The following is a 226425-nucleotide window of genomic DNA, read 5'->3' on the forward strand; positions in this document are numbered from 1 at the left end:
CAGTCGACGTGGGCGTAGTGGCGGTTGGCCGTTTCGTACTCGACGTGGGCGGTGTTGATCGTGATGCCGCGCGCTTTTTCTTCGGGCGCCGCGTCAATTTGGTCGTAGCCCTTGGCTTCGCCGCCGAACTTGGATGCCAGAACGGTCGTGATCGCCGCCGTCAGCGTCGTCTTGCCATGGTCCACGTGGCCAATCGTGCCGACGTTGACGTGCGGCTTGGTCCGCTCAAATTTGCCTTTTGCCATTTTTCTCTCCAGATAAAGAACATGCCCGTGTACGGTTTAACGTCTGCACTGTGTTGCTGATTCACTTCGCACGGGTACAAAGTGGCACACAATCGCAGACAAGGAAAAAAGCTGCCAATCCCATCCGGGATCGGCAGCGAACGTTACTTACTTGGCGCGCGAAGCCATGATGGCTTCCGACACATTGCGCGGAGCTTCAGAGTAGTGCTTGAACTCCATGGAGTACGTGGCACGGCCCTGCGACATCGAACGCAGCGTGGTCGAATAACCGAACATTTCAGACAGCGGCACTTCCGCCTTGATGGCCTTGCCGCCACCGACCATGTCTTCCATGCCCTGCACCATGCCGCGGCGTGAGGACAGATCGCCCATCACGTTGCCGGCGTAGTCTTCAGGCGTCTCAACCTCTACAGCCATCATGGGCTCCAGAATCACCGGGCTGGCCTTGCGGCAACCTTCCTTGAAACCGAAGATGGCAGCCATCTTGAAGGCCAGTTCGTTCGAGTCCACATCGTGGTACGAACCGAAGTGCAGCGTGACCTTGACGTCAACCACCGGATAGCCAGCCAGCACGCCGGACGTGACGGCTTCGTTGATGCCCTTTTCCACCGCAGGGATGTATTCGCGAGGAACCACACCGCCCTTGATGGCGTCGACAAACTCGATGCCCTTGCCGGCTTCGTTGGGCTCGATCTTGAGCACGACGTGGCCGTACTGGCCCTTGCCGCCGGACTGGCGCACGAACTTGCCTTCAGCGTCTTCCACCGTTTTACGGATGGTTTCGCGGTAAGCCACCTGCGGCTTGCCGACGTTGGCTTCCACGCCGAATTCGCGCTTCATGCGGTCGACAATAATTTCCAGATGCAACTCGCCCATACCGGCGATCAGGGTCTGACCGGACTCTTCGTCGGTCTTGACGCGGAAAGAAGGATCTTCCTGCGCCAGGCGCTGCAGGGCGATGCCCATTTTTTCCTGGTCAGCCTTGGTCTTGGGTTCCACGGCCTGGGTAATCACAGGCTCAGGGAACACCATGCGCTCAAGCATGACGATGGCATCCGGATCGCACAGGGTTTCGCCCGTGGTCACGTCTTTGAGGCCCACGCAGGCGGCGATGTCGCCGGCGCGGATTTCGCTGACTTCTTCACGGTTGTTCGCGTGCATCTGCACGATACGGCCGATACGCTCTTTCTTGCCCTTGATCGGGTTGTAAACGCTGTCGCCCTTTTTCAGGACGCCGGAGTAAACGCGCACGAAGGTGAGCTGGCCCACAAACGGGTCCGTCATCAGCTTGAATGCCAGCGCAGAGAATTTCTCTTCGTCGTCAGCCTTGCGGGTGACAGGCGCTTCATCTTCGTCCATGCCCTTGACGGGAGGAATGTCGATCGGCGACGGCATGAATTCAATCACAGCGTCCAGCATGCGCTGCACGCCCTTGTTCTTGAAGGCGGAGCCGCAGTACATCGGCTGGATTTCGCTGGCGATGGTACGTGTGCGGATGCCCAGCTTGATTTCAGCTTCGGTCAGATCACCTTCTTCAAGGTATTTGTTCATCAGCTCTTCAGAGGACTCGGCGGCAGCCTCAACCATCTTCTCGCGCCATTCCTTGGCCAGCTCGACGAGCTCGGCGGGAATATCGCTGTAGGTGAACTTCATGCCTTGCGACGCTTCGTCCCAGATGATGGCCTTCATTTTCAGCAGGTCAACCACGCCGGTGAAGCTTTCTTCAGCGCCGATGGGGATCACCATGGGCACAGGGCTGGCCTTCAGGCGCAGCTTCATCTGCTCGACGACCTTGAAGAAGTTCGCGCCGGTGCGGTCCATCTTGTTGACGAACGCAAGGCGGGGAACCTTGTATTTGTTGGCCTGGCGCCAGACGGTTTCCGACTGGGGCTGAACGCCACCCACGGCACAGTACACCATGCAGGCGCCGTCAAGCACGCGCATGGAGCGCTCGACTTCAATCGTGAAGTCCACGTGGCCCGGGGTATCGATGATGTTGATGCGGTGCTCAGGCAGGGACGTGTCCATGCCCTTCCAGAAACAGGTGGTGGCAGCCGAAGTAATCGTGATGCCGCGCTCCTGCTCTTGCTCCATCCAGTCCATGGTGGCAGCGCCGTCGTGAACTTCACCAATCTTGTGGTTCACGCCGGTGTAAAAAAGGATCCGCTCGGTGGTGGTGGTCTTGCCGGCATCAATGTGCGCGGAAATGCCGATGTTGCGGTATTGTGAAATGGGGGTAGCGCGGGACATAAATTACTTTCAGTTCGGGGTTACGAACAAAGACTCGTTGAAGGACTGCCCGCAGTCCGGGCATCCTTCATTTCTTCTACGCGTCTGCTGGCCGGGAAGGGTGTTGTGCACCACACCCGGCTGGCAGAAATTGGGGTTGAACCGTCGGCAATCAAGGTGCCCAGCACCTTGAAACCAACCAGCAACCCGTCAACTCAGCGCAGCAAATACTGCAATCGAAAATTAGAAGCGGAAGTGGCTGAACGCCTTGTTGGCTTCTGCCATGCGGTGAACTTCGTCACGCTTTTTCATGGCACCGCCGCGGCCTTCGGTCGCTTCCATCAGTTCATTGGCCAGACGCAAAGACATGGACTTCTCGCCACGCTTCTTGGCGGCCTCCTTGAGCCAGCGCATAGCCAAAGCCATGCGGCGGACAGGACGCACTTCAACCGGCACCTGGTAGTTGGCACCGCCGACGCGGCGGGACTTCACTTCAACCATGGGCTTGATGTTGCCGATGGCCATGTGGAAAGCCTCGAGCGGGTCTTTGCCGGGGTTCTTTTTCTCGATAAAGTCGAGCGCGCCATAAATGATGCGCTCTGCGACGGCCTTTTTGCCGCCTTGCATGATCACGTTCATGAACTTGGCGAGATCAACATCGCCAAATTTTGGATCAGGAAGAATTTCACGTTTAGGGACTTCGCGACGACGTGGCATTTTTTCACCTCTTTGCTTCAGTTGGCATTGCTTTTGGCAACACCGCGAGAGTTATCAAAACCCTCACTTACTCGACCGGTGCAACTATTTGCACTTGGGTCACTTCGTTTCAGACACCTGCCAGGGCGAGTGAAACACCTTGTTTTGAAGGAACTATCACAGACTTCTGTGACAACTTCTTCTGGCACGAGCTCTCAGCGAAGAGAAAAACCCGAGCCGGTTCGGCTTATTTGGCCTTTGGCTTCTTCGCACCGTATTTGGAGCGCGACTGCTTGCGGTCTTTCACGCCCTGCAAGTCGAGCGAACCACGGACGATGTGGTAACGCACACCGGGCAAGTCCTTGACACGACCGCCGCGAACCAGCACCACGCTGTGTTCCTGCAGGTTGTGGCCTTCGCCGCCGATGTAGGAAATGATTTCAAAACCGTTGGTCAGGCGCACTTTGGCAACCTTACGCAGAGCGGAATTGGGCTTTTTAGGCGTCGTGGTGTACACACGGGTGCACACACCGCGGCGCTGCGGAGAATTTTCCATCGCAGGGCTCTTGGACTTGATCTTTTCGACCTCGCGCCCCTGACGGACTAACTGATTGATGGTTGGCATTGAAAACGTCCCTAAACGTCTGAAAACTAATTTACCGTGTTGATACGGCCACAAATATTTCCCGCCACGAAAGCGGAAAAGCCTTCTAGTATAAACCGGATAGGGGAATCCCTCAAGCAGAACGCGTGGCGCGGACACACGAAATGGCCGGCAAAGAGAAGTTCGGCGCCCAAAGATTCAATGTTAGCGCCCACTCCAGACGAGTTTTCGCGCCGGACGCCCTGGGGGGAAGAGTCCGCCAATCTCCGACACGAGTATTTGGCGGCCCGCAATTTGTCTGAAAAACCGGGGAAAGCGCCGGCATCAACGCCCTGTATAACCGGCGATACCTGAGGTAACGGTGTCGGGAAGGGCTGGATGTGAATGCATATCCGCCCAGACCCCACCATGCCCTTCGTCTTATTTAATCCACAGCCGGATGGCGTCCCAGGCCCGGCCCAGAATACCGGCCTCGCCCACCGCTTCCAGCGCCACCAGCGGCACTTCGGCCACCGGTGCAGGGTTGTCGCCCAAGGTGACCTTCAGCGTGCCAACAGCCTGGCCCTTGGCAAACGGCGCTACCAGCGGGTCGGGCCGCGCCACCTGGGTTTTGACTTTGGCAGCACCGCCGGCAGCGACGGCCACCACGATGGCCTGCGGACGGCCCAGCTTCACGGTCGAGGAAGTGCCTTTCCAGACCGACGGAGTTACCACGGCCTGGCCGGCGTCGAACAGCTTCACGGCTTCATAGGCTGTGTAGCCCCAGTTCAGCAGTTTTTGTGATTCATTGGCGCGGGCACTGTCACTCGCGGTACCCAGCACGATGGCCAGCAACCGGCGCCCGCCCGGTGCGCCGGCAGCGCCCAGGTTCGGAAAGTCGCGCTTTGCGGTGGCGATCATGCAATAGCCGGCAGCGTCGGTATGGCCGGTTTTCAGGCCGTCCACCGTCGGGTCGCGGAACAGCAGGGTGTTGCGGTTGGTGTCGTTGGCGGCCGGCGTGCCGGGATAGCGGTATTTCTTGATCGCCGAATAGCCGATGTAATCGGGGAAATCCTGCATCAGCCGGGTGGACAGGATGCTCAGGTCACGCGCGGTGGTCGTGTGGCCGGGTTCGGTCAGGCCTTCCGGGTTTTTATAAGACGTGGACTTCATGCCCAGCGCCTTGGCCTGCTCGTTCATGAGGCGGACGAAATTTTCGGTGGAACCGCCCACGCCTTCGGCGAGCGCCATGGTGGCGTCATTGCCTGACTGCACCACCATGCCCTTGATCAGGTCTTCCACGGGCACCTGCATCTTCGGGTCGATGAACATGCGCGAACCTGGCATCTTCCAGGCACGCTCACTGACGGGGAAGGTCTGCTTCAAATCAATCTTTTTGGATTTGAGCGCATCGAACACCAGGTATTCGGTCATCAGCTTGGTCAGCGATGCGGGCTCCACCGGCGAATCGATGTCCTTGGCGGCCAGGATCTGGTTGGCAGTGATATCCAGCAGCAAGTAGGAACGTGCGGCGATTTCGGGCGCCTGCGGCACCTGGGCATGGGCCAGGGGCAGTGCCGCAGAGAAAGCCAGGAACACGGTGGCGGCAAAAGCGCGCAGGCCGGGGGCGGCGCGGAGGGCCTTGAGTGAAGCTTGCATCAGTAGGGGGTCGGTGAAATTCGGTGAAAGGATAAGGGTCAGGGAGCGCGGGGCAAACAGCATCAGGCGGAGTGCGAAGACAGGTGGCGAACCACCAGATTTTTCAACAAAGGCAATTGTCCATGAAAGAAGTGGCTCCCCCCCGGCACAACGGTAACAGGCAGTGCTTGCGGCCGCGCCCAGTCCAGCACGGCGGACAACAGCACCGTGTCGTCCAGCTCGCCGTGCACGACCAGGGTTTTCAGGTGGGCGGCTTCGTCAATAGGTGCAGCAGGCGCGCGGCTCACGCTGGTGCCGACCAGCACCAGTTTTTCAATGGTGCGGGCGGTGCTGAGGCGCTCAAAGGCGTGGGTGGTGACAAAGGCGCCGAACGAAAACCCGGCCAGTGCCAGTACCTGGCCGCTGCTGGTCGGCGCCGCATGTTCCACCACGGCCAGCAGGTCTTCGAGCTCGCCCCGGCCTTCGTCATGGCTGCCGGCACTGCCACCCACACCGCGGAAGTTGAACCGGACGGCGGTCCATCCGCATTGCACAAAGGCCCGGGCCAGCGTCTGCACCACCTTGTTGTCCATGGTGCCCGCAAACAGCGGGTGCGGATGCGCAATGACCGCCACGCCGCGCGAGTCGCCTGCGGGAAGGTCCACAGCAATTTCAAGTGCACCGGCGGGGCCCTGGATGATCGATTTGCGGGTCTGCGAATTCACGGTGATGGATTCCATTCAAACAAGTTGCTATCAAATAGGGAGCTGCTTGCGCCCGTCCCTATTGGGCCGGAAGGCCAAAAGATGCGAATTTCGGGAATAGTGGCCTTCCCCCAGCCTAGCGCCCGACGTGCGCAGGCACCAGCAGGCGCTCGACGACTTTGCCGTTTTTCAGGTGCGACTCGACAATTTCATCAATGTCGCTGGCGTCGACATAGGTGTACCAGACCGCTTCGGGGTAGACCACGGCCACAGGGCCGGCTGCGCAGCGGTCCAGGCAGCCGGCCTTGTTGACCCTGACCTTGCCAGGCCCGGCCAGCCCTGCGGCTTTCACCTGGGATTTGCAGCGGTCAAAGCCTTCCTGCGCCCGATGGTCAGCGCAACAGTCTTCGCCGTTGGCGCGCTGGTTCAGGCAAAAGAAGACATGGCGTTCGTAATAGGAATTTTGTTCAGGCATGACGTGACTTTAGTGGATGTGTACCGGATAAGGTTCCCGCACTGCCCCGGGGATCAAGGCGCCTCAACGACCAGCGCCGTGGCTTTTTTCACCAGCGGAAGCGCCAGCAGCAGCGTCGGGAATGCAACGACCCAGGAAAGCGCCCATGCGCCCAGCCAGATACGCAGGACCCCGGGCGCAATGCCGACGCCCTTGAGCGTGCTGATGATGGACACGATGCAGGTCATCAACACGGAAAGCATCAAGGGTGTGACCCAGCGCGCGCTGCGGGCGGGGAGTTTTGTCAAACCGAAAAAGGTGCGCGATGAAGATTTCGAAGAGTTCATACAGGGTTCCATAAGCCGTCCAGTCAAGGCGCCTTCCCGTCAGCCCGTGGGCATGCAGGGAATACAACCCCGGCATGGCCGGCGGTAGTAGGCGCGTTGATTGACGTAAACGCTTACGGCAACTCTTGAGGGAGATCGCAGGCCGATATTAGCAGAGGCAAATCACCGGCGCGCATCAAGGCCGCGGCTCGCGCCCTGAGAGCCGCACCAGCACATACAGCAAGGCCGCATACGGCCACAGCCAGCCCAGCCACTGCACCAGGCCGTGAAAGCGGATGAAACGGCCCTGCTCCCAGGTTTGCAGGGTTTGGGCAAAGTACGGATCCGCAGGCGCCTGATTGAGCAGCCCCAGGTGAACCGTGAGCGCCAGCAGTGCCAGCGCGGCTGCCCCCCGGCGCGGCACCGGCAGAAGCAGCGCCGCCAGCACAACGGCAAATCCGATGCCCACCTGCACCGGCAGATCCAGCCAGGCCCAGGCGTGGTCCGGCCCGTAGCTCAGCGCGGCCGACAGCGCCGATGCGGCAATGCCGACCGCAACAATGGCCGCCGAAAACGCTGCCCGCTGCCACAGCGTGCGGATCACGCAATAGCCGAGCAGACAGGGAATCAGCGCGCCCAGCGCCACGCACAACAATTCGGCAATTGGCACCAGCGGCTGCAGCTCCATGTCGCGCACCGGCATCCATTCGAGGAAAGGCGTGTCGGTCAGCACTTCGGCAAGTGCCGACTCCAGACGCTCGAACACCTGCCCCAGCCCCAGGGGCACGGAGGCAGGAAACAGCAACGCGGGCGGCCAGAGCATCAGCAACACCAGCGCACCCCGCGCATCCTGCGCGAACCAGCGCGCCCGAAAGCGGCTCCAGCGATCGACGATGCCGGTTTTTTCCAGCGCCCACGCACAGCACGCGCCCAGCCATGCGCCGGTGGTGTTGAGCGCCAGGTCGACATTGGAGGGAATGCGCGAAGGCAGGTAGCTTTGCAGCGTTTCCATTGCCAGCGACAGCAGCGCGCTGACCAGCACCGCCACCGTCACAGCCCAGGAAACGCGCCGGCTGCGCAGTGCCGACAGCGCCAGCAGGAAACCCAGCGGCGCATAGCCCAACAGGTTGGCGCCCACGTCAAAGCCGGTCCAGTACTGCGGCAGGGGCGCTGTGAGGAACCTGAGGGGTGAAATTCCCTGGTCGCGCCAATCGGCAAAGGGGTAAAGGCTTGCGTAGATGACCAGACAAATGGTTGCCAGGGACAGCGGCCAGGCCGTGGTTCGGTGCACACCCCCGACATCCTCACTGCGCTTCGCTTCGTGTAGTTCCGCCCCCCCTTGCAGGGGGCGACGCGAGTCGCCCGGCAAAGCCGGTTCGACCGCGTCTGCTGGTTGGGGAGGGGCCTTCTTTTTCACTGCTGCGCCCGGTTGTGACCTTAGAAGGGCTTGACCACGACGAGGATGACTGCTGCCAATAACAGCAGCACCGGCACCTCGTTAAACCAGCGAAACCACTTGTGGCTGTGCGTGCTGCGGTTGGCGACGAACCTGGCCAGCAGGCGGCCGCAGGCGTGGTGGTAGCCGATCACCAGCACCACAACGGCCAGCTTGGCGTGCATCCAGCCGTTGCCAGGCCCGCGGCCTATGCCGTAACCCAGGTACAGCCACAGGCCAAAGCCCAACGCCGGCACGGCCAGGATGGTGGTGAAACGCATGAGCTTGCGTGCCATCAATATGAGCCGCTCGCGTTCAGCCACGCTTTCCGGGGGCACCATGGCCAGGTTCACAAAAATGCGCGGCAGGTAAAACAGCCCGGCAAACCAGCTGGCGATGAAAACGATGTGGAGTGATTTGACCCAGAGCATAAGGAAGTGTAGCCCCCACGCTTTTCACTTCGTGTAATGCGCTGCCCCCCAAGGGGGCGCTGCGCCTGCGGCCCGGCAAAGCCGGTTCCGCGGCCCCTGCTGGCCTAAGACCTATCCATCCGCTAATGCCCCAAGCGTCACATCTAGCGGGCAAAAAAATGCCCGGGGCATGAGCCACCGGGCTGGTAAGCCTTTTTGCTGTCACACGCAAAGGCCCCGCTCAGGGAGGAAAAGCGGGATGCAGTTGCCAAATTGGTAACTACACGTAGCAATTCTAACCACGCCAGTTGCGCATTGGCAATGGTTTTATAAGTTAACTAAGTAATTCCGTGTAAAGCGTGGCGCCTCTGAAATGGCGCGGCACCAAGCATGTCTCATATATAGATGGCGCAGATAACGTCCGGCCAAATACTTTCAGGCCTTGATCAACCTTTGGCACAATTTGCGCATGACACAGCACGCCCCCAACTTCGCGCCCTTCCCCGCCGGGCGCCCGCGGCGCTTGCGCCGTGATGCCTTTACCCGCAACCTGGTACGTGAACACGCACTTACCCCGCACGACCTCATTTATCCTGTCTTTGTGGTGGACGGCCAGCAGCAGCGCCAGCCAGTAGCGTCGATGCCTGGCGTCGAACGGCTGAGCCTTGACTTGCTGCTGCCGGTGGCGGAGGAATGCGTGAAGCTGGGCATTCCGGTGATGGCGCTGTTCCCGGTCGTGGATGCTTCGCTCAAGACCTATGACGGCGTTGAGGCCACCAATCCCGATGGCCTGATCCCGCGGGTGGTGCGGGCACTGAAGAAGCACTTTCCCGACCTGGGCGTGATGACCGACGTGGCGCTGGACCCCTTCACCACGCATGGCCAGGACGGCCTGCCCGATGAAAACGGTTACATCCTCAATGAAGAGACGGTGGCCATGCTGGTGCGCCAGTCGCTTTGCCAGGCTGAGGCCGGCGTGGACATGGTCGCGCCCAGCGACATGATGGACGGCCGCATTGGCGCCATCCGCCAGGCACTGGAGGCCAAAAAGCTGATCCACACCCGCATCATGGCCTACAGCGCCAAGTACGCGAGCGCGTTCTACGGCCCCTTCCGCGACGCGGTCGGCTCGGCCAACAACCTGGGCAAGGCCGACAAAAAGGCCTACCAGATGGACCCGGGCAACAGCGACGAAGCGCTGCGCGAGGTGGCCATGGACATCGCCGAAGGCGCCGACATGGTGATGGTCAAACCCGGCATGCCCTACCTGGACGTGGTGCGCCGCGTGAAAGACGAATTCGGCGTGCCCACCTTCGCCTACCAGGTCAGCGGCGAATACGCGATGATCAAAGCGGCCGCACAAAACGGCTGGCTGGACCACGACGCCGTGATGATGGAAAGCCTGCTGGCCTTCAAGCGTGCGGGCGCAGATGGCGTGCTGACGTATTTCGCCATCGACGCTGCCCGCAAGCTGCGGCAAGGCTGAACCGGGCGGCAGGTGTTGCGCATTAATCGCTATCAAAATCATAGCTGCTTGCGCCCGTCCTGCTTGTTCGAAATGCCGATTTAATACCTCAAAACAAGGCTAAACAGGGCTTTCATGCGCGTTTTCACCATCGCTTCCGGCACCCAGGGCATCATCGAGACGGACACCCTGCCGGCCCAGTTGCCGGCGCAGGGTTTTGTCTGGATTGCCTGCGCCCGCCGCGAGTTCGAGGTGATGCAGGCGCAGATCCAGGCGGCACTGCAAACCCTGTGCGGTACCCAGCTGGTTGATCTGCATGTGTCCGACCTGCTGAACAACCAGCTCCCTTCACATTACGACTACACCTCGCAGTACGACATCCTGGTGTTCCGCCGCCTGGCGGCCGGGCAATCCGAAACCGACCTCAGCCAGCCCGGCGAACCGTTGCATGAGCGCATGAAACGCAGCGGCCCGCCGGTCCTCAAGCGCATCGACACCAGCCCGGTCGGCTTTGCGGTGTTTGACAAGGTGGTGCTGACGGTGCACCCCGCCGACTGCGCGGTGCGCGATGCCTACGCGGCCCGCCTGCTCAATGCGACCACGGCGGAGTCGCGCTCCAGCGGCGTCAAACTGCCCGCCAGCCCCGCCGACCTGATGCTGCGCATCGTCAACCAGATGGTCGACGGCTACCTCGAACTGCGGCGTGAACTCACGCGTCAGCTCGACCATTGGCAGTCCGAGCTGCTGCGGCCCGGCACACGCTTTACCAACTGGAGCTCGGTGCTCGATGCGCGGCTGGCCATGCACCACCTCGATGAAATCTGCGAAGACCAGCGGGCCGCACTGCAGGACTGGATCGATTCGATTGAAACCTGGCCCGAAGGCGGCACACCCGCCGCAGTGCGCGAGCGCGAATTGCTCAAAATCCGCTCACGCGATGTGCTCGAGCACATTGAACGTGTGGTGCACCATGTGCGCCGCATGGAGCAAAGCGCCGAAACCGCAGTGCAGATGCATTTCTCGGCGCAAAGCAACCGCACCAACGACATCATGCGCACGCTGACGGCGCTCACCGCCATCTTCCTGCCGCTGAACCTGATCACCGGATTCTTCGGCATGAACTTCGAGTTCATGCCCTTTCTTCACGCGTCAACCGGTTTCTGGTGGACCTTCGGGGTCATGGTCCTGATCGTCGTGGTGGTCGCCACGGTGTTCTGGCGCAAGCAGTACCTGGCCCGGACGCGCCGCTGACACGGCGCCCGCAACGGTTCCCGAAAGCCACTGCCGCGATCTGCCGCCATGCAGCCTGAAACCCGGCCTCACAATCCTTGCGGCGTGGAGGTTGGCTGCGCAGGCTGGAGCCTGCCGCGCGACACCTGGCCGGAATTTCCGCCGGACGGCAGCCATCTCGAGCGCTACGCCGCCCGTTTCAATGCGGTCGAGATCAATTCCTCCTTCTACCGCCCGCACCAGCCGGCCACCTATGCGCGGTGGGCGGCCGCTGTACCGGCGTATTTCCGCTTTTCCGTCAAACTGCCCAAAGCCATCACGCACGAGCAACGGCTGCGCCGCTGCGATGCCCTGCTGGACACTTTCCTGGCACAGGTCCGCTGCCTGGGCGACAAACTCGGTTGCCTGCTGGTGCAGCTGCCGCCCAGCCTGGCTTTTGATCCAGCCACGGCCACCAGCTTCCTCACCGCACTGCGGCAACGCCATGCCGGCGGGGTAGCACTGGAGCCGCGCCATGCCAGCTGGTTCACGGCCGCCGCCGACGACCTGCTCAAGGCCATGAAGGTGGCTCGCGTCCTGGCCGACCCGGTGCTGTTTGACACAGCCGCCCAGCCGGGTGGACACCCCGGCCTGGTCTATGTGCGTCTGCATGGGTCGCCGAAGATGTATTACTCGGCCTACGCGCCCGATGTGCTGGATACGCTTGCCGTCCGGCTTGAGCTTGCGGCGGCGTCTGACGCCAGCGTCTGGTGCATCTTTGACAATACGGCCAACGGCGCTGCAGTGCCCGACGCGCTGCTCCTCACCGGCAAGCTGGCACGAAGCTGATCTGCAGGAGCGGGTAGCAGCGCCCCGAAAAGGATGTCCCATGAGCAATCAAGCAGGCAAGAGGGCGCTGAACGGCCATACAACCTGCGCCGATGACCTGACGCGCGAAAATGTCGAAGCCATGCGGCGCGTGGAAGAAACGGCACTGGCCAACCGCAGCCGGGCTGACCGCATCGCCGCGTTTGTCGCCGGTTTTTGCGGCTCCATGCCTTTTGTCTGGATGCACGTGGCTGCGTTTGCGTTCTGGATCAGCGTCAACTCGTGGCCGGGGCTGGCGCATTTCGACCCCTACCCCTTTACCTTCCTGACACTCGTGGTGTCGCTGGAAGCCATCTTTCTCTCTTCTTTTATCCTGATCAGCCAGAACTATGAATTGCGCATCAGCGACAGGCGCAACCAGCTGGACCTTCAGATCAACCTGCTGACTGAGCAGGAAAACACCAAGATGATCCAGATCCTGGAGCGCATCGCCAAAAAGGTAGGCGCCAACATCGAGGGCGACCCGGACATTCCCATCCTCAAGGAAAACACCGACCCCGAAAAGCTGGTCGCGCAGATCGAGCAGGCGCAGCGCGACAACCCGCCTGCGGCGAAAGGCTAGAGACTCAGACCCAAGGCTGGGCCAGCCCTTCAGCATGGAAGGCCTTGATCACGGCAGGCCGTGCCAGCACACGCTGCAGGTAGGGGCCGAGGTGGGGCCGGTTGCGCGCCGGCGACGACGCAAAGTTGCGCGTCCAGCGGCACAGCGTCAGCGCATAAATGTCCACCGCTGAATACGTCGCACCCAACAGCCAGGGTTGGTCATGGATTTTCTCCAGCCTTGCCAGCTCCGCATCCAGCTGGTCCAGCATCAGGCCGACCTTGGCTTCAGCATGCGACTTCAACTCGGCTACGCCGGCGTCGTTGCCGGGGTTCATCCAGCGGTCGGTGTAGAAATAAATGATCAGCGCCGACTGCATAGTGTTGGTCAGCCAGATCAGCCATTTGTAGAAATGCGCGCGTTCGGTGGTGCCGACGGCTGGGGCCAGACCGGCCTCGGGATGCGTATCGCACAGGTGCAGGCAGATCGCAGCAGTTTCGTACAACACCAGTTCGCCATCAACCAGCGTCGGGATCAGCCCATTGGGATTGAGCTTGCGGTACGCCTCCGACCGGTGCGCGCCGGTGCTGGTATCGACGAGGATTTTCTCAAAGGGCACACCCAGTTCCTGGAGCAGGATGTGAGGCGCCATGGCGGCGGAACTGGGGGAGAAGTGCAGTTGATACATGCCCCTATTGTGTCGTCACTCCATAGATGCCGGCCGCATTTCCCCAGGCTATTTTTCGCGCTACATCGGCTGGTAAATCACCCAGCCAGCTGCGGTAACCCTTCATGAGTTCGTCGTAATACAGCCAGCGCTGGTTGACCCAGGTGTCGGAGCCGATCATGAAGCGGCCAGGGTACTTCAAAATCAGCGTGCGCCATTCGGGGCAGAGCTTGCCGCCTTCGCACGTCAGGCCTGGCCGGTACGACAGCTCGCCCATCAGTTGCGGGTACTTGCCCAGCAGGGCATCGACACGCGCCACGGATGCGCCGCCTATGCCGGTGTGCGCCCAGATGAGGCGCGCGTCGGGCGCGTGGGCCATCAGCAGGTCGATCGCCGTGTCGTCTACATGCGATAGCACCGCCAGCTTGTTCTTCGCGGCGAACTGCATCAGCTTTTTGGCCACCGGGCCATTGGCGTTGGCGCTGTCGTAGAGGTGGAACTCGCCAATGCCTTTGTACGGCCCGGCCTGGTCGCCGGTGACGCCACGAGCAAACTCGGCCTGCACCATCTCGTAAATCGTCTCGTCGCGAAACCAGTTGTCGTAGTCGGCGCGGTTGCGGTAGAGGCGGATAAAGGGCACCACAGTGACGCCAGCCTGGCGGGTTTCGGGCATCGCGGCGAGTGACCTGGTGCCGTCGTTGGGCCGCGAGTTGGCAACGATGGCTTTGACGCCGTTGCGTTTCATGCGGGCAAGAACATCGGCGGGCCCATGTGGACCGGCGTTGCCGTTCCAGGCTTCTTCGTTGTAATGCAGGTGCGTGTCGAACAGCGGGCCGGTGTAGTCGGCGGCCAGGGTGGGCGCGGCATTTGCCATCAAAACAATAGCTGCAAGCCAACGTCCCGCCTTGGCTAGAGTCCTAAAACACTTAAAACCCGGCACGCCGCGCATGATCAGGCCAGCTTGTCGGCAAAAAACGCCAGCGAGCGCTCGCGCGCCAGCTTGGCCGCGGCTTCGTCGTACGCGCCGCGCTGGTCGCAGTTAAAGCCGTGGTCGGCCGAGTAGATATGCGTCTCGACTTCCGGATGCGCTTTGATAAAGGCGTGGATGGTGTCCAGCGGAATCGAATGGTCGCGGTCGCTGAAGTGGGCCAGCACCGGACATTGCGGTTGCAGGGCGATCTCGGCCGGGGCCGTCATGCCGCCGCCGTAATAGGGCACCGCCGCGCTCAGGCCCTTGAGCAGGCACGCAGCGCGCCAGGCCAGAAAGCCGCCCCAGCAAAAACCAATGATGCCGACCTTGCCGCCGCCAGCCTTTGCCGCGTGGTCGATGGCGGCCTGGATGTCCGTCAGCACGCCCGGCGCGGGCAACCCGTTGACGGCAGCCTTCAGCGCGATGCCCTCTTTGATCGTGGCGTCGTCGTAGCCCATGTCAACGCCGGGCTTGACGCGGTGAAACGTCGCCGGCGCTACCGCCAGGTAACCCTGGGCAGCGAAGCGGTCCGTCACGGCCTGGATGTGCGAGTTGACGCCAAAAATTTCCTGCAAGACCACCACGGCGGCCTTGGGTTTTCCCGCAGGCTCGGCCACATAGGCCGGAAATACAAAGCCGTCAGCGGCCGTCAGATCGATGAATTTACCCACGGTGCAATCTCCTTGATGTCAATGAAAGTGTCGAAAAATCGGTTGGCTCAGGGGTTGGCTTTGGCGGCCAGTGCGCGCTCTACAAAATCAAGCCGGTCCTGGCCCCAGAACAGCTCGCCGTCGATGACATAACTGGGGGCGCCGAACACACCGGCGTCGATCGCCTGCTGCGTGTTGGCTTCATAGCGCTCTTGCACCGCCTGGCTGAAGGACTGCTCCAGCCGCCCGGCCGGCAAGCCGCATTCGGCGAGCAGTTCGGCCAGCGTTTTTTCGTCGGCGATGTGGCGCTCGCGCACCCACACGGCGCTGAAGATCGCGCCGCCGATTTTCATCGCGGCTTCAGTGCCGTCGTGCAGGTTCACCGCGATGATGAGGCGCGAGGCCTCATCGCCCGATACCGGAAAATATTTGGGCTTGAGGTTCAGCGGCGCATGCAGGTAGTCTGAATAGCGCTGCAATTCCAGCAGGCGGTAGGCCTGGCGCTGCGGCGCACGCTGCCCCAGCGGCAACCCCCCCGAGATGGGAAACACCTTGCCGCCCAGATCAATAGGCAGCACATTCACGGTAGCGTCCACTGCACGGGCGATCTGGGCAAAGCGTTCGTGGCCCAGATAAGTCCAGGGGCTTTGCGGCGTAAAGTAATAATCCACAACGGTGCTCATGATCGTCTCCGGTTTTGGGGGCCTGTTCAAGTACATTGACCCGATGCAATCCCCGTTTTTACCCGGGAATGCCATTCTCTGCAGGAGGTGCGGTTTGTCCAAAGTCATTCTGATCACAGGCGGCTCGCGCGGCATTGGCGCCGCATGCGCCCTGCTCGCGGCACGCCAGGGTTGGGCGGTGGCCGTCAACTACACCAGCAACTCGCTGGCAGCCGACGAAGTGGTGCGGCAGATCCGCCAGGGCGGCGGCCAGGCCATCACGGTTCAGGCCGACGTGGCCGACGAGGCGCAGGTGCTGGCCATGTTTGAAAAAGTGGATGCCAAGCTCGGCCGGCTGGACGGCCTCGTCAACAATGCCGGCGTGGTCGACCGCACCAGCCGCGTCGACGCCATGACGCTGGAAAGGGTGCGGCGCATGTTCGAGATCAATGTGTTCGGCTCGTTCCTCTGCGCACGCGAAGCCGTCAAACGCATGAGCACGCGCTACGGCGGCGCAGGCGGCGCCATCGTCAACGTCTCGAGCGCCGCAGCGCGGCTGGGCGGGCCTGGCCAGTACGTAGACTACGCAGCCGCCAAGGGCGCCATCGACACCTTCACGGTCGGGCTGGCCAAGGAAGTTGCCACCGAAGGCATTCGTGTGAACGGCGTGCGCCCGGGCATCATCGACACCGACATCCACGCCTCCGGCGGCCTGCCCGACCGGGCCCGTGAACTGGCGCCGCTGGTGCCGATGCAGCGACCGGGCACCGCCAGCGAAGTGGCGGAGTCGATTGTCTGGCTGCTCGGCGACAATGCGAGCTATACAACAGGTGCACTGCTCGACGTGGCCGGAGGGAGGTAGTGCCCCCACGTTCGCTCACTGCGTGTAGCTCTCTGCCCCCCGAGGGGGCGCTGCGCCTGCGGCCCGGCGAAGCCGGTTCCGCGGCCCCTGCTGGAATTTGTTGGGCAGACCGCTTTTGGGCTTGCCACTTGAATTGCCTCTAAGGAAAAACGATGGATTTCAAACCGCTTGTCACGCTGCTGGCCATCGTCAACCCGCTGGCCATCGTGCCGTTTTTCATTCACTACACGCAGGGCTTCTCCGACGAGCAGCGCCGCCGCACCATCCTGGTGGCAGCCTTTTCGGCTTTTGTCGTTATCGCCATCAGCGCGCTGCTGGGCCTGCAAATCCTCGACTTCTTCAGCATCTCGCTGGCAAGCTTCCAGGTCGGCGGCGGCATGCTGCTGCTGATCAGCTCGATGAACATGCTGAATGCGCAACCGGCCGAAGCCAAACCCCTGACCAATGAAATGGAAGACGGCGCCGAGAAGGCCGCGCGCGGCGCCAGCATCGCCGTGGTGCCACTCACCATTCCGCTGTTGACCGGCCCGGCCACCATGTCGACGGTAGTGATTTACGCCGAGAAGGCCCAGACGGCCTTGCAGGTTGCCGCGCTGGTCGGCTACGGTGTGGTGATTGCGCTGGTGACTGCCATCAGCTTTTCGCTGGCCGAGCCGATTGCCCGCGTGCTGGGCAAAACCGGTATCAACGTGATGACGCGGCTGATGGGTCTGATCCTCGCTGCATTGGCCGTTGAGGTGATGGCCGGCGGCCTCGGCAAGTTGTTCCCCATTCTGCGCAGCTAATGGAGCCCCCACGTTCACTCACTGCGTGTAGCTCTCTGCCCCCCGAGGGGGCGCTGCGCCTGCGGCCCGGCAAAGCCGGTTCCGCGGCCCCTGCTGAAATGTACTGGATAGCACGGTGGGTCAAATGACCAGTGCGCGCATCCTGCTGGTGGAAGACGACCCGGCGATTGCCCGCTCCATCATTTACACCCTGGAGCGCGACGGCCTCAGCGTGACACACAGCCTGCTGCTGGGCGATGCGCGCCGCCAGCTTGCGCTGCAGCTGCCCGACGCCGTGATCCTGGATGTCGGCTTGCCCGACGGCAGCGGTTTCGATCTGTGCCGCGAACTGCGCGCCGCCGGCAGCCTGCCGGTGCTGATACTGAGCGCGCAGGGCGAGGAGATCGACCGTGTGCTCGGGCTGGAACTGGGCGCCGACGACTATGTGAGCAAACCCTTCAGTCCGCGCGAGTTGCTGGCGCGCGTGCGCAGCCTTCTCAGGCGCGCGCGCATGCCTGCCCCTGCAGCGGCGCTGGCTGGTGCCAGTCCTTTCGTGATTGACACCGCGGGCCAACGGGCAAGCCTGCACGGCCACCCGCTCAACCTGACGCGCCGCGAGTTCGGCCTGCTGGCCGAACTGTTACGCCACCGCGAACGCATCCGGTCGCGCGACGAACTGCTCAGCGCCGTCTGGGGAGCGGATTCGGACAGCACAGACCGCACCGTAGACACGCACATCAAGACCTTGCGCGCCAAGCTGCAGGAAGCAGCGCCGGAGCATGACTACATCGTCACACACCGCGGCATGGGCTACTCACTGGATATCAACCGCACCAAAGGCAGCTGACATGCGCCTGGGCATACGGCTGCTGTTCGGCTTTTTTCTGGTCACGGGCCTTGCGGCTTTTTTTGTGCTGCGCGTCTTCATGGCCGAGGTCAAGCCCAGCGTGCGCGAGGTCATGGAAGACATGATGGTGGACACCGCCAACATCCTGGCCGAACTGGCCAGCGACGATCTGTCGGCCGGCGCCATCGCCAACGGGCGCTTCGCCGGCCACGTGCGCAACTACGCGCAGCGGCCGATTGACGCGCAGATCTGGGGCCTTGCCAAGCAATCGCTGGACTTCCGGGTGTACGTGACCGACGCCGCCGGCAAGGTGGTGTTTGACTCGGAGAACGCGGCAACCGGCCAGGACTATTCGCGCTGGCGCGATGTGGCCAGAACGCTGCGCGGTGAGTACGGCGCGCGCGCCACCCGCGAAGTGCAGCAGGACGATCGCAGCTCCGTGATGTATGTCGCCGCACCGGTGCAGCAGGACGGCAAAATCATCGGCGTGCTGACGGTCGCCAAACCGATGTCCACCATCCAGGCTTTCATCGACCGGGCCGAACGGAAGATTTTCCTAAGCGGCCTGCTGTTGCTGGTGTTGTCGCTGGCCATTGGTGTGGCCGTGACGCTGTGGGTGGTGTGGAGCATTCGCAAGCTGCGCCGCTATGCCAACGCCGTCGGCCAGGGCGAGAAACCCGCGGTTCCGCAGATACCGGGCGAGCTTGGCGATCTGGCCATGGCAGTCGATGCCATGCGCCTGAAGCTGGAGGGCCACGAGTACATAGAAGATTACGTGCGCGCCCTGACCCATGAGCTCAAGAGCCCGCTCGCCGCGATCCGCAGCGCAGGCGAGCTCTTGCAGGACGAGCTTCCCGAACACGCGCGCCGCGAGTTTTCCGGGCAGGTACTGGCCCAGTCCGGCCGCATGCAGGCGCTGGTGGACCGCATGCTCGAGCTGACGAAGCTGGAGCAACGCCATGCAGAGGTAGAGCGCGAGCGCCTTGCGTGGGCCGGCTTCCTCCAGTCTTTTGAGCTGGAGACCGGCGCCGGCCGGACCCAGCATGCGATCAAAGTCGTAATCCGTCCGGAACATGCCGGCGTGCATGCGGAGCCCGGCCTCCTGGGCCTGGCGCTGAGCAACCTGCTGGAAAACGCGCGCTCGTTCGCACCCGAGGGCTCGGCGATCACCCTGGAAGCGGGGCCAGACTTCATCGCCGTGCAAGATGCCGGGCCCGGCGTGGCGGACTACGCCCTGCCCCGCCTGGGCGAGCGCTTTTTCTCGACCGTGCGGCCCGACGGACACACCAAAGGCTCGGGCCTGGGGCTGGCCATCGTGCGGCAGATCATGCTGCTGCACGGCGGGCGCATGGTGGCGCGCAACACGCAGCCCGGGCTGCGGGTCGAGCTGCATTTCTAACCGCGGCGCGCTCATCACGCGGCCACCTTTGCCGGTTCAGGTTTGACCGGTTCAGCCTGTTTGAACCGTGCGTACCAATCCACCTGCCGCGTCAGCATCATGATGGCCGCGAGCACGGCGAACAAGGCCACTGCACCCAGCAGCAAGGCTGTTTGCTCCATCCGCAGCAGCACAAACAGCATGCCGTACAGCGTGGCGATGCCCAGGCCAAACGGCAGGCCGCGCGACCAGCGTCCCAGCATGTGGCTGGCGTAATACGTCAGCAGAAGCACACAGGCGGCGGCGGCAATCGCATAAGCAGTTTCAAAGGGCATGTGCTCCGAAAGGCTCACAAGCAACAAGAAAAACATGCTCATGGCCGCACCCACCAGCAGGTACTGGATCGGGTGCACGCGCAGTGACTTCATGAACTCGAACAGCCCCACGGCCAAAAAAGTCAGGCCGATAAACAGCAGACCGTACTTGGTAGCCCGGTCGCTGAGCGCGTAGGTATTGGAAGGGTCGACAAAGGTCACGCTGAAGGCTTCGACGCAAGAGGCGTTGGCCGACCCATCAGCATAGTTCGGGCAGACGCCCCTGCGCTTGCCGGGGTCCTGTTGCGTCACCTCCTGCTGCGCCGTGCTGGCCAGCGAGCTGACACGCCAGCTGGCTTCAAAACCCTGGTCCGTCACTTTGCGGTCCACCGGGAGAAACTGCCCGCCAAAACTCGGGTGCGGCCAGTTGGACGTGAGCTGCACCCGGGTGTCGCCGCCCAGCGGCACGACTGAAATGCTTTCAGTTCCGACCAGTTCCAGTGCCAGCTGCGCCTGCAGCGGCGCCATGCCCATCATGGCCATGGACAGCGGCGCATGCACGCCGCGCGGATAGCTGCCATAGAAGGTACCGGGCTTGAGCGCCAGCACCTGATCACCAATCTTCACGCTGGCGTGGCGGATGCCGCGCGAGTCAGACACCGCCATCATCAAGAGTGGCTGGCCGCAGTTCATGCGTGAGCCGGCGTGTTCGGCCACGGGCTTGAGCGCTTCGGTGTCGGTCCATTCGGCCACGATGTCGGCCTTGAGATTAAAGGCCTGCGTCGCATGCAGGCCGCGGGCGCGCGCCTCGAGTTTGCTGCCGCCCTTGACGGTCAGCGACGCCGGTGCGGCCACCAGCGTGAACTCGCGCCGTTCGGTTTGCACTTTCTTGTCCTCATACTTGACGTCCCACTCCTCGGTGCAGGCCCGGTGTATGAGCGGGCCGGTCAGCGTCTGCGGGCCGGCCAGGCTCTGGGCCACGCTCTGGATGGCAATTTGCCGGTAGGTCTGGCGGTCATGCACCACGCCGCTGATCTGGAACAGCGCGACGACCAGCAAAACCACCACCAGAGCCAGCGCGAAGAATTTTTGTTTCATGACTTCCTTTCGTTTTTGAACAACGAAGGGAAGTGTGCAAACCGTGTGTGAGGTCAGAATGAGCTGCGGGCGGCCTGTGTGAGCTGAATGTGAAGTGGAATGTGAAACCCCAGCGCTCAATGGCGTATGCAGTGGGAGTATTTACCAGCGGGCAGCCGCGGAACTGGCTTTGCCAGGCCGCAGGCGCCGCCCCCTTGAGGGGGGAAGGCGCTACACGAAGTGAGCGACCGACGGGGGTGGGTTATTTCTTGCGTAGCAACTTGACCAGCTGATTGCTGGTGTTGCGCAGGCGCTGGGCCATCATCTGCGTGATCTTGACCAGCAGCTTGGCGCCCACGCCGGGGTGGTCGCGAATCAGCAGGGCAATTTCATGGCGGCCCCAGACGCCGGCCTCGACAGATTCGATGGCGGTGCAGGTGGCATAGCGCGGCTCGCTGTCGAGCATGGACATGTCGCCTATTGCCGCGCCGCTGCGCACCACGGCCACGCGCGAGACGACCGGTTCCGCGCCGGCTTCGGCCTGCGCGGCTTCGGCGGCTGATTCCAGGCGTTTGGTGACATCGACCGTGCCCTTGAGGATCAGCATCATCCAGTCGCCGGCTTCGCCTTCGCGGATCATCACCTGCCCCGGTTCAGCGCGAACCAGCAGCATGGACGCTCCCAGGATGTCGGCTTCGGCCGGCGTGAAGTCCTGCAGCAGCTGCGAATTCTGCAGCAGGTCGGGTCCGTAAGCGCTCAGCTGCTCGCAGCAGCCGAACACATGCAGCCCGGCGGCATCCAGTTGTTCTTCCAGCGTTTTCATGGCGCAAGGCGCTTTAGCGCGCGGGTGTTTGCTGCAGCCATTGGTCCAGTTCCTCGATGGCGGCGTCGGTGGCTGCCGTGAGGGCCCGGACTCCGCCGGGAGCGTCGTTGCTGGGCGCAGGACGCTGCACGATGACATTGCGCTGCCCCACCAGCTTCTCGCCTGCGGGGGTGATTTCAAGCAGCGTGGCGCGCAGGCGGATCAGGCCGGCGCTCGTGTTGGGCGCGCTGAAGAAGTGGCTGAATTCTTCCAGGTCCAGGCGCAGCAGCAGCGGCAGCACCGCGTTCTGGCTGCGGTTGAGTGCCACGCTGGAACCGGCGCTGAACACGGCGCGGCGCTGGCCAAGCTGTTCGCGCAGGCGCTGGCGCACCAGCTGCGCGGGCGGCATGCTCCAGCGCGCCTGCGAGTACGGCCGCAGCTGCTGTGCGTCGGTATACGCCAGCCGGTACAGCACCGCCATATTGTCGAGCGCGCCGCCGGAGGTGGAAACGTCGTCAAGCGCCAGCGGCGGCAAAGGCGCCTGCCGCGTGCTGGGCTGAATGGCCAAAGGGCCAGGGCCGAAGTCATACATGGTGGCCCGCGTGGGTTTGTCGGGCAGGCCCGAGCAACCGCTGACCGCCAGCGTCATGAATATCAATGAAAAAATGGCTCCGGCCCTTGATGGACGGGCGCAAACAGCTATTGAATTCATAGCAAATGAGCAAGTTCTGAGAAAATCGAATGTCATTTTTTCTCTCCGTTGGCAGAAAAACCTGGCTCGCCCGGACCAGGCACCGGTGGACCGTTGCCGAAAATCAGCGACTGCGGGTTGTCATCTACCGCGTTGACCGTGCGGCGCAACTGACGCATGGTGCGGGCCGTTTCGTCGGCCACTTCGCCCAGCTTGGGCAGCGTGCCGGCGCTGAAGGTCTCCACCCCCGAGGCCAGCGCCGCGCCGCCTTCGGACAGCTTGTCGAGTGGCCCGCCTTTTTCGCTCAGGCGCGTGGCGGTCGCGCTGACGTCGTCGGCAGCTGTCCTGACGGATTTCAGCGCGGCCGTGGCATCGCGCGACAGGCCGGGCAGGCTCGCCACCGTAGGCTCGAGGCCTTTGGCCACGCGGTTGATGCCGCTGGCTGCTTCGCCGAGTTGCGTGATGGCGGAAGTGACCGCCGCCTGGTTCTCGTCGGACAGCAGTTTGTTCAAACGCGTGCTGGCTTGCTCGACCTGGTTGAAGATCACCTCGCTTTGCTTGAGCAGCTTGTCCAGCCCACCTGGTTTGAGTGGAATGCGCGGCGGATCGTCGTCGTTCACCACCAGCCGCTCGGCGGACTTTCCGTCGTCGTCGAGCTGGATAAAACCCAGCCCCGTGACACCTTGCGATGCCACCGTGGCAAAAGTGGATTTGGTAACGGGGGCGCTGCGGTCGATCGAGACACGGATCAGCACATTGCCCTTGACCTTGGTATCAAACCCGATGAGCTCGACCTTGCCCACCGGCACGCCGCGAAACCGTACCGGGGCCTGCGGCTGCAGCCCCGAAACAGTTTCGCTGGTGCTCATGTCGTACAGGTCGCGCTCGGTGTTGTCGCGCGTCAGCCAGATGGCAAGCAGGGCCAGCAGGGCGGTCACCACCAGCACAAATGCGCCGGCGGCCATGGCATGGGCTTTGTTTTCCATAGTGAGGCCTTTCTAGACAGTGAAAGGGTATTCGCGGAGTAGTTCCATCGCGCGCTGGCCCCTTTCGCCAAGGAAAAATTCGTGAATAAAGGGATGCGGAAATGCCACCACTTCCTTGGGCACATCGTTAACGATGACTTTTTGTTCGGCCAGCACGGCGATGCGCGTACTGAGCTCAAAGAGCGTGTCCAGGTCGTGCGTCACCATCACCACCGTGAGCTCCATGTCGCGGTGCAGCGAGCGCAGCAGCGAGACAAAACTGTCGGAGCTTTCCGGGTCCAGGCCCGCCGTGGGCTCGTCAAGCAGCAGCAACGGCGGGTCCATGATGAGGGCGCGCGCCAATGCCACGCGCTTGACCATGCCGCCCGACAGATCGCTCGGCATCTTGTCGGCCGCGTCGGGGCCCAGGCCCACCATTTGCAGCTTGACCATGGCCGCTTCGTAGACCAGTGCGCGCGGCAAGGTCTTGAGCTCACGCAGCGGGAAGGCGATGTTCTCGAGCACGGTGAAGGCCGAAAACAGCGCGCCCTGCTGGAACAGCATGCCGACGCGGCTGGCCGCTCCCCGCTTGCCAAGTTCGGCGGCCGGCCGGCCCAGCACGGTGATCTCGCCCTGGGTGGGTTTCTCCAGCCCCAGTATCTGGCGCAGCAACACCGTTTTTCCGGTGCCCGACCCGCCCACCAGCGACAACACCTCGCCCCGCTCCACCGTCAGGTCCAGGTCCTTGTGCACCACGGCCTTCTTGTCGCCGTTCTGGAACACGGTCCAGAGTTTTTTGATGTCGACGATGGGTTCGGTCATATGCCCACGTTCTTGAACAGGACAGCGAACAATGCATCGACAAGGATGACCACGGTGATCGACGTCACCACCGAGGCCGTCGTACCCTGCCCCAGGCTTTCGGTGTTGGGTTTCACACGCAGGCCGTAGTGGCAACCGACCAGCGCAATCAACACCCCGAACACAACGGATTTGGCCGTGGCCAGCGTGAGATTGGCCACGTCGACTGCGGCCGGCAGCGAATTGATGAAGTAGGACGGCGTGACGTCCATGGAAATGTCGGCGGCCAGCATGCCGCCCAGCAACGCTGCGACGGTGGTCCACACGCTGATGAGTGGCATCACCACGGCCAGCGCCAGCGCGCGCGGCATCACCAGCCGAAAGCCCCGCGCGATGCCCATGACGCGCATGGCATCGAGCTCTTCAGTGACCCGCATGACACCGATCTGCGCGGTGATGGCCGAGCCACTGCGTCCGGCAATCAAAATGGCAGCCAGCACCGGCCCGAGTTCGCGGATCAGCGAGATACCCAGGATGTTCACGATGAAGGCGTCGGCGCCGAACTGGCGCAGTTGCTGCGAAATCAGGTAGGCCAGCACCACGCCAATCAAAAATCCCACCAGCGCGGTGATGGGCAAGGCGGTGGCGCCGATATGAAACAGGTGGCCCGACAGGTCACGCCAGGGACCTTCCTGCGGGTGCCTGAAAAGCCGGATGATGTCGAGCAGCAGCTGGCCGATCAGGCGGACCAGGCCCTTGAGGTGGTCGACCAGACGCAGCACCCTTGTGCCGAGCAGGATAAAGGGCCCGGTCCAGTCGGGCTTGCGGGGTTTCGGCGGATCCGCACTGAATTTGGCGACGGTTTCCAGCACCGCGCGCTGGCTCGCATGCACCTGCAATTGCGCGGGCCAGTCGCGCCCCCAATGGTTCCACAGCACCTGCGCACCCAGGTGGTCAAGCTTTTCGAGCGGTTCCAGATTCCAGCCGGCGGATTGGGCTGCGCCGCCCTGCAGGGCTTGCAGTTGCGCAGTCAGACCTTGCCAGACCTCCTGTGCGGTGAGGTCGGCGGCTGTCCAGGCACCGCGAACGACAAACAGCCGGCCTTGCGGCGTGTCCTGCTGTTCGATGCGGGGCGTGGCTTCTTCCATATGCATTCGGTTAAGGCGTCCGGTAGTGCCCGGCGCTTGCCGGCAGTCTGCAATGACGGGCGGCGCCCGATTTGCAAAACAGTCATGGTAACTGCAGGAAACACAAATACACAGCCCAAAAACGCGCTATCGCCTTGGTCCTACAACCCGCCGGGACCCTGTGCCGGAAGGAAAGGCCAGCGGGTAATCCCCGCCGCAGGGATGGCGCCGTTTTTGCCACAATCGAACCACTGCCGCGCGGTCAGCCTCGCGTTAGGCTGGGATGGCAGGATGGGAGCGCTGCAGCGCAGGAACACTGCCAAAACAGCACAGCCCCCGCCCCTCAAAAACACATGGCTGAAAGCCAAGAGACAAAACATCCATGCAAGACGACAGCCAGGTTTTTGACTACATCATCGTCGGCGCCGGAACCGCAGGTTGCCTGCTGGCCAACCGGCTGAGCGCCGATGCGTCCAAGCGTGTCTTGCTCATTGAGGCTGGCCGCAAGGACGACTACCACTGGATCCACATCCCCGTAGGCTACCTGCATTGCATCGGCAACCCGCGCACCGACTGGCTCTACAACACCGAGCCGGACGCCGGCCTCAACGGGCGGGCACTGCGCTACCCTCGCGGCAAGACGCTGGGCGGCTGCTCCAGCATCAACGGCATGATCTACATGCGTGGCCAGGCACGCGACTACGACCAGTGGGCCCAGCTGACGGGCGACATGGCCTGGCGATGGGACAACGCGTTGCCGCATTTCAAGCTGCACGAAGACCACCACAAGGGTGCCGACGCGATGCACGGTGCGCGCGGCGTGGCACCCGAGCTCATGCAGGACAAAAGCCAGCCCTACCAGAAGCTGCTGCGCCACCACAATTCGGGCGGCGAATGGCGCGTCGAGAAACAGCGCCTGCGCTGGGACATCCTCGATGCATTTGCCGAAGCGGCGCAACAAGCCGGGATCCCGGCAACCTCCGATTTCAACCGGGGCGACAACGAGGGCGTCGGCTACTTTGAGGTCAACCAGAAAAAAGGCTGGCGCTGGAACACCGCCAAGGCCTTTCTGCGTCCCGCCTGCTATGCCCGCCCCAATTTTGAGCTGTGGAACAACGCCCAGGTGTGCAAGCTGGTGGTTCAAACGCAGGCCGATGGCAGCCAGCGCTGCACCGGCGTGGAAGTGTGGGCCGGCGACGAGCGGGTGACGGCGCATTCGACACGCGACTCGGGGCATATGGGAGAGGTCATTTTGTGCGCAGGCAGCATCGGCTCGCCGCAAATCCTGCAGCTTTCAGGCATTGGCCCGGCCAGCCTGCTGCAACAGCATGGCATTCCTGTGCTGCAGGACCTGCCCGGCGTGGGCGCCAACCTGCAGGACCACTTGCAGATCCGTTCGGTCTACAAGGTGCACGGTGACCAGCGCTGGGGGCTGTCGCTCAACACCATGGCCAGCACGCTGTGGGGCAAGGCCCGCATCGGCCTGGAGTACGCGTTGAAGCAGACCGGCCCGATGAGCATGGCACCGTCGCAACTGGGCGCCTTCACTCGCTCATCGCCCGACCAGCCTTACCCCAACATCGAATACCACGTGCAGCCGCTGTCGCTGGACGCTTTCGGCGAGCCGCTGCACAGCTTCAACGCTTTTACCGCCAGCGTATGCAACCTCAACCCGACCAGCCGCGGTACCGTGCACATCAAGAGCAACCGCTTTGAGGATGCACCGGCGATTTCCCCCAACTACCTGAGCACGGCCGAAGACCGGCAGGTGGCAGCCGACTCCCTGCGCGTGACCCGCAACATCGTCGGCCAGGACGCGCTGGCCAAATACAAACCCGAAGAATTCAAGCCCGGCGTGCAGTTCCAGACGGACGAAGAACTCACACGGCTGGCGGGCGACATTGCCACCACCATCTTCCACCCGGTGGGCACGACCAAAATGGGCAAGGAAGACGACCCCATGGCGGTGGTGGACTCGCACCTTCGGGTGCGCGGCATTCGCGGCCTGCGCGTGGTGGATGCCGGTGTGATGCCGCTGATCACCAGCGGCAACACCAATTCGCCCACGCTCATGATTGCGGAGAAAGCCGCCGCGTGGATTCAGGCCGGCATTTGAAGGCCGCGCCGTGCCGAAGCTGCCCGCAAGCCTCCGGCAGAACCGCCCATTCGCCACAGATCAAAGATAGATTTTTTGCAGAAGACGCACCAGCGTCTTTTTTTCGGCCGCACTCAGCCGCTCGGTGGCGTCTGATTCGAGGCTGGTGGCAGTGCGCTCGGCCTCCCGCATCAGCGCCTCGCCTGCCTCGGTGAGGTACAGGCCCACAGCACGGCCGTCCTGCGGGTGCGGCTTGCGGTGAACGAGCTCGCGCTTTTCCAGCGTGCCGATTTTCCCGACCAGGTTGGGCGGCAAGATGCTCAGCGCACTGCACAGCTGGCGCGAGGTGATGCCCGGGTTGTGCGTGATCAGCGACAGGATGGAAAAATCCACGTGACGGAGGTCATACACCGCCATCCGTTTCATGAACAGTTCAATGACCTTGAGTGACGCACGCGTGGCGTTGTAGCCAATCAGGGTTTCAAGGTAGGAGGTATCGACTTCTTCGACAGCGGGCGCTGGTTTGAGGGACGCTGGCATAGGTGGTCAGGAAGCTTTCGTCATCGGGCAATACGGGCCGCCGCACGGCATGCGGCCAGTCCAGCCCCGATTATGCCAAGCGGTGCCGATCCATGACGGTGCCTCAGGGCGCCCGGTATCAGTCATCGGCACCGCGTTCTGATCAGGACTCGGCGGTAAAGCCGATTTTCTTGATCAGCGGTCCCCAGCGATCGAGTTCGCGCTTCTGGCTGGTGGCCATGTCCTCTGCCGTGCCGCCGTAGGGAATCAGCCCCACCACCGTCAGCGAATCAATGACGGATTTGTCCTTGATGGCGGCGTTGATGGCGGCGTTGGCGGAGGCGATCACACCGGCCGGCGTTTTGGCCGGCGCATAAAAGCCGAACCATTCCTCCACGGTCAGGTCGGCAAAACCCTGCTCGGCGAAGGTCGGAACTTCCGGCACGAAGGGTGAGCGCTGCTTGCCGGACGTTGCCAGGATGCGCAGCTTGCCTGCCTTGTGGTTGGGGATGAAGTCGCCGTGCGGCGTCACCATCGCGGCGAGCTGGCCGCCCACCACATCGGTCACACCCGGCACGGAACCGCGGTATGGCACGTGCTTGAGTTCCACCTGGTTGTTCAGGCCCAGCAGCGCGCCGATAAAGTGCGGGGTGGATCCGGCAGCGGGTGAGCCATAACTCGCATCCTTCGGGTTGGCCCGGGCCCATACCAGGAAGTCCTGAACCGTCTTCACCGAAGCGGGCACCAGCGGCCCGACCGCCAGCCCATGGTGGATCATGGAAGCAGTGCCCACGGTCACAAAATCGGCGAACGGGTCATAGGCCAGCTTTTTGTAGATGTGCGGGTACAGCGACATGCAGGAAAACGGCGACATGGCGATGACGGAGCCGTCCGCCGGCGCCATCTTCAGCGTCTCCAGCGCGATGCGGCCGCCGGCGCCGGCCTTGGTGTCCACGATGGCGTTGTTTTTGGAATAGGCGGTGCCGCCCATCCGGTCGCCGACGCGGCGCGCGCAGATGTCGCCCGCACTGCCGGCGGGGAATCCGTAGATGATCTTGACCTGCTCCAGCGGGCTCGCATGGGCAGAGAACGGGGCGAAGCCGGCGGCTGCGGTGAGCGTTGCGGCTGCCTGCACAAAATGACGGCGTGTTTGCATGAAATGTCTCCTTTTTTAATGATGTCCAACGGGTCGAAAAAACAAAACCGAAATCAAAAACTGAAAGGCGGAAACAAAAGCGTCAGCTGCACAGGGCCCGAATGTCTTGCGGCACGGCAATGGCCTTGATGCGCTCAGGATTCTCCGGACGGCGGATGCAGAAGGCCCGGGTTTCACGGCCTTCGCAAATCAGGTCGTCACCACGTTTGATCACATGCTTCTGGATGAATACCTTGTCGCGCCACTCCTCAATGCTGGTGTGGATCTGCAGCGTCTCGCCATAGACGGCGGGCTGGCTGAACCGCGTGTTGATCTCCAGCAGCGGCGTGCCGATGATGCCGGTGGTTTTGACAAGCTCACGCCAGGTTGGCACGCCGCACTTGACAAAAAAGTTCAGCGACGAGGCGTCCATCCACCGCGAGAAATTGGGGAAAAACACGATCCCTGCAGGGTCGCAGTCGCCAAACGCGACGAGGACTTCATAAACAACAGTCTTGCTCATGCTGTTCACCTTGGCGCCATGCGCAATGCGCCATCCAGCCGGATGACTTCGCCGTTGAGATGATCGTTGGCCACGATGTGCGCGGCTAGCTGGGCAAACTCTTCGGGCTTGCCCAGCCGCTGGGGGAAAGGAATGCTGGCGGCCAGCGAGGCCTGCACCGCCTCGGGCAATTGCTGCATCAGCGGCGTTGCGAACAGGCCCGGCGCCACCGTGCAGACGCGGATGCCGTGCTGCGCGAGGTCGCGCGCCATCGGCAGCGTCATGCCGACCAGGCCGCCCTTGGAGGCGCTGTAAGCCTGCTGGCCCACCTGGCCGTCAAATGCCGCCACCGAGGCCGTGAACATCATGACGCCGCGCTGGCCGTCTTCCAGCACGGGCAGTTTGGCGCAGGCGGCCGCAAACAGGCGGCTGGCGTTGTAGGTGCCCACCAGGTTGATGGTGACGACTTTGGCAAAGTCTTCGAGCGGCGCAGGGCTGCCGTCTTTGGCCACCACGCGCTTGGCCGAGCCGATGCCGGCGATGTTCATCAGGATGCGGGCAGGGCCATGCGCGGCTGCGGCCTTTTCCAGCGCGGCCGCCAGGCTGGCGCTGTCGGTGATGTCGCACTGGCACGCCACTGCGGCACCGCTCCCCTGCGCAGCGCAAATGTCGGCAGCGACTTTTTCCGCACCGGCGAGATTCACATCCAGCACGGCAACCCTGGCGCCCAGGCGTGCCAGCTCGCGGGCAGTGGCTTCGCCCAGCCCTGAGCCGCCTCCGGTTACCAGCGCCGCAAGTCCTTCAATCTTCATGCCTTGTCTCCAGATCTGTTGCTATTATTTTTATAGCTGGTTGCGCCCGTCCGCTGAGCGCTGCAGCCACTATTTGCTCAAGAAATTCCGCCGCCCCCGGGGTTTTCAAGCAGCAGGGCAATGCCCTGCCCGCCGCCCACGCATGCGGATGCAATGCCGTAACGCACACCCGCGCGTTGCATTTCACGCGCGACGGTAACCGTCAGGCGGACACCGGTGACCGCCAGAGGATGACCCATCGCGATGGCGCCGCCATTGACATTGAGCTTGCGCAGATCGAGGTTCAGTTCACGCGCCACCGCCAGCGTTTGCGCGCCTTGGGCTTCGTTGATCTCGAAGCGGCCGATCTGGTCCAGCGTCAGGCCGCAGCGCGCCAGCAGCAGGCGGATCGCCGGCGCGGGGCCTATGCCCATGATTTCGGGCGGCACCCCCACCACCGCGGCAGCCACGACACGTGCCAGCGGTTTTTTTCCATGCGCTTTCGCGTATTCGCCCGAAGCCACCACTGCAGCAGCGGCCGCATCCACCAGCGCTGCGCTGTTGCCGCCGGTCTGCACCCCGCCGGCGTGAACCACCCGGAGTTTGGCCAGCACCTCGACAGGAGACAAGCGTGCGTGGGTGTCCTGTGCGACTTCCGTGACTTTGCCCTGCAGGCGTATGCCGCGCGCGGCGTAGCCGGCGAGTTCAAATTCTTCCGTGACCACCGGCACAATTTCACCGGCGTGAAAACCTGCCTCGCGGGCCGCCACGGCTTTGGCAAACGAGCTGGAGGCAAATTCATCGACGGCTTCCCGCGTGATGCCGTATTTTTTTGCAAGGTTTTCCGCGGTCTGGATCATGTCGATGCCGGCGGCGGAGTCCTTCAGGGCCTCCCACATGAAGTCCTTGAAGCCGACGGGTGCGCCCAGCTTGAAACCCGTACGGTGTTCGAAGGCGGCGATCGGGTTGCGCGTCATGCTCTCGGCGCCGACGACCAGCGCCACGCTGGCGGCACCGCTCTGGATCTGCTCGCCGGCCTGCCGGAACAATTCAAAGCCGGTGCCGCAGATGCGCTGCACCATGATGGCCGGCACCTCCACAGGCACCCCGGCGTAAAGGCCGATATGGCGTGGCAGCATGAACTGCTCAAAATCGCCCGGCGCCATGTTGCCGGCAATCACCGAATCGATATCGCTGCCACTGACACCGGAGCGCTGGAGCACGGCCCTTGCGGCCTTGATGCCGAGGTCGGTGGGCGATATATGGCCAATGGCGCCGCAGTAGTCGACCATGGGCGTGCGGATGCCGTCGAGCATCCAGACGTCTTCGAAAGCGGAGAAAAATCCTTTGGATGGCATGGTGCTTGTGCGTTGGGTTTTATGGTGCGGGTTTGACGATGGGGTGCGCCGTGTCGTCGTGCAGGGCGGCCACCAGGGCTTCACGGTGCGTCAGCACGGCGCGCTGGTTGATGGAGCCTTTGTCGGTGACCTCACCCTTGTCGAATGAGGGCGGCTCGTGCATCAGGTGCAAGCGCCGGATGCAGCTGGCGCTGCCGGTGGCACCCTCTGCGAGCGTGTTCATCATCTCCTGAAAGTGCGCTACCACCTTCGGGCTTTCGACGGCCTGGCGCAGCGGCGCGTCGGGCGGCAGTCCTGCCAGCGTCCGCACGGCGGGTGTCGGAAACACCAGCGCGCCCACTTCCTTGAGGTTGATGCCGGTGAGTACCACGTCCTGCACGTAAGGCGCTCCCGCAGCGACGATCTTTGCGCGCAGCGGACCCACACTGACAAAGGTGCCCGTGGCCAGCTTGAAGTCCTCGGCGATGCGCCCGTCGAACTTGAGCCCGAGGTGAATGTTGCCCTCGTCAATCCATTTGACGGCGTCGCCGGTACAAAAAAAGCCCTCTTCGTCAAAGGCTGCTGCCGTCTCCTGCGGTGCGCGCCAATAACCGGGCGTGATGTTGGGACCCTTGTAGCGCACCTCGGTCTTGCCGTCGGTGTCCACCAGCTTGAGCTCAATGCCGGGCGCAGGTACTCCGAGGTCGCCGGCTTTCACGTTGGGGTTGGTCACGAAGATGGCAAACGGCGCGGACTCGGTCATGCCCAGGCCGGTGGCCATGACAATGCGCTCGCCCACTTCCTTTTCCTCGGACTCGTACAGGCTGTCCCACACGGGCTGGGCCAGCGCGGCGCCGGCATAAAAGAACATCTTCACGCGCGACAGCAGCTTGCGCCGCAGCTCCGCGTCCGTTTTCATGGCATGGGCGATGGCCTCGAAACCGGTGGGCACGTTGAAGTAGACCGTGGGGGCAATCTCACGCAGGTTGCGCAGGGTTTCGTGCATCAGCGCCGGGGTCGGTTTGCCGTCGTCGATGTAGAGCGTTCCGCCATGGAAGACCACCATGCCGAAATTGTGGTTGCCGCCGAAGGTGTGGTTCCAGGGCAGCCAGTCGACCAGCACCGGCGGCTCGTCCTGCAGCACCGGCATGGATTGCGCCATTTGCTGCTGGTTGGCACACCACATGCGCTGGGTATTGATCACCGCCTTGGGCATCTTGGTGGAGCCGCTGGTGAACAGGAATTTCACGATCGTGTCCGGCCCCGTGGCCTGCATGGCGCGGTCTACGGCCTCCGTGGCCTGCGTGGCAGCCAGTTCGGCAAACGCCGTGGTGGCGCGCCCTTCGACCTGCCCGGTAGCCAGGACCACCTCGACGTCGTCGCCAATGGCTGCGCTGATGGCCCTGGCGTAGCGCGCGCCGTCGGCGGCAAACACCAGGCCCGGCGTCACGGTCTTGAGCACGTGGCGCAGCTTGTCGTAGTCCTGGCTGACCAGGCTATAGGGTGGAGACGTCGGCACAAAAGGCACGCCGGCCAGCATGCAGCCCAGCGCCAGCAACGCATGCTCCAGGTCGTTTTCCGACAGGATGACCACAGGGCGTTCGGCGCTCAGGCCCCGGTCGACCAGCGCCTGTGCGATGTTGCGGGCCGAGACCCAGGCTTCGGCATAGGTCACATGCCGCCAGTCGCCTGTTTTGCCATCAGCCAGCTTTTCACGCCGCGCCATGAAGCTGCGGCCTGGGACCGCCTGCGCCCAGTGCTGCAGGCGGTCGGTGATACGGGTCGGGAAGGCTTGCAGGGCCTGGTCTGCCCGCAGATAGTGCACACCGGGTGCGCCGTCGCGCAAAACCACACGGGTCACGCCAAAGGCCATGGGACGAAATTTCGGGGCGCTCATGGTTGTCTCTTCTGTCATTTTTCTTGATATCTTTTGCCTGCCTGCCCGCCTGGTTTGATCAGGTTTTCTGGACCTTGCGGGCCTTGCCGTCCAGGAAGTCCTTCACGCGGCTCTTGGCTTCGGGTGCGCTTTGCGCCACTGCGGCCATCAGGGCCTCGGTGAAGAACCCCTGGTCTGCCGGTTGCTCGGCAATGCGCGGCAACGCATGCATGAGGGCGTAGTTGGTCAGCGGTGCGTTTTCTGCCACGCGCGTGGCCAGTTCAAGGGCCTTGGTGAAGGCCTGGCCCTCGGGCACCAGGTATTGCGCGATGCCTATGCGCTCACCGTCCACCGCGTTGTAGACACGGCCGGTCAGCATCATGTCGGTCATCCGTGCGGCGCCGATCAGCCGCGGGATGCGCACCGCACCGCCACCACCGACAAAGATGCCGCGCGAGCCTTCGGGTAGCGCGTAGAAAGCGCTTTCGTCGGCAACCCGGATATGGCAGGCACTTGCCAGCTCCAGGCCGCCGCCGACCACGGCACCGTGCAGGGCCGCGATCACGGGCACCGGGCCGTACTGCACCCGCTCCAGCGCTGCATGCCACATGCGCGAATGGTGCAGGCCCTGGCTGGCGTCACGCTCCTTGAGTTCGCTCAGGTCCAGGCCCGCGCAGAAGTGGTCACCCTCGCCGCAAAGCACGGCGGCTTTTGTTTCGGAAGGGAGGTTTTCGAACAGGTTACGCAGTGCCAGGATCAGGGCATCACCCAGGGCGTTGCGTTTGGCGGGGCGCGCCAGGCGGACCACGGCGACATTGCCGTGCATTTCGAGATGAAGGTATTTTGGGGTCATGTGAAGTGTGTTTCCGGAAGCCAATTATGGTTATGAATAATAACTATTACAACGTGATTAAGCCTTTTTTTTCTAGTGAAAACCCTAGGGCGTACCAAGGCATGTTTGCGCGGCGGATCCACCCGCCCGCAAGGCAATCCGCAGAAGGAAAACCTGGATGAAGGATGGCTTTCCCCGCAGGGGATGAAGGAAATTGTGTCGCCCGGCAGACGGCGATTCGGCACACCGGGGGTGTGCCACTGCTGACGCTGGTGCGCTGGTGGTCAGTCAGCCGCGGCGCTGCGTCCCAGCCTGGGGCCGGCAACAGCCGGCAAAAGCCTGGCTCAAATATTGAGCCACTTCAGCAGCTCGCGCATGCGGGCTTCCGACGTGGTGTCGAACTGCTCGATGCCGATGCGCTTGAGCACGTCCTTGCCGGCATCGCTGGCGGGCAGCGCCAGCAATTCCTCCTGGATCGCCTTGAGCTGTTCGGGCTTGACGCGTTTATGGGCCACCAGCGGAAAGTAGGGCTGCGCCACGCTCTTGTGCAGGATGCGGCCGCCGTCTTTTTCCCATTTCCTGCCGATGCCCGAGTAGGAAGCAACACCGCCCACATCGGCAAACTTGTTGTCCAGGTAGAACCCGACGGCAGCCTGTTCGCGCACGAACTGCACGTTTTCCTTGTCCACCAGGATGCCTTTGTCCCTGAGCTCTGCGGCACAGAAGCGGGACATATAGGCAATCTGCTCGGGCAAGGCAATCCGCTTGCCCTTGACGTCGTCGATGGTCTTGAGGGCCGAACCCTTGGGCGCAATGATGAAGCACTGCCCATCGGGCTTGGTGCTGGCGATATAGCTGTAGCCGTAGTCGCGCATGCCGCGCGCCGGGTAGTCGCTCGGGCGTGCCATCACCAGGTCGAAGCGGCCGGTCTGCATGCCTTCTTCCAGCTGCTTGAACTCGCGCGCAAACACCACGCTGACCTTGGCCTTCATGGCCTTGCCGATCACCTCGGCCAGCCCCTGGTATTTGGCAATCACCTGGGCGTGGTCGAGGCCGCCCGAAGTGCCTTCGCTGATGCCCAGTATCAGCTGCTGGGCCTGAGCACTTGCAGTGCCCATACAAAACTGGCTGAACCCCAACACCAGGGTCCCTAACATCCATCTCCTCAGCATAAGCCTCTCCTTATATATAAAGCTCACGCATGCTACTGCGTGTGTCCGGCGCTGGCTAGCGCAATTTACCCCTGTCAACTTTTTCCACCATCCTCATGACATGGTGGGTGCCCGCCTGCATTTGCACCCCGATGACACAATCGGAAAATGCCGCAGACCACCACCGCAGAACCGGCTTTGCCGGGCTGCAGGTGTTGCCACTCTGAGGGGGGTTCCGGCTACACGCAGTGAGCCGAGACAGGGGGCTACAAGTTATCGCAGGCCCTTCACATAGCGCGGCGCGTTCGGGTCGCGCTGGCGGCGCTCCCGCGGCGACTCGCCCTCGCCGAAGATGGCACCGAATGTCGACTCGATAAAGCCGGATTCAGGATAGACCTCTTCCTCGGTATCGATGGACCGGGCGCTCTGGCGGTCGGGCACAGGCGCCGGGGCAAGCACCGGCTGGCTGCGGTCCTTCACCACCTCGGTCACCAACTGCACCAGCGGCACGCGTGCCTTGGGCTCGGGCGTGGCCATGATTTCTTCCAGCCGGTCGGCCCACACCGCAAGGTCCACGTGGCCGTCTTCGGCGGCCTTTTCCCGCGCAAACCGCGCTATTTCGGCGGCGTATTCCTGGTTGCCGGCCATCCACTCGGTGTCGGTCACGCGGCCGGTTTTGCGGCGCAACAGCACATGCAGGTGGGCCGCAATGGCGATTTTTTCACTGGAAGGCATGGTGCGCTGTCCTTGAAATTGGAATCCCGTTGTCAATCAGTCAAGTGCCCAGCCGCTCGGCGTGCTGGGTGATATCGAGGCCATCGCTTTCCGAGGCTTCACTGACGCGCAGGCTGACGAGCAGCGAGGTGACCCACAAGGCCAGCGCCGTCATGAACAGGCTGTAGAACATGACTGCGCCGGCGCCGATGGCCTGGGTCATCAGGCTGCCCTCGACACCGGAGATGGCCTTGCTGGCAAAAATGCCGGTCAGCAGCGAACCCACAATGCCGCCCACGCCGTGCACGCCGAACACGTCCAGCGAATCGTCGGCGTTGAGCAGGCGCTTCAGGCCCGTGGCGCCCCAGTAACAAGCGAGCCCCGCCACCAGGCCAAACACCAGGGCAGCGCGCGGCGAGACAAAACCCGCCGCCGGCGTGATGGCGACCAGCCCGGCGACCAGGCCCGAGCACAGTCCCAGCAGGGAGGGACGCCCGCGAACAATCCATTCGGCCGCCATCCACGAGAGCGCGCCGGCGGCCGCCGCGATGTGCGTGACGGCCATCGCGAGGCCGGCGCGGCCGTCGGAGGCTACGGCGGAGCCGGCGTTAAAGCCAAACCAGCCGACCCACAGCATGCCGGCACCGGCCATGGTCAGGCCCAGGTTGAAAGGCGTAAACGGTTCACGGCCATAACCCTGGCGCGGCCCTAGCGCGTAGGCACACACCAGCCCGGCGATGCCGGCGTTGATGTGCACGACCGAGCCGCCGGCAAAGTCCAGCGCACCCATGCGTGCCAGCCATCCATTGGGCTCCCAGACCCAGTGGGCAATGGGTGCGTAGACGACGACGGTCCACAGCGACATGAACACCAGCATCGCGGAGAACCGCATGCGCTCCACAAACGAGCCGACCACCAGCGCGGCGGTGATGATGGCGAAGGTCAGCTGGAACATGGCGTAGACCGACTCGGGAATGTTGGGCGCGATATGGCTCACGGCCACCTTCTGCGCGTCCTTCACGTAGTCCAGACCGGTGAACCAGAGCCGCTCGGGACCACCCAGATAGTGCCCAAGCGCACCCTTGCCGGGCGTGAAGGCGATGGAGTAGCCCACCGCAAACCAGAGCAGGCTGACAACGGCACAGATGGCGACGACGCAGGCCATGACGTTGAGCACGCTTTTCCTGCGCACCATGCCGCCGTAGAAAAGGGCGATGCCCGGCAGGGTCATGAGCAATACCAGTGCGGTGGAGGTCATCATCCAGGCGGTGTCGGCACCATTGAGGGTCTCCACGCCGACCAGCCCCGGCTGCGTCAGCGGCGCCGGGGCAGCCGCAGGCGGCACAGAAAGGGGCGCAGAGGCGGCAGCCGCGGCGGCGGGAAGAGGCGCAGCAGGAACAGTGGCCGGGGCGGGGGGCGGTGCGGCCTCCGGAGCACTGGCCGTCACTGCTGCCGCAGGAGAAGTGGCGGGAGATGTGGCGAGGGACGCGGCGGCGGGTGCCGCAGTCTGTGCAAGGGCTTGCTGACACGCCAGGCCCAAACATAAAGACATACCCAACGCCAGAAATCTGTTCATATGCATACGGTGCCCGCCTGTTCATTCAACCAACAATTGGTAACAACAGGCATAAGTCGTGCCAATACTGCAGTAGCTTGTGTGATGGGACTGCAGCGGAAAATATGTACTGCAAAAGTGCGCATGCAAGGCCGGTGTGGCGCCCCAAAATCCGCCGCAGGCACGACGGCAGCCCAAAGCCCAGGGGCGGGAAACTCCCAATGCACTAGGACAGTGCGCCAGCTATATTGGATGACTTGCTGACGAGCCTAGCTGCTCGCAACGCGAGGAGCCGAGGAGACACGAGACAGTCATTAAGAAGTACACAAGCAAAGCGGCATTCCACAAGAGATGCAGATTTGCAAAAAGCGCTGGCAACCCCAGCGCTTTTTTTATGCCTCCACCCTGATGAAGTCATTCCTCAAAAACCCTCAAAACCCTTGATTGACGAGCGCAAGCAGCTATCTATTTGATAGCAATGAGTCTGTTCTATGCGATGGGACAATCCGGGCCATGGAATTACTCATCGTCTCGTTGGCCTCCCTGCTCGCCGGTTTTGTGGACTCTATCGTCGGGGGCGGCGGGCTGATCCTGGTGCCGGCCCTGTTTGCGGTTTTCCCCACCACGCATCCAGCGACCCTGTTTGGGGTCACAAAGGGAGCTTCTGTATGGGGCACCGCGGTTGCCACGGCCCAATATGCCCGCCGGGTGGAGCTTCGCTGGGCGGCACTGCTGCCGGCGGCGGCCGCCGGGTTTACCGGCTCGCTGGCAGGCGCCTGGCTGGTTACGGTCATCTCCCCGGGCTTTTTGCGCAAGGCCCTGCCCTTTGTGCTGCTGGCAGTACTGCTCTACACGCTGGCCAGGAAAGAGCTGGGCCGCCACCACACGCCCCGCTTCACCGGGCGCGCCGAAACCGCGGCGGCCTGCTGCATCGGGCTGGTGCTGGGGTTTTACGACGGTTTTTTCGGCCCGGGTACCGGCAGCTTTTTTGTGTTTTTATTTGTGCGCTGGCTGGGTTATGACTTTTTGAACGCATCAGCTTCGGCCAAGCTGCTCAACACCGCCACCAACCTGGCGGCGCTGGCGCTCTTTGCCTACAAAGGCCATGTCTGGTGGCATTTCGCCCTCACGATGGCGGTGGCCAACGTGGCGGGCAGCTTGCTGGGCACCCGGCTGGCCCTCAAACATGGGGCTGGTTTTGTGCGCGGGGTGTTTATCGCCGTGGTCAGCGCGCTGATACTGAAAACCGCTTTTGACGCATTTGTGCGCTGACGGCATGTCGCCAGTTTGCTATTGATTTAATAGCTGCTTGCGCCCGTCTCTATTGGGTTTAAGGCGGATTTTGCTTGAAGTCCGGGCAGCAGCGTTTGATGACCGGATTGGCGTTCAGCCCAATAATGACGGGCGCAAGCAGCTATCAAATAGATAGCAACAGTCAGCTCAATCGGGGTTGATGCCCGCCGCCGCCATGGGTGGCGGCAGCTTGCTCAGCGCCTCCGCAATCGCCGCCGTCCTGGCCTTGGCGGCAGCGGCAGCCGCGGCGTTCGTGGGACCGGGGGAAGCGCCTGCTGCGCCGGCCGACAGCAGGCCGGCGACGTCGGCGGCCTGGCGCGGCTTGCCGATGGGCGCTGCCGCCAGCCCCTTCTGCACCGCCACCATGTCTTCCTCGCTCGGGTACTGGCCCAGCAGCACATAGTCAAAAACACGCCGTGCAATCGGCGCCGCCACCCCGGCACCCCAGCCGGCGTTTTCCACGATCACCGCCAGCGCGATCTTGGGGTCTTCGGCCGGCGCAAACGCCATGTAAACAGCGTGGTCGCGCTGGTACTCTTCCATCTTGCTGCTGTTGTACTTGTCTTTCTGGCCGATGGTGACCGCCTGGGCTGTGCCGGTTTTACCGCCGCTCAGGTACCCCGCCCCGGCAAACACCCGGGCCGAGGTGCCTTCCTGGGTGACGCCGACCAAAGCCTTGCGCACGATCGCGATGTTTTCAGCCTTGTAGCCCAGGTTTTCCGGCGCATCGGCGGGCAGCGGGTGCATCACGCGCGTCACCGGGTCCTGCGTGCCTATCACCAGCCGCGGCCGGTGCTTGACGCCGTTGTTGGCCAGCACGGCCGTGGCCTGCGCCAGCTGCAGCATGGTGAAGGTGTTGTAGCCCTGCCCGATCCCCAGCGAGATGGTTTCACCGGGGTACCACTTCTGGTGCTCCGGCCTTTTGTAGGCCTTGCGCTTCCAGTCCTGGCTGGGCAGCACGCCCGTGACTTCACCGCTGATATCGATGCCGGTGATCTGCCCAAAACCCAGCGGCTGCATGAAGTCGTGCATGGCGTCCACGCCGAGTTCATTGGCCAGCGAATAAAAGTACACGTTGCTGGACTTCACGATGGCGCGGTACATGTCCACAGCCCCGAGTGCGATGTCGCCGTGGCTGCGGAAGACGTGGCCGCCGAAACTCCAGGAGGCGTTGTCGTTGACGATGAAGCTGGCGGAGCGCTTTCCGGTTTCCAGCGCCGCCATGGCCATGAAGGGCTTGTAGGTGGAGCCCGGCGGGTAGGTGCCGCGCAGCGCGCGGTTGAGCAGCGGCTTGTCCAGCGAATCCCGCAAATACTGCCAGCTCTCCGTGTCGATGCCGTCCACGAACAGGTTGGGGTCGAACGTCGGCTTGCTGACAAACGCCAGCACGTCGCCGGTCTTCGGGTCCATCGCCACCAGCGCGCCGCGCCGGTCGCCGAACATGTCTTCCACCAGCTTCTGCAGGCGGATGTCCAGCGACAGCATGACGGTGTTGCCGGGCGTGGCCGGGTTGCTGGCGAGCTTGCGCATGGCGCGGCCACCCGCCGAGGTCTCGACCTGCTCGACACCGGTGGTGCCGTGCAGCTGCTGCTCAAAACTCTGCTCAACACCGAGCTTGCCGATGTAGTCGGTGCCGCGGTAGTTGCCTTCGTCTTCGCTGCCTTCGATGACTTCTTTTTCCGCCTGGTTGATGCGGCCGATGTAGCCCACCACATGGCTGCCCAGCTCACCATACGGGTAGCTGCGGAACAGCCTGGCCTTGATATCCACACCCGGGAAACGGAAACGCTGCGCCGCGAACCGGGCGACTTCCTCGTCGGTCAGGCGCGTGCGTATGGGCAGCGATTCAAAACTTTTGGATTCTTCGCGCAAACGCTTGAAACGCCGCTTGTCGCGCACCTGGATGTCGACCACCTTTTCCAGCGCGGCAATGGTTTCCTCCAGGTTGTCGACCTTGGAAGGCGTGATCTCCAGCGTGTAGGCCGAATAGTTGGTGGCCAGCACAACACCATTGCGGTCCAGGATCAAACCCCGGTTGGGCACGATGGGCACGATGGCCGTCCGGTTGCTTTCGGCCTGCTCGTTCAGGTCGGCATGGCGGTACACCTGCAAATACACCAGCCGCGCCGCCAGCAGAGAAAAAGCACACAGCACCGCAAAGCTGGCCACCAACACCCGCGCACGAAAGCGCGACAGGTCGGCTTCAACGTTACGCAGTTCAGTCATGACACTCTGACCCTGCAACCGCCAGAAAGTGCCCACAACAAAGAGGCGATGCGAAGCGAGCCGAAAAAGGCCAGTCCGAGCCGCGGAACTGGCTTTGCCAGGCCGCAGGCGGAGCGGCCCCCTCGGGGGGCAGGGAGTTACACGCAGTGAACGACCGTGGGGGCATCACAATGGCCTGTTCTGGTCAGGATCCGGTGCACGCCGCTGCGGCGCCAGCAGCAACACGCTCACCACCGGCCACAGAACGGCCTCTATCAGCGGCGCCAGCAGCATGATCCAGCCCGGAAAAATGCCGCCGCCGATCATGCGGATCACCAGCTCCACACCATGCGCCACCGCAAACAGCGGCAACACCTGCAAGGCCTGCGACGGCACCGTGAACCAGAGCAGGCGGCGATGGATCATGGTGGCAAAAAAGCTCAGCGCCGTATACGACAGCGCATGCTGACCGAGCAGCGAAGACTGGTGCACGTCCATGCCCAGGCCGAACATGAAAGCCACGCCGATGCCGACACGCAGCGGCTGGTGCACGTTCCAGAACACCAGCACCAGGGCCAGGAAGTCGGGCATCCACGGCACGCGGCCCAGGGGCAGCATGTCCAGCAGCAGCGCAGCGATCAGGCTGCACCAGATGAAGACGGGGTTGGCCGGCAGCAGCAGCTGCTGGCCCGATCGCATGATCATTTCGAAGCCCCCTTCTTCTTGGGCGCGGGTTCGGGCGTGTCGTCAGGCCGCGGCGGAATCTGGCCGGTTCCGGGCTTGACCACGATGACGTGCCGCGCACCCGTCACGAGTGCCTGTGGTGTGCAGAAAATTTTTGCGAACGCCGATTCCGCGCGCCGCTCGATGCGGCTGATTTTGGCCACCGGCAGGCCGGCCGGGTAGACGCCGTCGACGCCGCTGGTGGTCAGCAGGTCGCCTTGCTGCACATCCGAGTTGCTGCCCATGAAGCGCAGCTCCAGGCCGCTGCCCGAAACGGTCGGGTCGCCATAGGCCACGCTGCGCGCGCCGGTGCGCACATTGAGCACCGGAATGGCCAGGTCGCGGTCGACCAGCAAGGTCACTTCGCTGACCAGCGGATGCACGCGGGTGACCTGGCCCAGCACGCCGGACTCGTCCAGCACCGGCGAGCCCAGGTCAACGCCCTGCGCCATGCCTTTGTCGATGATCACCTTGCGGGTGTAAGGGTCCGCGGCGTCGTACAGTACTTCGGCCGCCATCACCGGGGTGCCGAGCTGTTCGCGCAGGCCCATGAGCTTGCGCAAGCGGTTGTTCTCCTGCATGAGCTGCTCAACCTGCCCAGCGCGCAGTGACTGCAGTGCGAGCTTGCGGCTGGCGTCCTCGCTGCTGTTTTTTGCATCGTTCAGGGTGGTGAAATATTCACCGCTGCTTTTGACGGCGCGCACCGGTTGCAGCGCCAGCCATTGCACCGGATACAAGGCCGTAGCCAGCGCGGCGCGCACCGGCTGGGTAATGCGAAAACGTGTATCGGCCACCATCAGGAACAACGACAGCGCGCTGAAAAACACCAGCTTGGACAGCGCCGAAGGCCCCTGCTTGAAAAAGGGCGGTGGGGATCTGTCGAGGGTTCCTAAAGGCATGGTTCGCTGTCAGGCTGGCCCCGCTTCATGCCCGGCGTGCAGCATGAAGTGAAGACGCTTATTCCGAGGTGAAGATGGAACCCAGGCGGTCCATGCGCTCCAGCGCAATGCCACAGCCGCGCACCACGCAGGTGAGCGGGTCTTCGGCCACCAGCACCGGCAGGCCGGTTTCTTCGGCCAGCAGGCGGTCCAGGTCGCGCAGCAAGGCGCCGCCGCCGGTCAGCATCATGCCGCGCTCGGCGATGTCGGCGCCCAGCTCGGGGGGCGTCTGCTCCAGCGCGTTCTTCACGGCGCTGACGATGTTGTTGAGCGGGTCGGTCAGGGCTTCGAGGATTTCGTTGCTGGAAATCGTGAAGCTGCGAGGAACGCCTTCGGACAGGTTGCGGCCCTTGACTTCCATTTCCTTGACTTCGGAGCCGGGGAAGGCCGAACCGATGCTCTTCTTGATGGCCTCGGCGGTGGGCTCGCCGATCAGCATGCCGTAGTTGCGGCGGATGTAGTTGATGATGGCTTCGTCGAAACGGTCGCCGCCGACACGCACGCTGCCCTTGTAGACCATGCCGCCCAGTGAGATCACGCCGACTTCAGTCGTGCCGCCGCCAATGTCGACCACCATGGAGCCGCTGGCTTCCGATACGGGCAGGCCCGCGCCAATCGCGGCAGCCATCGGTTCTTCAATCAGGTACACATCGCTGGCACCGGCGCCGAGCGCGCTTTCGCGGATGGCGCGGCGCTCAACCTGGGTGGAGCCGCAAGGCACACAGATGATGATGCGCGGGCTGGGCTTGAACAGGCTGCGCGGGTGCACCATCTTGATGAACTGCTTGAGCATCTGCTCGGTCACGGTGAAGTCGGCGATCACGCCGTCTTTCATCGGGCGGATGGCCTCGATGTTGCCGGGGACCTTGCCCAGCATGGCCTTGGCTTCGTGGCCGACGGCCTGGATGGTTTTTTTGCCCTGGGGGCCGCCTTCGTGGCGGATGGCGACCACAGAGGGCTCATCCAGCACAATACCGCGGTCGCGTACAAAAATCAGGGTGTTGGCGGTGCCAAGGTCAATGGCCAGGTCGGTGGAGAAGTACCGACGGAATGATTCAAACATATGCAGGAGTCCGGTTGAGCATGAGCAAACTTCGTTGCTCCATCGCCTTTTTATTGATCAAGCAATTATGGGGAAGTTGAGCCAGAGGCGCTCTGAAATCTGCTTCTGGCACCTAAAAAACGCCTAAAGCCCGCATCCAACCCTGATTTCACACCAAAGGCGGGATAATAACGCATCCCCTATAGATCAATAGCTTTAGCCTGCCTGTTTTTTCAGCTTTACACCTCGTTTCAGCCCCTGTTTTCTGGTTTATTTTCTCCCGTATTTCCTTCATCCCTACCCCATGGCATTGACACCCCAAGACATCGCCCGCGTCGCCAACCTGGCGCGGCTGGAATTGCGCCCCGACGAAACCGAGCACACCCTGGCCCAGCTCAACGGCTTTTTCGCCCTGGTCGAGCAGATGGAAGCCGTCAATACCGAAGGCGTGGAGCCACTGGCCCACCCGGCCGCGGTGATCGGCGAAGTGGCCTTGCGCCTGCGCGAGGACATCGCCAGCGAACCCAACCAGCGTGAAGCCAGCCAGGTGAGCGCGCCCGCCGTGGAGCGCGGCCTCTTCCTCGTGCCCAAGGTGATCGAATGAGCAGCGCCATGACATCTTCTTCCGCTTCTTCTGACCTCCACGACCTGGGCGTTGCCCAGCTGGCCGCCAAACTGGCCGCCCGCGAAGTCTCCAGTGTTGAAGTCACGCAGCATTTTCTGGCCCGCATCCAGCAGGAAAAGCTGGGAGCCTTCCTGTCCACCAATGCCGACGTGTCGCTGGCGCAAGCCAAAGCCGCCGACGCGCGCCGGGCCGCCGGTGAACGCACACCCTTGCTGGGCGTGCCGCTGGCGCACAAGGACGTTTTCGTTACACGCGACTTCCCCACGACAGCCGGCTCAAAAATCCTGGAAAACTACCGCAGCCCCTTTGATGCGACCGTGGTGGGCAAGCTCGGCGCAGCCGGCATGGTCACGCTGGGCAAGCTCAACTGCGACGAGTTCGCCATGGGCTCGGGCAACGACAACAGCGCCTACAAGCCCGTCAAAAACCCCTGGGACCTGGAACGCATTCCGGGCGGCTCCTCGGGCGGCTCGGCGGCGGCTGTTGCGGCCCGCCTGGTGCCCGCCGCGACAGGCACCGACACCGGCGGCTCGATCCGCCAGCCTGCGTCGCTCACCGGCATCACCGGCATCAAGCCCACCTACGGGCGCTGCTCACGCTACGGCATGGTGGCCTTTGCCTCCAGCCTGGACCAGGCCGGCCCGATGGCGCGCAGCGCGCTCGACTGCGCCTTGCTGCTCTCGGCCATGGCCGGGCCCGACCCGGACCGTGACTCCACGTCGCTGGACTTGCCCGTCGCCGACTATGCTACTGATTTGATAGCTGCCGGCGCCCAACCTGCGGGCGTAAAGCCGTTAAATGGCTTGAGAATCGGGCTGCCCACGCAATTCTTCGGTGCGGGTTGTGCACCTGACGTGCTGGCCGCCGTGCGCGCCGCACTGGCCGAATACGAAAAGCTGGGCGCCACATTGGTTGACGTGAGCCTGCCTCTCACCGAACTCTCCATTCCGGTGTATTACGTGATCGCGCCGGCTGAGGCCAGCAGCAATCTGAGCCGCTTTGACGGCGTTCGCTATGGGCACCGCGCGGCGCGCTACACCGACCTCAACGACATGTACAAGAAGTCGCGTTCGGAAGGTTTTGGCGACGAGGCCACGCGCCGCATCATGATCGGCACCTATGTGCTGTCGCACGGCTACTACGACGCCTACTACCTCAAGGCGCAGAAAATCCGCCGCCTGATCGCGCAGGATTTCCAGACCGCCTTCACGCAGTGCGACATCATTGCGGGCCCCGTTTCACCCACCGTGGCCTGGAAGATCGGCGAAAAGTCGGACGACCCGGTGGCCAGCTACCTCGCCGACATCTACACGCTCTCATCGAGCCTCGCCGGCCTGCCAGGCATGAGCGTGCCGGCGGGCTTCGGCACGAGCGGCATGCCTGTGGGCCTGCAGTTGATCGGCAACTACTTCAAGGAAGCGCAACTGCTGGGCGCCGCGCACCAGTTTCAGTTGGCTACCGACTGGCACCTTCGCCAGCCACCAAGCCTTTGAGTGATTTGACATGAGCCAGACCCAACCCACCGTCAACCCTTTCGCCGAAATGCAAGCCGGTCGCCCCACCGGGCCGCTGGTGCAAGGTTACGAAGTCATCATCGGCTTTGAAACCCACACGCAGCTCACCACGCAATCGAAAATTTTCAGCCGCGCCTCTACCGCGTTCGGCGCCGAGCCGAACACACAGGCCTGCGCCGTGGACCTCGCCCTGCCCGGCGCCCTGCCGGTAATGAACAAGGGAGCGGTGCAACGGGCCATTGAGTTCGGCCTGGCCGTCAATGCGCACATCGCCGAGCAAAGCGTGTTCGCACGCAAGAATTACTTCTACCCTGACCTGCCCAAGGGCTACCAGATCAGCCAGTTTGAGATCCCGGTGGTGCAAGGCGGCAGCGTCGAATTTTTCCTGGATGGCGAAAAACGCTCGGTGCGCCTGGTGCGTGCCCATCTTGAGGAAGACGCCGGCAAGTCGCTGCACGAAGACTTCATCGGCATGAGCGGCATTGACCTGAACCGCGCCGGCACGCCGCTTCTCGAAATCGTGACCGAGCCCGACATGCGTTCGTCCGCCGAGGCAGTGGCGTATGCCAAAGAGCTGCACAAGATCGTCACCTGGATCGGCATTTGCGACGGCAACATGCAGGAAGGCAGCTTCCGCTGCGATGCCAACGTGTCGGTGCGCAAACCCGGTGCCGAACTGGGCACTCGCCGTGAGATCAAGAACCTGAACAGCTTCAAGTTCATGCAGCAGGCTATTGACTATGAAGTGCGCTGGCAGATCGAACAGATTGAAGACGGCCATGCGATCCAGCAGGCCACCGTGCTGTTTGATCCGGACACGGGCGAGACGCGTTCGATGCGGACCAAGGAAGATGCCGCGGACTACCGCTACTTTCCCGACCCGGATTTGCCGCCACTGGTGATCGGCCGCGACTGGGTGGAACGGACCCGCGCCGAAATGTCGGAACTGCCGCGCGTCATGGCCGCGCGTTTTGTGGCTGATTACGCCCTGCCCGAATACGATGCCGGCCAGCTCACGCAAAACAAGGCAACAGCCGCTTATTTCGAAGCGGTGGCGACACTCAGCAAACAGCCCAAGCTGGCCAGCAACTGGGTCATGGGCGAGTTGTCGCGGCGGCTGAACAGTGAAGAAAAATCGATTGAAACTTCCACCGTCAGCGCTGCGCAACTTGCCGCCCTGATTGGCCGGATTGCGGACGGCACGATTTCCAACAATGCGGCCAGGCAGGTGTTTGATGCGTTGTGGACCGGCGAAGGCCAGGACGTAGACACCGTCATCGAGGCCAAAGGCCTCAAGCAGATGAGCGACACCGGCGAGCTCGAAAAAATCATCGACGATGTTCTGGCCGCCAACGCCAAAAACGTCGAGGAAGTTCGATCGGGCAATGCCAAAGCCTTCAACGCCCTGGTCGGCCAGGCCATGAAAGCCACCAAAGGCAAGGCCAATCCGGCCCAGGTGAACGAGTTGCTTAAAAAGAAGCTGGGCTGACCGTTCTGACGGAACTATCAGCAGCCCAGGAGCGAGCCGCTAATTTTTTGCGGCGCCAGCAACACCACTGGCCGCGCCGGCAGGCGCGCCGGCCATGGTCCACAGCTGCTTGAGCTTGGCCTGCTCTTCGTCAAACCGCTGGTTGACGCGTTTTTTTTCCTGCTCCTGGTCCTGGATGAACTTCTTCTGCACCAGAGCGCTGTTGTCGTTTTCCTCGATCCTGCGCTTCAGCGCGAGGGGTGCCTTGGCGGGGTCTTTCGCGTAGAACTCGAGCTCGCTGTTGATGCTCTTGCGCTGCGCGGCCAGTTCCACCGTTCTTTTGCTCGCAGCCTTGATGACTTCATCGATCTGGGCCAGCGCGGTGACGCGTTCCTGGTCGTGCACCTCCCGGCGCGGATAGCGCAGCAACAGGGCGCGGTCACGCCGTTTTTCCTCGGCTTCGCGTGCGCGCACTTCGACGGCGGCCTTCTCTTTTTCCTCAAGGGCGGTCCGCTCCTGCGCGGTCAGCGACGGGCCCACCTGGCGCTTGACCAGGCCGGAGGGGCCCAGTTCCTGTTGCGTGCGGTCTATGCATTCAATGATCGGGCGATCTGCCGTGATCTTGCGGCCCTTGCCGTCAACACAGGTGTAGATGTTCTGCGCTGCAACGGGGACGGCCATGCACGTGAGTGAAATACAGATGACCGTGAACGGGGTTCGCAGGAGCAATTCGAATCCTTAATTGACGCCGTATCGTTCCCGATAGGCCAGCACCGACTGGTAGTGCGCTTGCAAAGATAACGTTTCAGGAGCGCTTGCGGCCGACGTGCCCCCTTGCCTGGAGAGATACTGCAGCAAGTCGGTCAGGCGCGCAATCGCACAAACCTGCAAGCCCAACTGATTCGTAACATATTGCACAGCGCTGTGGTTCACATCCACACCATTCTCAGTGGCCTTCTCCTGCCGGTCCAGCGCCAGCGCCACAGCGTGGGGAATGGCCCCGGCCGCCCGGATGATGGCAATGGATTCGCGGGCGGCGGTGCCGGCGGACATGACATCGTCAATGATCAGCACACGGCCCTTGACCGGAGCGCCGACCAGCGTGCCGCCTTCACCGTGGTCTTTGGCTTCCTTGCGGTTGTAGGCAAACGGAAAATTGCGCCCCATCCGCGCCAGCTCGACGGCCACCGCGGCAGCCAGCGGAATTCCCTTGTAGGCGGGCCCGAAAATCATGTCGAATTCAAGGCCGCTGCGCTTTTCTTCGGCCAGCAGGTGGCGCGCATAGAATTGCGCCAGCCGGCCCAGCTTGGCCCCGTCGTCGAACAGGCCGGCATTGAAAAAATAGGGGCTCATGCGCCCGGCCTTGGTCTTGAATTGCCCGAAACGCAGCACGCCTGATTCGACGGCAAACTGCACGAATTCCTGTGCCAGCGCCCCGTCCGCAGAATGTGCTTCGTCCTTGTTGTCCAGTTTCCCTGCCGTGCTCATTTGAAAATCCCATGTTTAAATTAACCAGCCTCAACCTCAACGGTATCCGCTCTGCAGCCAGCAAGGGGTTGCTGGACTGGGTTGCACAATCCATGCCGGATTGTATTTGTGTGCAGGAGCTCAAGGCTCAGGCCGCCGACATGAGCGGCCGGTTCGAGGAAATCGCCGGCATGAAAGGCCATTTTCATTTCGCCGAGAAAAAAGGCTACTCCGGCGTCGGTGTGTACATGCGGCACGAACCGAGCGATGTCATCGTGGGCTACGGCTCCCCTGAATTCGACGCCGAAGGGCGTTATGTGGAATTGCGCTTTGACAGGCCCGGGCGCAGGCAAAGCCCCAAGCTGTCCATCATCAGCTGCTATTTCCCGAGCGGCTCTTCGGGCGAGGAACGCCAGGCCGCCAAATTCCGCTTCCTGGCCGAGTTTTATCCGCGCCTGCTGGCACTGAAGGAAACACGCGACTTCGTGCTGTGCGGCGACATCAATATCGCGCACCAGGAAATCGACCTGAAAAACTTCAAGGGCAACAAAAAGAACAGCGGCTTCCTGCCCGAAGAGCGCGCCTGGATGACCGAGCTGCTGCGAGATGCCGAGCTGGCCAACGAAGCCGCACAGGAGCTGACAGAGCGCACAGACCCCTCGCTCAAGGGCGGCGGCATGGTCGATGTGTACCGCAAGCTTCAACCCACAGCCACGGACGCGGCATACACCTGGTGGAGCAACCGCGGCCAGGCCTATGCCAAAAACGTAGGATGGCGGCTGGACTATCACCTCGCCACCCCGGCGTTCGCCGCACTGGCCCGCAGCGAACATATCTACAAGGAACAGCGGTTTTCAGACCACGCCCCCATGAGCGTGGACTATGAGTTTGGACTTTGACCCCCGCCCAGGCTCACTGCGTGTAGCCTGTCCCCCCCTTCCAGGGGGCGGCGCCTGCGGTCTGGCAAAGCCAGTCCCGCGGCTGCCTGCTGGTAAATAACGCCCACTGGTTACGCCTTGAATCTTCAACCCAGCATGCGCCGCGGAACCGGCTTTGCCGGGCCGCAGGCACAGTCCCCTGCAAGGGGAAAAGGGCTACACGCAGTGAGCCCGATAGGGGTGTGCCATTTTCGGCTTTGCCAGACCGCAGGCGGGCGGCCCCCTCGGGGGGCAGGGAGCTACACAAAGTGAGCGGCCGTGGGGGCTCTACTGCGCTGCCCAGATGCGCTGGATCTGGGTCGACAGCTCCATGGGGTCAAACGGCTTGGGGATCACCTCCATGGCGCCCAGGCCCTTGTACACCGCGACCTCCGCAGCCTGCACCTTCGCGGTCATGAAAATCACCGGCGTGTCGGCCGTGGCCGGCAATGCCCGAAGACCTTTGAGCGTGCTGGGCCCGTCCATGCCGGGCATCATCACATCCAGCAGCAGCAGGTCGGCGCCGGCGCCCGGTGCGGCATCCAGCGCTTCCTGGCCCGAAGCGCAGGCGATAACGGTAAAGCCGCCTACGGCTTCCAGCGCCATCTGCGCAACCATACGAATGTCGGGTTCGTCTTCGACATACAGGATACGGGTCAGTGGTTTGGTCATGATCAGATCAGGGGTTGGGATTGGGTGGGGCGGGAGTCGGCGGGAATTTGAAGCACACGCTGGATTGTATTGAGCAGTTCGGTATTGGAAGTATGAGCCTTGACCAGTACAGCATCGGCCTGCTTGCCGTCCGCCGGATTCACGTCGCCGGCCGAGAACACGATCACCGGCGGGCGCGGATCGAGGGCATCGATATCCTCGAACAGGTCCCAGCCCGAATGGCTGCCGAGCGACAGGTCCAGCAAGATCAGGTCGAAAGAATGCTGGCGCAGGAGAGCGCGAGCCTCGTCCAGCGTGGTGGCAAATTCAAAAGTCGCAAAATCCTGCGCAATGGCTGCCGTGATTTGCTGGATATCCTGGTCGTCTTCGACATGCAGGACGCGTGGTTTTCCTTCGTCCACGCTGACAACGGCGCGGCGCAGGCTGTGAATGAGGAGCCGCTCGTCAATGGGTTTCTTGAGCCAGTCCGACACTGTGTGCGGCTTGCGGTTGAACTGTAACTGCCCCTGCTCGGCCATGGCCGAGATCACCACAACAGGCAGGTGGCGGGTTCTTTCATCCTCCCGCAGCTGGCCGATAAAGGCCACGCCGTTTTGCCCAGGCAGTTTCAGGTCTACCGTCACCGCATCGTAGCTATTGGCCGCCAGGCAAGCTAGCGCCTGCTCCGCGCTGTGTGTCATGTCGGAGTCGAAACCGGCCTTGCTCAGCATCATGCTGATCAGCCTGGCTACGTCGGGATCACCTTCGCAGATCAGGATGCGGGGCCGGGTTGAAACAGCCGGCTGTATCCGCACCGGTTGCAGCAGTGGCACCGGGTTGGTCCATTCCGGCACCTCAAAAAAGAAGGTGGTTCCCACGCCTTCCGCACTGCTGAAGCCGATCGTGCCGTCCATCTTCTCCACCAGCGCGCGGGAAATATTCAGGCCGAGGCCGGTTCCGCCCTTTTGCCGGGTGTCGGAAGAATCCGCCTGCGAGAATTTCTGGAAAATGCGGCCGTGGAACTCTTCGGGAATGCCGGGGCCGACATCAACCACTTCGACCCGAACGCGCTGCGCCGACCGTGACAGCCTGACCTCTACCGGGCTGCCCGGTGGCGAAAATTTGACCGCGTTGGACAGAAGATTGGTCAAAACCTGCGTCATACGGTCAGCGTCGACCCGTGCCTGCAGGGCGACGTCAGGTGCCCGCAACACGAGGTCTACCCGGTGCTGGCTGGCAAAGCCCTCATTGGCGACCAGCGCCTGCTGCACCAGTTGCCGAAGGTCCACCACCTGCAGGTCCAGGCGCAATTTGCCGGACTCGATTTTTTCACTGTCCAGGATGTCGTTGATCAGCCGGATCAGGCGCTCGCAGTTGCTTTGGGCAATGCCCACCAGATTTTTCACCGCCGCAGGCAGCTCACCGGCCACGCCGCCGGAAATCAGGCCCAGAGAGCCCCGTATGGAGGTCAGCGGCGTGCGCAACTCATGGCTCACAGTGGACACAAATTCGGTCTTCATGCGGTCGATACGCCGGAGCTCAGTGATGTCTGTGCCCATTGAGAAGAACCCGATGACCTTGTCTTTGGCGGCGCCTTCACCGTAGCGGGGGAAATACTGCATCGCGAAGTGCCTGCGCTCGCCTTCCGGCGTCACCTGGGTCCGTTCGTAGCGGACCGGCTTGCCGCCCAGCACTTCTTCCACTTTCTCCCGTACGGTTTCGTAAATCTGCGGACCCAGGACTTCCGCCAGGGGGTGCCCGTCGATCTGCTCGAAGCTCAGGCCGAAAGCAGCTTCGTAAGCGCGGTTGTGAAAGCGAAAGCGCTGCTCCGTATCGAGGTAGGCAATCAGGGCCGGCACCGTATCGGTGACCTGGCGCAGCTGGGACTCGCTCGCCCGCAAGGCCTTGCTGATGCGCTTGCTCTCGGTAATGTCATGCATCAACGCAGTAAAGAGGCGGCGACCACCGACCTGCACATCACTAAAGGACACACTGACCATGAACTCGCTGCCATCTTTGCGCATGGCGCGCACTTCCTGCCCGGATATCCGGAATGTTTCCGGCTGCTCGCGCATCATGGAGGTGAAATCCTTGTATTGCTGGCGAAACCGCGGCGGCACCAACTCCGACACGTCACGGCCGATCAGATCGCTTTTCTCGTACCCAAAGAGTTGCAAAGCCGCCGCGTTGGCCTCCAGAACAATGTCGTCGGACGTGGTGGTGATCACCGTTTCGACCATTCCCTCGGTAATGCTGCGACTCATCACTTCTCTGTCGCGCAATTGCTCCTCGCCGCGTTTTCGCACGTGCTCATAGTGCTTGACCACATAGACCATCCAGGCCAGCATGCAGGCAAACAGCAGGTTTCCCGCGATGATGAAACCCTGAGCCCACTGGGCGCTATGCTCCGCCGCGGCCTGCGCATCACGCCACTTGTGGGCCTCGCGATTACGCGCGTTTTCCAGCAACCCGTCGGTGCGCAGCCTCAATTGCCGGCTGGCATCGCTGCCAAGAACGGCCGCAGCGGCTTCGGGGCCGGACGCCTTGCGCGCCGCGATGGACTGGTTCGCGATCTGGGCGCGCTGGTTAATCAATTCATCGAACTCCGCCGCCTCCTGCAACACATTGGCGCTGAGCGTGCGCGCCCTGATCGCGCGCAACTCGACCCGGGCCCGCTGGAACTCCTCCAGATCCTGGGGGCTGCCGCTCAGCAGATACTGCCGCAATGTGGACTCGGCCGTGCGAAGGCCGGAGTCCGCACGCTCGAGCATCACCAGCGTGTCTTCCGTGCGCACCCGGGACTGTGCCGTTTCAATCAGGCGGTTGTTGCCGATATACGAGGCCGCACCCACAACCATCATCAGCACAAGGCCCGCAGCCAATGCGATTTTGATCTTGACCAGAAAAGCGTTGGAGGAAAACATGGACATTTTGTGCGATCTGGCCGGATGCGTTCAGGCAGTACCGGGAAAGCGCTGCTGCAGTGCCTCAACTGCCCGTCCGACTTCGGCCTGCACCTGCGGCGAAAGCGGCTGGCCGGCACCGACATGAGGCTCTATGGCCAGCTCCAGCGCCTGGGCCGCAAGGCCGAGGTCGGCCCATCCGAAGGTGGCGGCAGATCCGGCCAGGCTGTGCGCCTGGCGTTCCAGGGTTGGCAAAGCCTGTGCCAGATCGTCACCGTTGAGGACTTGTTGCCATAAGGCCGCCACCTGCTCAAGACGGCGCGGCAATGAGCGGGTGTAGTCGGCGCGCTGCTCCTCCAGAAATGCGAGCAGGGCCGGGTTGGGTTGTGTCATGGCATCCGAAAGGATGGTGCCAGCCGTGCGTTATTTGATGCAGCGCCGCAGGAGCCGCCGGTGGCCAACCCCAAAATCGCCTTGGCATGCAAGCAGGGCGTGCGCGCACGTTGCCCGTGATGAAGAAGAAAGCACATGCGGCTTATCTTACGGCGCAGGTGCCAAAACACAGCGTAGGACAAGTACGAGGTTTCGCCTTGGGGTGCGCCCCGTCCGGAGAGATGTCATGGGCCGATCATCCGCGTCGGCAGTTACTTAATTCTTATGGCCTGCTTTTATAGTGAATGGCATGAATTCAGGTTAAAAATGAATTCTTTAGGATTCATTCAATAGACACACTGCGTGCACTAAACCGATGGATCGGCAGCCCGCCCCAGTGCGGCCACCACATCAGACTGGGTAATAATTCCCACCAGCCGCCCCTCCTCCCCGATGATGGGAATGTGGTGGTGACCGGTGCTGCCGAACAGCGGCACCAGTTCCAGCAGCCGCCGGTGCATGCCCGCCACCCGCACATTGCGGGTCATGATCTGGCCGACGACTTCGGGTTTGTCGGAGTAAACGCTGCGCGTGGTGCGCACCAGTTGCCTCAACTTGGCGTCAAAGCCTTCGTACAAATCGAGTTCTGCCGCCCGCATGAAGTCGGCCTGCGTGATGATGCCCGCGATGCGGAAGCTGCGGTCCACCACCGGCAAGGCCTTGATGCGGCGCTCCCTCAGCAAGGCCCAGGCCTCTTCCAGCGGAGTGCCGAATTCCACCGTGACGAGATCGCGCGACATGACGTCGGCGCAGCGGACTTCCGCCAGTTTGCGGTCATAAGCGCGCAGCCGCGTTTCGGCCAGCAAGGTTTTGAGGTCGTCGCGGCTGACGTCCAGCACCTGGTTGTAGCGCGCCAATACAGCGTCCAGGTCCGCATCAAGCAACAGGTCTTCTACGGACTGCACGGGGCCCTGCGGGGCCAATTGCGTGTGGGGATAGGCCCTGCGCGTAGCGTTGTTGTAGGCGACGCCGACGGCCACCAGCAACACGGAGTTGAGCATCACGGGATAGAAGGCAAACAGCGGGTCGGAGACGCCGCCCAGCACCACCATCAAGGCAGTGGCGCCGCCCGGCGGGTGCAGGCAGCGCAACGCCAGCATGAGCGCGATGGCCGTGGCCACGCCCACTGCAGCCGCGAGGGCCGGCGAGCCCAGCAGATGCATGCCATGCACACCCGCAATGCCGGCAAGCGCCGACAGCGTATTACCGCCCACCACATTCCAGGGCTGCGCCATCGGACTGGCCGGCACGGCATACACCAGCACGGCGCTGGCGCCCAGCGGCGCCACCAGCCAGGGCAGGCCCGGCATGATCCGGTCAGCCAGGTGGCACAGCAGCCCTGTCACGAAAATGCCCAGCAGCGAACCGGCCACAATGCGCAGCCGCTCGCGTGAGTTGATGCGGGTGCGTCCCGGCCGGAAGCCTCGCCACCAGGCGCGCGTGAAGAATGCGGCGCGCTGCGTCAACCCAGTCACCAGGGGCCAGCCCGATCAGCCGCGGGCGCGTTGATAAAGACCCTGCACCTTGGGCACGTTGGCCTGCAGCTGCCGGATACGCTCAGGACCGGAGGGGTGGGTGGACAGAAAGCTCGGGCCGCCGGCACCGCCACCGGCCTGCGCCATTTTTTCCCAGAGGCTGACGGATGCCTGCGGGTTGTAGCCGCCGCGCGCGGCCAGCTCCAGCCCGACGAGGTCGGCGTCGGTTTCATCGTCGCGGCTGTAACGCAGCGTCAGCAGCTGGGTGCCGATGTTTGCGACCACATCGCCCAGCTGTCCAAATCCAAAAAGTTGTGACAACGCGGACAGGCCCATGCTCGTGCCCTGGCTTTTGGCGATCCGGGAGCGAGCATGCTCGCGCAGCGCATGGGCCATTTCGTGACCCATGATCATTCCAATTTCATCGTCGGTGAGCTTGAGCTGATCGATGATGCCCGTGTAGAACGCGATCTTGCCTCCGGGCATGCAGAAGGCGTTGATCTGCTTGCTGCCGAGCAGGTTGACCTCCCAGCGCCACTGGTTGGCACGGTCGTTCCACTGCGCGGCCTGCGGCACGAGCCGGGTGGCAATGCCGCGTATGCGCTGCAGCTGGGGGTTACCCGGCGAGGCCAGCGCACCCTTGGACTTCGCCTCCGCCAGCAGCTTGGCATATTCCTGCGTGGCGGCGTTTTCCAGCTCCTCGGCAGGGATCAGCTTGCGCAGCCCGGACGACGGCCCGACATCAACCTGCGCAAGCAGCGGGGTGGTGACGGCCGTCGCCGCGGCGCCGCCGGCAGCCAGCAGGAACGCCCGGCGGCCAGCCCAGGCAGAGTGTTTGGCCTCGCATAAAAAGCACATGGGTGAATAATAGTCACAAATCAAGATGCCCATGTCAGACAAAACCCCCTCCTCCGAACTGCCATCATCCGCCCCTTTCGCTGCGCACAGCGCGGCATCTACAGCCCCCACTGTGACAGCCCCACCCAAACCCGCCTGGCGCGATGTCTGGCGCGTGTATGCCGAAGCCGCCACGCTGCGCATGCTGTTTCTGGGCTTTTCCGCCGGCCTGCCGCTGCTGCTGGTATTTGGCACGCTGAGCTTCTGGCTGCGCGAAGCCGGCATAGACCGCACCACCATCGGCTACCTGAGCTGGGTCGGGCTGGCCTACGGCTTCAAATGGGTGTGGGCACCGCTGGTGGACCGCATGCCGATTCCGCTGCTCACGCGCCTGCTTGGGCGCCGGCGCAGCTGGCTGCTGCTGTCGCAACTGGTCATCGTGGCGGCGCTCATCGGCATGGCGCTGACGGACCCCAGGCTGGCATTGCAACCGGTCGTGTGGTGCGCACTGGCCGTGGCATTCGGGTCGGCCACACAAGACATCGCGCTGGACGCCTACCGCATCGAGTCGGCCGACATCCAGCGCCAGGCCGCACTGGCTGCCGCCTACCAGACGGGTTACCGCATCGCGATGATCTGGGCCGGCGCCGGGGCGCTGTGGATCGCAGCGCGTGCCGAAGTCGCAGGCGACGCCGTCACTTACCAGCACGGCGCATGGCAAGTGGCCTACCTGGCCATGGCGGCGTCCATGCTGCTGGGCATGGCGACGGTGCTGCTGTCGCCTGAACCAGCGCCGCGCCCGCTGGCGCCGTCGCGCAACGCTGCAGAGTGGCTTAAAACCGCGCTGGTCGATCCTTTCGCCGACTTCCTGCGCCGCTACGGCAAACAGGCACTGCTGATCCTGGCGCTGATCGCGGTCTACCGCATCAGCGACGTTGTCATGGGCATCATGGCCAATCCGTTTTATGTCGACATGGGCTACACCAAGGACGAAGTAGCCGCGGTGACCAAGATTTACGGCGTGGTGATGACGCTGGCAGGCGCCTTCGTGGGCGGTGCGCTGGCCATGCGCTTTGGCGTGATGCGCGTGCTGATGCTGGGCGCTGTGCTGAGTGCCGCCAGCAACCTGCTGTTTGCCTGGCTGGGCACGCGGGGTCACGATGTCAACGCGCTGATCTTCGTGATCTCGGCCGACAACCTCTCCAGCGGCATTGCTTCAGCCGCCTTCATCGCCTACCTGTCGAGCCTCACCAATATCAATTATTCGGCCACCCAATACGCACTTTTCAGCTCCATGATGCTGTTGCTGCCCAAGTTCCTTGCCGGTTATTCGGGCAAGTATGTGGACTCTTTTGGTTACAGCAACTTCTTCACCGCAACGGCCCTGCTGGGCCTGCCGGTGCTGATTCTGGTGGGTTTTGCCTCAAGGCTAAAAGCACCGCAAGCCCAGAAGGAATGAGCGCAAACAGCTATTAATTCAATAGCAAAAAAACGCATCTGAAGCGCACCGCACAGAGAGTATGCTGGAGGTTCGCTGCGCCGGTTTACCGTAACTTTACGGTGGCTTCAAGCGGGATTGTTGCGCGCGGCGCACCATGAATTTCATTGTGATTCCACCCCACGGGGAACACCTGCACACGAGGACCAGCCATGACCCAACAGCTTTTGATGATTGAAGACGATACCCGCCTGGCCAATATGGTGGGCGAATACCTGCGCCAGTCGGGCTACGGTTTTACCCACGCAGCCGACGGCGCGGCAGGCCTGGCAGCACTGGAAGCCGCAACGCCCGACCTGGTCATCCTGGACCTGATGCTGCCCGACATGGATGGACTGGAAGTGTGCCGGCGCATCAAGGGCCAGGGCAGCGAAAACGCCAACACCGCCGTGCTGATGCTGACGGCCAAGGGCGACCCGATGGACCGCATCGTCGGCCTGGAAATTGGCGCTGACGACTACCTGCCCAAACCTTTCGAGCCGCGCGAGTTGCTGGCGCGCATCCGGGCCGTGCTGCGCCGCGGCGGCGAAACGGGTGCAGCAGCCTCCAGCGGCGGCCACAAGGTCATGCGCTTCGGCTCGCTGGAAATCGACCGCGATGCACGCACCGTATCGGTGTCCGGCAACCCCTGCGAGCTGACGTCTTACCAGTTCGACCTGCTGGTGGCACTGGCCGAACGTGCCGGCCGCGTGCTGAGCCGCGACCAGATCATGGAGGCTGTGCGAGGCCGCGAACTCGAAGCCTTTGACCGCTCCATCGACGTGCACATGGGCCGCATCCGCAGTGCCATCGAGGCCGACGCAAAAGACCCGAAACGCATTCTGACGGTGCGCGGCGTCGGCTACGTTTTTGCCAAACAGCAGGACTAGATTCTTATGTGGGGACGTTTTACCTCGCACCTGTATGTGCGAATCTGGCTGGCTGTTGTCGCCACAGTCCTGGTCCTCACTTTTCTGGTGGGCGCGGCCTGGCGCCTGAGCGCCGACCCGCCGCAGCTGCCGATTCGCGAAGTGCTGGTGCACAACGACAAGGGCGAAGTCATAGGCACGGCGCAGACCAAGCCCGACCGCAAGCCCGGTGACGGCCTCGAATTTGACGTGCTGACCAAAGACGGCCAGACGCTGAACCTCGTGTTACCGCGGCCCAAGCGCCCACCCGGCAACAGCCCGTGGAACCGCCCCCCGTTTGGTTTTGGCTGGATGCTGGTCGTCGTCGGCCTGGCGGTGGCGCTGGGGGCCTATCCCGTGATGCGAAGGCTGACGCTGCGGCTGGAAGCCCTGCAGCGCGGCGTGGAGCGATGGGGCGCCGGTGATTTGTCGGCCCGCGTCAATGCCGACGGCAAGGACGAGGTGGCTTTTCTGGCCAGGCGCTTCAACCACGCGGCCGAGCGCATCGAAACCCTGATGGAGTCGCACAAATCGCTGCTGGCCAACGCGTCGCACGAATTGCGCTCACCGCTGGCGCGTATCCGCATGGGGCTGGAACTCATGGGCACCGACGCCGCATCGCCGCAGCGCAAGGAAATTTCCCGCAGTATCTCCGAACTCGATCAGCTGATTGATGAGATCCTGCTGGCCAGCCGCCTCGACGCCAAGCAGGCCGACGCGGAGCCTTTTGAAACCCTGGACCTCACCGGCCTGGCGGCGGAAGAATGCTCACGCGTCAATGCGGAGCTAAGCGCCGAACTGGACCAGAATGCCAGCGGCCCCGGCGCCGGCCTGGGCATTGATGCCGATAGCCATAGCCTGACGGTGCAGGGTTCTCCACGCCTCTTGCGCCGGCTGATCCGCAACCTGCTGGAAAACGCGCGGCGCTATAGCACCGGCGAGATCAGCCTGGAGCTGGCACAGGCTCGGGCCGGGGCAAAACAGCGGGCCGTGATCAAGGTGCACGACCGCGGCCCGGGCGTGCCCGCCGAGCAGCGTGAGCGTATTTTTGAGCCTTTTTACCGCCTGCCCGGCGCCAGTGAACGCGAAGGGGGCGTGGGGCTCGGCCTGGCCCTGGTGAAGTCGATCAGCCAGCGCCATGGCGGCAGCGTTCGCTGCGAAGCCCGGCCCGGCGGCGGCGCGACTTTTGTTGTTGAATTACCGGTTGTCCATCCATAAACGTGAAATAAATCACGAAAAATGGCCTCCAGCAACACTAAACCGCGTGGTCTCCTCTATTTGGAGAATGGTCAGACAGGGTGTAATCACCGACATTTCTTTCCGTTGCTGTCACAACAATGGGTAGGGGAAAAGGGGAATTAAAAGGGACTAAAAACCAAACGTCGGTGAAACATTTCAATGATTCCCAACGACATCTTCCTCACGGAAGAAGTTTGCAAAAGCCACCGCGAGGTGGCTTTTTTTTGCCTGAAGACATGGCGGGGCGCCCTTTGATACGCTCAGGGATTCAGCCACCCACAGGAACCCCATGAGCCTTGCCACCACACCCCCAGCTCCCGCCGTCCCCCAGGGCTTCTTCCCGCTTGCCAAAGACCGGATGCCGCTGATGCCGCGGGAGGCCATGTCACCCGCGCAGCAGGCCGCTGCGGACGCACTGATCGCCGGCCCGCGCAAGGCCGTGTTTGGCCCGTTCATTCCCCTGCTGCGCAGTCCGCAGCTCATGGGTCGCATCGGCGACGTGGGGGCTTACCTGCGCTTCGAAAGCGCACTGGACGCGCGCATCCGCGAACTCGTCACCTGCGTGGCGGCCCGCCATACCGCCAACCAGTTTGAATGGCTGATGCATGCGCCGCTGGCGGTGGCTGCGGGCGTGAGCCAGGCCACTGTGGACGCGATCGCCGAAGGCAGGCAGCCGCGCGAACCGGCCGCCGATGAGGCCGTCGCGCTGGACCTCACGTTCGAAGTGCTGCGCCAGCATGGCTGCTGCGACGCCACCTATGCCGCGGCAGTGGAAACTTTCGGCGAACAGGGTGTGGTCGAGCTGGTCAGCCTCGCCGGCTATTTTGTGATGGTGTGCTGGGTGATGAATGTGGCGCGTACGCCGACCCAGGGCAAACCGGGCTTTTCACCGCTGGCGGCCTTTCCCGCCTGACCCGGCCTAATTTCCCGCCCGGGGAACCGGTGGCAGCGCCGCCAGCACCCGGTCGGCGCCCACATCGTTCAGGCAGCGCGTATGGCCCAGCGGACATTCGCGCTCGAAGCAAGGCGCGCAGTCCAGCGGCGGCTGGTAGGCGGCATCGGCTTTGAGCCACAGCACGGTGGCCTTGTCGCTTAGCGGCGGCGTATGCAGGGGGCTGGACGAGCCAAAAATCGCCACTTGCGGTACACCGAAGGCCGCAGCCACGTGCATCAGTCCCGAGTCGTTGCTGACCGTGCTCTGGCTTGCGGCGATCAGGCACAGGGCTTGGACCAGCGAGGTCTTGCCCGCGAAATTCAGGCACTTGCCGGGCTGCACTGCGTTCACGGGCGCGGCAATTTCTTCGCAGAGCGCCGCTTCCTTGCCGGAGCCCAGCAACACCACGGGCAAAGCCAGCCGCATGGCGAGTTCTGAAAAGTGACCGGCGGGCCAGCGCTTGGCAGGACCGTATTCGGCACCGGGCGCAAACACGTAATAGCCGCTACGTTGCAGGCCCAGTTCAGCCAGCGCCTGCTCAATTTCAGCGGGTGCCATCTGCAGTTGCGGCCTGTCTTTGTCGAAGTCCGCCCCACCACTCAACGCGGAATAAAACGCCACCATGGGCGGCTTGTTTTTCGGATTCTTGAGCCGGTGTGTCAACAGGCCCACTCGCGCTTCGCCAAAGTAGCCGATGCGTTCTGGAATGCTCGCCAGAAAAGGCAGCAGCGCGCTTTTCAGTGAATTGGGCAGGACATAGGCTTTGTCGAAACGGCCTTCGATGCGTTTGGCGATCGAGCGCCGTTCGCGGAACTGCAGACCGCCATGGGCAAAAGGAAATTCAATGACATCGGCGACGTGAGGCATCGCGCGATAAACCGGTGCGACCCATGGGAGCGCGCCCACCGTGAGGCGCTCACCACGCGCATGCAGCCGGCGCATCAGCGGCTCGGTCATCACCGCGTCCCCGATCCATTGTGGGGCAACTATTAATGATTCCCCCCCGATGCGGCCTTCGGCCGCCTCCCCCCCAGGGGGGCGCCGCTTGCGGCCCGGCAAAGCCGGTTCCGCGGCGGCTGCTTGAAGGGGGTCAGACACGCTAGTGACCAGCGCCGAAGTGCTCGCCAGCTTTCAGCGCGTAAACCGTGCCGCAGTAGGGGCACTTGGCTTGACCGGTGCGCGCCACGTCCAGGTAGACCTTGGGGTGGCTGTTCCAGATTTTCATGTCGGCTTTGGGGCTGGGGCAGTAGACCCCGCCCTGGGCGTTCAGGTCGGAAGCCAGCAGTTCGACAGCGGATGAGTGGAGAGTTGTCGTGGGGGTGCTCATGTTCGGCTTTCTTCTTCGGTAATCGCTTCAGACCTTGGCTAACCAATGGGCATATTTCGGATTGCGGCCGTTGACGATGTCAAAAAATGCCGTCTGGATTTTCTCGGTGATGGGGCCGCGCGAACCGGCGCCGATCTCAATGCGGTCAAGTTCGCGGATCGGCGTGACTTCGGCGGCCGTGCCGGTGAAGAAGGCTTCGTCGGAGATATACACCTCGTCGCGCGTGATGCGTTTTTGCACGAGTTCCAGGCCCAGGTCCTTGCAGATGTGCAGGATGGTGTTGCGGGTGATGCCGTTGAGGGCACCGGCCGAGAGGTCGGGCGTGTAGACCACGCCGCCCTTGATCACAAAAATGTTTTCGCCCGCGCCTTCGCTGACAAAGCCCGAGGCGTCGAGCAGCAGCGCTTCGTCGTAGCCGTCGTCCAGCGCTTCCATGTTGGCGAGGATGGAGTTGGTGTAATTGCTCACCGCCTTGGCCTGCGTCATGGTGATGTTGACGTGGTGGCGGGTGTAGCTGGAGGTCTTCACGCGGATGCCGCGCTTCATGCCTTCTTCGCCCAGGTAGGCGCCCCAGGGCCAGGCCGCGACCATCAGGTGGATCTGGTTGCCCTTGGGGCTGACGCCGAGTTTTTGCGAACCGATCCAGGTCAGCGGGCGGATGTAGCAGGACTCCAGCTTGTTCTCGCGCACGACGGCTTTCGTGGCCTCGTTGACTTGATCCTGGGTAAAGGGAATCTTCATGCGCAGGATCTTGGCGCTGTTGAAGAGGCGCTCGGTGTGCTCTTCGAGCCGGAAAATCGCCGTGCCGCCCTGGGCGTTGTAGGCCCGCACGCCTTCAAACGCGCCGCAGCCGTAATGCAGGGTGTGGCTCAGCACGTGGATCTTGGCGTCGCGCCAGTCGACCATCTGGCCGTCCATCCAGATTTTGCCGTCGCGGTCTGCCATGGAAGGAATAACTGGGGACATGGTGCTGATCCTGTGGTGAATGTCGTGAAATGGTTGTGCTGTATCGGCGCCCGCCGGCAACAGCAGCCGGGAATGCGGTGCAAGGCCGGACAAAACCCGAAAGTCTGATTTTACGGCGCGGGCGGCGCTGCGCCCCCGGCCTCGGGCGAATCCGCAGGCACCGGGCGGAAGAGTTCATGGTGCGACAGTTTGCCGCCCACAAAGGTGCAGGTGACATGCGACTCGGAACCGTCCGTCCAGCGGAAGATTTCGGGCTGTTCGTCCTTGGCCGACTGCAGCAGGCCCAGCGCCCGCGTCATCGCCACCACATGCAGCAATGTCATGCCGGGCCGCAGCTTGGCGTTGAGCATGACCGCACTGTCGACATAACCGACGGGCCGGTTGGCTGCACGCTTCAAGACCTGCATCATGCGGGTGAAATGCAGCAGCACCCACATCACGAGGGCGCTGGCGGCGGCGGCCACACCGGCCCAGCCGTAAAAGCGGTACGCCAGCAAGACCCCGGCGATGCCGGCCACGGGAACAATAATTTTCTGGAAGTTCATGGCCGTATTTTCGCAGCCACCCGGGGCGCCAGCGCTGCGGGGAGTGCGTAGCCGCAGAAAAAGCCGAAATGAGACGCCTGTTAGCCGTTTTTGGCACCTTTTTTGAAAGAAAAAAGGCCTGCAACCCACCAGGAACGGGCGCAAGCAGCTACGTTTTTAATAGCAGCCAGTCAACCACCGCGCCTTGCCCAACCGGTCGCCAGCGCATACGCCCAGTCGGGGCGCCCGCGCCCAAATGCCGCTTTGGATGCCGCCATGTGGTCATAGGGCACGGCGCGCAGGTCCACCCGCCAGCCCCGGGCGGTTTTTTCGACGACCGCGTAACGCGCGTGCGGCGCACCGTTTTCCACCACATGCGGGTGAGGATGGTCGTCGTCATAGGCCTGCAGGCCGACGCTGCCGGGATTGACGACAAGCAGGTTGCCGCACTGGACCATGCGCGGCACATGGGTGTGGCCGCAAAGGACCAGCGAATGCGCCTGTGGGCTCACGTCGCCAAGCCGCAGGAAAACTTCTTCGCCCGTGGCGGGCCGGATACCGGTCGGATGCGCGTCAGGAAAACCGGGCACCGTGGTTTCCATCCAGTAGATCAAATCGCTGCCGGGCGTTCCGTGGCACAGCAGCACGTCGCCGCCCGCCAGCTCCAGGTGCGCGGGCAGCGCCCTGATCCACGCCACCTGCGCCGACGTCAGCTGGCCCGCGGTGTAGCCGTCGGTGCCGAGTGGGTCGAGATGCTGGCCCTGGTCCAGCAATTCCAGCACCTGCCGCTCATGGTTGCCGCGAATGGTGGTGAAGTTGCGGGCCATCAGCAGGTCGGCGGTTTCCGCGGGCTGCAGCGGGCCGCTCAGGATGTCGCCCAGGTTCACGGTCTGGTCAACGCCCTGCCCGGCAATGTCCGCCAGCACGGCCTCAAGCGCCAGCAGGTTGCCGTGAATGTCGGAGATGACGGCGAGTTTCATGACCCTGATTGTGCAATGCCTCAGCTCAGGCTGCGCACCACTTCCATGGCCTCTTCCACGCGCTCGACGGCGTGGATGGTGAGGCCTTCGATCGGTTTCTTGGGCGCATTGGCCTTGGGCACCACGGCAACGCTAAAGCCCAGCTTGGCGGCTTCCTTCAGGCGCTCCTGGCCGCGCGGGGCCGGGCGCACTTCTCCGGCCAGCCCGACCTCACCAAAGGCGATGAAACCCTTGGGCAACGGTTTGCCGCGCAAGGACGAAGTGATGGCCAGCATCACGGCCAGGTCGGCCGCCGGCTCGCTGATGCGCACGCCGCCCACGGCGTTGACGAACACGTCCTGGTCCATGCAGGCAACACCGGCATGGCGATGCAGCACCGCCAGCAGCATGGCCAGGCGGTCGCGGTCCAGACCCACCGAAAGGCGCCGCGGGCTGGGCCCGCCGTTGTCGACCAGCGCCTGGATTTCAACCAGCATGGGGCGCGTGCCCTCCAGCGTGACCAGCACGCAGCTGCCAGGCACGGGCTCGCTGTGCTGGCTCAAAAAGATCGCGCTCGGATTGGCCACACCCTTGAGGCCTTTTTCCGTCATGGCGAACACACCGATCTCGTTGACCGCACCGAAACGGTTCTTGATGGCGCGCACCAGCCGAAAGCTTGAATGCGTGTCGCCTTCAAAGTACAGCACGGTATCCACCATGTGCTCGAGCACACGCGGGCCGGCGAGTGCGCCCTCCTTCGTGACGTGGCCGACCAGCACGATGCACACGCCGCTGGATTTGGCGGCGCGCGTCAGGTGCGCCGCGCATTCACGCACCTGCGCGACCGAGCCGGGCGCCGACGTGAGCTGGTCGGAATACACCGTCTGGATGGAGTCGATCACCGCAATGGCCGGCTGCGTGGCCTCCAGCGTGGCGAGGATTTTTTCAAGCTGGATTTCGGCCAGCACCTTGACCTGCGAGCCGTCCAGCCCCAGCCGGCGTGAACGCAGCGCGACCTGCGCCCCGCTTTCCTCGCCGGTCACGTAAAGAGTGTTGAGCCCGGCGCGCTGCAGCGAATCCAGCGCCTGCAGCAGCAAGGTGGACTTGCCGATGCCGGGGTCGCCGCCAATCAGCACCACACCGCCTTCGACGATGCCGCCGCCCAGCACGCGGTCCAGCTCTTCATGGCCGGTGGGCGTGCGCTCCATGTCGGTGGCTTCGATGTCGGCCAGGGCGGTCACGTCGGAGGCCTTGGCCAGTGACTGGAACTGGCTGCTGTAGCGGTTCTTGACGGGCCCGCTGCTTTCGGCGGCCGATTCAATCAGCGTGTTCCAGGCGTTGCAATGCGGGCATTTACCCAGCCATTTGGGACTGGTGCCACCGCACTCGGTGCAGGTGTAAATCGTTTTGTCTTTGGCCATGCGCGATATTACTGTATAAATAACCAGCCTTTGCGTTTTGGTAATGATGGCGGGTCCTGTTCATCCGCGCAACTGCCAACCCCACCAGACTCCGCCATGCCTCACCTGAACATTCAATACACCGCCAACCTGGATAGCCTCACCGACATGAACGCCCTGTGCCACACGCTGGCCGCCACATTGGTGGCCCTGCGCGATGAGGACGGCGTGGTGCCGCTTTTCCCGGTGGCTGGAACGCGGGTCATGGCCTGGCCGGCAAAACACTTTGCGGTGGCGAACGGGCGGCCCGACCGCGCCTTTATCTACCTGAACCTCCGGATCACCCCCGGCCGCAGCGAAGCCATGAAAAAGCGGGCCGGCGACGCCGTGCTGGCCAGCGCCAGCGCGCACCTGGATGCGGTGTTCGCGCAGCACGCTGTGGGCATGACATTGCAGATCGACGAAGGCGCGCCCGTGTATGAAGGCAAGCGCAACAACCTCGCCGCGCATCTGGATACCGCCTGATCCTGCACAAAATCGCATCTTGCACAACAATGGCTTTTTTGTGCCCGCCAGCGGCGCCACAGCAGCCCCACCGATTCCACGAGGTCACACCATGAACATTTCGCGCCGCCAGCTCATCCAGTCATCCAGCGCTGCAGCACTGCTCACCGGCATCGGTCAGCGCGCCTGGGCCCAAGCCATTGACAGCACCAAGGTCATCGTCGGCTTCGCGCCCGGCGGCACCGCTGACATCGTGTCGCGCCGCGTCGCCGACAAGCTGCACCCCGGATACGCCAAGAGCGCCGTGGTGGAAAACAAGACCGGCGCGGGCGGCCAAATCGCCGTGCAGTTCGTCAAATCCGCCGCGCCCGACGGCGCTACCGTTTTGCTGACGCCCATGTCCATGCTGGGCATCTACCCGCACACCTACAAGAAACTGCCTTACGACCCGGTCGCCGACCTGACCCCGGTATCTGCCGGCGCGATCTTCGACTACGGCTTCGCCGTCGGCCCCTTGGTGCCGGCCAACGTCAAAACCGTGCCGGACTTTCTTGCCTGGTGCAAGGCCAACCCGGGCCAGGCCAACTTCGGCTCGCCGGCCGCCGGCTCATCGCCGCACTTCATCGGCGCACTGCTGGGCCGGGCCGGCAACGTGGACTTGCGCCACGTGGCTTTTCGCGGCACCCAGCCAGCCGTGCTGGACATGGTGGGCGGGCAGATTGCCGCCGTGTCGGGCCCTACCGGCGAGTTCACCCAGCATGTCGCATCGGGCAAGTGCCGCCTGCTGTCGACCAGCGGCCCCAAACGCAGTCGTTTCACCCCCAACACGCCGACGCTGCTGGAGCAAGGCTTCAAGGACATGGCGTTCACCGAATGGTTCGGCTTCTTCCTGCCCGCAAAAGCGCCGCAGGATGTGGTGCAGCGGCTGAATGCCGGCATCCGCTCCGCGCTGGCCTCACAGGACGTGATCGACGGCCTGGCGGTGTCGTACCTGGAAGCGGCGCCGACCTCCCCCGCACAGCTGGCCGCCATGCTCAAGGCCGACACCGAGCTGTGGGGCCCGCTGGTCAAGGCGGTGGGTTTCACGCCAGAGGGTTGAGCCCCCACGCTTTTCACTTCGCCTTCGGCTGCGTGTAATGCGCTGCCCCCCGAGGGGCGCTGCGCCTGCGGCCCGGCAAAGCCGGTTCCGCGGCCCCTGCTGGCCTTTCGCTTTTGGGATTTGGAAATGGAGACATGAAACGATGAAGGTATGTATTTATGGCGCTGGCGCCATTGGCGGCTGGATGGGCCACGGGCTCGCTCACGCAGGTTGCCGCGTCAGCGTGGTGGCGCGCGGCGCCACGCTCGATGCCCTGCAGCTGCACGGTCTGCGGCTGAACCAGGGCGGCAAGATCACGTCGCAAGCTGTGTCCTCCAGCGCCGCGCCGACCGACCTCGGCGTGCAGGACCTGGTGGTGCTGGCCGTCAAAGCGCCCTCGCTGCCCGAGGTGGTGCGCCGGATCGCGCCGCTGATTGGCCCGGAAACGATGGTCCTGACCGCCATGAATGGCGTGCCCTGGTGGTTCTTGCAGGGCTTCGGCGGGACGCTTGAAGGCACCCGGTTGACCTCAGTGGACCCCGGCGGCGAATTGGCGCAGGCCATTCCGGCAAAGCACATCGTCGGCTGCGTGGTGCATGCCAGCTGCTCGCTGGACGAGCCCGGCCAGGTGCACCACCACTTCGGCAACAAGCTCATCATCGGCGAGCCCTCCGGCGAGAAAACCGCCCGGGTGCAGCAGCTTGCGGCCCTGCTTGAAAAAGCCGGCTTTGAAGCGCCGGTGTCGGAGCAGATCCAGAAAGACATCTGGTTCAAGCTCTGGGGCAACATGACCGCCAACCCAATCAGCGCGCTGACCGGTGCAACCATGGACCGTGTTCTTGACGACGAACTGGTGACCGGTTTTACCCACAGCGTGATGCTTGAGGCCAAGGAAATCGGCGCGCGCATCGGCATCCCCACCAACCAGACCCCTGCGGAACGGCACGTCGTCACGCGCAAGCTGGGTGCCTTCAAGACATCCATGCTGCAGGATGTGGAAGCCGGCAAACCGGTCGAGCTGGACGCGCTGGTGACGGCTGTGCGCGAGCTGGGGCAACTGACGGCGGTGCCCACGCCCTATACCGACGCTTTGCTCGGGCTGGCCCGGCTGCAGGCGCGTGTCAAAGGTCTTTATTGATCCAAAGATTTCCGGATTTTTCTCAACCACTTTTCAGGAGACAGCATGAAACACATCGGCGTTATCGGCGCATCGGGCCTCATGGGACACGGTATTGCACGCAACCTGCAGGCCAAGGGATTCAACGTCAGCCTGACCGTGCACCGCAATACGGAACGCGTGGCCGACCTGCTGGCAGCGGGCGCGAAGCAGGTGGCCAGCCCTGCCGAGCTTGGTGACTGTGACGCCGTGGTGATCTGCGTGACGGGCTCGCCCCAAGTGGAAGAAACCTTGCTGGGCGCCAACGGCGTGCTGTCCAAGGCACGCATCGGCCTCATCGTCATCGACACCTCCACCAGCGAGCCTGAGTCGACCCGCCGCCTGGCCGCGTTGTGCGCACAGCACAGCGCGACGCTGGTGGATGCACCGCTGGCGCGCACGCCGGTGGAAGCCGAGCTCGGCAAGCTCAACACCATGGTGGGCGCAGAGCAGGCCGTGTTCGACAAGATCCGCCCGGTGCTGGCGGCCTATTGCGAAAACATCTTCCATGTCGGCGGCCCCAGCGCCGGCCACGTCGTCAAGCTGCTCAACAACTTCATCGGCCAGGCCATCTGCACGGCCACGGCCGAAGCCTTCGCCGTGGGCGCGCTGGCCGGCATAAGCCCGCAAAAGCTGGTCGACGTGGTGTCGGCCGGCGCGGTCAATTCGGGCTTGTTCCAGGCCATGGCCAAGACCCTGGGCGGCGACTTCACCGGCCTGAAGTTCGAACTCGACAACGCGCGCAAGGACTTGCGCTACTACACCCACCTGGCCGAGATGGTCAAAGTGCCGTCCCTGGTCGGCGAAGCCGTGCACCAGAGCCTGGTGACGGCCAGCGCGCTGGGCCACGGCAAAGAGTTTGTGCCGGCGCTGGTGAAGGCACAGGAAAAGCTCACCGGGGCGAAGATCGCGCCGCAATAAACCCGATCGGCGGCTTCAAGCCTTCTTGAAGCCCATCATCACCACGACGTTAATCCTCGGCCGGCCGTCGTCGCCGACGCGAATGACATAGGTCGAGGCCTCCGACTCCGGCCTCGCCTGGCCCTTGGCGTCGAGGTAGGGCCAGCGCACATGCACCGACGCCAGCTTGTCCGTCAGCCAAGTGACGGACTGGACCTCGGGCCGCGTGTCGGTGATGCCCATTTCGTTGTACTGTTTGGCGGCGCCGCCGTAGAAGTCTTCCACTTCCCGCAGCGTGGCGACGGCCTTGGTGCCCTGGTCCGCGACGATTAGCGCGGGGACTTCCCAGCAAGTCGCGGCCGTCTTGCCGTCGCTGTGGGTAAAGGCTTTGGCAAAAGTTTCGAGCATGGACTGCAGGTCCTGCTCTTTTTTGGTCTCGGACTGGCTCATGAACACTCCTTGATGCCGGCATCCCGAACGGCTGCAAGGCTTCACCGGCATGGCATTACAGCGGGCGGCGCGTGGGTTTCAAACGGCCCTGCTTAAAAATTAGCCGGTCGCGGCAACGACGGGCGTCCGCCAAAACCTACACAGCATGTGGGCGGGCGCGAAGGCGCGAAAGCCGCCGGGCTACAGCGCCTTGGCATAGACCACAAAACCGGATTTCTCCGCCACCTGGTCGTACAGCCGCATGGCCGTGGCATTGGTTTCGTGGGTCTGCCAGTACACCCGGTCGCAGCCCGCGGCCCTGGCCTGTTCATAGACGGCCTCGATCAAGGCTTTGCCGACACCGCGGCCGCGCACCGATTCGGCCGTGAACAAATCCTGCAGGTAGCAGACGGGAACGATACGCGTCGTGCTGCGGTGAAACAGGTAATGCGTGAGGCCCACGAGCTCGCCGCCCGATTCGGCGACCAGCGCGTGCACCGGTTCATAGGCATCAAAAAAGCGCGACCAGGTCATGGCGGTGACCTCGCCCGCCAGCGCCGTGGGGCCGGAGCGGCCGTAAAAGCGGTTGTAGCCCAGCCAAAGGGGCAACCAGGTCTCGAAATCCTGCGGCGCTATGGAACGAACGGTGATGGATGAAGCCACTGGCATGGGCACCTCTTGATAATGGCAGGCGGAGTTGATGCAGAAGAGAGTATCAGCCGTTGAATGCGACAGGCTGGGTAGTGCCGGCCTTGTTGCGCACGACAACCGTGCCGGCAAGCTTGTCGTGCCAGCCCTGTTTGCGGGCGTCGAAAGCCACCCAGAAAAAGCCCAGGCAAAAGGGAATGGTGGCCAGTATGTAACCGATGTAGCGGATGACGAGCTGGCCTGCCGTAGCCTTGAGGCCGGTCCTGGCGTCCACGATGCGGGCAGCAATCACCATTTTCCCGGGTGTCGCCTGCCGCACGATCCAGAAGCCCACGACCACCACAGCCGGAACAACCCATGAGATCAGGAAATCCGCCGGTCCCTGAACCAGCTTTGTGCTGCTCCAGTAGGCGGTGCCGTAGATGACCGTCAGCAGAGGAAAGATCAGCACGCAGAACAACACGGTGTCAATCAGCGATGCCCAGAGGCGTATCCAGAAGCCAGCATATTCAAGTTCTGATGTTTCCATGGTTCTTTTTTCCTGGTCAAGTTTGCAGTCACAGCGGACTCAGTCCGCCACCGCCGGCACACGCTGTGCCACCGCACACATGAGCTCATAACCGACGGTGCCGCCGGCGTGCGCCACTTCGTCAATCGGCAACACCGCGCCGCCGGAGGCGCGGCCCCACAGCGTCACTTCAGTGCCGATGCCCGCGCCAGGCACCGGCGAAAGGTCCACTGTGATCATGTCCATGCTGACGCGCCCCACCATGCGGGTGCGCACGCCGTTCACCAGCATCGGTGTGCCTGTGCTGCAGTGGCGCGGATAGCCGTCTGCGTAACCGCAGGCCACCACGCCGATGCGCAGCGGACCGTCGGCCGTGAAGCTGGAGCCGTAACCCACGGTATCGCCGGCTTTGAGTTCCTGGATGCCGATGACTTTCGATGACAGCGTGATGGTAGGCTGCAAATCCCAGTCGGCCGCGCTGTGCTCGGGGAAGTCGGGCGCGCTGCCGTAAACCAGGATACCGGGCCGCACCCAGTCGGAGCGCCCGGCCAGCACATCGCCGTGCCGCAAGGTGGCGGCACTGTTGCTGAGGGTGCGCTCACCCGGCAGGTCGTGCGTGACGGCATCAAAGGCCTTCAGCGCCGCGGCGATACCTTTCGGGCCGTCTGCATCGGAAAAATGCGTCATCAGCGTGATCTCTTCGACCTGGGGCAATGCATTCAGGCGCGTCCAGGCGGCGCGGTAGCGTTCGGGTGCAAAGCCCAGCCGGTTCATGCCCGAATTCATCTTGAGGAAGACACGGTGCGGCAGCTGCGTCTTGTGGGCAGCCAGCATGTCGATCTGCTCGTTGCAGTGAATGGTGTGCCACAGGCCCAGGCGGGAGCACAACTCGAGATCCCGTGCCTCGAAGCAGCCTTCCAGCAGCAGGATGGGGCCGCGCCAGTCCAGCGCGCGCAGGCGCTGCGCTTCAGCCAGGTCCAGCAGCGCAAATCCGTCGGCACTGCGCAGCGCATCAAAAACACGTTCGATACCGTGGCCATAAGCATTGGCCTTGACGACGGCCCAGACCCGCGCATCGGGCGCGGCAGCGCGCGCGCGGGCAAGGTTGTGGGCAAGCGCTGCGGTGTGAATGGTGGCAAGAATGGGACGTGGCATGGCGCAGTAAATTGTTTTCCGGGAGCGTGGCAGGCTGGCGGGCCCGTCGGGACGAAAGGCCTCTGGATGAGGTCTTTTGCATTCTGACACCGCCCCCCATGCTATAAACCGGAATCGTCTGGAGACATTCACCCATATCTTGCCGCATCAGATCCGCTGATGCATTGATGCAGTGACCACAACAGTTTAATGAAGCGCGGTTTCTACACCATCATGGCGGCCCAGTTTTTCAGCTCGCTGGCTGATAACGCGCTGTTTGTGGCCGCCGTGGAGCTGCTGAAAACCAGTGGTGCGCCCAAATGGCAGCCGGCGGCGCTGGTGCCCATGTTTGCGCTCTTTTACGTCGTGTTGGCGCCTTTTGTGGGGGCTTTTGCCGATGCGCGCCCCAAGGGCAACGTCATGTTCGTCAGCAATGCCATCAAGGTGATCGGCTGCCTGATGATGCTGTTTGGATCCCACCCGCTGCTGGCCTATGCCATCGTCGGGCTCGGGGCGGCGGCGTATTCCCCCGCCAAATACGGCATCCTCACCGAACTCCTGCCGGCTTCGCAGCTGGTCAAGGCCAACGGCTGGATTGAAGGATTGACGATTTCGTCCATCATCCTCGGTGTTTTGCTGGGCGGCCAGCTGGTGGGCCATTCGGTGTCGTCGCTATTGCTTTCGTTTGACTTTCCCATTTTCACTACCGGCATCGACACCGCCCCTGAAGCCGCGATTTCCGTGCTGATCCTGCTCTACATCATCGCGGCCTGGTTCAACACCCGTATCCCCGACACCGGCGTGGAGATGCGGCCCATGCCACGCAACAAGCTGGAGCTGCTGCCCGATTTCTGGAACTGCAACTCGGCGTTGTGGCGCGACAAGCTGGGCCAGATCTCCCTGGCGACCACCACCTTGTTTTGGGGCGTGTCGGGTAATTTGCGCTACATCGTGCTGGCCTGGAGCGCGGCCGCCCTGGGCTACAGCACGACGCAGGCCTCGTCCCTGGTCGGCGTGGTGGCCATCGGCACCGCCGTCGGTGCCGTGCTGGCCTCCATGCGGATGCGGCTGGACCAGGCCACCAGCGTGATGCCGCTGGGTATTGCCATGGGCCTTCTGGTCATCTTGATGAACTTCATCGGCAATGTCTGGGTGGCCGCGCCTTTCCTGATCCTGCTGGGCGGCCTGGGCGGTTTCCTGGTCGTGCCCATGAACGCGCTGCTGCAGCACCGCGGCCACAACCTGATGGGCGCGGGCCGCTCGATCGCCGTGCAGAACTTCAACGAACAGGCCTGCATTTTGAGCCTGGGGGCTTTCTACAGCCTCTCCACCGGCATGGGCCTGTCGGCCTTTGGCGCCATCACAGCCTTTGGCGTCGTAGTGGCAGGCTTCATGTGGGTGATCCAGCGCTGGCACAAGCGCAACACCGTCAAATACAAAGAGCAGGTGGACCACCTGCTGAGCATCGCCCGCAGCGATAAATCGCACTGATGCCGGCCACTGCAAACCGTGCCGCCGTGCCAGGCGGCACGTCCAAAGCCGTTCTCGCACTGGTCCTCAACGCCCTTGTCTGGGGCGTGTCCTGGTGGCCGCTGCGCCAACTGCAGGGCCATGGCCTGCACCCGTTGTGGACCACGGCGCTGGTCTACGCGGTGGTGGTGACCGGTCTGCTGGTGCTGCGCCCCACCGCCTGGCGCAGTTTTGTGGCCCACCCGCAGCTGTGGTTCCTGGCGGCGGCTTCGGGTCTTACGAATGTCGGCTTTAATTGGGCGGTGACGGTAGGCGACGTGGTGCGCGTGGTGCTGCTGTTTTACCTGATGCCGGCCTGGTCGGTGCTGGTGGCCTGGGTCATGCTGGGCGAAAAACCCTCGGCCGCGTCGCTGTTGCGCCTCTTGCTGGCCATGACGGGCGTGCTGATCGTGCTCAAATCGCCCGACTCGCCCTGGCCCATCCCCCAAGGCGGCGCCGACTGGCTGGCCATCATGGGCGGCTTCAGTTTTGCGGTGACCAACGCCGTACTGCGCAAGTACAACCACACCCCCAGCGAATCGCGCATGCTGGCCATGTTTGGCGGCAGCGGCCTGATGGCGGCCGGCGCCGCGCTGCTCGGCATGTCGCAGCTGCTGGTGCCTGCGCCGGCCCTGGCTGCAGCGGGCATTCCGGTGGTGCTGGCGCTCAGCCTGGCCTTCATGGCCAGCAATGCCGGCCTGCAATATGGCGCGGCCCGGCTGGCTGCAGGCACAACCGCCATCGTGATGCTGACTGAAATCCTGTTTGCCAGCCTGTCGTCGGCCGCGCTGGGCGCCGCCGAACTCACGCCGCGTGTGCTACTGGGTGGCAGCCTGATCGTGCTGGCCGCGGTGCTGGCGGCCCTCGCACCCAATGCGAAGACCGCCTAGCGCGGCGGCCCGAGATTGACCCCATTGACCGCCCCGGCCCACCGTGGTCCGATAGTGCCATTCCAGACACCAGGAGACACCCCATGAATACCCCCACCACGGTCTACGATTTCGAGGCCCGCCAGATCAACGGCAAGGACATCCCGCTGTCCGGGTTCAAAGGCAAGGTGATGCTGATCGTCAACACGGCCAGCAAGTGCGGTTTTACACCGCAATTCGGCGGCCTTGAAGAACTGCACAAGCAATACGCGGGCAAGGGCCTGGCGGTACTGGGCTTTCCGTGCAACCAGTTCGGCTCGCAGGACCCGGGCGCCGACGGCGAGATCGAGTCGTTCTGCCAGGTTAACTACGGCGTGAGTTTTCCGATGATGTCCAAGATCGATGTCAACGGACCCGCGGCACACCCCCTGTACAAATGGCTGTCGGCCGAAGCGCCGGGCCTGCTGGGCAGCAAGTCCATCAAATGGAACTTCACCAAATTCCTGGTCGGCAAAGATGGGCAGGTCATCCGGCGTTACGCGCCTACCGACAAGCCGGCGGATCTGACCAAGGACATTGAAGCTGCACTGGCGGCCTGATTTTAAGCAAAAGAGGGTGGGGCCCAATATGAATGGGCGCAAGCAGCTATCAATTCAATAGCAAGTTATGCCTGCCGGGTTTTGACGGCACGCAGGAAATCCGCGAGCGTGCGGCCCGGCACATGGTCCAGCCGGTCATCCAGCAAGGTGACCGCCGTCATGCGATCCAGGCGAAAGCTGCGAAAGTCCTGCCGGGTTTCGCACCAGGCGCCTAGCGTCCAGACGCTGCCCCAATAAAAACAGCCCAGCGGCCACAGCACGCGCCGGCTTTCCCGCTCTTGCGCATCACGGTAACGCAGCGCGACCTTGCGGCGCGCATGCACTGCTTCACGCAAAAGCTGGAGGCTGCGCTGCGTCGCCTCATCAGGATTGATCACCACGGCAAACAGCGGCACGTTCTCCGCGGCCGCGCGCGCGGCCGGCGGCAGCACCGAAAAGATTTTGCTCCAGGCCGACTCCGCATCACCCGCCATGGCCGGGTCCAGCCAGGCCTGGGCCAGCCGCACCGAAGCGGCCAGCGCATTGGCTTCTTTTTGCGTGAACATCAGCGGCGGCAGGTCAAAGCCCGAGCCGAGCCGATAACCCACACCCGCCTCGCCTTCAATCGGCACGCCCTGCTGCTGCAGGTCGGCCACGTCGCGGTAGATGGTGCGTTCGGACACTTCGAGCCGCTTGGCCAGAAATTCAGCTGTGCTCAGACGGCGGCCGCGAATCAGCTGAACAAGGTGGAAGAGGCGGTCGGCGCGGCGCATGTGGAAGCAACTGGGTTGGATGACTTAAGAGGTTGGTTAATATAGCAATCGCCCCGGGGCCACGACTGCGCGGAGCCGCTTTGCGGGGCGTTTTATGGTCCGGCCACATTCGCATCGGATCTCGATCACATCCTTATGAACATTCAAACGGTGTCGTCCGAAGACGAGTATTGGGCCGAAATCCAGCAGCTGAAGGGTTCCTACGAGTTCTTTGCCGAACAGGGAGATACCCACGGCCATATCGACGGCGACTTGCAGGATGCCATCGAGGGCCTCCTGGTTCCTTTGGTGGGTCCATGGGAACGGTCTGACGTCTGGTTCCACAATCAGGACTTCTACGGCGACGGTATCCGCTCACTGACTTTTCGTGCAGGCGACTTTCCGTGGCTTGTTGTTGTGCCTTTGCAGAAGTTGCTGGTGGGGGATGCCGCACGCTTCTGCATTTCCGTGGCAATTGCCGACACTCTCGAGTTGCATGGACAGTGGGTGGGATCCATCGCCATCCTTCAGCACCAAATAATCGGCACGCCTTATGCGGTTGAGATGCTGCGAGCGCGGTTAGGTGTTGAGTCCGGCGGTCACCTTCCACATTAAGAAGCAGAATGCAGCGCAGTTATTCTTGGGCAGGACAAGCTTGGTGGATCGGCCTTCTGGCCATCCTGTCAGCGCAAGCCCTTGCCGCCGACAGCCAATGCTTCGGCGCGGTCAGCAAGGGCCGCATCGAAGGCAGCGTCAAGCTGCCGCCCAGCGGCCCCAACTTCTCGGCATACAGCACGATGGCCGCCACGGCAGGCCGCACGCATGTGCATGCCAAGGTCGCGGACATCATCACCGCGTCCTACGCGGCGCTCCACGCCGCCAACCCATCGACCACCTATGTCTATGGCGAAACGGGCTGGCCTTCGGGTGGGCGTTTCCGGCCGCACCGCACGCACCAGAACGGCCTGTCCGTGGACTTTTTTGTGCCGGTCCGCAATGCGCAGGGAAAGTCCGTTCCCCTGCCGGCTGGCATCGGCAACCGCTTCGGCTATGACATTGAATTCAATGCTGACGCCCGGTACGACGAATACGCCATAGACTTCCCCGCCATCGCCGAGCACCTGTACCAGTTGCACATGGCCGCGAAGGCGCGTGGCGTCGGCATTGCCCTGGTCATCTTTGACGCACCCTTCCTGCCCCAGCTATTTGCCACGCCGCGCGGCGCCTACCTGAAGCAGAACCTGAACTTCATGAAGGGCAAGCCCTGGGTTCGCCACGACGAGCATTACCACGTGGACTTCGCCATTCCGTGCAAACCCGACGCGGGCTAGCGAAACGGCAACTGGCGCAGGGCGACAAGCGTCATAGGCACCGGACATGAGTTCCAATATAATGGAAAATTAATTCCATCATGACAGAATCCCCTTCCGGCCTGAACCAGCGCATCGCCGAGCGCGTGCGCGAGCTGCGCGCCGCCAAAAGCCTGTCGCTTGACGCGCTGGCAGCCAAAAGCGGTGTGAGCCGCTCCATGATTTCGCTGATAGAGCGCGGCGAAAGCAGCCCCACCGCCGTGGTGCTGGAGCGGCTGGCCACCGGTCTGGGCGTGATGCTGGCCTCACTGTTCGATGCGCCCGCCGCCCAGGCGCCCGCCAGCCCGGTGGCGCGCCACGCTGAGCAACTGCAGTGGCAGGACCCGGCTTCGGGCTACCTGCGGCGCAACATCTCGCCGCCCGGCGTGCCGCAGCCCATGCAGATCGTCGAAGTGCATTTCCCGCCGGGCGGGCGCGTCGCGTTTGAAACCGGCGTGCGCGATGCGCGTGTGCACCAGCAGGTGTGGGTGCTCGAAGGTGCCATCGACATCACCATAGGCGACGAGCGCCACGCGCTGCGCGAAGGCGACTGCCTGGCCATGCAGCTGGACCGGCCCACCATGTTTCACAATCCCACGCGAAAGCCCGCGCACTATGCGGTAGTGATCGCCACCGAAGCGGCTTGAACACCATGATGAACACCGCACCCTGGTCACTGCGGCGCCTGCCTGCCGTCACTGACGAACAGATTGCCGGACTGGTCGATGTGCTGATCGACTGCGTTGAAGGCGACGCCTCGGTGAGTTTTATGCACCCGCTGTCGCGCGAACGTGCCGCGGGCTTCTGGCGCGATGTGGCGCAAGGTGTTGCCGCGGGCGAGCGCGCGCTGCTGGTCGCCGAGGATGCGCAAGGCATTTGCGGCACGGTGCAGCTGGTGCTGGCCCAGCCCGAGAACCAGCCGCACCGCGCCGACCTGGCCAAGATGCTGGTGCACCGCCGCTGCCGGCGCCAGGGTCTGGGCGAGGCCTTGATGCGCACCGCCGAAAGCATGGCGCGCGACTGTGGCAAGACCTTGCTGGTGCTGGACACCGTGACCGGCGATAACGGTGAGCGCCTGTACCAACGCCTGGGCTGGCAGCGCGTGGGCGTGATTCCCGGCTATGCGCTGTTGCCGCGCGGCGGCCTGGTGGGCACGACGGTGTTCTATCGCGAGCTGATCTGGTAACTACAGGTCCGGGAACAGTGCCACGGGGCGCAGAGGCGCAGCTGCTGTACCAACCGCCTCAAAGTCGAGCGCCGCAAGGTCTGCGCGCATGGCCCGGGCGACCAGCCGCATGTCGTGCTCGTTGACCTCGAACAGGCCAAAGCGGAACTTGTAGCCCCAGTGCTGGCGGTTTTCCACAAACTCGAACTCGTCCAGCCAAGGCAATATGGACACCTCCCGCGCGGCCGCATAGGTCACGTCGCGGCGGAAGGGTACAAAGCCGCCGCCCATATCGAAGGCATACGGCTCGCCGGCCTGCACCACGCCTATGGAAACAAAGCGCTGGAATTTGTCTTTGCCGCCCATGGTCAGCGCGGGCGAGTAGTAAGCCACGCGATCCCCAGCCAGCACCCGTTTAAGCGGAGCGCATTTGCCATGGCACACCTGCATGTAGCCGTTGTGCGGATCCGCGCAGCCACGCCGCGCATGTTCGGCGCCAGCGACGGCTATCCAGTTCTTGCGGCCCATCACGCTCAAGCCGCGGCGTGCAGGCCGACGCGGTTGCCGTCCAGGTCGGTGATGTGCGCAAAAAAACCCAGGCCGGGCGGCAGCGCCTGGCGCGGCAAGGCGACCTTGCCGCCTGCCTTGACAGCGCGCGCCAGTGCGGCATCCAGCGAAGGCGAGGCATCGAGGTAAATCAAGGTGCCGCCGGACGCCGAAGCAGGCGCTGTGGGGCCGGCCAGGATCGCGCCCCCCACGCCCTCCTCCGCCTCATAGGGAAACACCGCGCCTTCGGACGGGCCCATGGGCTCGCGGCGCATCTTGCACTCGAGCACGGCTTCGTAAAAGGCCTGAGCTTTGTCGAGTTGGGTGCTGGGGATTTCAAACCAGGTGATGGCGTTTTTCATGGGAGGCTCCTTGTGTGAAGAAGCCTTGATGGTGCCGGGGGGCTACTGACAACGTGGTGTCAGGAGGGTGTTGGCCCCCACGCTTTTCACTTCGCCTTCGGCTGCGTGTAATGCGCTGCCCCCCGAGGGGGCGCTACGCCTGCGGCCCGGCAAAGCCGGTTCCGCGGCCCCGGCTGGCTGGTGTTCGCTCCCCTTCAGGACTTCAACGCAGTGTCGAGCACTTCGACCCAGTGCCGCACCGGCGTCGCCGTGCCGCTTTGCAGGTGGGTAATGCAGCCGATATTGGCTGAGATGATGGTTTCGGGTGCAGTGGCCTGCAGGTTGCCGAGCTTGCGGTCGCGCAATTGGTACGCGATGTCGGGCTGCAGCACGGAGTAAGTGCCTGCCGAACCGCAGCACAGGTGCGATTCACCGGCGGCCAGCTTGACGTTAAAGCCGAGTGCGCCCATCAGCGTTTCAACACCGCCGCGCAGCTGCTGGCCGTGCTGCAGCGTGCAGGGCGGATGAAACGCCAGCGCGCCGGCTTGTGCCGTGACCTTGCCCTGCAGCTCACCGACCAGCTCCGGCATGAGCTCGCTGAGGTCGCGTGTCAGCCCGCTGATGCGTGCGGCTTTGGCCGCGTAGGCGGTATCGTCCCTGAGCAGGTGGCCGTATTCCTTGACGGTGACGCCGCAGCCCGAGGCATTCATGACGATGGCCTCAACACCGGCGCCCTCACCGGCTTCCACAAGCGGCCACCAGGCGTCGATGTTGCGCCGCATTTCATCCTTGCCGCCCTCCTGGTCGTTCAGGTGAAATTTGACGGCGCCGCAGCATCCGGCTTTTTGCGCCACCACCGTTTGTATGCCGGCCGCGTCGAGCACGCGCGCCGTGGCGGCATGGATGTTGGGCATCATGGCGGGCTGCACGCAGCCTTCGAGCAGAAGCATCTTGCGGGCGTGCTGGCGCGTGGGCCATGGGCCGGCGGCCTGCCTGGCCGGCACCTTGTTTTTGAGCGATGCGGGCAAGAGGCCGCGCACGGCCTGCCCGGCTTTCATGGCAGGCGCAAAAAGCGGCGACGGCAGGCCTTCCTTGAGCGCCCAGCGCAAGGCCTTTTCGCCGGCCGGGCGCGGCACGCGCTCGTCAACCAGCTTGCGGCCGATGTCCACCAGATGGCCGTATTCCACACCGCTGGGGCAGGTGCTTTCGCAGTTGCGGCAGGTGAGGCAGCGGTCCAGGTGCAGCTGGGTTTTGCGCGTGGGTGCTTCACCCTCCAGCACCTGCTTGATGAGGTAGATGCGTCCGCGCGGGCCGTCCAGCTCATCGCCCAGCAATTGGTAGGTGGGGCAGGTGGCCGTGCAAAAACCGCAATGCACACATTTGCGCAGGATGGCTTCGGCCTCCAGGCCGTCAGCGGTGTTTTTGAATTCGGGGGCGAGATGGGTTTGCATGGTGTCAGGGCCCTTCCTTCAGGGCCAGAGCGAGGGCCTTGCGCCGTGCAGCGCGCCGGAAATCCGCATACAGCGGCGGCAAGGACAAGGTCAACAGCATGAGGGCCAGGGGCACGACCCAGATGAAACCGACGTATTTGAAGCCGGCCGCACCGACCAGGCCGCCGGCGATGAACATGGCCAGCAAGGTGCCGAAGAGCCGCACCTTGATACGGTTGGCGCGCACACGGGACTCCATGGAACTGGCGCTGCGGTTCCAGTAAAACATCTTGCCGAGCTCGATACCGAGGTCGGTGATGACACCGGTCATGTGCGTGGTGCGAATCTGGGAGGACGAGATTTTGCTGACCAGCGCGTTTTGCAGGCCCATGGTGAAGGCCAGCACCAGCACGGTCAGGGGCACGGCGAACGGCGTCTGCCGGTTCAGCGTTGCGCCAAGCAGGCCGAAGACCAGCAAAAGAACGGCCTCGAGCAACAGCGGCAGGGCGAACTCGCTGCGAAGGTGCCGGTGGCGTGCCCAATTGACCAGCACGGCCGTCACAGCCGCCCCCAGGGTGAAGGCCAGCAAGGCACCCACCGCACCCAGCACCAGTGTCAGGTTGCCGAGGATGAGGTTGTCCGCCACGATCGAGACAAAGCCCGTCATGTGGGAGGTGTACATGCTGACCAGCAGGAAGCCGCCGGCATTGACAGCCCCGGCATTGAATGCGAGCACGCCGCCGAGCAGGCGGTTGATGGTGGGCGTGCGGTGCTGCCCGGTGAGATGGCGCAGGCGGCGCATGAGCTACCAGCCCGCCGCCATGCGGCCGCGGTTCAGGATTCCGGCGGGATCGAACTCGCGTTTGAGTTCCCGGTGGATCCGGTCCAGCGGTGGTTTTAATGCATCAAATCGGGCTGTAGCGCGCGATGGATGGGCGCCAGCAGCTATAAAAAGAGTAGCATGCCCGCCGGCTTGTGCGGCAGCCGCACGCAGTGCCTCCGCGTGCCCCGCGCCTGCCCGCACCCATCGCTGGGCGCCATGCCATTCCACCAGCGGCGAATTGGGCAGGGTCAAAACAGGCGCCGTTTGCGGCAATGACAGCCGCCACAAGTCCTGGTCGGCCTGGCGTGCCTGGAACCATGGGTGCTGCTGGTTGCGGCAGGCCTGCCAATAGCCGGCCGCTTCGGTGCCGCCTTGTTTCTCACCGCCCAGCACTTTGCAGGCGGCTTCGACGGCGGCGACAGCGCCGCGCAATCGCAGATAAAGCGTGCCGACACCAGCTTCTTCGGACCAGCAGCTAGCGTTGAGCGGCAAGGGCCGGCCGCCCCAGGTGTTCAGCCAGTCAAGCGCCTGCGCCTGGCTGCATTCAAAACGCAGCGTGGCCTCGGCAGGTGCCACCGGCAGCACCTTGAGGCTCACTTCAGTGAGCACGCCCAAGGTACCCAGGGCACCCACCATGAGCCGTGAGACGTCATAACCCGCCACATTTTTCATGACCTGCCCGCCAAACGTGAGCAGCTCGCCGCGTCCGTTGATGAGTTTGAGGCCGAGCATGTAATCACGCACCGCGCCCACACTCGCGCGTGCTGGCCCGCTCAGGCCGCTGGCGACCATGCCGCCCACTGTGGCTTTTGCCCCTGTATCGTCAAAACGCGGCGGCTCGAAGGGCAGGCACTGGCCTTGGGCAGCCAGCAAGGTTTCGAGTTCAGCCAGTGGCGTGCCGGTACGCGCAGTCACGACCAGTTCACTGGGTTCGTAGCTGATGACCCCCGCGTACGGCGTCATGTCGAGGATGTCACCTTCCAGGGATTGGCCGTAAAAGTCCTTGGTGCCACCACCGCGAATACGCAGCGGCGTGCCGGCGGCAGCGGCAGTGCGTATCCGCCCGGCCAGGGAATCCATCACATCGGTGTCTGAAGGCATGGCTGGGATGGTACGTGGGTATCGCGCCTGGCGCGTTGATCTTTTTGCATGCCGCCTGTTCGGTTTTTTCAGAGGGCGAGGCTCAATCCTCGAAAAAATTGACCGGCAGACCGGGCACATCCACCCGCATCGAAAACACGCAACCCGACTCGGGATAGGCCTGCAGCTCGGCAGGGGGCCGGTTGTAGCGCGCCGTGGTGACGTAAAGCGTTTGCAGGTCGTCGCCGCCAAAACACGGCATGGTCGGGCACTGCGCCGGCACGGGAATCTCGGCCAGCAACTCCCCTGCCGGTGACAGCTTGAGAAGGCGCGCACCTTCAAACATGGCCACCCAGTAGTTGCCCTGGATGTCCACCGCGGCGCCGTCGGGCCGCCCGCCATAGCCGGGCATGCCGAACTGCCAGCCGGCAGGCTTGCCCGGCCATTGGTGGAAAACGCGGCGGTTCACCATGGCGTTGCTGTCGGCATCCCAGTCCCACGTGTGTGTGGTGTGCGTGGGGGTGTCCGTCCAGTACACGGTTGCAGCGTCCGGCGACCACGCCAGTCCATTGGCGATGATGGCGCCGCCGGCCTTGCGCTCCACCGCAGGTACAAGGCTGTTGCGGCAGTCGATGGAAAAAAGCTCGGCCACGGACTTGTCCCTTGGTTCGTACATCGTGCCGGCCCAGAAGCGCCCGCGCGGATCGGCCTTGCCGTCGTTGAACCGGGTCGTGGCGGTGTCATGGCCGGCCCGCATGAGTTGCTGGAGCTCGGCGCCCCACTCGCGGGCGCGGTAAATGCCGTCGCGCAATGCGATCACCAGGCCGCTGCCTTGACCCTGTGTACGGGCCGGCGCAATGCTGCCGGGCTCCGACGGCATGGGCCAGCTTTGTACCGTTCCCATAAAGACGTTGCAGCGGTGAATCTGCCGGCCTGGAATGTCAACCCAATACAGCATTTGCTCGTCGGGATGCCAGAACGGCGATTCACCCAGTTCACTGGGTTGTGCAACAACGGTTTGCCATGTCATGCGGCGTTCCTTGAAAGGCTGAAGAGTGGACAGAGACCCAAGGTTAGCACCGGCAGGGCCACCGCCGGAAACGACCCCCTCGCAACCCCATCCTGGCGATGGTGCAACGCCCACAAGGCACGCGCCAAAAAAAACAGCCCACCGGCTTGCGCCAGCGGGCTGAACATCCAAAGGAGATACTCAATCAGGGGGCTGCCCTGAGGCAGCCGGAATTCGTCTGACTATGAATTAACGGTTGTAGGCGGTCTCACCGTGCGAGGTGATGTCCAGGCCTTCGCGTTCGTCTTCTTCGCTGACGCGCAGGCCGATCGTGAGGTCAACCACCTTGTAGGCGATGAAAGAAACCACACCGGACCAGACGATGGTGATCAGCACGGCCTTGGCCTGGATCCAGACCTGGGCGGCGATGGAATACGCATCAGGTGCCAGCATGGCAACCGTAGTCCAGTCGGCGACGGAGCTTGGGCCACCCAGGTTTGGCGAATTGAAGACGCCGGTGAGCAGCGCGCCCAGGATACCGCCCACACCATGCACGCCGAACACGTCAAGCGAATCATCGGCGCCCAGCAGCTTCTTCAGGCCGTTCACACCCCAGAGGCAGGCGAAGCCGGCGATCAGGCCGATGATGAGGCCGCCGCCGATGCCGACGTTGCCGGCTGCAGGCGTGATGGCCACCAGACCGGCGACAGCGCCGGACGCTGCGCCCAGCATCGAGGCCTTGCCCTTCATGAGCGCTTCCCCGACGCACCATGCGAGCACGGCGGCAGCGGTAGCACCCAGCGTGTTGATGAAGGCCAGGGCGGCGAAGCCGTTGGCTTCCAGGGCGGAGCCGGCGTTGAAGCCGAACCAGCCCACCCACAGCAATGCGGCGCCGACCATGGTCAACGTGAGGCTGTGAGGCGCCATGGCTTCCTTGCCGTAGCCGATACGCTTGCCGATGCAGAAGGCGCCTACCAGGCCGGCAACAGCCGCGTTGATGTGCACCACGGTGCCGCCTGCGAAGTCCAGGGCGCCCATCTGCCAGAGGTAGCCCGCCTTGCTGTTCATGGCGTCAGCGACTTCCTTGCCGGTGTAGGCGTCAGGGCCCATCCAGAACCAGACCATGTGGGCGATAGGTGCGTAGCTGAAGGTGAACCAGATTGCCATGAACAGCAGCACTGCGGAGAACTTGATGCGTTCGGCAAAGGCTCCGACGATCAGCGCGCAGGTGATGCCGGCAAAAGTAGCCTGGAAGGCTGCAAACACGATCTCGGGGATCACGACACCCTTGCTGAAGGTGGCGCCATTGGCAAAGGTGCCCGCGACGTTGTCCCAGATGCCCTTCATGAAGAGCCGGTCGAAGCCGCCGAAGAAGGCGTTGCCTTCGGTAAAGGCCAGGCTGTAGCCATAGATAAACCACAGCACGACGATCATCGAGAACGTCACCATGACCTGCATCAGGACGGACAGCATGTTCTTGCTGCGGACCAGGCCACCGTAGAACAGGGCGAGGCCGGGCACGGTCATCATGATGACCAGCAGCGTGGAAACCATCATCCAGGCGGTGTCGCCTTTGTTGGGAACAGGCGCCGGTGCTGCGGCGGCAGCCGGTGCAGAGGCTGCAGCTGCGGCGGCGGGTGCTGTCGCTGCGGCAGGCGCGGCGGCGGAAGCAGCAGCTTCAGCCGGTTTGGCTTCTGCAGCGGAAGCGGCGGGTGCAGCTGCCGGGGCCTGTGCCATCACGGCGCCGGTCGTCAGCAGGCTCAATCCCAATACAAGGGAGGCAAGTAGTTTTTTCATGTCTATGTTCTCTTCGTTTTTTGGGGTAAGCCTTACAGCGCTTCCTTGCCGGTTTCACCGGTACGGATGCGCACGACCTGCTCGAGGTTGTAAACAAAAACCTTGCCGTCGCCGATCTTGCCGGTGCGGGCGGCGCCCTCAACCGCTTCAATCACGCGATCCACCAGATCGTCGGAGACTGCTGCTTCGATCTTGACCTTGGGCAGAAAATCGACGACATACTCTGCACCGCGGTACAGCTCGGTATGGCCTTTCTGGCGGCCGAAGCCTTTGACTTCAGTCACAGTAATGCCTTGCACGCCAATGCCGGAAAGCGCTTCACGCACTTCGTCCAGCTTGAACGGTTTAATGATGGCCGTTACGAGTTTCATTTTCAGGTTTCCTCCAGGGATGAATAGGGAAGCAGCATCGTCAAGCACCACCTCAGCCGGATTAAGGCTTTTGTACGAGTCATTGCTGATGGAGCCTCCGTAGACGCTCCAAAGGCTGGCAACTTGCGTGGACTTCTTAGCAGGTAACGTGCCAAAGACGCTTTGCATGGATGACCGGCCTGCCCCTGAACTTCGAGCGAACCTCCGCGAATTGCGCCGGATACGATGCACCAACAAAGTGCGTATAAACGCACGGTTTTGGCGCACAAACCCGAAAAGACATCACCAAGCCTGTCTTTAGTGCACAGCGGTCTTCTGCAACGTTCGTTTCTGGGACGGCCAGCACCAGGAGATCGGCGGCAAGAATGCCATGGTGGATCCTGGTACTGACACAACCAGGCAAGTGCACGGGACGAAAGTGAGCGCCACTATCGGGATGCAGCGGGGCACACCTTTCTGGTGAACCGGCGGATGGCTTCTCTCGCTAGGCGATACTCGTCTTACGTGAAGGTATGGTGCGCCTGCAACCCGGGATGGCCTCGGGTCCAGTTGTGATGCCGCCTCTGAGGGAGGGAGTTTCGAATGAGCTTGTCTTTAGTGCATAGCCGCGCCTTGTTGGGCCTGGAAGCAAGGCCCGTGCAGGTGGAGGTGCATCTTGCCAATGGTTTGCCCAGCTTTACGCTGGTCGGGCTTGCGGAAACGGAAGTCAAGGAAGCGCGTGAACGCGTGCGCTCGGCCATCCAGAATACCGGGCTGGAATTTCCCGCCAATAAACGCATTAAAGGTAGTCAAGCACTTTATTCACCAAATGAATAAGGTAGGGAGCTATCGTTTTTTGCCCTCAGTTGTTTTAACGTAGGGCCTAGAGGGCGAAAGCTCAGTAGCTCCCACACCGTCCAATTTGCCGAAGCTTTCTGATTCGACCTGCTATGCAATTTCTATCAATGCAATGGGACGCCGCCCTTAACTGCTGGTTTATCAGCGGCCTTGCTAACTGCACTGTCTTCGGCCTCGACGGCCCGAAGGTACTAGCTTTTGCCGCCTGCCTGATTACGGCACTCATCGTGGTTGGAATCGGTGCCAGGAAGGTCGCGGTGGCGAAGAGACGAAAGAAGCAAATCGAGTTTGAAGGGTCGGCACTTTGGTAAATTGCCCTTAGCTATTGGTCCAAAAGGGCAAAAAGTTGCCAAACCGGTGCGCGGTGGACCTATTTTGACTCGACTAAATACCTGCTCATGACTCTCTCCATCATTTCTGGGAGTCCATAGCCCAATCCCTCAGAAAGTTTGAGCAGCACACTGATTGTTGGTTGTTTACGGGCGACCTCAATAAGTGAGATATAGGGTCGGTCCAAGTCACATTTGCCCGCCAGATCCTCCTGGCTCATCTCTAGCGCCAGTCGTCGAGCCTTAATCTCGATCGCTAAAGCTCGCATCAAAGGTTCGTTTTTGCTTGGCCGCATCTAGCGCGACTATTGCAAAGCTGTATACTTTTGACACGTGTCTATAGACAGCTATCGACGTCGCATTGGGTATACAAGGACTGCTCATGCTTGAAGCTCTTCGCCCTAAAGCCTCAACAAGCCTAAAAGAGTTGACGCGCCTGACGGCGGCTGACTCCCAACACCTGCTGTACCCCTCAGCTCTCAAAGAGCCAGTTCTTCTTTGCCTAGCCAGAGATCTAAGGATGATTGAGCGCCTCTCATTTGAGGGGGGTGAGCTCGATGCGCCACTTGCACCTTCGCTCTTTGTGGTCTGCGAACTTTTGATGCGGCCCGGTACCAAGTACCACGCAAGCGGTCAATTCCAAATGACAGAAACCGGCCTTGCCCGAGCGATCAAGGCGCTGCAGTGTGCTGTCGAGAGAGAGATAGTCAGCCGCATAGTCGGAATAAGCAGCGAACTTGATGAGGACGACTTCTTTCTCGCCGAACTCGACGGAATTCAGTGCGAGGAAGAAGCGGACAGATGAACGTGATCTCAGACCGCGCGATTACGAAGCTCTTCCGGGGTTCGGCATGGTAGAGGTCCACGCGTTCAGCAGGAGTTAGCCGGAGACATGCGCATGGATAGCCAACACGATGCCAAATTTATTGAAGCCCTGCAGGAGGTAGGACTTGCCCCTATGCTTTCGCCAACTCGGTACATCAGCATGCTCGGCATAGACGCCAAAACACTGGCTCGAAATGCACGTGTACCAGTGAGCACAGTCACCAAGACTCCCGATGCCGCCAATATCCAACGGTATCTTAGGAACAATCTCCGCGTCATTAAGGCGGCATATGACGTCTCGGGTGGTGATCTGGCGAAATCGTTGCATTGGTTTAGAACAGAACCACTTCCAATGTTCGGCCAGAGAACCGCGGAGCAAATGGTTTCTGCTGGCCAAGTGGACGACGTTATCCGCCTGATTGATTCTTACCGCGCCGGCGCGGCAGGCTAACCACCTGCAATTTCGCCAGGAGTATTCAATGCAGCTCAAAGGTATTGAGGCAGTCAGCGTGGTCGATCAGATCAGGTGCGATCGATGCGGCAATGAAGTCCATAGCAAAGAGTCCGGCTTCGAACAAATGACGTCCATTGGCTTTGACGCGGGCTATGGTTCGATTTTTGGTAATGGGAATAGAGTGGAAGTCGATTTATGCGAGCCATGCTTGCGTGCAACTCTCGGTACCTGGCTTAGAGTACGTGCGCCCTGGAGTATTGATCAAATGCCCTTGCGGCAAGTTTGGGCCGCTGTCGGGCGCCCTCCACCAACCATCGACAGCCAAGACCCCGGCCGCTTTGCGCACCTATACGGTGTGCTGACAGTTCAGGAAATGGCGGCTCAACTGAAGTGCTTACCCAAGGCGGTTTATGAGCGCGCGGTCGCCGGCGAATTCATTTTCCTTTCGTCGCCAGACCGAGTCGATGACCGGCGCTACCCTGCGTTTCAGCTCGATGAAGGTTTGGACAAGTCGCTGCTGAAGCAAACCATCCAGAAATACCTAGAAGCCGACGTCAATTCGACCTTGCTCTGGAGTTTCTTGCGGAGCCCGCAAAAGATATACGCAGGCCTGACCGCTATTGAAATGCTGCTGGGCGGTATGCCGCCTCAATATGACACGCTGACGCCCGAGGAAAGGGCCGACATATTCCTCGACGTGGTGGACGAAGAGATTTCCCGCGTGCGCTGGTGGCCTACCCATTGAAACGGGTCAGGTCCAGCTACGGATTTCATCTACCAGAAAGTAATTGCCATGGAAAAGTTGACACCTTGGTTTGATGCCAAGTTACATTCTCCGTCCCGCGAGGGATGGTACGACTGCAAAGAATGCAACGCCAGGCACTATTTTAGGGATGGGCTTTGGTACAGAAACCAAAAATCAATCCGTGACGGCAACATGACGATCCGGAAGATGCACTGGAGAGGTCTGAGACGGGAGTCATTGGTCAACCCTTACTGCTGACGAAACCATGCATGAATTTGCGGCGATCGGATTAGCTGCGCGTACCCGGCGGTCCGACATAGGCTTAACCCAGGATCGCGTTGCGGACCTGTGCGGCTTGTCACCCGTTATCGTGGAGAAACTGGAGAATGGATCGATTGGCGAACTCAATTGGGCGCATGCTGTACGCCTGCTCTCAATGCTCGGGTTGAGTGTCCACGTTTCAAATCCGCGGCCCACACGGCGCCAACAAGAAGGAAGGATCCCCGCGCTGGAGGTGGCCGCACGCTCTGCGAGCACCAGCTATAAAGAAAATCTCAGTACTGAGGACCTGCGGACAGCCCTTCTAACGGCAACGTACCCAAAGAACTTCGCGCCTCATGTGCGTGCATTCTTGGATGAAGCGCATGTTTCTCAGATTGCAGACGTGGTTGAGCAGCTACATCACGAAATCGGCGTCAATCGCACCGAAGTGTGGCGGCACATGCGTAGCATGGCAAGAGCTGCCGGTACAGCCCGAGATATTTGGTTGTAATGGCCTCATTGGTGGGCAACATGAACTTTTAGCTCCTTGAAGGATGGCCAACCATTCGCCTCTAGGACTCACATTCCGGAAGGTCCGCCAGTGACCTGCGCCCACCTGGTTGCTCCTGCTGGACTACCTCCACTGACTCACTGCCGTCCTCCAGCTGGACTACTTCTACCTCGAGCGGTTCTTCCGTCAGGTAAGCCACAACGCGGTTGCCCCTTTTTATGAGCCCAGCCACATCTTCAGGCTCCATACAGTGGGCTTCGTACAGGTGGTAATCCGGTGGTTCAGGCCCATCGAGGCACTGAATCGTGACCTCGATCAACTTTCCGTTTTGATACAGGCTTTGGCCTATGACGTATTCAGACATACTTTCTCTTTCTTGATCTCTGTCTACAAGAGCAACGGCATGGTGCCTGCTTTAGGAGCGACAACCTTTGGAGCGGCAACTAGGCGGTCGGCGGGGTACTGTCGCATGAAGTCCATGCTTTGGCTCGGCTCGGCCTGTAGCCAGTCATCGTAGGCACCGACCGGCAGGATCACCACCATGCGCTTTTCATCTTCAGCTCGGTGAAAGTTCTTCATCAGCGCGTGGTCATCGGCGTTGACTGTCAACATGGTAAAGCTGTGCAAGTCGCCAACTGGAGATTTCCATACCGACCACAAGCCGGCGATCCCCATGGGTTCACCGTCGGCCCTGGCAATCCGGGTTGAGATCGGCTTGCCGCCACGGTGGTCGGGCTCATAGATTGCATCGGCCGGGATGATGCAATGCTTGCCCCAGCGCCAGGCGTCCCGAAAGCTCGGTTTTTCGGTCACAGTTTCACTGCGGGCGTTGTACGTGTTTCGAGCCAGTTTTTCATCTTTGGCCCAGTGGGGTAATAGCCCGAAAACCCCTGCAATCGCCTCGCGTCCGGGGACCGCTTCGTCACCGATGCCCGCCTCTTTCGGCCTACGGATGAAAACACCCCTGTAACCCGGCCACATATCGAGCTTTCCCTGGTCGTTGGGCGGCTCAACATTAAAGGCCGTGCGGTATTTTTCCGCATTTCGCAGAGCTTCAAAGTTACTGCACATGGTCAAACTTTAACCTTCGCCATATACTGGATGTATGTACAGTATTATGCCGCAAGACGCCGTCTGCTTCACGCAGGGTCCTACCTTGCTCGTGGCTTGGGTAGAGGGAACAGTTCCGGCTGGATTTCCATCTCCAGCGGCAGACTTCGCGGTCAAACGCCACGATCTGAACGACCTATTGATCACCCATCCCGCCGCCACCTTCATGTGGCAGGCGCGCGGCCTCTCCATGATTGAGCTGGGCATTGCGGACAGTGATATTTTGGTGGTCAACCGGGCGCTCAATCCAAAGCACGGCGACATAGTGGTGGCTGAGATTGACGGCGATTTCACAGTCAAGCAGTTCTACCGCCGCAATGGAATGGTCCAGCTACGTGCCGCCAATGCCACCTTCCCCCCCATTCTTTTCCGAGATGGTCAGACCATGACCATTTGCGGTGTGGTTACAGCCACCATCAAGCGCTTCAAGTGATGCCATGTTTGCACTGGTCGATGGCAACAACTTCTATGTGAGCTGTGAGCGGGCTTTTCGTCCTGACTTGAAGAATCGTCCGGTTGTTGTCCTGAGCAATAACGATGGTTGCGCCATCGCACGGAGCAACGAAGCAAAGGCCCTTGGTATTCGCATGGGCGCGCCGTGGTTTGAATGCCGGCATCTGGCCGAAGAGCACGGTGTGGTGGCGCTTTCGGCGAACTTTGTGCTCTACGGCGATATGAGCGACCGCATGATGTCCGTGGCGGGTGGGCTAGGCCCAGGGCAGGAGATCTACAGTATTGATGAATCATTTATCGACATGGCCGGGGTCAAAGGTGATCTGACAGCGCGGGCGCAGCGGGTGCGTGAGCGCGTTTTGCAATGGACCGGCATCCCCACCGGCATCGGCATAGCGCGCACAAAAACCCTGGCCAAGCTGGCAAATCACATTGCCAAGAGCGCTGACCGCAAAGCTGGCAGCTACCCCGCAGAGCTCGCCCGTGTCTGCAATCTGGCCAGCTTGCCAGCGGCGGACCTCGATGCCGTGCTTCAAACCACAGACGTATCCGAAGTGTGGGGTGTTGGGCGCCGTATCGCGGAGCAGCTAAATGAAGGTGGGGTGCATACCGTGCTGGACCTGGTGCGCTTAGATCCCGCGACCGTGCGCAGGCGCTGGAGCGTGGTGTTGGAACGGACTGTGCGTGAGTTGCAGGGCCAGCAGTGCATTACCCTCGAAGACCAGCCGGCACCGAAGAAAGAGATTGCATTCACCCGAAGCTTTGGGGGAGCCGTCACTGAGTTAGCGGACCTCATTGCCGCAGTGACCCGCTTTGCTAGCGGAGCAGCCGTCAAGCTTCGCGATCAGGGCAGCAAGGCTGGCCAGCTCCAGGTATTTGCTCACACCAGCGCTTTCCGACCAGGCCCGAAGTACAGCAGGAGCCTCATCCTTCCATTGCGCCGCCCAACAGACGACACAGTGGCGCTGGTCAATGCGGCGGTACGCGGCATTGAAGCCATCTACCGGCCGGGTTTTAATTTTGCCAAAGCGGGAGTGATGCTGCTCGATCTTCAGGACGGAAACCTAGAGCAAAGGGAGCTGGATTTGGAACCTGAGGCGCCTTCACGCGGCCATCTGATGGAGGCGCTGGACAAGCTAAATGACCGCTACGGTCGTGGGACCGTGGTGGTGGCTAGCGCTGGTATGAAGGGGCCGCAGCGTGATTTTGAGATGAAGCAAAACCTGCTGACGCCGCAATACACAACCTGCTGGGACGATCTCCCAGTTGCGAAGGCCTAAAGCTCTGCCGAGGCAGGAAAAGCGCCAACCTCTATCGAAGTGGCGGACCGCCATAGCCATGCTCACGTTCCGGATGCACACCATACACATGATTACTAGTCGCCGTCAGCCGCGTATGTTGCGTGCTAGGACCAATGACTCCGAGTGCAAACTAGTTAGCAGGTTTTGAATTGGACTTGTGCGCCCGAAAACATCTCATGAGTGTCGAAGCCAGACTCCCACAGACCGGTTAACCGGACATGAGCTAAACCTTGACTCATGCACTGCGGGAAGCATTCCCAAAACCGCGTTTTTATACGAGCTTCCAGATGCCCGAGTTCTTCCTGATGCCGGTCATATGTCCGAACTGCGTCAAGTGAAGTGCCTCCGGCCGAAACCCCCATACCCGGTGCAATTATTCGCTCACCAATGCTCTCAAACATATTGACGTTCCGGCGTCTGAGTCGGCGCACCTCCTCGGGATTGAGAGTTTTTTCGATTGAACGGCCTCGAACCCGCACGTGACCGTGGAGCTTGGGCCAGTTTTTCTCAACAACGCCTAAAAGCCGTTTTTGCTCGAAGAGGTTCGGTTCAGCGTGCGACAGGATATCCAAAAAATATACACAATCACCCTCCACCTTGAAAAATAGGAGGTCATCAGCTCTTTGAACCAAACCCTTGCCATCGATAGAACTGACCGGGCTTAGATGAAGGTGGCGAATATGCCAGTGCTGCAGCATGTAGTCACGTCCTTTTTTCCCGAAGTTTGAGACGCGACTAGACAGATAGGGGGATAAGGATCCGCCACTACGGAATGCGGTCTTTACCTCCTGCAATACGGCTTTCAATTGAGAGTATTTTCTGTTTCCCTTGAGTTCTTGCGATACAAAAACGCGGTAGTTGCGAGGGAATACAAGACGCTCCTGTATTTCGTGCCATAGACAGTACCGGTCAACCGCCCTTTCATTCGGGTTGTAGAGATGGCCATGTGGCTCTAGGGCTTGTACAAAGAGCCAGTCATAGTCCTGAGCTAGATTGATGAAAATGAGCAAAGGCGCCTTGGTCTATCCCGTATCTGAGGATAGTATGAAGCCAGGAGGCTGTTATGAAAGTATTTTGGATGGCACCCGCATTGTTGCTAGCGGCCTGCGGAGCGAAAGAGCAAACAACAGAACAAAAAGAGGCTGCCGTCTCAGCGGCGGCTTCAATTGCCGGTTCAATGCTAGTCTCCGCTGCTCGAAAGTGCAACATCATCGGCGTGTCGAAAATCGACGAATGCGTGAACGTGAAAGGCAAACTCTTAGAGGAGATTTCAGCTCAAACGAGCGCACAACTTGCCGTTCAGTTCCGGACTTCGTTTTGGCAAGACTGTCAAAAGAACTTTCACGCTGACTATTGCACACAGCTACTGACACGTGCGGCTGAAATCGCCTGGCGAAAACCACCAGCGACCGATTGATTGTTGATTTAACCCAATCAGGAAATTCTTGACCATCTGTCATCGAACTTCTGGTGATGCCCACATGAGTTTGGCGACTTTAGAAACGAGAGAACGACTGCTTTCGGGCCAAGTCCAGTCCTTCATCAATGACTGCTTTGGGATCATGGTTCCGAACTTATTATCGAAATCTCCGCTGCAGTCTGGGAGCTGGCGCTCACGGTACGGGAACTGAATCGAATGGTCGCCTTCGCGGCGGATCCTTATGCCTTGGCTTGTTTTCCGTAGTATTCGTCACGCATTTTAGTTGCGAGGATCTGAAGCTTTATCACGTCGTCCTTGACAGCGGCCTCAACCAGTAGTTGCACAGTCTTATTTTTAAAATCTATCTTGGACAAGTTCCGCTCCTTGACCAGCGCGATAAAGTTTGAAATTGGTTTTTGACTGGAGAGTTTGCCAAAAATTCTTGTATCGCTAGGAAGAACGTTATTGAGGTAGTACGCCCAACGCTCCGCGGTGATGGAATCAAGGATTGATTTCGCATCGATCTGTGCAGTCCAAGCAACACCGTACTCGTTCCCGAGCGTGATGCAAAGCAAAGCACTGAGGCAGGCTGGAAAGGCTGGCGTCGGAATGGTCGTGCCAAGCTTCGTTAGTGCTTTTACGGCGGCGGCTTCGTTGTAGAAATTGTTCAGGCCTTCATGTGCCTTGACGATAGCATCTGCGGCTTTAACAAAAGTATCACTGCGAAGATTCTCAGGTACAAAGTCAAATCCCTTGACTTTCAGAAGTGCACTCTTCAGACCGCCGACAACTGTTGTCTTGCCATCAGCATATGCTTCAGCGTATGCATGCCCAACCTGCCACCGCTCAGTATGTCGGAGGTTGTCCCAAAGCACAGGCAAAAGCGTGTTGATGTTGGCAAGTGCATGTTCCAGATTGGCGCCGACATTCTTTTTGGCAGCATTCATCAATACACTGATAGTGAGCTTGTGGAAGAAGTAGGGCGACCCCTTCAACATCTCCACGTATGGATCACCTTCCTTCATACTTTGCGATTCCAAGGCGGCACGAAATTCGATGAACTTTGTCGCGACTTCGATCTTGGGTCGCCCCAGAACTCCGGATACACATGCTTCCAGAGACGCAAGCGCCTCGTGCTTTTTTAGCCGTTCCAGATCGCCGGAGTCATCGTCCATCTGCGAAAAGTGCGTGATGAGTTCGTAAGTGTGTCGCAGCCGCATCCCATCTGTCGATGAAATGACACCCAGTTCCTCCGCTAGCCGAATCGCTTCCTTGTCGGTCAATATGTCGTTGATGTCGTCATCCTCATCGACATCAGTCCGGCCAAGCATTTCGCCAATTAGGCTAACACCTACGTTCGAGAGTTCCTTCTTGAGAGCATTTATCGTGCGTCCCCAAAGATAGCTGACACCCATCTCGAAGTGGCCAGAGTCAAAAGCTGCAACGATCTGAACCTTGTCCTTCTTTGCGAGCTGAAGTGCATATTCAGTAATCGCAAGCGGAGTCTCGGCGGTCGCTGGTACCAACTCATTATTAGCAGGTTGCCAGAGTGCGATAGTCGTCATTAATTTGCTCCTTTAAATTCGGACCAACCATCTTGTGATTGCATGAACGCTACGTACAAGGTTTTCCCAACATTTTCCGAAAGCGTAGCAAAAGCTCTTTTTCGCGCGCCTCCCACAACCTCATCAGCGTTGGCCGTCTTGACAAAGCAGTTGAAGCCCAGGAGTTGGGCACGTTGATTGAACACAATGATTCCGTCACTGTTCAGCATTCCCTTAAGCAACGTGCCTTTACTGTCGAGTTGTGCAGAATCGATGCTCTTATCCGAAACTTCCGCAACAAGCTCTGCGAAGTTGATCGCGTTCTCAAGAAAAACTCCGTCTGTAGACAGGAGCGCGGGGACCTCGTCTTCGGCAGAGACGGCGATGAGGCATCCATGCGACTGGCGAAGAGCGTCGTATAGGAGTTTATTTAGGTAGCTCTTCAATGCCTCCCGGCGTTCAGCAGTAATCTTCGATGTAATCGCTTCAACAAGAAGTTCTAGGTACTGTAGTGGTGGAGGGCTATCTTCGTCCCGATGGTTTAGAAAGATGTAATGGCGGTCGCCGTGACTAGAACGCGTTTCGACACAGTCCTTAGCTAGCTGGCATATTTGAACGGCGCGGAAGTCGTTTTCATTAGAGAGAATAATCGAGTCGACAGAGACGGAGATGGGGTTGCTTTCGCCCTTAAAAACACCGTACTCAATCGATTTTTCAGAGTCGGTGATGTAAATCATCCAGTCGCCAGTCGCGAGGGGAGCACATTTTTTAAGAGCCTGTCTTATACCCTTTGGGTCAGCTGAACTGCTTCCCAACTTGTACTGTTCGCCGCCAGGTAGCATCTTAGCCATCGCCTGAATATCGCTGGTGATGTACACCCGGGGGCACAGATCGACACCTTCTTCTTGATACCGAGACAGCAAAACAATCAGCTCAACGAGGTTGAGCTGATCGTTCAAAATGCCCAACTTTGAGTTTTTGCAGAAGGTGTGAACATCCCCAATCAGTTTTGAGCGGAACGTAATATTGACGGGCATGTGCTTTCCTCTCCTACGATGTTATCAGTCTGCCGACTCAGCGCGAGCCTACTTGACCTACAGTCCTCAGCCATTTTCATTAACAAATTTCTGCGCACCATCGTCGACCGCACAGGGCTTGGTCGCCTAACCGTTCCGTCGACATAGGTCCCTCCTACGTGTCGAGCATGTCCCACTCATCGCCAAGCATCCAACGGATCGCCGAAAGTTTGCCGTTGATCATGCCCCACTCGAAGTCAGACCACGGGCCGAGGTTCTCGATGCCGTACTGCTTCTCGCACTGACGCTGCGTGCGCAGTGACATTTCCCAAACGCTGTCGATCACCATCCCTGAGTGTCGTCCGGGGCCCTCGACCGCATTGTCCCAATCCGCTCTGGTCACTATCTTGAGCTTGCCGTCCTCGATGCGCTCGCGCATGACCATCTTGCGGTTGTACCAAACCTGATGGAACAGAAGGTCCTCAGCTTTGAGCAGCTCGTGCAGGCCGCGCGGCTCTTCCTCCCAGGACTGCTCCCACACCAGTTCGCTGACCGTCGACGGTTCAACGCGCCGAAGCAACTCAGCGAGGTTGATGAAGTACAGTGACTTCACGCGGCTGAACGCGTTGGCGATGTCTGCGTGCGGGAACCGAGCGTTTTGCGCGCCGAAGTCCGACTTGTTGTGCGTCACGAATGCGAGCCGCTCACCCGGTGGTGCGGCCTTCACGAGGTCGACATACATCTCGTATAGGATCGCGTCTGCCATCCCGTTCTTGTTCTCGTGCTGACAAGGCGCTTTGCGGTGCAAAGCCCGTTCCGCCGCCCTCATCTTGGCAGCGTCTGAAGGTTGCAAGTGCTTCGCTTCGGTCAGAAGCTTCTCAAGTCTATCCAGCACGCCTTCGACTTGCCCGCCAACGATGGGTACCTTGTGGTTCGCATCGTCGAGCTGCTTGAGCAGGGAGTTCTTGCGGCGTGTGTCTCCGGGCAAACGGGTCAGCGCTTCGCGAACTTGCTGAAAATGCCCCTTTAGGCTTCTAGCCGCGGTCTGAGCGACTCGACTACGGTTCCGCTTGAACTCGTTGAAAACGAGCTCTGGCACCACGAGTCGCAGCATGTTCCTGCGTACCATATTCTCCAACACGAGCACAAGCGGACGCAGCTTCCGATCCTGCGCAAGGTCGAGCCACACGCACGTGTCAAGAAGGACATTGAACATCAGCCCGCCCCATCCTCGAATACCTTTTCACTCATCTTGGCAACGACTAGCTTCACATCCTTTGCCTTCACGCGGAGATCGGTAAACACCGTGTACTCGTCGTTCATCTTTAGGCGATCAGCACCGCCTTCGAACGTTCCCTGGCCCGACATCGTCGTCTCGATGGTCTCGTCCAGGGTGCTTGGTGGGCGCTTGCCGATGATCGTCACGGTCATGCCGAAGTACGTGGCTACGTAGTCGAGTACGCCGTTCGGCGTCTTATCCGTGCCCATCCGCTCAGCGGCGGTTGCCCACAACGTCCTATTCTTGCGGCCACCTTCGTACGCGATTCTTGCCGCGTCGCGCAAAGACAGCTTGCCGCCAAGACGCAGCGCCAACCATGCGTGCCACTTTGACGTAAGGCCGCCGGGGACGTTAGCCGTCTCAATTACGCCATATAAAAGCAGGCTTGCGCTAATTACGAAGCACGTATTCGCAGCCCACTGCGCCTGAAACCCGCTAATCTGCAGCCCTGATCCGATGAGGAACAGGAGTGCGGTCCACATGTTCTGGTTCGTCAGGGTCATCCCGCCTCCTAATCACAAAAAGAGTAGTCCCGCTGCGCAGCGCTTCTATGCAGTTTATCTCCGCACGAGCTAGATACTGGGATAAGTGAACGGAACGGGATGGCACCCTTTACGCAAGCACAACGTCAGCATTACGAATGCGGATCGATCAGTTGGCTGAAGACGGCGCGTCAAGCGCGCTCGCCGTCTTGCCCTCGATCAACGAAACTCTGCCTCGTCGCCCTCGTCGTCCATGTCGTCACTGTCCATGACCGGGCCGAGAAGGGTGTCGCGGCCGGGAGAGTAGCGGAAGCCTTCGGCCTTCATCTTCAAGACCTCATCCTCGCTCCAGCCCTTCTTGACCATCTGGGCGACCACCTCGGCGGTGATCTCCACCGCGTCCACTTGACCGATGACCGCGGCCATCTTTGTCAGTGTCGACTGGGCCTTATCCAGCATTTTTCGGACTTCGGCCAATGGATAGCCACCAATCGCACGGTCGCCAATCCTCGGGTTGTTCGTCTCTAAGCGAAAGAAATCGCCCAGGAGCTCGTAAGAACCATCCCAAGCCACTTCGATGCGCGATGGATCCTCCGAGATCCCGATCTCCTCGCGCGCGCCCTGCCATACGAGGCACATCGCCAATTGTTCGTCGGGCTCGAGCAGCCAAGCGTCGCCAACGCCCGTCGAGAAGAGCACGAACGGCGGACAGGCGACGCCAGCCTGGGTCATAACAATCTTGACAGTGCCTCGCTGCTCCGCGGCGACGATGGCCTCGCATTCCTCGCGGATCGAGCGCATCTGAATCGACGCCTTGGCGTTTTCGTTGCACTTAACGGCGTGGTGCCAGTGGTCGTAGCCTGCGGCCTTAGCGACCTTGTTAAGCAAATCGGTATGTTTGCCTCCGCCGCTACGTTGAAGCTTCTTCGCTTGCTTGCGCAAGCGCTCGACAACAGCGTCGGACGTGGGTATGTATCGCATGACAGATTCCTTCCGTATGCGAATCGCGGGTGCTCACTGCCAGTGACTCGCCTACAAAGGGAATCAGGATTGAAGATGGTGATGAAAGTCGTCCCGGGAGGGTTTGCCATGGTGAGCAGCAGGCATCGACGAGCGCCTAGTCCGACTTTAATCCACCTCACGCGCGGATGTCAACTTCGAGCCCGGACTACAAGCGCGCGGAGCCTGATGCTCCAGTCACGCTTCGCGATGGGCAAGTTTCCAACTTGATACAGCAGGGTTATGGACGCGCGCTCGACTTTGTGCTGGATGGTCATCGCGTCATTCGCAAACCTGAACGGCCCCCTGGGTCGCGTTCTCGATCGCTAGCCTGTGGCCTTGCCGCGCGCCATCGTAGTGGCGCCTGGCCGCAACAGCGACTTACTTGGCTTGAGTCAGCTCTACCCGGCGACGCCGGGCTTCTTTGTGCATCGTGACAGGCGTGGTCGCGAGGACGCGGTCGACCATCGCCGCTAGGAAGCGGCCGGGCATGAGTTCCTCCGGCGTGGCGTCAAGCCTCACTTTGACCTTCGGCAGCCGCTCTATCGCGCGGTCCACGTCTGCGGTGGCGTCCGGTGCGACACCGCCCGCGGCTTCGACGCCAGGAGCTCGCAAGACATCTTCGGTGGGCTCATCTCCGTTCTCGACGACGGCTTGCGCGCCCGAATACTCCATCAACACCAGTGCCGTGGAGTGGTAGGCGTCGTCCTCGCGCCCCAACTTCACAAGCAAGTCGAAGAGCCACTCGGCAGTGGCGGCTTCCTTGGTCAAGATGTCCGAACGCAATCCAAACACGAAGCCGAGGGCGGCGAGCGGGTGACGCAGCCGCAGGTTCTTGGCGTCGCCATAGGACTCCTCCACCCGGTTGGGCGCGTTCTTGCCGTAAGACGAGTCCATGCGCTTGGTCGAGATGAGAAGCTCGGGGCCGGTGGCCCAGTCCGTGATGATGACGTCGACCTGCTTCAAATAGTTCTTGCCCAGGATCGTGGCGCTCGACGATGTGACGCCGGACAGGGCGCCCTCGCGCTCGATGCGCGCGCGGATCGGATCGGCCTCGGCCCGAGGCAGGACCTCGAGGAGCTTGGCAACGGACGCTGGCAGGATGCGCGGATGCGTAGGCCGCGGCCAGGTCTGATCGGCGCCGAAGCCCGCCCGACGCAGCTCGTAGCTAAGCCACACGTCGAGGGCGAGCGCTGGAACTCCGGACTGAGTGTTCGCGCCAAGATGGAGCGGCACGCCGAGCAACAGCTCCAGAGTGGCGTAGTCAGGGACGAAGCGGCGCGCTCCGTCCGTTCCTTTGAACCACGGATTCGTGTGGACGCCGCCAGGGGCCGCGGCCTCCACGATGCGGTCGTAGATGGCCCACGCTTTGCCTTTGGAAGACGGTTCAGTGGCCACTGTTAGACCTCCCCACGCGACGGTTCGCTAGGAGAGCCCGCGCGGCCCTGAAGCGCTCGACTTGTTTCATCGTCGCGACGCCGCCATCGACGAGCAGCGCGCGGTCGACGAGTTCTACGGCCCCCAGGAGATCGCTCCGGCTCAACGCTTCGGCGACGGACTGTTTGATGGCCCTCAACGCGTCAGCTCGCGAACGGACAAGCTCGCTCGATGGCATGGCCCATACGTCGGCCTCCTTGGGCTCCAATTTCAGGATGCCGCCGCCGTAAGCGCGGCCAACCATCTCCGCATGCATGAGCGTGGCGGAGTTCAAGCTCGCCAAGGGAAGCAGTTCGCGGCCAATATCCTTATCGGCGGCGTTGAAGTAAACGCCGTGGACGGAGTTGAGGTGGTAGGCGCCCGCCGTGTTGGACGTCAGACGCGGCGTGTCGGCGTTCATGCAGGTCAGGAGAAGATCGGCAGGCTTTACCAGCGGCACGCGATACCACGTCTTGCGCACCTTGCACTTGTAGGCGGTGTCGACGCCGGCGCGATGGCCGTTTTCGATGTAGCTCGCCGCTTCTTCCGAAGGTGTGTCGCCGGGGTAGAAAAGAAGCGTCGACTGCCCCTCTTTGCCAAGCTTGGCGAGCGATCCGGCGCTCAATTCCAATCCGCGCAAGTGGGAGCTGCCAGGAGGCGACAGCCGCAAGAGCTCCCCGCGGCGAAGGCCGAGCTCCTTCGCGCGGGCGGGAGACACGGCGAAATACTTGTTGTTGCCCGTGACAATGCCAAGCGTAGTGTCGCCCCAGGCTTCGAGCGGCGCGAATTGCCCGCCTCGCAGCAGCGCTTTGAGAGGATCGAACGCGCGCGGATCGACTAAGCTGCTCGTCCACTTGCCGGCTGGGTCGGCCGGCGTCCAAGACTGTCCGGCCTCCAAAGTAGCGAGGCTGGCCGCGTTCTTCGCTTGGCGGATGACCGCGTGCCCAGCCGGGCCCTCTCCGAAGCCTTCCGCCAGTAGCAGCACCACGTCGGCCTCAGCTTCGGGGAAGACCTGCTGGGCGAACAAGACCAATTCGACTTGCCGAAAGTGATCGAAGAGGAACTGGCGCACCGGCGCGGCGTAGTTCACCGACAGCAGTTCCGCAGGAAGCACCAGGCCCAAGCGACCGCCAGCCTTCAAAAATAGGGCCGAGTGCACCGTGAACGCTGCCCAGCTCGAAGCCAGGCCCGTCAGTGAGACGCCGCCTTGGAGCGCAGCCCGCCGAGACTTCGCCCGTGACTCGCCGGAGAAGTTTTGATAGCGGATGTAGGGCGGGTTACCGATCACCGCGTCGTACGACGGCTCAGGCGCGACGTCGAAGAAGTCGCTTCGCAAGACATTGGCCTTGCCCCCCGCTTCGCGAACGCGGCGGCGGGCGACGGTCGCGCTGTAGGCATGGATCTCGACGCCGTCGACCTCGGGCTCTGCGCCCTTGCCTTTTCGAAGCTTGGCGATGCGAGCCACGGCGGCGACGAGGAAGGCTGCGTCGCCTGCGGAGGGCTCGAGCACCCGGTCTCCAGGCGATCTGATAGCCCAGTTGGCCACGAATTCAGTGATGGCAGAGGGCGTGAAGAACGCGCCGCGCTCTTTGCGGAGCGCCGGGGTGTCGAGCAGGTTTTTCACGCGTTCAGAGGCCATCGACGCATTCTAAAGGCCGCTTGCTCAGCGCGCTTGTCCGCCTAGGCTTTCTTCGCACCGAGCGCAGCGTTGCACGACGTCGCGGAACGTCTCTCAAAGGTCAGGCCTCTAAGGGTTTTCTCAGCTAATTGGGCGGCGACGTATGCAATACCATAACAAGGTCGGCGCCATAGATCTAAAAAACTGAGCATAAGCCGACATGGAGGGAGCCCATGTCAATACTGCAAAAGATCCATGAGTGGTCTCAAAAGTTGCCCGCGTGGCAGCAAGACGCCATCGCTCGGCTTTACGCCGACAGGCAACTTGGACAAGCCGAGGTGGAGCAGTGCTACGCCCTGCTCAAAGCGACCCACGGCATTCCAGACCCCAAGAACACCATTCCTATCAAGTTAGCGCCGGAGCAGATCGCGGCGCCAGCGGTCGTCGACCGGTTGGTGCAGATCACGGCGATCAAAGACCTGGTGAGCGTGAATGCCCTGGCGGAGGGCCAACGCCTTGCGATCCATCCAACTGGACTCACCATCGTTTACGGCGAAAACGGGGCGGGGAAGTCCGGCTACTCGCGCGTCTTGAAGAAGGCGTGCCGCGCGCGCGATCAGCGCGAACCACTGCTGCCGGACGCGCGCAAGACGGGCAAGGCGGCACCCGCGCGCGCGACGTTCGACATGATCGTCGACGGCGTAGTTGTTGAGGGCGCGTGGGCCGCGGACAAAGGCGGGCCGGCGGAGCTTAGCGACATCGCCATCTTCGACGCTCACTGCGCGCGCGCCTACGTGGACAACCAGGGCGACTTCGCATATGCCCCCTACGGCCTCGACATTCTTGAAGGCCTAGTCAAGCTTTGCAACGGACTGAGGGCAATGTCGGTCAAGGAGCGAACCGCTCTCGCGCCCAACATTGAGCTTTTTGCTGCGTTGGGCAAGACGCCTACCAAGGTCGGCGCGCTCGTGTCCAAGCTGTCGTCGCTGACCAAGCCCGAGGACATCGAGGCTCTCGGCACGCTCTCGCAGGACGAGGTCTCGCGCAAGGAAGTCTTGGAAAAGACGCTCGCCGAGGCCGACCCAAGGCAAAAGGCCCAAGACCTGCGCACGCGAGCGGGACTTTTCTCCGGCGTCGCCGACCGCATCGCCAAGGCCTCAGCTGCGGTGTCCGCGGACGCCTTGGCTAAGCTGAAGGCCTTGGTGGAAAAATCCAACGCCGCCAAAGAAGTCGCGCGCCAAGCGGCGGACAACTTTGCGAAGACCCCCGGAATGCTGCCAGGAACCGGTGGAGAACTATGGAAGGAGCTTTTTGAGAAGGCTCGCGCGTTCGTTGTGGAGTCTCATCCTGGCCATACCCTGCAGGCGCTCCCACCTGGCGAACAATGCCCACTTTGCCAGAATCCACTGGGCGATCAGGGTTCCGCGCGGCTGGCCGCCTTCGATGCCCTCATCCAGCAAGAAGCAGCCAAAGCATTCAAAGCGGCGCGCCAAGCCGCAGCCGCGGCTTTCGAGGCGCTGCGAGATGCCTCGATGGATCTAGATCTGATCGGCACGATCCCTAAGCAGTTGGAGGCCGCCGCCGCTGATCTTGGCGCCGCCTGCGAGGCGATGGCTGATGCCCTTATCAAGCGCCAAGGTGCTGCGGTGGCTGCAGCGGGCGGCGGATCGTGGGACGCGATCCCAGCGCTTCCTAAGGACCCCAGCCCGGTTCTCTCTGCGATCGCTGGCAAGCTTGCTGCGGAAGCCAAGGCACTTGAAGAGGCTTCCGACCAGAAGGCGCGCGCGGCTCTCGCCGTTGAGCTTGCTGAGCTGACGGCGCGCGAACGACTCTTGGAGTTGAAAACCCACGCCCTGGATTGCGTTGAGAAATTCGTTCTGATTGACAAGCATCGCAAATGCGAGGAGGACACCGGCACCACGGCGATTTCGCGTCAGTCCACGACGCTATCCACGACCATGGCGACGCAGGAGGTCGCCGATGCGCTGAACGAGGAGCTCAAGAACCTCAACGTGCATGAGCTCCAAATCGTCATGAAGCCTGAATCGCCTGGGGGGAGGACAACCTTCAAACTGGCTTTGCAGCTACCTGGTGGAGGGGCGCCCTCTGCGATCCTGAGTGAAGGCGAGCAGCGCGCCATTGCTATCGCGTCATTTCTGGCCGAGGTTCGACTGGGCAAAGGCCGAGGAGGCATTGTCTTTGACGACCCCGTGTCGTCCTTGGACCATCGCCGGCGTTGGGAGGTGGCGCGGCGTCTGGCCGAAGAAGCCAAGACGCGGCAGGTGATTGTCTTCACTCATGACATCTACTTCCTCTGTATCCTTCAACAAGAAGCCGAGGGCGCCGGCGTCGAGCCTACGACTCAATGCATTCACCGCACCGCTCAGGGCTTTGGCGTCCAGACTGACCGGCTGCCATTCGACACGTTGGCCACTTCCAAGCGGGTGAAGGCGTTGCGCGACAAGCATCAGCGGGTGGCCGCCCTGCATAAGGCGGGCGAGGAGGAACTAGCCACCTTGGCGACCCGGGACGCTTACTCCCACCTGCGCGAGGGATGGGAACGCGGCGTCGAAGAGGTTTTGTTCCAGAACGTGGTGGTGCGATTCCGCGAAGGTGTTTCAACGCAGGCGTTGAAGGGGGTGACGGTCGACGACGACGACTACAAAGCCATCGACGCGGGCATGACGAAGAGCTCAAAGTTCGCGGGCCACGACCCGGCGCACGCTGCCCACCTACCCAGGCCCCATCCCGATGAACTGCTTCAAGACATCGAGGCACTCGAAGCGTGGAGGAAAAAGACGGATGATCGATCCAAGACGACAATGGTTGGACGGAAATGAATTCCCAAATGCGTCGACAAATGGGACCGGCTAGGCGGTTGAATTTGGCGGATCTTCCCCAGCGAGGAAAAGAATGTCCGGCTCAACAGCCGTCCATTCGCTCTCCAATGGCATAGTGGCCCTGCGCGCGCTAATGGCCGCTGTCAGTCAGGCCGAGGACCTCTGACTACGGTTTGGCCCCGCCCGACTGGGCAGAAATGGGCGCCGTCGGCGCCGGGCGCAGCAAGTGAGGCAGGCAAGCTTCGAATGGTTTTTGTATTTTCGCCATCGCGTTTTGCAACTCCGGGTTCCCCGTGATATTTGCCATCGCCATGCCGGCCATGGTCTGCAACGCGTTCGAGTAGCGAACCAAGCGATCCAAGAGCTCTGGTGGGTAGCCGTCGTTGTGCAAGCGGATCGACGGTTGACCCGCATGGACGAACGCGTTGAGCGTCGACAACACGATAGTTCTGAATTCTTCGAAGGCCTCACGCATGCCCGGCGGGCCTTTTCCTCTCATCGCCTTAATCATCCCAGACGCCATCGGCAGGCTGGACGCAGCCTCCTCCGCGTCCTTGGTCAGCGGAGCCATCAACGCATCGACCTCCTCTTCGGTCGCCGCATACAACGCCCAGTGCGCGCGCGTCACCGCTTCGAATTGGACTCGCAGGACCGCTGCGGCTGTGGAGTCGAAGTTAGACGTAACCAGAGCGCGCAAGGCCTGGCCGTGCTCCATCGCGAGCTGGCACGCTTCAAAGCAGGCGACAAACTTCGGCTCATCGGACGCCAAGTCGAATTCCTCCGGGTCGAGCAGCGCCCAGATCGCCTGTTCGAGCTCGTCAGACAGGGCGAGGGTTTTGAGCAAGTTAGGCTCAGTCGAGCCAGGCGAGCTGAGGACGTCTTCGGGATTCCAGGTCATGGCGTGAGCATATCCCGCCGTTTGCCGGGGCGCACGTCTTCTCGATGGAGAAGTTAGGTTTCACTTTTCCGCTTTGCCGCAAGGTCGTCGGGCGACATTGCCTTAGTTTGAATGTAGCCGAGTAGATAGCGGGCCAGGATTCCAGTGGCCTCGTGAGCGCACTCAAGTACCTCGATCCAACTGAATGCCGGATAGTGCGTATCTGTTTTGCTTATCTGAAATGAGACCTCCCGAGTCTCTTCGTTGATGGATGTGATGCTGCTGGTTACATGACTGCCAGAGAAATGGACGTACCCTGAAAGGTTCTCGTACACGGCTGGCAGCCAAGGATGCTCGGGTGACAACAGTTCAACGAGCCGAGCATCGGTAAGACGTTGATTCTCGCGATCTTTGAGTTTGTCGATGCGTGCTCCGCCGTGGACAGCAGAGGCGAAGTCGTGTGGCTTATCCACGAACCACGCAGCAGCGAAGCGAAGCGCTGTATCGATATGGACCCGAAGTAGTGATCTGGCAGAGAGAAGATTGAACTCTTCAACCAGCAGGATGATTGCTGACGACGTGCTTAAATTTCTCTTTAAGGCAGCATATGCCAGTAAATCCAGAGGGAAGAAATGTGCTCCCGGAGTACCAAAAAGCTTCGTGCCAATCTGAAGTATGTCCAGCTCATCAGCTCGAAGAATCTTGATTTGCTTCAGTACTTCGCTGGTGTGCTGTGCGCTGGCTTCCATGACGCCTAACGTGAAAATGACCGGGCCCCCAACACATGCGGCGGATTCGCAGCCTGCTGTTGTAGATCCGTGTCGGTTGACATGTTATGCCTCATACGCTGCCAACAGCGCCGCCCTTGAGGAAGGCCTCAAGTGACTGGCTTCCATACCCGTTGCTGAAACCGGGTTTGCTGTACGGACTGTACCTGCTGTATTTCGAATACTTGCTGTACTTGGAGTACTTTGAGGGAGATGAATAGACGGAGTAAGGGCATCTCGCTGCGATGGAACCCGCACGTAGTCCATGAACGTCGTACATCACGCCGTCTACAAACCATCCAAGATGCTGACCGTTCCAGCCGTAGACATGCTCACCATTCAAATAGGCGATGGCATGCCCACTCCACAGATATATCGAGTGCTCTTCGTCGCCAGCAATGTAGGCCACCGGGTGCCCGGTGCCGTCATACAGTGTCACTTCCATGGCGATCTCCTAAATGAGGCATAACGTGAAGATGACCAAACCACCACCCTTTGCAAATACTCTTAAGTCAATGTGAGAGGGCGATGTACGCAGAACGATTTGTTCTTTACTTGCTCCGTCCTACCGGCATCTTGTTCCGGAAATCTTCCAGTTCAAGTTTTATCCGAGCATTTTCGCTCTTCAATTTCTGAATGTCTTCGGTCTGAGCAGCTCGCTTCTTGCGAGCGAGCTTAGACTGTGCGCGCGAAGCGTACCCCAAGAACTGCGTCTTGTCTCGGTGCCCCATCTTCATCGCCATGACATCAGCAATGCTCGAAGTGCTGGTATCTAAACCCGCCTCTTTACGCATTTCAGTTTCCAACTCAACTTCTTCTGCCGCAAACTTTGATCGGAACACGTGGATGGCAGAACCTTTGCGCGCTCCGGTCAACCGCATTGCAGCAGATACAGTTTTCGTGATGGATCGATCAGCAAGAGGTGAACCATCTCGACTGGACAAGAAAAGTCTGTTCTTATGCCTATTGGGTGAAATCTTCTTGCGTAAAATGAATTCGCTTAAATGAGATTCACTGAAATCACAAATTCGCTGAGCAAGCCACGTTGGCACTACAAAGGTATTTGCATATCCGAACTTTTGACTCTTCGGCCGCACGTGAAATTCACTCTCTCCCACTACGTCAATAGCGGCTTGTTGAAATTGAGTGGACATTAAGGAGCTGATTGATCCACGTCGCAAACCCATGACAGATGCGATATCCACAATCAAGCAATTCCTATGCGCTATATATGGGTCATAGGTATTTGAGAAGAAAATTTCATGGAGCTTATCTACCGTCTCCTCGGTGGGAATATCCTGAGAAACATGGTGCATAGAGCCGTTCGGGATGATCTTGTATTCCAATGGATATGTGCAACTACTTCTGATATTCCATCTCGCTTGCGGGGTGGTCCTGGTTATACGGGAACCTTCAAGCACAACCACGGAACTCGACACCGCACATCGATCCCCCACCGTACCATCCCTGATAAACCCCTCGGCCTGTAGCCAGTGAAGCCACTTATATATGCGACGTAACTTCACGTTGACAGTGGCTTTAGCGCTTTCTTCATCTCCGCGGTAGGAAGGGCTTTTCAGCACCTTGTCCAAAGCCTGATCTCTAAAAAGTCGGATTACCTCATTGTTTACATCTGCGACAGGCGTGTTGGTCGCAGACAGGTATCCCCAAAAGAGGCGCAAATGATCCATCTCATTGCTAACTGTTGTGCTAACAAGCTGCGCCTGGGACATTGCAGCGGAGTAGTTGCTCAACGGCTTGACGACGCATCGTTGCGTCAAGTCGTAAACGAGCACCTCTACCGAATCTCCACAATCCACAACGCTCTTTTTAAACCTTTCCATTATTTACACCCCGCAGTGGAGTGATCTTTCGAGCGGCAGCTATTAATACAGCTTTCTCCCGCTCTAGTTGCGCAACCGCTTCGGTCAGCCCTGAGATCCGAGATTGGCTTTCCTTCTCAAGCGACCTCATTTTGGATTGCAGGCCCTCATATTTTGCGTTGGACCGAATAGTCTGCCGGCGCTCCATGACAAGTTCACGTTCCGCAATCTGACGAATGACTAAGTGCAACCTAATGTCGCTTTTTAGCCTCGCAACCACTTCGCTTCTGTCTCGAGGCTTTTTCTTTGTACTTTCCGTCGCCGATTTTATTAATTGGAGCAACTGGTCAAGCGATACAAAAAGCTCCGGATGCTTCTTGAGAGTGGCTTGTGCATTAGTGCCGAAAGGTTCGACATAACCAAAATTCACAGGGAGCTTTGAAGAAGTCCATGCGTTGAACTGCCTTGGGGTATGGGGAAGAGAGCTCCTCTCAACCGTACTTTCTTCAAGAGCGCTCTTCAAAGCGCGAATTTTGTTGACGATATTTGTTTTTGCCGCATCGGCGTTGGCATAAGCCACCTTCGGCTTATTTCCCATCAAGGTTGAGGACGCAGCTCCTCTTACCCCGTCAGAACTTTTCTTCGCCATTACAAATCACCTCCCAGGCGCATCTTGCTTAAGTAAATGATTCGTCTCAGGTTGGCTATTTCGTTGACTTTAGCCATGCCCAAGACAGTTGATGCGGCGGTCGTTCCAACCTCAGTCTCTAGAAAGGAAAGGTCTTCTTGAAGACCGCGTACATGTCCTAGCGTGCGATCGTGAAAGGAGCAAGCATCGCAAAGAGCGGGAGATGCATCTTCTTTTCGAAGTCTCAGCTCGTCGGAAGAATAGCAGCGTGCAAGTCCATTAACACCAGGCGAGTTGCAGTCTCCGTGCTTGTAAGGCGAGGACCTATGACCACGAGCTACCAGCGCATCCTGAAGCTTGCAAATTTGCTGATCTAACTCAAGTCGTTGATAGGAAATACTGCGGGACATTTTGCTGTGAAAACGCCTGACGAGCTTCGCATACCCGCCGGAGAACGATTTCGCGCTTCCAACTATCTCCGCAATAAGCTGGCGGAGTTTTTCCAGCCCCACAGCAGCTACTTCTTCCGAAATTTCACGGAAATGCTCTTGTTGAGCTTTCTGAGCCAACGCTGGGGCAATAGACCACATTGAAGCGCCTGTCCGGTGTAGTGCCGTCGCCTCGGCATCATGGATATAGTGCAGCGTGCACAGCGTATCCCGATGGCCCATCTGTTGCGAGAGCGCTTGCAGCGTACCCAAGGAAAAGCGATAGTGAAAGTGCAGTGCATATGCGCGCCGAAACATGTGCGCGCGTGGAAGAACGTTCCAATCCTCTTCCCTCACATCCACAAAAAACGCCCGTGCCATTCCTCCCTTATTGGTTGAAAATTCATACCAACTCGGGATTCCCTGTTTGTTTGAGAAGCTAGGATAGAAGAATAGTTTTCTGTCCCGATAGCTGGCTTCTGGAATTCTTTTCCCACCACACAGCTCATGATATTCCCAAGCAATCTCTGATACTTCCTCAAGAAGTGAAATCGCCCGCATGGTAATGTTATTTATCAGGAACGGAACATAGTCTTTCGTAGTTTTTTCTATGTAGAACAGGCATTCATACAGCCCTAACTCACGATCAAGCACAGTCATGCTAGTAGTATGGAGACCAACAGCTTTTCCACCGATCTCATCCTTTCGCCTAGCATTCATGATCGCAATAATGGCAAAGCATGAGGTTTGCAACTTGTTAATCAGCTGACTCACAGATGCTCCGTCCCCTTTCGGAACCGAATACGTAGTCAGCTTGATTCCAAGTAGAGCGTCTAACTCCCGAGCTTCCTTGCAGTTGAGTAAAACCTTAGCCTGCTTTCGCCACTTTTCGGCGACTGAGCGGCTTGCATGCGGTGCACATTCTCTGCAAAGGTTTTTTAGCATTTGAATCGCAATTGGGCCGTACTCTAAGACCCAACGAAATGCCTCTGTGAGAATGGCCGAGACTGACTCAGGGCTCATGCTGGGAGTTCTCTGAGCCGGGCGGCTTGTAGCGCTAGGGTTCGTTCCCGCGAATTTATAGGATCCAGAAGTGTCGATGTGGCTCCAGCCGTAAGGCGGTGAAAGCTCACTGACAATCGCAAGATGCGTAAGGATGCCTTGTAGCGTGCTGGATGAAAACGTTTTTTCTACGGTAGCTGAACCGTTAAGGTCTTGATCGCCATTCATGCTTTTCGCAACTAGGACAGCACGAAGAATCGTTGCACTGGCACTCAATCTTGTGTTCGTGCCGATGGTCTTAAGGAACGAGGCTGAAAGACCCCAGTTTTTTTCTTGGCCACGCGCCTTTTTCAAAGAAAGGAAGGCCGAAATCTGCGTCGCCGTTAGGTTCTTGACTGCGCTGAAGGATCGAGCCTCTAAATCCAAGGCTTCGTCCCACAACCCTATTGCGAGCTTCTGTTTGAGTTCATCCCAATGAAATTGACTCCAATCAGAAAGATCATACAAACCAATTAACCAGCTGTACTCGAAGAGCTTGACCAGAGCCCGAACAATGTGTGAGCATTGATCATGAATCGACTTTGAGCGCTCGTTTCGGATCAGATAGGTGTCAATTGCCATGACGATAGTCATGCAAAATTTGGGTCTTTGCGTTAATTGAATAGTTTGGCTGTTAAATGGGGAGGGGGGAAGACAAAAGCAACTGAGGTCAAATGACTTCCACGGCTCTTGATCTCGCTCCACGTAAGTCTTTTTTACCTTGAGAACCCAAGTTTCGCTCACCTTAAGTGCAGCGCTTAGAGGTAAGTAGGTTCCTGGCGAAATTGTCTCTTGCAGAGCCACCGGTTGGTTGGCCACGGAGATGGCAGCGGCCCTCATTCGGATTCCTTCAAGAGGTGCCGATATGGTCCATTTTTTAACGCTCCAAACAAACCAATATTGAATAGCATCGCCGGCAGTTGATATGCCTCAAATGCTTGAGGGTTTGCATTGAGCAGTCGTTCCCAATTCTTCTCGAAGTATCTCTTTGTCTTTGCAACCTCTTCAATCCGCAGCAAGTCAATAACAATCTGCCGGTTTGAGCACCCTCCCTCAGAATGGCACCGTTTAGCTTTGCAAATTCCGAACTCCATCCAATCGGCTTTAGGTGGGGCCTTCATGTCGGCGCAAGACGAGCCGTCACCTATGGGAACTCTTTTCAACCGTGCGGCGGAATCTGAAAACTCGTAAGTGATAGACGTTTCCCATCGACGCTGAAACTCCAAATTTACGGCAGAGTTGACCCGCTGCAAGAGTATTTTGTCTATGTATCCTCCCGTGGTTGCGATGGACTTATGCCCCGCTGAGTGCATAGCCGCAAACACACCTCCTTTTTCCAAACTCTCCAAGCCGAGCATCTGATTCCTCACCTCCTCATGGCTGAATTGAGCCAACTTGTACTGTTCCTGGAATTTCCGCAAAGCAGCACTCCAGCCAACAATTGGTTTGAGTTTTTTCCTGCGAGTGTCGCCGCAACTAAGCCACAGGGAATCCTCATTAGAGTTAACCCAGCCCCGTGCCTTTAATGCCTCCAGTCTCCCTTTCAAAACCGAAATAGCCAATGCGATCTCAACATCAACTTTTTCCACGAAGGAAACCGGTGTTTCTTCAAAAACTTTCCATTTACGCGACTGAATTTCATACGGAGCAACAGTCGAGCGAATATCCCGATTATTCAAGTCCAGGACAGAACTGATATTCCACGCTGTATGAATTTGAATTAGCAAGGTGCAAGCCACCAAGACTTCAACCGGTGGCGAAATTTCTATACGCATGGCAGCTCGAAATGTCGTTTTTTTAAGCGCGATTCTCTCGAGAAAGTTATCTGCTATGGCTTTGCAATAAGGATAGCCACCGCGACCTAACTCGATTGGATGTCTCAGATTCGAATCAATGAGCAGGTATAGGGTGATCAAGTCGATCTTCTCAGCCTCAGTGAAATTCGGTTGAAGCTTGTGATTGCTAAGGTGGCGAATTTTTGCTCTAAGCGCCTCTTCAACCTCTGTATCAATGATTCTTTGTCTGCATATTCGGAGACGTTCGCAAGATGCAAGATAACGTGTCAGCACATCCATGCATACGCGCTTGATCTCATCGACATCCCTCCTCATTTTTTCGCGTGTTTGATTTTTGAGATCTACCGCATCAGTGTGCTCAATTGCACCAATCGGTAGGCTGTTCTCTTGATGCTCCGAAACACTTGTGAGATCACTAATTAGCTGTCGTCCCCCAATAACTATCGGCAATACGGTCCTATAAGAGGATTTATTCTTTAAGCGCTGATCGTCGCTATGTTCAGAAAAGTAGGCTTTTAAAAATTTACGCAACTCACTGGACGTTCTTGACGCGACTTGAGGTTTCTCTGCATAGACTTCAGATAGTTGTTGCTCCATTTCTGAGAAGAAGCGAATCATCTTTTCGAGGCTGAGAGCCTTTACTGGCGCGTCGCAGATCGCGCCCCACCACACATTCGAGTCCAGAAGCAATATTCCGGCACTTATGAGGTTCCACTTAGTTTTACCAATTGGTCGCAAGCTAGCTTTTTCCGCCAACGCCTCGAAGGCAGGCGCAAGCCAAGCAGCTGTCTTTTCTGACAATTTGTCGTATGGCACTTCAAATGTCTTCAAATAAGTAGTCTTATGAACTTTCGCACTGGTTTTAATAAGTGTTTTCATTTGCCTTGTTCGAGAAAGGTAACTAACTTCTAACCATTATTGGGGAAGTGCTACTCTTTTCATGCCTGATGCTACACAGTGGAACACGGTGAATCTGGCACCTGCCGACCTTCCCAAGGATTCCGGCCGGTTCGACCTGCCTATCGCGCTCGGAATCCTGGCGGCCAGCGGCCAGATCGACGCCCGCAAACTGGAAGGCTATGAGTTCGCCGGCGAGTTGTCGCTGGGCGGCGACTTGCGACCCATTCGGGGAGCGCTTGCCATGAGCCTCGCCCTGGTGCGCCCGGCACGGCTTGCCGCCGAGAAACTGCCGAAGCTGGTTCTGCCAGAGGCCAGTGCCCAGGAAGCAGCGCTGGTCCCCGGCGCCGAAATCTTTCAGGCGCACCATTTGCTCGATGTGGTGAGGCAATTTTTGCCGGGCGACACCCCGATTGAAGCAGGGGAAGGCTGGTCCCGTGTCAAGCCGATCGTGCCTTCGGGGCAGTCCCCGTATCCTGATCTGGCCGACGTCAAAGGCCAGGCGGCGGCCCGGCGCGCCCTGGAAATTGCCGCGACCGGCGGGCACAGCGTACTGATGATGGGCGCCCCAGGCTCCGGAAAATCCATGCTGGCGCAGCGCTTTGCGGGCCTCTTGCCGGCCATGACTACCGAAGAAGCGCTGGAAAGCGCAGCGGTGGCGTCATTGGGCGGCCGGTTCACGCTGGACAAATGGGCGATACGCCCCACCTGCGCGCCGCACCACACGGCCAGCGCCGTTGCGCTTGTCGGCGGTGGTTCCCCGCCGCGGCCTGGTGAAATTTCCCTGGCGCATCGCGGCATCCTGTTTCTGGATGAACTCCCGGAGTTTCCGCGGGCAGCCCTGGAAGCCCTGCGTGAACCGCTGGAGTCCGGCACCATCACCATTTCGCGAGCCGCCCAGCGCGCCGAGTTCCCGGCGCGCTTTCAGCTGGTCGCAGCGATGAACCCTTGCCCCTGCGGTTACCTCGGCTCGAGCTTGCGGGCTTGCCGTTGTTCGCCCGAACAGGTGTCGCGTTACCAGGGCAAGCTCAGCGGCCCGCTGCTGGACCGCATCGACCTGCATGTTGAGGTGGGTGCGCTCGCAGCCGATGAACTGGTCAACGCGCCACCGGGCGAGGCCACCGCCGTTATCAGGGCCCGGGTTGCCACGGCACGTGATCGCGCTATTGCCCGGCAGGGCACCACCAACCAGGCACTGGAAGGCCAGGCCATTGATGCGCAATGCCAGCTCGATGACGCGGCCGCGAAATTCCTGAACACCGCAGCAGCGCGATTGGGGTGGTCAGGCCGCAGCATCCATCGCTGCCTGAAAGTGGCCAGGACAATTGCCGACCTCGCAGGCGCGCAGGCCGTCCAGGTCGTCCATGTCGCGGAAGCCGTGCAATACCGCCGGGCGCTCAAGGCAGCCCATTGACCGCCGCCGCACAACCGCTCGAAGGCCTGTTAATTTCAAACACTCAATAGGTGGCAAGCACATTCAGGAACCAGCCCCGGCTGCGGTAAGACAGGTCGGTCAGGTCATCCGAATATTTGGTGAAGTTGTACCCCACGCCGACCTTCACCCCCTTGCCAAGGTGGCGGTAGACACCAAGGAGCATGCCGGCCTTCGCATCTTGCGCCTCCGTGGCGCGCAGCTTGCGCCATTCGATCAGGGCGTCCCATTCTTTAACCAAATGAAGATCCGCCCGGAAGATCAAAAGATCAGCACGGCTGGAGAACCACTCCCCACCGGCAACCGGCATTTTCAGCTCGCCGATGCGGAACGCGTATTTGGCGCCGACGGAGAGCCACGGCTTCACGTCGTAAATCGTGTCGACGGAAAACACCTGGCTGCGCTGCGCGTAGTCGGCCGCCTGGCCCGAAGGGGTCAGCTGGCCCGCGGTCGGTACGTTGTGCAGGTTGGTGTACTTGAACAGGGTGTTCCAGCGGTCGTTGTCAACCGGCCGGTAGGCACTGCCCAAGACAAACTCATGGTAGTTGCCGTCGACAAAGGCCCCCTGGCTGTTGCTTGAACGCGAGACATTGAGCTTGCCCAGCACGCGCCAGGCAGGGTCCACCTGCATGCCCACCGTGTTGCGCATCAGCCAGGTGCTACGTTCGCCGGACACATTGCTCCGATCGTTGCGCCACTCAAGATTACCGCCATATTTCAGGCTGTCCTTTTTGTAGCCGACCGAGCCACCGAGCGCACGGCGCTTCAGGTCACCGGCCAACGGGTCGGACACGGTTCCGAACTCGACCTTGGCGCCCCAGTTCCAGCGGTCATTGGGCGACCAGTCCATGCCAAAGGCTTGCGTCAAGCTTTGCGGGCCGGCCCCATTGACGGCACGTCCCTCGCCGAACACCCGCAATTGATCCGATACGCGGGTGCTTGCACCGGAGACCAGCGTCCCTTGGCGCCCGCGCCATGCGACATCCGGGCTTTCTGTTTCCATCGTGTACGCCAGATAGGCATTGCTCCGGTCGGAGATGCGGTAGTCGGCGCCCAGCTTGCCGCCGGCGCCCATACTGCCGCCGGACGCTTCGCCGCTGAGCTTCACGCGTTCGCTGACTTGCAATGCGCCACCGAGGCCGACGCGGTTGTTGGGGTCGCGCGTAGCGTCACGCTCCAGCGTGCCCTGAACGTAACCGTAAGCTTCCCAGTTTTCTTTTTCCCCGGGTTTTCCACCCGCGCGATCAGGCCGGTAATCCGCCCGCACCTGCGCGTCCGTACGCGATCCAGTCTGGGAAAGCAAAGGGCTGGCATTCGGCGTGACATTGGAACGATCGTCCGCACGGACCCCGACAGCGACTTCCCATTCGCTGTTCAGCGCCTGCCGCACCGCAAGCTCGGCGTTCTGGTTATTCTGCAGATCGCCGTCGCGCTTGTCTGCCTTGACCAGCACGCGCGTGCCCGGAGCAAGCTCCACATCGGCCGCGGCACCAGCCTGCCGAACCGCCTCGCCGCCTATGCCGATCTGCCCCGGGGCCGAATAACCGCGGTCACGGTTCTGGACATAAGAGGTGATCTTCCCCTTCATGCTGTCGGTGACTTCGGCGAGATCCACCGAGCCTTCCAGGCGTTCTGCGCCGGCCGACTGGATGCCGCCGTTGTTCAGCGTGTTAAATCCAAAGCCGCCATCAAGAGAGGTTTGGGCCCCATTGCCCGGCCCCTTTGAGCGTGCCGCCTCAAACTTCAGCCAGGTGCCGGGCTTGTAGCGCAGCGTCCCGTCGATTCCCTTGAGCGTCTGGCTGGATCCTGTTTCGCCCTGGTGGTAGCTGCTGGCGCCCAGCTGCACGTGGTCGTTCAGCCATTGGCTCGCGCGAATGCCGGTCGACAGGTTGTTGATGGCCGTGACACCGGGCGCAAACTCGTATGTGGTCACGAGGTAGACCGGCTGGCCGCCTACTGCAGACGCCATGATCAGCCCGGCGCCTGCACCGGTCGCGGACAGAGGCGACTGCAACAGGATACGGCCTTGAAGGTAGTTGATCTCGTAGTCCTGCGTGGGCGCGAGTTCGCGGCGCTCGATCACCATGCCGGAGTCCTTGTCGCGGACCTCGATCCAGACGCGCTCCGAGCCCTGTGTGATGTCGAGGTGGCGCAGGTAGTAGAGCGAGCCTCCCGTGCCGCGAAATTCCTCGCGCGAAGCCAGCGTTCCCGGATCAGCGGCAAAGGCATCGATCTGGGTCTGTTTTTCACCATAGGTCGTGGCATCTTCGGAGCGGTAGCGCACCTGCGCGCCATAGAGGCCACGCGAGTACTGCATCAGCTCCGTTCCACTCCACGAGGTCTGGAAGTTACCCCACATGACATGCGAATCGCCTTTTTGCAGCTTGACAAAAAACTTGCCCTGCGTTGGCGCGTCGTCCACCGTCGTACTGTCATCACCGTAAACGGGGTAGTAAAGGTTGGGGTCAATGCTGCGCAGAAGGTACTTGGGATCCTTGCTGGAGAAGTTGGAAAACAGGTCCTCGATAGGACCTTCCCGGGTATCGGCCGAAGCCGTCAGCAGCCATTCGCCCTTGATTTTCCCCTTGAGGTAGAAAGCGGCACGGCCATCAACATACACCTTGTCTTCATAGTGACTTAAGTCCCCGGTCACCAGTTTGGCGGGCCCGGAGACATTGTTTTTCCCGACCGTCAAATCCCCCAGTGCCAGGTAAAACCAGTCATCGGCGGCGATGTTGAGGTTGCGGCGGAAAGTGCTTGCACGTCCGTCTGATTCTTTCAGCGTCACCTCCACAGACTGCGGGCCCGCCGGCATGATTTGCTTCATGGCGAACTTGCCCTGCGCATCGATCGGCAGTTCCAGCCCCAGCGCTTCGATGCGCTGGCCCGGCTTGAGATTGGTGCCGTTGACCGTGACGGTGCCGCCTGTCACCGGAATATTGCGTAGCGCCAGGCTGTTTTCGCCATAGCCTGTCAGCCGTTCGCGCTCTAGCTTCTCCGTATCTTCATTGACCGGCATGGCGCGCGCCAGAAGATTCAGGGATTTCAGGCTGGTCTCGTCGAAACGCCCCTGGGCGTCATAAACACGCAGGAGGTAGAACAGCTGGTCACCGGCCGTGTTGGCCGGAACGGTCCAGTTGAGCGCGCCTGACCATGTGATGGGCACGACCTCAAAAGGCTGCTCCTGTGTCTTCTGCCCTGCACGGAAAAGCCGCAGTTCGGCCTTTTTGATCCAGGGAATGTAGTTCGACCAGGCCCGGAACTCCACCACCTCGCCCTTGACGACGGCATTGGGTGTAGCCCAGGCATTCATCACCGGCGCAATGGCCAGGCTGTCATAACGCACCTGGATGTCAGCCTTCTCGAGCGCGACGTCAGCGCACCGCTGACCATCTGCTTCATTGGGTATCTCGGAGGCATTGATAGGCTCGCCATCAATCGTGATGCGAAACGGCACAGTGGACTGCCCCACGGCCTGTGGCGTGCAGGGCTTGGCGGCCGCCAGCGGAACAGGAACGGCTGCCGGCGCTACGGCCTCAAACCACACGCGCAGCTCGACGCGGCGATTGCGGGCCATGCCTTCAGGCGTTGCGTTCGATGCCAACGGTTTGTTCTCGCCTGCACCCTCGATCGAATAGGTGATGGCGGGATTGTTCAGCTGCTGCTTCAGATAGGCTGCAACCGCCAGGGCGCGTGCTTCGGAAAGCCCCTGGTTGTCCCTGAAGATCCGCCTGGTTTCAGGCGCCAGACGCTGGTTGTCCGTGTGCCCGACAACAGCGATGCGCATGCCTGGAGACGATGCGCCCCTTGCGCGTATCTCGGCGGCCAGCGCCTCGATGGACGCTTTGGCGGCGGACAGCAACTCGGCCTTGCCCGACACAAAAAGGCTCAGGCCACTGGCTTCTTCCAGCGCCTTGTTGACGGAGGCCGCGCTTTGGGGCACCTGTGCGGCGCGGCTGCGCATGCCTGCCGCCTCTTCCCGCGTCACGCCCGAAGGCAACGGGTAGTTGATGGCCGGCTGCACCTCCGCAGGCGGTGGCACCGAGAACAGGTCGATGCGGCCATTGTCAATTCGCTTGCCGCTGACTTCGGTAGCGGCCCATACAGAAGACCCTGCACAAAGGACGCTGACGGCTACTGCAATGGTGTGTGTACGGAAATTCATTTCGCCGACTCCAGCTCGGTTTCAATCATCAAGGGATGGAGGGGTTCACTGTCTGTTTCCGCGCGCTCCTTCTTTCGTCTTTCCTTCCACAAGGCCTGTATCCGGTCACTGATCGCCGACACGCGTTTTTGCGCAAGCTCTGCCGCCTCGGCGCCGCGGCGATAGGCAATGCGCAGGATGGATGGGCGTCCGACCAGTTGCGTAGGCAGCTTTTCCAGCGTCGCGAGGTACGCGGGCTGCAGATCCGTGCCGTCGTTCAGGAACGCCGCGCCGGAGAGCTCGAGCCGGACCACACGGTGTACCGTCGCGCCGAAATTGAGCTTCACCATCTTGCCGCGTGTCACCCGGACGTCACGCGGGTTTTCGGTTGTCAACCGGTAGCCCGAAGGCAGGGTTCTTTCGTCCACCTTCATCACGAAGTTGGAACCGCGGTCAGCGTTCGGGATTGCCGCGCAAGCCACGTGGAAGCGTCCATCGTGGTCGCTGGTAACCAGCAATCCGCGCGCCGTTGCAATGCGGACATTCGCGATGCCCGGCTCCCCCTCGTCCTGGTAACCATTGGCGTTCTTGTCGTCAAAGACCTTGCCGATGATGTCGGAGCAATCGAAGGTGGGATCGGGGACCACACGCACCGTCGCTGTGGCGGTGTTGGACACCTGGGCGTTGACCAGTGCATTGCGGGATGCGACCTGGTTCACGTAAGTCCCTTCCGACACACCGCTGCCGACCACCAGCAGCATGCGCAGTGTTTTGCGCTCACCTGCGGTAAACGTCTGGCCGGCCCAGGTGAGGTTGCGTCCGCTCACCGTGGGCTCAAGTGCCACGCCATTGAGCGATGCCGAGCCGGTGCGATACCTGAAGCCCGCCGGAATCACATCCACGATGTTGATGTTGCCGAGCACCGCATTCAGCGTGTTGGTCGCCGTGATGTTGTACGGCACCAGGTCGCCGCGGACCACATTGACCAGTGGCGTGCTCTTTGTCATCACAATCGCGCCGCCCAACACCGGGTCCAGCGGGATATGGTTGTTCAACACGTTGGCCGAACCAGGAACTGCCGCAAAAGTGAACGTGTAGAAGTACTGGGTCGTGGCCGCACCGCCCGCAAGGGCCAGGGTGTTGTTGGGGCAAGCTGCGGGGTTGTGCAGCGGCACGCCCGCTGTGGGTGCGAAGTTGCTGTTCTGCACCAATGCCGGATCTGGGCTCGGAGGCGCCAGGCCCACGCCCAGAGTCGCGGTACAGGCTGGAATAATCGCCGACGGACCGGGCAGGTAACCCGGTGGCGAAGTCACCGTCAGTGTGTACAAGGTCGCGCCTGCTGGAGCACCGCCCAGCAACAGGAACTGGTAAGAACCATCAGCGCCCGTCGTCTGCGTCAGGCTGCCGCCAATCACGTCGGCTGCAGTGAGGCCTGGGGCCGAGAGTGTGACGATGGCATTGGGCACAGGCTGGCGGCTGACCGCGTCATAAATCACACCGCTTGGATCGAGCGGCAGGCTCTGGGCCAAGGTCGTGGTGCCAGCGGTGAGCGTGAGGCCTCTTAACGTTCCGTCGGTATTGTTCGCACCGGCCGGGTTGGAGGTCGAATTCACCTGTCCGTTGGTATAGGGCAGCCCTGTCTCATTGGGCACCGGTCGTCCATAGATACGGCCGCTCGTGGGTTCGCGGAAGCGGATCTGGTAACCCGAGCCCGGCGCCACACTGGAAAAGCTGTAAGCGCCGTTTGCGTCGGAGGTGGTGGTACCCACCACCACGCCGCCGAGAGTCAGCTCGACGATCCAGCCCGGGACCAATGGTTCACCTGGGTCCTTGATGCGGTCATGGTTGAGGTCGCGCCACACGCTGCCTTGCACCGCCGCCACGTCGGAGATCGCCGTGGGGTCGGTTGCCGTGTTGTTGCCGGAGAAGCCGCTGGGCTCATTGCCGCCGGAGACCACCGCCGTGTTCACCAGGACCTGCCCGGACAAACCGGCAGCCACCGCAACACGTACCGTGATGACGGGCGCTGTGGCGCCGGAGGCGATCACGCTGTTTGTGGTGCAGGTGACGGTGGTTGCGGTGTTGGAGCAAGACCAGGTTGCGCCGCCATTGACGGCAGCCACCGTCATGCCCACAGGCAGAGTGTCGACCACCGTCACGGTGGCGGACGTTGCCGCTGCGCCGACGTTGGAAACGGTGATGGTGTAGAAGCCCGTGCTGGATCCTTGGGCAAAACTGACCGGCGCGTGCGTTTTGGCGATCGCCAGGTCAGGCGCATTGCCCGGGATTTCCGCGAAATTGTTGTCAGCCGACACGGCATTCGCGGTGGCGAGCGGAATCGTCGAAATCGAAGACACCGGGTTGGCCGGCAAAGTCGCCGTTCCACCGGTACTGCCCGCGATGGTCTGGCCATTGGTCGTGCCAGTGGCCTGCGGCAGGGGCTGCGTCACGGTATAGGTCCCCTGCGCGAGCCCCGTAAAGCTATAGGTACCGTCGGCCAGCGTGACCGTTGACCTGGAGACAGCCAGTCCGTTGATGTCGGTACCTGTCAGGTTGATCGTCTGTCCGCCGATGCCGTGGTCGCTTCCATTCATCAGGCCGCTGTTGTCATAGTCCAGGAAGACCTTGCCGGAAATCGTGCCGCCATTGGCCACTTCCGCGAAGTTGTTGCCCGTTGAAGTCGTGTTGGGCGGCAGCACGATGGTGCTGATCCGGCTCGGTGTGACGGCTGGTGTGGTCGCCGTTCCGGGTGTTCCGCCGTTGGGAACGGCGCCCGCGGTGGTAATGCCGTTGGAGGTGCCGGCGGGTTGTGCGGGCTCCACCACGCTGTAGGTTCCAGGCAAAAGATTGCCGAACGAGTAGTTGCCCGCCGCATCCGTGACCGTGGTCGCGACCAGCGCATTGCCTGCGTCCCTGAGCTCGACGGTGACGCCTGCGAGCGGATCGTCCGCGCCGTCCTGGGCGCCGTTGTTGTTCAGGTCCTTGAACACCTTGCCCGAGATGGACGAAGGAACGACTTCGGCAAAGTTGTTGTTTGCAGAGCCCGAAATTTCGCCGCCGCCGCCATTGCCGTTAAGGACGATGTTGGTGATCTGGCTGGTGGTGACCGTCGGGTTGGATGCCGCACCTGCCGAGCCCGTGCTGCCGTTGATGCCACTGATGGGGCCGGCGGTCGTGATGCCGTTGGTGGTTGCCGCAGGCTGCGCAGGCTGGCAAACGGAGTAGCTGCCAGCCGGCAGAGCCGAGAACAGATAGTTGCCGAGCGCGTCGGTGGTGCCCGTGGACAACAGCGGACCACCGCAGGTGGCACCGCTGTGCAGTTCAATTGCGACGCCGGCGATCCCCGTATCGGTACCGTTCTGAAAGGTGCCGTTGGGCGTGACGTTGTTGTCCCTGAAAACCTTGCCGGAGATGTAGCCAAGGGTGCTGATCGTCAGCGTTGCATTGGCAGGCGCCTGGTTGTTGCCCAGATTGGTTTGCAGGGCACCAGCAGGAATGTTGTTGGTGTGGACACCGGCCGACAGCCCGGTCACATTGACATCAATCGTGCAACCGCCCGCAGGGATGGTGCCGCCACTGTTAAGCCTCACACTGGTGGCGTTGGCTGCGGCCACTACCGTTCCGCCGCAAGTCGTTGTCATGCCGGGGGCTGCCGTCAGACGGATCTGGCCGGGCGCCGTCGGCAGGATGTCGTCAAAATCCGCGCTCAAGGTCATGGCTGCGGCATTGGTGTTGCCAATGACGATGCTCAGGCGCGATACGCCGTTCGGCGGGATCACCGCAGGGGCGAACTGCTTGCCGACGGTCGGCGGGGTGGAGGTAATCAGCTGTGCGCTGGTGGGCTCCTGATTGGTCACGCCCTCGGTAGTGGTAATGCTCCCGGTCGGGATCGTGTTGGTGTACACACCCGAAATGTTGCTCAGAACATTCACCGTGACGGTACAGAAACCATTTGCCGCGAGTGCAGCACCGGTCAGGCGAACGCTGGTTGCGGACGCTGCCGCAACAACAGTGCCGCCTGCGCAGGTCGTGGCCGCAGCCGGCGTGGGCGCGACGACAAGTCCGGCGGGCAATGCGTCCGTCAAGGTCATGCCGTTGAGCTGTGTGTTGTTGGGATTGTCGAAACGAATCGTCATCACCGACACCGCGCCAGGCGCCTTGGTGTCGGACCCGGTCGTGAACCCCACAGGATTGCCTGCGTCCAGCGTGCGGGCGCTGAAAGCCTTGTGCACCACAACCGGCGACCGTGCACGCAGCGTGTCGCTTGTAGGCTGGGTGTTCGCCAGTGCATTGCCGCCAGCGGTAGCGGTCAGCGCGTTGGCCGGAATGGTGTTGACATAGTCGCCTTGCGCCGCCACAAAGACGTCGATCTCCACCTGGCAGGTTGCTGGCACATTTCCGGCCGCAGCGACGATGATGCCGCCCGAAAGCTGCACCGTGTTGGCCGTCGAAGAGACCGTCGCACCCTGGCATGTCGTCGTCGGATTCGCGCCACTCGGAACGGTCACGCCGGCGGGCAAGGTATCGGTGACCGCCAGGTCGCTGACGGGTTGTGAAAGCGGGTTATAGAAAGTGATGCGCAAGCGGGACCGGGTACCCGGCGCAACCACGTTGGGCGTGAACTGCTTGACGATGCCAATGTTCGTGCTGATCGCCAGGCTGGTCGTTGCCGGATTGGCATTGGTCAGGTTCTGGTCGGTGATGATGGCGCCGGGCGGAATGGTGTTCGTGTTTCCGCCGGTCACGGCAGACGTCACGTTGACCGATACCTGGCATGTCGCGTTTGCAGCCAGGTTTGCGCCTGACAAACGGACCGATCGCGCGCCCGCCGCAGCGGTCACAACCCCGGCCGGGCACGTCGTGGCGGTTGCCGGGGTAGGCGTCACCACCCACCCATTGTTGGTGCCGCCTGCAATACCGCCAACCGTGAAGTAGTCGGTGATATCCAGGTTGGTAACCGCCTGGGACCCGTTGGATATGTTGATCGTCAGCCGGCTCACCTGGCCGGGGAAGGCCAGGGAACTGATGGAAGTCGTTTTGCTGATGGCCAGGCCGGTGGGGGCATTGAAAAGCAGCGTGCCGACAACGGCGGTGACATTACGCACGCCGCCGTCCGCGAGTATGCCGTTGGGAGGGATGCTGTTGACCCAGTTCGCGGCACCTGTTGCCACCACATCAAACAGGAAAGCGCAATTCCCGCCGCCCGCCACATTGGCACCGGTCAACGTTGCGGTGCCTGCCCCTGCAACAGCCGTGATGGACGTGCTTCCCGCGCAGGTCGTCTGCGCATTGGGCGGAGTGGCCAGCACCATGCCCGCCGGGAGCGGATCGGTCACACTGACGTTTGTCAGCGCGAGCGCACTCGAATTCAGCAGCTGAACCGTGACCGTTGATTTGCCGCCCGAGGACACGCCGGATGGATTGAAGCTCTTGTTCGCGGTCAGCGCGGAGGTGTAGGTCAGCTGGGGGGTGTTGGTTGATACCGTACCCAGTGTGTGGGTCGTGCCGTTCCCGTAGGTTTCGGTGCCGTCGACCGTCGCGGTGTTGTTATAAACGCCGGCCGGCCCTACGACATCCACCTGCAAGGTACAGCTGCCGTCCGCACCCGTGCCGTTGTTGGCGCGAGCCGGAACGGTGCCGCCGGTGATGCCGATAGAAGTGGAACCGGCAACCGCCGTGATGGCAGGGGCGCCGCAGGTGCTTGCCGCGTTGGCCGGACTGGCGATGCGAAGCTGCCCCCCGCCGCTGGTTGCCAATTGCAGAGTATCCGAAACCGCAACGTTGGTCAGCGGGTTCGCCGACTTGTTCGTCAGCGTGATGGTCATGCGGACAATGGTTCCCTCGGCAAACGTGCTGGCGCCGGGAGAGGACTGGGCAAACGCCTTCGTTGCTGCGAGCACGGGCGGGTTGGTGCCTACGCTGGTGGAATTGGAAGCACCTCCGTTGCAAGTGGCGCCGCCGTTGTAGCAGACGCCGCCGGCAGCGATGATGTTGTTCGAGGTGGCCACCGCAACAGTGGAAGCCATCGCCCACATGGTGATGGTGCAGGCACCCGGTACGCTGACACTGGTGCGGGCCGGGACGGTGTCGATGGTAAAGACCGGCGCATTGCTGCCCAGTGCGCTCGCAGAGTTGACGTTGCCGCAGCCCGCGCTGACAGTCGGCGTGTAGTTGAAGCTGTTGATCGTGCCGGTGAGGAATGTCTGGCCGTTGGTGAAGTTGTCCGTCACCGATACGGTGTTGATCGCGCCAGCGCCGAAGTTTTGCACGGTGATCTGGTACTGGATCGGGTTGCCCGGCGCCACGGGTGTCGTGGGTTGTACCGATTTGAGAACCCGGAGGTCGTCCGCAACCAGGATGGTGGCCGATACCGCCTGGCTCTTGATGGCGGGGTCGCCCACATCCACGGCGGCTTGGGGAATGCTGTTGGTGTAGGTCACCGGCACGCCGTTCGCCTGAACTGCTGCGGTGAAGTTCACCGTCACCGTGCAGCTGCCATTGGCGGGAATGGTCCCGCCGGTCAGCCTGACACCTTTGTTGCTGTTGATCGCAGCAGCGGCGCCGCCCGCGCAGCTGGTCACCGCCGAGGTAACGTTCAACCCTTTTGTCGGGTCGACGCCGCCAATCCCGTCGATCGGCGTGTCATCAAAGGTGGTGACGGTCAGTGGCGTATTGCCGCTATTGCTCAAGGTGAGGGTGAGAAAGCCCGGGGCACCGCTTGAAAGGGAGGTGCTGGGCGTAAAGCCCTTGGTCACACCGAGCGGAGACCGGACTGTCACATTGGCCTGGGCATTGGCTTGCGCTGGAATACCTAACGCATTGGTGAAATTGGTGGTCCGGTTGATGATGTTGTTCTGGGCACCGGTCGAGAACTGGCCGTTGGTCTGGTTCGCCTCCACGTTCACAACGAAGGTGCAACTCCCGTTTGCCGGCAGATCTCCGGTGCCGGTCACACTGGTAGCGCCCGCTGCCGGTGCGGGATTGAAGGCCGGTACCGGACCGCTGGTGCACGTTGCATTCGCGCCGGGCGTTGCCGCGACCTTCATGATGGCGCTGCCACCGAGCTGGGGAAAGTTATCGGTGATGCTGAACCCTGAAATTGCCACCGGGTTCGGGTTGACCAGCGTGATGGTCAGGGGTGTCGAAGCGCCGCCGAGCACCAGCGTCGAGCTGGTGAATGCCTTCGAAATTTGCGGTTGCTGCAGCGCCCGCACCGTGAAGGTCTGCGACACGTCTCCAACGTTGCTTCCGCCGGTACTGGTGACCGCACCATTGAGGATTTGATACGCATAGGAGGTTGCGTTGCCGGTCGAGGTGCCGACCGTCACCGGAATATCGATGACACACTGGCCGTCGATCCCGCCGGCGGCGGCAGGTATGGTGCCGCCAGCCAGGGCAAGCGCCTGCGTTCCGGGGTTGGCGGTAAAAGCCCCACCGCAACCATTTATGGCCGCAGACGCAACGCTGAGGCCGTTGGGCAGAAGGCCAGGCAAGCTGTTGCTGAAGTCCACGTTGGTGGCGGGCACCGGATCGCTGTTGGACAAGGTAATTCGCAAGGTTGCCGTCTCGCCGGGATACATCCCCTGCGCCGGAATGATCGCAGTCACCGAAGCCGTCAAGGCTTGGGCCGCAACGGGCATCAATCCAATGGCCAATCCGAGAGCCGCAGCACGAAGCAGGGAGCCGGCAGCGGCTTTCGCCAGAAATTTCGAGGACAACATAGTAGGCAGTTCGACTCTTTGAATGCTTGGGAACCGTGCCGGTAGGCAGTCCGCGGGAGCACCGAGTCAACGCTGGCAGAGGACGCACAGCGTTCACTCGGCACGTCTCATGTCAGACAACGTACCGGTAACAAACAGTGCGAAGATTAACTATGTTGCGATTTTTCTAATACTAAATTTACTACTTTGTTAGTTTGAAGTGACAAAAGTGGAACTTTTTAACAACCCTATTAGTTGTATATGTTTCTTTATGTAATTTTTCGTTGTGCCGATGCAAACCAAGTGGACATTTTTGGCAGCAGGCGGAAATACCCGAAGAAACCGCTGCTGAGCCAGGCATGACTGCGGCTTTTGTGAACGGAATCCCGCACAACGAACAGAGGACGGTATCTGCGGCCCATGCAGCTCCCGCACGCGGGAATGGCCAATAACACCCGTGCGACACGCGCCGTACATGCACCGGCTGTCGAACGCAGACAGGTTGCCTGCAGCAAGGGCTGCGCCTTTGCGGTTCGTCAGCCCTGATGCTTTTTCCTTTTGGATGGGTATCGCCAGACCCTGGAACGGCCACTAAATCCGGCCTTCTGGAGCCCGACCTTCACACAGCGCAGGTCAACCTTCTCGCCGAGCTTTCAAGGGATTTTTTTTGCGCGCTGACGTTGGGGCCGGCGCGTCTTCCACCAGCGCGCAAGGTGCACCCTCAAGTCCTGATGCGGGTGGGTGATGCGCCGGATCGCGCCGGCATAATCCAGCGCCAGCCCTGGTGTCCACGCGATCGATTCGGCACGCACCCGAACGCTTCCGGCCAGCCACATGTCGGGGTGAAAGGCCAGGCGCAGCAGGGTTCGCCAGAAAGGTTTGTCGGCAAATACACCTTCCATCGCGGCGTCGATAGCCTCGGTCACGACCACCGAGCAGTTGCGGTGCGTCAGGTTATAGGTGTCGTCCTGACGATATGCATCCCAAAACGACTGCAGGTGGCGGCGGTTAAACAGGCGAAAGCGGATGCGGAAAGTTGAAGGGCGTGTCGCACCGGCTTCCTGCTCATAAGAAGGAAGCCACATCCCCGGATGGTCGTTGCTTTGTGTGGCACGCACCTGATCGACAAGGTTGCTCTGCGTGATGGTCAGGCGCACACGTGGATGATGGCTGATATACAGCTGCGGCCCGCACTCCAGCGCGACATGGCCGGTAGTAACGCTGCCTTTGCGGGAGAGGGCCGCGATGTACCGGTCGACCAGTGGAAGCCGGATGCGTTCTTCGCTTTGATCCACGGCGGTCCAGATGTGAACCACCATCTGTTCGCCGGGCATGCTGGCACCTGCGGGCGGGGGGGATGGCGGCGCACTGGTGCTCATCTCCCTTTTTCTTTTATAGAGCTCAATGGCTGCAAGCCGTGACCCCGGCGGCAAGCGTTGCAGGCGCCAGGCGCCGCGCATCACAACGTAGCCGCCCGCCATGAGTGCAAGGCCGGTGCAAAAAGACACGTTCATCGCGGAAGGCAGGGGCCAGTCGGTCACCAGCAATATCGCCATGACCAGATAACCCCAACCGATGATGTTGGAGATGCGCCAGTTCGGATACCGGATCAAAAGACTTGACCCAATGCGGACCAGTCCATTGAAGGTAAATGCGGCAGCGAAAAGAACGGCTGCGGCAATCGAATTGTCCCAGGGGAAATCCAGCAGCAGACAGGCAAACACCACCATGGCCGCGCCGCGCAACATTTCAAAGCGCCGCCGCGCACGCGTGTGGGTGGCGCCAATCAACAATTCAACCAAGCCCTGCAGCAACAACACGGCGCCGAACACCCAGCCTGCCATGTCGGCCACACCGTCGACCAGGTCTATCAACACCACGACACCCAGCAACACCGCGAGCAGGCCCGCTACCAGAAAGATCTTCCAGCGCTTCACGAGCGCATCGCCGCCAAAAAGGGTTAATGCAAGTCTGAACATGTTGGTACGCTGGCAGCCGGGGCCGTGCCATCCGTCAAGGGAATGTGTGGCTCGCAGCGCCCAGGCTTCACTTCAAAGAGGGGAAATCAACCACGTAGCCATTCATGGGCAGGGTGGCGCGCTGGACGGCCTGCTGCTGCGGCAGCGCGGTCCACAGCACTTTGCCCTGCTCGGTCGCATCCGTGGCAACACCCCTGGCCGTAAACGCGTCGATCACGTAGGGCACACCTTGCGATGACAAGGGGCCGATACCGTCCGATACATGGAAATGCAGGTGCGGTGCCGTGGTGTTGCCGGAATTTCCCAGCAGCGCCAGCACCTGGCCGCGCTTGACGCGGTCGCCGACACCCACCTTCAGCGAGCCCGGCTGCAGATGTGCATAAAACGCGTAGTAGCCACGGCCCAGGTCCAGGATCACATGGTTGCCCGTCACGTTTTGCATCGTCGTGTCGGGCGGCAAGGCGTTGGGCACCCTCTCAGGCAGCCCGTCAAGCACGGAAACCACTTTGGCATCCGCCACGGCAATCGCTTTTTGTCCATAGGTTGGCCAGTTTTCGTTCTTGTTGCTGTCGCCGTTGCTTTGCTGCGAGTTCGCGTCTATCTTGATCCAGTCGATTGCAAACCGCTGGCTGACATAGAGAACGCCGTTCACGGGGATGCCGGCACGCCGGTGCGGAACCTCCCTGCAGCAGCCATTGAACGCAACCCAGCCGGAGCCCTCAAGCGGAGGGCCGATCAACGGCGCGGGCCGGGTGCTGACAGACACGGTGCCACCGGTTTGCGACGTCTGGACAAGGCCTTCACTCGCAGGTTTGACGGCGGCCGTGAGCTTGCCTTCAGGTGCGGAGGTCACCACGCGATGCGACAGGGCCTTGGGGAGAGCCTGGCCGGCCTCCAGCACCACGTCAATCCAGAACAAACCGGCCTGCGCCGCGCCGATGCTGTCACCGCCCGCGCCGTCCAGCAACGAAAAAGTGCCTGCAACATCCGCCCCGGCGACGGTGGTCAGCACCTTGCCGGAAGCGGCATCCAATACCTCCAGCGATACCAGCTTGACCGGCACGGCCCGCGCATTGGTGACCTGCAGCTCGTAGTCGATGTGCACACGCCCATCAGCGCCGCGAAAAGGCACGGGGCGCGAGGCGGCGCTCAGCAGTACAGGCGTGTTCTGGTCGTGCGCGCCGGCAAATTCCAGGTTGTTTGGTCCGGGTTTGGGTCCTGCCGCAAAGGCGTGCAAACTTCCGGCAAGTACCAGCACGGCCACAAAAAAACGACGCATGCGATCCTCCTTGTGATGGCGGGGCCATCATAGCGCCAAGCATCGCACCGTCGAAGCATAAAAGGGATCGTGCCGCGCGAAGGAATCCCGCGCGGCATCAGGAGGAAGACTCACCAGGGCAAGCCCCGCACCAGCAGGCGCGCTGAAGCTTGCGCGCCTTCCGGTCTCTGACTAGATCAGCGGTTGCTGTAGTCGGGAGATTGCTGCTGCGTGACCACGGGGGCCGGCGGCGGTTTGGGGCCGTAGCTGGCGCCATCCTGGGTCCGCAAGGTCGACCCTTCCACCGTCACACGGCTGCCAACGCTGGGAGCACGGGCAACTTCTACCATGCGTTGCGAACCGTCTTCCATGCGCACGCCGACCTGGTAGACCGTTTCCTTGCGAACATGCCCTTCGATGGCGTTGCCGGCGAAACCGCCACCCACCGCGCCCAGGATGGTGGCTGCCGTACGCCCACCGCCATGGCCGACCTGGTTACCCAGTACGGCGCCCAGCACGCCACCCGCCACAGCACCTACCCCCGGGCCGGCCGGCTTGGTGGAGCGCTCAACCGGCGTCACGGATTCCACCGCACCGCACACATGGCACACAGGCGCCGGCGCCACGGCGACCGGTGCAGGGTAAGGGGCCGGCGCGGGCGAAATGCCCGCGTAACTCGGGGCAGGCGCCGGTTTTGGCGTCGGCTTGACTACTTTCTTGGTCGGCACGGGCGCGGGCTTGGCGGGTGCGGCAACCGGCTTTTCAGCCATGTCGTCCGCCGCATTGCTGGCCGCGGCCATGGGTGGCGCCACTTGCGGCGCGGCTTGCGGTGCTGCAAGCGCCACAGGGGTCGCTGTAACCGGATTGCGCATCTGGTAAATCATGGTGCCGCCCATGGCCAGGACGGCCACTCCCAGTATGCCGACAGCGGCCCACAAGGGCTTGCTGGCTGATGAAGCCTGCTGGCCCGGCTGGAGTGTTTCGGTGGATGTGTTCATGGCAATTCCCTCTGTGAAATCAATTGGTCCCGCAACGGGGTTTCATCTGTCGTTGTTCAACGTTTCCCATGCCGCGAAGGTAAACACGCTTTGGCAGGCGGCTGTGTATTTATGTAAACGCAGGTTATTTTCCGGCAAAGTCGCCGTAAACGCGAATTGCAACGGCGGCCCTGAACCGTTCACGGCCTGTGCCCGGCCGTGAGCCGGCTTTCAGAGATTGGGCGCCAGCAGGCGCTGCAACGCTTCGGCCTTGAGGCCGCGCCGCTTGGCCAAGTCCTGCAGCTGGTCGTCGCCGATCTTGCCCACATTGAAATAGGTGCTCTCGGGGTGGCTCAGGTAAAAGCCGCTGACGCTGGCGGCCGGCGTCATGGCCAGGCTTTCAGTCAGGGCCATTCCGATTTCTTCGGCTTTGAGCAACTCGAACATCTCTTTCTTGACGCTGTGGTCCGGACAAGCCGGGTAGCCGGGTGCGGGACGTATGCCCTGGTATTTTTCGGCGATCAACGCGTCGCCGTCCAGCGACTCGGCCGGCACATAGCCCCACAGATCCTTGCGTACGCGCTGGTGCAGGCTTTCGGCAAACGCTTCGGCCAGGCGGTCAGCCAGCGCCTTGAGCATGATGGACGAATAATCGTCGTGGTCATCCAGGAAGTACTTTTCCTTTTTCTCGGCGCCAATGCCTGCCGTGACGGCAAAAAGACCGATGTAATCCGGAATTTTTGAGGTGTTTTGGCCCGCAGCGCCCGCATTTCCGGCGCGAGCAGCTATCAATTCAGGAGCAAGTACCTTGGGCGCAACAAAATCAGCCAGGCAACGGCTGGGGCGCATCACGCCGTCAATCGCGGTTTTTTCGGTTTGCTGGCGCAGGCCGTACCAGGTCATGGCCACTTCGCTGCGCGACTCGTCGGTGTAGATCTCGATGTCGTCACCCACGCTGTTGGCGGGATATAGCGCCATCACGCCGTTGGCGGTGAGCCAGCGGCCTTCGATCAGGCGCTTGAGCATGCGCTGCGCGTCGGCATACACGCGCACAGCCTCAGTACCCACGACTTCGTCTTTCAGGATGGCCGGGAAGGCCCCGGCCAGATCCCAGGTCTGGAAGAAAGGTCCCCAGTCGATGTACTGGGCCAGCTCCGACAGGTCGAAGTTCTTGAACACGCGACGGCCAATGAACTTGGGCACGGGCGGCGTGTAGTTGGCCCAGTCCATCGACGTGGCATTGGCGCGTGCTTTGGCCAGCGGCCACATCGGCACCTGCTTTTTGTTGGCGTGCTGGGTGCGCACCTTGTCGTAGTCGGTATACAGCTCTTCGATGTATCTGGCGGCCTGGTCGGACAGCAGGCTTTGCGCCACGCTCACGCTTCGGGACGCATCGGGCACATACACCACCGGGCCTTCGTAGTGCGGGGAAATCTTGACTGCAGTGTGCACGCGGCTGGTGGTGGCGCCGCCTATGAGCAGCGGGATTTTTTTGATGCGGAAGTGATCGTCCTTCTGCATCTCGGCCGCCACATATTGCATTTCTTCCAGGCTGGGCGTGATGAGGCCCGACAGCCCGACGATGTCGGCGCCTTCAACCTTGGCGCGCGCCAATATTTCATGGCAGGGCACCATCACGCCCATGTTGACGACTTCAAAGTTGTTACACTGCAAGACCACCGTCACGATGTTCTTGCCAATGTCGTGCACGTCGCCCTTGACCGTGGCGATGATGATCTTGCCTTTGGTTTTGACGTCACCGCCGGCGGCTTCGAGCAGCAGCTTTTCGGCTTCGATGTAGGGCAGCAGGTGCGCCACAGCCTGCTTCATCACACGGGCGCTTTTCACCACCTGGGGCAAAAACATCTTGCCCTGGCCGAACAGGTCGCCGACGATGTTCATGCCATCCATCAGCGGGCCTTCGATCACGTGCAGCGGCCGACCGCCCTCCGCAAGGATCTCCTGGTAGACCTCTTCGGTGTCGGTCACGATGTGCTCGTTCATGCCGTGGACCAGCGCATGCGACAGGCGCTGGCGCACCGGCAGGGCACGCCATTCATTCTTCTTGCTGTCGTCCCTGGCGCCGCTTTTCGCGGTTTCGGCGACTTCGATCAGGCGTTCGCTGGGCGTGAGTTCGGGCTCGCCGGACTTGTAGGCCGGTGTGCGATTGAGCACCACGTCTTCGACGCGCTCGCGCAGCACCGGATCCAGGTCGTCGTACACACCGACCATGCCGGCATTGACGATGCCCATGTCCATGCCCGCCTGGATCGCGTGGTACAGGAACACGGTGTGGATGGCTTCACGCACCGGGTCGTTGCCGCGAAAGCTGAAGGACACGTTGGACACGCCGCCAGAAACCTTGGCGCCCGGCAGGTTCTGCTTGATCCAGCGCGTGGCGTTGATGAAATCGACCGCGTAGTTGTTGTGCTCTTCGATGCCGGTGGCGATCGCAAAAATGTTCGGGTCGAAGATGATGTCTTCGGGCGGAAAGTCCAGCTCATCGACAAGCACGCGATAGGCGCGTTCGCAGATCTCGACCTTGCGCTCGTATGTGTCGGCCTGGCCCTTTTCATCAAAAGCCATCACCACCGCCGCCGCACCGTAGCGCTTGAGCAGCTTGGCCTGCTGCTTGAAGGGCTCCAGCCCTTCCTTCATTGAGATCGAGTTGACGATGCCCTTGCCCTGGATGCAGCGCAGGCCGGCTTCGATGACGCTCCACTTGGAGCTGTCGATCATGATGGGCACGCGGGCGATGTCGGGCTCGCTGGCGATCAGGTTCAGGAAACGCACCATGGCGGCCTGGCTGTCCAGCATGGCTTCGTCCATGTTGATGTCGATGATCTGCGCGCCGTTTTCGACCTGCTGGCGGGCCACGGCCAGCGCCTGCTCGTATTCACCATTGAGGATCATGCGGGCGAAGGCCTTGGAGCCGGTGACGTTGGTGCGCTCACCGATATTGACAAACAGCGTGCCCGCACCGATGGCGACCGGCTCCAGGCCGGACAGCTTCATGGGGGGAACATTGGGTAAAGATTCAGTTTCAGACACGGACTCACCTTGAGGCAAAGGTGAGCGTCGTTGCTGCAGGGGCCGCCGGAAGCCGCCGCCTGTAACCCAAGCCTGACGAACGCTTGTGTTCGCTGCAACGCTCCTTGGGTTACCATCATTTTAAGGGCTGAACGCCGCCCGCGCCATATCCTTGCGCCAATTGCAAGAGATACCAACAAAAGTCCAGGGGATAGCCGGAGCCACCATGTTTGAAAACCTGTTCGGCAGAAAACAGAAGGGAACGCCCGATGCGCCCGAGTCCATGCGTCCCAAAGACCGCATGCGGGTCATTGAAGGCTCCAGCACGGCCGAGCTCGCCGCCAGGCTGCTGATTGCACCAACCGCCCTGATGCAGCTCACGCCCGAAGAGGCCTTCACCGTCGTCAGCTACATGACGCCGCGCAGGATTTCCGAGGGAACGACCTTCATCCGCGAAGGCGACAAGAGCGATACCGGTTATATGGTGCTGCTGCTCGAGGGCGAAGTCACGGTCGAAAGCATTGTGGTCAGCCGCCGCACGCCGGTCACCATCACGGTGCTGGGCCCCGGCAGCCTGATCGGCGAGATGGGCCTGGTCGACGGCCAGGCGCGGCTGGCATCATGCACTGCCAGCAGCGACGTGAGCTGCGCCGTGCTGTCGCGCGCAGCGCTTGAAAAAATGGGGGAAGAGCAACCGGTGACTGCGGCCAAACTGATGTTTGCCGTTTCGCTGCGCATCGCCGAACGGTTGCGCGACACCAGCGAGAAACTCAAGATGTACAGCCAGCTGGTGCAAGCCATGCAGCAGGAAATCGACCGGCTGATGCCGGGCTGATTTCCGTCTGGCAAAAAAGCGGGAAGGCGCCAGGCTGGCCGCCCTTTCCGCCATTTCCGCCCTTTCGATTTAGTCGAGCTTGATTTTGGCGACCTTGATCAGGCGTCCATAGTCGGCGTGCTCTTTCATCACCATGTAGGCAAAGTCGGCGGAGCTCATGGGGCTGGGGGTCGCGCTCATGCGTGCAAACTTTTCCGCGGTATCGGGCGTGTTGAGTGCGTCGGCGAATGCCCGCTGAAGCTGGTCTGCCGTGGCTTTGGGAAGGTTAGCCGGGCCAAAGATGCCGAACCAGGTGCTGATGTGAAAGCCGGGCAACACGTCGTTAATGGTCGGAATTTCCGTGAAGCTGCTGGAGCGGTTGATGGTGGTCACACCAAAAGCGACCAGCTTGCCCGACTTGATGTTGGCGCTGGCAGAGGCCAGATTGTCGAACATCAGGTCTGTCTGGCCGGACAGCAGGCCAGCCTGCGCCTGGGCCGAGCCGCTGGAAGGCAGGTGCACTACGCTGATCTTGGCCAGGCTTTTAAACAGCTCGCCCGCGAGGTGGCCGGCGCTTCCATTGCCGCCGGAGGCATAGTTCAGCCGGCCGGGGTTCTTGCGCGCATACGCGATCAGGTCCTTGGTGTCCTTGATTTTCAGCCGCCTGGCCGTTTCGGCATTCATGACCAGCACGTTCGGCACCCGCGCCACCAACGTGATAGGCGTGAAGTCCTTCAATGCGTCATAGGGCATGTTCGGGTAGAGCCACGGGTTGATGGCATGGGTGGCCACCGCCCCCATCACCAGCGTATGACCGTCTGCAGGCGCCTTGGCGACGAGGGCCGCACCCACGTTTCCGCCGGACCCCGGCCGGTTGTCAACCGTGACTTCGGTTTTGAGCAGGGGGCGCAGCTTCTCGGCGAGGATGCGCGCAGCGTTGTCCAGCGGGCCGCCGGCTGGATAGGGAACGACGATCGTCACCGGTTTTTGCGGCGACAGCTGCGCATGGCCTGCGAAAGCCGTCATCGCCAACGTGAATGCCGCTGCGGCCTTGATGAATAAACCCACCTTCATGATTTCCTTGGTTATGTTGCGTTGCGTTGTTTTGCCGAACCATCAACGCTGCAGGGCGCAGCGCCGGAGAATGAAAACAGGGTTCGGCAAAGGGGCCTGACTATAGCCGCGAAATATGACTTTTCGGAGCATCGCCGGCACGGCATTTCATATGCATACTTATTGATTACACGTGCATCGGGGTCGGGAAGCGGCTTTTTTCAGCCGCCCGATGGGCATCACCCGGAAGTGATGCGGGCAGCGCTGCCCTCAGGCGGCCTCTTTGTAGAAGACACCGCGCTGCAAGGAGCGGCTGGCAACCGGCGCAACCGCATGGGCGATGGCACCTATGTGATCCGGCGTGGTGCCGCAGCAACCGCCCACGATGTTGACGAGGCCTTCCTCGGCAAACTCGCGCAGCAGGCGGGACGTCACGTCGGGCGTTTCGTCAAAGCCGGTGTCGCTCATGGGGTTGGGCAGGCCGGCATTGGGGTAGCAGCTGATGAAGGTGTCGCCCGCCACGCGGGCCAGCTCCTGGATGTAGGGGCGCATCAGGGTGGCGCCCAGTGCGCAGTTGAGGCCGACTGCCAGTGGTGCGGCATGGCGCACGCTGTGCCAGAAGGCCGTCACGGTTTGCCCGCTCAGGATGCGGCCCGAAGCGTCGGTCACGGTGCCGCTGATGATCAAGGGCAGGCGCTCGCCGGAGTTGTCGAAGTACTCATCGATGGCAAACAGCGCCGCCTTGGCGTTGAGCGTGTCGAAGATGGTCTCGACCAGCAGCACGTCGCTGCCGCCCTTGACCAGTGCCTCCGTCTGTTCGTAATAGGCCTTGCGCAACTCCTCGAAACTGGTGTTGCGCGCGCCCGGGTCGTTCACGTCGGGGCTGATGCTGGCCGTCTTCGGCGTGGGGCCGAGGGCGCCGACGACAAAACGCGGCTTGTCGGGCGTTGAAAACTTGTCGCAGGCGGCACGGGCGATGCGGGCCGACTCGTAGTTCATCTCGACGGCCAGGTCGGCCATGTCGTAGTCGGCCTGCGCCACGGTCGTCGCGCCGAAGGTGTTGGTTTCAATCATGTCGGCGCCCGCAGCCAGGTAGCCCTCATGGATGTCCTGGATCACGTCGGGCCGCGTCAGGCTCAGCAACTCGTTGTTGCCCTTCACGTCCTTGTGGAAATCCTTGAAGCGTTCGCCGCGGTACTGGGCCTCGTTGAGCTTGAAGCGCTGGATCATGGTGCCCATCGCACCGTCAAGGATGGCGATGCGCTGTTCCAGGATGGCCGGCAGCTGCTGCCCGCGGGTGTAGGTGATTGGCTTCATGCCCCGATTTTAAGGCGCGGCAGCTTTTTCAGCAGACTTCGATGGGTTCTCTTCAACCAGCAAGGGCCGCGGAACCGGCTTTGCTGGGCCGCAAGCGCAGCGCCCCCTTGGGGGGCAGCGCATTACACGAAGTGAAAAGCGTGGGGGCGTTAGACGACAATAGGGGTATTGCCCTGAACATGAAAAACTTTCAACCCAAAGAAGCCTGGACCTGGCTGCAGGCACATCCTGACGCGCTGTTTGTGGACGTGCGCATGGAGATCGAGTCGCTGTACGTCGGCCGCCCCCCAGGCGTGGTCAACGTGCCGTGGTACGAATACCCCGACCTGCAGCCGGACCCGCAAAAGTTCGCCGACGCCGTGGCGCGCGAGGCTGCCGGCAAGGCGCAGCCGGTGCTGCTGATTTGCCGATCCGGCAAGCGCACGCTGGACGCCGGCAAGGCACTGGAAGCGGCCGGTTTTTCTGATGTGCAGCATGTGGTGCACGGCTTTGAAGGTGAGCTCGACGAACAGTTCCAACGCTCCACGCTCTCGGGCTGGCGGTTTGATGGCTTGCCCTGGGAGCAGATGTAGCCAGTTTTTTACTGCTTTTTATGCATTAAACAGGCCCGCAGCCTTTATTCCACCAGCGCAAGCAGCTACTATTTTCATAGCACCCCCTCTTCATCGTTTCGATTTTCCGGCTTAAAACCTTGTCTTCACTGCCCATTTCTGCGCCTTTGCCGACACCACTGGACGTGCTCAGCCGGGTTTTTGGTTATGACAGCTTCCGCGGGCCGCAGGAGGCCATCGTGGACCACGTGGTGCGCGGCGGCGATGCCCTGGTGCTGATGCCCACCGGCGGAGGCAAATCACTGTGTTACCAGATCCCGGCCATCGTGCGGCAAAACGCCGGCCACGGGGTCACTGTCGTGATCTCGCCGCTGATTGCGCTGATGCACGACCAGGTGGGCGCCCTGCATGAGGCCGGCGTGTCCGCTGCATTTTTGAACTCGACGCAAAGCTTTGAAGAAAGCAGCCAGCTTGAAAAGCAATTGCTGCGCAATGAGCTGACGCTGCTCTACGCCGCGCCCGAGCGCATCAACACCCCGCGCATGAAAGGCCTGCTCGGCTCGCTCCACGAACGTGGCCTGCTCAGCCTGTTTGCGATTGACGAAGCGCATTGCGTGAGCCAGTGGGGTCATGACTTCCGGCCCGAGTACCGGTCATTGAGCCTGCTGCACGAAACCTTCCCGAACGTGCCGCGTATTGCGCTGACGGCGACCGCGGATGCACTAACGCGGCAGGACATGATCGAGCGGCTCAAGCTGGAAGACGCACGCGCGTTTGTCAGCAGCTTTGACCGGCCGAACATCCGCTACACCATCGTCGAAAAAACCGATGCGACGCGCCAGTTGCTGCGTTTCATCGAAAGCGAACACGCCGGGGAAGCCGGCATTGTGTATTGCCAGTCACGCAAACGCGTGGAGGAAATTGCCGAGGCCCTGCAGGACGCCGGCCTCAAGGCCATGGCCTATCACGCGGGCCTGGACAGCGCCCTGCGCCAACAGCGGCAAGACCGCTTCCTGCGCGAAGAAGGCATGGTGATGGTCGCGACGATTGCCTTCGGCATGGGCATCGACAAGCCTGATGTGCGTTTTGTCGCGCATTTGGACATGCCGAAAAACATCGAAGGCTACTACCAGGAAACAGGCCGTGCCGGCCGCGACGGCCTGCCCGCCAACGCCTGGATGACGTACGGCCTGCAGGACGTGGTGAACCAGCGCCGCATGATAGACACCAGCGAAGCTGCCAGCGAAGAGTTCAAACAGGTCATGCGCGGCAAGCTCGACGCTTTGCTGACGCTGGCCGAGGACACGCGCTGCCGTCGGGTTAGCCTGCTGGGCTATTTCGGCGAAGACAGCCAGCCCTGCGGCAATTGCGACAACTGCCTGAACCCGCCGGCGGTGTGGGACGCAACGGAAGCCGCACGCAAGATGCTCAGCTGCATCTACCGTGTGCAGCAGGCCAGCGGCATCAGCTTTGGCGCAGGCCACCTGATGGACATCCTGCGCGGCAAGGCGACCGAAAAAGTATTGCAGTACGGCCACGACAAGCTCAGCACCTTCGGCATTGGCGCCGACCTGTCCGAAGTGCAGTGGCGCGGCGTGTTACGCCAATTGATCGCCAAGGGAATGGTGCGGGTCGACCCCGATGCGTTCAACACGTTGCAGCTGTTGCCTGATGCACGCCAGGTGCTCAAAGGCGAAGTCAGCGTGATGCTGCGCGAGCAGTCGGCCGGCGCCGGTGAACGGCGCAAAGGCAGTGCCAAAAAAGGCACCAAGACCTCCGCCAAAGGCATGGCCGAAGCCTCGCTCAACGCCGGTGCGCTGGAGCGCCTGGCCCGCCTGAAAGCCTGGCGCGCCGAAGTCGCCCGCGAACACAACCTGCCGGCCTTCGTGATCTTTCATGATGCAACCTTGCGAGCCATTGCAGAACGCGCGCCGCAAGGCATTGCCGATCTCGAAGGCATCAGTGGTATCGGCGTCAAAAAACTCGAGGCCTACGGGGCCGAAGTGCTGCGCGTCTGCGCTGGGGCGGATTAGGCCCTCGCTTCCGATGGCCGATTCCCGTGCGGTGCCGGCCGCCCGGCCGCTTAAGTTGCGCCAGATGTATTGCGGATTTCGACGCTGTCTATGGCGGCCCGCGCAGGGCGCTGCGGTGTCAACAACCCGCGTACCAGGCCAGCGGCGTTAAAGCACCACGACACGACCGAGAACACAGCCTTGGCGGCGCTGCGCTTTCGCCATGTCATCAACAGGAGAGGTGCCGCTGCAATGCAGGAGAAGGCCCCGATGCGCGCTGTCCACGGCATGGGAACCACCAGAACAGCGAGCAACACCGCCCACCACATCAGTACGGCAGCATACAGGCGCAATTCGCGCACCCGCGTCAGCACCAGACCCAGGTGAGACTCGCCCCAGGCCGCGCGCAGCACTTCGCCCAGGCCGCAGATGTAGCGGCTGCGCCAGCGGCGCACCAGCAACTGATAGGGAGGCGCATCGTGGCCATGGTGCCGCACGGAATCGGTGCCCAGGCGCCACAGTTTCCAGCCCCTGGCGTGAAGCCGCATCGCCAGGTCAAACTCTTCATAGCTGTGCAGGTTGCGGTCTGAAAAATACCCGGCCTGCTCCACCGCGGCCCTGCGGTACAGGCCGCCCATGTCCAGCCGGTCCACCATGCCTGCCTGCATATGGCCCAGACCCCGCTCCACGCGCGCCACATATTCCAGGCTGCTGGTATTCATTTCAACGACCTGCCCTCCCACGCCGGCCACGTCGGGATGCGCCTGCATGAAGGCCAGCGCCTGCGGCAAAAACCCGGGCAGCATTTCCATGTCGCCGTCCAGGATGTACACAAATTCGCCCGCCGAATGCTGGTAACCCAGTTGGGGGCCGATGCCGCAGCAGCGCTCATTGGCACGTGCCAGCTGCACGATACGGATGGGGTAAGCAGACGCCAGCGCCACGGTGCCGTCGCTGGAGCAGGAGTCGGCCAGCACGACCTCGCCACCGACCATCCGGACGGCCGCCAGCGCACTTTCCACCGCGGCCACGATGCGCTTTTCTTCGTTCAGGGCCTTGATGACGATGCTGACCGTGCAAGGCGTTTCGCTGGCTTCAGGAAGCATCGTCACGGCTCCTCAAAATAATGCGGGCCGGCACACCCACGGCAAGGGCTCCGGCGGGGACGTCCGTGATCACCACGGCATTGGCGCCAATGTCGACGTCGTCCCCGATCCGTACAGCCCCCAGGATCTTCGCCCCGGCGCCGATATTGACGCGGTTGCCGATATGCGGTGCCTCCAGCGGCCTGTCCATGCGCTGGTTGCCGATGGTGACGCCCTGGCGGATGATGCAGTCGTCCCCGATCACGGCCTTGCCGTGCACCACAATCGCGCCGGAATGTTCTATGACGAGGCGCCTCCCGATCTGGGCCGAAACGCCGATCGTGACGCCGCAGAACATTTCAGCCAGCTTGGCCAGGACCAGATGCAGGGCCCCAAGCGGGTAGCGCACCAGCCTGGACTGAAAGCGGTAGCGCAGGTGCCCCAGCCGGTACACCTGCAGCGCCCAGAAGCCCAGGGAAAGGACACCTTCCTGCGCCACCCGCAAGTCTTCAAGAAAAGCCATTGTTATTGAGCTTTCATAACATGCATCAAGACGTGAAACCCCTCACCCGGCCGCAGGCTCCAACGGGGGCCGCTCGGGTTTGGGGGATGAGGTCCACGGCAAGTCCATCAGAACCCGACAAAAGCCGGAGCAGAAAATTCAGCCCTTGCGGAAATGCGGCGCAAGATTCGTACCAATGGACTCACCCGGAACTTGCCTGGCTGCGGTACCACCGGCGCAAGCAAGCTGTCAGAAGGCCATTGTGCCGGGGATGATTGGGGTTCCCTGTCAGCCGTATTCCCGCATAAGGTTATGCATCTTTTGCCGTGGTTAGCCTTTGCCTAGTAAGGGCTTGCCCTTAGAGGTACCCGCCATAGTTGGGCTAGCATCCGCCATTGGCATGGTTCGTGCTGATGTCGACCTACTTATTGACTGGAGAATCCCTGTGATCAAACTCGTAAAGAAACATGGACTTGTCGCCCTTGCAGCGGCTGGCCTCACTGTTGCGGCCATGGCACCTGCCCATGCCGGCAAGACACTGGACGCCATCAAGGCACGGGGCCAGGTCATCTGCGGCGTGAACGTCGGGCTGGCGGGGTTTTCCTCTGCCGACAGCAACGGCGCCTGGACCGGGCTCGACGTGGACGTCTGCAAAGCCGTCGCCGCCAGCGTGCTGGGCGACGCCAGCAAGATCAAGTGGGTTCCCTTGAACGCCCAGCAGCGCTTTACCGCCCTGCAGTCCGGTGAAGTTGACGTCCTGTCGCGCAACACCACGTTCTCGCTGACGCGAGATGCTTCGCTCGGCCTGCACATGACCGCCGTCACCTACTACGACGGCCAGGGCTTCATGGTCCCGGTGAAAAGCAAGATCAAAAGCGCCAAGCAGCTGAAAAACGCCACCGTCTGCGTGCAGTCCGGAACCACCACGGAAAAAAACCTGACGGACTTCTCCAAGGCCAACAACCTCAACATGAAACCCGTCGTGTTTGAAAAGCAGGAAGCCGTCAACGCCGCCTACTTCTCCGGCCGTTGCCAGGCCTACACCACGGACGCATCCGGCCTGGCCTCGGTGCGCAACAAGGAAGCCAAAGTACCGGCCGACCACCTGATCCTGCCGGAGCTGATTTCCAAGGAGCCGCTGGGCCCCATGGTGCGCCGCGGTGACGACGAATGGTTCGCCATTGTCAAATGGGTGATCTACGGCCTGATCGAAGCGGAAGAATACGGCGTGACCCAGGCTAATGTCGATGCCATGACCAAGGAAAGCAAGGACCCGGTGGTCATGCGCCTGACCGGTAGCGGCGAGGACACCGGCAAGCTGCTGGGCCTGGACAAGGAATGGCTGGTTCGCGCCGTCAAGGCCGTCGGCAACTACGGTGAAATCTTCGAACGCAACGTCGGCCCCAAGACGCCCCTGGCACTGCCGCGCGGCCAAAACAACCAATGGAACAAGGGCGGCCAGATGTACGCCATGCCGGTGCGCTGAACGACTCCTTCCGATGCGCTGAACGCAACGGGCCGCTCGCAACCATCCGTTGACGAGTGGCCCGTTTTACTTGGGTAACCGCCTTATGTCCGAGCACTCCCTGATTCCCGCCCGGCCGGCGCCGGCGCTGCGGCGCAGAGTTTTTTCCTGGCGCAGCAAGCAGGCGCGCGCCGTTGTCTACCAGATCCTGGCCGTCAGCCTGATCGTCTTCCTCGTGTGGCTGCTCGTGAGCAACACCATGAGCAACATGAAGACGCGCGGCATCCAGAGCGGCTTTGATTTTCTGTTTCAACCCGCCGGTTTCGACATCGGGGAAGGCTGGCTGAATTACGACTCGATCGATCCCTACTGGAAAGCCTTTCTCGTGGGGCTGGTGAACACGCTGCGGGTGGCCGTGGTGGGCATTGTGCTCACGTCCGTGCTGGGAACCCTGCTGGGCGTGGGACGCTTTTCGCGAAACGCCCTGATCCGCGGCCTGTGCTACGGCTATATCGAGATGTTCCGCAACATTCCGGTGCTGCTGCAGCTGTTGATGTGGTACCTGCTGTTCACGGAATACCTGCCGGCCATTGACCAGGCCCTGCATATCGGCAGCCTGGTGTATATCAGCAAGAACGGCCTGTCTTACCCCTTTCCGGTGTGGCATCTCGGGCAGACGCTGGCCCTCGTCGGCATGGCGGCCGGTGGTGTGGCGGGGTTTGTTTATGCGCGCCGGGCACGCCACCACTTTGACCAGACCGGCCATGCGCGTCCCGTGTTGTGGGTGGTGCTGGGGCTGGTCGCGGCCGGTGCGCTCCTGGGCTGGCTGGCCGGTGGTGCGCCTTCCGAATGGAACCTGCCGAAACTGACGGAAACCCAGGTGGAGGGCGGTGGCGCGCTGTCGCCTGAATACCTGGCGGTGCTGCTCGGGCTGGTGCTTTACACCTCGGCCTTTGTGGCGGAGGTGGTCCGCGCCGGCATTGCCTCTGTCTCGCTGGGCCAGCACGAGGCCAGCGCATCGCTGGGACTCTCGCGCGGCCACTCCATGCGCCTGGTGGTGCTGCCCCAGGCGCTGAGGGTCATCATCCCGCCGCTGACCAACCAGTACCTGAATCTCACCAAAAATTCGTCACTGGCCGTTGCCGTGGGCTACCCCGACCTTGTGTCGATTGCCAACACCTCGCTCAACCAGACCGGCCGCGCCGTCGAATGCATTGCCATCATCATGCTGATCTACCTCACCACATCGCTGGCCACCTCTGCGCTGATGAACTGGTTCAACAGCCGCGCCGCCATCAAGGAACGCTGACATGAACCAGACCTTTGTTCCCGTCGCGCCGCGCCCCGCCCCCATCAAGATGGAGGGCCCGGGCCCCTGGCTGCGCAACAACCTGTTTTCCAGCGTCGGCAATGCGCTGGTGTCGGTCGGGGTCATCGCCCTGTTGCTGTGGGCCGCCTCGTCGGCCCTTCGGTGGGCGGTGTTCAATGCCGTGACCGCCGCCGACGCGGATGCCTGCCAGGCCGCACGCGGCATAGGCGCATGCTGGGGCGTGATCAACGAAAAAGCCCGCATCATCCTGCTGGGCCGCTACCCCCTGACAGAGCACTGGCGGCCGGAGCTGGCAACCTTTTTGCTGCTGGGCCTGGTGGTTGCCAGCTGCAGCCGCTGGTTCTGGAAACCCTGGCTGGGACTGATCTGGATCGCGGTCCTGACGGCGTTCTTCACGCTCATGAGTGGCGGCATGTTCGGGCTATCCAAAGTGTCCACCGACCAGTGGGGCGGCCTGCCGCTGACCGTGATGCTGACGGTCATCTCCATGACGATCGCCTTCCCGATTGCGGTGGCGGTGGCGCTGGGGCGGCGCTCCAACATGCCCGCCATCAAGACCCTGTGCGTCATTTACGTCGAGCTGATTCGCGGCGTGCCGCTGATCTCCGTGCTGTTCATGGCCAGCTTCATGTTTCCGCTGTTCATGCCCATCGGCAAATCGCCTGACGTGCTGATCCGGGTGATAGTCGGCATCACGCTGTTCGCTGCGGCCTATATGGCGGAAATCGTCCGGGGCGGTTTGCAGTCCCTCTCCAAGGGCCAGACCGAGGCGGCCGCCAGCCTGGGCCTGGGCTATTGGCAGACGCAGATCAAGATCGTGTTGCCGCAGGCCCTGGGTACGGTGGTACCCAGCATCATGAACAACTTCATTTCGCTGTTCAAGGACACCTCCCTCGTGACCATCGTGTCCCTGTATGAACTCACCGGGGCCCTGTCGCTGGCGGTCGGGTCCGATCCGAACTGGCGGCCGTTCAAGATTGAGGCTTACCTCTTTATCGCCGCGATTTACTTCACCTGCTGCTTCGCCATGTCCCGCTACAGCCTCTGGATAGAGCGGCGGCTGGCTGTGGGCAAGGCCCGCTGACAAAAACAAGGACCAACATGAGTGATCCCATCATCCGCTTTGACAAAGTCAACAAATGGTACGGCAACAATTTCCATGTGCTGCGCGACCTGCAGCTGGATGTGCAGCAGGGCGAGCGCCTGGTGATTTGCGGGCCGTCCGGTTCGGGCAAATCCACGATGATCCGCTGCATCAATGCGCTGGAGGACTACCAGGAAGGCAAGCTCACTGTGGCCGGCTCCGTCCTCGGCGACGACATCAAGGCAATTGATGCCGTGCGCCGGCAGGTCGGAATGGTGTTCCAGCAGTTCAACCTGTTTCCGCACCTGACCGTGCTTGAAAACCTGACGCTGTCGCCAACCTGGGTGGCGGGCCTGTCCAAAAAGGAGGCGACCGAGCGGGCCATGCATCAGCTCGAGCGGGTGCGCATCGCTGAGCAGGCGCAAAAGTATCCCCTGCAGCTGTCAGGCGGCCAGCAGCAGCGGGTAGCCATTGCGCGCGCGTTGTGCCTCACGCCGAAAATCATGCTGTTTGACGAGCCGACATCCGCACTGGATCCTGAAATGATCAAGGAAGTGCTGGACGTGATGATCTCGCTGGCCGACCAGGGAATGACCATGCTTTGCGTGACGCATGAAATGGGCTTTGCCAAGGCGGCCGCCGACCGCGTGATCTTCATGGACCAGGGCCAGATTGTTGAACAGAACACGCCGACGGACTTCTTCAACCACCCGCAGACCGACCGGGCGAAAGATTTCCTCTCCAAGATTCTGGGACACTAGAGGAATGTGCCAACTCCTCGGAATGAATGCCGCCAAACCCGCGGACCTTCGCTTTTCATTCACGGGTTTTGCCGCACGCGGCGGTCTGACGGACCACCATGGCGACGGCTTCGGCATCGGCTTTTTTGAAGACAAGGCCTGCCGCATTTTTATGGACAGCCAGCCGGCCGCCACCTCACCCGTGGCCGAGCTGCTCAAAAGCTACGCCATCAAGTCCTGCAATGTCGTGTCCCATATCCGCAAGGCCACGCAAGGCGACCCACAGCGCCTGGAGAACTGTCATCCGTTCACCCGCGAGCTCTGGGGCCGTCACTGGCTGTTTGCCCACAACGGCGACCTGATCAATTACTTTCCGGCGCTGGGCGGCAACTACCAGTCCGTCGGCACCACCGACAGCGAACGCGCCTTTTGCGCCCTGATGGAAAAACTCAAGGCCATCAGCCCGCGCGAACCCTGCTCGCTCGACACCGTGTTTGACACCCTGTGCAGCATGAGCGAAGGCACGGGCGAGTATGGCGTATTCAACTACCTGCTCTCCAATGGGCAGGCCCTGTTCGCGCACTGCTCCACACGGCTGTATTACCTGGTGCGGGAATGGCCGTTTTCACACGCCAAGCTCGTCGACGCCGACCTGAGCATCGACTTTGCCCAAACCAATGTCCAGGAAGACCGGCTGTGTGTCGTCGCCACCCAGCCGCTGACGCTCAATGAAGACTGGCAACAGCTGCAGCCCGGGCAATTGCTGTGGATTGAAGGCGGCCGCATCGTGCGGCAGGCACAGCTGAAGGTCAGCGAAGACGTGCGGCGTAAAAACGAAGCCAACCTGGCTTGCGTATAAAAATCAGGCCTCAGACCAATAGTGACGGGCGCAAGCAGCTATTTTTTTGATAGCAATCCGGCCCTGACGGAGCGTCTGTAACAGCGCCTGTTCCTATTGCATGAACCCCATGGCCCGCCCTTCCCGTACCTCGGGCTTGATGCGGTGCTCCGCCTCCAGCTGGGCCAAAAATTCCTCGCTGGAAAACTCTGCCGCGAGAATATCCACCTGCCGCTTCACGGCCGCGAAATCACCCGGGCACAGCTGCACCAGTTTGCCAAGCCTCTCCTGCAGCGGGGCCGCAAGCCGGTCGGCATCGCCTCCAAGTGCTTCGGTGACAAACATCTGCTCACGCTGCGCATGAGTCAGCGGCATGAATTTGATCTTGAAGGTGAAACGCCGCAGCGCTGCCTGGTCCAGGCTTTCGAGCAGGTTGGTGGTGCAGATGAAGATACCCGCATGGCGCTCCATGCCCTGCAGCATTTCGTTGACCTCGGTCACTTCGTAGGTGCGCTGGGCGCCGCGCCTGTCCTGCAGGAAGCTGTCCGCTTCATCCAGCAGCAGTACGGCTTTTTCCGCTTCGGCTTCGCGGAACATCGCCGCCATGTTCTGCTCGGTTTCACCTACATACTTGCTCATCAGGTCGCTGGCCTGCTTGATGATGAGCGGCAAATCCAGTGCTTTGGCAATGTGCTCAGCCAGCGCAGTTTTCCCCGTGCCCGGCGGGCCGTAAAAGCACAGGCTGCCATGGCTTCGGCTTTTCAGTGCCTCGACGATGCGCGGTACCTCGAACCGGGATTCGACATTGAGCATGGAAAGGTCGTAGGTCGTCGCGTTGCGCCGGCCGGAAGTTTCCGCCCTGTTGCCCAGCGCCACATCGGCGTTCTTGAGCTGGCGCTCAATCAGCGACTCCATCAACAGCGGCCGCCCGCCGGACAGGATGGCCTGCATGCCTTCTGCGTCCACCTGCGCGTCCACCGCGTCCTCAGGCGCGCTGGCCAGCCGCGCAAACCGGACAGCCGTGCGTATCTGCGCGGGCGTCAGGCCCTTGCGGGCCGTCAGCTTGGCCACAAAGGCATCGCTCACCTGAACACCTTCCAGTGTCTTGCGTACCAGGCCTTCACGAGCACCCGGCGGCGGCGACCTGAGTTCCAGGTGGTAGGCAAAGCGCCGGCGAAAAGCAGGGTCGATCTGCTCGATGCGGTTAGTGACCCACAGGGTGGGCACGGTGTTGGATTCAAGAATCTGGTTGACCCAGGCCTTGCCACTCACTGACCCGCTGGCAGGTACAGGCAATTGTTCGGAGCGTGCCATCAGTTGCGCGGCTTCGCTGGAAATCGGCGGAAACACATCTTCGACCTCATCAAACAACAAGGCGGAGTGCGTGCTGCCCTTGAGGAAGACCTGGGCGATTTGCAGCGAACGGTAGCGGTCCCGGCCGCTGAGCGAGTTGCCGTCGCGGTCGGCATATTCAACTTCGAACAGGTCCAGGCCGGCGGCTTGCGCCACGACCTTGGCCAGCTCGGTCTTGCCGGTGCCCGGGGGGCCGTACAGCAGCACATTCACGCCATGCTCTTTGCCGGCAACCGCATTGCGCAGCAGCGACACCAGCACCTGAGCGTCCTCCTGCACGAAGGCAAAGTCTGCAAGGCCCAGGCTGCTGTGGGCAGCCGGCCGGGTGAACACCGCCATCAGCTCGTTCTGGTCTCGGTACTCGCGCATCAGGACGGGCGGCAGTTTTTCACTCACTTTCATCAGGTCGGCGAGGTCGGTAATGTTGTGCTCGGAAATCAGGTTCTCGACCATGCCGATGCGCTCCAGGCGCGAGCCGGCGCGCAGCGCTTCAGCAACCTCCGGCGCCTTCACGCCGGCCACATCGGCAATGGCGGCATAGGCCTCTGGCGCATTGTTGACCTTGAACTCCACCAGCAGGGAGCGCAGGTCGCGCTGGTAGCGTGCCAGGGTTCCGTAGAGCAGCAGCGCACGCTCGGCCCGGTTGAGCTGCAGCAGGTTCGCCAGCGCATCGATGTTTTTCTCGACCAGCGTGGATTGTTTCTTGAGCGCCTGGGTCAGCCATTCGCCGGTGGCGGCCAACACCGAGAGCAAGTCCTTGGGCTGGTCCTTCGCATGCTCATCGAGGTAGAAGAACAACGTGCCTTCTTCGTAGGGGCCGCGCCAGGCGCCGTGGCGCGCCATGAACTCGGCGTCAGTCAGGCTTTCATGGCCGCGCCAGAACTCGTTGTCCTTGCAGCGGCGGCCGAGAAACTCGCGCAACCGCTGCACCGCCGGCAGGGGCCACACAAGATGCCGGCCCGAGAGCGAGAGCAGGCTGTTGAGGTCGCGGCGTACATTGAACTTGGCGCCTTGCCTTGCCGCCAGCGTCAGCACGAAATGCGAGCACATCAGGTCCAGTACCGGCGCCTCTTTCAGCCCGGGGGACAGCAGCCACTGCTGCTCGCTAACGGAACGCTTGCTCATGGACAAACCTCCCTTTGCAAATACTCGGTTGGTAGACATGCCTGTGAGATACCCTGCTTCAAGACCGGCGCCTCACTGGCTATGAGCACCGCAGATGCGACCTGGTTCAATGAGACTCCACCATAACGCAGCTTGAAGCATCATGGAAGACGCTACTTGTACCCCCACGTGTGAAATGCACCACAGAAACTCCTGCGAAGATGCGCAAAGATGATCCCGCACAATCCCACCATAGCCCCGCAGAGGAATTCCCATGCTCAGTCTCAAAGATATAGAACAAGCCGCCCAGCGCCTGCAGGGCCACCTGCTCGATACGCCCTGCGTGGAGTCCAAGACGCTTTCCCAGTTGACGGGCGCGCAGATCTACCTGAAGTTCGAGAACCTGCAGTACACCGCGTCCTTCAAGGAGCGCGGCGCCTGTAACAAGTTGGCCCAGCTCTCAGCCGACGAGCGGCGCCGCGGCGTGATCGCGATGAGTGCGGGTAACCATGCCCAGGGCGTCGCGTACCACGCACAACGGCTGGGCATACGGGCGGTGATCGTGATGCCGCGCTTCACGCCGGGCGTCAAAATCGAACGTACCCGGGGTTTTGGCGCCGAAGTGGTGCTGCACGGCGATACGCTGGACGAATCACGCACCCACGCGCTGACGCTGGCCGGGCGGGAGGGCCTGGTCTTCGTGCACCCTTACGACGACGAAGCCATCGTCGCAGGCCAGGGCACGGTGGGGCTGGAGATGCTGCACGCGGTTCCCGACCTGGAAACGCTGGTGATCGCCGTAGGGGGCGGCGGCCTGATTGCCGGCATGGCCACAGCGGCCAAAGCCCTCAAACCCGGCATTGAAGTCATCGGCGTGCAGACCTCGCGCTTTCCCGGCATGGTCAATGCCATCAAGGGTACCCAGCACCCACAGGGCACCAGCACCATTGCCGAAGGCATTGCGGTGGGAACACCGGGCGTCATTCCACAGGCCATCATCGCGAAACTGGTCGACGACCTGGTGCTGGTAGAAGAAGGAGATATCGAGCAGGCCATGGTCATGCTGCTCGAGATTGAGAAAACCCTGGTCGAAGGTGCCGGCGCGGCCGGGCTGGCGGCGCTGCTGAAGTACCCGGAGCGTTTTGCGGGTAAAAAAATCGGCCTGGTGCTGTGCGGCGGCAACATCGACCCGCTGCTGCTGGCAGCCATCATCGAGCGCGGCATGGTGCGCGCCGGGCGCCTGGCCCGCATCAAGGTCAGCGTGCGCGACATTCCGGGCTCATTGGCCAAGATCACCGCCACCGTGGCCGACGCCGGGGCCAATATCGATGAGGTGCATCACCAGCGTGCCTTCACCATGCTGTCGGCCCAGAACGTGGAGATCGAGCTGGTGATCCAGACACGCGGGCGCGACCATATCCAGCAGGTGCTGGCGGCACTGAATATGGCCGGCTTTGAGGCTTCAGAGCAGCACTAAGCTAAGCCCCTAGTTCCAGCCAATCACCTCAAAACCCTTTTCACTCAGGCAGCGCTGCACAAAGCTGCGGTAGGTGCTGTTGGGTTTGTCGTTGTGAAACGCGCCCGACACCGCACCCGCAGAGCCGCCCACGGCCGCACCTGCGGCGCCGGAGCGCAGCACGCCTTCCCCGCCGCGCCCGGTGATCAGCGCGCCCACCGCCGAAGCCACACCCCCGACGGCTGCGCCTTCACCGGCACGCCGGCCGACTTCGTTGGTGCTTTGCGACGGGCTGAGCCCGGCGGCCGAGGCCCGTGACATGCAGGCGCTGGCCTCAGCCTGACCTTGCGCGTCACCTACCCGGTTAAGGGTGGCGTTGGGATACAGCACTGGCTTTGCCGAGGCGCTGTTGGGACCGCTGGAAGCACACGCCGACAACAGGGCCAGGGCGGACAAGGCGGCACCGGCCGGGAAAAAACGGAACCGCTGCTGAGGCGCGAAATGGGCTGGGGATTTCATGCATTCCTTCCACAAATAAGCATGGCAAAGGGTACCGCAAGCCAGGCGCCGGGCATCTTTGTCACCTGCATCTTCATGTAACCATCTTCATGCAGGTAAAATCTGCCAAGACTCTCAAGCATTTCAGGAATCACCCCATGTCCAGTCCAGCCAGCCACACCACCAATGCAGCCCACGACAGCGCCACGCCCGCCCAGGAGCAGGATGCCGTTGAAGCCATCGTTCCATTGATCCCCATTGTTCTGCCCGTGGTGGGCGGCGTGCTGATGTTCCTGCTGGCGTTTATCGCCATCTACATGGCCTGAAAGCCCCCGCTTTCACCCCAAAAGTCCGCATCTTGCGGACTTTTTTGTTTCCGGGCTCCGCGCCCTCTTCTCCACCTCTCTTCCCACCCCACCTCCCAGCCCCCTCAGGCTGTTCACCAAAGAACCGCCCTGAAACTGCGGACCGAAATGCCCCGTCCGGGCATTCTTCACCCCGATGTCATGACTGCCGGAACCTCGGCACAGTCTATGCATAACCTCATGCAGGTTATGCATAACTTTTGCCTGTAACTTACAGGTAACTCGCGCCGATCTTCTTAAAATGAATTGACTGGCCGACCCGTGGAAGATGAAAAAGCAGCCTCACGCCGCCGCTTTTTTATCATTGCGCCGCAGCACTTTTGAAGCTTGCGCACCGCCCGCCGACCGGGACCTGTTTGTTGTGCAAAGGGAAGCTTCCAAGCCTTATTCCGGCAAACGTCTGAGCAGCGCAACCGCCCAGGTTGCCGCGCGACGTTTCCCGAAATAACGCTTTTTAACTTTGGAGTTTTTTCGATGAACCACCCCGCGATGCAAGGGCTTAACCTCAACACGCCCCCCTACGTCAAGAATGCCAGACTGATTGCCTGGGTTGCCGACATGGTGGCCTTGTGCAAGCCCGACAACATTTACTGGTGTGACGGCAGCGACGCCGAATACCAGCGCCTGTGCCAGCAGCTGGTCGACGCCGGCACCTTCAAAAAGCTGAGCGAAGCCAAGCGGCCGAACAGCTTCCTGGCCTGCTCCGACCCGACCGACGTGGCCCGTGTAGAAGACCGCACCTTCATCTGCTCGGCCAAAAAGGAAGACGCCGGCCCGACCAACAACTGGATGGCGCCCGCTGAAATGCGCACCACCCTGGAGCCCCTGTTTGACGGCTGCATGAAGGGCCGCACCATGTATGTGGTGCCTTTCAGCATGGGCCCGCTCGGCTCGCCGATTGCGCATATCGGCATTGAACTGTCCGACAGCCCCTATGTGGCCGTCAACATGAAAATCATGACGCGCATGGGCAAAGCCGTGTTTGACGTACTGGGCGTCGACGGCGAATTCGTCCCCTGCGTGCACACCGTGGGCGCACCGCTGGCCGAAGGCCAGAAAGACGTGAAGTGGCCTTGCAACAAGACCAAATACATCGTGCATTACCCCGAGACGCGCGAGATCTGGTCTTATGGCTCCGGCTACGGCGGCAATGCCCTGCTGGGCAAAAAATGCTTTGCGCTGCGCATTGCTTCCAACATGGGCCGCGCCGCTTCGCAAGACGGCTCCGGCAACCCGGGCTGGCTGGCCGAGCACATGCTGATCCTGGGCGTGACCTCGCCTGAAGGCAAGAAATACCACGTTGCGGCCGCGTTCCCTTCGGCCTGCGGCAAGACCAATTTTTCGATGCTGGTGCCGCCGGCGGGCTTTGAAGGCTGGAAAGTCACCACCATCGGCGATGACATCGCCTGGATCAAACCCGGCAAAGACGGGCGCCTTTACGCGATCAACCCGGAAGCCGGCTACTTTGGCGTGGCGCCCGGCACCAACATGCTGACCAACCCCAACTGCCTGCGCAGCCTGGACCGCGACGTGATCTTCACCAACGTCGGCCTGACCGACGACGGCGACGTCTGGTGGGAAGGCATGGAGCAGGACGCCCCCGGCAAGGCACTGCCGGCGCACCTGATCGACTGGCAAGGCAAGGACTGGACGCCACAAATCGCCAAGGAAACCGGCGCCAAGGCCGCCCACCCCAATTCACGCTTTACCGTGGCCGCCACCAACAACCCGGCGCTGGACCCGGCCTGGAACGACCCTGCCGGCGTGCCGATTGACGCCTTTATCTTCGGCGGCCGCCGTTCCAACACCGTGCCGCTGATCACCGAAGGCCGCAACTGGGTGGAAGGCGTGTACATGGCAGCCACCATGGGCTCGGAAACCACAGCCGCCATCACCGGCCAGGTTGGCGTGGTGCGTCGCGACCCGTTCGCGATGATCGCGTTTGCCGGCTACAACATGGCCGACTACTTCCAGCACTGGCTCAATGTGGGCCAGAAGCTGGAAGCCTCCGGCGCCAAGCTGCCCAAGATCTTCACGGCCAACTGGTTCCGCAAGGGCGAAGACGGCAAGTTTGTCTGGCCCGGCTATGGCGAAAACATGCGCGTGCTGAAGTGGATGATCGACCGCATCGAAGGCAAGGGCCAGGGCGTCGAGCACATCACCGGCTTCAGCCCCCGCTACGAAGACATGAACTGGACCGGCCTGAACTTCACCGCTGAGCAGTTCAAGACCGTGACCAGCATCGACAAGGCCGCCTGGCAAAAAGAGCTGGAACTGCACGCCGAACTGTTCAAGCAACTCGAACATCACCTGCCGAAAGAGCTGGAGGAGACCAAAGCCGCGATTGAGCGCCGCCTGGCCGCCTGACCGGCACGCCACGCGCGGGGCGTGTCGCACAACCTGCGGTATGCCTCATTCCTGGTGCATTGACTGCGCCAAGGCAAAAAAAAGCCACCGATCCGGTGGCTTTTTTTGTGGGCCGCTGCGAAGAGCGGCGCCCGGCGCTTAGATGTAGCTGCGGTGGTAAGCCCGCAGTTCCGCACCACCGAGGCGGCGGGCGCGCTGTGACAGACCGGCTGGAGCAGATACCTCATCAGCCACGGCTTCGGCAGCGACGACTTTCGTGTCGGCCTGGCTGCGCAGGAAAGCCTTCAGTTCTGCACCGCCCAGGCGGAGGGCGCGCTGTGTCAGGCCGGCCGGAGCGGACACCACGGCTGCGGGAGCAGCAACAGCCTCTTCAACGGCGACTTGCTGGCGAGCCATTGCAACTTGCAGGTCGGCCATCACGCGGGGATCGTTCTTGGCGGCTTGCCACAGGCGCTGGTCGGCGCGGGCTTCAGCCAGGCTGCGTGACCAGGCGTCCAGGCCAACCTTGAGGCTGACGGCTGCATTGCGCGCAGCGCCGGCGAAAATCGCCAGTACGGCAAAAGCGACAGCCCAGAGGCCGATCCACAAGACCAGCAAGTGGCCTTCGGCGACGCTGTCCATCACCTGATAAGCCACCACCATCACGGCGGCCGCAACAGCCGACAACAGCAGCGTGGCCAACCCGCGGGTGCCGGAGAAAGCACCGCTCAGCTGGCGTACGGCACCAAAGGCCGACTCAGCGCGGACAACGCCGGGGTGCTGTGTGGAATATTTGATATTGACGAAGCTGGTCATGGTGAACTCCCTTTGGGTTAACTCCGCTGAACCAAAATTGCAGCGGGTAAGGGGATGTTAGGGTTATCACTGATGTTATTCAACTTTATCTTTATGATGTGATTCATTCATACTGGTGATAACCTGAGGCATTCCGCCCTCTTTTCGCCTTCTTCTCACCCCTCAACACCCGCCCCAAGCCCTTGACCCCCCTCAATTTCCGGACCCTGGACCTCAACCTGCTTCGCGTGTTTGACGAAGTGATGGCCGAGCGCAGCCTGACCCGGGCGGCGCGCAACCTGTCGCTGACGCAGCCGGCCGTCAGCAATGCCCTGCGCCGGCTGCGTGAGACCCTGGGCGACGAGCTCGTGCAGCGCAGCGGCCAGGGCATGGCGCCCACCCCGCGCGCCGTGGCGATCTGGCCGGCTGTGCGCGAAGCCCTGCAGCAGCTGCAGGAGTCGCTGGTGCCCAACGAATTCGTGCCCGGCGAAGCCACCACCATCTTTGTGCTGGCGATGGCCGACGCCACCGCAGCCGAATTGATTCCCGGCCTGGTGGAAACACTGGACCAGGAAGCGCCCGGTGTCTCAATCCGCGTGATTCCGCTCACCACCCGCGACCCGCGGCGCCTGCTGGACGAGGAGCTGTGCGACCTGGCGGTCGGCTACTTTCCCTCGGTGCTGGCCGACCTGACGGCCGGGGCGCAAAGCGGCGAACCCTTGCCCTTTTTGCACCAGCGGCTGTATGACGGCGAATACGTCTGCGTCATGCGAAAAGACCACCCGCTGGCCACCGGCCCCTTCACACTGAGCAAGTTCTGCGCGGCGCGCCACATGCTGGTGAGCTTCTCGGGCCGCCCCTATGGTTTCGTCGATGAAGCCCTCGCCTCCCTGGGCCGGGAGCGGCATGTGGTGCTGACCGTCAACCAGTTCTTCACGGCGGGGCGGGTGGTGGCCAACTCCAACCTGCTCACCGTGCTGCCGCGGCATTTCGTCGGGGTGACCGGGATCGCCGACCAGCTGGTGCTGCGCCCCCTGCCGTTTGACGTGTCACCGGTGCACGTAGACACCCTGTGGCACCGGCGTTCGCAGCAACGCAGCGCGCATGCGTGGTTGCGCCAGGTGCTGGTGCGTGCGGCTGACAAGGCTTTCCTGGCCTGAGTCCCTGACCCACCCAAAGGACTGGCCGGCCTGGCTATCCCGAGGAGGGAGGTGGCCAAACAGCGCTATAAAAATCATAGCTGCTCGCGCTGGTCAGCATTGAGTTAGCGTTATTTTTAATGCCCAAAACAGGCCGTTTTGGGTGCGGAAATCGCCATCGGGCGCCAGCGCTAGTGCAGCAGGCTTCTCCAGCACGCATTTTTACCCTTCAAACTCGCATTTTGGCCAATAAGCACGGGCGCGAGGAGCTAGCTATTTGATAGCAGCCGTGGCGACCGGATCAAACCGCGGCAGTTCCCGGCTGTAGTGTGGCCAGTACGCAACGCCGACACCACAACAGCACACTGAATGACCCGGATCCGGTGCCCTGCGGCGCGATTTTCGGCGTGTGCGCCGCTTTTTTCTGGCTGCAAGCCAGCGTCCGGCCCCCTCCTGTGAACGCCGCAGGATTAAATTAATTCTTTAGTTCTGTTATTTGGCACTCAGGGTGTCATAAGTCTTCAAACGACCTACTTGCAAAAAAATGTAACGTGAAGCAAAGTCAAAACATGGACATCACACCCGTACAGAGCTCTTCCCGGAGGGCGTAGTTACTGCGAGGCATACGTTAAAAAATGTTAGCTAACTTATTAACTGCGCCTGCAGCCGAAATCGCGATGTCCTCTGGCGGGGCAATCGTCTTTGGGTTCCGTTGACCGGCACGGCTTGAACCCTCACCCCAAAACCGGCCCGCATGAATTCCCGCCTGCACTTTCCCCTCAAGCCACTTGGCCTGGCGCTGGCATTCGCCGGCCTGGCCATGGCACCGCATGCCGGCCATGCCCAGGCCACCAACGATTTCTCGGCCGCAGGCACCCAGGACTGGAACGACGCGGCCAACTGGAGTGGCGGCACGCCGACCGCCGCCAGCGTGGCAAGGGTTCCGACGAACCAGCAGGTGGACGTTACCGGGGCTGGCCAGGTGGGCACGCTGCAAGTGGAGGGAGACGGCCAGGTGGTCGTCCACGCTGGCGGCACCCTGGCCGCCGACACGCTCCTGCTGGGCACCACGCCAGCGCCGGGTAACGCAGGATCCCTGTTGATTAATGGAAGCGTCACGGCCACGCGGCTGAGCGTGGGCGACACGGCGACCGGAGGGCAGATCCTCATCGGCGGCGCCGGCGCCAGCTTGAACGTGTCTCCCCCCAGCCTGGCTGCGGGCGACCAGTTCATTGTTGGCAACAATGGAGACGGGCTCCTGGGCATCCGCACCGGCGCCACCGTGACGGTAGGCGGCACCCGCACCCTGCATCTGGGCAATGTGGGCACCGGGACGCTGGTCATCGGCAACATCGGGCCCAGCGGTACCCTGGATGCTGGCGCCGTGGTTTTCGGCAATGCCAGCTCCAGCATCAAGTTCAACCAAGACGACGCCACCCCCTACATCTTCTCCCCCGCAATCAGCGGCAGCGGGTGGGTCGAGGTATTCGCTATCGGCGGCTCCTCCACCGTACTGACGGGCGCCAACAGCTACACCGGCGGCACTTTCATCAGAACCAATGCCCGCCTGGCCGGCACCACCACCAGCCTGCAGGGAGCCATCAGCAACGACGGCGTGCTGACCTTCGACCAGGCCACCAACGGCACCTTTGCAGGCTCCATCAATGGAGGCGGCACGCTGGTCAAGGAAGGCACTGGCACGGTGATTCTTTCTGGCGCCAACACCTACACAGGCGGCACCACCATCAATGGCGGCACCTTGCGCGGCACTACCGCCAACCTGCGGGGCTTGATCACCACCAACGCCAACCTGGAGTTCTCGCAGGCGGGCAACGGCACATTTGCCGGTGTCATCAGCGGCACCGGCAATGTGGTCAAAAGCGGCACCGGCAATGTCACCCTTTCCGGCACCCACACCTACAGCGGAACCACCGCCGTCAGCGGCGGCACGCTGTCGGTCAACGGCAGCCTGACCAACTCTGCCGTGCAGGTGCTGAACGGCGGCACGCTGGGCGGCACCGGTTCCGTGCGCAACACCACCATCCAGTCGGGCGGCACGCTGGCGCCCGGCAATTCCATCGGCACACTCACCGTCGTCGGCAACCTGACTTTTAATGCTGGCTCCAATTACAGCGTGGAGGTCGATGCAGCCGGCAGCAACGACCGCACCAACGCCACCGGCACGCTGACCATCAACGGCGGCACGGTCAACGTGCTGGCCAGCGCCGGCACCTACTCGCCGACCACGCAGTACACCATCCTCAATGCAACAGGCGGGCGCACCGGCGTCTTTAGCGGGCTCACGACCAACCTGGCGTTTCTGACGCCGTCGCTCACCTACGACCCCAACAATGTGTACCTGACCCTGGCCCGCAACAGCACCGGCTACAACAACCTGCCCGGCATGACGCCCAACCAGCAGTCGGCCTCCAATGCGCTGCAAAATGCGTCCGGCAGCGCCAGTGGCGACATGAGCACGGTGCTCAGCGCCCTCAACAGCCTGTCAGTGCCGCAGGCCCTCGCGGCCTTCGACGCCATAGGCGGTGCCAACCTGGTGGCCTTGCGCCGTGCCGGCCCCAGCTTTGCCGCCGCATTCAGCGAACAGCTGCAGGCGCGCGTGGGCCGAAGCAGCCTGGGCTCAATCTGCGGGAGCGACGACGTTGCGGGCCGCGAAGCCCTGAGGGCACTTTTCCCGGCCTTCGAAGACGGTTGCGGTTTCTGGCTGCGCGGTTACGGCAGCCACCAAACCACCGACAGCGACGGCAATGCCATGGCCAGCCGCCTGAACAGCACCGGCCTGAGTGCGGGTTACGACGCCGAAGTGTCGCCGGGCTTGATGCTGGGCGGCGCCGTGACCATCGGCACATCAAGGGTCAGCTTTGATTCCGGTGACCAGGGCAGGGCCCGCAGCGCAGCGCTGGCGATGTACGCCGGCTATGCTGATGGCGCATGGCGCCTGAACGGCGTGACCAGCCTGGCGTTTCACGGCAACCACATGGACCGTGGCATCGTGGTCGGGCCGATCAGCCGCGTGGCCTCCTCGAACTTCGACAGCAGCACCGCCACGGCCTACGGCGAGCTGACGTACGACCTGGACATGACCGGCTGGACGCTGCAGCCGATGGCCGCGCTGGCCTTCAGCCGCAACCAGACCAACGGTTTTGCCGAGCAGGGCGCCGGTGCGCTCAACCTGCAGGTCGCCGCGCAAACCGTGTACTCGACCAAATCGCTGCTGGGGCTGAAAGCCGGCTTTGACGTAGGCCGGCTGCGAATCGAACCGCGGGTGGTGTGGGCGCATGAGTTTGGCAAATACAACACCCCGATGACGGCGCAGCTGCAGGGCGCCGGCACGCCCTACCAGTTCCAGATTGCGGGTGTGGCCCTTAATGCCAACACGGTGATCCTGGGCTTGGGCGTTTCGGGCCGCATCCACGACAACTTCAACCTCTTCGCCGACCTTCAGACCGAACAAAACGCACGCCAGCGCAACCTGGCCCTGCTGATGGGGGTGCGCGGTAAATGGTGAGCCGGGCATCTCAAAGCATGTTGGCCCCTGACCGACCTGATTCACAACACATTTAATCCAGCCACACCCGCGTCTTATCTCATGGCTTACAAAAGCATGCCCCCCATCCCGCCATCCCTGCCGCCTCTGCCGCCGCGCCAACCCAAACCGAAACCCGGCAAGGACGCCGGCGCCCAGCGATACGACACCATCGTTTTTTTGCTGATCATCGGCCTGGCGATTGTGGTGGCCGGTAGCGCGGCGCGTTACACCCTGGTAGACAGGCCTGCGGCCAAGGCGCAAAAGGAAGCCCAGTTGCTGATGCAGCAGCTGATGGCCGCGAACCAGAAGAACCAGCAGCAGCTTGAACAAAAACTCGCCGAAGCCAAGGCCCAGACCGAGGCATTGCGCGCCAACATGGAGCAGATGAAGGCCGAGATCCAGCTGCCCAAGGCCGCAGCGGAACCCGTTCCGGAGCCGGTGCAGAAACCGGTGCCTGACGCCCAGGCTGCGGAACGCAAGCGGCTGGAGCGCGTCAAGGTGGTCGATGAACTGGTGGACTCGCTGACGCCAAACCTGCAGGTCAAGTTCCAGCAAAAGGTCACCTGGCTGGACCGCACCGTCTCCTTCGGTTTTAGCCTGACCAACGCAGGCCGCCGCGCCGTCCGCGTGACCCCGCCGCGCATCGCCCTGACTCTCAACCCTCTGCCCAACACAAAGCTGGCACTGAAAGCCAGCGATGTGCAGGCTGACATCTGCCCTGGCGGGTTGATCGGGCCGGGAGAGACCATGAACTGCAATATGGTGCTGCGTTCGGAAGCCACCTTCACCGGCGTCGGCCACATTCCGTTTCGCGCCGTCATCTCGGCACGCACGGAACTCCCGGCCACCAGCGAAACCTGGAAAACCGTGCGTTCCGCCTACAAGGAAGCCTACCTGGAGGAACACATGGTCAAAAGCGTTTCCTTTAACGGGGAGCTTTGGCGGTAATCGCGGCCGGCAGCAGGATCACGCACGCACCCTATCAAGGCGGCTGAAGCTGGCGGCAGATCGTCATTTTGGCCGCTATCAAATGGATAGCAGCTTGCGCCCGCCTGCATTGGGCTTCAGCCATTTTTTGTACTTGAAATCAGCGATTTTCTCGAGATTTGAGACCTTGACAGGGCTTTTACGGCTCCCAAAAGGGCAAGCTGAGGGTCAAAAGCCCCTGAATCACCGTTTTTAAACCACTCAATAGGGCTGCAAGCCAATGAAGACGGGTGCTAGCAGCTACTAATTCAGTAGCATCACACTGACGCCATAGGCGCGCGGGCAAATCCCATTCAAGCGGTTCGCGGCCGCGGGGCATGGTTTTTGCACACAGTTTTGCACACAAACTGTACGCAGGAGCCGCGCATGCCAGACCGCCCACACCCCCCCACGCCCTCACACCCACTTGCGCGCCGCACCGCGCTGAAGATCCTGGCCAGCGGCGCCGCGTCCATGGCGCTGCCGGCCCTGGCTGCCTGGCCGGACAAGCCGATCAAGATCGTGGTGACCTTTCCGGCCGGCGGCGCCAGCGACATCGTCGCGCGGGTGATGGCCGAGCAGCTGGGCAAAAAGCTGGGGCAGGCGGTGGTGGTCGACAAACGGCCGGGCGCGGGCGGCAGCGTGGGAGGCCTGGTGGTGGCGCAGGCGCCGGCTGACGGCTACACGCTGATGCTGAGCAACTCGACACCGGTTTCCATCGGCCCGTTCGCGCTGGAAAAGCAGCCCTATGACCCGGTGGAAGGCTTCACCCACATCGCGCTGATCGGCAACGCCCCCTGCGTGGTGATGGCCAACCCGCACGCGCCCATCAAGACGATCACCGATGTGGAAGCGCAGGCACGCAAAGCCGGCCGGCTCGACTTCGGCTCAGGCGGCCCGGCCTCGATCGGCCACATCTACGGCGAGCTGATGAAAAAGTCCATGGGCGTGAACCTGGTGCACATCCCGTACCGCGGCGGTGCGCCCATGACGACAGACCTGATTGCGGGCGTGATCCCCGTGGGCATCGACGTACTGACGGCGTTTGTTCCCTACTTCAAGAGCGGGCAGCTGGTGCCGCTGGCCGTGACGTCGGCCAGCCGCTCACCGCTGGTGCCGGATGTGCCCAGCGTGGTGGAGTTTGGCTACCGCAAGCTGGTGCTGGACAACTTCTTTGGGCTGAGCGGCCCGGCGCACATGCCGGCCGACGTTGTGGCACGGCTGAGCAGCGCCTGCAACGAAATACTGGCAACGGCGGAAATCAAAAAGAAGATGCTGGAGCTGGGCATCACCACCCAGCCCATGAGTCCGGCGGCGTTCACCGGCTTCGTCAGGGAGCAGGTGGCCGTGCTGTCGCCCGCCGTCAAAGGGGCAGGCGTCAAGCTCTGACCGCATCCGCCCCGCGCGAGGCCGCGTCTTTACCAGCTAAAGCCGCTGTCTGGCTTTGCCGGGCCGCAGGGCGGGCGGCCCCATACGTGAGGAAAGGGGCAGCGCGCCGCAGGCTCGAAGTGGGAAAGCGTGGGGGCTCAGCGAACCACGCTGAGGTAAGCGTAGGCGGCGCTGCGCAGTTCCTGGGCCTGCAGCGGATTGCGGCCGGCGCGTGCTTCGGCACGTTCCATCAGGTTGTGGGCCACACCGTTCACAGGGGCCACGCGGGTTGCGGCGGGCAGGAAACGGGCGATCTGGGAAATCAGGCTGTACATGTCAGGGTCACCTTCATGGGGTGAAAAAGTTGCGGTGAATGAAGAATAAGGGTTTTCCCTAGGATTTCAAGCCTAACTGGGGCCCAAACTCATGCAAAAAATGCATACGGCGCCCCGCGGCGGCACATGCGGGTGATTTCTACGTGATTTCCGGGGAAAACTTCACGGAGCCGGCGGCTATGCTTGGGCTGTGGCCCATCCCCCGAGTCCTTCTTCTATAACCCAGGCTGAGAGCCAGGCTTCAGCGCCGGGCGAAGCGCTGGCGCTACTGCGGCAGATCGCCTCGAATATTGACGCCATGCTCTGGTCCTGGGACCCGCAAACCGGCCGCATTACCTATACCAACCCGGCGTTCGAGGCATTCTGGGGCCTGTCGGCCGACACCTTGGCAGACCGGCCGTGGCAATGGCTGGAGCATGTGGACCCGATAGACCGCGAGCGGGTGCTGAGCCTGCAAACCAGCCCCCTGAAGCGCAGCGAAGAGTACAGGGTCATACGGCCCCAGGGCGGCAACGCCCGGCTGAGCCAGCGCGCGCTGCCCATGCACAGCCCTTCGGGGCAGTTGCTGCGCGTCATCCACCTGGCCAACAACATCACCTGGCAGCTCGACACCTCCAAGCAGCTGCGTGTGGAGATCGGCCGGCGCACCGACTCCGAAGCCAAGTACCGCGCGGTGGTGGAAAACGTCAGCGAGGGCATTCTTGTCACGGCGGCGGGGCGCATCCTGTATGCCAACCCCAAGGCACTGGAGCTGACCTCTCTGGACGAGGAAACCGCCAAGTCCCGGCCCTTTATCGAATTCATCCACCCCGACGACCGCGAGAAGGTGCTGAGCAACCACATGAAGCGCCTGCGCGGCGAGCCGGTGGAGAACTACTACCAGTTTCGCGTGCAGCACAGCCGCAGCGCCGTGCGCTGGCTTGAGATCAGCGCGGTGATGTTCGAATGGCAGGGCGCGCCCGCCACGCTTAACTTCCTGACCGATGTCACGCGCAAACGCCAGGCGGAGGAAGACATGCGCAAGGCGCTGGCGCACGAGCGCGAGCTGTCGGAGCTGAAGTCACGGTTCGTCGCCGTGACATCGCACGAGTTCCGCACGCCGCTGGCCGCCATCCTGTCGTCTGTGGAGCTGCTGGATGCCTACGGCGCCAGCTTTCCGGCCAGCGAACGCCGGGAGCTGCTCGGGCAGATCAAGACGGCGGTGGCCCGCATGAACAGCATGGTCGAGCAGGTGCTGCTGACCAGCCGCCTGGAGCTGGGCAAGTTCCAGTTCGAAGCCGCACCGCTGGCAGTGCCCGACTGGCTGGTGCAGGTGATGGGTGAGCTTGAGCGCGGCAACCCGCAGGCCGCGCGCGTGTCGCTGACCTGTGACGGCCTGGACGCGCCGCGCACGGCGGACCAGCAGCTGCTGCGGCACATCGTGCTCAACCTGCTGGGCAATGCACTGAAATATTCGGACCCGGACACGCCGGTGCAGTTTGCCGTTCGCGGCGTGGGCGACCAGATTCACCTGCGCATCAGCGACAACGGCATCGGCATCCCCGAAGCCGACCTGCCGCGCCTGTTCGGCAGCTTTCACCGCGGCACCAATGTCGGCAATATTTCCGGAACCGGCATCGGCCTGCACATCGTGAAGGAATGCGTGGACCTGCACCAGGGGCAGATTGAAGTTGCCAGCCGGCCCGGGCAAGGCACGACCTTCACCGTGCGCCTGCTGGCGCCGTTAGCCTGACACCCCCCGCCCGGCGCCGGCGGTTTTGCCGTTTTAAGGGCCTTTTTTCCGGTGGTAGGTCAGCGCCGCCTGAATGCAGAACGACAAGGCATCCCGCGGCAGTGGATCAGCCGCATCGAGCACGATGGCCCGGTTGCCCTCGTAGCACAGCTCGCCCGGAAACAGGGTGCGAAAGGTGTCCACCAGCGTGGTGTTGCAGTTGAAGTACAGGGCGTACTGCGACGGACTGGATTTGACGGGCCCCAGCCGGATGGTGCTGCCGCTTTTGCTGGCCGACGTGAGGTAGGCCGGCTCGCCCCACTTGAGGGTTTCCTCCAGCTCGCCGACGCCGGGTGTGGCCGATGCCGTGTCCAGGATCAGCTGGCGCAGGGCCATCAGCTTGCGCCGCAGCAGTGGTGGGTAGGCAGCGAAGGCCTGCGCGACGGTTGCGTTCTCGATCTGCTTCACAAGCGGCTCCTGTTCATCTGCTGATGCCATGCGCAATCTAGCGCATCGGTGCGAGGCCGCGCAAGCTAAAACTTCAGCAAGGAAGAGGCCGAAACATCTTCCCGCAAATATCTTCCCGCACAATGGGCGGGTGAACATCCAGCTCCTTTCTGACCTGCACCTTGAATCCAATCCCCACTTCACAGCGCAGCCCGTGCCCGGTGCCGACTTGCTGGTGCTGGCGGGCGACATCGGCTCTTACCAGAAGGGCTCTTTGCTGGACGAATTGAATATCAGCGATTTCGGCCTGGCGCGGTTTTCACCGTTGCCGGTGGCGCGCGGCGGCGCAGGCTGGCCCACGCCGGTGCTGTTTGTGCCCGGCAACCACGAATACGACGGCCTGGACTTTGATGAAGCCCATGCGCGGCTGCGCGAAACCTGCGAGCGCCTGGGCATGGTCTGGCTGGAGCGTGAAACCGTGGTGCTGCAGGGTGTGCGTTTTGTGGGCAGCACGCTATGGACCGACTTTGACGCCCTGAGCGCGGGCCAGGCCCAGGCAGCAGACATCACGCCGGGCGAGCAATTGAAAGCGCGCGAAAAAGCATTCCGCGCAGCCAACTTTTACCTTGGGAAAAACCATTCCTTTCGCGATGGCCAGCCACTGCTGGCGGCCGACGTGCGCGAAGAGGGCCTCAAAAGCCAGGCCTGGTTGCGGCACGCACTGGCCGTACCATTTGAAGGGCCTACCGTGGCCGTGACGCATTTCGCCCCCAGCCTGCTAAGCGCCGACCCGCGCTACGGCCTGGTGCCGGGTACGGCGGGTTTTTGCAATACGCTCGATGACCTGCTGCCGCTGGCCGACCTGTGGCTGCACGGGCACCTGCACTGCGCCCTCGACTATGTCAGCCGCGGCTGCCGCGTGGTGGCCAACCCGCTGGGGTATGCGCGCAAACAGGAGCAGGATGGGTTTCTGCCCGACTTGCTGATCAGCGTCGGCCAATAGCACTCCTAGGGACGTGTGGCCCGCGTTCCAGTGCTGACTAAAGTCGTCGTAGCGACGCGACGCGCACAATGGCGGCGCATTTTTTTGAACTTCCTGGGCACCGCGCTACCTAACCCTGACCAGCAACGCGGAACCAAGGGCGATCACAGTGATAACACTTTGTTCCAATTGTTGGTTTGCGCGCTGTTCGGCTTGCATGTATCTTGCATGAAGGGTTGATGCAGGACTTCCTGCACCGCACCCGTATTGGGGAGAGCACCATGAAGAGCAACGTGTCCTATCTTGGCGCCTGGCTGCTTGCCGTGGGCCTCGCGTTTGCGTTTGCGTTCGCATCACCCAATGAGGCCAGCGTCATGGGGCATATGCCGGCTTTCATGGCGCAAACACTGCTGCGCCAGCCGGTTAACGTGCCGGATGGCTTGCCCTCTGACCGCACCCTTGCACTGATCACCTTCCAGCGCGGCCAGCATGTCCAGGTCGAGAGCTGGATCCAGGGGCTGAACCTGCGTAACGACTCGTCCATTGCGTGGATGCGCATGCCGATCGTCAATGACCCCGGTACGCCGACGGGGCGCAGCGCCGTCGAAAACAGGTTGCTCAAGCACTACACGGCCGATACCGAGCGCGCCAGGCTGGTGCCGGTGTTCACCGACCGGGCCAGTTTTGTGCGCGCGGCCGGCCTCAACGGCACGGATCAGGTCTACGCCGTGGTGATCAACCGCCAGGGTGAAGTGCTCGCACGGGTTGAAGGCCAGTTCGATGCAGATAAAGCGCAGACGCTGCGCGAAACTCTGCGCCCGCAGAGTTTCTAGACTAGCCCCCACGCTCCCCCACTTCGTGTGGGTCGCTGCCCCCCGAGGGGGCCGCCCGCCTGCGGCCCGGCAAAGCCGGTTCCGCGGCTCATGCTGGGTTAAAGATTCAGGGCGTAACCAATGAGGGCTGATATTCACCAGCAGGGGCCGCGGGTCCGGCTTCGCCGGCCCAAGGCGCCGCCCCCTAGAGGGGGGAACAGGCTACACGCAGTGAGCCTGGACGGGGGTGCTACAAAGTCCTGTCACCCAGTGTGAAATAGAACGTGGCGCCTTGCCCGAGGGATGACTGGGCCCAGACCTTCCCGCCATGCCGTGCCACGATGCGGTGCACCGTGGCCAGCCCGATACCGGTGCCGGCAAATTCCGACAGCGAATGCAGGCGCTGGAACGCGCCAAACAGCTTCTCCGCATAGGCCATGTCAAAGCCGGCGCCCTTGTCCTGGACAAAATAGACCGTCTTTCCGTCTTCCCCGATCTCATGGCCGAAGGTGATTTCGGTGCGCTCCTGGTTGGCGCTGAATTTCCAGGCGTTGCCCAGCAGGTTGTCCAGCAACTGCATGAGCAGACGCGGGTCACCTTGCCCCGTCAGGCCCGCTTCAACATGGAGCTCCACCGGCCTTTCGGGTTCGCGTTCACGGTAGCCGTCAAGGACGCCCTGAACCAGCGCGCTGAGGTCGACCGGTTCCCAACGCAGGCTTGAGCGCGACACCTGTGCCAGCGTCAACATCGCATCGATCAATTCCCCCATCTGCCCCACCCCGGCCCGTATGCGCGCCAGGTAATGCCGGCTGCGCTCCGACAGCGGTGTACTGTCGGACTTGTTCATGGCACGCTGCAACAGGTCGCTGAATCCGTCGATGGCGCTCAGCGGGCTGCGCAGGTCATGGGACACGGAATAGGAGAATGCCTCCAGTTGTTTGTTGGCAAATTCGAGCTGCGCGGTGCGTTGCTGCACGCGCTCTTCCAGGCTGGCGTTGAGCCGCAAAATTTCTTCACGCGCACGCCGGCGTTCGCGGATATCGGTGTTGATGCCGAGCACCCCGTTAACCTTGCCTTCTTCGTCGCGCACCACCGTCCAGCGTGCTTCGATGGCCACCGTCGAACCATCCCTGGCGTGCTGCTCCAGCTCCCCGGTCCAATCCCCTTCACTGGCCAGCGTGCGGGCCATGGCGTCCACAAGCGACTGAGGATCCTCGTACATGAACTCTTCCATCGATTTGCCCAGCACTTCTTCGGCTGTCCATCCGTAGAGGCGTTCGGCACCCTTGTTCCAGAAACGTATGGTCCGGTCCAGGTTGCGGACCATGATGGCGTCCTGGGCCCTGTCCAGCAGCGAAGCCTGTTCGCGCAGCTTGACAGCAGCCTGGCGCGCAGCCTCCTGGCTGCGCTGGCGCTCCAGGCGTTCACGCAGGCTGACAATGCCGAATGCCAGGTTGTCGGCGAGCTCCTGCAGGAGCTTGATTTCTTCAGGGGTGAAATGCTGCGCTTCGGCCGAATAAAGGCACAGCACACCGAAGCTGCGGGCCCCTTCGCGCAAGGGCAGGCAGACCGCGCTCTGATAGCCTCGCTTCATCGCGTCGGCATGCCAGTAGAAGTGATTTTCAGCCTGACTGATGTCGCCGCTTTGCTGGGGCAACCCCGTGCGAATGGCCTGGCCCGCAGGTCCCTGGCCCGTGACCTGGTCATCGCGCCAGGTCAGGCGGATCACCGTCAGGTAGCCACCTTCGTTACCGGCGTGCACCATGGGCAGTATGGTGCGCGCTTCGTCGTTCTGCGCATACCCGACCCATGCCATACGGTAGTTGCCCACATCGACGGCGACACGGCAGACTTCAGCCAGCAGGGCCTCTTCGTCTTCAATCCGGTTGATGGCGATGCTGGACTGGCTCAGCATCTGCAAGGCCCGGTTGGTGCTGGCCAGCTCCAGGTCGGCCAGCTTGCGGTCGGTGATGTCGCGCGCGGTGCCCACCACACGTTCGAGCAGGCCCGACGCATCGAGCACCGGATAGGAGTGGTCGCGTATCCACCGGAGCTTGCCGTCCGCAGACAGGATGCGGTATTCGATGTCGGAGGACTCGCCAGTGCGGTTGCGCTTCCTGGCGAGCCTCAGCAAAGGCTGATCCTCAGGCAGCGCCGCGTCGGCATACGACAGGGGGTTGGCATACAGGCTCTCGCGGCTGCGCCCCCACACCTTCTCATAGCCGGGGCTGATATAGAGAAGTTGGCCCGAGCGGGGATCCACGTTGTAAAAAACATCGTTGATGTTTTCTGCAAGTTCACGAAAGCGCGCTTCGCTGCTGACCAGCGCCGCCTCGGCGCGGGCACGTACCAGCGCAATGCCGGCAAGCCGCGCCGCGGTGGCGATCAGCTCCAGATCGTGCGCCTGGGGTACACATGGATAGCGGTGGTAAATGGCAAATGTTGCCAGCGGTTCGCCAGTGGTGGACACCACGGGATGCGACCAACAGGCGCGCAGGTTGTGCGTGGCAAGGAGTTCACGATAGTCTTTCATCAACGGATCCAGCTGGGTGTCTTCCACCACGACCATCTCGTTGCGAAACGCCGCCGTACCGCAGGCACCCACCCCTTCACCCACCGGCAGGCCTTCAATGGCCTGGTTGTAGCTGTCCGGCAGGCTGGGCGCTGCACCCAGGCGCAGGTGCTGGCCATCCAGCAGCAGAATCGAGCACAGGCTATCCGGGGAGCTCGTCTCGATTAATTGCACCACGGCTTCGAGCGAGCGCTGCAGGGGCGCGCTCCCGGCAATCAGCGCCAGCACCTGTTCCTGCGCTTTTGCGAAATCTTCGGCGGCCTTGGCTTTGGTGATGTCGTTGAACACCGCGACGCCACCCACCAGCGTACCGTCGTCATCGCGCAAGGGCCTGGTGCTCATGCGGAGCACCCGGTCTTCGGTACCGGGCCTGCGAATCACCAGGTCCCAATTGTCAGTGCTGTCGCCGCGGGCAGCGCGTGTCAGCGGCCGTTCAGCTTCCGGCAAGGGGGTTTTACCGTCAAGCATGAGCAGATCATGGCTGCGCCGCCATTCCTCGACCCGCACGCCAGGGCCCGGCGCAGCCGCATTGAAGAGCTTGCGAGCCGTCGCGTTGAACACCAGGAAACGGCCTTCGGTGTCCGCCGCGATCACGCCTTCACTCATGCTGTTGAGAATCAGGTCAAGCAGGGAGCGCTCCTTGTCGACGCGGCTGAGCGCGGCGTCAAGCTCTTCCTGGCGCGCCTGAAGCGAGCTGGCCATGCGGTTAAAGGTCTGCCCGATATCACCGAGCTCGCCCCGGTAGAGGGGCCCCAGCCTGACGCGCGCGGCAAGATTGCCCCCTGCAACTTCATTGGCCTCTTTCAGGATCGCCTTGGCCGGATTGACGATCAGGCGATTGCCCATCCACCACGCACAGGCGGCGCTTGCCAAGGCCATGGCGAGCAAGGCCGCCAGCTCCGAAAACAGGTTGTCGCGACTTTCCGCGCCGACGATTTCCTGCGGGACACTGACTGCCACAAATAGCCCATCGCGGCCTTCGACGGGGACCGGCGCAAAAGCGTAGACCCGCTGGCTTCCCTGCGCGTCAGGCGCATGCAACACGCCCAGGTGGCGCGTCTGCACTCCCTGGCGTACGGCGGAATCCGGGTGCGGCCGGCCCAGCCAGGAGGGTTCCTGCGGGGAAACGGCCAGAACCACGCCACCCCGGTCGAGCACCGTCAGCCTTGCACCCGGCATCATGGACGCGGCGGTCAAGGGTTCAGCGAGGGCCTTCAGGCCCAGTGAGGCAAAGGCCACGCCCGCCATGGCGCCGGAATCAGTGTGAACCGGTATGGCGAAGATCAGGCCCGGCAGGCCACTGCTGCGGCCAATGCCGTAAGCACCAATGGCGAAACGCTGGCCGGCCATGATTTGCAGGAAAAATGGCCGGTCATCTTCCTGGATACTGCCGGCAGGAAGGTCCAGTGAGCTGCAGACCAGCCGGCCGTCCGGCGCAGCAACGCCCACATGGGTGAACTCGGGATGCTCCCGATGGATGTTTTTCAGCTGTTGCCCGCACAGTCCGGGCTCGCGGTTTTTGATGTGAGGCGCACTGGCCAGGCCGTTGAGAAGCTCATACACCATGTCCACCGTGCGCTGCTGGTGGGTGGCGAGCAGTGCGACCTGGGCCTGCAGGTCAACCTGTGCATGTTCCAGCGCAGTGCGGCGGCCTTGTTCGGCGTAATACGCGAGCAAGCCGAACAGCGGGAGCAGCGTGAGCAGCACCAGCAAAACCAGACGGGTACGCAGCCCCAGCCATCCCAGCATTCGTTACCTCGTGCCTTTCACTGCAATGCAGCGCCAAGGGCGCATCAAGTCACAGTGTGCGGAAGCCGGTGCCTTTTGTAAATGGGATTACTCCCTTACCCGTCTTTGTCAGCGAGTGAAACAGCGACACCGTACGGCTGCTGGCCGCTGCTTGCTGCTTTCGTGTGTCAGGGCACCAGCGACTGCGCTGCAGACTGCTTGAGTGCGGCGGTGAGCGCGTCCAGCACTTCGGACTCCAGGTTCCAGCAATGCCAGTAAAGCTGGATGGGCAGGGTATAGCTGGATGCCACATTGACAAGCTGGCCTGTGTCTATCAGGCCCTGCGCCAGCAGGCGCGGCACCACGCTGACGCCCCAGCCCGCCAGCACGGCCCGGACCATGCCTTCTGATGACGGCACAAACAGCTGGTTAAGGGTAACGCGCTTGAGCCCGAAAGCTTTGCTGACGAAATCGACCGGCAGTTCATCCTTGCGGTTGAACGCGATAAATGGCACATCGCGAAAGTTGTATTGCGTCAGGGCGGGCGCGTTCTTGCCGCCAGGGCCCTCGCCCAGGCCAAGCCGTTTTTGCGCAAAGCCTGGTGTAGCCACCGCGATGTACTGCATCGCGCCCAGCGGTTCCACCTTGCAGCCGCGCAGTGCCTGCTTGAGCGTGGTGACACAGCCCAGCACCTGGCCTTCACGCAGCCACTCATGGGTGAAGTTCTGGTCGTCATGGATGATCTCCATGGGCAGGCCCTGCTGCGCCAGGTCGGTCAGCGCCGGCAAGGCCCAGGTGGCAATGCTGTCGGCATTGATGGCGATGGAAATGCGCTCTTCCTCACGCGCACCGCCCAGCGAACTGGGCGCCAGCTCTTTCAGGTCGCGCTCAAGGTCGGCACGCAGCAGGCGCAGCATTTTGGTGTGTTTCAGCAGCAGCTGCCCGGCCGAAGTGGGCTTGAGCGGCCTGCTGCGCACGATCAGCACGGTGCCGACCTGGGCCTCCAGTGCACGCAGGCGCTGCGACACCGCCGACTGCGTGATCGACAGGCGCTGGGCCGCCCGCTCAAAGCCGCCCTCTTCCACGATGGCTGCCAGGCATTCCAGCGCATCCGGATCAAAAGTGCTCATGCAGAGCCTCCTTTGTATTAGTTGTTCTGATGTTTTCACTGATAGTTTAATTTTTCTATTAATTGAAAGCAACATCCTTCACACTTGAATGCTGTAAAGGGGCTTGTATGAAAGTAGTGGTTTTGGGAGCGGGAATCATCGGCGTCAGCACCGCCTGGCACCTGCTTGAGCGCGGCCATGAGGTGACCGTGGTGGACAGGCAGCCCGGAGCCGCCCTGGAAACCAGTTTTGGCAATGCCGCACAGATTTCAGTAAGCTATTGCGAGCCCTGGGCCAACAAGGACGCTCCCCTGAAGGCCCTGAAATGGATGTTTCGCAACGACGCTCCCCTGCTGTTCCGCCCGCAGCTGCCCTTCGGCGACGGCTGGCAGCAATGGCGCTGGGGCCTGCAGTTTCTGTCGCAATGCAATGACGCCGCGTTTGAGCGCAATGTGCAGCAACTCGTTGCACTTGGCGCTTACAGTCATACCGCCCTCAAGGAAGTCGTCAGGGCTACCGGCATCGAATACAACCGGCTGGAACGCGGTATCGCACACTACTACACCGACCAGAAATCGTTCGACACTGCCGGTGAAGCGGCCGCATTGATGCAGAAGTACGGCGTGGCGCGCCGTGTCGTGAGCACGGCCGAACTGCTGGGCATAGAACCAGCCTTCAAGTCATTTGCGCACCGCATCGTGGGAGGTACCTATACCGCCAGCGACGAAAGCGGCGACGCGCGTGTCTTTACCCAGGCGCTGGCACAGCGCTGCGCCGACGGGGGCGTGCGCTTTCTCTACGGGCACGACATCGAGGGACTGGAAGAGTCCGGGGGGGCGGTTCAGTCAGTCGCCGTCCGGGCTCGCGCCGCGCCGGGCAGCAGCGGGAGTCCCGTCATGAACCTCAAGGCCGACGAAATCGTGGTGGCATGCGGCTCATACACTGCGCCGCTGTTGCGCACGGTGGGCGTTGATCTGCCGATATATCCGGGCAAAGGCTACAGCGCCACCTTCAAGCTGCTCAAGCCGGAACTTGCGCCCTTCGTCAGCACCATTGACGACGAGGTGAAATGCGCCATGAGCCGCCTCGGCGATCACTTGCGCGTGGCCGGCACCATCGAAGTCGGCGGCTACGACCTTTCGCTGGACACCCCGCTGGCCAGGGCGCGCTGCAAAATGCTGGCCGACCGCATCGAAGAAGTGCTGCCGGGTGTGTGCGACACCCGCCTTGAAGCGCAGGGCGGCACGCCGAATTTCTGGACCGGCCTGCGTCCCGCCACACCCACCAACATCCCCTATATCGGCAAGACCAAAGTCGGCCGCCTGTGGGTGAACGCCGGGCACGGCACACTGGGCTGGACGCACGGCGCCGGGTCGGGCAAGGCCATGGCCGAGCTGATCTGCGGGGAGGTCCCGGCCATGGATTTCGGTTTTTACGGGCTGGCCCGCGCGCGCGGCCACCTGGAACCTGAAACCGCCTGATCCACGCGAGCCTGTTCAGGCCGCATGCTGGTCCAGCGTGCGTTGTGCGTGGTCGCGCAGCGCGACGCGCAGCGCAGGTGGCTCCTGGATTTCGAAAGCAAATGGCAGCCGCGAAAGCTGCCGGGCGAACCACGGGATATGGTCGGTCTGGCTGTGCAGCAACACGCCTTCGTCACTGGGCTGGAACACCCCGATGCTGTCCGGCAGCTCCATTTGCGCCGTCTGCAGGTCGGTGTGCAGCAACAGGCGCACGGTGTTTGTGCGCGGCATGGTGGCCAGCCCCAGGACGAGATGCTGTGCGGCATTGAAATCTGCCGGCGGCGTGAACACCACATTGAGCGGCCGGACTTCCTGCACACGGTCCAGGCGGAACGAGCGCAGCGCCCCGCGCAGGTGGCACCAGCCCACCACGTACCATCGGCCGCGGCGAAATGCCAGGCCGTAGGCGTCAAAGTCTCGCTCGGTGACATCGTCGTCGGCTGAACGGTACGCCATGTGCACACGCTGCCAGCCGTGCGCTGCGGTGCTCAAGGCCAGCAACGCCGTATTGTCGCCGGGGGCCACCGCATGGCGCATGTCCAGCGTCACTGTTTCACCGAGCGCACGGACGCGGTTTTTCAGCTGGTACGGCATCACGCGCTCCAGCTTGGCCTGCGCGCTTTCCGCAGCAGGCGCTGCCTCAGCCAGCCCCAGGCCGCGCGCGGCAAGCAGGCCCAGCGACAGGGCCAGCGCTTCGTCGTCGGTAAACATCATCGGCGGCAGCTTGAAGCCGGCGATCAGGCTGTAGCACCCGTAGCGGCCACGCTCGGCCACCACCGGAATGCCCAGGTCTTCCAGCTTGGCGATGTAGCGGCGCAGGGTGCGCCCATCCACCTGCAGCCGCCGTGCCAGCTCGGCACCGCTCAGCCGGCCATGGGACTGCAGCAGCTCCAGGACGGTGAGCACGCGTGTAGTGGGGGAATACATGGTGAAAAAGTCTAACGCTTAATTAGGGCCGAAACAGCCCTATTACCTTTTTAAACTGGTTTTCACATATCCACTGCGGTGCCACAAGCACTTCAAGCCATGACGACCACCCTGACTCACACACCGGAGCTTGCCGAGCTCGCCGACGGGCGCCACGATTTCAATTTCATCACCGGGCGCTGGCTGGTCAGCAACAAGCGTCTGCGCAGGCGACTCGAGGGCTGCACCGACTGGGAAAGTTTCGAAGCCGTGCAGGACGGCGCGCTGCTGCTTGGCGGGCTCGGCAACATGAACGACCTCGTCACCGAAAGCAAGGAAACCATCGGCATGGCTCTGCGGTTTTTCAATCCGCAGACGCGGTTGTGGAGCATTTACTGGGTCAGCCAGAACAACGGCTTGCTGCAGCCGCCGGTGACCGGTTCGTTTGCCGGCGGCATAGGCCGGTTTGAGGGAAACGACAGCCATGAAGGACGCCCGGTGCGGGTTCGCTTCACCTGGTCCGGCATCACACCTACCCACGCCCGCTGGGAACAGGCCTTTTTGGAAGACGGCGGCCGCCACTGGGAAACCAATTGGGTGATGAGCCTGTCACGCCCCGCTTACCACGCGGTGCACCGCTAGAAAAAACAGGCTCATTGATGGACCACTTCGCACACCTCTGGCTGTTTTTTCTCATGGTGCTGGGCATCATCATCCTGCCCGGCATGGACATGGCGTTCGTCATGGCCAGCTCATTGACCGGCGGGCGCAGGGCCGGCCTCTTCGCCGTCGCGGGCATTGTGGCGGGCGGTGTTTGCCACGTCGTGGCAGGTGCGCTGGGGCTGGGCATCCTGCTGCAGCTGGTTCCGGGCATGGTCAATGTCATGCTGGTGGCGGGCAGCCTGTATATTGCCTGGATCGGGTGGTCACTGATGCGCAGCACGTCTGTTTTCGGCGCCTTGCCCGACATCGAGCCGCCGTCCCCGTGGCGCACGTTCCGGCAAGCCGCGCTCACCTGCCTGCTCAACCCGAAAGCCTACCTTTTCATGCTGGCCATCTTTCCGCAGTTTTTGCGGCTGGAATACGGCTCGCTCTGGGTTCAGGCTGTGGCGCTTGGATTGATCATCGCCATTACCCAGAGCGGTGTATACGGTTCGCTGGCGCTGGCTGCTGCGGGTACCCGGCGATGGCTGGCGGTGCGGCCGGGCGCCAGTGTTGCCATGGCGCGCGCCGTGGGTGCCGTGCTGATCGCCGGCGCATGCTTCACGGCATGGCAGGGCTGGCGGCAGTTTTAGGGTTGGCGCCCTCGGGCCATGCCGGGCCCTTGAGTTCCACGGTGTTGCCTTCGGGGTCGTTGAGGTAAATCGAAGGCCCTTCGCCCTCGGCGCCATAGCGCGACTCCACCTTGCCTGCCTCAACGCCGTGGGCCGCCAGGTGGCGGTGAATAGCCTGCGCGTCGAAAGGCTCGACACGAAAGCAGACATGGTCGACGTTGCGGCCCTCCTTGCCCGGCGCCGCGCCGCCGGCCCGGCCGAGCGTGCCATCCACCGGCACCAGGTCCACCAGCGAACGCCCGGCGCGCAACTGCACCAGGCCGATTTCGTCCTGCCGGCGCTCCAGGCTGCAGCCCAGCACCTGCTGGTAAAAGCGCAGCATGCCCTGCAGATCTGTGACCCGAAGGACGATGTGGTCGATGTCGCGGATATGGATCATGGCGAGGAAGGCTCCAGTGAGGCTGCGCTTTATTTTGGCACGCCGCACCCAGACCCTGTACAAGCAAAGGACTGCAGCAGCCAGTACCATGGCCGCCATGAATCCGAACCCCCGATTTCTTTTCCTCGCCACCTCCACACGCGAGCCCGGCGCATTGGGCAACACCGAATGGTTGGCACAGCAAGCCGCCGCCGCGCTGCCGGCCGGCACGTCTCAGGCATGGCATCACCTGTCCCGCATGCGGATGCCGCTGTTTGTGGACCAGCGCCACACCACGGGCCAGTACGCCATGCCGGAAGGCGACATGAGGATGCTGCTGGACGCCACGATGGACGCCACCGACATTGTGTTTGTAGCCCCGGTGTATTGGTACAGCATTCCGGCGCCGCTGAAGATTTACCTCGACCACTGGAGCGCCTGGATGCGCGTGCCCGGCCTGCCCTTCAAGGACGAGATGGCGAAAAAAACCTTGTGGCTGATCACCACCAGCGGCGACCGCAGCAAGGCGCAGCCCATGGTGGACTCGATCAGGCTTTGCGCGCAATTCATGGCCATGAATTACGGCGGCGAGCTGTGGGGCAAAGGCGGGCCGCCCGACGCTGTCAAGGCCGACACGGCGGCATTGGCGCAGGCGGCTGGTTTTCTCACACCCTGAGGATTGCGCTGCCCCGACGGGACAGGTGGCCTTTTCCTACAGGGCATGGTTTGCCGGGCTGACAGCCCCACAAGGGGTGCTGCTGCACAGTCAATACATGAACTCATCCCAACACGGCAACCCCGACACGGGTACGCCCACCGACCTCCCTGCCGGCAAAGGCATGCCAGCCAAAGATCCTCGCGCACAACGCTCACGTCCCGGCAAGCAGGACACCCTGAGGGACGGCGCCGTTGAGGCCAGCCTGGAATTGCCGCACGAACGTGACCAGGCGGTGGACATGACCCATGCCAAGCCCGATGCCGCAATTGAACAAGCCGGCAAGGACGTCAAAAGAGGCCTCACCGACACCACCAAGGGTGTTGAGCTTGATCGGGCCTACAAAAAGCTCTAGGTGCCGCGAGGGTGGAAGCCGCTTACGGCACCGGATGCGCGGCGGGCACCGCCCCGCCGGCCGGCAGATGTGCTGGAACGGCCACTTTCTCGCTCATCCAGCGCAATAAATCGAGCCACATCTGACGCATCTCTGCGTCCAGCGGCGTGCGTGTCGAATTGGGCAATTCGATGGTAACCACGGGCACGCCCTTGTGCACACCGCCATAGTTGCCCAGTGAGCCCGGGAAGATGCCTACCTGATCAAGGTACAGGCGCCCCAGCCTGGAGGGCGGCACGGAGGGGCCGTCAAAGTCGAGCACGCCATAAGGCGCATGAATGCTGACAATCAGGTTGGGTTTGAAGCTCTGCATCTGCTCGTGCAAAAACCGGGACTCGGGCTCGGACAGCGGCTTGGGGCCGGGCCAGCGCCGCGGGTCTTTCCCTGTGCGCTTTTCCCAATACACCTTCGCGTCCCGCTCCCAGTTCGGGGTGGGGAAATTGCGGTTCAAATCCACACCGCGCGCGTTGGCGCGGCGCGGCGGGCTGGAGAGCACACCATCCGGATTGAGCACAGGAACGAACCTCCAGTGGATCGCCTGCGGAGAGTCCAGCGGCGGCTGGGAAGCCAGCCTGATCCAGTGCAACGCCACGGCCCCGGAGGACAGTTCGTCGCCGTGAATCGCACCGACGACCAGCACACGCAAGCTGGGGGATTCTGGCTTGATGTCGCGCACCCAGAGTACGCGACCGTTAACCGAGCGCGTCCCCGAAGGCTGCAGTTGCGCCGCCTCACACAGCTCACGCTTCACATTCGGGAGTTTGGAAGAGTAATCGGCGCAAGGTGAATCTGCACGAGCGCCAGCAGCTATCAAATAGATAGCAAAAAAACAGGCGGCAGAACGGGAAATGGGCATGGCACCCAGTTTAACTGCCGGGCCGCCAGCCCCTCGCAAGATGCCGCCTAAACCCTGCCGCAGGTACGCCTGTGCCGCTTCAGTTAAATTACCCTTCTATGCTGACCCCCGCCATTCCCCGCAAAGCGAGCAGCCCCAGCTTCTCCCAGCGGGAGTTCCGGGCTTCGCTGGCCATGTTTGCCACCGGGGTCACCATCGTCACTGCACGCACGCCGGAAGGTGCCTTGGTCGGGCTGACCGCCAACTCCTTCAACTCGGTATCGCTGCAGCCGCCGCTGGTGCTCTGGAGCCTGGCGCAGGCGGCGGGTTCGATGGCCGCGCTCAGCACCGGATCACACTACGCCATCAACATCCTCGCGGCTGACCAGAAAGAGCTGGCCGAGCGCTTTGCCAGCCGGCGCGAAGACCGCTGGAAAGGCGTGCCGTTCACGGAGGGCGTCGGGGGCGCACCGCTGCTGACAGGCGCAGCCGCCACTTTCGAGTGCTTCAATCGCAGCAGGTATGAAGAAGGCGACCACGTGATCTTCGTGGGCGAAGTGGAGCGCTGCGCCCACCGCGCGGGCGCAGCGCCGTTGTTGTTTCACGGCGGCAAGTTTTATACCGAGCATCCGCTGTAAACCGCTCGTGCGCTGGGCCATGTTCAGCCCAGCCGGCCCAGCCGCACGGTCGTCACACCGGGCCGCAACTGCCGCACCGACGGCATGACCAGCACACAGTCGTCGTAGGGCGTCACCACCGGCTCGCCCGCATCATGCGCAATCGGCGTGCCGGCGTGGCGTATGGTTTCGCCGCCGCAAAAGTCCTGCACAAACGCAAAGTCCATTGACCGCGCAACCACGCGGTGTGTCACCGTCACGGGCGGCGGCGGCGGCGCATCGGGCAGCAACCAGCCTGGCGGCACGTCGCCGCGGTCGATCACCCCGGAGCCCACCAGAAACCGCATGAGCACGTTGCGCGCCGCCTGCAGCGACGCCAGCTCCCAGTGCTGGCCGGCTTCCAGCAGCAGGGCAATGCGGTCGCCGTTTTCGTCACCAAACGGCCCGTAGTCCCGCATACGGACACCATCGGCGTGGCCGGCATCGACAACCACCTGGCCTGTGGTACCCAGGCTTTGCGCAAAAGCAATATTGCGCGGCAGCATGCCCGTCACCAGCAAAGCGCCACCGGGCTCATGCATGGAATGCAGGTCCAGCAGGTGGGTGGCGCGCTCCACAAACGGCCGGATTTCGCGCGCGCGCAGCAGCTCGGTACTGCGCCGGGGGCCGTCCAGCAGCTCAGCGGACCACACACGGTTGAAATCCTCGTCCACAAAGCGGGAGGCGTCGGGCTTGCGGGCGTCAAACCGCATGAAGGCCTCGGTGTTGCAGAACACGGCAGTGATGCGCCCGCGCCGCGGCTGCAACCCGCTGAGAAGAAACGCATCCAGCGCCCAGGCGCCCGAATATTCGTTGCCATGCACCAGCGCCGCCACCAGCACCTCCGGGCCGGCTTCGGTTGAAGTGCGCTCCTGCACATGCGCCACCCCTGTGGAGGACGCCGCCCAGAATGACAACCCGGGCGGCTGAAGCTGCACTGCGTGGGGTTTTGGGGTGAGCTCGCCAGACCTGGCCTGATCGCTTCCTGATCGCTTCACGTTTCAGTACCGCCAGAAGATTTTCTGCAGCTCTTTGGTGTCCCTTGTCTTCGTCAAGGCCAAGGCCAGAAGAATTCGGGCTTTCTGGGGATTCTGGTCGTCAACCACAAGCCAGTCATTCGCGTCATCCTTCACCGAGTTGTTGCGAATCACCACACCGCTGCCGGTACGGGTTGCCCGAACAACAAACACCCCCTTGGCGCGAATCTCGTTAAGCGGGCCAGCTATGTACTCAGGAACGCTTCCCGCGCCGACACCCGCATGAATGATGCCCTTGGCCCCGGATGCGACCAGCGCGTCGTATGCCGCACGGTTCATGTTCTGATAGCCATAAGCAATGTCTACCTGTGGCAGCGTCTGAATCTTGTCAATGTCGAACTCGCTCTGCACTGTATGAGGGCGAATCGGCGCACGGTAGAACCTGGCCTGGCCTTCGACCACGAGACCGAGCGGACCGTAGGGAGATTTAAAAGTGTCAACCCGGGTGGCATTGGTTTTAGTGATATCGCGAGCGCTGTGAATCTCGTCATTCATGACCACCAAAGTCCCTTTCCCCATCGCTTCTTTACTCCCGGCGACCGCCACTGCGTTGTAGAGGTTAAGCGGCCCGTCCGCGCTGAGCGCCGTGCCGGGCCGCATGGACCCGAGCATCACGACCGGCTTGTTGTTTTTAACGGTGAGGTTGAGAAAGTACGAGGTCTCTTCCAGGGTATCGGTGCCGTGAGTGATCACGATGCCATCGACCTCGTCCGACCGGAGGAGTTCAGACACCCGCCGGGCCAGTTGGAGCAGGCGGTCGTTGGTGAGGTTGTGTGAGCCGACCTGAAAGATCTGCTCGCCCTTGACGTTGGCAATGGTCTGGATTTCCGGCACGGCGGCCATGATCTTGTCGACAGCAACCACAGCGGCCTGATAGGCGCCGATATTGGTGCTCGATGCGCCGACGCCGGCAATCGTGCCGCCGGTAGCGATGAGCACTACGTTAGGTTTCTTCACTTCCTGGGCCAGCGCCGAAGCCGAAACAGCAAGCGGCAATAGCAGACCGCAGGCGAGTCCGCGCAACATTGATATGACAGATAAGTGCATGACAATTCCCTCCGTGTCGGGCTAAAAATATTGCTCGGCGTGCAGAGCCCCGCCAGTGCTCCGGAGTGGCCTAGCCAGCACGCTTCGCGACTAATGAATACAGATCAGGGGCGAGCCAGGGTCTTCTGTGGGCCTGCCGCCGTTGCCCCGGCCCGGCCCCCACGGCTGCAGCTTCAACGGCACCCCCTGGGCTTTGGTGAATTCCCGCTTACGAAGTAGCGCCGGTCGCCACCGCCTTGTTGACCACGTTGCGCACGCGCTGGGTTTCAGCCCGGATAAAGGCCGTGAGCGCCTGTGGTGTGCCGCCGTCATTGGAGATGCCGGCCTTCTGGAGCTTTTGCCAGACTGCTTCTTCGCGCAGGATTTCGTTGAGCTCCTTGTTCAGGCGCGCCACCATGGGCGCCGGCAGCTTGGCGGGCCCGAAGAGGCCGAACCAGACGTTCATGTCGTAACCCTTGAGCTTGGGGTTCTCGCCGAGTGCAGGGATTTGCGGTGCAGCCCGCGAACGTGTGGGTGTGGTGACGCCCAGCGGAATCATCTTGCCGGATTCGATGTGGGGCAGTGCGGAGGAAAGCACCGAAACACTGAACTCGATATTGCCGCCCAGCAAGTCCTGCAGTTGCTGACCTGCGCCGCGATAGGGCACATGGCGGAAGGTGGTACCAGCCATCAGGTTGATCAGCTCGCCCGACACATGCAGCGGCGTGCCTATGCCCGAAGAGGCAAAGCTCAGCTGGTTGCGTTCGCGTTTGGACTTGGCAATCGCTTCCTCCATGGTTTTGACGCCGGTCTTGGTATTGGTCACAAAGACCATGGGCGTAACCCCTATCAGCGCCACCGGGCTCAGATCCGTTTCGCCGTTGTATTTGATGGCGCCGTTATAGAGCTTGGCAATCGAAACCTCGCTGCCCGAGCCCAGCAGCAGGGTATAGCCGTCCGGATTCGCGTTGACGACCTTCTGCGCGCCTATGGTGCCGCCGGCGCCGCCCACGTTTTCAATAACGACCGGCGTGCCCAGGCGCTTGGACAGCGGCTCGGCGATGATGCGCGCCACCAGGTCCACGCTTCCGCCGGCGGGGTAGCCCACCACCAGCGAAATGGGCTTGCCGGCAGGCCAGGCCTGGCCCCAGGCAGCCGGCAAACCCAGCAGCCCTGCGGCAGCAAGGCAAAGTGTGCGGCTCACAGCGCGGCGGTTGAGGGTAAACATTCCTGGCATGGCGGGCTCCTTGTTGATGGCGCCAGTCTAGGAGCCGCCCCCGCGCGGCGCATGCGCATCACGCATGGGCGCATGCGACCTCAGGAATCAGCCGGCGTGCTGGCAGACCAGATGCGCTGCACCAATTCATTGCGCGGGCTGCGCGGCCGGTACAGGCGGATCTCAAACCGGACCGTCACGCCCTTGCCGTCCGCCTCTACCAGCCGACCATTGCGCAGGTCGCCTTCGACCAGTCCGCGCGGCAGCCAAGCCAGGCCCACGCCCTGCAAGGCCTGCTCATGCAGCGACTCGGCAAAGTCAGACTCGGTCACGGTATGCAGATGCAGCTCGCGCGCATTGCGGCTAAGCCCGTCCTGAAGGATCTGGCCGAGCGCGAGCGTAGGCGCATAGCCCAGCACCGGTACCGGCTTGCGGGCCGTACCGGGCAGGGCATGCTGCGGCTGGCCATCTGCGCGCGGTGCGCTGACGGCCACAAGTTCGTCGGTGCCCAGCGCGAGTCCTTCGAACGTCTGTTCGTCCAGCAACAGCGGCAGCCGCGGATGCGTGAACGACAGCAAGAAATCAGCAGCCCCCTGCTCCAGGGCCGTGGCGCCTTCATGGATGGAGCCTGTGAGAATGCGCAAGCGAAACTCCCCGGCCCCGCGCTTGGCGCGCGCGAGCCAGTCAGGCACGGCGCTGCGTGAAAGCGTGCGGCCTGTTGCCAACGTGACCCAGTCCAGCCCGCCTCGCGCATGGCGGATGCGGGAGCGCGCATCGTTAAGGCTTGCCGCCGCGCGGCGCGCCACCGGCAGCAGCTCTTCACCGGCGGCCGTCAGGGCCAGTGGCATCACCGCGCGATTGATCAGGTCGGCGCCCACCCACAGCTCCAGAGCGCGGATACGGCGCGAAAATTGCGGCTGCGTCACATGGCGAAGCTCCGCCGCACGCGAAAAGCTGCGCTCACGTGCCAGCGCGATGAAGTCTTCCAGCCATTTATGGTCCACGGCAGCACCTTGTCCAGGGATTTAATGCAATGGTATTCCTTGTTACCCCGGCCAGCGAGCTGCCAGGGGTCGGGCTACCATCAAGGCATGACGACAGTCCGCAAAGCCAATCTCGATCTCCTCGCCATGTCCCTCTTGCTGGGATGCTGTCTGTTCTGGGGCCTGCAACAGGTGCTGATCAAGGCCACGATCAGCGAAATACCGCCGATGTTCCAGGCCTCGCTGCGGCTGGTTGGCGCCACGGCATTGCTCTGGCTCTGGTGCCTGTGGCGCAAGATCCCGCTATTTCGACGCGACGGTTCGCTAAAGGCCGGCCTGCTGGCGGGCGCGCTGTTCGGCGCAGAGTTCGCCTGCATTTATGTAGGCTTGCAATACACCAGCGCCTCCCGCCTCACGGTGTTTCTGTACACCTCGCCTTTCTGGGTCGCTCTGCTGGTACCGCTGTGGGTCAAGTCCGAACGCCTGCGCGGCGTGCAATGGCTGGGCTTGCTGTGCGCGTTTGCCGCCGTGGTGTTCGCGCTGCGGGAAGGTTTCACGGGCGACCATGCCTCGACCGCGCGAGGCGACTTGCTGGCACTGGCCGCCGGCATGCTGTGGGGCCTGACCACGGTGGTGATACGTGCCACCAAACTGGTCAGCATCTCCGCTGAAAAACTCCTGTTCTACCAATTGGCCGTCAGCGCCGCAGTGTTTCCGGCCCTGTCGCTCTACCTGGGCGAGCAATGGTCGTGGCATTTCAGCCCGTTTGCCATTACTTCCCTGCTGCTGCAGACCGTCATAGGCGCATTCGCCAGCTACCTGGCCTGGATGTGGATGCTGGGGCGCTACCCGGCCACCAAAATCTCGGTGTTTGTGTTTTTCACGCCGCTGTTCGCGCTGCTGTTCGGCGCGTTGTGGCTCAAGGAAAGCGTCACCACCGGCCTGCTGGTGGCGCTGGCCACCGTGGCGGCCGGCATCGTGCTGGTCAACCGCAAGCCATCAGGCGCATAATTTTTCGACATGACGTCCCACCCACGCATCCCCGGCCATCGATTCCTCCACTCACCCGGGCCCACGCGGGTGCCCGACGAGGTGATGGATGCGATGCGAAGGCAGCCCATGGACCTGGCTGACCCGCGGCTTGACCATGTGATCCAGGCCTGCGAGACCGGGCTCAAGGCGCTGCTGCAAACCGCGGGCGACGTCTTCATGTATGCGTGCAACGGCCACGGCGCCTGGGAGGCTGTGATCGCCAACCTGCTCGCGCCCGGGCAGCAGGTGCTGATCGCCGGCACCGGGCATTTCTCCGAATCCTGGGCCGTGCAGGCCGAGGCCATGGGCGCAGCAGTCATCCGCACGCCTTGGCGCGAGGGTTACCCGATTGACGTGCCGGCCATAGAAGCCGCGCTGCGAGCCGACACTGCGCATGCCATCGTGGCGGTGTTTGTGGTTCATACCGACACTGCGAGCGGCATGACCAGTGACCCGGGCAAGGTCCGGCGGGTGCTGCAAGCCACGGCCCACCCCGCGCTACTGGTGGTAGATGTGGTCGCGTCGCTGGGCGCGGCGCCCTTTGCCATGGATGAGCTGGGCGCCAACGTCGTACTGGGCGCCTCGCAAAAAGGCTTGATGGTGCCCCCCGGTCTGGCCTTTGTGGCTGCGGATGCCGCAGCTATGAAGTTAGCCGCTGCCAATCCCTCGCCGCGCTTTTACTGGGACTGGGCGCGGCGGCAAAGCCCGCTGAGCTACCGCAAGTTCTGCGGTACGCCGCCGCAAAGCCTGCTCTTCGGCCTGGAGGCCGCGCTGGGGCTGATTTTTCATGAGGGCGTCGAAGAGGTCATCGTCCGCCACCAGCTGATCGCCAGTGCGGTGCACGCCGCTGTCGATGCCTGGAGTGAAGGCGGTGCTCTGGGCCTTTTTGTGCGCGAACCTGCGGCGCGCTCGGTCTCCGTCACGACGGTGTCTGTCACTGCGGGCATTGATCCCGAAGCCTTGCGCACCGTTGCGCGCGAACGGTTTCAGGTGGCGATTGCAGGCGGCTTGGGCCCGCTGGCGGGAAGAACCTTTCGCATCGGCCACCTGGGTGACATGAACCCTGCCATGATCCTGGGTTGCCTGGCCGGCCTGGAAGCGGCCATGCAGGTGCAGGGCATTCCCATCGGCAGCGGCGGCGTGCAGCACGCCGTTGCAGCCTTGGCAGGTAAACGCTAATACCTACTGCGAGGCAGTGATACCGCCGTCGAGGTAAAGCACCTGCCCGGTCACAAAGCGGGAAGCGGGCGCCGAAAAAAACACGGCCGCACCCGCCACGTCCTGCGGGTCGGCCACGCGACCCAGCGGAATGCGTTCCAGCACCTGCTTGCGCGTCTCAGGATTTTCGAGCCAGTGGCGCGCCATCTCGGTCTGCACCACCGTAGGTGCGATGCCGTTGACAGTGATGCCGTACGGCGCCAGTTCACTCGCATGCTGGCGTATCAGCATGACCAGACCGCCCTTGCTGCTGCTGTAGGCTGAATAACCACGGCCGCGCAAACCGAGCTGCGCGCGCACCGAGAGCAGGTGCACCTGCGCGCCGCCCTTGCCGCCTGCAATCTGGTGTTTGGCCGTCGCCTGTGCCAGGAACATCGCGGCTTTGAGGTTAACCTGCAGCACCTCGTCAAAGGCTTCTTCGGTGACCTCGAGCAAGGGCTGCTCGCGTTGCATGCCCACGCAGTTCACCAGGATGTCGAGGCCGCCCCACCGCGCGGCCACCGCGTCGACGGAAGCCTGCATCTGCGGCACCGAATGCGCGTCCATGGCCAGACCCATGGCCTCGTGTCCTGCCCTCTGCAAGGCCGAGGCCACGGCCTGCGCCTTGGCCTCATCGCGGCCCGACACCGCGACGCGCGCCCCGGCCATGGCCAGGCCCCAGGCAATCGCCTCGCCTATGCCGCCGTAGCCGCCGGGCACATAAGCGGTTTTACCGCGCAGGTCGAACAGGCCCGTCAGTGCGGTGTTGAAATCAACAGAGGGTGTGATGCTGCTCATGGATGGCGAAATTGTGGGCGTAAAGCGGGAACAGCGGCGAAAGGGCTTTCCCTCAGTCCATCAGCAAGCCACCGTTAAGGTCGATGATCTCGCCCGTGATGAATCCCGATAACGGCGACGCGAGGAAGCGCACCACGTGAGCGAACTCCTCAGGTTCGCAGAAGCGCCCGACCGGGATGTCCTTGAGAAGCTTCTGGCGTTGCTCTTCATTGAGCTGTTCGGTGATCATGGGGGTTTTCACGTAAGCGGGCGCAACGGCATTGGCCGTGACGCCAAAGGGTGCAAGCTCGCGCGCCAGTGAAAAGGTCAGCGAACTCATCGCGCCCTTGGACACCGAATAGGCCGTGCCCGCCGTCAGGCCACCGGTCTTGGCCGCCAGGGAACTGGTGTTGATGATGCGGCCGAAGCGCCGCGCCTTCATCGCCGGCACCACCTGCTGCGCAAGGTAAAAAGCGCCGTCGAGGTTGGCGCCCATCACGCGCCGCCACTCGCCGGCTTCGGTGGCCTCAATCTTGTTGTTGGACAGGATGCCCGCGTTGTTGACCAGGATGTCGACAGGCCCGAAGGCCTTGACGATGAGCGCATGGCCGTCGCTCACGGCAGCCGCATCGCTGATGTCAAATGAGAACGACAAGGCGCGCGAACCCAGCTCATCGGCCAGCGCGCGGTTGCGCTCCTGGCTCACATCGACCATCGCGACCTTGCAGCCGTCTTCGAGCAAGGCCTTGACGACGGCCAGGCCCATGGTGCCGGCCGCTCCGGTGACCAACGCGACTTTGTCTTGAAGCGGTTTCATCAATTAACCTTCATACATTAAAGAACTTTCTGTACCAGAACACCGCGGAACCGGCTTCGCCGGGCCGCTGGTGTTGCCCCTTGGGGAGTTCCGGCTACACGAAGTGAGACGAGACAGGGGGTCTCACTGATCCAGGACGCTTTTCTTGCCGAAGAGGCCGCGCGAACGAAACGTCACCACGGCAATGAACAAGAGGTACATGGACATCAACGACCATTCGGACGCATACGAACCCGTGAGCCCGACGACCATGCCGACCATCAGCCCGGCGATCACTGCACCCCAGAGCGAACCGACGCCGCCCAGCACAATGATCAGGAATGCCGGCACCACTGCGTCTACGCCCACATGCGGGCGAATACCCCAGATCGGCGCCATGACCACGCCGGCGATGGCGGCCAACGCCACGCCCAGACCAAACACAAACAGGCGCAGGCGCGACAGGTTGATGCCCAGCGCGCGCACCATTTCGCTGTCATGCGCGCCGGCCTTGATGATGGCGCCGTACGGTGTTTTCTGCAAAAACACCCACAGCAGCACAATCATGAGGATGGCGAATCCGCTGGCGAAGAAGCGATACTTTGAATAAACCAGGTCGCCCATCAGGAAGGCGCCGGAGATGACCTCGGGCAGCATCAACTGCTTTTCCGAGGAGCCCCACACCAGGCGTATGGTTTCCTCAATGACCAGCGCCGCACCGAAGGTCAGCAGCAGGCCATAGAGCGGGTCACGGCCATAAGTGCGCCGCATGCACAGCTCCAGCAGCATGCCGAAAATACCCACCAGGATGGGCGCAAGAATGAGTGCCACCAGGTAACGCGTTCCCAGCGGCAAACTCATGTACCAGGCCTGCAGGTTCGGGAACATGCCCAGTTGCGGTGCGATCAGGAAAAGCGCGAAGTACATGCCCAGCGCAAACAGCGAGCCGTGTGCCAGGTTGATGGTTTCCATCACCCCCACGATGAGCATGAAGCCCAACGCGATGAGTGCGAACAACAGGCCCAGCGAGATGCCGTTGACGAGGTGCGGAATAAGCTGGAGCAGAAAATCCATGTCGGTCTTTGAAGATTGAGGGCCGGTCAGACTTCGTAGCTGGGGGTCGCGTCGTAGCTCTCGAGCTTGCAGGCGCCGGCTGCATCCTTGTCCGCCACATCCTTGGGATCGGCCTGTGTGAGGATCTTGAAGATGTCGTCTTTCTCGGCGGGCTGGTCGTTGTAGGTCGCCATGTAAATCGTCTGCTGGCACTGGTGGGTGACGGGATCCATCCACGCGTCGTAGTGCTGCAGGCGGTCGGCCGCGCTCATCTTGCGGCCTTCGAGCTTTTTGATCACGGCAATGTTGTTGGTGGTGCCGGCCTCTTCCACACAACGCAGCAGTTCGCGCGTGGCCATATAACCGTTGTGATACACATTGCCCGGCACGCGAATCGCCATGCCCGGGAACTGCTTCTGGTAGGCCGCAACGAATTCTTTCACGCCGGGCAGGCCCAGGCGCCAGTACCAGGTGGTGCCAAAGACGCCGAAGATGGCCTCGGGGCCCAGACCGTAGACATCGGGCCAGTCCTGCTGGTTGTTGATCCACGCCATGGACTGGTTCATCTTGAGCTGCACAACTTGCTGGCGCAGCGCCTTGATGTCGTCACCGCCCACCGCCGTGGCCACCACATTGGGCTTGAGCTGTTGCAGCTTGAGCAGGTAGGACGAGAAGTCGCGGGTGTTTTGCGGCACCAGCAGCTCCTCAACGATGCGCCCGCCGTTGGCTTCCACGATCGCGCGTGTCGCCTTGGAGGTGGTGTGGCCCCACACATAGTCGTTGGTCAGCAGCACCCAGTTCTTGCCGCTGGCCTTGATGGCGTTCTTGACGATCGCGTTGGAAAAGTTGGTGCCGTTGCCGTCCCAGACGAACTTGGTGCGGTGGCAGTCCTTGCCGGCCTCGGTCGGGCTGCTGGAGTTGGTGTTAAAAAATACCGTGCCGTATTTCTGCGCAACCTGCGAGATGGCATTGGAGACGCCTGAGTGCACTGCACCGATCAGGAAGGAAGCCTCATTGCGCGTGATCATGCGTTCGGCCACGCGCGAGCCGGTGGCCGGCGTCGTTTCCGTGTCGATATGAATGGCCTCAATGCGTCGGCCCAGCACACCGCCCTTGTCGTTGAATTCCTTGATGGCCATCATGGCGCCCAGGCGCTCTTCGGCGCCCGAGGCGGCGTACAGGCCCGAAGCGTCCATGGTCAGGCCAATGGTCAGCGGTTTCTTCTGGCCGGTCTGCGCCCAGGCGTGGTTGTGCTTCCACGGCCCCATGAAGGGCGCCGCGCCGTACAGACCCGCGCCCACCAGCGCCAGGCTTGAGTGCTTGAGCAGCGCGCGGCGCGAGGTGGCCTTGCTGTCGGATTGGGATTCAGGTGTTGCGTGGTTGTTCTTGATGTCGCTCATGGTTTTGTCTCCTGCGTGTAAATGGGTCAAACGGGTTGGCTTAACGGGGAACGATCTTGACGTCGTTGAGTTTTTCCTGTGCTTCGAAAAGGGAGGCGATCAGCTTGTCGCCGTAACCGGCATTGCTGGCCTGGATCAGGCTTTGGTGCGTGGCTTCACCCATGAAGCTGGTGACGGGCAGCATCTCGGCCAGGTGGGTGTAGTAGCGCAAATCTTTTTGCGCATTGGCGATGCCGAACTTGAAGCCGGTGACGTCGCCCTCCTTGAGCGTTTTCGTCGCCATCATCTGGAAGATGCCGCAGTTCACGCCGCCGACCGAGATCACGTCGTACAGGCGATTCAGGTCCAGGCCGCTTTTGGCCGCGACCGCGAAGGCTTCGGCAATCGAGGCCGCAAAGCTCATGGCCATCATGTTGTTGACCAGTTTGAGCACGTGGCCATGGCCGGGCGGGCCGACATGGAAGATGTTTTCGCAAAAAGCCTTGAGCACGGGCTCCAGCGTTGCGAAGTCTTCGGGCTCCGCACCCACCATGGTGTTGAGCCGGCCTTCCTCGGCTTCCTTGGGCGTGCGAGCCAGTGGCGCATCGACCAGCTTGATGCCTTTGGCCGCAAGGTCGTTGCGGATACGGGTGCTGGAGGCAGGCTCGGCCGTGGAGGTGTCAACCACGATCAGGCCTTTGCGGCCGCTGTCCAGCAGGCCATCCTTGCCGTAAACGATGTCTTCGACCTGAGGCGAGCCCGTGACGCAGATGAAGACGATGTCGCTGGCCTGCGCGCACTCGGCGTTGGTCTTGGCCTCCCTGGCTCCGGCGGCGATCAGGTCGGCCAGGTTGTCGCGGTTGCGGTTGATCTTGAAAGTCAGGCCGAAGCCTTTGGCCAGCAGGTTCTTGGCCATGCCGTGGCCCATCATGCCGATGCCGATAAATCCGATTTTTGGTGTCATGTTTGTCTCCGTCTTCTTTCTCGTTGTGTTTTGTGTGTTGTGTTTGGCGGCTCAGTTCACGACTTCAGCGGCGCCTGCTGAAACAGCGGTCCCTTGGCCCGTTCTGGCCTGGTCCCACAGCGTGATCAGCCGCGCATAACGCTCGGCAATGTCCTTGACCACTGCCGCATCGTCCATGGCGCCGGAGAACCAGCCGTTCGCAGCATCGCCAAAGATCGAACGCCCCACGGCAAAGCCGCGGCAGATGGCGTGCGGCGCTGCGATGCGAAAGCTCTGGTCGAGTTTTTCCTCGCTGGCTTCCAGGCCCAGCATCAGCACGCCACGGCAATGCGGGTCATGCTGGTGAATGACCGCAGCGATCTTTTGCCAGGCAGCCGTGTTGGCGGCGGGCGGCAGCTTCCACCAGTCGGGGAAAATGCCGGCCTGGTAAATCTGCTCCAGCGCCAGCGGTACGGTGTCGTCATCCGTCGGCATGTCTTTGGGCGGAATGACTTCGATGAGAAATTCGTGAAAGCTGTCCACGCTGGCGCGCTGCAGGTCGGCCAGTCTGGCGAGTTGGCTTTCGCGCAGGGCCGGCGTGTCCTGCGGGTGGTAATACACCAGGCACTTGGCGACGTGCTCGCCGGGCCAGGTCCGCATGGCGGCGCCCAAGCCTGCACCGGCCTCGAACTGCAGCGGGCGCGAGCCCGGCAGTTCAACCGGCCTTGCGACCCACCAGCCCTTGCCGGTCACCGTGGGAAGCACCTCTTCGCCAAAGCGGCCGTCCACGATCACGCCCACGCCACCGCGCGCACCCGCTCCGAGCCGCGCACCTTCAGCGATCAGGGATTTGAAGAGGGGAATGCGTTCGTTCCCCGCTCCATGGCGCGCTGCGATATCTTCCAGCTGCATGCGGTGGTCGAACGCGAGGATGACCAGCTCCTCCCAGCGGCGCGTACGCGTGCTGACGCGGTGCAGGCGTTCAAGTTGCGCGTCTTCGCGCAGGCGCCGGGTAGGCGAGCCATGCACCAGAAAGAACTGCAGTTCTTCCCAGCTGGCCATGGCAGGGGCACACCCGTGACGTGACACCACGAGTGCGCCACAGGCATTTGCATAAGCACAGCAACGCGCGAGCGGTTCGCCCGGAATCCAGCCGCGCAGGAAACCCGACATGAAAGCGTCGCCGGCGCCGAGCACGTTGTATACGTCCACCGGAAAACCGGGGCCTTGCAATCCCTTTTCCAGCGAGTCGGGAATCGCGCCGTCGAACACGACACAACCCATGGGCCCGCGCTTGACGACCAGCGTTGCGGCCGTCAGGTCGCGCAAGCGGCGTAGCGCAGCGAGCGTGTCGGTGCTGCCGCCGGCGATATGAACTTCTTCTTCGGTACCCACTATGAGGTCGCAGTGGCCGACGACGGTTTGCAAATGCGCGCTGACTTCACCGGAAGGTACAAAGCGTTGCTCGCCCATACCCGGGCTGGTCAGGCCCCACAGCACGGGGCGGTAATCGATGTCGAGCACCACGCGAGTGCCTGCGGCTTTTGCCATCGTCATCGCCCGGAGGCAGCTTTCATACGTTTGCGGCTGTGACAGGTGCGTGCCCGAAATCAGCAGCGCCTTGGCCGAAGCGATGAAGGCCGCGTCAAAGTCGTCCGGGCTGATCGCCATGTCGGCGCAGTTGTCGCGGTAGAACACCAGCGGAAAGGTGTCGCGGTCCTGAATCCCCAGGAATACCAGCGCTGTCAGTCGCCTGGCGTCGGTGGCGACATGGCTCACGTCCACGCCCTCGGCCGCCAGGGTTTCGCGGACAAAGCGGCCGTTGTGTTCGTCACCCACACGGGTCAGCATCGCGGGCTTCAGGCCCAGACGCGCGACGCCCACCGCGGCGTTGGCCGGCGAGCCGCCCAGATACTTGGTGAAGCTCTGCACGTCTTCAAGACGACCGCCGATTTGCTCACCGTACAAATCCACGGCGGCGCGGCCCACGCAGATCAGGTCCAGCGGGCGGCTCATACGGCCCCCTTGCGCGCGGGTTTCGCCGCAGCTTTGCCGCCGCCTTTGGTTTTAGCCTTCGCTGCGCCCTGCTCGGCCAGCTGATGACCCGTGCTGACCACCAGCGCCTGCGCCAGGCACAGCGGCGCGACCAGCGAGCGGAAGGGTTTCGACGAATCGTCAGCCAGTTCCAGGCAAACCCTGGCATGCGCCTTGAGCGGCGAGAGCGGGCCGTCGGTGATGGCGATCACCACCGCGCCCAGCTTGGCGGCCTCAGAAGCAGCCGCGATGACTTCAGGCGAATAGTTGCGAAAGCTCGCGGCGATCAGCACGTCGCCGGGCGCGATGGAGCGCAGGCTTTCGCGCAGCATGCCGCCCGTGCCATCGAGCAAATGGGTACGCAGTTCTAACTGGCTCAGCGCATAAGCCAGGTAGCCCGCCACCGGAAAGGCGCGGCGCTGGGCCAGCACATGGATGCGCGGTGCCGACGCCATGAGTTTGACAGCGGCCTTCAGGTCAGCCTGGGCGATGCTTTCTTCCAGATGGCCAAGCTCGGCCACCGACTCGCTCACCAGCTGGTGCAACACACCGGCCGGCGCGCGCTCGCCGTTGAGCTGCTTGCGGCGCATCTGGTCAATGCGTTCGCGATAGCTGTCGGAACGCTCCAGCAGGTGGCCGCGAAACACCTGCTGCATTTCGGAAAAACCGCCAAAGCCCAACGCATTGGCAAAGCGGATCATGGCCGAAGGCTGCACCTCGGTCGCTTCGGCCACCGTCGCCACGGTGCCCAGTGCCAGGTCGTTGGGTTGCTCAAGGGCGAAGCGCGCGATGCGCTGCAGCTGCTTGGACATGTCCGGATAAGCCCGGCCAATCAGCGCCTTGAGTTCTTCGTAAGTCGTTGCAGAGTCCATATGTCGTTTGCCGCCTCGGGGAAGGCGATGAGCCGGTGGCTGCATCGCGTCAATTTAGAATAAATGTTCTTGCGTATTTAAATAATAGAACGTACATTCTGTTCTGTCCAGCCCTTCTTCAACTTTTCTTTCGGCATTGATTTCCAGCGCTTTATTCCTTCACCCAGAACAATCGAAGAGACAAGGTCCCCATGCAACTCGCTTCCGGTCGCGCGCCGCTCATTCCTTTACCCATGCTCATCACCCTGTTGGTGCTACTGTCCACCCCGCTATGGGTGGGCCGTGTCGGGCTCTACCAGTACCTGGCCCTGGAAATCATGATCTGGGTGTTGTTTGCGATGGGCTACAACCTGCTCCTGGGTTTCACCGGACTGCCCTCCTTCGGTCACGGCGCATTCTTTGGCACGGGCGCCTACGCTTTCGGGTTGCTGCAACTGAAAGTCTGGCCCAACCTGTGGTTTGACCTGGCCGGCGCGGTACTGGTCACGGCGGCGTTGGGCGCGCTGGTGGCGCTGTTCATCTCGCACCGGCGCGGTATTTATTACGCGCTGCTCACCATCGCATTCGGCCAGGTTTTCTGGTTTATCGCCAACAAATGGCATACCGTCACAGGCGGTGAAGATGGACTGCTGAACATCAAGCGCCTGCCGGCCGATTTCGGTTTTGCGTCTTTCAACCTCTCAGGTAACAACGCGCTCTTCTTCTTTTCCCTGGTGCTGTTTGCCTTGGTTCTTTTGGCACTGTGGCGGCTGATCCATTCGCCGCTGGGCCGCATCTTCAGCGCCATCAAGCAGAACGAAACGCGCGCCGCCTTCGTGGGCTACAACGTCTGGCTCTACAAGTGGCTGGCGTTCACGCTGTCGACCGCCGTCGCGGGCCTGGCCGGCGCACTGTTTGCCATGGCGCAGCAATCGGCCTACCCGAATGTCATGAGCCTGCACAACTCGGGCTTCGTCGTGATGATGGTGCTGATTGGCGGCGGCCTCGTGAGCTTCTGGGGACCGGTCATTGGCGCCACCTTCTTTATCCTGGCGCGCGACCTGCTGGGCGCCTACACCGAGACATGGCTGCTTTGGTATGGCCTCGTCTTCATGGCCATGGTGCTGTTCAAGCCCGAAGGCATTGCCGGCGCATGGCAAGCCTGGAAGGCCAGACCAAAGCGGCCGGTGGCAGCCAAGCCCGCCCCCGCGGGAGGTGCGCTGTGAAGCTCTTCGAGGCCAGCGGCCTGTCCAAACGATTCGGCGCCCAGGTGGTGCTGCAAGACATCACGCTCAGCTTCAACGAAGGCGAGCTCAACGGCATCATGGGCCCCAATGGCGCGGGCAAAACCACCTGCTTCAATGTGCTGACAGGCCGCTACAAGCCCGACCGCGGCCGCGTGACTTTTGCGGGGGAAGACATCACAGGCCTGTCGCCGCGCGAGATCGCGCGCAAGGGCGTGTCGCGCTCCTTCCAGATCATGAATCTCTTTGACAGCTACACCGCGCTGGACAACGTGCTGGTGGCCACGCCGCATGTACGCCGGCAGGGCTTCAACCCCTGTCGTGATCTGGGCGCCGACAGTACGGCGCAGCAACTGGCAGCAGCCGTGCTGGAGCGCGTGGGCCTTAAGGGCAAGGAGCACGTGCTGGCCAGCAGCCTTTCATACGGTGAGCGCCGTGCGCTGGAGATCGGTGTGGCGCTGGCTGCCGAACCACGCATGCTGTTTCTTGACGAGCCCACCGCCGGCCTGGGCGCCGAAGGCACGGCGCGCCTGATGGAGCTGGTGAAAGAACTCAAGCGCCAGCTCACCATTGTGATCATTGAACACGACATGAACTTTCTCTTCAAGCTCGCCGACCAGATCTCGGTCATCCATTGGGGCCAGGTCATCAGCCAGGGCACGCCTGACCAGTTGCGTGAGAACGAATGGGTGCGCCGCTCCAACCTGGGAGCGCTGGCATGAGCGCGGTGCTGAAGTCCATGATCAAAACTGTTTCACCGCAGGCCGACATGCTGGCGGTGGACCGCATAGACACCTTCTACGGCGAAACGCAGGTGCTGTTCGACGTCTCGCTGAAAGTCGGCGCGGGCGAAGTCGTTGCGCTGCTGGGCCCCAATGGTGCAGGCAAAACGACGCTGCTGCGCTCTGTGCTGGGCCTGACGCCACCGCGCAAGGGCGCCATTGCCTTCGACGCGCACGACATCACACGCATGCCCACGCACGAGATCGCCAAGGCCGGCATGGGCTGGGTACCCGACGACAGGCGCATCTTCCCGACGCTGACGGTGGCGCGCAACCTGGCCATCGCGCGCAAGGCCACGCGTTTCCGGTCCTGGCACGAGAAGGAATGTTTTGAAATCTTCAGCGCGCTTGAATACCTGATGCACCGCGAATGCGAGAACCTCTCGGGCGGCGAGATGCAGATGGTGGCGATCTCACGCGCCTTGCTGGGCTCACCCGGCCTGGTGCTGTTCGACGAACCCAGCCAGGGCCTGGCACCCAAGGTGGTACAGGACGTGATGAAAACCATCAGCCGGCTCAAGGCCGAAGGCATCGCGGTGCTGGTGGTCGAGCAGAACGTGCAAAGTGCGCTGCAGGTGGCCGACCGCGCCTATGTGATGAACCAGGGCGTCATCGTCCACGAGGGCCCCGCGGCCGAATTGCGCAACGATGCCGCCTTGAGCCGGCAGCTTTTGGGAGTTTGACCCGCATGAGCCATCCACTACTACACGTCGAGAACGTCGCCAAGCAATACCAGCGCGGCGTATTCCGCAAGACGACCACCTTTTCACTGAACGCCGATTTCGAGGTGCACAAGCCCTGCGTGGTTGGTGTCATGGGCCCCAACGGTTCCGGGAAGACCACGCTGTTCGAACTGATCACCGGCAGCAACCTGCCGAGCGCGGGCCGCGTGCTGGTCAACGGCCAGGACATCCACCAGGTGCGCACACGCGAGCGCGACCGGTTGGCGATCCACTACCACCAGTCCTACCAGGTGCGGTCGTTTCAAAAAACCAAACCCGACTTCATGCTGGCGCATGCGCAGAGCGATTCGCCGCTGGTGCATTTGTTCGACGAGCCGCAGTTCAACACACAGGACGGCTACATCGGCTTCATGCTGGATTTCTTCGCCAAGCTCAAAGCCAACGGCCGGCTGGTGTTTTTATGCCTGCATCCCAACGAGCCTTATCACGTCGACATCCTGCGGCAATGTTGCGAGCGTTTCATCTTTGTGCAGAAAGGCGCGATCAGTGAGGCGCCGGACTTCGACACGCTGGCGCGCGACGAGAAGGTCAGGGCTTACCTGGGGGCGCTGGCGCCGGCAGCTTGACCCACGGCGCCGCACGCGGTTCAAATCAGGCTGTGTTTTCTGGCGCGGTAAGCCAGCTTCGCTCGCGTGGTGTTGAGCCGCCGCGCCGCTGCCGAGAGATTCCCCTGGCAGGCGGAGATGGCGCGTTCCAGCATGTCGCGCTCGGTTTGCTCCAGGGTCTGCCGCGAAGCGGTGGTGCCGGCCGGCACGGGATGCGCGCCGGCCGGCGCCCCGTCGAAATTCAAGGTGCCTGAACTGCCCTGCATCCGCAAGGTCATGACCTCGGTGCTCAAGGTCTCGCCGCCGGTGAATAAGTGATGCACGTCGATCAAGCCGTCGGCATCGGCCATGATCACCGCGCGCTCGATCAGGTTTTGCAGTTCGCGGATGTTGCCGGGAAAGTCGTAGTTCAGCAGCGTGCGCACCGAGGCCTGCGTGAAGCCGCCGGTGTTGCAGCCGTGCTTGCGCCGGTAGTGGTTCAGGAAATGGTTCATCAGCAGGGGAATGTCGTCGCGCCGTTCACGCAGCGGCGGCAGGTGGATGGGGAACACATTGAGCCGGAAAAACAGGTCTTCGCGGAAGCGGCCTTCGCGCACGGCCTGGCGCAAGTCCTCATTGGTGGCAGCCACCACGCGCACGTCGACCGCAATGCCGCGCGTGCCGCCCACGCGCTCGACCTCGCCCTCCTGCAGGGCACGCAGCAGCTTGCCTTGTGCCACAAAACTCAGCATGCCGATTTCGTCCAGGAACAGGGTGCCGCCGCTGGCCCGCTCAAAGCGGCCCGGCCGCGAATGGCTGGCCCCAGTGTAGGCACCGCGCTCCACGCCGAACAGCTCGGACTCGATCAGGGTTTCCGGGATGGCCGCGCAGTTCACGGCAATGAAAGGCTGGTCCTTGCGCGGGCTGATCCTGTGCAGCATGCTGGCGAATTTCTCCTTGCCCACACCCGACTCGCCGGTGAACAACACGGTAGCGGTCGTGCGTGCCACCCGGCTCAATTGATGGCAGGCCGCGTTGAAGGCGGATGAGGCTCCCACCATCGCGTCGCCGGCCGGCACGTCGCTGGGCGCGAGGTCGGCCGGGCCCACTTCGGCGCGCGCGTATGCCGCGGTGTCGACAAACTCCCGGGCGTTCAGGTAGCGCATGTCCTCTTCGATGTTGTCCCACTTGTCGGCGGACTTGCCGACCACCCGGCATTGCGCCTGGCCCATGGACCGGCACATGGTTTCCCGGAAAACGATGAGGCGGCCGAACAGCGTGCTGACGTAGCCCGTCGCATAACCCACCTGCATCCAGCATGCCGGGGAACCGCCTATGCCGTAGGCGGCGATGTGCTCGTCGTCTTCGCTGGAGTTGTGCCAGATAAATTCACCCTCATAGCCGCTGGTGTCGGGGTCGTAGGTCACGCTGACCAGCTCGACCTTCACCACGCCCTCGAGCGCATGCAGGCGCGTGCCGGCCATGGCGGCAGCCGGCGGATCGGCGTCGGGCCAGTGCTTGCGCACCAGCTGGGCATCGCGGGCGCCGCTGACATAACCAGCACGGGTGAACAGGCCGCGGGCCTTCTCGATGCCCAGGCTGTCGATCATTTCGCGGCGCATGGAACCCAGCGCCTCGGTATGCAGCAGCACCATGCGCTGGTCTTGCAGCCAGATGCGACCATCGCCCGGCGAAAAGAACAGGCATTCGCTGATGTCCGCGATCGTCGGGTGCGTGTCACCGCCTATGTGCGTGCTGGCAAACCCGCCCATGGCCTTGGCCACCGACGCGCTGTCGAAGCTGCCCAGCGCTACCCCGGTGGCCCGGGCCACCTCGGCCAGGGAAATGCGATCGGATACACGCATGGCCTTGCTCCTCGATTTGATCAATTGGTGAAATTTGATTCAACTTTATAACCATTTGATCAAGAAAACATGGGTGGTTTCCATGTGCTGCACCGCAGCAAACACACCTAGGGTATGTCCCCGTTTTCCCAGTGAAAAAGCTTTGGGCGCAGCGCAACAAGCGGGCTCTTTCGCGCGGCGCTGGTACATGCATTGCGATACAGGAGCACGACGCGCTGATGTGGCGAGCTGATCAAACAACCGTAAGGACAAAAGCAAATGGGTGTATCCGACGCGATGGCATTTCTGGATTTTTCCGCGCTGGCGCAAGCGCCGCTGGGCGGCGGGAAGCGCGACGTGGTCGAGCCCGCAACCGGCAAGGTGATGTGCACGGTGGGCATCGCCAATGCGGCGGACGTGGCCGCGGCCACGCGGGCAGCGGCCAATGCGCAAAAGCCCTGGGCCGCCTTGCCCCCGCGCGAGAGGGCCGACGTCTTCCGCCGCGCCGGCGCGCTGTTCCAGCAGCACTTCGACGAACTAGCGCTGTACGCCACGCGTGAGACCGGCGGCATATTGCCCAAGGGGCAGCATGAGATTCGCGAAGCCATCACCATCTGCCACCTGGCCGCCGCCATGCCCTTGCAGCCCCAGGGCCATGTGCTGCCCAGCGTGCCGGGGCGCACCAGCATTGCCCGCCGCGTGCCGCACGGCGTGGTGGGTGTCATCTCGCCCTTTAACTTTCCGCTGATCCTGACGCTGCGCGCGGTGGCACCGGCGCTGGCTGCAGGCAATGCAGTGGTCATCAAGCCCGACACCCGCACACCGGTAACCGGCGGCCTGATGATCGCGCGCATTTTTTCGGAAGCGGGCCTGCCCAGGGATTTGCTGCATGTGCTGCCCGGCGACGCCGAGGCCGGCGAAGCTTTGGTCACCGACCCGCTGGTGCCCATGATCGCCTTCACCGGCTCGCCCGCGGTGGGCCGGCGCATCGGCGAGCTCGCGGGCAAGCACCTTAAAAAGGTGTCGCTGGAACTCGGCGGCGCGAACTCGCTGATCATCCTGGACGACGCCGACCTGGACATCGCCGCGAGCAACGCCGCCTGGGCCGCCTACCTGCACCAGGGCCAGATCTGTATGGCCGCCAACCGCATCCTCGTTCACCAGAGCATCGCGGCCCCGCTGCTGCAGCGCCTGGTCGCCAAGGCCACGCACCTGCCGGTCGGCGACGGCGCCACCGGCCAGGTCGCGCTCGGGCCGCTGATCGATGCGCGCCAGCGTGACCGCGTGCATGCCATCGTGCAGGACAGCATCAAGGCCGGTGCGAAGCTGGAAGCCGGCGGAAGCTATGACGGCCTGTTCTACAAGCCGACGGTGCTGTCCGGCGTCAAGCCCGGCATGCGCGTGTTCGACGAGGAGACGTTCGGCCCGGTGGCCAACATCGTCACTTTCGGCAGTGACGAGGAAGCGGTTGCGCTGGCCAACAACAACAGCGGCAGCCTGGCCTGCGCCGTGATATCCCGCTCCGTGGGCCGAGCCATGGCGGTGGGGCAGCAGCTCAAGGCCGGCATGGTCCACATCAACGACCAGACCGTCAACGACGACTGCGTCAACCCCTTCGGCGGCCCCGGCATCGCGGGCAACGGCACCAGCGTGGGAGGCCCATCCGACTGGGAGGAATACACGCAATGGCAGTGGATGACCGTCAAGGACACCGCACCCATGTTCCCGTTCTGAACGGAACGCTGCGACTTTTTCGATTTTTCGATTTTTTGGCTCACCACTTCAAGGAGACCTTCATGAATCCGCATACCCGGGAGGCTTTATGAGCCTGCAAGGCAAAACCATTGTCATCACCGGCACCTCGTCCGGCATCGGCGCCGAGGTGGCCAGGCTGGCGCGCTTCCAGGGCGCCACGGTCATCGGCATGGACCGCAACGATCCCAGCCTCACGCTGGACGGCTTCATCAAGGCCGACCTCGGCACCGTCACGGCCATCGATGCCGCAGTGGCCCAGTTGCCGCCGCAGGTCGATGCCCTGTGCAACATCGCCGGCGTACCCGGCACGGCCGACGGTGAGCTGGTGGCCCGCGTGAACTACCTGGGCCTTCGGCACCTGACTGAAAAAGTGCTGGCGCGCATGCCACGCGGCGGCAGCATCGTCAACGTGGCATCCATCCTGGGCGCCGAATGGCCGCAGCGGCTGGCCCTGCACAAGGAGCTGGCGGCAGCGAAGGGCTTTGAAGGCGGCGCCGCATGGCTGAGTGGGCACCCGGTGCCGCAAGCCACCTGCTACCAGTACTTCAAGGAAGCCCTGATCGTCTGGAACGCCATGCAGTCGCAGGAGTGGTTCCTGGGCAAAGGGGTGCGCATGAACTGCGTGGCGCCCGGCCCGGTGTTCACGCCCATTCTGGGTGACTTCGTCGCGATGCTGGGCCAGGAACGGGTCCAGGCCGACGCCCACCGCATGCTGCGCCCCGGTTTTGCCGACGAGATCGCACCCGTCATCGCCTGGCTATGCAGCGACGCCGCGCGCTGGGTCAGCGGCGCCAACATTCCCGTCGACGGCGGCCTGGCCTCCACCTATATCTAACTGTATCTAACGCTGACACGCCGCGGGTGCGAGGGCACCCATCCCCCATTCACGCAACAACTACACATAACGAGGAGACATTCGATGAACAAGGTATTCACCCCCTTCAGGCCAGCCACGCTGGCCTTGGCCTGCGGCCTGGCTTGCGCACTGCCGGCCCACGCCCTGGAATTGGACAACGGCGACCCCGACACCAAAATCCGGCTGGACTTCACACCCAAGTACAGCCTGGCCTGGCGGCTGAAAGACCCGTCCGCGCTTCTCACCTCGCCGGCCGCCCGCGGCGACGGCGGCGTGACCAACGAGAACGACGGTGACCTCAACTTCAAGAAGGGCCTGGTCTCCAACCGCGCCGACCTGCTGACGGAGTTCGATTACAGCCGCAGCAACTGGGGACTGCGCATCAGCCATTCTGCCTGGTACGACTCTCAGTACCTGCGCGCCAATGCCAACGACGGCACGGCCGGCGTCAGCAATTTCGCCGGCCAGGCGGCCAACCAGTTCGTCCCGGCAACCCGGGACCAACATGGCCGCGGCGACGAATTCCTCGACGCCTTCGTCTGGGGCAAGGGATCTGTCGGCAGCATGCCGGCCTCGATACGCGTCGGCAAGCACGCGCTGCAGTATGGCGAGAGCGTGTTCTTCGGCCAGAACGGCATTGCCAACGCGCAAGGCCCGGTGGACATCGCAAAAATCGTCTCGGTGCCGAACTGGCAATTCAAGGAAGTACTGCTGCCGGTGGAGCAGATTTCCGGCACGCTGCAGGTGGCCGATGGCGTGACGCTGGGCGGCTACTACCAGCTCAAGTGGCGGCCCAGCAAGATTCCCGGGGTCGGCAGCTATTTTTCGAACCAGGACTACATAGGCGGCGGCCGTGTCTACCTCGGCGGGCCGGTGCTGCCCACCGACAGCGGCCGCGACCAGAAACCGGGTGACAGCGGCCAGTTCGGCGCCCAGTTGCGTTGGGCGCCGGCCGGCGGCAACTATGAGTTCGGCGTGTACGCGGCACGCTACAACGACAAGACCCCGGCCGTTCCGGTGTTTGACCTGATCAACGGCAATGTGCACAACGTCTACGCCAAAGGCATCAAGACTTTTGGTGCCAGTGTCACGTCGTCGATAGGACAGCTCAACTGGGCGTTGGAGGGCTCGGTGCGCACCGACGCACCACTGGCCAGCGACCCCGCCGTGCTGGGCGGCGCACCTTTCATGCCACCTGCCAACTGCGACGGTTCGCCCTCCAACCCGTGCTATGCCACCGGCAAGACGGCGCACCTGAACCTGTCGGGCATTTACGTGCTCAACAAGTCCAGCCTGTGGGACGGCGGCGCCCTGGTGGCCGAACTGGCCTGGAACCGGCTCATGAGCGTGACCAAAAATCCCAGCGCCGTTGGCTTCGGCGGGCTGGATCCGAACGCAACGCGGAACGCCGCGGCGTTCCGCATGATCTTTGAGCCGCAGTATTTCCAGGTGCTGCCCGGCCTGGACCTGTCACTCCCGCTTGGCCTGGGCTACAACTTCGGCGGCCGCTCCGCAGCCGTCATCAACTTTGCCGGTGGCGCCAGCAACGCGGGCGACGTGAGCATAGGCATCAAGGGCAAATACCAGAACGTCTGGAACTTTGCCCTGAACTACACCGCCTTCTTCGGCAAGGAGAACACCCTGACCGTCACGGATCCTAGAACCCCCACCCGCATGCTGTCTTATGGGCAAACCCTGAAAGACCGCAACTTCGTTTCCTTCACCGCTTCCCGCACCTTCTGAAAACATTACAGAGACAACCATCATGATGCAGACCGCAAAACACTCATTGCTCGTGGCCGCCCTGCTGGCCGGCGCCATGTCCGCCCAGGCCGCCGTCACGGCCGAAGAGGCCGCCAAACTCAAATCCTCGCTGACGCCCATGGGTGCCGAAAAAGCCGGCAACAAGGACGGCACCATTCCGCCGTGGGAAGGGGGCCTCGCCAAGGCCACCCCGGGCTACAAGAACGGCGATGCCCGGCCCGACCTGTATCCCAACGAAAAACCCATCCTGTCGATCAACGCCAAAAACATGGCGCAGCACGCCGACAAGCTGACCGACGGCGTGCAGGCTCTAATGAAGAAGTACCCCGACTTCCGCATCGACGTGTACACCACGCACCGCACCGCGGCGGCGCCGCAGTCGGTGTACGACAACACCTTCAAAAACGCCACGCGGGCCAAGACCATTGAAGGCGGCTACGGCATGGAAGGCGCTTTTGGCGGCACGCCGTTTCCGATTCCCAAAGACGGCTATGAAGCCATGTGGAACCAGCGCACGGCCTGGCGCGGCGGAAACTTCGCGATGCCGATGCGCGTTTGGGTGGTGACCTCCGACGGCAAACGCACCATGGCCTCCGGCGGCACGCAGACCATACGCCAGGCCTTCTACGACAAGGACGGCAGCGCCGAGAAGTTCGACGGCTATTACCAGTACGGCAAGCTGGTGGTCAACGCGCCGGGCTCCAAGGCGGGCGAAGCCATTCTCGCGCTCGACGGCGTCTCGGATGCCGCGCCGCGCGGCCTGTGGCAGTACCTGGTGGGCCAGCGCCGCGTGCGCAAGGCGCCTTCCGTGGCTTATGACACACCCGACTCGGTGACCTCCGGCATCGGTCTGTTCGACGAGGCCTTCACGCTGTTTGGCCCGATCGACAAACACGAATTCAAGCTGGTGGGCAAGAAGGAAATCTACATCCCCTACAACAACAACCGCGCCGCCTCGGCCAAGATCGAAGACCTGGTGACGCCCAACACGCTGAACCCCGCGCAGGTGCGCTGGGAGCTGCACCGCGTGTGGGAAGTCGAAGCCACGCTGGCTGCCGGCAAGCGCCACGTGGTGCCCAAGCGCAAGTACTACATTGACGAAGACTCCTGGCAGATCGCGCTGTTCGACGGCTGGGATGCCAAAGGCCAGCTCTGGCGCACAAACTACGCACTGATGCTGACGGCACCGGACATTCCGGCCGTGACCAACGTCGTGCTGTGGGGCGGCTATGACATGCAGACCGGCGCCTATTACCTGAACATGGCTTCCAACGAGCTTCCCAAGCAGTACGAAGTGCAGCCCCCGATTCCGCGTTCCTTCTTCAGCGCCGAGTCCCTGTCCAGCGAAGGCGCTCGCTGATGACCGGAACCGCCCAGCCTCGTGCTGCGCGGCGGGCAGTCCTGGCGGGGTTGCTCGGCTGGGCGGCTGCCGCCACGCTCCCCGCGTGGGCTGCCAACGGGCCCGCCGTGTTGTCACAGCCTGCGCTGGTCACACCCAAGGCCTCAGGCGCGGCCACGCTGGCCGTGGCACGGGCCGGCAACCGGCTCGTGGCGGTGGGAGAGCGCGGCACGGTGTTGCTGTCGGATGACCACGGCGTCACCTGGCGGCAGGCGCAGGTGCCTGTGCAAGCCACCTTGACGGCCGTGTGTTTCGCTGACGAACGCACCGGCTGGGCCGCAGGACATCTGGGCGTTATTTTGCGCAGCGTTGACGCCGGTGCCACCTGGGAAAAGCAGCTCGATGGCATTCAGGCGGCCGAGCTGGTGAAGCAGGCTGCACAGCGCAGCGGCGACACCCAAGCCTTGGCACAGGCGGAGCGCCTGATGGAAGAAGGCGCGGACAAACCTTTTTTTGACCTCGAATTTATCGATGCCCAGCGCGGCTTTGCCGTCGGGGCCTACAACCTGATGTTTGCCACCGAAGACGGCGGCAAGACCTGGGCGGCGTGGGGGCCGCTGCTGCCCAACCCGAAAACCCTGCATCTGTATGGCGTGCGCGCCCACGGCCGCACGCTGGTGATCGCCGGCGAGCAAGGCTTGCTGCTGCGCTCCACGGATGGCGGGGCCAGCTTTACCGCGTTGCCCTCGCCGTACAAGGGCAGTTTTTTCGGCCTGCTGCAAACACGCGCCGGCGCGCTGGTGGCCTACGGCCTGCGCGGCTCGGCCTACCGGTCGACGGACGAAGGCGCGCACTGGGACAAGCTCGACACCGGCGTGCCCATGGCGGTGGGCGCCGGCATCGCTTTGCCCGACGGTGGTTTTGTGCTGCTGAGCCAGACCGGTGATGCCTTGTTGGGCGCTGCCAGCGGAACCAGCCTTCGGCGCATTCCGGCACGCGAGCCGGTTCCGGTTTCCGGCGTCGCGCTGGCGGCCGACGGCAGCCTGGTACTGGCAAGCCTGCGCGGCATGCGGCGCTTGCCCGCGCTGCCGGTTAACTGAAAAAAACAACGAAGAGACATGCGCCGCCCGCGGCGAAACTTTATGCACGCCGATTCCTCCTCCGCTTCCTCTCCTGATCTCCAGCCCGTCGTCGGGCGGCTGGAGGATTTCGACACGCGCTCGGGCACGCTGCTCGAGCGAGTTTTTTTTAATCACCGGCCCTGGGTCATGGCCGTCTGCGCGCTGCTGACCCTGGTGCTGGGCTGGCAGGCCATCAAGCTGCAGCTCAACGCCAGTTTTGAAAAAACCATCCCGACGGGCCACCCCTACATCGTCAACTACCTGGCCCACAAGGCTGACCTCGGCGGCCAGGCCAATGCGCTGCGGCTGGTGGTGGAGGCCCGGCAGGGCACGATCTTCGACAAGACCTACCTCGATGCGCTGCAGAAGATCAACGACGAAATCTTTCTGCTGCCCGGCGTAGACCGGCCTTTCATGAAGTCGCTGTGGACATCCAACACCCGCTGGGTGGCCGTGACCGAAGAAGGCCTGGACGGCGGGCCGGTGATCCCCGATGCCTATGACGGTTCACCCGCCAGCCTGGCCGGGCTGCGCGCCAACGTCGAGCGCTCGGGCGAGATCGGCCAGCTGGTGGCGGGCGACTTCAAGTCCAGCATCGTGTTTGTTCCCTTGCTGGACCGCAACCCGGAAACCGGCAAGGCATTGGACTATGGCGATTTGTCACGCCAGATCGAAGTGCTGCGCGCCAAGCATGGCAGCGATGCGCTGCAGATCCGTGTCACCGGTTTCGCCAAGGTGGCCGGCGACCTGATCGAGGGCCTGCACCAGGTGCTGCTGTTCTTCCTGCTGGCTCTCGTCATCACCACCGCGGTGCTGTTTGCCTACACCCGCTGCGCCCGCAGCACAGCGCTTGTGGTGGCGTGTTCGGTGGTGGCGGTAGTCTGGCAGTTCGGCCTGCTGGCACTGCTGGGTTATGAGCTTGATCCTTATTCAGTTCTGGTGCCCTTCCTGGTGTTCGCCATCGGCATGAGCCACGGCGCGCAAAAAATGAACGGCATCATGCAGGACATAGGGCGCGGCACACATCGGGTGGTGGCAGCGCGCTACACCTTCCGGCGCCTGTTCGTCGCGGGCCTGACCGCGCTGCTCTGCGATGCCGTGGGCTTCGCTGTGTTGGTCATCATCCAGATCAAGGTCATCCAGGACCTGGCCCTGATCGCCAGCATCGGCGTGGCGGTTTTGATCTTCACCAACCTCGTACTGCTGCCCATCCTGTTGTCTTATGTGGGTGTGGCACCCGCCGCGGCGGCGCGCAGCCTGCGCCAGGAGGCGTCACAAGGGGCGCAACGTTCTTGGCTGTGGGCCTTGCTGGACCACTTCACGCAAAAGCGCTGGGCCACGGCAGCCGTGGTTGTTGCGGCGCTCATGGCCGCAGGCGGCTATGCCATCAGCCTGCATTTGAAAATCGGCGACCTCGATCCCGGCGCATCCGAACTGAGACCAAGCTCCCGCTACAACCAGGACAACGCCTACCAGATTGCCCACTACGCAGCGAGTGCCGACATCCTGACCGTGATGGTGACTACACCCGCGGATAAATGCACGGCCTATGGCACGCTGGCCAAGGTGGACGCGCTGGCCTGGCAGCTAGAGCAATTGCCGGGCGTGGAATCCACCAACTCGATGGCCGCGCTATCCAAGCTGGCCATGGTGGGTTACAACGAAGGCAACTTCAAGTGGTTTGAGCTGCTCCCCAACGAAGGCGCTTTGGGCGGCGTGCAGACGCGCGCCCCGCGCGAACTTTTCAACCAGAGCTGCTCTTTCCTGGCGCTCTACGTTTACCTGAAGGACCACAAGGCCGAGACGCTCGCGCGCGTGGTGGCCGATGTGGAACGCTTCGCGGTGGCCAACAACACGCAGGATGTCGCCTTCAAGCTGGCCGCAGGCAGTGCCGGCATTGATGCGGCGACCAACATCGTGGTGGGCAAGGCCATGCGCGAGATGCTGCTGTGGGTGTATGCGGCAGTGGTGATTCTGTGCTGGGTCACCTTCCGCTCCTGGCGCGCCGTGGTGGTGGCGGTGCTGCCGCTGGTGCTGACCTCGATCTTGTGCGAGGCACTGATGGTGGGCCTGGGCATGGGGGTCAAGGTTGCCACGCTGCCGGTGATTGCGCTGGGCGTGGGCATCGGCGTGGACTACGCCCTCTATGTGCTCAGCATCACACTGGCCCGCATGCGTGAAGGCGCCAGCCTGTCCGAGGCTTATCACCATGCGCTGCAGTTCACCGGCCGCGTGGTCCTGCTCACCGGCATTACGCTGGCGCTGGCCGTAGGTACGTGGGCTTTTTCACCCATCAAATTCCAGGCCGACATGGGCATTTTGCTGGCCTTCATGTTTGTGTGGAACATGGTGGGGGCGCTCATCCTGCTGCCCGCATTGGGGTATTTTCTGCTGCGGCCGGCGGTCGTCCAGCCCACGCCGGTCGATGCACGAGTGCCGGTATGAGTCAGCGTAGCGACACGCTGGCCCGCCGCACGTGCGGACTTCTTCTTTCCGCGACGATGCTGCTGGGCGCGGCCGCGGCAAGCCATGCCGCGCCCGAGGCCCTGGTCATCGGCCAATCGCTGCCGCTCACCGGTGCGGGCTTTCCGGTCGCCAACCGCGTGCTGGCCGGCGCCCGCGCGCATGTGGAGCGCGTCAACGCGTCGGGCGGAATTGCCGGGCGACGCGTTGAACTGGTGACGCTGGATGACGGCGGAGACCCACGGCGCGTGGCGGCCAATCTGCGCACCCTGGTGAGCCAGCACAAGGCGGTGCTGATTGCCAATTGCCTCGGCGAACGAGCCTGCCTTGAGGCTGCCCAGGCCACGCGCGAACTTCGCCTGCCGCTGGTCGGCCCGATGTCGGGCGCGTCGGCTTTGCGTTCTCCCGATGTCCGCCATGTTTTCAGCCTGCGACCGGATGATGCGCGAGAGGCCGATGCACTGGTGCGCCAGCTGGCATCCATCGGCGTCACCCGGGTCGCGGTGCTGGCCGACGGTTCCGAACCGGCGCGCACCGAGGCGCTGGTGGCAGCCTTGCAACGCGACGGCCGGCAGGTCACGCGCATCACCGCCGACGCGCGGCTGGCGTCCATCGAAGCGGCATTCCGCGACGTGGCCAAGGCCGCGCCGCAGGCCCTGGTCCTCAACCTGGGCAACGAGGTGCTGGATGCGCTGGGGCGGCTTCCGGCCTCAACCTATGACAGCGTGCCGTCCACCGTCGCCACTTTGTCGACGGCGGGGTTGACGCAGCTGACACGGCTGTTTCGCAACCGGCTGGTGGGCTACACCAGTGTGGTGCCGAATCCCGAGGTGGCCCGCCTGCCCATCGTGCGTGAGCTCGAGCGCGATGCAGACGATTTCATCGGCCCAGAGGCTATGACCTTCGAAGGCCTGGAGTCCTACCTGAACCTGCGCGTCTGCACCGAAGCCCTGCGCCGTGCCGGCCCACGCGCCGACGGCCAGCGCCTCGGCGAGGCGATTGAAAGCATCGGGGCACTGGATCTGGGGGGCTTCAGGCTCTCGTTCGGCCGGGAACGACACCACGCCTCGGACCATGTCGAGATCGGCATGCGCGCGCGCGATGGCAAATTGATCAGATGACACCCCCGAAGCGCCTGCGGCCCGGCAAAGCCGGTTCCGCGCTGGCCCCCGTATGGCAACTTTGAACCAAGGACTGCAATGACCACATCTTCCATCCCCGCCGTGCTCAACTCGGCTCACCTGGACCCCGCGCTAGCCGGTTTTCTGGCCCAGGCCGCCGCGCAGGGCAACCCGCCGCTGGAAAGCCTGCCCCCTGCCGTCGCTCGGCAGGTTTATCGCGAACTGGCCGACACACTGGGCTTGCCGGCCCCGGCCATCGGGAAGGTGAAGGACATCAGCTTTCCCGGGCCGAGCGGCCCGCTGCGCCTGCGCGCATACAGCCCCGACGCCCCAGGCCCTCGGCCCGTGCTGCTCTACGCGCATGGCGGCGGTTTTGTGATCGGCGACCTGGAGACCCATGACAAGGTCTGCCGCACGCTGTGCCACCACAGCGGCATGCTGGTCGTGGCGGTGGACTACCGGCTGGCGCCCGAACATCCCTTCCCCGCTGCGCCCGACGACGTCGAGGCCGCCTTGCGCTGGGTGATCGCGAATGCCGTCGCGCTGGGCGGCGATGCCGGCCGCATCGCGGTGGCCGGCGACAGCGCCGGCGCGCAGCTCGCACTGGTGGCATCGCGCCGCGTCAACGCAAAAGCCGTTCGTGCCCTGGGCCTGATTTACCCGGTGGCGCAGCACCCCAGCCAGCCCAGCGCATCCTACCCGGAGAACGAAGGCAAATTCCTCACCATGGACGTGATGCAGTGGTTTATGGCCAGCTACCTCGGCAAGCAGGCCGATGCGGACAAGCACCCTGACTTTGCCTTGCTGGACTCAGGCGGCCTGGCGAAGCTTCCCGCCACCTGGGTGGCCACCATGGGCCACGACCCGTTGCGTGACGAAGGCCACGCCCTCGCCCTACGCGTGGCATCGACCGGCGTGGAGGTGGTACACCTCCACTATCCGGAGGCGATTCACGCCTGTATCCATTTCACGGCCGTGTCGCCTGTCGGCCTGCGGGTCATGACGGACCTGGCGCAGTGGTTGCGCGCGCGGGTGTAAAGGCTTGCGGGCTTAATCCCGCAGACCTGCAGCACGCTGACGCGCGAAGTCCACGTACCAGTCCAGGCAACCGGGGTTGGTCATCGCGTCGCGATTCAGCACCTTCTCGAGTGGCTGGCCCAATAGCAGCTTCTTGATCGGCAGTTCCTGCTTCTTGCCCGAGAGCGTGCGCGGAATTTCCGGCACGGCGAAGATGTCGTTAGGCACAAAGCGCGGCGACAGCGCGGTCTTGACGGCCTGGTTGAGTTTGGCTTTCATCGCCTCGTCCAATGCATGGCCGGGCCGTAGCACGACAAAGAGCGGCATATAACTTTCACGCCCAAGGTATTCGAGGTCGACCACCATGGAGTCCAGCACTTCGGGCAGTGCCTCAATCGCACTGTAGAGCTCGCTGGTGCCCATGCGCAGGCCGTGGCGGTTGATGGTGGCGTCGCTGCGGCCATAAATGATGCAGCTGCCCGAGGACGTAACCTTGAGCCAGTCGCCGTGCCGCCAGACGCCGGGGTAGGTGTCGAAGTAGCTCGCGAGGTAGCGTTGGTTGCTCTTGTCGCCAACGAAGTAAAGCGGCATGGACGGCAGCGGCTGCGTGCAGACCAGTTCACCGACTTCATCGACGACGGACTCGCCCTTGTCGTTCCAGGCTTCGACGGCGCAACCGAGGATGCGGCATTGCATTTCGCCGGGAACCACGGGCAGTTCGCGGTTGCCGCCGATAAACGCACCGGCGAAATCAGTCCCGCCGGAAATATTGCACCACCAGATATTTGGTATTCCGATCTTTTCGAATTGCGCCGTTCCCCATCGCTGCGTGTCTTCACTAAGCGGTGACCCGGTCGTGCCCAGCGTGCGCAGCCGGCTCAGGTCTCCGCACTGCGCGAGGTCAATGCCCGCCTTCATGCAGTTGGCAAAGAAGGCCGCACCGGCACCGAAGAAGGTAGCGCGCGTGTTGGCGACAAAGCGCCACAGTGCGGTCCAGTCGGGCTTGTCCTTGTTCGTGCCCGCCGGGTTGCCGTCGTAGATGCAACAGGTCGTGCCGTTAAGCAGGCTGGCGGCCTGCACGTTCCACATGATCCAGCCGGTGGAGCTGTACCAGTGAAAGCGTTCCGGATTGGCCGGGTCGGCACAACTGGGTGCCAGGTCGTTGTGCAGGCGCAGCAACGCCAGCCCCACCAAGGCCACGCCACCATGGCCGTGGACGATGGGTTTGGGCAGTCCGGTGGTGCCGCTGGAATAGACGATCCACAGTGGATGGTCAAACGGCAGCCAGAGTGGCTCGAAGGCCGCTGTTTGACCATCATTTCGGGCTGTAGCGCTTTGCAGACGTGCGCAACCAGCTATCAAATCAATAGCATTTGAATTGCCTGGCAGCACCTCGTGAAGGATCACGTGTGTGACGCTGGGCAGCGCGGCGACCAGCTCCGCCACCACGCTGCGGCGGTCGATGTCCTTTCCGCCATAGTGCACGCCGTTGCAGGCGATCAACACCTTGGGCTCGATCTGGCGAAAACGGTCCAGCACAGCGGGTGTGCCCATGTCGGGCGCGCACACGCTCCACACGGCGCCTATGCTGACCGTCGCGAGGAAGGCGACCATGGTCTCGGGCGTGTTGGGCAGGTAGGCGGCCACGCGGTCGCCGGGCCGTACGCCCTGCGCCTTCAGGTGCAGGGCCAGCGACGCCGACTGCCGGCGCATCTCGACCCAGCCCAGTTCGCGCGCTGCTTCGCCGTTCGCCAGGCTGGCTTCACCGTGGCTGACGATGGCAGGCACGCCCGCCGCGTCGGCCGCGGCAGTGTGGCGGAACACTTGCTGCGCGTAGTTGCCCTGCGCACCGGGAAACCACTCGGCTCCCGGCATGCTGCGCCGGCCCAGCACGGCCGTGTGCGCAGTGGGCGACTGCAGTTCGAAGTAGTCCCAGATGCTTTGCCAGAAGGCTTCGAGATCGGTGACCGACCAGCGCCACAGCGCGTCATAGTTGTCGAATGACAGGCCGCGCGTAGCCTGCAGCCAGTTTTGGTACTTGCGTATCTGGAACATGGACGCAACCATAAACCAGGACCGGCGAATGCGCCCGGGTGGTATCCCCGAAGTGGTGTTACCGCCATGACTTATATTGAGCGACTCCGCCTGACCAGGCCGTCCCCCACGGGCCGCCTGTGCCGCGCATCTGCCCGCCTGAAAGTATTCATTGAACAGCGAGCCCTGGGTCATCTACTGCGACGGCAGCGCCGTGCCAAACCCAGGCCGCATGGGCCTGGGCGCTGTCGTCACCGGGCCAGACGGCAGCCGGCATCCGCTGTCCATCGCTGCGGAAGGCCGAGGCTGCAACAACGAAGCGGAATTGCGTGCGCTGATGTCGGCCATGCAGTACGCCAGACAGCAAGGTGCCACGGCGCTGCTGGTTCACTGCGACAACAGCGTGGTGGTGGAGCAGCTGGCGGGTACCGCCGCCGAGCCCTTCCTGCGCCTGGCTCCGCTGTTCGAAGAGGTGCGCGCCCTGCTACGCTCCTTCGCGTCCGTGCGACTGGTCTGGATACCGCGCCATCGCAACCGCGAGGCCGACGCCCTGGCTAGGGCGGCTGTGGGGCTGATGCCCAAGAACCCCACTCCAACAGGCAAACGCCGGCGCTAGCGGTTTAAGGTGTTCGCGCCTTGTGGCGCCGGCGCGTGAATGCTTCGTTCTGATGCGAAGCAATGCAATGCCGTTGCGGGTTACAACGATGGAAGCACCGCATACCCTGTCAGGAACACCACTATGGCCAAAGAGATTGTTCGCGTCGAGCCCCTTTCCACCTGGCTGGAGCGATGGAAGGCGCCCACCTCGGTTGTCACGCGCCATGGCGGCACGGTCTATGTGGCCGGCTTGCCGCCGTTCGACCCCGACACGGGTGAAGTCATCCACGCATCCATCGAACGCCAGACCGAGCTGGTACTGGAGCAGATGAAGCTCTGCCTGGAGACAGCGGGTTCGTCGCTGGACCAGGTGCTGAAGTGCAACATCTATTGCACATCGGTCGAGAAATTCGCGGCTGTCAACGCTATTTATGCGCGTTACTTTCCCAAGGACCCACCGGCCCGGATTTTCATCTGCGTGCCGGCATGGCCAGGGCACTTTGACATTGAGATGGATTGCATCGCCACCAGCTAGCCTGCGCGGAAGGCCTGAAAACCGTGACGCGATGAGGGTATTGCCCTTTCGCACAATCGTGCTAATATTTGCCGCATGGACGCCAAAACCCAGAAAAGCGAAATGACCCGCGCCGCCATCATCGGCGCAGGCATTGACCTGGCTGCAGCGGAAGGTCTGGAAGCCATCACCTTGCAGGCTGTGGCCGACCGCATCGGTATTTCCAAGAGCGGCGTGTTTTCACGCATCGGTTCACGCGAAGCTTTGCAGAAAGCCGTGATTGAAGAGTTCGGCCGGCGCTTTATTACTGATGTGTTTGTGCCCGCCATGCAGCAGCCCAAGGGTTTGCCGCGGCTGGAGACGATGGTGCAGCGCTGGATTGTTCGCACGCGCGATGTCGAGGCCAAGTCGGGCTGTATTTACACTGCGGGCGCCTTTGAGTTGGACGACCGCGAAGGCGAATTGCGCGACCTGCTGCTCGGCGAGGTCACCCGCTGGCGCGCCTCGTTGCGGCGCACCGTGCTGCAGGCCATGGAGGCCGGTCAACTGAAGACCGACACTGATGCGGAGCAGCTGGTCATGGAAATCAGCAGCATTGCCATGGGGATGTTTCACGACGCCCGTTTTCTACGCGATGCACGCGCGGCTGAGCGGGCCCGGGCAGCCTGGGAGCGCCTGATCAAGACCTACCAGACCGAGGCAGTCACCAAAAAATAAGAGACAAACTGGGCGAAAGGGCAGCCATGCCATTTTCGATGTGTTGGCAAGTTTTAATTTCGCACGACCGTGCGGAGAAATGAGGAAATCATGTTGATTCTGATCCTTGGTTTAGGCGTATTTCTTGGCGTTCGCGCCGTGAAGGCGGTCCTGGCTTCGCTGCGCAGTTTGCCGCGCAGCAACGAAGACTGGATCTGGTACTGACATTCACTGGGAGGACCACACCATGACACGCACATCGCTCCAGGCCACCGCAGCCTTTTACAACGCCAGCCCCCTGACGCGCATTTTCCGCTGGGGGCTGGGCGCTTCACAGCAGCTCTGGCCGGCCCTCGCCGTGCGGGCGGCTTACCGCCTGTTCGGCACACCGCTGCCGCCCAAGTGGGTGAGCCGCCGCAGAAAGTGGAGCCCCGACTGGCACATTGAGCAATGGCCTTTTGAAGACGCCAGCGTGACGATGTACAGCCGCCCCGTCGCGCCTGCCGGCCCGGTGGTGCTGCTGGTGCACGGCTGGGGCGGACACGCCGGCCAGATGCTGGCGCTGGCGGAGGTCTTGAGTACGCAAGGCTTGCGGCCGGTCATCATTGAGATGCCGGCGCATGGCCGCAGCAGCGGCTCAGTCACCAACCTGCCGCAGTTCGCGCGCGTGCTCGAGTACGTGACTGCACGGCTGCAGCAGCAGGGACATACGCTGCGCGCGGTGGTGGCGCATTCGCTGTCGGCGAACGCCGGCGCTTATGCCGCCAGCCGCGGACTGGCGGCTGGCCGGCTGGTGCTGCTGGCGCCGCCTGCCTCGCCACTCGAATACACGCGGCTGTTCGCCCACGTATTCGGCCTGCGCGAATCCACGCGCGCGGCCATGCAGCGGCGCATCGAGGCACGCGAAGGCATCCTGATGCCGCAGTTCGAACCGGCGATGGTCGGGCCGCGCATCAGCTTGCCTACGCTGGTGGTGCATGACCGGCAGGACAGCATCAACCGCTTCGCCGACGGCGTGGCCTACAGCGAGGCGATTGCCGGCGCGCGCCTGGTGGCCACCGAAGGCCTGGGCCACCGCAAAATCCTCAAGGACGATGAAGTGCTGCGCCAGGTTGCTGCCTTCCTGGCCTGAGAACCTGTTGACCCCTGCATAGCACCGCCCTTGTGCGGCGCGCACATTCCCCCTAGCATTGCCTCACTTTTATAAAGAGGAGACATGATGGGAATGCTGGACTGGACAGAAAAAAGCAGCGCGGTATTGCAGCAGGGCGGCGTCATCGGGCCCGACGAGCGCCTGCCGTGGCCACAGACTGCGGTGATGGGCGTGCAACACGTGATCGCGATGTTCGGCGCTACGGTGCTCGCACCCATCCTGATGGGGTTTGACCCCAACATCGCCATCCTGATGAGCGGCATCGGCACGCTGATCTTCTTCGTCATCACCGGCGGCAAGGTGCCCAGCTACCTGGGTTCGAGTTTTGCCTTCATCGGTGTGGTGATTGCCGCCACGGCGTACGCCGGCAAGGGGCCGAACGCCAACCTGGGCGTGGCGCTGGGCGGCATCATCGCCTGCGGCGTGCTCTACACGCTGATCGGCGTCATCGTGCAAGCGGTGGGCACCGGGTGGATAGAACGGTTCATGCCGCCCGTGGTCACCGGCGCCGTGGTGGCGGTGATCGGCCTGAACCTGGCCAGCATTCCCATCAAGAACATGGCGGCCGGCAACTTCGATTCGTGGATGCAGGTGGTGACGTTTGTGAGCGTCGCCCTGGTGGCCGTGATGACGCGCGGCATGGTGCAGCGGCTGCTGATCCTGGTCGGCCTGATCGTGGCGAGCGTGATTTATGCGGTGCTGACCAACGGCCTGGGCCTTGGCAAGCCGATGGACCTGTCGGGCATTGCGAATGCCGCCTGGGTCGGCCTGCCGGGCTTCACGGCGCCGGTGTTCAGCGCCAATGCCATGCTGCTGATTGCGCCCGTCGCCATCATCCTGGTGGCGGAAAACCTCGGCCACATCAAGGCGGTGACGGCCATGACCGGCAAAAACCTCGATGTCTACATGGGCCGCGCCTTCATCGGCGATGGCGTGGCGACCATTGTCTCGGGCAGCGCGGGCGGCACCGGCGTGACGACTTACGCCGAGAACATCGGCGTGATGGCGGCGACCAAGATCTATTCCACCGCCGTCTTCGTGTTGGCGGCGCTGATCGCCGTGGTACTGGGCTTCAGCCCCAAGTTCGGCGCGCTGATCCAGGCGATTCCGCTGCCGGTGATGGGCGGTGTGAGCATCGTGGTATTCGGCCTCATTGCGGTGGCCGGCGCCAAGATCTGGGTGGACAACAAGGTGGACTTTTCAGACAACCGCAATTTGATTGTTGCCGCCATCACGCTGGTGCTCGGCACCGGTGACTTCACGCTGAAGTTCGGCCAGTTCGCGCTGGGTGGCATCGGCACCGCGACCTTCGGTGCGATCCTGCTGTACGCCTTGCTGAGCCGCAAACCCTGATCAACGAATTGCTATCTATTTGATAGCGGCTTGCGCACGCTCTGATTGGGCTTCAGCTTCTTTTTAATGCCAAAAGCCCCGGTTGACCCAACAACCGGGGCTTTTTTCTGGCTGCCGGCAACAGGCGCTGCCAGCCAGGATCAATGGCCCATCAGCCCAGGAAACGTCCACCTGCGCCGAGCACGCCAAGTTCGACAAATTTCGAACCCGCGAATGGCGGCGCGGCGTAGTCGACACTGAACCCGCCGAGGTCGAACTTCTGCAGGCCGGCCAGTGCGGTGCGCAGCTTGGCGCGCGTCACATCGCGGCCGGCGCGCTCCAGGCCCTCGGCCATCACGTGCGTGTTGATATAGCTCTCCAGGCTGCCGAGCGAGAACTCCTGCTGGCCGATGGCGCGCATGGCGGCCTGGTAGTCACGCACCACCTGCAGCTTGGCGCGATACGGATCAGGGAACACCATGGTCAGCGCCAGGCCGGAACCGGCCGCGCCCAGGGCCTTGATGCCGTCGCCCGACAACGTAACGCTCAGGCCCGCGACGGGCAGCATCGGTGACGCTTTTTTCAGTGCGGCAATCAGGCCGACGGAAGCCGAGCCGGCGGTACCGAGCAGCACGGCACCGGGTTTGCCCGCGACGACCTGGCCGACGACGTCGTTGAGGTTCTTGCCGTCGACCGCCAGTGCCGCCTGCGCCGCAGCCTTTGCGCCCTGCGCCAGCAGCGCACGGTTGACGTCGGCCAGCACTTCCTTGCCGTAGTCGTTGTCCAGGTAGACCACGGCCAGGTCCTTGATGCCCATGCTCACGATCCGCTGCACCAGGCGCTGGGTTTCGTCGGTGAAGCTGGCGCGCACATGGAACACGTTGCGCATGCCGGGCTTGCGCAGCGAGGACGCGCCTGAGCGCGGCCCGACGTAAGGCAGGTTGGACTCTTCGATCACCGGCACGATGGCGGCGTTGTTGGGCGTTCCGACGCAGGACATCAGCGCAAAAATACTGCCGTCACCGATCATCTTCCTGACGTTGTCGGCGCTGCGCTGCGGCACATAGGCATCGTCCAGCATCTGGAACTGCAGCACGCGGCCGTTCACGCCGCCCTTGGCGTTGATCTGGCCCATGGCTGCGTCCACGCCCAGCTTGAGCTCGGCGCCAACACTGGCCAGCGGACCGCTGGTCGCGCCCGTGCTGCCGATGGTGATGGCCTTGGCCGTCAGGCCTTCCTGGGCGTAGGCGTTGCGGATGAAAGCGGGGGCAGCAGCAAGGGCAGCCATTTGAGGGGCAAACGAAAGGAAGCGGCGGCGAAGCATCGCAAATCTCCAAAAGGTGGGGTAGCCGTGAAGGCCAAAAGACAAGGCCGAGTGACCTTGCAGGGTAAAAACCGCCTGGCAATCGGCGCACAGCAGCGCGCCAACGGCAAAGCAAATCATTTAAGGTTAAATGATTCTAGGGGTAAACCCTTACCAATTGATGACAGAACGCAGGCAGCTGTGAAATGGCCGGGGCATGGCCCGGCTTATCGCCGGCTAAGCCGGTTTAGCCGGGGTTACTTGGCCTGGGGTTGGCCGGTAGCCTTGGCAAGGGCTGCCTTGGTTCTGGCGAGTTCGCGTTCCAGGTCGGCACGCTCGCCGATTTCCTGCTCCAGGGTTTCATTGACCTGCGCGAGGTCTTCAGCGGATTCCTGGATGCGGGTTTCGAGGGCGTCGGTTTTCTGCAGCGCCTGGGCTACTTCGCCGGCCTGCACGTGCGGCGGGAGTTCCTGTTTGAGCACCGTGTTGATCACCAGCAGCTCGGCAGCTGATTGCTCCACCGTGTCTTTCACGGCTTCGTTCTGCCCGAGCGCGCGTTCGAGCGGAGTGGATGCAGGAGCGGCAGATGGCTGCTGGGACATGTCGGTGGGCCTTGGTCGATGGGAAGCAGGATTGCTGCCGCAAGAGGCCTCATGCCAAAGCGAAGGCTTGCAAACGGCGAACAGGACGCGCCGACGATTTTACGCGCTTGTGGCGTGCCAGGGTCTGTAAAGACAGTGCCCCACGCCGGGATATCCGCCGCGGCGGCTCCGCGCGTTCAGCGTGTTCACATGTTCAGCGCGTTTGAGGAGGCTGGGCCGGTTTGGCCGCACGGCGCGGGCCGGAGGCAGGTGCAGAAGGTGCCGGCGTTTCAGGCCCCGGGCTGAAGATCTTGCCCAAGGTGGCGCCAATCCGGGCCCCTATGGCCGTGCCAATGCCCGGCAACACGGCGGTGCCCACCACCGCGCCCGCGATGGCGCCACCCGATACGGAAAATTTGACGTCGTCAAGCGGGCCGCTGACTTTCAGCGGGACGCCCACGATGCCGTCCACCAGGTCCACGGCAAACTCGCCCGCAATCTGCCGGTTGGCGATTTTGGCGTCGCCCGAAGCGGTGAGCGCACCGGAGCTGGCCTTCACACCGGTGTAGGTCACTACCATGCCTTCGGGCGTGTTCTGCGTGTCGAGCTGGCCCGTGATGGTGTCCAGCGGCGTCTGGCCGGCGTGTTCCTTGCCGGCCGTGCGCACGGCCTTTTCCAGGTCAAACCGCAGCAGCGTGGACTTGCCCACGGTAAATGGCGTCCTGGTGTGCAACGATTGCGCCAGTTCGGCCACCGTGTCGCCGTTGGCCGAGAGCGTGGTTTCGCCGGAGGCCCGGCCTGCGACGATAGAGCGGCGGTTAAAGGCAGCCAATGCACGTTCAACCTCGATCTCTCGAGGCTGCAGGGTGCCTTCCAGGTGCATGCGGCCGTTGGCGCGAAATTCGAGCCGGACTTCTCCGTCCGCCGTGCCGCCGCCCACGCGTATGCGTGTCTCCCAGCGGTCCTCCTGGCCCTGGCGTGCCAGGCTCAGCTGGGTGGTGGGCTCGACATTGGGACGCCTCAGCACGGCCTTGCGCGGACGCCAGCCGGGGTCGAAATCCACCTCGCCGTCATACACCACAGAGATGCCGCGGCGCGAGATCCAGGTCACGTCGTGAAACACAAAGCGCGCCAGCGGCAGTTCATCGCCGGCCATCTCGTCTTTTTTTTCACGCTGTTTCCCCAGCCCGCGCAACGACAACTGAGGCACCACAGCACCCTCCAGATCGGCGCGGTCAATTTTCACGCGGCGTTGCCACAGGGCGAAGAGGTCCGGATAGACGGTGAGTTTTTTAATCAGGATCGGCTGGGGCTGTTCCGTACTGGCCTCTTCAACCACCACCGCCGGCGAAGGCAGCAAACGCCAGTGCAATGCACCGACACGGACCTTGACGCCCAATTGCGCCTCCAGCTCGGTGGCGGCACGCTGCGCGAGGTCCTCGTCGCTCGGCAACAGCCGGAGCGCGGCAAACCACAGCAAGCCGAGGGCCAGTGCGACACCCAACAACCCTGCCAGCCATTTGTGCGAACGTGTCATCGGCCCAAGGGAGCCGGGCAGCCCCGGTTCCGGCAATCCAGCCTCAGGTAGTCCGATTGGTCCGAGTCCGTGTGTCTCATATGGTCAGCTTAAGCCCCGCCAGCGCTGCAACCTACGCGACAAGGCCCCCAAGCGCTGTAGGCCGCAACCTTATAGTGAGGGGGTACCAGCCTTGGGAGAACCTTCATGCGCATCTGGAAACAGCCCATCTCCGTCGAACTGCTCACGCACCACAACGCCGACAGTGCGGTCACCCATCTGGGCATCGAATTCCTGGAGGTGGGTGACGACTTCATCCGCGCCCGCGTGCCGGTGGACCGCCGCACGGTGCAACCTTATGGCTTGCTGCATGGCGGCGTATCGGTGGTGCTGGCGGAGACCCTGGGCTCGTGCGGCGCGGCCTTTGCGGCACCCGAAGGGTACCGCGCCGTCGGCCTGGACATCAATGCCAACCACCTCAAGGGCGTCACCAGCGGCTGGGTCACCGGCACCACGCGGCCCGTGCACATAGGACGCAGCACGCAGGTGTGGCAGATCGAGCTCACCAATGACGCAGGCGAGCTGACCTGTGTCTCGCGCATCACGATGGCGATGCTGCGGCCGCGGCAATAGCCAATGGCCGTTGAGGGCCGCGCTCAACACCCGGGTTGCGAATAGCAACCATGTCTGCGCGCCCGCTATTGCGAGAACATTGCGCAGGCCGCCGCTGTTATTTCGTGCTGGCGGCTTGCGCCATGCGCTCACTCTTCCAATACACGTCGTCACCGCCGTCCATGCGGTTGAGCACACGCGACAACACAAACAGCAAATCACTGAGCCGATTGAGGTACTGGCGCGGTGATTCCTTGAGAGGCTCAGCCGCACCCAGCGCAACCACCGCGCGTTCGGCGCGGCGCGCCACAGTGCGGCACACATGCGCGAGCGACGCAGCGCGAGAGCCCGCCGGCAAAATGAATTCCGCCAGGCGCGGCAGCTTCGCATTGTGCTCGGCCAGCGCTTCATCGAGCAGCGCAACGGCTTCGGGCTTGAGCAGTTCAAAGCCTGGAATGGAGAGTTCGCCGCCCAGGTTGAAAAGCTGGTGCTGCACCTCCACCAGCAGGTCGCGCACGCCCGGCGGCAGCTCTTCGCACAACAACACGCCAATGTGCGAGTTCAATTCATCGACATCGCCCATGGCATGCACGCGCAGGCTGTCCTTGGATACACGCGTGTTGTCGCCAAGGCCTGTGGTGCCGTTGTCGCCGGTGCGCGTTGCGATCTGTGAAAGTCTGTTGGCCATGGTGTGAAGGCGCAATGAAGCGCGGTGAAAGTGCATGAAGCCCCAAGCGTTACGCCGGGCAAGAAAATGTGTCGTCGTACGCCATCATGTGAGTGAGGAAACACCCTGCAAAACTACTGGCCGCAACGGGCAGGCTGGGTTGCAATAGCTGCTTGTCCACTCTTTGAAAGACTCTTCGCATGACCATGCACACGACAGCAACACAGCATTCAAAACATTCTATTCCCGGCTTCGAGTTGCGCAGCGTGCTTTTGGTGGCGGCACTGGCTATGGGCGCTGCCGGCGCCGTGCGGGCCCAAAACGCTCCTCCCTCACCTGCAAGCCCCACCAGCCCGCCTTCCCAGATGGCGCCTTCCGGTACGCCGGGCGCCGTACCGCAAAACCGCACCACCAGCAAGGACGTCGAGGCGGCCTTCGGCCGTGCGGATACCAACAAGGACGGCAAGCTTGATCGCCAGGAAGCCGAGCACCTGCCGGCCGTGGCACAGCGGTTCGAGCAGATCGATACCAACCACGACACCTTTATCTCGCTGGCCGAGCTCACCAGGGCGGCCACCGGCTCCTGACAGTCCCTGATGGCCCCTTGAGGGGGCGGCCTGCTTTGTCTCCCCCGCTTCATGCGGGCGCTCCAGCGGTCATGGCTGGGCCTCCGGCCTCGTTGGCGCAAACGGCGCGTACGTCGTAAACTGTGCCACCGACCCGGAGACACCATGAACGCCCCCCTGCCAACGCACCTGCTTCCCGAGATTTGCCAGCGCGAAACCCCTGCCGCGCTGATCGACGCGCTGAAAGCCCGCTTTGCCGAACGCTGCTCCACCGCCCTGGTAGTGCGCGAGCAGCATGGCCGCGACGAGTCCTCGTTTGCCGCACCACCGCCTTCGGCTGTGGTGTTTGCCGAAAGCACGCAGGATGTGGCAGATGCGGTGAAGCTGGCCGCCCAGCACAACGTGCCGGTGATCCCCTTTGGTGTGGGCACTTCGCTGGAAGGCCACCTGCTGGCCGTTCAGGGTGGTATCAGCATCGACGTGAGCCGCATGAACAAGGTGCTGTCCATCAATGCCGAAGACCTCACAATCACGGTGCAACCAGGCGTGACACGCAAGCAACTCAATGAAGAGGTCAAAAGCACCGGCCTCTTCTTCCCCATCGACCCGGGCGCCGATGCGACCCTGGGCGGCATGAGCGCCACGCGCGCCAGCGGCACGAATGCGGTGCGCTATGGCACCATGCGCGAGAACGTGCTGGCGCTGGAAGTCGTCACCGCAGATGGCAGCGTCATCCGCACCGGCACACGCGCCAAGAAATCATCGGCGGGCTACGACCTCACGCGGCTGATGGTGGGCAGCGAAGGCACACTGGGCGTGATCACCGAAGTCACCGTCAGGCTGTACCCGCTGCCTGAAGCCATCTCCGCCGCGGTGTGCTCCTTCCCGAGCATCGAGGCTGCCGTACGCACCACCATCGAGATCATCCAGTTGGGTGTTCCGATTGCGCGCGTGGAGCTGATCGACCACAACACGGTACGCATGGTCAATGCGCACTCCAGGCTCACGCTGCGCGAAGAGCCCATGCTGCTGATGGAGTTTCACGGCTCACCTGCCAGTGTGAAAGAGCAGGCCGAACTCGTGCAGGAACTCGCCAGCGGCCACGGCGGCAACGCGTTTGAGTGGGCCAGCACACCGGAAGAGCGCACCCGCCTCTGGACCGCCCGCCACAACGCCTACTTCGCGGCCATCCAGTCGCGTCCGGGCTGCCGCGCAATTTCCACCGACACCTGCGTGCCGATTTCGCGCCTGGCCGACTGCCTGCTGGAGTCGGTAGCTGAAGTCGACGCCAGCGGCATTCCTTATTTCCTCGTCGGCCATGTCGGCGACGGCAATTTCCACTTCGGCTACCTGATCGACCCGACGATCCCGAAAGAGCGCGAAGTGGCCGAAGCGCTGAACCACAAGCTGGTCACCCGCGCGCTCGCGCTTGAAGGCACCTGCACCGGCGAACATGGCGTGGGCCTGCACAAAATGGACTTTCTGGTAACCGAAGCCGGTGACGGGGCGGTCGACATGATGCGCACCATCAAGCGCGCGCTCGACCCGAAGAACATCATGAACCCGGGCAAGATTTTCTCGCTGTGAAGCGAGCTCTACTGCGCGTATGCAGTGCGATCTATAACCACCCCCGCCCGGGCTCACTTCGTGTAGCCCGTTCCCCCCTCGAGGGGGCGGCGCCTGCGGCCCGGCAAAGCCGGACCCTCGGCCCCCACTGGTGAATACCCCCACTGAATACGCCCTGAATCTTCGAGCCAGCATGAGCCGCGGAACCGGCTTTGCCGGGCCGCAGGCACCGTCCCCTGCAAGGGGAAAAGGGCTACACGCAGTGAGCCCGATAGGGGTGTGTCAGTTTCGGCTTTGCCGGGCCGGAGGGCGGGCGGCCCCCTCGGGGGGCGGCGACCCACACGCAGTGGGGGAGCGTGGGGGCTCAATTACTTCTGGATATCACTCATCTTGCAGCCCTTGGCGAGGAACATGCCGGTGAGATGTTCCTTGCGGCCCTGCGCCTGCTGACTCTGCAGGGCAATGGCCTGTTGCTGCGCGGTTGCGGCCTGCTGCTGGGCGACGCCGTTATTGGCGGCCTGTTGGGCCGTATTGCCTGCCAGCTGCTGCACGATGCCGCCAAACATGCCGCCCAGACCGCCGCCGAATCCGCCAAAGCTGCCGGCGTTTTGCGCCGCCGCATTGGCCGCTGCGGTGGCCAGCGCAGTTTGCACCACCGCTCCGGCAACCTGACTACCTGCATCTGCGGGGGCCGCAGTGGCCGGTGCCGCAGTGTACTGGGCGGCGCGCGTGACCACGCTGTCCATCTGTCCGATCTCGCCATAGATCTGCTGGCACGTGAGGTCGTTGTCCGTCATCTTTACGCGCTCGATGGTTTGCGCAGATGCGGCGGCAGCCACCAGGGAAAGCGCCAGCGCGGCGGCAAGGGAGTGTTGTTTCATGACCGGTCCTGCAATGGGTAAGGTTGATGGAGGTTGGGGAAAAACGCGGGTAAAAAGATCTCGGGGCTACTTCTGCATTTCCGAGAGCTTGCAGCCTCTGGACAGGAACAAACCAGTCAAGTGGTCCTTGCGCGCCCTGGCCTGGGCCCCCAGACCAGCACCAGCCGCCTGAACTGGCGCCGGTATGTTGGCGGGTGCGGCAACTGCGGCGCCGGTGCGCGCCAGCAAGGAGCCCAACATCCCTGCGCCCACCGCACCGGCAATGCCGCTGGGCTGCGCGGGCGATGGCGCGGCGGAATTTCGCCCGTTTTGCTGGGCCGCCGCCATGTTGTTGGCGATTTGCTGCTGGTACTGGGCCGAAAGCCCTTGCTGCGTGGCCAGCGCGGCGGTCGGCGCATGCATTTGCGCCAGCGTGAGCGCGCCACCGGGCATGACGGCAGCGGGCGCGGCAGTGGCAACGGGTGCTGCGCTGACACCCGGCAGGCCCGGGCCCGCCAGGGCCATGGTGGTGTCCATCTGCTGCGCCTCGGCGTACATCTGCTGGCAGCTGAGGTCGTTGTCCGTGAGCTTGACGCGCTCAATGGTTTGTTGTGCCTTTGCGGCCTGAGGCATCAAGGCCATCACCGTAGCAAGGGTGGCGCAGGCGCCAAGGCCGGCAAACCCTTCTCGCCAGCCCGGCTTGATCCAGTCTGTTGCGATGGGGATGGCAGTGACGCCGGCCCCGGCAAGGTGAGCGCTGCGGAAAGAACGATTCGCCAGGTAATTCATACGCAAACACACAAATAATTACATGTAGTAACAATAAGCATGTAGGCGCCAGCCGTCACCCGCTTTCTGGAGAAAGCCGTGTAAGAGTCATAAAAGTCGTGAATTAGTTCACATTTTTACTTTCACCACCCGATTCATCCGCGAAAAATAATCCAAACAGGCTATTTATTGCCGCGCAAGCGCTCGATCAATCCGTTGAGTTCGTCCATCGAAGCGAACTGGATGGCCACCTCGCCCATGTCTTCGCGACGGCCGTTGCGCTTGACCTGTTTTTTAACGCGCACTTCCACATTGGCCATCAGCAGGTCGGCGAGTTCTTCTTCCACACGGCGTGTATCGCGGGACTTTTCCTTGGTGGCTTTTTGCGGCTTTAGCGAAAACTCGGCGCTGAGTTTTTTGACCAGGCTTTCAGCCTCGCGCACCGACATTTTTTTGGCCGAGATCTGGTTGGCCGCGGTGATCTGCGCGGCACGGTCCAGGCCAAGCAAGGCACGCGCGTGGCCCATGTCCAGGTCGCCCGCCATCAGCATCGTTTGCACCGGATCGGCCAGGTTCAAAAGGCGCAACAGGTTGGACGCAGCGCTGCGCGAGCGGCCGACGGCCTGCGCGGCCAGCTCATGCGTGAGGCCGAATTCCTTGACCAGGCGCTGCAGGCCGTGGGCTTCTTCGAGCGGGTTCAAGTCTTCGCGCTGGATGTTTTCGATCAGCGACATCGCGGCGGCCGACTCGTCGGGCACGTCGCGCACCAGCACCGGCACCTCGTCCAGCCCGGCCAGCCTGGCCGCGCGGAAACGCCGCTCGCCGGCGATGATTTCGTACTTGCCGTCGTTGGCGCCGCTGGTCAGCCGGCGGACCAGGATGGGCTGCATGATGCCCTGCACCTTGATGGACTCGGCCAGCTCATAGAGCGCGCCTTCGTCCATGCGGGTGCGCGGCTGGTACTGGCCGGCGACCATGTCACTGAGGCGCAGCGAGGCCGGCAAGCCGGGGCTGTTGGCCGTGCTGCTGGCGTTCTCCGCGTCCGTCGCGCTTTCGCTGACCTTGGGGCCGAGCAGTGCTTCGAGCCCGCGGCCGAGGCCTTTTGGTTTTTTGGTGACCATGGGTTTTATCTTTCTTTCAATTCGTCATTGCGAGCCGGGCGTGAGGTCCCCGCCCAGAGATTGCAGCACGCCGCGCCAGAGGGCGTCGCGCTCTTCATAAGGTTGTGCATCCTGTTTGCCGCTGGCCTGTTCCCACACCGAGGTGAGCACCATCACGATGCCGGTGGACGGCTGCACATACACCGTCTGGCCGTGGATGCCCTGCATGGCAAAAGTGCGTGCCCGCAGCGGCATGAGCCAGAACTGGTAGCCATAACCAAAGTAAGGCGTGGCCTTGCGCGGCTTGAACGCGGGCGGCTGGCGCGCTGGATCCGTGGCGTCCAGCAGGTAGTCCAGCGGCAAGACCTGCGATGCGCCGGGCTTGCCGGTGGCCTTGTCGATGGCACGGCCGTCATTGGCCAGCAACTGGCCCAGCCGCGCCCAATCGCGCAGGGTGGCGTTGAAGGCGCCGTAGGATTGCTCCTGCCCGTCGGCGGAGATGCGCCAGAAGCCATCATGTTCGGCACCCATGGGCTTCCACAGCCACTCGGTGGTGAGCTCGGACATGTTCTTGCCGGTGGCGGCCACCACCACGCGGCCCAACACGTCGGTCTCGGAGCCGGCATAAACGAATTTTTCACCGGCTGGCGAATGCCGGTCAGTGATGGACTTCAGCACATCCAGCGGCATGCCTGCGCCCGGCGCGCCGGCGGCGGCGCGCGACAGGCGGGCGATGTCGTCCTTGCCGTCATAGCGTTCGGTAAACGTCAAGCCCGAACTCATGCGCAACAACTGGCGGAGCGTGGTGGCGCCGTAAGGGGTGCCGGCAAGCGCTTTGACGTACTTGTCGGCAGGGTCGTCGAGCGAAGCGATCAGCCCCAGCGAGAGCGCCTTGCCGACCAGCAGCGAGGTCACGCTCTTGGCCATGGAGAAGGACAAAAAGCGCGCGTCGTCCTTGCGGCCGTAGCGGTAGTGCTCGGCGATGATCTCGCCGTTTTTCAGGATCAGCAGGCCGGTGGCGCGCTGGCGGTCCAGGTAGTCGGCCAGCGTGTAGCCCAGGTTCTTGTAGCGGTAGGCGACGGCCGCCGGGTTCGCCGCGTGCGGCAAGGGGCTGGCTTCGGCGGGGCGCGCGACCACGCGGACCCGCACACCGGGCACCTTGTCCATGGCCGACCAGGAGCCGACGCGATAAGGATT

At 62.3% G+C, this 226425-nt stretch carries 204 protein-coding genes, 1 pseudogene and 1 riboswitch (1 of these 206 only partly in view); of the genes and pseudogenes, 86 read left to right on the forward strand and 119 right to left on the reverse strand.

Translation table 11 applies throughout. The features are described from left to right. From AC1D11_RS19715 to AC1D11_RS19760, 10 genes are all read right to left on the reverse strand, one after another. Positions 1-245, reverse strand: a 245-nt coding sequence (locus tag AC1D11_RS19715) for a GTP-binding protein (RefSeq protein ID WP_477650650.1), incomplete at its 3' end; no start/stop codon positions are given. A gap of 147 nt (positions 246-392) precedes the next feature. Next, positions 393-2495: an elongation factor G gene (gene fusA / locus AC1D11_RS19720; RefSeq protein WP_457281667.1), complete on the reverse strand. Its 2103-nt coding sequence runs from the start codon at positions 2493-2495 to the stop codon at positions 393-395. Between the two features lie 222 nt (positions 2496-2717). Then, positions 2718-3191: a 30S ribosomal protein S7 gene (gene rpsG, locus AC1D11_RS19725; RefSeq protein ID WP_011481226.1), complete on the reverse strand. Its 474-nt coding sequence runs from the start codon at positions 3189-3191 to the stop codon at positions 2718-2720. A 226-nt stretch (positions 3192-3417) separates the two neighbouring features. After that, positions 3418-3795: a 30S ribosomal protein S12 gene (gene rpsL / locus AC1D11_RS19730; protein WP_092130055.1), complete on the reverse strand. Its 378-nt coding sequence runs from the start codon at positions 3793-3795 to the stop codon at positions 3418-3420. A gap of 399 nt (positions 3796-4194) precedes the next feature. Then, entirely contained in the window at positions 4195-5412 is a 1218-nt protein-coding gene (locus AC1D11_RS19735; RefSeq protein ID WP_477647980.1) for a D-alanyl-D-alanine carboxypeptidase family protein, read from the reverse strand. 62 nt (positions 5413-5474) lie between these two features. Beyond that, positions 5475-6116 carry an alpha/beta hydrolase gene (locus tag AC1D11_RS19740; RefSeq protein WP_477647986.1) on the reverse strand — a complete coding sequence of 214 codons (642 nt, stop codon included), beginning with the start codon at positions 6114-6116 and terminating at the stop codon, positions 5475-5477. 115 nt (positions 6117-6231) lie between these two features. Continuing rightward, entirely contained in the window at positions 6232-6570 is a 339-nt protein-coding gene (locus AC1D11_RS19745) for a (2Fe-2S) ferredoxin domain-containing protein (protein ID WP_457281670.1), read from the reverse strand. Positions 6571-6623: 53 nt separating this feature from the next. Then, positions 6624-6896: a DUF2798 domain-containing protein gene (locus AC1D11_RS19750; protein WP_477647979.1), complete on the reverse strand. Its 273-nt coding sequence runs from the start codon at positions 6894-6896 to the stop codon at positions 6624-6626. Positions 6897-7071: 175 nt separating this feature from the next. Next, on the reverse strand, positions 7072-8166 hold the full coding sequence (locus AC1D11_RS19755; RefSeq protein ID WP_477647978.1) for a VanZ family protein: 1095 nt from the start codon (positions 8164-8166) through the stop codon (positions 7072-7074). A gap of 146 nt (positions 8167-8312) precedes the next feature. Then, positions 8313-8741, reverse strand: coding sequence for a CopD family protein (locus AC1D11_RS19760; protein WP_477647977.1), 429 nt, complete (start codon positions 8739-8741; stop codon positions 8313-8315). Between the two features lie 448 nt (positions 8742-9189). Here AC1D11_RS19760 and hemB point away from each other — a divergent pair, with 448 nt between their 5' ends. The 4 genes from hemB to AC1D11_RS19780 all read left to right on the forward strand — a co-directional run bounded on the left by hemB (position 9190) and on the right by AC1D11_RS19780 (position 12844). Continuing rightward, complete coding sequence (gene hemB / locus AC1D11_RS19765; protein WP_477647976.1) at positions 9190-10206, forward strand: porphobilinogen synthase; 1017 nt, start codon at positions 9190-9192, stop codon at positions 10204-10206. A gap of 114 nt (positions 10207-10320) precedes the next feature. Further along, a complete protein-coding gene (locus AC1D11_RS19770; protein ID WP_477647975.1) occupies positions 10321-11436 on the forward strand; it encodes a magnesium transporter CorA family protein in 1116 nt (371 codons plus the stop codon). 48 nt (positions 11437-11484) lie between these two features. Further along, a complete protein-coding gene (locus AC1D11_RS19775) occupies positions 11485-12243 on the forward strand; it encodes a DUF72 domain-containing protein (protein WP_477647974.1) in 759 nt (252 codons plus the stop codon). Positions 12244-12283: 40 nt separating this feature from the next. After that, a complete protein-coding gene (locus AC1D11_RS19780; protein ID WP_477647973.1) occupies positions 12284-12844 on the forward strand; it encodes a DUF1003 domain-containing protein in 561 nt (186 codons plus the stop codon). 4 nt (positions 12845-12848) lie between these two features. Here AC1D11_RS19780 and AC1D11_RS19785 read toward each other — a convergent pair whose 3' ends face one another. The 4 genes from AC1D11_RS19785 to AC1D11_RS19800 all read right to left on the reverse strand — a co-directional run bounded on the left by AC1D11_RS19785 (position 12849) and on the right by AC1D11_RS19800 (position 15793). Next, entirely contained in the window at positions 12849-13511 is a 663-nt protein-coding gene (locus tag AC1D11_RS19785; protein WP_477647972.1) for a glutathione S-transferase family protein, read from the reverse strand. 4 nt (positions 13512-13515) lie between these two features. Then, positions 13516-14364, reverse strand: coding sequence for an amidohydrolase family protein (locus AC1D11_RS19790; protein WP_477647971.1), 849 nt, complete (start codon positions 14362-14364; stop codon positions 13516-13518). A gap of 77 nt (positions 14365-14441) precedes the next feature. Continuing rightward, entirely contained in the window at positions 14442-15131 is a 690-nt protein-coding gene (locus AC1D11_RS19795; protein WP_477647970.1) for a dienelactone hydrolase family protein, read from the reverse strand. Positions 15132-15178: 47 nt separating this feature from the next. Further along, positions 15179-15793, reverse strand: a complete 615-nt coding sequence (locus tag AC1D11_RS19800; RefSeq protein WP_477647969.1) for a DsbA family protein — start codon at positions 15791-15793, stop codon at positions 15179-15181. 94 nt (positions 15794-15887) lie between these two features. Between AC1D11_RS19800 and AC1D11_RS19805 the strand changes: the two genes are divergently transcribed. The 4 genes from AC1D11_RS19805 to creC all read left to right on the forward strand — a co-directional run bounded on the left by AC1D11_RS19805 (position 15888) and on the right by creC (position 19644). Then, a complete protein-coding gene (locus AC1D11_RS19805) occupies positions 15888-16634 on the forward strand; it encodes an SDR family oxidoreductase (protein WP_477647968.1) in 747 nt (248 codons plus the stop codon). Positions 16635-16786: 152 nt separating this feature from the next. Continuing rightward, positions 16787-17419: a MarC family protein gene (locus AC1D11_RS19810; RefSeq protein WP_457281681.1), complete on the forward strand. Its 633-nt coding sequence runs from the start codon at positions 16787-16789 to the stop codon at positions 17417-17419. A 124-nt stretch (positions 17420-17543) separates the two neighbouring features. Continuing rightward, a complete protein-coding gene (gene creB / locus AC1D11_RS19815; protein ID WP_477651307.1) occupies positions 17544-18245 on the forward strand; it encodes a two-component system response regulator CreB in 702 nt (233 codons plus the stop codon). A gap of 1 nt (position 18246) precedes the next feature. Continuing rightward, positions 18247-19644 (forward strand): two-component system sensor histidine kinase CreC, encoded by a 1398-nt coding sequence (gene creC / locus AC1D11_RS19820; protein ID WP_477647985.1) that lies wholly within the window; start codon positions 18247-18249, stop codon positions 19642-19644. 14 nt (positions 19645-19658) lie between these two features. Here creC and creD read toward each other — a convergent pair whose 3' ends face one another. From creD to AC1D11_RS19850, 6 genes are all read right to left on the reverse strand, one after another. Then, positions 19659-21035 carry a cell envelope integrity protein CreD gene (gene creD, locus AC1D11_RS19825; RefSeq protein WP_477647966.1) on the reverse strand — a complete coding sequence of 459 codons (1377 nt, stop codon included), beginning with the start codon at positions 21033-21035 and terminating at the stop codon, positions 19659-19661. Positions 21036-21276: 241 nt separating this feature from the next. Continuing rightward, entirely contained in the window at positions 21277-21837 is a 561-nt protein-coding gene (locus AC1D11_RS19830) for a Crp/Fnr family transcriptional regulator (protein ID WP_477647965.1), read from the reverse strand. Positions 21838-21850: 13 nt separating this feature from the next. Continuing rightward, positions 21851-22465 (reverse strand): ABC-type transport auxiliary lipoprotein family protein, encoded by a 615-nt coding sequence (locus AC1D11_RS19835; protein WP_477647964.1) that lies wholly within the window; start codon positions 22463-22465, stop codon positions 21851-21853. Positions 22466-22560: 95 nt separating this feature from the next. Then, a complete protein-coding gene (locus tag AC1D11_RS19840; protein ID WP_477647963.1) occupies positions 22561-23493 on the reverse strand; it encodes an MlaD family protein in 933 nt (310 codons plus the stop codon). Between the two features lie 12 nt (positions 23494-23505). After that, positions 23506-24294: an ABC transporter ATP-binding protein gene (locus AC1D11_RS19845; RefSeq protein ID WP_477647962.1), complete on the reverse strand. Its 789-nt coding sequence runs from the start codon at positions 24292-24294 to the stop codon at positions 23506-23508. Beyond that, a complete protein-coding gene (locus AC1D11_RS19850; RefSeq protein ID WP_477647984.1) occupies positions 24291-25421 on the reverse strand; it encodes an MlaE family ABC transporter permease in 1131 nt (376 codons plus the stop codon). The genes AC1D11_RS19845 and AC1D11_RS19850 overlap by 4 nt, the downstream gene beginning before the upstream one ends. A 361-nt stretch (positions 25422-25782) precedes the next feature. Between AC1D11_RS19850 and AC1D11_RS19855 the strand changes: the two genes are divergently transcribed. Continuing rightward, complete coding sequence (locus AC1D11_RS19855) at positions 25783-27516, forward strand: GMC family oxidoreductase (protein WP_477647961.1); 1734 nt, start codon at positions 25783-25785, stop codon at positions 27514-27516. 60 nt (positions 27517-27576) lie between these two features. Here the strand turns inward: AC1D11_RS19855 and AC1D11_RS19860 are convergent, their stop codons facing one another. The 10 genes from AC1D11_RS19860 to AC1D11_RS19905 form a co-directional block, all read right to left on the reverse strand. Continuing rightward, positions 27577-28035: a MarR family winged helix-turn-helix transcriptional regulator gene (locus AC1D11_RS19860; RefSeq protein WP_457281691.1), complete on the reverse strand. Its 459-nt coding sequence runs from the start codon at positions 28033-28035 to the stop codon at positions 27577-27579. 142 nt (positions 28036-28177) lie between these two features. Further along, entirely contained in the window at positions 28178-29170 is a 993-nt protein-coding gene (locus AC1D11_RS19865) for a Bug family tripartite tricarboxylate transporter substrate binding protein (protein WP_477647960.1), read from the reverse strand. Between the two features lie 82 nt (positions 29171-29252). Then, on the reverse strand, positions 29253-29672 hold the full coding sequence (locus AC1D11_RS19870) for an acyl-CoA thioesterase (RefSeq protein WP_477647959.1): 420 nt from the start codon (positions 29670-29672) through the stop codon (positions 29253-29255). 5 nt (positions 29673-29677) lie between these two features. Continuing rightward, positions 29678-30463, reverse strand: coding sequence for an SDR family NAD(P)-dependent oxidoreductase (locus AC1D11_RS19875; RefSeq protein ID WP_477647958.1), 786 nt, complete (start codon positions 30461-30463; stop codon positions 29678-29680). 77 nt (positions 30464-30540) lie between these two features. After that, positions 30541-31800, reverse strand: coding sequence for a thiolase family protein (locus tag AC1D11_RS19880; RefSeq protein ID WP_477647957.1), 1260 nt, complete (start codon positions 31798-31800; stop codon positions 30541-30543). A 19-nt stretch (positions 31801-31819) separates the two neighbouring features. After that, on the reverse strand, positions 31820-33676 hold the full coding sequence (locus AC1D11_RS19885; RefSeq protein ID WP_477647956.1) for a feruloyl-CoA synthase: 1857 nt from the start codon (positions 33674-33676) through the stop codon (positions 31820-31822). Between the two features lie 58 nt (positions 33677-33734). Continuing rightward, positions 33735-34508, reverse strand: coding sequence for a crotonase/enoyl-CoA hydratase family protein (locus AC1D11_RS19890; protein ID WP_477647955.1), 774 nt, complete (start codon positions 34506-34508; stop codon positions 33735-33737). 323 nt (positions 34509-34831) lie between these two features. Beyond that, a complete protein-coding gene (locus AC1D11_RS19895) occupies positions 34832-35605 on the reverse strand; it encodes a phosphate/phosphite/phosphonate ABC transporter substrate-binding protein (RefSeq protein WP_477647954.1) in 774 nt (257 codons plus the stop codon). A 306-nt stretch (positions 35606-35911) separates the two neighbouring features. Further along, complete coding sequence (locus AC1D11_RS19900) at positions 35912-36373, reverse strand: hypothetical protein (protein ID WP_477647953.1); 462 nt, start codon at positions 36371-36373, stop codon at positions 35912-35914. A gap of 40 nt (positions 36374-36413) precedes the next feature. Further along, entirely contained in the window at positions 36414-37904 is a 1491-nt protein-coding gene (locus AC1D11_RS19905) for an ammonium transporter (protein ID WP_477647952.1), read from the reverse strand. Between the two features lie 516 nt (positions 37905-38420). Here AC1D11_RS19905 and AC1D11_RS19910 point away from each other — a divergent pair. Further along, positions 38421-39179, forward strand: a complete 759-nt coding sequence (locus tag AC1D11_RS19910) for a sulfite exporter TauE/SafE family protein (RefSeq protein ID WP_477647951.1) — start codon at positions 38421-38423, stop codon at positions 39177-39179. Between the two features lie 168 nt (positions 39180-39347). On the opposite strand, the gene mrdA is transcribed toward AC1D11_RS19910, so the two are convergent. The 4 genes from mrdA to AC1D11_RS19930 all read right to left on the reverse strand — a co-directional run bounded on the left by mrdA (position 39348) and on the right by AC1D11_RS19930 (position 44129). Next, entirely contained in the window at positions 39348-41426 is a 2079-nt protein-coding gene (mrdA, locus tag AC1D11_RS19915) for a penicillin-binding protein 2 (protein WP_477647950.1), read from the reverse strand. 165 nt (positions 41427-41591) lie between these two features. Further along, positions 41592-42110 (reverse strand): rod shape-determining protein MreD, encoded by a 519-nt coding sequence (mreD, locus tag AC1D11_RS19920; protein ID WP_477647949.1) that lies wholly within the window; start codon positions 42108-42110, stop codon positions 41592-41594. Then, positions 42107-43027, reverse strand: coding sequence for a rod shape-determining protein MreC (mreC, locus tag AC1D11_RS19925; protein ID WP_477647948.1), 921 nt, complete (start codon positions 43025-43027; stop codon positions 42107-42109). The genes mreD and mreC overlap by 4 nt, the downstream gene beginning before the upstream one ends. A 58-nt stretch (positions 43028-43085) precedes the next feature. Next, complete coding sequence (locus AC1D11_RS19930) at positions 43086-44129, reverse strand: rod shape-determining protein (RefSeq protein WP_457281706.1); 1044 nt, start codon at positions 44127-44129, stop codon at positions 43086-43088. Between the two features lie 283 nt (positions 44130-44412). Here AC1D11_RS19930 and gatC point away from each other — a divergent pair, with 283 nt between their 5' ends. Genes gatC through gatB form a run of 3 tightly spaced genes read left to right on the forward strand, consistent with a single transcriptional unit; the run spans position 44413 to position 47736 of the window. Then, positions 44413-44712: an Asp-tRNA(Asn)/Glu-tRNA(Gln) amidotransferase subunit GatC gene (gene gatC / locus AC1D11_RS19935; RefSeq protein ID WP_477647946.1), complete on the forward strand. Its 300-nt coding sequence runs from the start codon at positions 44413-44415 to the stop codon at positions 44710-44712. Positions 44713-44720: 8 nt separating this feature from the next. Further along, on the forward strand, positions 44721-46226 hold the full coding sequence (gene gatA, locus AC1D11_RS19940) for an Asp-tRNA(Asn)/Glu-tRNA(Gln) amidotransferase subunit GatA (RefSeq protein WP_477647945.1): 1506 nt from the start codon (positions 44721-44723) through the stop codon (positions 46224-46226). A gap of 10 nt (positions 46227-46236) precedes the next feature. Then, a complete protein-coding gene (gene gatB, locus AC1D11_RS19945; RefSeq protein ID WP_477651306.1) occupies positions 46237-47736 on the forward strand; it encodes an Asp-tRNA(Asn)/Glu-tRNA(Gln) amidotransferase subunit GatB in 1500 nt (499 codons plus the stop codon). A gap of 39 nt (positions 47737-47775) precedes the next feature. Here the strand turns inward: gatB and AC1D11_RS19950 are convergent, their stop codons facing one another. Further along, a complete protein-coding gene (locus AC1D11_RS19950) occupies positions 47776-48396 on the reverse strand; it encodes a DUF4124 domain-containing protein (protein ID WP_477647943.1) in 621 nt (206 codons plus the stop codon). 57 nt (positions 48397-48453) lie between these two features. Further along, entirely contained in the window at positions 48454-49203 is a 750-nt protein-coding gene (pyrE, locus tag AC1D11_RS19955) for an orotate phosphoribosyltransferase (protein ID WP_477647942.1), read from the reverse strand. An 11-nt stretch (positions 49204-49214) separates the two neighbouring features. On the opposite strand from pyrE, the gene AC1D11_RS19960 reads away from it, so the two are divergent. Beyond that, on the forward strand, positions 49215-50081 hold the full coding sequence (locus tag AC1D11_RS19960; protein ID WP_477647941.1) for an exodeoxyribonuclease III: 867 nt from the start codon (positions 49215-49217) through the stop codon (positions 50079-50081). Between the two features lie 306 nt (positions 50082-50387). On the opposite strand, the gene AC1D11_RS19965 is transcribed toward AC1D11_RS19960, so the two are convergent. The 5 genes from AC1D11_RS19965 to AC1D11_RS19985 all read right to left on the reverse strand — a co-directional run bounded on the left by AC1D11_RS19965 (position 50388) and on the right by AC1D11_RS19985 (position 56418). After that, positions 50388-50771, reverse strand: a complete 384-nt coding sequence (locus AC1D11_RS19965; RefSeq protein ID WP_477647940.1) for a response regulator — start codon at positions 50769-50771, stop codon at positions 50388-50390. A 2-nt stretch (positions 50772-50773) separates the two neighbouring features. Then, a complete protein-coding gene (locus AC1D11_RS19970; protein WP_477647939.1) occupies positions 50774-53674 on the reverse strand; it encodes a PAS domain S-box protein in 2901 nt (966 codons plus the stop codon). 30 nt (positions 53675-53704) lie between these two features. Then, on the reverse strand, positions 53705-54046 hold the full coding sequence (locus tag AC1D11_RS19975) for an Hpt domain-containing protein (RefSeq protein WP_477647938.1): 342 nt from the start codon (positions 54044-54046) through the stop codon (positions 53705-53707). A 347-nt stretch (positions 54047-54393) separates the two neighbouring features. After that, a complete protein-coding gene (locus tag AC1D11_RS19980; RefSeq protein WP_477647983.1) occupies positions 54394-55551 on the reverse strand; it encodes an HPP family protein in 1158 nt (385 codons plus the stop codon). Positions 55552-55575: 24 nt separating this feature from the next. Then, positions 55576-56418, reverse strand: a complete 843-nt coding sequence (locus AC1D11_RS19985) for a M48 family metallopeptidase (protein ID WP_477647937.1) — start codon at positions 56416-56418, stop codon at positions 55576-55578. Positions 56419-56449: 31 nt separating this feature from the next. Between AC1D11_RS19985 and AC1D11_RS19990 the strand changes: the two genes are divergently transcribed. From AC1D11_RS19990 to AC1D11_RS20005, 4 genes are all read left to right on the forward strand, one after another. Beyond that, positions 56450-57856, forward strand: coding sequence for an AmpG family muropeptide MFS transporter (locus AC1D11_RS19990; RefSeq protein WP_477651305.1), 1407 nt, complete (start codon positions 56450-56452; stop codon positions 57854-57856). Between the two features lie 191 nt (positions 57857-58047). Beyond that, positions 58048-58764: a response regulator gene (locus tag AC1D11_RS19995; protein WP_457281718.1), complete on the forward strand. Its 717-nt coding sequence runs from the start codon at positions 58048-58050 to the stop codon at positions 58762-58764. A gap of 6 nt (positions 58765-58770) precedes the next feature. After that, positions 58771-60000 carry an ATP-binding protein gene (locus AC1D11_RS20000; RefSeq protein ID WP_477647935.1) on the forward strand — a complete coding sequence of 410 codons (1230 nt, stop codon included), beginning with the start codon at positions 58771-58773 and terminating at the stop codon, positions 59998-60000. Between the two features lie 310 nt (positions 60001-60310). Beyond that, entirely contained in the window at positions 60311-60934 is a 624-nt protein-coding gene (locus AC1D11_RS20005; protein WP_477647934.1) for a carboxymuconolactone decarboxylase family protein, read from the forward strand. 6 nt (positions 60935-60940) lie between these two features. On the opposite strand, the gene waaF is transcribed toward AC1D11_RS20005, so the two are convergent. The 6 genes from waaF to radA form a co-directional block, all read right to left on the reverse strand. Further along, entirely contained in the window at positions 60941-61963 is a 1023-nt protein-coding gene (gene waaF / locus AC1D11_RS20010) for a lipopolysaccharide heptosyltransferase II (protein ID WP_477647982.1), read from the reverse strand. Between the two features lie 91 nt (positions 61964-62054). Next, positions 62055-62282 (reverse strand): zinc-finger domain-containing protein, encoded by a 228-nt coding sequence (locus tag AC1D11_RS20015; RefSeq protein WP_477647933.1) that lies wholly within the window; start codon positions 62280-62282, stop codon positions 62055-62057. 27 nt (positions 62283-62309) lie between these two features. Then, a complete protein-coding gene (locus AC1D11_RS20020) occupies positions 62310-63248 on the reverse strand; it encodes a branched-chain amino acid transaminase (protein ID WP_477647932.1) in 939 nt (312 codons plus the stop codon). Between the two features lie 110 nt (positions 63249-63358). After that, positions 63359-63793: a glycerate kinase gene (locus AC1D11_RS20025; RefSeq protein WP_477647931.1), complete on the reverse strand. Its 435-nt coding sequence runs from the start codon at positions 63791-63793 to the stop codon at positions 63359-63361. A 170-nt stretch (positions 63794-63963) separates the two neighbouring features. Next, positions 63964-64752 carry a metallophosphoesterase family protein gene (locus AC1D11_RS20030; protein ID WP_477647930.1) on the reverse strand — a complete coding sequence of 263 codons (789 nt, stop codon included), beginning with the start codon at positions 64750-64752 and terminating at the stop codon, positions 63964-63966. A 20-nt stretch (positions 64753-64772) separates the two neighbouring features. Next, a complete protein-coding gene (gene radA, locus AC1D11_RS20035; protein WP_477647929.1) occupies positions 64773-66152 on the reverse strand; it encodes a DNA repair protein RadA in 1380 nt (459 codons plus the stop codon). Between the two features lie 96 nt (positions 66153-66248). Here radA and AC1D11_RS20040 point away from each other — a divergent pair, with 96 nt between their 5' ends. From AC1D11_RS20040 to AC1D11_RS20055, 4 genes are all read left to right on the forward strand, one after another. Continuing rightward, on the forward strand, positions 66249-66656 hold the full coding sequence (locus AC1D11_RS20040) for a 5-carboxymethyl-2-hydroxymuconate isomerase (protein ID WP_477651304.1): 408 nt from the start codon (positions 66249-66251) through the stop codon (positions 66654-66656). 91 nt (positions 66657-66747) lie between these two features. Further along, positions 66748-67734 (forward strand): Bug family tripartite tricarboxylate transporter substrate binding protein, encoded by a 987-nt coding sequence (locus AC1D11_RS20045; protein WP_477647927.1) that lies wholly within the window; start codon positions 66748-66750, stop codon positions 67732-67734. Positions 67735-67876: 142 nt separating this feature from the next. Next, positions 67877-68851 carry a 2-dehydropantoate 2-reductase gene (locus AC1D11_RS20050; RefSeq protein ID WP_477647926.1) on the forward strand — a complete coding sequence of 325 codons (975 nt, stop codon included), beginning with the start codon at positions 67877-67879 and terminating at the stop codon, positions 68849-68851. 45 nt (positions 68852-68896) lie between these two features. Next, entirely contained in the window at positions 68897-69790 is an 894-nt protein-coding gene (locus tag AC1D11_RS20055; protein WP_477647925.1) for an NAD(P)-dependent oxidoreductase, read from the forward strand. A 15-nt stretch (positions 69791-69805) separates the two neighbouring features. Here AC1D11_RS20055 and AC1D11_RS20060 read toward each other — a convergent pair whose 3' ends face one another. From AC1D11_RS20060 to alr, 4 genes are all read right to left on the reverse strand, one after another. Further along, the gene (locus tag AC1D11_RS20060) at positions 69806-70219 is read right to left on the reverse strand and encodes a hypothetical protein (RefSeq protein ID WP_477647924.1); all 414 of its coding nucleotides are present in this window, start codon (positions 70217-70219) and stop codon (positions 69806-69808) included. A gap of 180 nt (positions 70220-70399) precedes the next feature. Then, complete coding sequence (locus tag AC1D11_RS20065) at positions 70400-70867, reverse strand: N-acetyltransferase family protein (protein ID WP_477647923.1); 468 nt, start codon at positions 70865-70867, stop codon at positions 70400-70402. 46 nt (positions 70868-70913) lie between these two features. Then, positions 70914-71375, reverse strand: coding sequence for an RDD family protein (locus tag AC1D11_RS20070; protein ID WP_477647922.1), 462 nt, complete (start codon positions 71373-71375; stop codon positions 70914-70916). A 39-nt stretch (positions 71376-71414) separates the two neighbouring features. Further along, positions 71415-72509, reverse strand: a complete 1095-nt coding sequence (alr, locus tag AC1D11_RS20075; protein WP_477647921.1) for an alanine racemase — start codon at positions 72507-72509, stop codon at positions 71415-71417. 189 nt (positions 72510-72698) lie between these two features. On the opposite strand from alr, the gene lplT reads away from it, so the two are divergent. The 3 genes from lplT to AC1D11_RS20090 all read left to right on the forward strand — a co-directional run bounded on the left by lplT (position 72699) and on the right by AC1D11_RS20090 (position 75465). Continuing rightward, entirely contained in the window at positions 72699-73979 is a 1281-nt protein-coding gene (gene lplT, locus AC1D11_RS20080; protein WP_477651481.1) for a lysophospholipid transporter LplT, read from the forward strand. Then, positions 73979-74887 carry a DMT family transporter gene (locus AC1D11_RS20085; protein WP_477647919.1) on the forward strand — a complete coding sequence of 303 codons (909 nt, stop codon included), beginning with the start codon at positions 73979-73981 and terminating at the stop codon, positions 74885-74887. Before lplT ends, AC1D11_RS20085 begins: the two co-directional genes overlap by 1 nt. Before the next feature lie 83 nt (positions 74888-74970). Then, positions 74971-75465 (forward strand): glutathione peroxidase, encoded by a 495-nt coding sequence (locus AC1D11_RS20090; protein WP_477647918.1) that lies wholly within the window; start codon positions 74971-74973, stop codon positions 75463-75465. A gap of 65 nt (positions 75466-75530) precedes the next feature. On the opposite strand, the gene AC1D11_RS20095 is transcribed toward AC1D11_RS20090, so the two are convergent. Next, a complete protein-coding gene (locus AC1D11_RS20095; protein WP_477647917.1) occupies positions 75531-76217 on the reverse strand; it encodes a helix-turn-helix transcriptional regulator in 687 nt (228 codons plus the stop codon). 135 nt (positions 76218-76352) lie between these two features. On the opposite strand from AC1D11_RS20095, the gene AC1D11_RS20100 reads away from it, so the two are divergent. The 4 genes from AC1D11_RS20100 (at position 76353) to AC1D11_RS20115 (ending at position 78731) form a co-directional block, all read left to right on the forward strand. Further along, entirely contained in the window at positions 76353-76811 is a 459-nt protein-coding gene (locus tag AC1D11_RS20100) for a hypothetical protein (protein ID WP_477647916.1), read from the forward strand. Positions 76812-76819: 8 nt separating this feature from the next. Further along, on the forward strand, positions 76820-77527 hold the full coding sequence (locus AC1D11_RS20105) for a penicillin-insensitive murein endopeptidase (protein ID WP_477647915.1): 708 nt from the start codon (positions 76820-76822) through the stop codon (positions 77525-77527). A gap of 80 nt (positions 77528-77607) precedes the next feature. Then, positions 77608-78192: a helix-turn-helix domain-containing protein gene (locus AC1D11_RS20110; protein WP_477647914.1), complete on the forward strand. Its 585-nt coding sequence runs from the start codon at positions 77608-77610 to the stop codon at positions 78190-78192. 5 nt (positions 78193-78197) lie between these two features. Then, positions 78198-78731: an N-acetyltransferase family protein gene (locus AC1D11_RS20115; protein ID WP_477647913.1), complete on the forward strand. Its 534-nt coding sequence runs from the start codon at positions 78198-78200 to the stop codon at positions 78729-78731. Here the strand turns inward: AC1D11_RS20115 and AC1D11_RS20120 are convergent, their stop codons facing one another. From AC1D11_RS20120 to glnK, 8 genes are all read right to left on the reverse strand, one after another. Then, positions 78732-79238 carry an EVE domain-containing protein gene (locus AC1D11_RS20120; RefSeq protein ID WP_477647912.1) on the reverse strand — a complete coding sequence of 169 codons (507 nt, stop codon included), beginning with the start codon at positions 79236-79238 and terminating at the stop codon, positions 78732-78734. 5 nt (positions 79239-79243) lie between these two features. Then, on the reverse strand, positions 79244-79618 hold the full coding sequence (locus AC1D11_RS20125) for a VOC family protein (protein ID WP_477647911.1): 375 nt from the start codon (positions 79616-79618) through the stop codon (positions 79244-79246). A 194-nt stretch (positions 79619-79812) separates the two neighbouring features. Further along, positions 79813-81048, reverse strand: coding sequence for a glycolate oxidase subunit GlcF (gene glcF / locus AC1D11_RS20130; RefSeq protein ID WP_477647910.1), 1236 nt, complete (start codon positions 81046-81048; stop codon positions 79813-79815). 4 nt (positions 81049-81052) lie between these two features. After that, the gene (locus AC1D11_RS20135) at positions 81053-81829 is read right to left on the reverse strand and encodes a YoaK family protein (protein WP_477651301.1); all 777 of its coding nucleotides are present in this window, start codon (positions 81827-81829) and stop codon (positions 81053-81055) included. Positions 81830-81832: 3 nt separating this feature from the next. Further along, positions 81833-82951 carry a glycolate oxidase subunit GlcE gene (gene glcE, locus AC1D11_RS20140; protein ID WP_477647908.1) on the reverse strand — a complete coding sequence of 373 codons (1119 nt, stop codon included), beginning with the start codon at positions 82949-82951 and terminating at the stop codon, positions 81833-81835. A gap of 82 nt (positions 82952-83033) precedes the next feature. Continuing rightward, complete coding sequence (locus AC1D11_RS20145) at positions 83034-83960, reverse strand: SMP-30/gluconolactonase/LRE family protein (RefSeq protein WP_477647907.1); 927 nt, start codon at positions 83958-83960, stop codon at positions 83034-83036. 228 nt (positions 83961-84188) lie between these two features. Beyond that, on the reverse strand, positions 84189-85736 hold the full coding sequence (locus tag AC1D11_RS20150; RefSeq protein ID WP_477647906.1) for an ammonium transporter: 1548 nt from the start codon (positions 85734-85736) through the stop codon (positions 84189-84191). A gap of 32 nt (positions 85737-85768) precedes the next feature. Further along, positions 85769-86107 carry a P-II family nitrogen regulator gene (gene glnK, locus AC1D11_RS20155; RefSeq protein ID WP_007873831.1) on the reverse strand — a complete coding sequence of 113 codons (339 nt, stop codon included), beginning with the start codon at positions 86105-86107 and terminating at the stop codon, positions 85769-85771. Positions 86108-86689: 582 nt separating this feature from the next. On the opposite strand from glnK, the pseudogene AC1D11_RS20160 reads away from it, so the two are divergent. Both AC1D11_RS20160 and AC1D11_RS20165 read left to right on the forward strand, forming a co-directional pair. Beyond that, positions 86690-86887, forward strand: a pseudogene (locus AC1D11_RS20160) (magnesium chelatase domain-containing protein); the annotation flags it as partial. Positions 86888-87051: 164 nt separating this feature from the next. Then, on the forward strand, positions 87052-87255 hold the full coding sequence (locus AC1D11_RS20165) for a hypothetical protein (RefSeq protein ID WP_477647905.1): 204 nt from the start codon (positions 87052-87054) through the stop codon (positions 87253-87255). Positions 87256-87314: 59 nt separating this feature from the next. Here the strand turns inward: AC1D11_RS20165 and AC1D11_RS20170 are convergent, their stop codons facing one another. After that, positions 87315-87569 carry a helix-turn-helix domain-containing protein gene (locus tag AC1D11_RS20170; RefSeq protein WP_431099003.1) on the reverse strand — a complete coding sequence of 85 codons (255 nt, stop codon included), beginning with the start codon at positions 87567-87569 and terminating at the stop codon, positions 87315-87317. An 86-nt stretch (positions 87570-87655) separates the two neighbouring features. Here AC1D11_RS20170 and AC1D11_RS20175 point away from each other — a divergent pair, with 86 nt between their 5' ends. From AC1D11_RS20175 to AC1D11_RS20190, 4 genes are all read left to right on the forward strand, one after another. Beyond that, on the forward strand, positions 87656-88078 hold the full coding sequence (locus AC1D11_RS20175; protein ID WP_431099004.1) for a hypothetical protein: 423 nt from the start codon (positions 87656-87658) through the stop codon (positions 88076-88078). Positions 88079-88171: 93 nt separating this feature from the next. After that, on the forward strand, positions 88172-88549 hold the full coding sequence (locus tag AC1D11_RS20180; RefSeq protein WP_431099005.1) for a DUF2384 domain-containing protein: 378 nt from the start codon (positions 88172-88174) through the stop codon (positions 88547-88549). A 28-nt stretch (positions 88550-88577) separates the two neighbouring features. Then, positions 88578-89297, forward strand: coding sequence for a hypothetical protein (locus tag AC1D11_RS20185; protein ID WP_477647902.1), 720 nt, complete (start codon positions 88578-88580; stop codon positions 89295-89297). A gap of 265 nt (positions 89298-89562) precedes the next feature. Further along, positions 89563-90069 carry a helix-turn-helix domain-containing protein gene (locus AC1D11_RS20190; RefSeq protein ID WP_431099007.1) on the forward strand — a complete coding sequence of 169 codons (507 nt, stop codon included), beginning with the start codon at positions 89563-89565 and terminating at the stop codon, positions 90067-90069. 61 nt (positions 90070-90130) lie between these two features. Here the strand turns inward: AC1D11_RS20190 and AC1D11_RS20195 are convergent, their stop codons facing one another. Both AC1D11_RS20195 and AC1D11_RS20200 read right to left on the reverse strand, forming a co-directional pair. Beyond that, positions 90131-90433: a hypothetical protein gene (locus AC1D11_RS20195; protein ID WP_477647901.1), complete on the reverse strand. Its 303-nt coding sequence runs from the start codon at positions 90431-90433 to the stop codon at positions 90131-90133. Between the two features lie 23 nt (positions 90434-90456). Then, positions 90457-91140, reverse strand: a complete 684-nt coding sequence (locus tag AC1D11_RS20200) for an SOS response-associated peptidase (protein WP_477651300.1) — start codon at positions 91138-91140, stop codon at positions 90457-90459. 34 nt (positions 91141-91174) lie between these two features. Here AC1D11_RS20200 and AC1D11_RS20205 point away from each other — a divergent pair, with 34 nt between their 5' ends. Both AC1D11_RS20205 and AC1D11_RS20210 read left to right on the forward strand, forming a co-directional pair. After that, positions 91175-91612, forward strand: coding sequence for a LexA family protein (locus tag AC1D11_RS20205; RefSeq protein ID WP_477647899.1), 438 nt, complete (start codon positions 91175-91177; stop codon positions 91610-91612). Positions 91613-91616: 4 nt separating this feature from the next. Next, positions 91617-92912, forward strand: coding sequence for a Y-family DNA polymerase (locus tag AC1D11_RS20210; RefSeq protein WP_477647898.1), 1296 nt, complete (start codon positions 91617-91619; stop codon positions 92910-92912). Between the two features lie 155 nt (positions 92913-93067). Here AC1D11_RS20210 and AC1D11_RS20215 read toward each other — a convergent pair whose 3' ends face one another. Beyond that, the gene (locus tag AC1D11_RS20215) at positions 93068-93943 is read right to left on the reverse strand and encodes a hypothetical protein (RefSeq protein WP_477647897.1); all 876 of its coding nucleotides are present in this window, start codon (positions 93941-93943) and stop codon (positions 93068-93070) included. Positions 93944-93996: 53 nt separating this feature from the next. On the opposite strand from AC1D11_RS20215, the gene AC1D11_RS20220 reads away from it, so the two are divergent. Beyond that, positions 93997-94350 (forward strand): hypothetical protein, encoded by a 354-nt coding sequence (locus tag AC1D11_RS20220; RefSeq protein ID WP_477651298.1) that lies wholly within the window; start codon positions 93997-93999, stop codon positions 94348-94350. 242 nt (positions 94351-94592) lie between these two features. On the opposite strand, the gene AC1D11_RS20225 is transcribed toward AC1D11_RS20220, so the two are convergent. From AC1D11_RS20225 to AC1D11_RS20255, 7 genes are all read right to left on the reverse strand, one after another. Then, entirely contained in the window at positions 94593-95918 is a 1326-nt protein-coding gene (locus AC1D11_RS20225; RefSeq protein ID WP_477651297.1) for a hypothetical protein, read from the reverse strand. Further along, positions 95918-96934: a hypothetical protein gene (locus tag AC1D11_RS20230; protein WP_477651296.1), complete on the reverse strand. Its 1017-nt coding sequence runs from the start codon at positions 96932-96934 to the stop codon at positions 95918-95920. The genes AC1D11_RS20225 and AC1D11_RS20230 overlap by 1 nt, the downstream gene beginning before the upstream one ends. A 154-nt stretch (positions 96935-97088) precedes the next feature. Then, positions 97089-98129, reverse strand: coding sequence for a PIN domain-containing protein (locus AC1D11_RS20235; protein ID WP_477650032.1), 1041 nt, complete (start codon positions 98127-98129; stop codon positions 97089-97091). Then, a complete protein-coding gene (locus AC1D11_RS20240; RefSeq protein ID WP_477650031.1) occupies positions 98129-98695 on the reverse strand; it encodes a hypothetical protein in 567 nt (188 codons plus the stop codon). The genes AC1D11_RS20235 and AC1D11_RS20240 overlap by 1 nt, the downstream gene beginning before the upstream one ends. Positions 98696-98893: 198 nt before the next feature. After that, positions 98894-99655 (reverse strand): hypothetical protein, encoded by a 762-nt coding sequence (locus AC1D11_RS20245; RefSeq protein ID WP_477650030.1) that lies wholly within the window; start codon positions 99653-99655, stop codon positions 98894-98896. 399 nt (positions 99656-100054) lie between these two features. Beyond that, positions 100055-101071: a hypothetical protein gene (locus tag AC1D11_RS20250; RefSeq protein WP_477650029.1), complete on the reverse strand. Its 1017-nt coding sequence runs from the start codon at positions 101069-101071 to the stop codon at positions 100055-100057. Beyond that, positions 101061-102728 (reverse strand): HsdM family class I SAM-dependent methyltransferase, encoded by a 1668-nt coding sequence (locus AC1D11_RS20255; RefSeq protein ID WP_477650028.1) that lies wholly within the window; start codon positions 102726-102728, stop codon positions 101061-101063. The genes AC1D11_RS20250 and AC1D11_RS20255 overlap by 11 nt, the downstream gene beginning before the upstream one ends. Before the next feature lie 212 nt (positions 102729-102940). Here AC1D11_RS20255 and AC1D11_RS20260 point away from each other — a divergent pair, with 212 nt between their 5' ends. Beyond that, on the forward strand, positions 102941-105547 hold the full coding sequence (locus tag AC1D11_RS20260; RefSeq protein WP_477650027.1) for an AAA family ATPase: 2607 nt from the start codon (positions 102941-102943) through the stop codon (positions 105545-105547). 166 nt (positions 105548-105713) lie between these two features. Here the strand turns inward: AC1D11_RS20260 and AC1D11_RS20265 are convergent, their stop codons facing one another. The 7 genes from AC1D11_RS20265 to AC1D11_RS20295 all read right to left on the reverse strand — a co-directional run bounded on the left by AC1D11_RS20265 (position 105714) and on the right by AC1D11_RS20295 (position 113786). Further along, positions 105714-106391 (reverse strand): DUF6988 family protein, encoded by a 678-nt coding sequence (locus AC1D11_RS20265; RefSeq protein ID WP_477651294.1) that lies wholly within the window; start codon positions 106389-106391, stop codon positions 105714-105716. Between the two features lie 107 nt (positions 106392-106498). Beyond that, the gene (locus AC1D11_RS20270; protein ID WP_477651293.1) at positions 106499-107173 is read right to left on the reverse strand and encodes a hypothetical protein; all 675 of its coding nucleotides are present in this window, start codon (positions 107171-107173) and stop codon (positions 106499-106501) included. A gap of 91 nt (positions 107174-107264) precedes the next feature. After that, positions 107265-107636, reverse strand: coding sequence for a 4-fold beta flower protein (locus tag AC1D11_RS20275; RefSeq protein WP_477651292.1), 372 nt, complete (start codon positions 107634-107636; stop codon positions 107265-107267). A 106-nt stretch (positions 107637-107742) separates the two neighbouring features. Next, complete coding sequence (locus AC1D11_RS20280; protein ID WP_477651482.1) at positions 107743-108882, reverse strand: hypothetical protein; 1140 nt, start codon at positions 108880-108882, stop codon at positions 107743-107745. A gap of 139 nt (positions 108883-109021) precedes the next feature. Further along, the gene (locus tag AC1D11_RS20285) at positions 109022-109663 is read right to left on the reverse strand and encodes a hypothetical protein (protein ID WP_477651483.1); all 642 of its coding nucleotides are present in this window, start codon (positions 109661-109663) and stop codon (positions 109022-109024) included. Next, positions 109663-111951 (reverse strand): hypothetical protein, encoded by a 2289-nt coding sequence (locus AC1D11_RS20290; RefSeq protein ID WP_477651484.1) that lies wholly within the window; start codon positions 111949-111951, stop codon positions 109663-109665. The genes AC1D11_RS20285 and AC1D11_RS20290 overlap by 1 nt, the downstream gene beginning before the upstream one ends. Next, on the reverse strand, positions 111948-113786 hold the full coding sequence (locus AC1D11_RS20295; protein ID WP_477646915.1) for a hypothetical protein: 1839 nt from the start codon (positions 113784-113786) through the stop codon (positions 111948-111950). The genes AC1D11_RS20290 and AC1D11_RS20295 overlap by 4 nt, the downstream gene beginning before the upstream one ends. A gap of 61 nt (positions 113787-113847) precedes the next feature. On the opposite strand from AC1D11_RS20295, the gene AC1D11_RS20300 reads away from it, so the two are divergent. Beyond that, on the forward strand, positions 113848-115218 hold the full coding sequence (locus tag AC1D11_RS20300; RefSeq protein ID WP_477646916.1) for a YifB family Mg chelatase-like AAA ATPase: 1371 nt from the start codon (positions 113848-113850) through the stop codon (positions 115216-115218). A gap of 43 nt (positions 115219-115261) precedes the next feature. On the opposite strand, the gene AC1D11_RS20305 is transcribed toward AC1D11_RS20300, so the two are convergent. From AC1D11_RS20305 to metH, 6 genes are all read right to left on the reverse strand, one after another. After that, positions 115262-119401, reverse strand: a complete 4140-nt coding sequence (locus AC1D11_RS20305) for an OmpA family protein (RefSeq protein WP_477646917.1) — start codon at positions 119399-119401, stop codon at positions 115262-115264. Next, the gene (locus AC1D11_RS20310; protein ID WP_477651485.1) at positions 119398-127101 is read right to left on the reverse strand and encodes a beta strand repeat-containing protein; all 7704 of its coding nucleotides are present in this window, start codon (positions 127099-127101) and stop codon (positions 119398-119400) included. The genes AC1D11_RS20305 and AC1D11_RS20310 overlap by 4 nt, the downstream gene beginning before the upstream one ends. A gap of 632 nt (positions 127102-127733) precedes the next feature. Beyond that, the gene (locus AC1D11_RS20315) at positions 127734-129059 is read right to left on the reverse strand and encodes a DUF308 domain-containing protein (RefSeq protein WP_477646919.1); all 1326 of its coding nucleotides are present in this window, start codon (positions 129057-129059) and stop codon (positions 127734-127736) included. A gap of 67 nt (positions 129060-129126) precedes the next feature. Beyond that, positions 129127-130338, reverse strand: a complete 1212-nt coding sequence (locus AC1D11_RS20320) for a M23 family metallopeptidase (protein ID WP_477646920.1) — start codon at positions 130336-130338, stop codon at positions 129127-129129. A 176-nt stretch (positions 130339-130514) separates the two neighbouring features. Beyond that, on the reverse strand, positions 130515-131315 hold the full coding sequence (locus tag AC1D11_RS20325) for a glycine zipper 2TM domain-containing protein (RefSeq protein ID WP_477646921.1): 801 nt from the start codon (positions 131313-131315) through the stop codon (positions 130515-130517). 210 nt (positions 131316-131525) lie between these two features. Then, positions 131526-134345, reverse strand: a complete 2820-nt coding sequence (gene metH / locus AC1D11_RS20330; RefSeq protein WP_477651184.1) for a methionine synthase — start codon at positions 134343-134345, stop codon at positions 131526-131528. Positions 134346-134360: 15 nt separating this feature from the next. Further along, a riboswitch (S-adenosyl-L-homocysteine riboswitch) is annotated at positions 134361-134457 on the reverse strand. Between the two features lie 93 nt (positions 134458-134550). Between metH and AC1D11_RS20335 the strand changes: the two genes are divergently transcribed. Then, positions 134551-135159, forward strand: a complete 609-nt coding sequence (locus tag AC1D11_RS20335) for a Crp/Fnr family transcriptional regulator (protein WP_431099034.1) — start codon at positions 134551-134553, stop codon at positions 135157-135159. 69 nt (positions 135160-135228) lie between these two features. Here the strand turns inward: AC1D11_RS20335 and AC1D11_RS20340 are convergent, their stop codons facing one another. Both AC1D11_RS20340 and AC1D11_RS20345 read right to left on the reverse strand, forming a co-directional pair. Continuing rightward, positions 135229-136212, reverse strand: coding sequence for a Bug family tripartite tricarboxylate transporter substrate binding protein (locus AC1D11_RS20340; protein WP_457281759.1), 984 nt, complete (start codon positions 136210-136212; stop codon positions 135229-135231). A 249-nt stretch (positions 136213-136461) separates the two neighbouring features. Beyond that, positions 136462-137508, reverse strand: a complete 1047-nt coding sequence (locus AC1D11_RS20345; RefSeq protein WP_477646923.1) for a homocysteine S-methyltransferase family protein — start codon at positions 137506-137508, stop codon at positions 136462-136464. Between the two features lie 179 nt (positions 137509-137687). Here AC1D11_RS20345 and AC1D11_RS20350 point away from each other — a divergent pair, with 179 nt between their 5' ends. Together AC1D11_RS20350 and recQ are read left to right on the forward strand one after the other, a co-directional pair. Continuing rightward, positions 137688-138080, forward strand: a complete 393-nt coding sequence (locus AC1D11_RS20350; protein ID WP_457281761.1) for a rhodanese-like domain-containing protein — start codon at positions 137688-137690, stop codon at positions 138078-138080. A 119-nt stretch (positions 138081-138199) separates the two neighbouring features. Further along, entirely contained in the window at positions 138200-140092 is a 1893-nt protein-coding gene (gene recQ, locus AC1D11_RS20355; RefSeq protein ID WP_477646924.1) for a DNA helicase RecQ, read from the forward strand. Positions 140093-140142: 50 nt separating this feature from the next. Here recQ and AC1D11_RS20360 read toward each other — a convergent pair whose 3' ends face one another. Then, a complete protein-coding gene (locus tag AC1D11_RS20360; RefSeq protein WP_477647030.1) occupies positions 140143-141177 on the reverse strand; it encodes a glycosyltransferase family 2 protein in 1035 nt (344 codons plus the stop codon). Further along, on the reverse strand, positions 141167-141679 hold the full coding sequence (locus AC1D11_RS20365; protein ID WP_477646925.1) for a serine O-acetyltransferase: 513 nt from the start codon (positions 141677-141679) through the stop codon (positions 141167-141169). Before AC1D11_RS20365 ends, AC1D11_RS20360 begins: the two co-directional genes overlap by 11 nt. Before the next feature lie 490 nt (positions 141680-142169). Between AC1D11_RS20365 and AC1D11_RS20370 the strand changes: the two genes are divergently transcribed. The 5 genes from AC1D11_RS20370 (at position 142170) to AC1D11_RS20390 (ending at position 147136) form a co-directional block, all read left to right on the forward strand. Beyond that, on the forward strand, positions 142170-143144 hold the full coding sequence (locus AC1D11_RS20370) for an amino acid ABC transporter substrate-binding protein (RefSeq protein WP_477647031.1): 975 nt from the start codon (positions 142170-142172) through the stop codon (positions 143142-143144). Between the two features lie 85 nt (positions 143145-143229). Continuing rightward, positions 143230-144432: an amino acid ABC transporter permease gene (locus AC1D11_RS20375; RefSeq protein WP_477646926.1), complete on the forward strand. Its 1203-nt coding sequence runs from the start codon at positions 143230-143232 to the stop codon at positions 144430-144432. A gap of 1 nt (position 144433) precedes the next feature. Continuing rightward, positions 144434-145537 carry an amino acid ABC transporter permease gene (locus tag AC1D11_RS20380; protein ID WP_477646927.1) on the forward strand — a complete coding sequence of 368 codons (1104 nt, stop codon included), beginning with the start codon at positions 144434-144436 and terminating at the stop codon, positions 145535-145537. A 17-nt stretch (positions 145538-145554) separates the two neighbouring features. Next, the gene (locus AC1D11_RS20385) at positions 145555-146298 is read left to right on the forward strand and encodes an amino acid ABC transporter ATP-binding protein (protein ID WP_477646928.1); all 744 of its coding nucleotides are present in this window, start codon (positions 145555-145557) and stop codon (positions 146296-146298) included. A gap of 4 nt (positions 146299-146302) precedes the next feature. Next, positions 146303-147136, forward strand: coding sequence for a class II glutamine amidotransferase (locus tag AC1D11_RS20390; protein WP_477646929.1), 834 nt, complete (start codon positions 146303-146305; stop codon positions 147134-147136). Between the two features lie 93 nt (positions 147137-147229). On the opposite strand, the gene AC1D11_RS20395 is transcribed toward AC1D11_RS20390, so the two are convergent. Further along, positions 147230-149593, reverse strand: a complete 2364-nt coding sequence (locus tag AC1D11_RS20395; protein WP_477646930.1) for an ATP-binding protein — start codon at positions 149591-149593, stop codon at positions 147230-147232. Between the two features lie 253 nt (positions 149594-149846). On the opposite strand from AC1D11_RS20395, the gene AC1D11_RS20400 reads away from it, so the two are divergent. Further along, the gene (locus AC1D11_RS20400; protein ID WP_477646931.1) at positions 149847-151049 is read left to right on the forward strand and encodes a threonine ammonia-lyase; all 1203 of its coding nucleotides are present in this window, start codon (positions 149847-149849) and stop codon (positions 151047-151049) included. Between the two features lie 9 nt (positions 151050-151058). Here the strand turns inward: AC1D11_RS20400 and AC1D11_RS20405 are convergent, their stop codons facing one another. After that, the gene (locus tag AC1D11_RS20405) at positions 151059-151547 is read right to left on the reverse strand and encodes a glycine zipper family protein (RefSeq protein ID WP_477646932.1); all 489 of its coding nucleotides are present in this window, start codon (positions 151545-151547) and stop codon (positions 151059-151061) included. Between the two features lie 137 nt (positions 151548-151684). Here AC1D11_RS20405 and AC1D11_RS20410 point away from each other — a divergent pair, with 137 nt between their 5' ends. Next, positions 151685-151852 carry a hypothetical protein gene (locus AC1D11_RS20410; RefSeq protein WP_477646933.1) on the forward strand — a complete coding sequence of 56 codons (168 nt, stop codon included), beginning with the start codon at positions 151685-151687 and terminating at the stop codon, positions 151850-151852. Positions 151853-152365: 513 nt separating this feature from the next. Further along, on the forward strand, positions 152366-154258 hold the full coding sequence (locus AC1D11_RS20415; protein ID WP_477651187.1) for a phosphoenolpyruvate carboxykinase (GTP): 1893 nt from the start codon (positions 152366-152368) through the stop codon (positions 154256-154258). A gap of 138 nt (positions 154259-154396) precedes the next feature. On the opposite strand, the gene AC1D11_RS20420 is transcribed toward AC1D11_RS20415, so the two are convergent. After that, positions 154397-155053 carry a hypothetical protein gene (locus AC1D11_RS20420; RefSeq protein ID WP_477646935.1) on the reverse strand — a complete coding sequence of 219 codons (657 nt, stop codon included), beginning with the start codon at positions 155051-155053 and terminating at the stop codon, positions 154397-154399. A 182-nt stretch (positions 155054-155235) separates the two neighbouring features. Between AC1D11_RS20420 and AC1D11_RS20425 the strand changes: the two genes are divergently transcribed. The 4 genes from AC1D11_RS20425 (at position 155236) to AC1D11_RS20440 (ending at position 162073) form a co-directional block, all read left to right on the forward strand. Beyond that, positions 155236-156192, forward strand: a complete 957-nt coding sequence (locus AC1D11_RS20425) for a LysR family transcriptional regulator (RefSeq protein ID WP_477646936.1) — start codon at positions 155236-155238, stop codon at positions 156190-156192. 733 nt (positions 156193-156925) lie between these two features. Then, the gene (locus AC1D11_RS20430; protein WP_477646937.1) at positions 156926-159697 is read left to right on the forward strand and encodes an autotransporter family protein; all 2772 of its coding nucleotides are present in this window, start codon (positions 156926-156928) and stop codon (positions 159695-159697) included. A gap of 81 nt (positions 159698-159778) precedes the next feature. Then, positions 159779-160666, forward strand: coding sequence for a hypothetical protein (locus AC1D11_RS20435; RefSeq protein WP_477646938.1), 888 nt, complete (start codon positions 159779-159781; stop codon positions 160664-160666). Positions 160667-161071: 405 nt separating this feature from the next. Beyond that, on the forward strand, positions 161072-162073 hold the full coding sequence (locus tag AC1D11_RS20440; RefSeq protein ID WP_477646939.1) for a Bug family tripartite tricarboxylate transporter substrate binding protein: 1002 nt from the start codon (positions 161072-161074) through the stop codon (positions 162071-162073). Between the two features lie 137 nt (positions 162074-162210). On the opposite strand, the gene AC1D11_RS20445 is transcribed toward AC1D11_RS20440, so the two are convergent. Continuing rightward, positions 162211-162387, reverse strand: a complete 177-nt coding sequence (locus AC1D11_RS20445; RefSeq protein ID WP_431099058.1) for a hypothetical protein — start codon at positions 162385-162387, stop codon at positions 162211-162213. A 190-nt stretch (positions 162388-162577) separates the two neighbouring features. Between AC1D11_RS20445 and AC1D11_RS20450 the strand changes: the two genes are divergently transcribed. Beyond that, complete coding sequence (locus AC1D11_RS20450) at positions 162578-164119, forward strand: sensor histidine kinase (protein ID WP_477646940.1); 1542 nt, start codon at positions 162578-162580, stop codon at positions 164117-164119. 33 nt (positions 164120-164152) lie between these two features. Here AC1D11_RS20450 and AC1D11_RS20455 read toward each other — a convergent pair whose 3' ends face one another. Then, positions 164153-164596: a DUF1801 domain-containing protein gene (locus AC1D11_RS20455; RefSeq protein WP_477646941.1), complete on the reverse strand. Its 444-nt coding sequence runs from the start codon at positions 164594-164596 to the stop codon at positions 164153-164155. Between the two features lie 100 nt (positions 164597-164696). Between AC1D11_RS20455 and AC1D11_RS20460 the strand changes: the two genes are divergently transcribed. After that, positions 164697-165548, forward strand: coding sequence for a metallophosphoesterase (locus AC1D11_RS20460; RefSeq protein ID WP_477646942.1), 852 nt, complete (start codon positions 164697-164699; stop codon positions 165546-165548). A 260-nt stretch (positions 165549-165808) separates the two neighbouring features. Then, entirely contained in the window at positions 165809-166360 is a 552-nt protein-coding gene (locus tag AC1D11_RS20465) for a hypothetical protein (RefSeq protein WP_477646943.1), read from the forward strand. A 229-nt stretch (positions 166361-166589) separates the two neighbouring features. Here the strand turns inward: AC1D11_RS20465 and AC1D11_RS20470 are convergent, their stop codons facing one another. Next, complete coding sequence (locus tag AC1D11_RS20470) at positions 166590-170660, reverse strand: PAS domain S-box protein (protein ID WP_477646944.1); 4071 nt, start codon at positions 170658-170660, stop codon at positions 166590-166592. A 167-nt stretch (positions 170661-170827) separates the two neighbouring features. Beyond that, entirely contained in the window at positions 170828-171769 is a 942-nt protein-coding gene (locus AC1D11_RS20475) for a LysR family transcriptional regulator ArgP (RefSeq protein ID WP_477646945.1), read from the reverse strand. 107 nt (positions 171770-171876) lie between these two features. Here AC1D11_RS20475 and AC1D11_RS20480 point away from each other — a divergent pair, with 107 nt between their 5' ends. Continuing rightward, positions 171877-173229 (forward strand): D-amino acid dehydrogenase, encoded by a 1353-nt coding sequence (locus AC1D11_RS20480; protein WP_477646946.1) that lies wholly within the window; start codon positions 171877-171879, stop codon positions 173227-173229. A gap of 15 nt (positions 173230-173244) precedes the next feature. On the opposite strand, the gene AC1D11_RS20485 is transcribed toward AC1D11_RS20480, so the two are convergent. Continuing rightward, positions 173245-174195, reverse strand: coding sequence for a helix-turn-helix transcriptional regulator (locus AC1D11_RS20485; RefSeq protein WP_477646947.1), 951 nt, complete (start codon positions 174193-174195; stop codon positions 173245-173247). 99 nt (positions 174196-174294) lie between these two features. Here AC1D11_RS20485 and AC1D11_RS20490 point away from each other — a divergent pair, with 99 nt between their 5' ends. Together AC1D11_RS20490 and AC1D11_RS20495 are read left to right on the forward strand one after the other, a co-directional pair. Then, positions 174295-174816: a hypothetical protein gene (locus AC1D11_RS20490; RefSeq protein ID WP_477646948.1), complete on the forward strand. Its 522-nt coding sequence runs from the start codon at positions 174295-174297 to the stop codon at positions 174814-174816. A 17-nt stretch (positions 174817-174833) separates the two neighbouring features. Beyond that, complete coding sequence (locus AC1D11_RS20495) at positions 174834-175469, forward strand: LysE family translocator (RefSeq protein ID WP_477646949.1); 636 nt, start codon at positions 174834-174836, stop codon at positions 175467-175469. On the opposite strand, the gene AC1D11_RS20500 is transcribed toward AC1D11_RS20495, so the two are convergent. Then, complete coding sequence (locus tag AC1D11_RS20500; protein ID WP_477646950.1) at positions 175438-175887, reverse strand: VOC family protein; 450 nt, start codon at positions 175885-175887, stop codon at positions 175438-175440. The two genes, AC1D11_RS20495 and AC1D11_RS20500, sit on opposite strands and share 32 nt — an antisense overlap. Before the next feature lie 88 nt (positions 175888-175975). Between AC1D11_RS20500 and AC1D11_RS20505 the strand changes: the two genes are divergently transcribed. Next, positions 175976-176542 carry a flavodoxin family protein gene (locus AC1D11_RS20505; RefSeq protein ID WP_477646951.1) on the forward strand — a complete coding sequence of 189 codons (567 nt, stop codon included), beginning with the start codon at positions 175976-175978 and terminating at the stop codon, positions 176540-176542. 97 nt (positions 176543-176639) lie between these two features. Then, on the forward strand, positions 176640-176936 hold the full coding sequence (locus tag AC1D11_RS20510; RefSeq protein WP_477646952.1) for a hypothetical protein: 297 nt from the start codon (positions 176640-176642) through the stop codon (positions 176934-176936). 22 nt (positions 176937-176958) lie between these two features. Here the strand turns inward: AC1D11_RS20510 and AC1D11_RS20515 are convergent, their stop codons facing one another. Then, positions 176959-177726, reverse strand: coding sequence for a M14 family zinc carboxypeptidase (locus AC1D11_RS20515; protein ID WP_477646953.1), 768 nt, complete (start codon positions 177724-177726; stop codon positions 176959-176961). Positions 177727-177929: 203 nt separating this feature from the next. Between AC1D11_RS20515 and AC1D11_RS20520 the strand changes: the two genes are divergently transcribed. Then, positions 177930-178448: a flavin reductase family protein gene (locus AC1D11_RS20520; RefSeq protein ID WP_477646954.1), complete on the forward strand. Its 519-nt coding sequence runs from the start codon at positions 177930-177932 to the stop codon at positions 178446-178448. Positions 178449-178471: 23 nt separating this feature from the next. On the opposite strand, the gene AC1D11_RS20525 is transcribed toward AC1D11_RS20520, so the two are convergent. The 4 genes from AC1D11_RS20525 to AC1D11_RS20540 all read right to left on the reverse strand — a co-directional run bounded on the left by AC1D11_RS20525 (position 178472) and on the right by AC1D11_RS20540 (position 182749). Next, positions 178472-179404, reverse strand: a complete 933-nt coding sequence (locus AC1D11_RS20525; RefSeq protein ID WP_477646955.1) for a M14 family metallopeptidase — start codon at positions 179402-179404, stop codon at positions 178472-178474. Between the two features lie 63 nt (positions 179405-179467). Beyond that, positions 179468-180550, reverse strand: a complete 1083-nt coding sequence (locus tag AC1D11_RS20530; RefSeq protein WP_477646956.1) for an asparaginase — start codon at positions 180548-180550, stop codon at positions 179468-179470. 208 nt (positions 180551-180758) lie between these two features. Continuing rightward, the gene (locus tag AC1D11_RS20535) at positions 180759-181766 is read right to left on the reverse strand and encodes a Bug family tripartite tricarboxylate transporter substrate binding protein (protein WP_477646957.1); all 1008 of its coding nucleotides are present in this window, start codon (positions 181764-181766) and stop codon (positions 180759-180761) included. A gap of 80 nt (positions 181767-181846) precedes the next feature. Continuing rightward, a complete protein-coding gene (locus AC1D11_RS20540; protein WP_477646958.1) occupies positions 181847-182749 on the reverse strand; it encodes a LysR substrate-binding domain-containing protein in 903 nt (300 codons plus the stop codon). Positions 182750-182836: 87 nt separating this feature from the next. On the opposite strand from AC1D11_RS20540, the gene AC1D11_RS20545 reads away from it, so the two are divergent. Then, positions 182837-183739 carry a DMT family transporter gene (locus tag AC1D11_RS20545; RefSeq protein ID WP_477646959.1) on the forward strand — a complete coding sequence of 301 codons (903 nt, stop codon included), beginning with the start codon at positions 182837-182839 and terminating at the stop codon, positions 183737-183739. Positions 183740-183748: 9 nt separating this feature from the next. Next, positions 183749-184939, forward strand: a complete 1191-nt coding sequence (locus AC1D11_RS20550) for a pyridoxal-phosphate-dependent aminotransferase family protein (protein WP_477646960.1) — start codon at positions 183749-183751, stop codon at positions 184937-184939. A 3-nt stretch (positions 184940-184942) separates the two neighbouring features. Here the strand turns inward: AC1D11_RS20550 and AC1D11_RS20555 are convergent, their stop codons facing one another. The 7 genes from AC1D11_RS20555 to AC1D11_RS20585 all read right to left on the reverse strand — a co-directional run bounded on the left by AC1D11_RS20555 (position 184943) and on the right by AC1D11_RS20585 (position 192811). Then, the gene (locus tag AC1D11_RS20555; protein ID WP_477646961.1) at positions 184943-185755 is read right to left on the reverse strand and encodes an SDR family NAD(P)-dependent oxidoreductase; all 813 of its coding nucleotides are present in this window, start codon (positions 185753-185755) and stop codon (positions 184943-184945) included. Positions 185756-185807: 52 nt separating this feature from the next. Continuing rightward, entirely contained in the window at positions 185808-186551 is a 744-nt protein-coding gene (locus tag AC1D11_RS20560) for an SDR family NAD(P)-dependent oxidoreductase (protein WP_477646962.1), read from the reverse strand. A 123-nt stretch (positions 186552-186674) separates the two neighbouring features. Next, complete coding sequence (locus AC1D11_RS20565; RefSeq protein WP_477646963.1) at positions 186675-187604, reverse strand: branched-chain amino acid ABC transporter permease; 930 nt, start codon at positions 187602-187604, stop codon at positions 186675-186677. Between the two features lie 26 nt (positions 187605-187630). Continuing rightward, positions 187631-188983, reverse strand: coding sequence for an ABC transporter substrate-binding protein (locus AC1D11_RS20570; protein WP_477646964.1), 1353 nt, complete (start codon positions 188981-188983; stop codon positions 187631-187633). 40 nt (positions 188984-189023) lie between these two features. Beyond that, positions 189024-189926: an NAD(P)-dependent oxidoreductase gene (locus tag AC1D11_RS20575; protein WP_477646965.1), complete on the reverse strand. Its 903-nt coding sequence runs from the start codon at positions 189924-189926 to the stop codon at positions 189024-189026. Between the two features lie 51 nt (positions 189927-189977). Continuing rightward, positions 189978-191921 carry a bifunctional 5-dehydro-2-deoxygluconokinase/5-dehydro-2-deoxyphosphogluconate aldolase gene (locus AC1D11_RS20580; protein ID WP_477646966.1) on the reverse strand — a complete coding sequence of 648 codons (1944 nt, stop codon included), beginning with the start codon at positions 191919-191921 and terminating at the stop codon, positions 189978-189980. Further along, entirely contained in the window at positions 191918-192811 is an 894-nt protein-coding gene (locus AC1D11_RS20585; protein WP_477646967.1) for a MurR/RpiR family transcriptional regulator, read from the reverse strand. Before AC1D11_RS20585 ends, AC1D11_RS20580 begins: the two co-directional genes overlap by 4 nt. Positions 192812-193002: 191 nt before the next feature. Here AC1D11_RS20585 and AC1D11_RS20590 point away from each other — a divergent pair, with 191 nt between their 5' ends. The 4 genes from AC1D11_RS20590 to AC1D11_RS20605 are packed head-to-tail and all read left to right on the forward strand — an operon-like array spanning position 193003 to position 196125. Further along, positions 193003-194016, forward strand: coding sequence for a branched-chain amino acid ABC transporter permease (locus AC1D11_RS20590; protein WP_477646968.1), 1014 nt, complete (start codon positions 193003-193005; stop codon positions 194014-194016). After that, a complete protein-coding gene (locus AC1D11_RS20595) occupies positions 194013-194756 on the forward strand; it encodes an ABC transporter ATP-binding protein (RefSeq protein ID WP_477651189.1) in 744 nt (247 codons plus the stop codon). Before AC1D11_RS20590 ends, AC1D11_RS20595 begins: the two co-directional genes overlap by 4 nt. Beyond that, positions 194753-195499, forward strand: a complete 747-nt coding sequence (locus AC1D11_RS20600) for an ABC transporter ATP-binding protein (protein ID WP_477646970.1) — start codon at positions 194753-194755, stop codon at positions 195497-195499. The genes AC1D11_RS20595 and AC1D11_RS20600 overlap by 4 nt, the downstream gene beginning before the upstream one ends. 5 nt (positions 195500-195504) lie before the next feature. Next, positions 195505-196125 carry an ATP-binding cassette domain-containing protein gene (locus tag AC1D11_RS20605; RefSeq protein ID WP_477646971.1) on the forward strand — a complete coding sequence of 207 codons (621 nt, stop codon included), beginning with the start codon at positions 195505-195507 and terminating at the stop codon, positions 196123-196125. Between the two features lie 20 nt (positions 196126-196145). On the opposite strand, the gene AC1D11_RS20610 is transcribed toward AC1D11_RS20605, so the two are convergent. Continuing rightward, on the reverse strand, positions 196146-197948 hold the full coding sequence (locus AC1D11_RS20610) for a sigma 54-interacting transcriptional regulator (RefSeq protein ID WP_477646972.1): 1803 nt from the start codon (positions 197946-197948) through the stop codon (positions 196146-196148). Positions 197949-198206: 258 nt separating this feature from the next. On the opposite strand from AC1D11_RS20610, the gene AC1D11_RS20615 reads away from it, so the two are divergent. The 8 genes from AC1D11_RS20615 (at position 198207) to AC1D11_RS20650 (ending at position 209384) form a co-directional block, all read left to right on the forward strand. Next, entirely contained in the window at positions 198207-199661 is a 1455-nt protein-coding gene (locus tag AC1D11_RS20615; RefSeq protein WP_477646973.1) for a benzaldehyde dehydrogenase, read from the forward strand. A gap of 88 nt (positions 199662-199749) precedes the next feature. Then, positions 199750-200517 (forward strand): coniferyl-alcohol dehydrogenase, encoded by a 768-nt coding sequence (locus tag AC1D11_RS20620; protein WP_477646974.1) that lies wholly within the window; start codon positions 199750-199752, stop codon positions 200515-200517. 84 nt (positions 200518-200601) lie between these two features. Next, positions 200602-202281 (forward strand): DUF1302 domain-containing protein, encoded by a 1680-nt coding sequence (locus tag AC1D11_RS20625; protein WP_477646975.1) that lies wholly within the window; start codon positions 200602-200604, stop codon positions 202279-202281. Positions 202282-202303: 22 nt separating this feature from the next. Further along, positions 202304-203662, forward strand: coding sequence for a DUF1329 domain-containing protein (locus tag AC1D11_RS20630; protein WP_477646976.1), 1359 nt, complete (start codon positions 202304-202306; stop codon positions 203660-203662). Beyond that, positions 203662-204741 (forward strand): WD40/YVTN/BNR-like repeat-containing protein, encoded by a 1080-nt coding sequence (locus AC1D11_RS20635; RefSeq protein WP_477646977.1) that lies wholly within the window; start codon positions 203662-203664, stop codon positions 204739-204741. The genes AC1D11_RS20630 and AC1D11_RS20635 overlap by 1 nt, the downstream gene beginning before the upstream one ends. 42 nt (positions 204742-204783) lie before the next feature. Further along, the gene (locus tag AC1D11_RS20640; RefSeq protein WP_477646978.1) at positions 204784-207207 is read left to right on the forward strand and encodes an efflux RND transporter permease subunit; all 2424 of its coding nucleotides are present in this window, start codon (positions 204784-204786) and stop codon (positions 207205-207207) included. Beyond that, positions 207204-208346, forward strand: a complete 1143-nt coding sequence (locus tag AC1D11_RS20645) for an ABC transporter substrate-binding protein (RefSeq protein ID WP_477646979.1) — start codon at positions 207204-207206, stop codon at positions 208344-208346. Before AC1D11_RS20640 ends, AC1D11_RS20645 begins: the two co-directional genes overlap by 4 nt. Before the next feature lie 78 nt (positions 208347-208424). Continuing rightward, the gene (locus AC1D11_RS20650) at positions 208425-209384 is read left to right on the forward strand and encodes an alpha/beta hydrolase (RefSeq protein WP_477646980.1); all 960 of its coding nucleotides are present in this window, start codon (positions 208425-208427) and stop codon (positions 209382-209384) included. A gap of 12 nt (positions 209385-209396) precedes the next feature. Here AC1D11_RS20650 and AC1D11_RS20655 read toward each other — a convergent pair whose 3' ends face one another. Beyond that, positions 209397-211418: an acetoacetate--CoA ligase gene (locus tag AC1D11_RS20655; protein WP_477646981.1), complete on the reverse strand. Its 2022-nt coding sequence runs from the start codon at positions 211416-211418 to the stop codon at positions 209397-209399. A 151-nt stretch (positions 211419-211569) separates the two neighbouring features. Between AC1D11_RS20655 and AC1D11_RS20660 the strand changes: the two genes are divergently transcribed. The 5 genes from AC1D11_RS20660 (at position 211570) to AC1D11_RS20680 (ending at position 215710) form a co-directional block, all read left to right on the forward strand. Further along, positions 211570-212013, forward strand: a complete 444-nt coding sequence (locus tag AC1D11_RS20660; RefSeq protein ID WP_477646982.1) for a ribonuclease HI family protein — start codon at positions 211570-211572, stop codon at positions 212011-212013. 123 nt (positions 212014-212136) lie between these two features. After that, entirely contained in the window at positions 212137-212529 is a 393-nt protein-coding gene (locus tag AC1D11_RS20665; protein ID WP_477646983.1) for a RidA family protein, read from the forward strand. 75 nt (positions 212530-212604) lie between these two features. Next, a complete protein-coding gene (locus AC1D11_RS20670) occupies positions 212605-213225 on the forward strand; it encodes a TetR/AcrR family transcriptional regulator (RefSeq protein WP_477646984.1) in 621 nt (206 codons plus the stop codon). A gap of 226 nt (positions 213226-213451) precedes the next feature. Next, a complete protein-coding gene (locus tag AC1D11_RS20675; protein ID WP_477646985.1) occupies positions 213452-214336 on the forward strand; it encodes an alpha/beta hydrolase in 885 nt (294 codons plus the stop codon). Positions 214337-214423: 87 nt separating this feature from the next. After that, complete coding sequence (locus tag AC1D11_RS20680; protein WP_477646986.1) at positions 214424-215710, forward strand: solute carrier family 23 protein; 1287 nt, start codon at positions 214424-214426, stop codon at positions 215708-215710. A 151-nt stretch (positions 215711-215861) separates the two neighbouring features. Here the strand turns inward: AC1D11_RS20680 and AC1D11_RS20685 are convergent, their stop codons facing one another. The 3 genes from AC1D11_RS20685 to AC1D11_RS20695 all read right to left on the reverse strand — a co-directional run bounded on the left by AC1D11_RS20685 (position 215862) and on the right by AC1D11_RS20695 (position 219110). Next, positions 215862-217013 (reverse strand): ABC transporter substrate-binding protein, encoded by a 1152-nt coding sequence (locus AC1D11_RS20685; protein WP_477646987.1) that lies wholly within the window; start codon positions 217011-217013, stop codon positions 215862-215864. A 236-nt stretch (positions 217014-217249) separates the two neighbouring features. Next, on the reverse strand, positions 217250-217594 hold the full coding sequence (locus AC1D11_RS20690; RefSeq protein ID WP_477646988.1) for a hypothetical protein: 345 nt from the start codon (positions 217592-217594) through the stop codon (positions 217250-217252). A 193-nt stretch (positions 217595-217787) separates the two neighbouring features. Next, positions 217788-219110, reverse strand: coding sequence for an AsmA family protein (locus AC1D11_RS20695; RefSeq protein ID WP_477646989.1), 1323 nt, complete (start codon positions 219108-219110; stop codon positions 217788-217790). Between the two features lie 186 nt (positions 219111-219296). Between AC1D11_RS20695 and AC1D11_RS20700 the strand changes: the two genes are divergently transcribed. After that, the gene (locus AC1D11_RS20700) at positions 219297-219722 is read left to right on the forward strand and encodes a hotdog fold thioesterase (protein WP_477646990.1); all 426 of its coding nucleotides are present in this window, start codon (positions 219297-219299) and stop codon (positions 219720-219722) included. 97 nt (positions 219723-219819) lie between these two features. On the opposite strand, the gene AC1D11_RS20705 is transcribed toward AC1D11_RS20700, so the two are convergent. Beyond that, positions 219820-220389: a cob(I)yrinic acid a,c-diamide adenosyltransferase gene (locus AC1D11_RS20705; protein WP_477646991.1), complete on the reverse strand. Its 570-nt coding sequence runs from the start codon at positions 220387-220389 to the stop codon at positions 219820-219822. A 179-nt stretch (positions 220390-220568) separates the two neighbouring features. On the opposite strand from AC1D11_RS20705, the gene AC1D11_RS20710 reads away from it, so the two are divergent. Beyond that, positions 220569-220955: an EF-hand domain-containing protein gene (locus AC1D11_RS20710; protein WP_477646992.1), complete on the forward strand. Its 387-nt coding sequence runs from the start codon at positions 220569-220571 to the stop codon at positions 220953-220955. Positions 220956-221099: 144 nt separating this feature from the next. After that, positions 221100-222521 carry an FAD-binding oxidoreductase gene (locus tag AC1D11_RS20715; protein ID WP_477646993.1) on the forward strand — a complete coding sequence of 474 codons (1422 nt, stop codon included), beginning with the start codon at positions 221100-221102 and terminating at the stop codon, positions 222519-222521. Positions 222522-222868: 347 nt separating this feature from the next. Here AC1D11_RS20715 and AC1D11_RS20720 read toward each other — a convergent pair whose 3' ends face one another. The 4 genes from AC1D11_RS20720 to AC1D11_RS20735 form a co-directional block, all read right to left on the reverse strand. Next, a complete protein-coding gene (locus AC1D11_RS20720; protein ID WP_477646994.1) occupies positions 222869-223381 on the reverse strand; it encodes a hypothetical protein in 513 nt (170 codons plus the stop codon). 66 nt (positions 223382-223447) lie between these two features. Next, complete coding sequence (locus AC1D11_RS20725; protein WP_477646995.1) at positions 223448-224149, reverse strand: hypothetical protein; 702 nt, start codon at positions 224147-224149, stop codon at positions 223448-223450. Positions 224150-224310: 161 nt separating this feature from the next. Then, positions 224311-225249, reverse strand: coding sequence for a ParB/RepB/Spo0J family partition protein (locus AC1D11_RS20730; RefSeq protein ID WP_477646996.1), 939 nt, complete (start codon positions 225247-225249; stop codon positions 224311-224313). A 24-nt stretch (positions 225250-225273) separates the two neighbouring features. After that, a protein-coding gene (locus AC1D11_RS20735; RefSeq protein ID WP_477646997.1) for a serine hydrolase domain-containing protein crosses the window boundary here: on the reverse strand, positions 225274-226425 show its 3' portion. The gene runs 162 nt beyond the window's last position; 1152 of the gene's 1314 nt are visible here — the last part of the coding sequence; the start codon falls outside the window, past its right edge; it ends in the stop codon at positions 225274-225276.

The organism is Polaromonas sp. P1_E11 (assembly GCF_056405995.1).

What these genes read in the sequence shown, in the direction of transcription:
- fusA (WP_457281667.1), bottom strand. Translation starts at nt 2,495, where the DNA reads ATGTCCCGCGCTACCCCCATTTCACAATACCGCAACATCGGCATTTCC.
- rpsG (WP_011481226.1), bottom strand. Translation starts at nt 3,191, where the DNA reads ATGCCACGTCGTCGCGAAGTCCCTAAACGTGAAATTCTTCCTGATCCA.
- rpsL (WP_092130055.1), bottom strand. Translation starts at nt 3,795, where the DNA reads ATGCCAACCATCAATCAGTTAGTCCGTCAGGGGCGCGAGGTCGAAAAG.
- AC1D11_RS19735 (WP_477647980.1), bottom strand. Translation starts at nt 5,412, where the DNA reads ATGCAAGCTTCACTCAAGGCCCTCCGCGCCGCCCCCGGCCTGCGCGCT.
- AC1D11_RS19745 (WP_457281670.1), bottom strand. Translation starts at nt 6,570, where the DNA reads ATGCCTGAACAAAATTCCTATTACGAACGCCATGTCTTCTTTTGCCTG.
- AC1D11_RS19750 (WP_477647979.1), bottom strand. Translation starts at nt 6,896, where the DNA reads ATGAACTCTTCGAAATCTTCATCGCGCACCTTTTTCGGTTTGACAAAA.
- AC1D11_RS19760 (WP_477647977.1), bottom strand. Translation starts at nt 8,741, where the DNA reads ATGCTCTGGGTCAAATCACTCCACATCGTTTTCATCGCCAGCTGGTTT.
- hemB (WP_477647976.1), top strand. Translation starts at nt 9,190, where the DNA reads ATGACACAGCACGCCCCCAACTTCGCGCCCTTCCCCGCCGGGCGCCCG.
- AC1D11_RS19770 (WP_477647975.1), top strand. Translation starts at nt 10,321, where the DNA reads ATGCGCGTTTTCACCATCGCTTCCGGCACCCAGGGCATCATCGAGACG.
- AC1D11_RS19775 (WP_477647974.1), top strand. Translation starts at nt 11,485, where the DNA reads ATGCAGCCTGAAACCCGGCCTCACAATCCTTGCGGCGTGGAGGTTGGC.
- AC1D11_RS19780 (WP_477647973.1), top strand. Translation starts at nt 12,284, where the DNA reads ATGAGCAATCAAGCAGGCAAGAGGGCGCTGAACGGCCATACAACCTGC.
- AC1D11_RS19785 (WP_477647972.1), bottom strand. Translation starts at nt 13,511, where the DNA reads ATGTATCAACTGCACTTCTCCCCCAGTTCCGCCGCCATGGCGCCTCAC.
- AC1D11_RS19790 (WP_477647971.1), bottom strand. Translation starts at nt 14,364, where the DNA reads ATGGCAAATGCCGCGCCCACCCTGGCCGCCGACTACACCGGCCCGCTG.
- AC1D11_RS19800 (WP_477647969.1), bottom strand. Translation starts at nt 15,793, where the DNA reads ATGAGCACCGTTGTGGATTATTACTTTACGCCGCAAAGCCCCTGGACT.
- AC1D11_RS19810 (WP_457281681.1), top strand. Translation starts at nt 16,787, where the DNA reads ATGGATTTCAAACCGCTTGTCACGCTGCTGGCCATCGTCAACCCGCTG.
- creB (WP_477651307.1), top strand. Translation starts at nt 17,544, where the DNA reads ATGACCAGTGCGCGCATCCTGCTGGTGGAAGACGACCCGGCGATTGCC.
- creC (WP_477647985.1), top strand. Translation starts at nt 18,247, where the DNA reads ATGCGCCTGGGCATACGGCTGCTGTTCGGCTTTTTTCTGGTCACGGGC.
- creD (WP_477647966.1), bottom strand. Translation starts at nt 21,035, where the DNA reads ATGAAACAAAAATTCTTCGCGCTGGCTCTGGTGGTGGTTTTGCTGGTC.
- AC1D11_RS19830 (WP_477647965.1), bottom strand. Translation starts at nt 21,837, where the DNA reads ATGAAAACGCTGGAAGAACAACTGGATGCCGCCGGGCTGCATGTGTTC.
- AC1D11_RS19835 (WP_477647964.1), bottom strand. Translation starts at nt 22,465, where the DNA reads ATGACGCTGGCGGTCAGCGGTTGCTCGGGCCTGCCCGACAAACCCACG.
- AC1D11_RS19840 (WP_477647963.1), bottom strand. Translation starts at nt 23,493, where the DNA reads ATGGAAAACAAAGCCCATGCCATGGCCGCCGGCGCATTTGTGCTGGTG.
- AC1D11_RS19845 (WP_477647962.1), bottom strand. Translation starts at nt 24,294, where the DNA reads ATGACCGAACCCATCGTCGACATCAAAAAACTCTGGACCGTGTTCCAG.
- AC1D11_RS19850 (WP_477647984.1), bottom strand. Translation starts at nt 25,421, where the DNA reads ATGGAAGAAGCCACGCCCCGCATCGAACAGCAGGACACGCCGCAAGGC.
- AC1D11_RS19855 (WP_477647961.1), top strand. Translation starts at nt 25,783, where the DNA reads ATGCAAGACGACAGCCAGGTTTTTGACTACATCATCGTCGGCGCCGGA.
- AC1D11_RS19860 (WP_457281691.1), bottom strand. Translation starts at nt 28,035, where the DNA reads ATGCCAGCGTCCCTCAAACCAGCGCCCGCTGTCGAAGAAGTCGATACC.
- AC1D11_RS19865 (WP_477647960.1), bottom strand. Translation starts at nt 29,170, where the DNA reads ATGCAAACACGCCGTCATTTTGTGCAGGCAGCCGCAACGCTCACCGCA.
- AC1D11_RS19870 (WP_477647959.1), bottom strand. Translation starts at nt 29,672, where the DNA reads ATGAGCAAGACTGTTGTTTATGAAGTCCTCGTCGCGTTTGGCGACTGC.
- AC1D11_RS19875 (WP_477647958.1), bottom strand. Translation starts at nt 30,463, where the DNA reads ATGAAGATTGAAGGACTTGCGGCGCTGGTAACCGGAGGCGGCTCAGGG.
- AC1D11_RS19880 (WP_477647957.1), bottom strand. Translation starts at nt 31,800, where the DNA reads ATGCCATCCAAAGGATTTTTCTCCGCTTTCGAAGACGTCTGGATGCTC.
- AC1D11_RS19885 (WP_477647956.1), bottom strand. Translation starts at nt 33,676, where the DNA reads ATGAGCGCCCCGAAATTTCGTCCCATGGCCTTTGGCGTGACCCGTGTG.
- AC1D11_RS19890 (WP_477647955.1), bottom strand. Translation starts at nt 34,508, where the DNA reads ATGACCCCAAAATACCTTCATCTCGAAATGCACGGCAATGTCGCCGTG.
- AC1D11_RS19895 (WP_477647954.1), bottom strand. Translation starts at nt 35,605, where the DNA reads ATGGGCACTGCAAGTGCTCAGGCCCAGCAGCTGATACTGGGCATCAGC.
- AC1D11_RS19900 (WP_477647953.1), bottom strand. Translation starts at nt 36,373, where the DNA reads ATGCCTTCCAGTGAAAAAATCGCCATTGCGGCCCACCTGCATGTGCTG.
- AC1D11_RS19905 (WP_477647952.1), bottom strand. Translation starts at nt 37,904, where the DNA reads ATGTCTTTATGTTTGGGCCTGGCGTGTCAGCAAGCCCTTGCACAGACT.
- AC1D11_RS19910 (WP_477647951.1), top strand. Translation starts at nt 38,421, where the DNA reads ATGGAATTACTCATCGTCTCGTTGGCCTCCCTGCTCGCCGGTTTTGTG.
- mrdA (WP_477647950.1), bottom strand. Translation starts at nt 41,426, where the DNA reads ATGACTGAACTGCGTAACGTTGAAGCCGACCTGTCGCGCTTTCGTGCG.
- mreD (WP_477647949.1), bottom strand. Translation starts at nt 42,110, where the DNA reads ATGATCATGCGATCGGGCCAGCAGCTGCTGCTGCCGGCCAACCCCGTC.
- mreC (WP_477647948.1), bottom strand. Translation starts at nt 43,027, where the DNA reads ATGCCTTTAGGAACCCTCGACAGATCCCCACCGCCCTTTTTCAAGCAG.
- AC1D11_RS19930 (WP_457281706.1), bottom strand. Translation starts at nt 44,129, where the DNA reads ATGTTTGAATCATTCCGTCGGTACTTCTCCACCGACCTGGCCATTGAC.
- gatC (WP_477647946.1), top strand. Translation starts at nt 44,413, where the DNA reads ATGGCATTGACACCCCAAGACATCGCCCGCGTCGCCAACCTGGCGCGG.
- gatA (WP_477647945.1), top strand. Translation starts at nt 44,721, where the DNA reads ATGACATCTTCTTCCGCTTCTTCTGACCTCCACGACCTGGGCGTTGCC.
- gatB (WP_477651306.1), top strand. Translation starts at nt 46,237, where the DNA reads ATGAGCCAGACCCAACCCACCGTCAACCCTTTCGCCGAAATGCAAGCC.
- AC1D11_RS19950 (WP_477647943.1), bottom strand. Translation starts at nt 48,396, where the DNA reads ATGGCCGTCCCCGTTGCAGCGCAGAACATCTACACCTGTGTTGACGGC.
- pyrE (WP_477647942.1), bottom strand. Translation starts at nt 49,203, where the DNA reads ATGAGCACGGCAGGGAAACTGGACAACAAGGACGAAGCACATTCTGCG.
- AC1D11_RS19960 (WP_477647941.1), top strand. Translation starts at nt 49,215, where the DNA reads ATGTTTAAATTAACCAGCCTCAACCTCAACGGTATCCGCTCTGCAGCC.
- AC1D11_RS19965 (WP_477647940.1), bottom strand. Translation starts at nt 50,771, where the DNA reads ATGACCAAACCACTGACCCGTATCCTGTATGTCGAAGACGAACCCGAC.
- AC1D11_RS19970 (WP_477647939.1), bottom strand. Translation starts at nt 53,674, where the DNA reads ATGTTTTCCTCCAACGCTTTTCTGGTCAAGATCAAAATCGCATTGGCT.
- AC1D11_RS19975 (WP_477647938.1), bottom strand. Translation starts at nt 54,046, where the DNA reads ATGACACAACCCAACCCGGCCCTGCTCGCATTTCTGGAGGAGCAGCGC.
- AC1D11_RS19985 (WP_477647937.1), bottom strand. Translation starts at nt 56,418, where the DNA reads ATGTGCTTTTTATGCGAGGCCAAACACTCTGCCTGGGCTGGCCGCCGG.
- AC1D11_RS19990 (WP_477651305.1), top strand. Translation starts at nt 56,450, where the DNA reads ATGTCAGACAAAACCCCCTCCTCCGAACTGCCATCATCCGCCCCTTTC.
- AC1D11_RS19995 (WP_457281718.1), top strand. Translation starts at nt 58,048, where the DNA reads ATGACCCAACAGCTTTTGATGATTGAAGACGATACCCGCCTGGCCAAT.
- AC1D11_RS20000 (WP_477647935.1), top strand. Translation starts at nt 58,771, where the DNA reads ATGTGGGGACGTTTTACCTCGCACCTGTATGTGCGAATCTGGCTGGCT.
- AC1D11_RS20005 (WP_477647934.1), top strand. Translation starts at nt 60,311, where the DNA reads ATGAGCCTTGCCACCACACCCCCAGCTCCCGCCGTCCCCCAGGGCTTC.
- AC1D11_RS20015 (WP_477647933.1), bottom strand. Translation starts at nt 62,282, where the DNA reads ATGAGCACCCCCACGACAACTCTCCACTCATCCGCTGTCGAACTGCTG.
- AC1D11_RS20020 (WP_477647932.1), bottom strand. Translation starts at nt 63,248, where the DNA reads ATGTCCCCAGTTATTCCTTCCATGGCAGACCGCGACGGCAAAATCTGG.
- AC1D11_RS20025 (WP_477647931.1), bottom strand. Translation starts at nt 63,793, where the DNA reads ATGAACTTCCAGAAAATTATTGTTCCCGTGGCCGGCATCGCCGGGGTC.
- AC1D11_RS20030 (WP_477647930.1), bottom strand. Translation starts at nt 64,752, where the DNA reads ATGAAACTCGCCGTCATCTCCGACATTCACGGCAACCTGCTGGCGCTT.
- radA (WP_477647929.1), bottom strand. Translation starts at nt 66,152, where the DNA reads ATGGCCAAAGACAAAACGATTTACACCTGCACCGAGTGCGGTGGCACC.
- AC1D11_RS20040 (WP_477651304.1), top strand. Translation starts at nt 66,249, where the DNA reads ATGCCTCACCTGAACATTCAATACACCGCCAACCTGGATAGCCTCACC.
- AC1D11_RS20045 (WP_477647927.1), top strand. Translation starts at nt 66,748, where the DNA reads ATGAACATTTCGCGCCGCCAGCTCATCCAGTCATCCAGCGCTGCAGCA.
- AC1D11_RS20050 (WP_477647926.1), top strand. Translation starts at nt 67,877, where the DNA reads ATGAAGGTATGTATTTATGGCGCTGGCGCCATTGGCGGCTGGATGGGC.
- AC1D11_RS20055 (WP_477647925.1), top strand. Translation starts at nt 68,897, where the DNA reads ATGAAACACATCGGCGTTATCGGCGCATCGGGCCTCATGGGACACGGT.
- AC1D11_RS20060 (WP_477647924.1), bottom strand. Translation starts at nt 70,219, where the DNA reads ATGAGCCAGTCCGAGACCAAAAAAGAGCAGGACCTGCAGTCCATGCTC.
- AC1D11_RS20065 (WP_477647923.1), bottom strand. Translation starts at nt 70,867, where the DNA reads ATGCCAGTGGCTTCATCCATCACCGTTCGTTCCATAGCGCCGCAGGAT.
- AC1D11_RS20070 (WP_477647922.1), bottom strand. Translation starts at nt 71,375, where the DNA reads ATGGAAACATCAGAACTTGAATATGCTGGCTTCTGGATACGCCTCTGG.
- alr (WP_477647921.1), bottom strand. Translation starts at nt 72,509, where the DNA reads ATGCCACGTCCCATTCTTGCCACCATTCACACCGCAGCGCTTGCCCAC.
- lplT (WP_477651481.1), top strand. Translation starts at nt 72,699, where the DNA reads ATGAAGCGCGGTTTCTACACCATCATGGCGGCCCAGTTTTTCAGCTCG.
- AC1D11_RS20085 (WP_477647919.1), top strand. Translation starts at nt 73,979, where the DNA reads ATGCCGGCCACTGCAAACCGTGCCGCCGTGCCAGGCGGCACGTCCAAA.
- AC1D11_RS20090 (WP_477647918.1), top strand. Translation starts at nt 74,971, where the DNA reads ATGAATACCCCCACCACGGTCTACGATTTCGAGGCCCGCCAGATCAAC.
- AC1D11_RS20095 (WP_477647917.1), bottom strand. Translation starts at nt 76,217, where the DNA reads ATGCGCCGCGCCGACCGCCTCTTCCACCTTGTTCAGCTGATTCGCGGC.
- AC1D11_RS20100 (WP_477647916.1), top strand. Translation starts at nt 76,353, where the DNA reads ATGAACATTCAAACGGTGTCGTCCGAAGACGAGTATTGGGCCGAAATC.
- AC1D11_RS20105 (WP_477647915.1), top strand. Translation starts at nt 76,820, where the DNA reads ATGCAGCGCAGTTATTCTTGGGCAGGACAAGCTTGGTGGATCGGCCTT.
- AC1D11_RS20110 (WP_477647914.1), top strand. Translation starts at nt 77,608, where the DNA reads ATGACAGAATCCCCTTCCGGCCTGAACCAGCGCATCGCCGAGCGCGTG.
- AC1D11_RS20115 (WP_477647913.1), top strand. Translation starts at nt 78,198, where the DNA reads ATGATGAACACCGCACCCTGGTCACTGCGGCGCCTGCCTGCCGTCACT.
- AC1D11_RS20120 (WP_477647912.1), bottom strand. Translation starts at nt 79,238, where the DNA reads ATGGGCCGCAAGAACTGGATAGCCGTCGCTGGCGCCGAACATGCGCGG.
- AC1D11_RS20125 (WP_477647911.1), bottom strand. Translation starts at nt 79,618, where the DNA reads ATGAAAAACGCCATCACCTGGTTTGAAATCCCCAGCACCCAACTCGAC.
- glcF (WP_477647910.1), bottom strand. Translation starts at nt 81,048, where the DNA reads ATGCAAACCCATCTCGCCCCCGAATTCAAAAACACCGCTGACGGCCTG.
- AC1D11_RS20135 (WP_477651301.1), bottom strand. Translation starts at nt 81,829, where the DNA reads ATGCGCCGCCTGCGCCATCTCACCGGGCAGCACCGCACGCCCACCATC.
- glcE (WP_477647908.1), bottom strand. Translation starts at nt 82,951, where the DNA reads ATGCCTTCAGACACCGATGTGATGGATTCCCTGGCCGGGCGGATACGC.
- AC1D11_RS20145 (WP_477647907.1), bottom strand. Translation starts at nt 83,960, where the DNA reads ATGACATGGCAAACCGTTGTTGCACAACCCAGTGAACTGGGTGAATCG.
- AC1D11_RS20150 (WP_477647906.1), bottom strand. Translation starts at nt 85,736, where the DNA reads ATGAAAAAACTACTTGCCTCCCTTGTATTGGGATTGAGCCTGCTGACG.
- glnK (WP_007873831.1), bottom strand. Translation starts at nt 86,107, where the DNA reads ATGAAACTCGTAACGGCCATCATTAAACCGTTCAAGCTGGACGAAGTG.
- AC1D11_RS20165 (WP_477647905.1), top strand. Translation starts at nt 87,052, where the DNA reads ATGCAATGGGACGCCGCCCTTAACTGCTGGTTTATCAGCGGCCTTGCT.
- AC1D11_RS20170 (WP_431099003.1), bottom strand. Translation starts at nt 87,569, where the DNA reads ATGCGGCCAAGCAAAAACGAACCTTTGATGCGAGCTTTAGCGATCGAG.
- AC1D11_RS20175 (WP_431099004.1), top strand. Translation starts at nt 87,656, where the DNA reads ATGCTTGAAGCTCTTCGCCCTAAAGCCTCAACAAGCCTAAAAGAGTTG.
- AC1D11_RS20180 (WP_431099005.1), top strand. Translation starts at nt 88,172, where the DNA reads ATGGATAGCCAACACGATGCCAAATTTATTGAAGCCCTGCAGGAGGTA.
- AC1D11_RS20185 (WP_477647902.1), top strand. Translation starts at nt 88,578, where the DNA reads ATGCAGCTCAAAGGTATTGAGGCAGTCAGCGTGGTCGATCAGATCAGG.
- AC1D11_RS20190 (WP_431099007.1), top strand. Translation starts at nt 89,563, where the DNA reads ATGCATGAATTTGCGGCGATCGGATTAGCTGCGCGTACCCGGCGGTCC.
- AC1D11_RS20195 (WP_477647901.1), bottom strand. Translation starts at nt 90,433, where the DNA reads ATGTCTGAATACGTCATAGGCCAAAGCCTGTATCAAAACGGAAAGTTG.
- AC1D11_RS20200 (WP_477651300.1), bottom strand. Translation starts at nt 91,140, where the DNA reads ATGTGCAGTAACTTTGAAGCTCTGCGAAATGCGGAAAAATACCGCACG.
- AC1D11_RS20205 (WP_477647899.1), top strand. Translation starts at nt 91,175, where the DNA reads ATGTACAGTATTATGCCGCAAGACGCCGTCTGCTTCACGCAGGGTCCT.
- AC1D11_RS20210 (WP_477647898.1), top strand. Translation starts at nt 91,617, where the DNA reads ATGTTTGCACTGGTCGATGGCAACAACTTCTATGTGAGCTGTGAGCGG.
- AC1D11_RS20220 (WP_477651298.1), top strand. Translation starts at nt 93,997, where the DNA reads ATGAAAGTATTTTGGATGGCACCCGCATTGTTGCTAGCGGCCTGCGGA.
- AC1D11_RS20225 (WP_477651297.1), bottom strand. Translation starts at nt 95,918, where the DNA reads ATGACGACTATCGCACTCTGGCAACCTGCTAATAATGAGTTGGTACCA.
- AC1D11_RS20230 (WP_477651296.1), bottom strand. Translation starts at nt 96,934, where the DNA reads ATGCCCGTCAATATTACGTTCCGCTCAAAACTGATTGGGGATGTTCAC.
- AC1D11_RS20235 (WP_477650032.1), bottom strand. Translation starts at nt 98,129, where the DNA reads ATGTTCAATGTCCTTCTTGACACGTGCGTGTGGCTCGACCTTGCGCAG.
- AC1D11_RS20240 (WP_477650031.1), bottom strand. Translation starts at nt 98,695, where the DNA reads ATGACCCTGACGAACCAGAACATGTGGACCGCACTCCTGTTCCTCATC.
- AC1D11_RS20245 (WP_477650030.1), bottom strand. Translation starts at nt 99,655, where the DNA reads ATGCGATACATACCCACGTCCGACGCTGTTGTCGAGCGCTTGCGCAAG.
- AC1D11_RS20255 (WP_477650028.1), bottom strand. Translation starts at nt 102,728, where the DNA reads ATGGCCTCTGAACGCGTGAAAAACCTGCTCGACACCCCGGCGCTCCGC.
- AC1D11_RS20260 (WP_477650027.1), top strand. Translation starts at nt 102,941, where the DNA reads ATGTCAATACTGCAAAAGATCCATGAGTGGTCTCAAAAGTTGCCCGCG.
- AC1D11_RS20270 (WP_477651293.1), bottom strand. Translation starts at nt 107,173, where the DNA reads ATGGAAGCCAGCGCACAGCACACCAGCGAAGTACTGAAGCAAATCAAG.
- AC1D11_RS20275 (WP_477651292.1), bottom strand. Translation starts at nt 107,636, where the DNA reads ATGGAAGTGACACTGTATGACGGCACCGGGCACCCGGTGGCCTACATT.
- AC1D11_RS20280 (WP_477651482.1), bottom strand. Translation starts at nt 108,882, where the DNA reads ATGGATCATTTGCGCCTCTTTTGGGGATACCTGTCTGCGACCAACACG.
- AC1D11_RS20285 (WP_477651483.1), bottom strand. Translation starts at nt 109,663, where the DNA reads ATGGCGAAGAAAAGTTCTGACGGGGTAAGAGGAGCTGCGTCCTCAACC.
- AC1D11_RS20290 (WP_477651484.1), bottom strand. Translation starts at nt 111,951, where the DNA reads ATGAGGGCCGCTGCCATCTCCGTGGCCAACCAACCGGTGGCTCTGCAA.
- AC1D11_RS20295 (WP_477646915.1), bottom strand. Translation starts at nt 113,786, where the DNA reads ATGAAAACACTTATTAAAACCAGTGCGAAAGTTCATAAGACTACTTAT.
- AC1D11_RS20300 (WP_477646916.1), top strand. Translation starts at nt 113,848, where the DNA reads ATGCCTGATGCTACACAGTGGAACACGGTGAATCTGGCACCTGCCGAC.
- AC1D11_RS20305 (WP_477646917.1), bottom strand. Translation starts at nt 119,401, where the DNA reads ATGAATTTCCGTACACACACCATTGCAGTAGCCGTCAGCGTCCTTTGT.
- AC1D11_RS20310 (WP_477651485.1), bottom strand. Translation starts at nt 127,101, where the DNA reads ATGTTGTCCTCGAAATTTCTGGCGAAAGCCGCTGCCGGCTCCCTGCTT.
- AC1D11_RS20315 (WP_477646919.1), bottom strand. Translation starts at nt 129,059, where the DNA reads ATGTTCAGACTTGCATTAACCCTTTTTGGCGGCGATGCGCTCGTGAAG.
- AC1D11_RS20320 (WP_477646920.1), bottom strand. Translation starts at nt 130,338, where the DNA reads ATGCGTCGTTTTTTTGTGGCCGTGCTGGTACTTGCCGGAAGTTTGCAC.
- AC1D11_RS20325 (WP_477646921.1), bottom strand. Translation starts at nt 131,315, where the DNA reads ATGAACACATCCACCGAAACACTCCAGCCGGGCCAGCAGGCTTCATCA.
- AC1D11_RS20335 (WP_431099034.1), top strand. Translation starts at nt 134,551, where the DNA reads ATGTTTGAAAACCTGTTCGGCAGAAAACAGAAGGGAACGCCCGATGCG.
- AC1D11_RS20340 (WP_457281759.1), bottom strand. Translation starts at nt 136,212, where the DNA reads ATGAAGGTGGGTTTATTCATCAAGGCCGCAGCGGCATTCACGTTGGCG.
- AC1D11_RS20345 (WP_477646923.1), bottom strand. Translation starts at nt 137,508, where the DNA reads ATGAAGCCAATCACCTACACCCGCGGGCAGCAGCTGCCGGCCATCCTG.
- AC1D11_RS20350 (WP_457281761.1), top strand. Translation starts at nt 137,688, where the DNA reads ATGAAAAACTTTCAACCCAAAGAAGCCTGGACCTGGCTGCAGGCACAT.
- AC1D11_RS20360 (WP_477647030.1), bottom strand. Translation starts at nt 141,177, where the DNA reads ATGCTTCCTGAAGCCAGCGAAACGCCTTGCACGGTCAGCATCGTCATC.
- AC1D11_RS20365 (WP_477646925.1), bottom strand. Translation starts at nt 141,679, where the DNA reads ATGGCTTTTCTTGAAGACTTGCGGGTGGCGCAGGAAGGTGTCCTTTCC.
- AC1D11_RS20370 (WP_477647031.1), top strand. Translation starts at nt 142,170, where the DNA reads ATGGCACCTGCCCATGCCGGCAAGACACTGGACGCCATCAAGGCACGG.
- AC1D11_RS20375 (WP_477646926.1), top strand. Translation starts at nt 143,230, where the DNA reads ATGTCCGAGCACTCCCTGATTCCCGCCCGGCCGGCGCCGGCGCTGCGG.
- AC1D11_RS20380 (WP_477646927.1), top strand. Translation starts at nt 144,434, where the DNA reads ATGAACCAGACCTTTGTTCCCGTCGCGCCGCGCCCCGCCCCCATCAAG.
- AC1D11_RS20385 (WP_477646928.1), top strand. Translation starts at nt 145,555, where the DNA reads ATGAGTGATCCCATCATCCGCTTTGACAAAGTCAACAAATGGTACGGC.
- AC1D11_RS20390 (WP_477646929.1), top strand. Translation starts at nt 146,303, where the DNA reads ATGTGCCAACTCCTCGGAATGAATGCCGCCAAACCCGCGGACCTTCGC.
- AC1D11_RS20395 (WP_477646930.1), bottom strand. Translation starts at nt 149,593, where the DNA reads ATGAGCAAGCGTTCCGTTAGCGAGCAGCAGTGGCTGCTGTCCCCCGGG.
- AC1D11_RS20400 (WP_477646931.1), top strand. Translation starts at nt 149,847, where the DNA reads ATGCTCAGTCTCAAAGATATAGAACAAGCCGCCCAGCGCCTGCAGGGC.
- AC1D11_RS20405 (WP_477646932.1), bottom strand. Translation starts at nt 151,547, where the DNA reads ATGAAATCCCCAGCCCATTTCGCGCCTCAGCAGCGGTTCCGTTTTTTC.
- AC1D11_RS20410 (WP_477646933.1), top strand. Translation starts at nt 151,685, where the DNA reads ATGTCCAGTCCAGCCAGCCACACCACCAATGCAGCCCACGACAGCGCC.
- AC1D11_RS20415 (WP_477651187.1), top strand. Translation starts at nt 152,366, where the DNA reads ATGAACCACCCCGCGATGCAAGGGCTTAACCTCAACACGCCCCCCTAC.
- AC1D11_RS20420 (WP_477646935.1), bottom strand. Translation starts at nt 155,053, where the DNA reads ATGACCAGCTTCGTCAATATCAAATATTCCACACAGCACCCCGGCGTT.
- AC1D11_RS20430 (WP_477646937.1), top strand. Translation starts at nt 156,926, where the DNA reads ATGAATTCCCGCCTGCACTTTCCCCTCAAGCCACTTGGCCTGGCGCTG.
- AC1D11_RS20435 (WP_477646938.1), top strand. Translation starts at nt 159,779, where the DNA reads ATGGCTTACAAAAGCATGCCCCCCATCCCGCCATCCCTGCCGCCTCTG.
- AC1D11_RS20440 (WP_477646939.1), top strand. Translation starts at nt 161,072, where the DNA reads ATGCCAGACCGCCCACACCCCCCCACGCCCTCACACCCACTTGCGCGC.
- AC1D11_RS20445 (WP_431099058.1), bottom strand. Translation starts at nt 162,387, where the DNA reads ATGTACAGCCTGATTTCCCAGATCGCCCGTTTCCTGCCCGCCGCAACC.
- AC1D11_RS20455 (WP_477646941.1), bottom strand. Translation starts at nt 164,596, where the DNA reads ATGGCATCAGCAGATGAACAGGAGCCGCTTGTGAAGCAGATCGAGAAC.
- AC1D11_RS20465 (WP_477646943.1), top strand. Translation starts at nt 165,809, where the DNA reads ATGAAGAGCAACGTGTCCTATCTTGGCGCCTGGCTGCTTGCCGTGGGC.
- AC1D11_RS20470 (WP_477646944.1), bottom strand. Translation starts at nt 170,660, where the DNA reads ATGCTGGGATGGCTGGGGCTGCGTACCCGTCTGGTTTTGCTGGTGCTG.
- AC1D11_RS20475 (WP_477646945.1), bottom strand. Translation starts at nt 171,769, where the DNA reads ATGAGCACTTTTGATCCGGATGCGCTGGAATGCCTGGCAGCCATCGTG.
- AC1D11_RS20480 (WP_477646946.1), top strand. Translation starts at nt 171,877, where the DNA reads ATGAAAGTAGTGGTTTTGGGAGCGGGAATCATCGGCGTCAGCACCGCC.
- AC1D11_RS20485 (WP_477646947.1), bottom strand. Translation starts at nt 174,195, where the DNA reads ATGTATTCCCCCACTACACGCGTGCTCACCGTCCTGGAGCTGCTGCAG.
- AC1D11_RS20490 (WP_477646948.1), top strand. Translation starts at nt 174,295, where the DNA reads ATGACGACCACCCTGACTCACACACCGGAGCTTGCCGAGCTCGCCGAC.
- AC1D11_RS20495 (WP_477646949.1), top strand. Translation starts at nt 174,834, where the DNA reads ATGGACCACTTCGCACACCTCTGGCTGTTTTTTCTCATGGTGCTGGGC.
- AC1D11_RS20500 (WP_477646950.1), bottom strand. Translation starts at nt 175,887, where the DNA reads ATGATCCATATCCGCGACATCGACCACATCGTCCTTCGGGTCACAGAT.
- AC1D11_RS20505 (WP_477646951.1), top strand. Translation starts at nt 175,976, where the DNA reads ATGGCCGCCATGAATCCGAACCCCCGATTTCTTTTCCTCGCCACCTCC.
- AC1D11_RS20510 (WP_477646952.1), top strand. Translation starts at nt 176,640, where the DNA reads ATGAACTCATCCCAACACGGCAACCCCGACACGGGTACGCCCACCGAC.
- AC1D11_RS20520 (WP_477646954.1), top strand. Translation starts at nt 177,930, where the DNA reads ATGCTGACCCCCGCCATTCCCCGCAAAGCGAGCAGCCCCAGCTTCTCC.
- AC1D11_RS20530 (WP_477646956.1), bottom strand. Translation starts at nt 180,550, where the DNA reads ATGCACTTATCTGTCATATCAATGTTGCGCGGACTCGCCTGCGGTCTG.
- AC1D11_RS20535 (WP_477646957.1), bottom strand. Translation starts at nt 181,766, where the DNA reads ATGCCAGGAATGTTTACCCTCAACCGCCGCGCTGTGAGCCGCACACTT.
- AC1D11_RS20545 (WP_477646959.1), top strand. Translation starts at nt 182,837, where the DNA reads ATGACGACAGTCCGCAAAGCCAATCTCGATCTCCTCGCCATGTCCCTC.
- AC1D11_RS20550 (WP_477646960.1), top strand. Translation starts at nt 183,749, where the DNA reads ATGACGTCCCACCCACGCATCCCCGGCCATCGATTCCTCCACTCACCC.
- AC1D11_RS20555 (WP_477646961.1), bottom strand. Translation starts at nt 185,755, where the DNA reads ATGAGCAGCATCACACCCTCTGTTGATTTCAACACCGCACTGACGGGC.
- AC1D11_RS20560 (WP_477646962.1), bottom strand. Translation starts at nt 186,551, where the DNA reads ATGAAACCGCTTCAAGACAAAGTCGCGTTGGTCACCGGAGCGGCCGGC.
- AC1D11_RS20565 (WP_477646963.1), bottom strand. Translation starts at nt 187,604, where the DNA reads ATGGATTTTCTGCTCCAGCTTATTCCGCACCTCGTCAACGGCATCTCG.
- AC1D11_RS20570 (WP_477646964.1), bottom strand. Translation starts at nt 188,983, where the DNA reads ATGAGCGACATCAAGAACAACCACGCAACACCTGAATCCCAATCCGAC.
- AC1D11_RS20575 (WP_477646965.1), bottom strand. Translation starts at nt 189,926, where the DNA reads ATGACACCAAAAATCGGATTTATCGGCATCGGCATGATGGGCCACGGC.
- AC1D11_RS20580 (WP_477646966.1), bottom strand. Translation starts at nt 191,921, where the DNA reads ATGAGCCGCCCGCTGGACCTGATCTGCGTGGGCCGCGCCGCCGTGGAT.
- AC1D11_RS20585 (WP_477646967.1), bottom strand. Translation starts at nt 192,811, where the DNA reads ATGGACTCTGCAACGACTTACGAAGAACTCAAGGCGCTGATTGGCCGG.
- AC1D11_RS20590 (WP_477646968.1), top strand. Translation starts at nt 193,003, where the DNA reads ATGCAACTCGCTTCCGGTCGCGCGCCGCTCATTCCTTTACCCATGCTC.
- AC1D11_RS20600 (WP_477646970.1), top strand. Translation starts at nt 194,753, where the DNA reads ATGAGCGCGGTGCTGAAGTCCATGATCAAAACTGTTTCACCGCAGGCC.
- AC1D11_RS20605 (WP_477646971.1), top strand. Translation starts at nt 195,505, where the DNA reads ATGAGCCATCCACTACTACACGTCGAGAACGTCGCCAAGCAATACCAG.
- AC1D11_RS20610 (WP_477646972.1), bottom strand. Translation starts at nt 197,948, where the DNA reads ATGCGTGTATCCGATCGCATTTCCCTGGCCGAGGTGGCCCGGGCCACC.
- AC1D11_RS20615 (WP_477646973.1), top strand. Translation starts at nt 198,207, where the DNA reads ATGGGTGTATCCGACGCGATGGCATTTCTGGATTTTTCCGCGCTGGCG.
- AC1D11_RS20620 (WP_477646974.1), top strand. Translation starts at nt 199,750, where the DNA reads ATGAGCCTGCAAGGCAAAACCATTGTCATCACCGGCACCTCGTCCGGC.
- AC1D11_RS20625 (WP_477646975.1), top strand. Translation starts at nt 200,602, where the DNA reads ATGAACAAGGTATTCACCCCCTTCAGGCCAGCCACGCTGGCCTTGGCC.
- AC1D11_RS20630 (WP_477646976.1), top strand. Translation starts at nt 202,304, where the DNA reads ATGATGCAGACCGCAAAACACTCATTGCTCGTGGCCGCCCTGCTGGCC.
- AC1D11_RS20635 (WP_477646977.1), top strand. Translation starts at nt 203,662, where the DNA reads ATGACCGGAACCGCCCAGCCTCGTGCTGCGCGGCGGGCAGTCCTGGCG.
- AC1D11_RS20640 (WP_477646978.1), top strand. Translation starts at nt 204,784, where the DNA reads ATGCACGCCGATTCCTCCTCCGCTTCCTCTCCTGATCTCCAGCCCGTC.
- AC1D11_RS20645 (WP_477646979.1), top strand. Translation starts at nt 207,204, where the DNA reads ATGAGTCAGCGTAGCGACACGCTGGCCCGCCGCACGTGCGGACTTCTT.
- AC1D11_RS20650 (WP_477646980.1), top strand. Translation starts at nt 208,425, where the DNA reads ATGACCACATCTTCCATCCCCGCCGTGCTCAACTCGGCTCACCTGGAC.
- AC1D11_RS20655 (WP_477646981.1), bottom strand. Translation starts at nt 211,418, where the DNA reads ATGTTCCAGATACGCAAGTACCAAAACTGGCTGCAGGCTACGCGCGGC.
- AC1D11_RS20665 (WP_477646983.1), top strand. Translation starts at nt 212,137, where the DNA reads ATGGCCAAAGAGATTGTTCGCGTCGAGCCCCTTTCCACCTGGCTGGAG.
- AC1D11_RS20670 (WP_477646984.1), top strand. Translation starts at nt 212,605, where the DNA reads ATGGACGCCAAAACCCAGAAAAGCGAAATGACCCGCGCCGCCATCATC.
- AC1D11_RS20675 (WP_477646985.1), top strand. Translation starts at nt 213,452, where the DNA reads ATGACACGCACATCGCTCCAGGCCACCGCAGCCTTTTACAACGCCAGC.
- AC1D11_RS20680 (WP_477646986.1), top strand. Translation starts at nt 214,424, where the DNA reads ATGGGAATGCTGGACTGGACAGAAAAAAGCAGCGCGGTATTGCAGCAG.
- AC1D11_RS20685 (WP_477646987.1), bottom strand. Translation starts at nt 217,013, where the DNA reads ATGCTTCGCCGCCGCTTCCTTTCGTTTGCCCCTCAAATGGCTGCCCTT.
- AC1D11_RS20690 (WP_477646988.1), bottom strand. Translation starts at nt 217,594, where the DNA reads ATGTCCCAGCAGCCATCTGCCGCTCCTGCATCCACTCCGCTCGAACGC.
- AC1D11_RS20695 (WP_477646989.1), bottom strand. Translation starts at nt 219,110, where the DNA reads ATGACACGTTCGCACAAATGGCTGGCAGGGTTGTTGGGTGTCGCACTG.
- AC1D11_RS20700 (WP_477646990.1), top strand. Translation starts at nt 219,297, where the DNA reads ATGCGCATCTGGAAACAGCCCATCTCCGTCGAACTGCTCACGCACCAC.
- AC1D11_RS20705 (WP_477646991.1), bottom strand. Translation starts at nt 220,389, where the DNA reads ATGGCCAACAGACTTTCACAGATCGCAACGCGCACCGGCGACAACGGC.
- AC1D11_RS20710 (WP_477646992.1), top strand. Translation starts at nt 220,569, where the DNA reads ATGACCATGCACACGACAGCAACACAGCATTCAAAACATTCTATTCCC.
- AC1D11_RS20715 (WP_477646993.1), top strand. Translation starts at nt 221,100, where the DNA reads ATGAACGCCCCCCTGCCAACGCACCTGCTTCCCGAGATTTGCCAGCGC.
- AC1D11_RS20720 (WP_477646994.1), bottom strand. Translation starts at nt 223,381, where the DNA reads ATGAAACAACACTCCCTTGCCGCCGCGCTGGCGCTTTCCCTGGTGGCT.
- AC1D11_RS20725 (WP_477646995.1), bottom strand. Translation starts at nt 224,149, where the DNA reads ATGAATTACCTGGCGAATCGTTCTTTCCGCAGCGCTCACCTTGCCGGG.
- AC1D11_RS20730 (WP_477646996.1), bottom strand. Translation starts at nt 225,249, where the DNA reads ATGGTCACCAAAAAACCAAAAGGCCTCGGCCGCGGGCTCGAAGCACTG.